The following is a 201,836-nucleotide window of genomic DNA, read 5'->3' on the forward strand; positions in this document are numbered from 1 at the left end:
CAACGGACACGACGGGACCGTGCGGTTGCCGCGTGTGTCGATCCTTCCCGGCAACGAAACGAGACAAGGGCGGCTTTGCCGCCGATCCTCCCTTCGACGAAAAATCGAGCCTGAAGGAAGCGATCCGCGATGGTGCCACCGTCTCGATCCCGTCGTGTCCGTTGTGACCGCGTTGTGCTCGTTGTGATGAACCCTTGTCGCTGGAGGCCCATGCGTCAACTGGAGCGCCGATTGCTCTAGTCCCGGGGCCCTGTTCTGGCCACACCCTCACGGCGGTCGTCGGCGCCGCCGTCCCAGGCCCAGCCGTCCGGGCCCTGACGCCAGAGTCCGCCGTGCAGGCCCGAGGTTTCGCTGTCATTGGGCCTCAGGGTCACGCCGCGCGCCGCCAGGCCCGCCCGCAGGGCTTCGGAGAATCGCTCCGTATCCGCGCCAAAACCGTCACCCCGCGCCACCAGATTGGGCAGGTTGAACGCTGTCTGGACCGGCAGGCCCCAGTCCAGCACGGCGATCAGGGCCCGGGCGTTATAGGCCAGGATAGACGGCCCGCCCGGCGAACCCAGGGCACCGACCAGCCGCCCTTCACGATCGAAAATCAGAACGGGCGACATGGAGGATCGCGGCCGCTTGCCCGCCGCCACGGCATTGGCCGCCGGCGCGCCGTCGGCCCGCAGCGGGGCAAGTGAGAAGTCCGTCAGCTCATTGTTGAGAAAGAAGCCCGCCGCCATCCGGCCCGAGCCGAACACGCTCTCGATCGTCGTGGTCATGCTGACCGCATTGCCCGCTGCGTCGACGATGACAAAATGCGAGGTGCCCGCCGGCTCCCGGGTGGCATCCGGCCCGACAAACGCCCCCCCGGGCGGTGTCCCGGCGGTGGCCGCGCCCGTAAGGCCCGGTGCCAGGGCCGCGCGGGCCGCCGTATAGTCCGGGTCCAGCAGCCCCTGCACCGGTACGCCCACAAAGGCCGGATCGGCGACATGGCGGTCACGGTCGGCGTACATCAGGCGTTGCAGCTGGGCGAAGGCGGTCCAGGCCTCGGCGCTGTCCGGACCCAGGGCGATGTCCGGCGTCCGCTCGGCCATGGCCAGCAGCTGCAGCACCGCCACCCCGCTGGAGGGCGGCGGCGGGACGCAGATCACATAGATCCGGTAGGGCCGGCACAGGGCCCCCCGCTCGATCGGCTCATAGGCGGCAATGTCCTCGACCGTCAGGGTGCCGGGGCGCGGCTCCTCCGCCACCGTGGCGGCGATCTCGCGCGCGATCCGGCCATTATAGAAGACCTCGGCCCCGCCCGCCGCCAGCTCGGCCACGGTCCGGGCATAGGCCGGATTTCTCAGAACATCGCCCGCGACATAGCGCTCGCCGTCGGCGCGGGTGAAATAGGCATTGGCCCATCGCGTCCGCGCCTGCCCCCGCGTCGCGGCGATGAAACCGGCCAGCCGCGGACTGACCACAAAGCCGTCACGCGCCAGCCGCTCCGCATCGCCGAACAGGGCGCTCCAGGGCAGGCGGCCATGCGCCGCCTGGGCCTTGGCCAGCATGGCCACGGCCCCGGGCGCGCCGGTCGACCGACCGCTCAGGATCGCGTCGCCGATCCCCAGCGGCCGGCCGTTCTCGAAGAACAGTTCGGGTGTCGCGGTCGAGGGCGCGGTTTCACGGCCGTCATAGCTTGTGACCTCGCCGGTACCGGCGTCGAAAACCATCATGAAGGCCCCGCCGCCGAGGCCGGATGACTGCGGCTCGACCAGACCCAGCACTGCCTGCACCGCCACCGCCGCATCGACCGCCGAGCCGCCCTCGCGCAAGACCTTCAATCCGGCCTCGACCGCGAGCGGATTGGCCGCCGACACAAACGGCCCACGCGCCATCGGGGGCTGGACCGCGCCGGGCGAGGGGGTCACCGCGCGCCCGGCGGACGCCCAGGGGGTCGTCAGGCCGCCCGCACATCCGGCCAGACCCAGCGCCAGGGCGACAACAGCGACCGTGACGGCGCGCAGCGGCCGGTGCGGGAAAAGGATCATGGCGGACTCATCCGGAGAAGGCAGAAGCGGGAAGTCACCGCACCTTGGCCCGCCACCCGCGAGAACGAAACCCCTGCCGTTTCGCAGCGCCCGGGCCTTGCCGGACGGCAGGACCGAAAACCCGCCCGACAGCCCTTGCCCCCTGCCCCCGCCTCCGCTAGATACCCGCCCTCGCCGTTCGCGGCCAAGCGCGCCCGTAGCTCAGCTGGATAGAGCATCAGACTACGAATCTGAGGGTCGGACGTTCGAATCGTTCCGGGCGCGCCATTTTCTCCCCTGAAACCGTCCAGCCGACGCGCACCCTGCGGGTGCCGAACCGGCTCAGAAGGTAAGGCGGGCTTCTGCGGCCAGGTGGTACTCGCCGTAACCGGTCAGGTCCGCGCCGCCGCGCAGGCGGGCAGACCAGGTCTGGCCGTCCTCGAGCGTATAGCTGGCTTCGATGAGGACGGGCCGGCCCGTAACCTCGGCCAGCGAGGACCGGCGGGAGACGATTTCGGTTTCGAGGCCGTCTGCGGTCGGCGCCCTGTAGTTCAGGTCCAGGTGCCCTGAAACGGCCTGGGGCGCGGCGCGCAGCGCCATGGCGAGACTTTCCCGCAGCGCGGCCTTGCCCGGGCCGGTCCGGGAGATGCGGGCACCGATCTCGCCCGAAACAAGGACGCTGTCGGAGAAACCGATCGGCCCGCGCGACTCCGGCGCACCGATCGCGGTGGTCTCGGCAGCGCCATAGACCTCCCAGGCACCAAAGGTGCGACTGGCGGCCAGGCCGACACTGTTGAGCACGAACGGCGCATCGAAGCTCGAGAGATCGGATGCAAGATCATAGTAGCCATGGCGCTGGACCATGCTTGTCAGGCTGAGGCCGACAATCGTGCGGCTGTCGGGTCGGGCCCAGTAGCCCAGGCCGACCGTGGAATGCCGCATGGGGGAACGGTCCATCTCCATGCGTTGCTCGAAGTCCGTCGCGCCCGGCCGGACGACCAGTCGATGGCCGTCGTCCTCGCTGATTCCGGGGCTCGCGCCGAGCGACGTCGCGCCGAACACCACCAGCCGGCCGCCACTGTTCATCGGCAGGCTCACACCGGTCAGCGCCGACCGGCCGAGCAGATCCGAGGAGGCAAAGAAGCTCAGGGGCCTCAGCCCCGGGTCCGAGGCGAAGTCCGAGCGGGTCTCGGTGGCGCCGGTGAGACGCAGGGCCACGACCGCGCCGCCCATGGGCGCGTCCATGCCTGCGCGGAGGGTCCTGTCCATCGCAAACCGCCCGGATCCGGCCGCGGCACGAGGCCCGAAGCCGACGTAGGCGACCGGAGCCGACGGCCCCGCGAAGAAGTTCGGTGCCCAGCCGTCCTGCCCGCCCATGTCGATCGCCGAAGCGCTGACCGTTCCCGGATCCCGCGCGGCCGCCCTGACCGAGAAATTGCTGACCTCGTTGAGGGCGTAGTCACGACCGTAGGCGTCAAACGCCGTCACATCGGACAGCGAACCGGCGGCTTTTCCCATGACCGGGGCGACGGTCAGCGACGCTCCCGAAACAACCACTGCCTGGCCGTTCGGCGCGATGATGGCCGTGGTTCCCGCGTTCTGGAACGCCCTTTCGACGTTCAGCAGCCCCCGGCCGTAGACGGGGTCGACACCCCTTGCCCCGATGTCCGTGGCGGAGTTCAACAGAATGTCGGCAACCGTGGCGGGTCTGGCCTTCAAGGCCGGCCACCGGCCTTCCAGCAGCGCCGCCGCCCCCGCCACGATCGGGGTCGCCATGCTGGTTCCGGACATAAAGCCGTAGCTGTTGCCGGGCAGGTTTGCGTAGATCATCTCGCCGGGTGCAACGAGGAAACGGTATTTCCATTTCATGTTCTCGGCACAGGCGGTGGCGCCGCCGGCCAACAGGCAGCCCTCGCCGGGACGATTGGAAAAGGTCGAGATTGTTCCCGCCAGATTCACGCTGCCGACCAGAAGCAAACGGGACAGCGCGGTCCTCGCGTCTGCGGCGGCCACGGGGATCATCTCATTGCCGAAGGTGGCACCGTCGTTGCCCGCGGCCTTGACGAAGAGCATGCCCGAGAGCGGGGTGCTGGCCATCGTCCGGATTTCCGAGGCGCTCAGGCACAGGGCCATGCGGGCGCAGCCGAAGCTCATGCTGGCGATACTGGCCTTGCGGTTGGCCGCGTCGATCCAGGCGCTGGTCAGGCCGCTCCCGCCGGCGATATAGCCCCGGTTGTCAAACACCGCATAGTTCAGGATTGAAGAGCCGGTGGCCGTGCCAAATCGGGCACCGGCGATCGTTCCGGACGTGTGCGTTCCATGGTCGCTGTAGGACGAATAGATGCCGTTGCTGAAGAGCAGGTTGCTGCAGCGACCGGCAAGGTCTGCAAACCGGCAATCGGCCCGCCCGTCGTAGACACCGACAATGACACCGGCTCCGCCCTTGGCGCTGTTCACGAGGGCGGGCGTCAACCGGATCAGCGCCCATTCCGCCGCATTGGGATTGGTCGACGGGAACACCGTCTGACCCAAGGCTGACGCCGGAGCGGCGAGAGCGACCGAAAACAACGCCGCTACAACAGCTTTTTTCATCACCCGGGCCCCTCGCCTGCTTGAACAGACGGGAGATTTACAAGATCATGATTTTCGAGCCGTTGCTGAATACAGTTAAATCGACAATCTCTTAATCTGTTTCATATCGATACAAGTTAACCTTTATGTTTTTAGGTATAGATAGAAACCAGAAAACCGGGAACGCATCGCTCCGGCCGATTTCAACATGAACCCAGCCATACGTTATTCGGCGGCCGGTTGCGGCTGATCCCGGAACGCGGGGATCTCCGCGCCCCGAACTTACCCACGACCGGCGGGAACAGCAGGCTGTGTCACGCCCAGAACCAGACTGCAGCCGCGGTGTAGAGGGCGATTCCGACGGTGAGGTTGAACGGGAAGGTGATCGCCAGGGACGCCGTCACAAACACGCCGGTGTCCGCCTCGGGTGCCGCCAGCCGCATGGCAGCGGGCACCGCGATATAGGAGGCCGAACCCGCGAGTATGGTCAGAAGCGCGGCATTGCCGACGTCCAGTCCGGCGAGCCGGGCAAGCCCCAGCGCCACGGCGGCCGAGAGCATCGGAAACCCCAGGGCGAAAGCGATGACGCCGGGCGACAGTTTGCGGCCGCCCTCCATAAGCCGGCGCGCGGCGATCAGGCCGATGTCGAGCAGGAAGAAGCACAGCGCCCCTTGGAACAACGGCCCCACAAAAAGCTCCAGCTTGGCCATACCGGCGTTGCCGGAAACCAGGCCGACCAGGAAGCTGCCCAGCAACATGACCATGGCAGCACCGACGAAGACCTCCTTCAGAATGGTACGCCGGCGTCCGGGCTCGCCCCGACCGGCGCCATTGAGCAGGAGCAGGGCCGTCAGGATGGCAGGGGTCTCCATCAGGGCAAGCACAGCCGCCATATAGCCGCCGGCCGGCAGGCCCACGGCCTCGAGATGCTGCTGGCCGGCGGCAAAGGTCACCACGGAAACAGATCCGTAGGTGGCCGCCAGGGCGCAGAGGGTCGAACGATCCAGTCGGGATGTGCGCTTCAGGATGATGAAGGCGACCAGCGGCATCAGGGCGCTGAGCGCGATACCGATGACACCCGCTGCGATGAAATCCCCGTTCAGTCCGGCGGCACGGGCCTCCACCCCGCCTTTGAAGCCGATGCAGAACATCAGATAGAGCGACAAGGCCTTGGCGACCGGCTCGGGAATGGTGAGGTCCGAGCGCGCGAACGCCGCCGCTGCCCCGATGAAGAAGAACAGAATGGCCGGCGACGTCAGAAGCGCCAGGGCGGAGGAAAAGTCGGGCATGGGTCAACCGGTCAGATGAGGGTCGGTCCGAATGACCTCGACCGGCGTCGGCATCCAGTTTATTGGTGTGATGCTGGCTATAACGGATGTTAATGCAATGGCCGATCGGCTGGTCAACCTGGACATCGATCTGCTGCGGGCTTTCGTAACGGTCGTCGAAACAGGCAGCTTTACCCGCACCGCGGCCTTGCTCGGCCGGAGCCAGCCCGCCGTCAGCCTGCAGATCCGCCGGCTGGAGGATCAACTGCGATCCCCCTTGCTGGATCGCGGTGGCAAGGGGGTCGGCCTCACCACAGAGGGCGCCGCGCTGTTACCTCAAGCCCGCCGGTTGATGCGGCTGAATGATGAGATCATCTCGACGCTCGGGGACGGAGACCTGGAGGGGGAGGTCCGTTTCGGGGCGCCGGAGGACATCGCAACCATGCATCTGCCCCGGATCCTCGGGGCGTTTGCGCGCCGGCATCCGCGCATCAAACTGTCGGTGACCTGCGACTATACCGCCAACCTGCTCGACCAGATGTCGCGGGGCATGCTGGATCTGGCACTGATCAAGCGAGAGCCCGTCGGGCCCGAACTGGGCGTCCGGGTCTGGAGCGAACGGCTGGTCTGGGTGGCGCTCGACGCCTCGATCATTGAGGCATCGCCGCTGCCGCTGATCATTGCGCCGGCCCCGGACATCTATCGCAAGCGGGCCCTCGGCGCGCTCACGGAGGCCGGCATAGGGTTCCGCGCGTCCTTCACCTCGCCGAGCCTCGCCGGCCAGATGGCAGCCCTGCGCGCCGGCCTCGGAGTCGGCGTGCTTCCCGCCGCCATGGCTCCCCGCGACCTTGCGGTGCTGGCGAGAGGGCTGCCGATGCTGGCCGACAGCGAGATCGCCCTGATGTCCGCCCGGGGCGCGGGAGGGCCGGCCGCGCTTCTGGCGCAGGAGGTGCTGCGGGCACTGGAAAGAGGACCGATCCCTGCCTGATCGGAGCCTGCGGCCGTTGTCGCCAGTCCTGATGGGCGGCGTTGACCCTGCTGAACGACCCCGGCTTACGTCCCGGGTCAGGCAGCCCGGACTTCGGATTCCGGTGCGCTCGAGGCCAGGACCTGTGTGATCCCGTCGAACAAGGTCGCCATGGTGACCGGCTTGGCGAGGTGACCGTCGGACCCCGCCTTGCGGCCCGCCTCGATATGTTCGGGCATGGCGTTGGCGGTCAGCATCAGCAGCGGCGTGCGGCCCCAGCCAAGCTCCCTCTCGAGGGCCCGTATCTCGGCCGTGGCGGTCAGTCCGTCCATCACCGGCATCTGCATGTCCATGAGGACCAGGTCGAAACCTCCACCCCGGAAGGCCTCGAGCGCCTCGCTCCCATCCGCGACGCCGACAAGTTCGGCGCTGGTCCCCGCCAGCAGAATCTCGACGACCTTGCGGTTGGCGGGATGATCGTCCGCCAACAGAATCCGGAGCGGTACAGTGGACTCCTCGTATTGCGGGACCGGCACCTCGCCGGACTGGCCGGCGTCGACCTGCGGCAAGGGTATCTCGAACCAGAACCGGGAGCCGACACCCGGCTGACTCACACAGTCCAGACTGCCCCCCATCAGGTCGGCCAGATCGCGTGAGATCGTCAGGCCAAGGCCGGTGCCGCCAAAGCGGCGCGTGATGGAGCCGTCTGCCTGATGGAAGCGACCGAAAATCCGGTCCCTCTGATCCGGCTCGAAGCCCACGCCCGTATCTGTGACGGTGAACCGAACGTGGTCGTCAGCACCATCCTCGATGTTCAGCCTGACCTCACCCGCTGCCGTGAATTTCAGCGCATTGCTGACCAGATTGGTCAGGATCTGGCGGACACGCACCACGTCGCCATGGACCAGCCGCTCTGCTTCCGGGCGAATGCCGATCGTCAGTGCGACGCCCTTCTCCTCGGCCATCGGTCGCCACAGGGCGGCGGTCTCGCGCACGACATCCGCCAGATGGAACGGTGCCGGCTCAATCGTGATCTGGCCGGACTCGATCTTGGCGGTGTCGAGGATGTCCGACAGCAGGCGTTCGAGCGTATCACTGGAGGCGCGGACGATATCGACCATCTCGCGTTCGCGCGGACCCAGCTCACTTCGGGCCAGGGCGTCGGCCATGGCAACCACCCCGTTCAGGGGGGTGCGGATTTCGTGGCTCATATTGGCGAGGAAGTCGCTCTTGGACCGGCTGGCTTCCTCGGCGGCCTGACGGGCCAGGCGCAGGTGCACGGCCGAGCGCCACTGCCAGACGAGCAGGCCTGCGGCAGTCAGGAAGAAGACCCCGGCGATGCCGACCATCCATCGCTGGGAATTGATGATGTCCTTCTGCAGCCGCGTATTGGTCCGTGCCGTATCGAGCTGACGTCGACGTTCCGCCAGTTGCTCCTGCATATCGCCCGTCACCTGACCGATACCGGCGCTGAACCGGCGGGCGATCTGCACCTCCTGTGCCTTGTGATAGGCCTCCAGACGCTGGAAGGCATCGCGGGTCCGGCCCTCGGCGAACAGCAGGGCGGCCTCCACCCTCGGAACCTCCGAAAAGCCATTCTCGCGGAAAAGGCCGGCAGCCTCACGACGCCGGATCTCTGCGAGATCTCGTCGGGCGAGGCCGAGCTGGCCGGTCCGGGCGTAGGCGAGCGCCCGGGATGGCAACATCTGGGGCGCAAGGAATTCGGCTTCGCCGAGGTCGGCCCCGTAAGGCGACAGACAGTCCAGGACACCCTGCGAGTCACCGCCACCGTCGGCCACCATGGCGCACAGGTTGGCGTCATAGACCATCAGGCTTCCCAATCCCGCCCGCCGCGACAGCCGGTGATGAGCGGCGTAAAGCCGGGTCGCGAGTTCCTGATCACCGACCTGAACGGACAGACGCGTCAGGTTGTAGAGGGCGTCGAAATCGGGGCGTGGATAGGCGGGGTTGGAGAGGTCGATCTCGAAGCGGCGGAAGGCTGCGGTCGCCCCCTCGATGTCATTCAGGTCCATCAGGGCCAGGCCGGTGACTTCCCAGAGCCCGGCGCGGGCCGTGTCAGCATAGGGGGCCTTGTCGGGAATCAGGGCGTCCGCCGCGCTCAGCAGGCGCAGCGCCTCGCCGATACGGTCGCGGTCCATCAGCGCAAGCGCACTGAGGCGCTTGGCATGTGCCTTGACGAACCAGTCCGTCGAGGTGCGGGCGATCTGGTCGATCTCGACCGCGGCAGCCGTATCGCCGCTGTCGTAACGGATGGACAGGGCGTTCAGCCGGGCGATTGCCTGGTACCGCTGGTCCCGACGCTCCAGGGCTTCGGCAGCCAGGCGGTTGTTCCAGACCTCGGCCCGTTCGAAATCGCCCTGGTTCAGGCTGATCCACATCACATGGTAGAGCCGGTTCAGCCCTTCGCGACCCGGCACGGACATGGCGGCCTCGCCGAAGGCCTCAAGGGCGGGGAAGCTTGTCGCGGCGGCGCGTTCCTCCACGCGCCGGGCCAGCTCGATGCGGCTCTCGCGGGATTGGGTCGCGGCCTCGGCTCCGGTCGGGATACCGAGACCGAAGAGCAAGACGACAACGAGCGCAAATCTTATGACGGGCATGCCGGTTCCGTGCTGACCGGAAACCCTCGCACGCCGACCCTTTCATAAGCTTTAGCGGCACCGGATTTTTCCTGGATGGGGCCGTCTGTGGACTTCCGCCCGCGCTCGCGTCAGCGTCGCGATATGGTCGAATCGTCCGTCAGGAAGTCCGCGCCGGGGCGCTTTTACGAGTTCTTTGCCGGTGGCGGCATGGTGCGCGCCGGCCTGGGAGAGGGCTGGCAATGCCTGTTGGCCAATGATCTGGATCCGGCCAAGGCGGCGACCTATCGCGCCAACTGGGGAGACGCCGGACTGCGGGTGGGGGACATTGCCGCCCTGACCGCCGCAGACCTTCCCGGCGTGGCGGACCTGATGTGGGGGTCATTTCCCTGTCAGGATCTGTCCTTGGCCGGCGTCGGCGCGGGCCTCGGGGGCCGGCGGTCCGGCACGTTTCACGACTTCTGGGCTCTGGCGCGCGACCTGGCCGCCGGGAACCGGGCACCGCGGGTTGTGGCCGTAGAGAATGTCTGCGGAGCCCTGACCTCTCATGGTGGACGGGATTTCGAGGTCATCTGCCAGACCTATGCCGACGCCGGCTACCGGTCCGGGGCGCTGGTCATCAATGCCGACCGCTTCCTGCCGCAGTCCCGGCCACGCCTGTTCGTGATCGGTGTGCGTGAGGATATGGCCATCGACCCGGCTGTAATGAGGCCGGCGGCTGACGGCCTGTTCCATACACCGTCCCTGCGCCGGGCCGTGGACCGGCTGCCGGACGCGTTGCAGCATCGGATGGTCTGGTGGCGGTTGCCGGAGCCCGGGATTTCAAACGTCGGGCTGGAGTCCGTCATCGAAGCCGGGCCAACCGACGTCCGCTGGCATTCGAAGGCTGAGACCGGCCGGTTACTGACGCTGATGTCGCCGAAAAATCTGGCCAAGGTCGAGGCGGCGCAGCGGTCCGGCGAGCGGCGCGTCGGAGCGTTGTACAGGAGAACCCGCCGTGATGCCGCCGGTTTGCCGGTCCAGCGGGCCGAGGTGCGGTTCGACCTCGCCGGCTGCCTGAGGACGCCGGGGGGCGGATCGAGCCGTCAGACCCTGCTGGTGGTCGAAGACGGGCAGGTCCGGTCCCGTCTGATGTCGGCGCGGGAAACGGCCCGGCTGATGGGCCTCCCCGACAGTTATCAGCTCCCCGGGTCATACAGCGCCGCCTGTCATCTTACGGGCGACGGTGTGGCCGTGCCGGTGGTGCGGTATCTGGCGCAATGGCTGATTGAGCCGCTCCTGGCCGCGCCGGCGGGACTGCGTAAAGCCGCCTAACCTCGCTCTTGCCAAAGCCGTCCAGCCGCGCATCATGTCATCGGGGATCAAGGGAGGTCATCGTGAAATATCTACTGGGCGGTCTGGCTTTGCTGGGCCTTTGCGCAACACAGGCGGCGGCCGAGACCTGGCATCCGTACTCACGCAGCACCGGCAGCGTCTTCATGGCGGACGTCGACAGCATTGTGGTCGAGGGCGAGATCACGCGCGTGCTGGTCGCAACCGTGGCGCGGACCGGCGATGCCGGCGACTACAGCCATACGATTGAGACTTTCGAGTTCCGGTGTGGATCGAACAGCCAGTGGCGCACGGCGGGTATGGTCGAATACGGCCCCGACGGCGCGGAGATGGGCCGCTACCCTGAGGAGGGCGCGGAATGGGTGCCGGTCCGCGCCAACACCTCGCCGGACTACCTGGAACAGGTCGTCTGTGACGGGTCGCGGGCCCAGCCGCCGATCTGGCCGACCATCAAGGACTTCGTCGACGCCGGCCGGAACTGAGCCTCAGGCGTCGACCGCAGCGTCGAGGGCGTTGGCCTGGATGAACTCGCGGCGCGGCTCGACCACGTCACCCATCAGTTTGGCGAACAGGTCAGACGCGTCTTCCTGATGCTCGACCTGCACCTTCAGCAAGGTGCGGGCGTTGACGTCGAGCGTGGTCTCCCACAGCTGCTCCGGGTTCATCTCGCCCAGGCCCTTGTAGCGCTGGATGGCGATGCCCTTCTTGCCGGCGTCGAGAACCGCCTCGAGCAGGTCGAGCGGACCACGGACGGTGACCGACTTGTCCTTGCGGCGAAAGACGGCAGGCTTGTCGAACAGGCCCTCGAAGGCGGCCGCGCGTTCGGCCAGACGTCGGGCGTCGAGCGAGCGGATCAGGGCCTCTTCCAGCACGATCCGCTCATTGACGGCGCGGCGGACGCGTTCGAAGACCACGGCCCCCTGGGCTCCCGGGGAACCGTTCCAGTCGCCATCCCCTTCCTCGGCATAGAGGTTGAGGCGGGCCGCGGCTTTCGCCGGATCGGCGGCGGCCTCGTCGAACAGGCCGGCCAGGGCCGACTGTTCGATGGCAAAGGCCGGGGCGCGCTGGCTCAGGCGATCGACGCCGGCCTTGAAGGCCTTGGCCTCACGGACGAGGGACTGCAGGTCCAGGCCGGTGCGGCGCTCGCCGGTCGGCAGGTCCAGCTCGGCCTCGGATGAGCCCTCCTCGATGAGATAGGAGTCCATCTCGGCCTGGTCCTTGAGGTAGCGCGACTGCTTGCCCTTGGAGACCTTGTAGAGCGGCGGCTGGGCGATGAAGACGTGGCCGCGCTCGATCAGCTCGGGCATCTGGCGATAGAAGAAGGTCAGCAGCAGGGTCCGGATGTGGGCACCGTCGACGTCGGCGTCGGCCATCAGGATGATCTTGTGATAGCGCAGCTTGTCGGCGTTGAAATCGTCGCGGCCGATGCCGGTGCCGAGCGCCAGGATCAGGGTCCCGATCAGTTCGGATGACAGCATCCGGTCGAAGCGGGCGCGCTCGACGTTCAGGATCTTGCCGCGCAGGGGCAGGACGGCCTGGTTCTCGCGGTTACGGGCCTGTTTGGCCGAGCCGCCGGCGGAATCGCCCTCGACGATGAACAGTTCGGACTTGGCCGGATCGCGTTCCTGGCAGTCGGCCAGTTTCCCGGGCAGGGAAGCCATGTCCATGGAGGTCTTGCGGCGGGTCAGGTCGCGGGCCTTGCGGGCGGCCTCGCGGGCGGCGGCGGCCTCGATGATCTTGGCGACGACGGCCTTGGCCTCGACCGGATGTTCCTCGAACCAGGTCGAAAGGCCTTCGGAGCACAGGCCCTCGACGGCGGGACGGACCTCGGACGAGACCAGCTTGTCCTTGGTCTGGGAGCTGAATTTGGGGTCCGGCACCTTGACCGAAAGGACGCAGGTCAGGCCCTCGCGGGCGTCCTCGCCCGAGACCGAAACCTTCTCCTTTTTCGCTGCGCCGGCCGCGTCGATATAGCTGCCCATGATCCGGGTCAGGCTGGCGCGGAAGGCCGAGAGGTGGGTGCCTCCATCCCGCTGGGGGATGTTGTTGGTGAAGCACAGCATGGTCTCGTGGTAGCTGTCGTTCCACCACAGGGCGAGATCGATCTCGATCCCTTCCTTCTTGCCGCGAATGACGATGACGTCCTTGAGGATGGGCGTCTTGGACTTGTCGAGGTGACGCACGAAGGCCTCGACCCCGCCTTCATAGTGCAGGATTTCCTCGAACTTCTCGGCCCCGCGATGGTCCTGAAGCTTGATGACCACGCCCGAGTTGAGGAAGGCCAGCTCGCGCAGCCGGTGTTCCAGCGTCTTCAGGTCGAAATCGATGTGGGCGAAGGTGGTGACCGAGGGGAAGAAGGTGACCTCGGTGCCCGACAGGACCTTGCCGTTGTCGCGCATCGGCGCATCGCCGGTGACCTTCAGGCTTTCGACCGTGTCGCCACGGGCGAACTTCATCTCATGGCGTTTGCCGTTGCGGTAGATGACCAGCTTGAGCCAGTCCGAGAGGGCGTTGACGACCGAGACGCCGACGCCGTGCAGGCCGCCCGAGACCTTGTAGGAATTCTGGTCGAATTTACCGCCGGCGTGCAGCTGGGTCATGATGACCTCGGCCGCCGAAACGCCCTCGCCCTCATGGATGTCGGTGGGGATGCCGCGGCCGTTGTCGGTGACGGTGACCGAGCCGTCGGCATTCAGGATGACCTGGACCAGGTCGGCGTGGCCGGCGAGGGCCTCGTCGATGGCGTTGTCGACCACCTCATAGACCATGTGGTGCAGGCCCGAGCCGTCGTCGGTGTCACCGATATACATGCCGGGGCGTTTGCGCACCGCATCCAGCCCCTTCAGGACCTTGATGGAATCGGCGCCGTAGGCGGCCTCTTCGGCGGTGTCTTCGTTACGCGCGGTCGGTGTCTGGTCGGTCATGAATTCGGTCGGTGAAACGCCCTCCGGGAGGGCCTGTGAAGGCGGCAGTCGGGCCGCCTTGAACGGACGGTTTCGGGGACGCGAATCCGGGTCGCGCCGAGGCCTGCAACATACAGGGAATCGGTCCGGAATTGCGAGGAAAAGCGGGGCTTGGGGGCGTTGTGAGTCGAGGGTCCCGGATGCCGGCGCGACGGTCAGGTTCGAAGGTTCATCACAACGGACACAAAGGACCACAAAGGACACGACGGGGCCGGTGCCAAGGGCATGAATCGGGAATGTCTCCCTCGATGTCTTTCGATCGCTTCGCGATCAATTCTGTCTGCGTGACCCCGGAACGCCGACGGTGACGCCCCCCGGTCCCGTCGTGTCCTTTGTGGTTCTCCGTTGTGTTCGTTGTGATGAACCTTCGCTGAAGGGGTTCGAACACCGGCGGTCGTTCACCGGGCTCCGGATGCGACGTCAGGCGAAGCCGCCGCCCTCCACCCGCACGAACTGGGCCCGGCCGCGGAGGGGCGCGAACAGCTCCGCCTCGGTGCCGGTCATGAAGGCCTGCAGGCCCAGGGCCTCGATCTCGTCGAACAGGGCGGCGCGGCGGGCCGTGTCGAGGTGGGCGGGGGCTTCGTCGAGCAGCAGGACCGGCGGCGCACTCTGGTCGGCCAATCGGGTGATCTGGGCGAGGATCAGATTGAGCACCAGCGCCTTCTGCTCGCCCGAGGACCCCTCGGCGGCGGGACGGTTCTTCTCGCGGTGCAGGGCGGTCAGGTCGGAACGATGCGGGCCGAACAGGGAGCGGCCGGCGGCGGCGTCGCGGGCGCGGCTGCGGGCCAGACCCTCACGGATGGCGGCGGCGATGGCCTCGGGGCCGGCGCCCGCGGTTGCCATGGCTTCCGCCTCGCCGGTCAGGCCGAGGTCGGCCTGGGGGAAGGGACGGTCGTTGCGGGCGTCGATGGCGGCCTGGAGGGTCTCAAGGGCGGCGGCGCGGGCGATGGCGGCCTCGGCCCCGGCCTCGCCGAGGCGCAGCTCCAGGGCGTCCAGCCAGAGCGGGTCGGCGGCGCGGCCTTCCACCCCTTCGGTCAGCAGGCGCAGCCGCTCGCGCAGGGCCTTTTCATAGGCCAAGACGGACGCCGCGTGGGCCGGGTCGGCGGCAAAGACCAGCCGGTCGAGGAATTTCAGCCGCGCAGCGCGGGCGTCGGAGAACAGCCGGTCCTGTTCGGGCGTGGCCCAGACGGGGCGCAGATGGTCGAGCAGCCGGCCGGGCTGGGCCGTCTCACCGTCGATGCGGACGATGCGGCGGGCGGCCCCGGGCGACTGGACGCCGGTGCCGAGTTTCGTTTCCTCATCCCCGTCAGTGAGGACGGCGGCGACGGCCCAGGCCCGGCCGGTCGCCTCGCCCGACTCGCGGCGGCCCATCTCGGGAGCGGTGGCCCCGCGCAGCCCCTTGCCGGGGGTGAACAGGCTGAGGGCTTCCAGCAGATTGGTCTTGCCCGCGCCGTTGGGCCCATGAAGCACGACCGCCCCCGCCGCGATCGGCAGGGTGGCCGCTGCATAGGAGCGGAAGTCGGTGAGGGTCAGGGACGTGATCAAGGCATCGGTCCTAGCGCGCGCCGGGCCTTACCGCCACTGATTGGCCCGCTCGCCCCGCGCGGCCCTGTCGGCGGTCTCCATGATCCGCTTCGCCCGCGTCTCCAGCCGTTTGGCGTTACCGATCCATTCGAGGATTCCGCGCCGGGTCGAGGGCGGGAAACCTTCGAACGCCGCCGCCGCGCCGGGCCGGTTGTCGAACGCGGCCTCAAGATCGGCGGGAACCTCCAGCCGGTCGACCGCGTCGAGCGCGGCCCAGGAGCCGTCGGCTTTCGCCTGTTCGATCTTCGCGAGGCCAGCGGGATGCATCAGACCGGCGGCGGTCATCTTTTCAATCCGGGCCTTGTTGACGCCGGACCAGTTCGAGCCGGGCTTGCGCGGCGACATCAACAGCATGGTGCGCTCGTCGTCGAGCTTGCGCGGCAGGCTGTCGATCCAGCCGAATGCCAGCGCCTCTTCAACAAGGTCGTCCCAGGGTACGCGGGGTTGGGAGGTGTTGGCCTTGTACGTGACCAGCCAGATTGATTCGGTCCGGGTGTGGTGGGCGGCCAGCCAGTCGCGCCATTGGCTGCGAGTGGTCACCTCGACCTGTTCGAAAGGCTGTTTCATGGGGTGGTCAGGCCAATGGTATGCGGAATATTCGTCTTGCCCGCGCCGTGGGGACCATGGAGCACCGCCGCCCCCGCCGCGAGGGCCAAGGAGGCGTCCCCTGGAGGCGGAAGTCGGTGAGGGCGAGGGCGGTGATCAAGGGTGCCCGACTATTGGTCCGGCGCGTAACGCTGCAGCCACTCATTCAAAACTTTGACAATCCAAGCCGGTTTTTCTTCCGGAAAGACGGCGATCGTCCCATCAAAACCCGGCACCATGAACTTCGTCACGCTGCGGTCACGAGAGCCCGATTTCGCGCTCGGCTTGAGCACAAATCCGGCCATGGTCGCGCCGCCGGGCATTTCGACCAATCCGAAGGCTTGAACATCTCGCCAAGGGATCAGTACCGATTTCCGCAGGCCACGGACGCTGAACCCCTCCGGTGTCAGGACAAGTTCAGAGGGGAACAGGAGTTTAAGGAACGACAGGATTCCACTTAAACCGAACGCCGCGATGCAAACGATCGAGACGATTTCGATCACCTCCCGCGAGAACCGCCGGGACTCATAGCCGCTGTTGAAGAGCAGGATGGCGACCACGACGAAAGCGAGGGATCCGAGCGTTCGCAATCCCGACTTCCACGCCGCACCTCGAAAAACCAGACGGGATTCAGGGTCCGTCAACTCACACCCGCAGCGGCATCAGCACATACTGCACGCCCGGATCGCCCGGATCGAGGACGAGGGTCGGGCTGGCCGGGTCGGCGAATTTGAAGTGGGCGGTTTCGCCGGTGATCTGGCCGGCGACGTCGAGCAGGTAACGGGCGTTGAAGCCGATCTCGAAGGGCTCTTCGGAATAGCCGATCTCGACCTCCTCGACCCCCTGCCCGGCCTCCATATTGCGCACCGTCAGGGTGACGCGATCGAGGTCGAAGGCCAGTTTCACCGAACGGCTCTTCTCGGCCGAGATGGTAGCGACGCGGTCGACCGCCTGGGCGAACAGGGTGTTGTCGATGTCGGCCTGTTTGTCGTTCCCCTTGGGGATGACGCGCATATAGTCGGGGAAGGCGCCGTCGATGACCTTGGAGGTCAGGCTGGCATTGCCGAATTCGAAGCGGATCTTCTGCGGGCTGACCATGACCTCGACCGGGCCGGAGCCGTCGTCGAGCAGGCGGCGGACCTGGTCGATGGTCTTGCGCGGGACGATGACGCCGGGACCGCCGGCGGCCCCTTCGGGGGCGGGCGTCTCGGCGAGGGCCAGGCGGTGCCCGTCGGTGGCCACGGCGCGCAGCAGGGGAATGCCGGCCTCGGCCACGGTGTGGAGATACAGGCCGTTCAGATAGTAGCGCGTCTCTTCGGTCGAGACGGCGAACCGGGTCTTGTCGATCAGCCGGGCCAGGTCTTCCTTGGGCAGGGCGAACCGCGTGCCCGAGGTGTCGGTCGACATCACCGGGAAGTCGCCCGCCGGCAGGACCGGCAGGTTGAATTTGGAACGGCCCGCCTGGACCACCAGACGGGGGTCGTCGCCGTTATAGCTGAGCGAGACCTCGGCGCCGTCGGGCAGTTTCCGCACGATCTCATACAGGGTGTGGGCCGGGGCGGTGATCTGGCCCTCGACATTCACCTGGGCCTCGGCCTCGTCGACCATCTCCATGTCGAGATCGGTGGCGGCGAACGACAGCTTGTCGTGCCCGGCGCTGAGCAGGACGTTGGACAGGATCGGGATGGTGTTGCGGCGCTCGACGACACTCTGCACATGGCCCAGGGCCTTCAGGAGCGCGGATCGTTCGATGGTCAGTTGCATGTGGTCTCGGCCCGGATACAGCGACTCACCGGCGGCGTCGCGAATAGAGGGCCTTTGACACTAGCGGATTGGTGGCGGGGAGCAAGGAAGGGGCGAGGGATTAGAGATTGGGGATTGGGGATTGGGGACCCCGACCCATCGATGTGTGGACAAGCCCCGCCGGCCGCGGCCCGGCCTAACACCTAATCCCTAATCCCTGGCTTCAGCCCCGCAGCTTGCGCGTCAACGCCTCGACATCCCGCGCGATCTGGTCGTCCTGGGCCATCAGCTCCTCGATCTTGCGCACCCCGTGCAGGACGGTGGTGTGATCGCGGCCTCCGAAGCGGCGGCCGATATCGGGATAGGAGCGGGTCGTGTGCTGTTTGCACAGCCACATGGCGATCTGGCGCGGGCGGGCCACGGCGCGGGTGCGCCGCTCGGAGAGCAGGTCGGCCTGTTTGAGGCTGAAATGGTCGGCGACGGTCTTCTGGATCTCGTCGACGGTGATGCGGCGCTCGGGGCCGCCGCGCAGGGCCGAGCCCAGCAGGGCCTGGACCTCGTCGACGCTGAGCGAGGACAGCCGGGCACCGGCCACGGCGGCCAGGGTGTTCACGGCGCCTTCCAGCTCGCGCATCGAGCCGGGCGTGCGATCGACCAGATGTTCGAGCACCTCGGCCCGGGCCTCACCCGAGACGACGCCGAGCCGGGCCAGGGCCTCGATCCGGTTGCGGGCCACGGCCAGTTTCAGGGCGCGGTCCGCCTGCTCGACCGGGCAGGTCAGACCCGAGGCGAGATGGCTGCGCAGGCGCGGCTCGACCTCGGTCAGGGCCATGGGCGGACGGTCGGCCGAGAGGACGATGCGTTTGCCGTCCTCGATCAGGGCGGTGAGGGTCGAGAGCAGTTCTTCCTGGGTGCCGGCCTTGCCGCCGACGAACTGGACATCGTCGATCAGCAGCATGTCGGCGTTGCGCAGACTGTCCTTGAAGGCCGCCATGGTGCGGTCCTGGGTGGCGCGCACAAAGGTCGACAGGAAGCGTTCGGCGGTCAGATAGACGACCCGGGCGTCCGGGCGCAGGCGCTGTGCCTCCCAGGCGATGGCATTGAGCAGGTGGGTCTTGCCGTAGCCATAGGGGCCGCAGAAGAAGATCGGGTTGAAATGGCCGTCGGCCCAGGCCGCGGCCTGGCGGGCGATGGCCAGGGCGAAGGCATTGCCCTGCCCTTCCACAAAACTGTCGAAGGTCAGCCGCTCCTGCAGGCCGGCCGCGCGCACGGCGCGGGCCCCGTCGGCGACCGGCGGCACGGTGGCCATGGGCATGGCCAGGGGCTGGAACGGAATGACGGCGGCCCCCTCGGCACGACCGGCGGCAACCTGGGAGGCCGACGGGGTCGAGCCCATTTCGGCGCGGCAGCGGACCTCGAGGCGGCGCGACAGGCCGTCGAGGCCGAGCCACAGCTCGTTCATGCGGCGCAGGGCGTTCTTGCGCACCCAGTCACGGGCATAGGCGGTCGGGGTGACGAGGATCAGCTGTCCGGCGCCGTCGGCGCGCACAGCCGAGGGGGCGATGTAGGAGCTGAAAGGTCCCTCGCCGATCTCGTTGCGCAGGCGGCCGGCCGCCTCGGTCCAGATACGATCCGGATCCGTCATCCCCGCCATGTGCGCGCTCCCCGTATTCAGCATAGCCACCCTTCCAAGCCCTGTTGCGGACGCGCTTCGGGAGAGGCCTGGACCGGGACGACTTCTCCTGTCCCGCGAGGCTGGTGCCGCGCAGGTGGGGTCGTACTCTGGAACAGGCGTCTCACGCCGACACGAAAACAGGTTCCGCGCCGCATTCATTCCGTATGGGAATGGAAGTGCGTCAGCGGCTCGAACTTACCCTCGGCGAGGGGTGCGTCAACGCTGATTCGCGAATCGAATTGCAGTTAAAATTGTTGACTCCGCTAAAGCCGGATTTCGTAAACGAAAATCCTGATTTCGCCCGGCAAGCGAACGCCTTTTCGCCGGATCGGGGTTACCGGCGCACGTGCAAACGGCGAGGGAGCCTTCGCGCCCTCGCCGTTGAAATCACTGTATTTTGCCGTGACAGCCGGATGAAAGGCCGTCCGCGGTCCGAAAAATCAGGCGGCGGCCATCTTCTTCAGCTGGGCGGCCAGACGGCCGACCTTGCGCGAGCCCGTGTTCTTGTGAACCACGCCCTTGGAGACGGCGCGCATCAACTCGGACTGGGCCTCGATGAAGGCGGTCTTCGCGGCGGCCGCGTCGCCGCCCGTGACGGCTTCCTGGAACTTGCGCAGGAAGGTGCGGACGCGCGTGCGGCGCGCCTTGTTCACTTCGGTGCGGGCCGCGATCTTGCGGATCGCTTTCTTGGCGCCGGGGTTGTTGGCCATCAGTCAAACCTTACGAACGGAAACGCCGCGGAGCACGGTCCACGGCGGGGAAATCTCGAAGAGCGCGCGGCTATAGCGGAAAGGGGTGGGGGGGTCAACGAAGAGTCTGGGAGCCAGGGTTTAGAGATTGGGGGCTCGGGTTTGGAGCGGCTCTCTGAACCTCAACGTCCTCATCCCTAATCCCTAATCCCTCGAGCCTCCGCCCCTATTTCCCCGTGAACACCGGCTTCCGCTTCTCCACAAACGCCGCCATGCCTTCCTTCTGGTCGTCGAAGGCGAACAGGCTGTGGAACAGGCGGCGTTCGAACTGGACGCCCTGGGTCAGGGTGGTCTCCAGCGCGGCGTTGACCATTTCCTTGTTGGCCATGACGGCGAGCGGGCTTTGCGAGGCGATCTTCGCGGCGATCTTGCGGACCTCGTCCAGCAGGGTGTCGTGCGGGACGACGCGGCTGGCGAGGCCGGCGCGTTCGGCCTCGGCGGCGTCCATCATCCGGGCGGTCAGGACCATGTCCATGGCCTTGGACTTGCCGACCAGCCGGGTCAGGCGCTGGGAGCCGCCGATGCCGGGGGCGACGCCGAGGTTGATCTCGGGCTGGCCGAATTTGGCCTTGTCGCTGGCGACGATGAAGTCGCACAGCATGGCCAGTTCGCAGCCGCCGCCGAGGGCAAAGCCGTTGACCGCGGCAATGATCGGCTTCCTGAAGCGGGTGATGCGGTCGTGGCCGAGGGCGAAGAAATTGCCCGTATACATCTGGGCATAGGTCTGGTCCGACATCTCCTTGATGTCAGCGCCGGCGGCGAAGGCCTTGTCGCCCGAGCCGGTCAGAATGAGGCAGCGAACGCTGTCATCGTGCTCGACCGCATCGAGGAAGTCCGACAGGTCCCTGAACAGGGCCGAGTTGAGGGCATTCAGCGCCTCGGGCCGGTTCAGGGTCACCACCGCATAGCCGTCGGGGTGGCGTTCAATCAGGAGGGTGGAATAGGTGTCGGCCATGGGGGCGGCTCCCGGGGGGTGGCTGGTGGCGAGTGGCTAGTGGCTAGTGGTGGGTGATTAGTGGGTTCGGGCGCTTCGGGACAAGGCCTGAGGTTGCGGGGGAAGGCCCCCCTAGCCACTAGCCACTAGCCACCAGCCACTCACCGCTTCTGACAGACCGGGCACCAGAAGGTCGACCGGCCGGCCTGGACGGTGCGCCGGATCACGCCGGTGCAGCCGTCCGCCAGACAGGGCCGGCCCTCGCGGCCATAGACGTCGAACCGGTGCTGGAAATAGCCCTGGCCGCCGTCGGCATTGGCGAAATCCTTGAGCGTCGAGCCGCCGGCGAGGATGGCCTCGCCCAGCACATCGCGGACGACGGCGGCGAGGGTTTCGAGGCGGGGCTTCGAGACCTTGCCCGCCGCGACCAGGGGCGAGATGCGGGCGCGGTAAAGGGCCTCGCAGACATAGATATTGCCGAGGCCGGCGACGTGGCGCTGGTCCAGCAGGCTGACCTTGATGGTCGGCTTCCGGCCCGCGAAGGCCTCGGCGAGGTGGGCGCCGGAGAAGCCGTTGCCGAGCGGTTCGGGGCCGAGGCCGGCGAACCAGGGATGGGCCTCGACCGCCCCGGTGGGGATCAGGCCCATGAAGCCGAAGCGGCGGGCGTCGGCGAACCCGACCCGGGTCGTGACGGCGTCGCGCACGGCGCAGAGGCTCATATGTTCGTGCTTGCCCGCGATGGGCGCGGCCGCCTCGAACTCGCCCAGCTGTTCGCCTTCGAGGGTGAAGCGGCCGGTCATGCCGAGATGGCTGACCCAGGTCTCGCCGGTCGACAGGGGGAACAGCAGATATTTGGCGCGGCGGTCGAGGCGTTCGACGGTCGCGCCTTCGAGTCGCTCGACGAACCGCTCGGGAAAGGGAAACCGCAGGTCGGGGCGGTTCTGGCGCACGCGCGTCAGGCGCGCACCGGTGAGCACCGGCTCAAGGCCACGGCGGACGGTTTCGACCTCGGGGAGTTCGGGCATGACGGAGGGCTTAGTTGGTAGGGCTTAGGAATTAGGGGGACCGCGATCAATCTAGCAGCCCAATCCCGACTTCCTAAGCCCTAAGCCCCAAGCCCCAAGCCCTGATCCCTCAGCCCGCCTTGTACCCGTCGTGACACGACTGGCAGCTGGCGCGGACGACGGCCAGCTGTGCGGTGAAGGCGGCGGCGTCATCGCCGGCGGCCAGTTCGGCGAGGCGGTCGGCGGCGGCAGCATAGTCGGCGGCCCTGGCCTCGAAGCCGGCGCGGTCGCTCCAGACCTCGGGTCTGGCGGTGGTCCGGACGCCGGCCTCGGCACCGCTGCCGGCGGGGAAGGCCCCGGGGACGGCGTGGGCCCAGCGGGCCAGGGCGCGGGTGGCGAAGCGCTGGCTGGCGATCGGCTGGCCCGCGTCGATGGCCGCCTTGATCGAGCCCATGGCGACGCCCGACAGCATCATGGCCGCCTGCCGCGCCTCGACAATATCGGCCGAGGGCGTGCGGGCATCCTGGGCACCGGCCGTGCCGCCGAGGCACATCAGGCCGACCGCCGCCAAGGTGATCATCCGTTTCATCGTGTCTCTCCCCGTTTGAGGCGAGGCTCGGCCGGGGAAGGGCGGGTGTCAATGGAGGGATGGGGCATGGCGGGTGGTTGGTGGTTCGTGGCTGGCCAGCCCCGTGTCCTGGCTGAGCCCGCGCCGCCCTTCCGCCGGCAGGGACGCTGTCGCCACTAACCACTAGCCACTCACCGCTTTCTCGGCTTACCTCCTCAGCAACGAGGGAGAGGAACCCCATGACCGATACACCCGCGAGCGCGCCCGTCAGCGGCGTCAAACGGATCGAACTGACGCTGCGGGCCCTGGTGCTGGGCTGTCTGCTGGCCGTCGTTTTCACCGCTGCCAACACCTATCTGGGACTGAAGGTCGGGCTGACCTTCGCCTCGGCCATCCCGGCGGCGGTCATCTCCATGGCCATCCTGCGGATGTTCAAGGACTCGACCATCTGGGAGAACATGACGGTCCAGACCGTCGCCTCGGTCGGCGGGGCCATGAGCTCGATCATCTTCGTCCTGCCCGGACTGGTGATGGTCGGCTGGTGGCTGGAGTTCCCGTTCTGGGAGTCCGTGCTGATCTGCGTGTTCGGCGGCATTCTGGGCGTGACCTTCTCCATCCCCCTGCGCCGTGCCCTGGTGGTCAACGGCGGCCTGCCCTATCCGGAGGGCGTCGCCGCCGCCGAGGTCCTGACCGTCGGCTCGCGCGGGGCTGAACAGACCGAGAGCGCGGTGCGCGAGAACGCCTCCGGCCTGTGGGTCGTGATCACCGGGGCCGTCGTCTCGGCCGGCTATGCCCTGCTGGTCGCGGGCCGGGTGTTCGCGGCCGAGGCGACCAAATTCATCAAACTGCCCGCATCGCTGGGCGGTGGCGCGACCGGGATCGGCTTCAGCATGCAGTTCGCCCTGCTGGGTGCCGGCCATCTGATCGGACTCAGTGTCGGCCTGGCCCAGCTGTTCGGCCTGATCCTGGCCTGGGCGATCGCCGTGCCGATCCTGACCAGCCCCGAGACCATCGCCTGGCTGACCGCCCACGGCATTCCCTCCATCGCCACCACCCTGGATCCCGGGGCCGCGGCCGAGGAACTGGCCAGCACGGTCTGGCGCCGGGAAGTCCGCCTGATGGGGGCCGGCGTCATCGGCGTCGCCGCCATCTGGACCCTGATCAAACTGGCGGGCCCCCTGATCGGCGGCCTGTCCTCGGCGCTGGCCGCAAACCGTCGCCGTCAGGACGGCGGCGTGCTGGATCGCACCGAGCAGGATATCCCGATCAATATCGTGGCCGGCCTGTCGGTCGCCTGCCTGATCGGCATCGGCTTCATCCTCGCCTGGTTCGCCCAGGGCAATCCGACCCTGGCCAATTCAACGGCCCTGCTGGTCGGCGGCGGCCTGGTCTATGTGGTCCTGATCGGTTTCGCCGTGGCCGCCATCTGCGGCTATATGGCCGGGCTGATCGGTTCCTCAAACAGCCCGGTATCGGGGGTCGGGATCCTGGCCATCGTCATCGCCTCCCTGCTGATGCTGGGTGTGCTGCAGCTGGCCGGCCTGCCCGCCGACCCGTCGGTGATCGCCTTTGCCCTGATCGTGACGGCGATCGTCTTCGCCGTGGCCGTCATCGCCAACGACAACCTTCAGGACCTGAAGACCGGCCAGCTGGTCCAGGCCACGCCCTGGCGGCAGCAGACGGCCCTGATCGTCGGCGTCATTGCCGGTGCCCTGGTCATTCCGCTGATCCTCAACCTGTTGAACCAGGCCTTCGGCTTCGAGGGCGGCCCTGTCGGGATCACCGACGAGCCCCTGGCGGCCCCCCAGGCCACCCTGATCTCGGCCCTGGCCCGCGGCGTCATCGGCGGAGACCTGCGCTGGGATCTGATCGGCGTCGGGGCCGCCATCGGCGCGGTGATCATCGTGCTGGACGCCGGCCTGGGCGCCGTCACCAAGGGGCGGATGAAACTGCCGCCCCTGGCGGTCGGTATCGGCTTCTACCTGCCGGCCGCCGTAACCACCCTGCTGGTCGTCGGTGCCGTGTGTGGCTGGATCTATGACAAGGCGATCAAGACCACCCGGTTCGCCGACGTCGGCCGCCGGATGGGCGTGCTGCTGGCCTCGGGCCTGATCGTCGGCGAGAGCCTGTTCCTGGTCATGACGGCCGGGGTGATTGTCTCCACCAACAATGAGGCCCCCTTCGCCATGCTGCCCGAGGGCTCAACCTGGCCGGCCATGCTGTCGGGGATCGCCGTCTTCGCGGTGCTGACCCTGGCGCTCTACGGCTGGGTGCGGAACCGGTCTGCGAAGGTCTAGAGCCATCGTCCGCTGAGCCGATCCTGCCGCTGCACCTCCGGGCGAGGTGCGGCGGCAGGACAGGATTTTACCGGGGCAGGCGGGGAGCGGTCCGGGCCGAAACCCAGGACATGCCCTTCCAGGCCCTGACCCGGGCCCGGGTCGCCACGCCGGGGGCGCTGACCATCACGCGGTACAGGACGGTAAAGACCAGTCCACTGATCGCCCAGGACAGCACGATGTCAGAAAGAAAATGGCCGCCGAACGCGAGGCGGTTCAACGAAATCAGCAGGGCATAGAGGACGACCGGCGGGACCAGAACCGGGCGCAGGCGCGCCGGGATCAGGACCGTGGCGGCTACCAGCCAGGCGGCGGACGAGGCCTCGCCGCTGACGAAGGAACAGTTTGACTGGCACCAGTCACTGATGCGCCAGACGGTCTGATAGGGTGCCTCGCCGCCGAAGACGTCCACCGCCACGGGCCGCGGCCGGCCCCACCAGCTCTTGAACAGGCCGTTGACGACCAGGCCGGGGCCGATGACCAGGGCCGCGATCAGAAAGACGGAGCGACGGGCAGAAACCAGGGCGCCGGGCCCCCGGCGCGCGATTCCCCAGACCAGGCCCGCAATCAGACCGGTGACGAGCAGGACCAGAGCCAGGTCGGCACTTTTCCGGAACGCCTTCAGCAGGGGCTCCTGGCTCAGGGGGAAGCCGGCCCCGGCCCGGAAGAAGACCTCGCTGGCCGCCATATCGATCGCCGGAAACGACCGGAACAGCGCGCTGGATGCGAGCACCGCCAGCAGGCAAAGCATGATGGGGTCATTGGGACGGGGCAGGCTCGATAACAGCAGCTCCAGGCGGGAGACGCCGCGAATGATCCAGCTGCGCCGCCCGTTCGGTGGCCGCGTCAGAGCCCGCCATCCTCCCAGTCCGATCTCGGTCATGACGCCCCCCATCGCATGGCCCGTGACGGGTCTGGCCGGGCCATGCGCCAATCCCCGGCCGCTTCTATTCAATTCGTGTGTCGGTTTGCCGTCAGAGTCACGACCACTCTCCGGGATCGGGGCCATACGGGGCCGGAACCGGGTAAACTCACCGGCGCGTCCTTCCAATGCCTGTTTTTCAGGGCGACAGAACCACCGACCCGCCGTTGCGCGTTCCCGCACTGGCGTTTCCGCCTGCGCCCCTGTATGAGGCGCGCGCTCCCCGCACCGTCGCCTGAACCCAGCCGCCGACCCAAACTCTCGCCCGGGCCGGCCGCCTTGCACGTCTGATAGTCAAATGAATCTGCGCAACGTCGCCATCATCGCCCACGTCGACCACGGCAAGACCACGCTGGTCGACCAGCTTCTGGCCCAGTCGGGCGTGTTCCGAGCCAATGAGGCGACGACCGAGCGCGCCATGGACTCCAACGACCAGGAGCGCGAGCGCGGCATCACCATCCTGGCCAAATGCACGAGCGTGCTCTGGAACGGCAAGGCCGGCGAGACCCGGATCAACATCATTGACACCCCCGGCCACGCCGACTTCGGCGGTGAGGTCGAGCGCATCCTGGGCATGGTGGACGGCTGCGTCCTGCTGGTCGACGCCGAAGAGGGCGTCATGCCCCAGACCAAATTCGTGCTGACCAAGGCCCTGAAGATGGGCCTGCGTCCGATCCTGTGCATCAACAAGGTCGACCGCGCCCACGCGGATCCGGATCGCGTCCATAACGCGGCCTTCGACCTGTTCGCGGCCATCGGCGCGACCGACGAGCAGCTGGACTTCCCGCACATCTACGCCTCGGGCCGCGCCGGCTGGGCCACGCTCGACCTGAACCAGCCCAGCGACAACCTCGGCCCCCTGTTCGACCTGATCGTCGACCATGTGCCGCCGCCGAAGCAGGTCGAGGCGGCCGACAAGCCGTTCCAGATCCTGAATGTCCTGATCGAGAGCGATCCCTTCCTCGGCCGCCTGCTGACCGGCCGGATCGAGAGCGGCAAGGCCGTTCCGGGCATGGCCCTCAAGGCCCTGTCGCGCGACGGCAAGACCATCGAACAGGGCCGGATCACCAAGGTGCTGGCCTTCCGCGGCCTGAAGCGCCAGCCGGTGGACAGCGCCGAGGCCGGCGACATCGTCGCCATCGCCGGCATGTCCAAGGCCACGGTGGCAGACACCCTGTGCGCCCTGGAGGTCACCGAGGCCCTGCCCGCCCAGCCGATCGATCCGCCCACCATCTCCATGACCGTCTCGGTCAATGACAGCCCGCTGGCCGGCCGCGAGGGCGACAAGGTCCAGTCGCGCGTCATCCGCGACCGACTGCTCAAGGAGGCCGAGGCCAATGTCGCCATCCGCGTCACCGAGACGGGCGGCAAGGACGCCTTCGAGGTCGCCGGTCGCGGCGAACTGCAGCTGGGCGTGCTGATCGAGAACATGCGCCGCGAGGGTTTCGAGCTGTCGATCTCGCGTCCGCGCGTGGTCTATCAGACCGGCGAGAACGGCGAGAAGCTGGAGCCGATCGAGGACGTCGTCATCGATGTCGACGACGAATACACCGGCGTGGTCATCGAAAAGCTTTCGGCCCGCAAGGCGGAGCTCAAGGACATGGGCCCGTCGGGTGCCGGCAAGACGCGTCTGACGCTGAAATCGCCGTCGCGCTCGCTGATCGGCTACCAGGGCGAGTTCCTGACCGACACGCGCGGTTCGGGCGTGCTGAACCGGGTGTTCAGCCACTATGAGCCGCACAAGGGGGCCATCGAGGGCCGTCTGAAGGGCGTGCTGATCTCCAACTCCGACGGCGAGACCGCCGCCTTTGCCCTGTGGAACCTCGAGGACCGCGGCGTGATGTTCGTCGGCGGCGGCGAGAAGACCTACCAGGGGATGATCATCGGCGAGAACGCCCGCTGGGACGACCTCGACGTCAATCCGATGAAGGCCAAGCAGCTGAACAACATCCGCGCCGCCGGCAAGGACGAGGCTGTCCGCCTGACGCCGCCGCGCCGTCCGTCGCTGGAACAGGCCATCGCCTATATCGAGGAAGACGAACTGGTCGAGGTCACGCCCAAATCGATCCGCCTGCGCAAGGCCGTGCTGAACCCCTCGTTCCGCAAGAAACGCGTCCGCGAGGAATAGGGACCCGCGCCCTGAAAGGACAAGGGGGCGGCTCCGCAGGGAGCCGCCCCCTTTTTTTCTGGCCGTCCCGGGTCGGCTCAGGCGCGACGCCTGACCAGGCCCAGCAGGAACAACAACAGGCAGGCTCCGAGGAAGGCGACCAGCAGGGTCACGAGGTTGAAGCCGCCGACCGGCTCGCCCAGCAGGTTCCCGGCGATCCAGCCGCCCAGCAGGGCACCGACGACACCCACGATCAGATTCGTGACGAGGCCGTGGCTGCGGCCCATCACCTTTTCAGCCAGCCAGCCGGCGGCAATGCCGATGACGATCCAGCCGATGATTCCCAAACCCATGGTGTTTCTCCTGACATTCGGAGCGCGATCGCTCTGAGGCGGTAATGCGCCGGTGCGGCAACGGTTGCGCTTCCGGTCCCAAATCAGCGCTCCCTGACAATCCCCCGTCACGGGAGCGCGGCATGGTGCTTGCCACCCGGAGGGCGAGCCGTCCCGCTTCGGGACAGCCCGCCAACAAGGGGAAATGGGGCCATGGCCACCGATATCGACCTTCACCTGGGCCGTCGCCTGCGCCGTCGTCGGCGTCTTCTCGGCCTGACCCAGCAGCAACTGGCCACCCAGGTCGGGATCCGCTTCCAGCAGATCCAGAAATATGAGTGCGGGGCCAATCGCATCTCGGCCGCCCGGCTGTGGCAACTGGCCGAGGCGCTGGAGTCGCCGGTCAGCTATTTCTACGACGGTCTGGAAGAGGCCATCGAGCGCAAGGAGGCGGCCAGCCAGGGCGGCGAGATGTTTTCCCGCAAGGAAACGCTCGACCTGATCCAGGCCTACTACCAACTGGGCGAGCGCCCGCGCCGGCGCCTGCTGGATCTGGCCAAGTCACTGCACGCCGAGGGCGATGCCGCCTGAGGGCATAGGGATTAGGGCTTAGGGGTTAGGGATTTCGGGTGCGGACGGCCGGATCGGCTTGACTAAGCCCCAAGCCCTAAGCCCTAACCCCTCCCTATGACCGAATACGAACTGTTCGCCGTCGAGCTGGCCCGCGAGGCTGCGCGCGTCTCCCTGCCGTATTTCCGCGGTGCGTTTGAGGAGGCCGACAAGGGCGGCCCCGGTGCCTTCGATCCGGTCACCCAGGCCGACCGTGAGGCGGAGGCGGCGCTCCGCGCCCTGATCGCAGCCCGATATCCCGATCACGGGGTCATCGGCGAGGAATATGGCGAGGACCGGCCGGAGGCCGACCACGTCTGGATCCTGGACCCCATCGACGGGACGCGCGCCTTCATCGCCGGCCTGCCGCTCTGGACCAATCTGATCGCCCTGCGCGCCGAAGGCCGGCCTGGCATCGGAGTGATCGGTCAGCCCTGTCTGGATGAGATCTTCCTCGGCGGCCCGTCCGGTGCCTGCCTGCTCAAGGGCGGGACGGAGACGCCGCTGGCTGTTCGGGCCTGCCCGCGCCTGACGGACGCCGTGATCGCCACCACCGACCCCGACCTGTTCACCGGTGCCGAACTGGGGGCCTGGCGCCAGGTGCGGGCCGCTGCCCGACTGGCCCGGCTGGGCTGCGACGCCTATGCCTATGCCATGCTGGCTGCAGGCCGGATCGATCTCGTGGCCGAGAGCGGACTCAAGGTCTGGGACTGGTCAGCCCTGGTCCCCGTGATCGAGGCGGCCGGCGGCGCGGTCACCAACTGGCGCGGCGACACACCGGACGGCAGCGGTCAGATCCTGGCTGTGGGCGACGTCGGGATCCGGGATCAGGCGCTGGTTACGCTGAGACGGGCCAGCCTCTGATCAGGCCGCTTCAGTCGGCCGGGAGCCGCTGACCGGATCGGGCGTGGCGGGTGCCAACACAGGGGACAGGTCCTCCACCGGCGACACATAGGCCCCCATGGCGTCGAACTCCTCAAGGAAGACCCGGCGCATGTCGTCGGCTTCCATGATGACCTCGTGTTTGGCCCCGGCGACCTCGACGTAGCGGCCCCGCCCGAGCCGTTTGGCGGCCCATTTGTTGGTCTGCTTCCAGACCCGGTCATCCTCGGCCGCCTGAACCACAGCAACCGGAATGCGGACGGCCTTCAAGGCCTTGGGCTTGAGCGAACGTTCGCCGGCGTCGAGGGCAAAGGCCAGCCAGCCCCAGGTGGGCCCGCCGACGGCCAGATGCGGACAGGCGTAAAGCTGTTGCCGCCACTGTTCGTAGCGGCTCTCGTCCGAGGTCAGGGCGTCCTTCTCGAAGGTGTGGTCGAACGGATCGTCGATGTTATCGAGCACATAGTCCCCGGCCTTGCCGTGGCGCAGGTTCCAGCGGACGGCCAGTTTGACCGACCACATCGACCGCCTGCCGGTGCGGATGCGCAGCATGGGGCTCGACAGGATGGCACCGGCGAACCGGCTCTCGCCGCCCTGCAGCGTCATCAGGTTCAGCGTGCCGCCCATGGAATGGCCGACCATGATCCAGGGCTTGGGTGCGCGCGTCTCCCAGGTGTCGAGCAGGCGGGCGTAGTCGTCCAGAAACTCCTCGACCGCCCGGGCATGGCCTTTCAGACGATCGGGAAGCAGCCGGGCCGACAGCCCCTGGCCGCGCCAGTCATGGGCGAGAACGCACCAGCCGCGGGCGAGGAAATTGCCGATGACTTCGAAGTATTTCTCGATCGGCTCGGTACGACCGGGGCTGACGATCACAGTGCCGCGCGGCTTGCCGGCCACCAGGGCGGAGGGGGTCCAGAAGGCGGCGCGCAGTCGCAGGCCGCCGGCGCCACGGAACCATTCGCCGACGCCGCCCGGAGGCGCGGACGCTCCGGGGACCCCCATCAGGGGCGCGTTGGCGGCATAGGCGGCGGCTCGGTTCACTCTGGCTTCCTGAATCTCAAGGTCATGCGGTCACTCTCACCGATCGCGATGTATTTCGAACGGTCGAAGGTCGGATTCGGCGGCGAACCGCGCGGTGCCGTCAATCCCATGGGAGGCAGGGTTTCGACGCCGAAAGGATGATCCTTGGTATCCCTTTCATTCGCGTTGATTTCCGAGGCGGTAACAAAGGCGAAGCCGGCTTCGGCCGCCAGCTGTTTCACGAACGCCTCCTGGACATAGCCGTTCGCGGCGGCCGGGTCCTGATCCTCTTCCGGGCCGAGCCGGTGCTGTTCGATCCCCAGAACGCCGCCCGGACGCAGGGCGGCATAGGCGTCGGCAAAGGCTTTCTCGGCGATGCCTGCCGCCATCCAGGCGTGAATGTTGCGCATGAACAGGACCAGGTCGGCCGTGCCCGCCAGGGTCACCGGCCCCGAGGTCGGTCCGAACGCCGAAAGCTCGATCTCGCCATAAAGGCGGCGGTCGTTGGTGAACCGCTGCTCGAAGGCCGCCATCAGCGCCACCTGGGACGGATCTGCGCCGGGGCCGGTCTGGAATCCGGCGGCAACGTATTTGCCCGCGCCCTCAGCGAGGTAGGGAGCGAGGATTTCCGTCCACCAGCCGCTGCCGGGCCAGAACTCAACCACGGTCATTCGGGGTTGGAGGCCGAAGAAGCGCAGGGTCTCCATCGGATGACGGGCGGCGTCGCGGATCTTGTCCTGGGCCCGCCAGGGACCCGCGACGGCCCATTCCAGCGATCCCTGGGGCGGGCCGTCGGGCGTGGGTGGCGGTTCGGCGGTTTTTTCCCGACGACCGCAGGCCGCGAGACCGGTCAGCGTCAAGGCCGTTGCGCCGGAGAGTAATCCCCGGCGCGACAGCGACAGCCGCCAATCCTGTCTCGAATTGCTCATCCAGTTCCCCTGGAGGCCGATACTGCACATTTCAGACCAGCCGACCGAGGGCTGGGCTTAACCGTGTTCCCGGGCCCGGTCAAAACGGTTCACAACCGGGTCAGACATCAGCCGGGTTTGCGGAATCGCAGGGTCATCCGGTCGCTCTCGCCAATGGCGTCATACTCGGCGCGTTCCGCAGCGGTCAGGGGCGTGGGCCGGTCGGTGGCATTGTTGGCGCGCGGGGCGCTGGTGCGAACCGGCGGCAGGGTCCAGACGCCGAAGGGATGGTCATGATCATCCTTGGGATTGGCGTTCAATTCACTGCGGGCCTCGAGCACGAAACCGGCCGCCTGGGCGGCGCGAATGATGTAGCTCTCCGGCATATAGCCGGTCGGGGCGGTGACATCGGGGTTGAGTCCGTCTTCGCTGCGATGCTGTTCGATGGCCAGCACGCCGCCGGGCTTCAGCGCCTTGAAGAAGGACGCCAGAAAGGCATCGGTGCGGCCCGCACGGTGCCAGTTGTGGAAGGCCCGCGCGACCAGGACCATGTCGGCCGTGCCGTCGGCGATACCCATGCCGTCCTGCGGGCGATTGACGGCCACATAGGTTCCGCCCGTGGCTTCGGCATAGGGCTGCAGGATGGCGCTCCACCAGCCGCCCGCACCCGGCTGGATTTCGACGATGGTCGAACCCGGGGTCAGGCCCCAGAAGGTCAGGGTCTCGAACGGGTGGCGATAGACGTCCCGGGCGACGTCGGCGGCCGGACGCGCGGCCGAGCCGATGGCAGCCTGCAGGGCCGCATCTTCCTGCAGCACGGGCGGCGTCATGGCCGCGCGCCGGACAGTGCGCTCGGCCGGGGTCTCATCCAGCGTCGGCATGGTCGGCAGGGTCTGGGCAGCGGCCAGGGCCGGCAGGGCCAGCGCGGTCGTCACGGCAAGGGCGAGCAGTCGCATGGGGGGTCTCCTGAGCGAATAGCCGCGAACCCTAAGGCCTTCGGGGCCGGGGGCAAGCCATGACCGGCCGACGGCGACAGATTGGCGCGGAGGCACCACCCCCTTGACGGTTTCGCGCGGCTTCCCACATCGGATCCGAGGCCGCCGATTTCGGGGCTTCCAGACCGGACGGGGCCGATCAACGGGCCGACCGGACTGAACTCCCACCGCCGGTCCGGGCATCAAACCGCGGGACCGGTTCAACCTTGCTGATCCCCAGGAGGATGACCCATGCGTACCTATGATTTCACCCCGCTGTACCGTTCCGCCGTCGGCTTCGACCGTCTGGCCGGACTGCTGGAAACCGCGGCCGCAACCCGCCAGGAAAACGGCTGGCCGCCCTACAATATCGAGACCACAGGCGAGAACGCCTATCGGATCGAGATCGCCGTCGCCGGCTTCAGGCCCGATGAACTGACCCTCGAGGTCAAGGAAAACCTGCTCACCGTCACCGGCCGCAAGACGGCCAATGACGATGCCGGTGCCCAGCGGACCTATCTGCATCGGGGTCTGGCCGAGCGCGATTTCGAGCGCCGCTTCCAGCTGGCCGACTATGTGATGGTGACGCGTGCCGACCTGGCCGATGGCCTGCTGTCGATCGAGCTGGCCCGCGAGCTGCCCGAGGCGCTGAAGCCGCGCCGGATCGAGATCGGCGTTCCCGCTCCGGCGAAGCCGCTGATCGAGACCCGGAAGCCCAAGGCGGCGTGACCCGGATCGGTCCGGCCTGAAGCGAGGAAACTCAGCCAGGCCGGTGCAGCGGTCGATTGAGGAGGGGGCAGCGTTCGCGTCGCCCCCTTTTTCATGGCCGGTTCAGGCGGCCATGTCGTCCAATATCCGGATCACCTGTCGCTGCTCTGCGGTCAACGATTCAAGGTCAATCCGGGCGCCCGAGACGTCTGCGCCGTCGAGCCGGGCTGCGTCCAGAATGGCACCTTCCAGCCGGGTGCAGCGCAGAATGGCCTCTACGAGCATGGCCGGCATCAAACGGTCCTTGCTGATCGCAAGAGCCCCAAGATTGGCACCGCGCAGATCCGCCCTGTTGAGCAGGGCCCCGTTCAGACGGACCCCCCGAAGGTCGGCGCCACGCAGATCACAGCCACGCAGGTCTGCCCCCTCGAGACCGGCCCCCTGGAGGCTCGCACCCTTGAGGTCCATGCCGGCGAAACAGGCGTGTCTGGCGCTCAGGCCCGGCAGCTTCAGGTCCTTCAACCGGTCGCCGAGAGGACGCAAATCCTCGCCGTCAAACACCGCAGGTTCACCGAACACGCCACCGCTTTCCGCCCAGGCGTTTGCGTCAAGCGCTTTTTCCGCAAGAATCGCGGCGCGGGCCAGCGCCTCTTCACCCGGACTGCGCAGGACACCGGTCAGGTCCGCCCCCTTGGTATCGGCAAGCTCCAGGGTGACCCCGGTCAGGATCGCCCCTGTCATGCGAGCCCCCTCGAGATTGCAGCGGTCTACCGAGGCGTTTTCCATCATGGCGCCGGTCAGGATGGCGTCCTTGAGATTCGCCCGGCTCAGATTGGCTCCGCCCAGGGAACAGTCGGTGAAGTCCGCCTTCTTCGCGTTGATTCCGTCCAGCTGGCCGCCGTCAAGGGTTGCGCCCGTAAAGGTCGCGCCATCAGCGGTGCCCTGTCGCTTCTCATGCCTCACCGCCGTCAGGCCCCGGGTGGCGTGCGGTATGGCGATCACGCCCTCGCGGAAATCGGCACGGGTAAGGTCGGCATTCGTCAGATTGGCACCGCGCAGGCATGCCCCGCGCAGGTCAGCCCTCACCAGCTCGGCACCGGTGAAGTCGGCCCCTCTCAGATCGGCGCAGAACAGCACGGCGCCGTTCATACAGGTCCCCGCCAGCCTGGCGTTCTCCAGCGAACAGCCGCTGAAATCAGCCTCAGCCAGGTTGCGGTCCGACAGGTCCAGCCCGTTGAGATCGAAGAATTTCAGCATGAGGCGGCGACCGCCGGGACGACCATTGGCCAGGCGCTCATGCGCCGCGACGAACACATCCAGCTCGCTCTGTGACAGGCGCTGTCGAACCGGGTTCATGCGACAGGGTCCGTGATCTCGAGGCCGCTCGGCCCCATCGGGATTGCATCGGCCGCATCGGTCCGCCCCGGAAGGTCGGGCCTGCCGCCGGTGGCGTCCCGTTCACTCCGTTTGATGCGCCTTCCGGCGGCGGGAACATCAGACCTCGACATCGTCCCGATATGGCACGCCGGCACTTAAGGAAGCGTGTGTGAGGCAGGACGGACGAGGGACGGGGGTTGATGACGGGCCGGCGGGATCAGGCTGTCAGCAGCCCCTGGGCCCCGAGTGCGTCCGCCAGTTCCCCGGGGCTGACCCAGACGCGGGTGTAGCCTGCCTCGCCCAGGCGTTTCAGCTCGGTGGTAAGGTCGGCCTTGGCCGAGGCGGCGAACCGGGCATCAAAGCCCACGCCGTCGGCGCTGACCCGGACCATCGGGCGGCCGGTCTCGACCCGGTGCAGATAGCCCTCGTAGAGGACCGCCGCCTCCTCTGCGAGCAGGCCCGTCTCGACCTGCAGTCCGGCCTTCCTGAGGCGTTCCACGCCACGCCCGGCGGCAAACGGCGAAGGATCGACGGCGGCCACGACCACGCGACTGACCCCTGCATCCATCAGGAAATGGGAACAGGAGGTGCGGCCCGAGGAGCGCGCACCGCAGGGCTCCATGGTCACATAGGCGGTCGCGCCGCGCGCCCGGTCGCCGGCGGCGGGCGCAGCCTGTTCCTCGGCATGCGGACGGCCGCCGGGGGCCGTAGCGGCCTCGGAGACGACCTCGCCATCCTTGACGATGACACAGCCGACCGCCGGATTGGGCCAGGTCTGGCCCATCTGGTCCCGGGCCAGGGCGATCGCCCGGCCCATGAAGCGGATGTCGTCGGAGGCCTGCTGCGGCGTCATCATGCCCGGGCTCCGATCGACGGGAGCTCGGTTGCTCGCGCCGCGTCCAGATAGCGGGCTGCGACAGGCCGGAGCGCAGCGTCAAGATCGATCTCCAGCGGGTTTCCGGTGGGAATTTCGACCGCGACGATCCGGTCGTCCGGAACGGCGAACAGATGTTTGACGATAGCGCGCAGGGAGTTGCCGTGTGCGGCGATCAGCACATCCTCGCCGGCCTTGAGCCGCGGGACGATCGCCTCGTCCCAGTAGGGCAGGACGCGGTCGAGCGTGGTCTTGAGGCTTTCGGTGTCCGGTATGGCCTGCCCGGCATAGCGCGGGTCGCCGGCGAAATCCCACTCGCCGCCCGGTGCCAGCGGCGGGGGCGGAATATCGTAGCTGCGGCGCCAGATCAGGACCTGGGCCTCGCCATGCGTCGCCGTCGTCTCGGCCTTGTTCAGGCCCGTCAGACCGCCGTAGTGGCGCTCGTTCAGGCGCCAGTCGTGGATGACCGGAACATCCTTGAGACCGGCCGAGTCGAGGGCCAGGGCCCCCGTGCGCGTCGCCCGCTTCAGCACCGAGGTGAACATGACCGAAGGCCGGAAGCCTGCCGCGGCGATCTGTTCGCCGGCGCGCCGGGCCTGGGCCTCGCCCTCAGCGGTGAGGTCGACGTCAACCCAGCCGGTAAAGCGGTTGTCGAGATTCCATTGGCTCTGGCCGTGGCGCAGCAGGATCAGGCGGGGCATTGAAATCTCCGGACGGACTGTCCGGGGGGTAGGACCGGCGGCGCCGTGGGTCAAGACAGGGGTCTGGCGGTCCGGCCTCGCAGCCTTGCCGGACACAGCGCGTTGTTGTCCGTGTGACCCCCTGTGCCCTATAGCCAAGCTGAAACCCGGCCCCTCCCCCAAGGTTCCCAATGCAAAAGCCCCGCTCTGACCTGCGTCCCAACACGGTCGCGTATGAGACGACACCGCTGGTCAAGGCCACGGGGTTCCGGGAGTATGACGCGCGCTGGATCCTGGAAAAGGAGATCAACCTGCTGGGCATCCAGGCCCTCGGTCTGGGGCTGGCGACCTATGTGCATGAGATCGGCCAGCGGCCCCGGATCGTGGTCGGCCATGACTTCCGCGCCTATTCGCTGAGCGTGAAACAGGCGCTGACCCTCGGTCTGCTGGAAGGCGGGATGGAGGTGCTGGACATCGGCCTGGCCCTCTCGCCGACGGCCTATTTCGCCCAGTTCGCCCTCGACGCACCCTGCGTGGCCATGGTCACCGCCAGCCACAATGAGAACGGCTGGACCGGGGTGAAGATGGGGGCCCATCCGCCCCTGACCTTCGGCCCCGACGAGATCGGGCGGCTGAAGGACATCGTCCTGAACGGCGAGGGCGTGGCCCGGCCGGGCGGTGCCCTGACCCGGGTCGAGGACTTCCGTGAACGCTACCTCGAGGAGATCACCGCCGGGGTGAAGCTGAGCCGGCCGATCAAGGTGGTGGCCGCCTGCGGCAACGGCACGGCCGGGGCCTTTGCTCCGGAGGCCCTGCGCCGGATGGGGGCCGAGGTTATCGAGATGGACACAGACCTCGACTGGACCTTCCCCAAATACAATCCGAACCCGGAAGATCACGCAATGTTGATGCAGATGGCGGCCCGGGTGCGCGAGACCGGGGCCGAGCTGGCGCTGGGCTTTGACGGCGACGGCGACCGCTGTGGCGTGGTGGATGACACGGGCGAGGAGATCTATGCCGACAAGATCGGCCTGATGCTGGGTCGGGACCTGTCGGCCCTGCACGCCAACGCCACCTTCGTCGTCGATGTGAAGTCGACCGGCCTGTACAAGACCGACGCGGTGCTGAAATCGAACGGGGCCGAGGTCGTCTACTGGAAGACCGGCCACAGCTATATCAAGCGAAAGACCGCTGAACTGGGGGCGCTCGCCGGGTTCGAGAAGTCGGGGCATTTCTTCTTCAATGCGCCGCTGGGCCGGGGCTATGACGACGGCATCGTCGCCGCCGGGGCCATATTGGCCATGCTGGACCGCAATCCCGGGAAAAAGCTGTCGCAGCTGAAGGCGGCCCTGCCGGACGCCTGGACCTCCATGACCATGTCGCCGCATTGCGACGACGAACTGAAGTACGGGGTTCTGGAGCGGATCGTGGCAGAGTATCAGGCCCTGGCCGACGCCGGCGGCTCGATCCTGGGCCGCAAGATCGTCGAGACCATCACCGTCAACGGCGTCCGGGTGCATCTGGAGGACGGATCCTGGGTGCTGGTCCGGGCCTCCTCCAACAAGCCTGAGCTGGTGGTGGTGGTCGAGAGCATGCGTTCGGAGGCGGACATGCGCGCACTGTTCCGTGATGAGGTGAAGCCGAGGCTGGCGAAATACACCGAGATCGGGGCCTATAATCAGGAACTCTGAGCCTGACCGGAGACGGAGTGTGTCCAACGACGGCAAGCGAGTGGCGATCGTGGGCGGCGGGTTTTCCGGTGCCATGCTGGCCGCAAGGCTGGCGGAACGGGGTGTCGCCTCCAGCCTGATCGAGCGGACCGGGACCTTCGGGCCGGGATTGGCCTATGCCACGCCATTCGACGGTAATCTGCTCAACGTCCGTTCGGGCCGCATGGGCGCGGTGCATGGACGCGCGGACGATTTCGTGCGCTGGCTCGAAGCCCACCATCCAAGCCACGCCGACCCCGAGGGCTTTGCGCCCCGCCGGCTGTATGGCCTCTATGTGCAGGACCGGCTGGCGGCGGCCGAGGCCGCGCACCCCGGTCGGATCGCGCGCGTGACCGGCGAGGCCGCCGGGATCGACGGCACGCGGGTTCGCCTGGCGGACAGCCGGACGGTCGAGACCGGGGCGGTGGTTCTGGCTACGGGCAACCCGGTCCCGCGCGCCGCCGGTTCCGGCGCGCGCATCATCAGCAACCCCTGGGCAGCGGGGGCACTGGAGCCCATCGGGGTGCAGGATGACGTCGTCCTGATCGGTGCGGGCCTGACCATGGTCGACATGGTCCTGTGGCTGGCGGCGAAGGGCTGGACCGGACGGGCGACGGCCCTGTCACGACACGGGCTCAAGCCCCGGGCGCATGGGGTGACGGCGGATGCGCCCCTGCCCCCGACCGGTGCCCTGACCGCGGGTGCCGCGTCGCAGCGGCTGGCCGAGGCCCGGCGACTGGCGCGGGACGGTGACTGGCGCGGGGTGATGGAGGGGCTTCGGCCGATCACCCATGACCTCTGGGCCGGGGCCGATACGGCAACGCGCGCGCGCTGGCTGCGCCATCTGCGACCCTGGTGGGATGTGCACCGTCACCGGATCGCCGCTCCGGTTGCGGCGGCCCTGGCCGCACTGGAGGCTGACGGCCGGTTGCGGATCGTCGCCGGCCGGGTCCGCCGGATCGAGGCAACGGCCAAGGGCGTAGCAATGGACTGGACTCCCCGGCAGGGCGGGGAACAGCCACCCTTGTGCGGAGGCTGGCTGATCGACTGTTCGGGCCCGGCCCACGACACGGCGGCCGACCCCCTGTTCGGACCCCTGATCGCCGCCGGTCGGGCGCGGCTGGATCCGCTGCGGCTGGGTCTGGACCTCGATCAGGACGGGCGGGTGCGGGGCGCCGACGGCCAGTCCGACCCGCGCCTGTTCGTGTTGGGCCCCCCGGCACGGGCGGCCTTCTGGGAAACCATCGCCGTGCCGGATATACGGCAACGGATCGAGGGGCTGGCCGACCGCCTGTCGGATCTTCAGGCCAGCGACAGCAGATAGATCAGGCCGAGCGCCAGACCCAGCAGCGCCAGCAGGGACAGGATCACCACCGAGGCGATGCGGACGCCGGACCGGGCCACAGCCCGTGCATCGGTGCTGAGCCCGAGGGCGGCCATCGACAGGATGGTCAGAACCTTGGCCGAGTCGGCCAGGGCGGGCAGAAGTTCGGGGGGTATCAGGTTCATCGACCGGGCGGCCATCAACAGCAGGAAGCCGATGATGAACCATGGGACCAGCTGCCGGATGGCCAGGCCACGCACCGGCGACGTCCGTTCCAGGCGGCTGTCGCGGCCACGGCGGCGAAGGCCGGTGACGATCGCCAGACACAGGCAGACCGGCCCCAGCATCAGCACCCTTACCAGCTTGATCAGGGTGCCGGCCTGGTTGGCCACAGCGCCCACGGGCAGGGTGGCGGCCACCACCTGGGGCACCGCATAGACGGTCAGGCCGGCGAGCACGCCGTAGCGGACGTCGGTCATCTGCAGCGCCTGGCCGAGCAGCGGCAAAAGAAGCACCACCGCAATCCCGAGGACCGCCGTAAAGGCAATGGCCGCCGAGACGTCTTCGGCGTCCGCATCGATCACCGGGGCGACGGCGGCGATGGCGGAGTTGCCGCAGATGGCGTTTCCGCAGGCGATCAGGACCGCCATCCGGTGCGGCAGCCGAAGCAGACGGCCGATGCCGTAGCTGACGGCCAGGGCGAGGACGACGACCACCGCCGTGCCCGCCAGCAGGCCGGGGCCGATGGCGATCACGGTCGCGGCGCTGACCGAGGCACCGAGCAGCACCACAGCCATCTCCAGCAGGCTGCGGGCGCTGAACTCGATACCGGGAAGGATCGCGGCCGGGGGCGTCCAGACACTGCGGATCGCGGCGCCGATCAGGATGGACAATACGATGGCGTCGATCCACCCCCGCCCGAACAGCCGGACCTCCAGCGCCTGGACAGCCACCGCCACCAGGGCGACCGCGACACAGGCGATCAGGCCGGGAATCAGGGCGGGGATCAGGGCGAGAATGCCGGGACGGCGGGCGGGAATCATTACGGCAGACTGCGCTGGTCCGGCGGCGGGTTCCATCGCTGAGTTCACTCGACTGGAATGGGAATCACGCCGGGGCTAGTCTGACGTTTGGCGTAGGGAGGTGATGATGGCCAATCCGATCGTGCGAGGATTCCGGAACATTGCCCGGTTCTCGGGCCGCGATAGCCGCGGGGAGTTCTGGCCCTATGCGGGTGTGGTCTTCGCGCTGGTGTTCATCAGCTTCGGCATCCTCATGTCAGTGGTGATGAACGAGATGTTCGCCGGGATGCAGACGTTCGCGGCGGCGCATCCGGAGGCGGCGACAGTCCATTCATCGCCGGGCAGCTATTCCATCTCGATTGACGCCAGTCATCCCGATGCGCCCGAACTGAATTTGGGGCCCTTCTTCGCGACCCTCGCATCGATGGTTCTGGCGTGCGTGGGCCTGCTTGCCGCCGCCGTGTCGCGTCGCCTCCATGACAGTGGTCGTCGGGCCTACTGGGGTCTGATGCCCTTGCCGTTCCTGCTCTTCGGCCTGACGGCCTTTCCTGCCATGATGACGCAGATGACGGCTTCGGGAGAGCCGGACCTGAGCCTGTTCTTCCTGCTCTTCTTCAACAACCTGCTCTACATGGTCGCGCTGGTGAGCCTGATCGTCTTTCTGGCTCTCCGGGGAACGACGGGGCCAAACCGCTTCGGTCCGGAGCCAGCAAGGTAGGCGGGCGTCCCTACCCCGCCGCCTTCACCGCCGCAGCCACATCCGCGACCACCGACTTCACCAGCTTCGCATCGTCGCCCTCGGCCATGACGCGGATCAGCTTTTCCGTGCCCGACGGGCGCACCAGCAGCCGGCCGACGCCCGCGAGCCGGGCCTCGGCGTCGGCGATGGCGGCCTTGACCCCGGCGGTCTCCAGCGGCTTGCCGGAGGTGTAGCGGACATTTTCCAGCTTCTGCGGCACGGTTTCGAACTGGCGGGCCAGTTCGCTCATCGGCTTGCCGCTCTCGACGAGCACGGCCAGCACCTGCAGGGCCGACATCAGACCGTCGCCGGTGGTGGCGTGGTCATGCAGGATGATGTGGCCGGACTGTTCGCCGCCGAGGTTGAAGCCGCCTTCGCGCATCCGTTCCATGACGTAGCGGTCGCCGACCTTGGTCCGCTCCAGCGACAGGTCATGGCTGTTCAACAGCCGCTCGAGCCCGAGGTTGGACATGACGGTGGCGACGACGCCGCCGCCCTTCAGCATGCCACGTTTGGCCCAGTCCAGGGCGACCAGGGCCATGATCTGATCGCCGTCGACGACCTGGCCCCTCTCGTCACAGATGATGACCCGGTCGGCGTCGCCATCGAGGGCGATACCGATGTCGGCGCGGTAGCGTTTGACCGCCTCGGCCAGGGTCTCGGGATGGGTCGAGCCGCAGTCGGCGTTGATATTCAGGCCGTTGGGCTCGACGCCCACGGCGCAGACCTCGGCCCCCAGCTCATAGAGGGTGGTCGGGGCGACCCGGTATCCCGCGCCGTTGGCGCAGTCGATTGCCACGCGCAGCCCCTGGAGGCTGAGCCCCTTGGGGAAGCTGGCCTTGGCGATCTCGACATAGCGGGCCTGGGAATCGTCGATGCGCTTGACCCGGCCCAGCGCGTCGGGCGGCGCCAGATCGGCATCAAGCGCCTGATCCATCATCGATTCGATCTTCAACTCGACGGCGTCCGAAAGCTTGTAACCGTCGGGGCCAAACAGTTTGATGCCGTTGTCGAGGAAGGAGTTGTGCGAGGCCGAGATCATCACCCCGATGTCGGCGCGCATCGACCGGGTCATCATGGCCACGCCCGGGGTCGGCAGGGGACCGAAGGTGCGCACGTCCATACCCGCCGAGGTAAAGCCCGCAACCAGCGCCGGCTCGATCATATAGCCGGACAGGCGGGTGTCCTTGCCGATCACCGCAAGATGGCGGCGGTTGTCGGCGGACATGAACAGGCGGCCGGCCGCAAGACCGACCCGCAGGGCCACTTCCGGCGTCATCGGATGGGTATTGGCCCGGCCACGAATGCCGTCGGTACCGAAATAGCGTCTCTCGCCCAAGCGTCGTCTTCCTTGCGTGGCGCGGCGCAGAAATCTTGCGAAACCGCTTTTTAGGTGCAATCCCGGCCGCCCGTCGCCTAAACCGGCGCCTGACATCCAGGGTCCGCTTAGACCGTTACCCGCCCGCGCGCAAAGCGCGGGAATCCAGATTTTTTGAAGGTCCAATCCATGTGCGGCATCATCGGCGTGACCGGGACAGGCCCGGCGGTTCCCCGCCTGATCGACAGCCTGAAGCGGCTGGAATACCGGGGCTATGATTCCGCCGGTGTCGCCGCCCTGGTCGACGGGCGCATCGAACGTCGCCGGGCCAAGGGCAAGATCCGTGAACTGGAAGCCGTACTGCTGGCCGAGCCCCTGTCATCGACCATCGGCATCGGTCACACGCGCTGGGCCACCCACGGGGCTCCGACCACCGCCAATGCCCATCCGCACAAGGCGGGCCGGGTCGTGCTGGTCCATAACGGCATCATCGAGAATTTCGCCGAGCTGAAGGCCGAGCTGACGGCCGAGGGTCACATATTCGAAAGCCAGACCGACACCGAGGTCGTGGCCCATGCGCTGGATCGGGCCCTGGAAACGGCCAATGACCCCATGGTCGCCTTCAAGAACGTGCTGGACCGGCTGACCGGGGCCTATGCCCTGGCGGTGCTGATCGAGGGCGAGGACGGCCTGATCCTGGGGGCCCGCCGCGGCAGCCCGCTGGTGGTCGGTTGGGGAGAGGGCGAGATGTATCTCGGCTCGGACGCCCTGGCCGTCGGCCCCTTCACCCAGAAGATCTCCTATCTGGAAGAGGGCGACTATGTCGGGATCGACCGCAACGGCGCGCGGATGTTCGATGTCGATGGCCACGCCGTCGAACGTCCGGTCGTCCAGGTCTCGGCCTCGTCCGCCCTGGTCGAGAAGGGCGAGTACCGCCACTTCATGGAGAAGGAGATCCATGAACAGCCGGACAGCGTCCAGCACACATTGTCCCATTACCTCGACTTCGTGAACGGCAAGGCCAAGACGGATTCCGCCGATTTCGCCGCCATAGACCGGCTGCAGATCATCGCCTGCGGGACGGCCTTCTATGCCGGACAGATCGGGCGCTATGCCTTCGAGAAGCTGGCCAACCTGCCCTGCGACGTCGAGATCGCGTCCGAGTTCCGCTATCGCCAGCCCGCCCTGACGCCGGGCACCCTGGCCGTCGCGGTCAGCCAGTCGGGCGAGACCGCCGACACCCTGGCCAGCCTGTCGTGGTGCAAGACGAAAGGGCTGCGCACCGCCGCCCTGGTCAATGTCCATTCCTCGTCCATGGCGCGCGAGGCCGAGACCCTGTGGCCGACCCATGCCGGGCCGGAAATCGGGGTCGCCTCGACCAAGGCCTTTACGGCCCAGGTCGCCGCCCTGCTGGCCCTGGCCGTGGCTGCCGGCGTGCAGCGCGGGGTGATCGACGCCGCGCGGGAAGCCGAACTGGTCAAGGCCCTGTTCGAGGCCCCGCGCCTGATCGCCGAGGCCATGCGGATGGAGGACGACCTCAAGGCCGTCGCCCAGGACATCGCCAAGGCGACCGACGTCCTGTTCCTCGGTCGGGGGGCGATGTTCCCCCTGGCCATGGAGGGGGCGCTGAAGCTCAAGGAGATCAGCTATATCCACGCCGAGGGCTATGCCGCCGGCGAGCTGAAGCACGGGCCGATCGCCCTGGTCGATGAATTCACCCCGATCGTCGCCCTGGCCCCGCTGGACGAGGTGTTTGAAAAGACCGCCTCCAACCTGCAGGAAGTGGCCGCGCGCGGGGGACCGGTGATCATGATCGCACCGAAGTCCGCCCCCGATCCGCACGGCGCCGGCATCCGCCGGGTGGACGCGCCCGAGTGCCACTCGCTGATCGCACCGCTGATCTACGCCATACCGGTACAGCTGCTCGCCTATTTCACGGCGGTGCAGAAGGGCACGGACGTCGACCAGCCGCGCAATCTGGCCAAGTCGGTGACGGTGGAGTGATCGCATCCGTGCCCGGATGCGTTACGCTGCCTCCCCTCGCTGTTCAGGATATCGAATGACCGCTTCCACCCGCCGCCTCCGCAAGGCCGTCCTGCCCGTGGCCGGTCTGGGCACACGCGTCCTGCCCGGCACCAAGACCACGCCCAAGGAGCTGCTGAACGTCGTCGACCGGCCGATCCTCAGCTATATCGTCGAGGAAGCCCGCGAGGCCGGGATCGAGCATATCGTCTTCGTCACCGGCCGCTCCAAGGGGGCCATCGAGGACTATTTCGATCACCAGATCGAGCTGGAAGCCCAGCTGCTGGCCAAGGGCAAGACCGATATCCTCGAGATGATGAACGCCGAACTGGCCAGCGCCGGCGAGATGAGCTTCACCCGGCAGATGCAGCCCCTCGGCCTCGGCCACGCCGTCTGGTGCGCCCGTGACATTATCGGCGACGAGCCGTTCGCCGTCCTGCTGCCCGATGTGATCGTGGATTCCCAGCCGGGTGCCCTGAAACAGCTGGCCGATGTCTATGCCCGGGTGGGCGGCAATGTGATCGGCGTCGAGGCCGTGCCGGAAAGCGAGACCCACAAATACGGCATCGTCGATCCGGTGAACCGGGAAGGCCGCCATATCCGCATGCGGGGGATGGTCGAAAAGCCGCCGCAGGGCGAGGCACCGTCGAACCTTTCGATCTCGGGCCGCTATATCCTGCAGCCGGAAATCTTCGGCATCCTGGAGAACCAGCCGCGCGGCGCGGGCGGTGAAATCCAGCTGACCGACGGCATGGCGCGGCTGATGCAGGACCAGACCTTCACGGCGGTGGAATACGAGGGCGTGACCCACGACTGCGGCGACAAGATCGGTCTGCTGCGGGCCAATGTGGCCCTGGCCCTGAAGCGGCCGGACCTGGGTGATGCGGCGCGCGCGGCCATAGCCGCGCTGCTGTAGGTCAGCCGCCGCTGGTCAGGCGCGAGGCACCGCCGGTGATACGACAGACATTGTCGGTCTGGGGCCGGCCGCTCTGCTGGCCATTGGGGACCAGGATGCCGCCGCGGGCTTCGCAGCTGTCGGACAGCTCGCGCAGCTCATCGACATAGGTCCCCGATCCCGCGGTCGAGGCGCAGGCTGAGAGAACGAGCAGAAGGATGGCGGGTACGGCGAGGTTCAGAGGACGCATGGCAGGGTCTCCTTGCGATGGGTTCCCTATCTAAACCCCTGAAGCCGCATTCGATCAACCGCCCGGATCAGAAGCGCGAGATCATCGGGAGTCGACAGGCGGTGGTCGCCGCCCTCGATCAGGTCCAGCCGGACGTCTCCACCCGTCAGCCGTTCGACAAGGGCCGTGGCATGACTCCAGGGCACCACATCATCGGCCCTGCCCTGAAGAATATGGACCGGCGCTGCGATGGGCAGGGGGGCATCCAGCAGAAGCCAGTCACGGCCGTCCTCGAACAGGCCACGGGTCAGGACATACTCGCCGTGACCCGCCTCGACGATCCGGACCTCACCGTCGCGCAGGATGGCGTGACGCTCATGGTCGGCCAGACCGGGCCACATCAGTCGCTCGGTAAAGTCCTGGGCCGGGTTGACCAGCACCAGTCCGGCCATCCGCCCCGGCCGCGCCAGCGCCGCCAGCAGGGCGACCCAGCCGCCCATGGAAGAGCCGACCAGAACCACCGGCCCCTTGAGGCTGTCGATCATCTGGATCGCATCCTCTCGCCAGCGTCCGATCGTGGCCTTGCGCCAGTCGCCCGACGACCGGCCGTGCGCGAAATGGTCATAACGGACATAGTCCCAGCCGCGTTCACGCGCTGCAGCATCCAGGGCCAGGGCCTTGGTTCCCTCCATGTCCGAGCGGAAGCCGCCGATCCAGACCACGGTCGGACCGTCGCCCTCGACCCGGCGATACGCCAGGGTTTCACCACCCCGGCAGATCAGATGCTGGATGTCATCCAATCGCGGCTCCTCTCGCGAAAGTCGTCGCGGACTGATAGCGAACCCGGGAAAGCGAAGCGAAGGCCAAAACCGCGTGACCGATACCAAGACCGCCAGGAACGTCCTGTTCGTCACCTCTAACCGCATCGGCGACTGCGTCATATCCTCCGGCGTGATCCGCGAAATCGCGCGGCAGGTGCCGGGTGCCCGGATCACGGTGGCCTGCGGTCGGCCGCCGGCCCCCTTCTTCCGGTCCGCGCCACAGGTCGAGCGGGTCATCATCCTCGACAAGAAAAAGCTGGCCGGACACTGGTTCGATCTGTGGCGTCAGGTGGTCGGCACGCGCTGGGACCTGGTCATTGACATCCGTGGCTCGGCCCTGAGCTGGCTGATCCCGGCAAGGCGGCGCGTGGTCTACAATCGCGGCTGGGAAACCGGCCTGCGCAAGGTCGAGATGGTTTCGAGGATGATGGGCGCGCCGGCCCCGCTGGATCCTGAAATCTTCCTCGACGCCCGGGCCGTCGCTGACCGGCAGGCGGTGCTCGATCCGCAACTGGCCGGCGGGAGCGGCCCTGGCCCGATCATCGCCCTGGCCCCGATCGCCCACCAGCCCGGCAAGAGCTGGCCGGCCGAGCGCTGGGGCGAACTGGTCGAGAGGCTGAAGGCGGAACCCCGGTTCGACGGCTGGCGCTTCATGGCCGTCGGTGGCCCCGGCGACCGGCCGCCCGCGACCCCGGCACTGGAGGCCGCCGGGCCGCGCGGAATCGACTTCGTCGGCAAGGGCGACATCCTGGCCTCGGCCGCAGCGATCGACGCCGCAGACCTGTTCGTCGGCAATGATTCCGGCCTGATGCATGTCGCCGCCGCCCTGGGCCGGCCGACGCTGGGCCTGTTCGGTCCGACACAGTGGTGGCTGTACGGGCCCTGGGGTCCGCGGACCCTCATCGCCGCCTCCAATGAGACCCGCGGCGAGTTCGCGCCCATCGAGGCGCTGACGGTCGACCGTGTCTTTGAGGCCGTCCTTGACCTGCACGACACCTGGATCAGCGACCGTGCGCCGCTCAAACCTTGAAGACGGGGGCTTTCGCGGTCATATAGGCCCTGTTGGGGACAGGCCGCGATCCGTCGCGCGCTCATCCTCGTCAGAACTCCGCCGCCTCATCCACACAAGGAACCGACGCTCATTCGCCGTCCGATGAACCAGCCGCCCGTCAAGGACGGGCCGCCCATGAACCACGATATCCGCGCACCGCGCGTTCTGCTCATCGATCAGAACGGCGAGAAACAGGGCGTCATGCCGACGTCAGCCGCGCTGGAAGCCGCCGAAGAGGCCGGCATGGATCTGGTTCAGATCGTCTCCACGTCCGAGCCGCCGGTCTGCAAAATTCTCGACTACGGCAAATTCCGCTTCCAGGAGCAGAAGAAGAAGGCCGAGGCGCGCAAGCGTCAGAAGGTCGTCGAGCTGAAAGAGATCAAGCTCCGCCCCAATATCGACACCCACGACTATGAGGTGAAGGCCAAGGCCATGCACCGCTTCTTCGACGAGGGTGACAAGGTCAAGGTGACCCTGCGCTTCCGCGGCCGCGAGATGGCGCACCCGGAACTGGGCATGAAACTGCTCAACAAGGTCCAGGCCGATTTCGAGGATATCGCCAAGGTCGAATACGCCCCGCGTATGGAAGGCCGCCAGATGATCATGATCCTGGCCCCGAAATAGCCGCCGCGCCTTGCAGACCATGGGACGCCCCGACCGGAAACGGCCGGGGCGTTTTCGTTTTCCAGCTTCGCCTTGCGCGCCTGCGCGATCTGGATGACAGAGGGGTCGCCTCCCGCCCGAGTACCGCCCTGTGACGTCAGCCGCCCTGCCCCCGCCCCCTTCGCGATCAGCGCTGTTCGTCCTGTTCGGGGTGGTGTTCATCAATCTGGTCGGCTTCGGCATCGTCATCCCGCTGCTGCCCTTCTATGGCAAGACCCTGGATGCCCCTCCTTGGCAGGTGGCGATCATGTTCTCGGCCTATTCGCTGGGCCAGTTCGTCGCCGAGCCCTTCTGGGGCCGGCTGTCGGACCGGATCGGGCGCAAGCCGGTGCTGCTGATCACCATCCTGGCCAATGCCGCCGGCTATCTGGCGCTCGCCTTCGTGCCCAATATCTGGCTGGCGATCGCGGTGCGGCTGTTCACCGGCTTTGGCGCGGGCAATGTCTCGACGGCCCAGGGCTATGTCGCGGACGTCACCCCGCCCGAGCTGCGCGCCGGCCGGATGGGACTGATCGGCGCCGCCTTCGGCCTCGGCTTCATCTTCGGCCCGGCCATCGGCGGCCTGCTGACCCATCCGGAGCTCGGAAAGCTGGGCTATCAGCTGCCGATCTTCACCGCCTCCGGCCTGTGCCTGCTGGCCGCCATCGGGGTCGCCGTCCTGCTGAAGGAAAGCCGCGTCAGGGCGGACCCCGCTGCGCCACGCCCGGCCTTCCTCGGCGGGGTGCGGGACGCGGTGGCCAATCCGGTGGTGTCGCGGGTCCTGCTGGTCACCTTGATCTATATGGCCGGGTTTTCCGGCTGGGAATCGACCTTCGGCTTCTGGACCGAGGCCCGCTACGGCTGGACGGCGCGCGAGGTCGGCCTGTGTTTCATGGTCGTCGGGATCGTCTCGGTGGCCTGTCAGGGCTTTCTGGCCGGCCGGCTGGCGCGCCGGTTCGGTGAGTCCCGCGTGCTGGCGTTCGGCTGCCTGACCTTCGGCACCAGCCTGATGGCCCAGGTCTTCGCAAGCCGTCTGTGGCCCGATGCGGACTGGATGGTGCCCGCCATCATGGCGGTGGGCGCCTCGGGCATGGCGATGACCATGCCCAATCTCTCGGCCCTGATCTCACGGTCGGTCGATCCGGATCGCCAGGGTGCCATGCTGGGGCTGAACATGGCCTCCAGCTCAATCGCACGGATCTTTGGTCCGATCATCGCCGGGGCCATCTTCTCGCAGATCGGCCACGACTGGCCCCTGATCATCGGCGCCGCCCTGACCATTCCGGCCGCGGTGATGGCCATCAATGCCGGACGGGCGTTCCGGAAGCGGCTGGCGGCTGCCGTCCCGGCCGTCGCGCCATAGACCGAGCCTTGCTTTCCCGCGCCGGCTGGCCTAGAAGCCGCGCCTTCGCGTACCGAACCGCCGGGCTAACAGGCATGCCTGGGCGGTTCTCATCAGGGTTTCCAATCCGACGGCTCCAAGGGCCGAAAGAACCGGTAACCCACTCAAAAAGAGAGTGAAAATGCCCAAACTGAAGACAAAGTCGGGCGCCAAGAAGCGCTTCAAATTCACGGCGACTGGCAAGGTCAAGGCCGGGGTGGCAGGCAAGCGGCACCGCTTGATCAGCCACAACAGCAAATACATCCGCCAGAACCGCGGCACCTCGGTCATGGCCGACGCCGACGCCAAGAAGATCAAATCCTACATGCCGTACGCCTGATCGGCGCGCGCAGTAACGATCTGATTTTCCCTTAGAATTTGAAAGGATAGCGACATGGCTCGCGTCAAACGCGGCGTAGTTTCCCACGCCAGACACAAGAAGGTTCTCAAGCAGGCCAAGGGTTTCTACGGCCGCCGCAAGAACACCATCCGTACCGCCAAGGCCGCCGTCGATCGTGCCGGCCAGTACGCCTACCGCGACCGCCGCAACAAGAAGCGCTCGTTCCGCGCCCTGTGGATCCAGCGCATCAACGCCGCCGCGCGTCTGGAAGGCTTCACCTATTCGCAGTTCATTCACGGCCTCGGCGAGGCCGGCATCGAGCTGGACCGCAAGGTCCTGGCCGCGATGGCCGCTGACGAAGTCGCCTTCAAGGCCGTGGCCGACAAGGTCCGCGAGGCGCTGAAGGCCTGATTTTCCGGCAACGGAAGACGCAAAAGCCCTCCGGCCCACGCCGGGGGGCTTTTTGCTTTGCGCCCCAACCGCTAGACGACTGCACAATGACCGATCTCGCCCAACTCGAACTCGACCTGATCAACGCCATCGGCGACGCCCGGACTGCGGCGGCGGTCGAGGAACTGCGTGTCGCGGCCCTCGGCAAGTCCGGCTCCATCTCCGGCCTGCTCAAGGGAATGGGGGCGCTGAGCCCGGATGAGCGGCGCGAACAGGGACCGGTGATCAACGGCCTGCGCGACCGGGTTTCGGCAGCCCTGGCCGCCCGCAAGGCCGAGCTGGAAGGCGCCGAACTGGACGCCCGGCTGAAGGCCGAGCACATCGACCTGACCCTGCCCTCACGGCCGCGCCGCGCCGGTTCGGTCCATCCGACGATGCAGGTGATGGACGAGATGATTGCCGTCTTCGCCGACATGGGCTTCGCCGTCGCCGAAGGCCCGGACATCGAGGACGATTTCCACAATTTCACGGCGCTGAATTTCCCGCCCAAACACCCGGCGCGGGAGATGCACGACACCTTCTTCCTGCGCCCCGACCCGGAGACGGGCGAGCGCAAGGTGCTGCGCACCCACACCAGCCCGGTGCAGGTGCGGACCATGATGACCCAGACGCCGCCGATCCGGATCATCGCGCCGGGCCGGACCTTCCGGAAGGACTCGGACGCCACCCACACGCCGATGTTCCATCAGGTCGAGGGGCTGGTCATCGACCGCGACATCCACATGGGACACCTGAAGTGGACGCTGGAGACCTTCGTCGCCCGCTTCTTCGAGGTCGACGGCGTCGACGCCCGTTTCCGGCCGCACCATTTCCCCTTCACCGAGCCCTCGGCCGAGATGGACATCCGCTGCGACCGGTCGGGCGGCACGCTGAAGCTGAACCAGGGCGACAGCTGGATGGAAATCCTCGGCTGCGGCATGGTGCATCCGAACGTGCTGCGGAACTGCGGCATCGACCCCGACGAATTCCAGGGCTTTGCCTTCGGCATGGGCGTGGATCGCCTGGCCATGCTGAAATACGGCATTCCCGACCTGCGCCCCATGTTCGACGCCGACACCCGGTGGCTGGCCCACTATGGCTTCTCCGCCTTCGCCGCCCCCAATTCCGCCTCTGGCCTGAGCTGATCCGATGACCGACGAAACCGCGAAAATGTCCCCCGCCGAGGCCGCCGGCCGCGCCATGGTCGCGCGCACCCGCTTCGAGAAGGAGGCCGTCTGGCTTCCTGTGCTGGCGGTGAACCACTGGAACGCCGGCGAGATGGTGATCGCCGGCAAGACCTTCACCGACTGCGTCATCGAGGGCCCTGCGGTGATGGCTGTGATGAACGGCACGACCTTCGACGGCTGCAACATGGGCGCGGCCGCCAATCCGCGGAACCTGCTGCTCAAGCCGCTCGGCGACAGGATCGTCGGCGCGATCGGCATGGCGGACTGCCGCTTCGTGCGCTGCCGGTTCGCCCAGGTGGCCTTCACCGGCGACGACGTCCTGCTGGCCGAGCTGGAAAAGGGAATCGTCGCCGGCAATGCCGCCATGGAAGTGGCCGGGGGCGACGCGGCGTGAAATTCACCCTCTCCTGGCTGAAGGAGCATCTCGACACGGACGCCGACGTCGCGGCCGTGGCCGACGCCATGACCATGGCCGGCCTGGAGGTCGAGGAGGTCCATGATCCGATCGCCGCCCTGGCACCCTTCACCGTGGCGCGGATCGTCTCGGCCGAGCCGCATCCCAATGCCGACCGTCTGCGTGTCTGCCAGGTGGATACGGTGGACGGGCCCAAGGAGATTGTCTGCGGCGCGCCCAATGCACGCGCAGGCCTGACCACCATCTATGCGCCGATCGGTGCCTTCGTTCCCGGACTGGGCGTGACCCTGGTCGAGAAGCCGGTGCGGGGCGTCGTCTCGAACGGCATGCTGTGCTCCGCCTCTGAGCTGGAGCTGGCGGGCGAGAGCGACGGAATCCTCGAACTGGCAGACGACCTGGCCGTGGGAACCCCGGCCGCCGGCGTCTTCGGTGCCGAACCCGTCATCGATTTCGAAGTCACCCCGAACCGGCCCGACTGGCTGGGCGTGGCGGGCATTGCGCGCGATCTGGCGGCGGCCAGTCTGGGCCAGTTGAAGACCCCTTCAATCCAGCCGGTTCCCGGAACCTTCCCTTCGCCGATCACCGTGCGGATCGATGCGCCGGAGATGTGTCCGGTCTTCGCCGGACGGCTGATCCGGGGCGTGAAGAACGGCCCCTCGCCCGAGTGGCTTCAGAGTCGTCTGACGGCCATCGGCCTGCGCTCGATCAACCGGCTGGTCGATGTGACCAACCTGGTCGCCTATGACCGCTGCCGGCCCCTGCATGTCTATGATGCGGCCAGACTGGTCGGCAGCGAGATTGTCGTGCGCGCCGGCCAGGTCGCACCGGCGGCGGGCGAACCGGAACAGCTGATCGCGCTCGACGGCAAGACCTACAGTGTCGACCCGGCCATGTGCCTGATCGCCGACGAGGGTGGCGAGCGGGCGATCGGCCTCGGCGGCGTCATGGGCGGCGTATCGACCGGTTGTTCGGATGAGACCACGGATGTCTTCATCGAATGCGCCTGGTTCGACCCGATCCTGACGGCCCAGACCGGCCGGACGCTGTCGCTGCACTCCGATGCCCAGTACCGGTTCGCCCGCGGCGTCGACCCTGCCTCCGTCGCGCCCGGCCTGGAGCTGGCGACCCGGCTGATCCTCGACCTGTGCGGCGGCGAGCCGTCGGATCTGGTGGTGGCAGGCCAGGCCCCGGCCGATCCTGCGGCCTTCGCCTTCGACCCGGCCCGGGTGGCATCGCTGACCGGGCTGGCACTGGACGACGACCGGATCGCCGAAATCCTGACCCGGCTCGGGTTCGAAATCGTGCGCGGAACATCGTGGACCGTGACGCCGCCGTCCTGGCGCCGCGACGTCGAGGGGCCCGCTGATCTGGTCGAGGAAGTCGCCCGCATCGAGGGCTACGGTGCCCTGCCGTCCACCCCCCTGCCCGATCTGGGCGCGCCGTCGAAGGGCGTGCTGAGCCCGCGTCAGGCGCGGGTCAGGCTGGCCCGGCGCGCGCTGGCGGCCATGGGCTATGCCGAGGCGGTGACCTGGTCCTTCACCAAACAATCGACCGCGGCCCTGTTCGGCGGCGGCGACGACAGCCTTCGGGTCGAAAACCCCATCGCCGCCGATCTGGATTGCATGCGGCCGTCGGCCCTGCCCAATCTGATCCAGGCGGCGGCGCGCAACGCTGCGCGCGGCCATGCCGACGCCGCCCTGTTCGAGATCGGCCCCATCTATCTGAACGACCGGCCGGACGGTCAGCGCACGGTCATCGCCGGTCTGATCGCCCCGCGCGCCGCGCGACACTGGGGCACCGCGCCGGAGGACGCCCTGTTCGGCCTCAAGGGCGACCTGATGGCCTTGCTGGAGGCGCTGGGTGCGCCTGTGGCCTCGTTGCAGCTGGTCCAGGGGCAGAACCGCGACTGGTGGCATCCGGGCCGTTCGGCGCGCCTGCAGCTGGGCCCGAAGACCATTATGGTCGAGTTCGGGGCCCTGCATCCCCGGGTGCTGAAGGCGCTGGACGCCGATGCGCCCATGCTGGCCTTCGAGATCGTGCTGGACGCCGTGCCCGAGCCGCGTGGCGCGAAGTCCAAGGCACGGGGACCGGCAAACCTGGCCAATCTTATGCCCCTGACCCGCGACTTCGCCTTCCTCGTCGAGGACGACAGGGCCGCAGGCGATCTGGTCCGTGCCGTCGCCGGTGCCGACAAGGCACTGATCGCGGGGGTGTCGGTGTTCGACGTCTATCGCGGTGCGGGCGTGCCCGAGGGCATGAAGTCGGTGGCGCTGGAGGTTGCGATCCAGCCGGTCGAGGCGACCCTGACCGAGACAGAGATCGAGTCGCTCTCGGCCCGTATCGTTGGTGCCGCCGGCAAGCTGGGCGCGACCTTGAGGAGTTGATCGTGGGACTCAAGTCGAAGATCGAAACCCGTTTCGAGCGAGGCCTGTTCGCCTCCCGCTGGCTGATGGCCCCGATGTACCTGGGGCTGATCGTGTCCCTGGCCATGCTGGTCACGGTCTTCTTGCGCGAGCTGATCCATTACGCGCCCCAGGCCTTCACCATGACGAGCGAACAGGTGATCCTGGTCGTACTGACCCTGATCGACCTGTCCCTCGCCGGAAACCTGCTGCTGATCGTCCTGTTTTCGGGCTACGAGAATTTCGTCTCCAAACTGGATATCGACGATGCCGTCGACCGGCCGCCATGGATGGGGACCGTGGATTTCTCGGGCCTCAAGATGAAGCTGATCGCCTCGATCGTGGCGATCTCCGGCATTCATCTGCTGAAACGGTTCATGGAGATCGGCGAGACCAAGGCGCCCCTCGATGAACCGCAGTTGATGTGGCTGGTGATCATCCACCTGACCTTCGTCGGCTCCGGCGTGCTTCTGGCCCTGATGGACTGGCTGACGGCGCAGACGAGCAAGCATTGAGCGGGATCCGCTGCGGGATGGCAACGTCCCGTTAACCTTGCCGCCGCAAGGCTGACTCAAAGAACAGTGACGGTATGGACCAGCGCCCGTGTGTCCCGGGCGAGCCGTCGCCGCATTCGGAGCCAGAACCATGCACCGCCGCCAACTGATCCTGTCGGGCCTCGCCGCCACCGCCGGCGCCTCCGGCCTGTCCGCCTGCGCGACCGCGGGCGGGTCGTCCAATCCCGGCTATCCGATCGCCTCGGACGGCCAGGCCCCGGTCTATACGGCCGAGGAACTGGTCGCTGCGGGCTCGCGCGAACTGGGCATCGCCGCCGAGGCCATCGGTGCCGCCATCGAGCGCATCTTTGCCGAACAGGGCGACCGGCCGACGGCCTATATCGCCGGCGAGGAGGCTTCCGGTGCCGCGGGCTTCGGAGCCCGCTACGGTCGCGGTGCCTTGCACATGAAGGACCTGTCGGCATCGCAGGAGGTCTTCTGGCAGGGAATCTCAATCGGCTGGGACGTCGGCGGAAATGCCTCGCGGGTCTTCACCCTGGTCTACGGCCTTTACCATCCCGACATGCTCTATCGCCGCTATCCCGGCGTGGAAGGCACGGCCTATCTGGTCGGTGGTCTGGGCGTGAACTACCAGCGTGCCGACGGCATCATCCTGGCCCCGATCCGCACCGGCGTCGGCCTGCGGCTGGGTGCCAATGTCGGGACCATGGCCTACAGCCGGCAGCGGAACATCCTGCCCTTTTAGCAGGGCGCCAACGCTCGCGACGCGGTCGCTCGCTGCATGAGCACGGGCCGCGTTGTCGCGGATGTCGTGCCTTTCGAGGATGTCGTCGTCGGAATGTCGACGATATCACTGCCGAATTGTCTTGGGTCGATGTCGACTATGTCGCGTCATGGGCGATGAGAGATTCCAGCCCCTCACGCCACGTCGGATACTTCGGCCGCCAGCCCAGTTCCGCCTTGGCCTTCGCGTTCGAGAGGCGTTTGGAGTCGCGGTAGAAGCGCCGCATGGCGTCGGACACCGACGGATCGTCGAGGTCGACCTCCGGCGGCAGGGGCAGGCCGAGACGCCGGGCAGCCCCTTCCATGACGACATCCGCCGGTGCCGGCTCATCATCACACAGGATGTAGGCTGCGCCGCCCCTGGGCCGTGCCATGGAGGCAAACAGGCCCGAGACAACGTCATCGACATGGACCCGGTTGAACAGCTGACCGGGCTTGCGCACGATCCGCGCCGTACCGTCGCGCAACCGGTCCAGCGGCGAACGACCGGGACCATAGAGGCCCGGCAGACGGAACAGCTGGACGGTCAGCCCCATGCCCTGACCGGCGGCAAGCCAGTCGCGCTCGGCACGGACCCGGCGGGCCCCCTCGAGGGAGGCGGCGTTCAGTTCGCTGTCCTCCAGCGCCCAGCCGCCCGCGCGGTCGCCATAGACCGCCGTCGAGGAGACATAGCCGATCCAGTCGGGCCGCGCGTCCGCGGCCGCGAGGGCCGGTGCCATGGCCTTGAGCCCGGGACAGCCCTCCGCCACTGGCGGGGCGCAGATCAGGATGGCGGAGGCCCCGGCCACGGCATCGGCGAGGGCCGGGGCGTCATCGGGGTCAATCACGCCCAGGCCTTCAGCGGACAGGGCTGCCCTTCGGTCCGCATCGCGACTGGTCAGGACGGCGCGGCCGCCGCGGCCCAAGGCCTCGAGTCCTGCCGCCCGACCCAGCCAGCCGCCGCCGAAGACCAACAGGGCGGAATTGGCGGCGGGTTCAGGCATGGATCAGGCCGAACGCGCCTGTACCGGCTTGGTGGGCGGCGCGGCGACGGTGGCCGGAGCCTTGATCGCCTCGGCCCGCTTGCCGTTCCAGGTCGACACACAGGGCACTTTCGACAGGTCGGCGCGATCCGCATAGCGGCGGGCGATCCCGGTCACATCCTGCATCAGCCCCTCGGCCAGGGTAATCGGCTTCAGACCCAGTTCGCGGAACTGGTCATTGGCGACCACCAGCTCGTTCTCGTCGGCCTCCTGGCGCGGGTTGGGCACATTGTGCACCTCGGCCCCGGTCATGTCGGCGATCATGGCGGCCAGATCACGCACGCGGCGGCTCTCGGTCATCTGGTTGAGGATCTTGACCCGGTCGCCGACCTTGGGCGGATTGTTCAGCGCCAGCTCGACGCAGCGAACCGTGTCCTGGATGTGGATGAAGGCCCGGGTCTGGCCGCCGGTGCCGTGCACGGTCAGCGGATAGCCGACCGCCGCCTGCATCAGGAAGCGGTTCAGCACGGTGCCGTAGTCGCCGTCATAGTCGAACCGGTTGATCAACCGCTCGTCGCGGCGGGTCTCCTCGGTCTGGGCCCCCCAGACGATACCCTGGTGAAGGTCGGTGATCCGGACCCCGTCGTTCTTGGCGTAGAACTGGAACAGCAGGGCGTCCTGGGTCTTGGTCATGTGATAGATCGAGCCCGGGTTCGGCGGGAACAGGATCTCCTGCTCGGCGGGGCCGAAGTCGGTGTCGACGGTGACCTTCAGATAACCTTCGGGGATGCGCAGGCCGGCGGTCGTATAGCCATAGACGCCCATGGTACCGAGGTGGGCCAGGTGGATGTCCCGGCCGCTCTCCACGATCGCCGCCAGCAGGTGGTTGGTGGCGTTGAGATTGTTATCGACCGTATAGAGCTTGTGCCGCGCCGACTTCATCGAATAGGGCGCGGCCCTTTGTTCGGCGAAATGGACGACGCTGTCGGGCTTCCAGTCGTTGATCAGGGCGACCAGCCGGTCGAACTCCTTGCCGACGGTCATGTTGACGAATTCGATGGTCCGGCCGCTGACCTCCTGCCAGGCGTTGATCCGCTCGCCCATGGTCCGGATCGGCGTCAGGGACTGGACCTCGAGCTCGTTGTCGATGTTGCGGCGGCTGAGGTTGTCGACGATGCAGACGTCCCACCCCCGTGCCGACAGATGCAGCGCCGTCGGCCAGCCGCAGAACCCGTCGCCGCCCAGAACCAGAACCCGCATCGCCTATCCTCGTCGTTTCCTGGCTCCTGACTAGCGGAACGCGTCGGTCGGTCAAAGCGTCAGTGTGTCCTCAGCGCGTCATCGCTTCAGCGCGACCGGGCCCGCCAGTCCTCCCGGCTCTGGCCCCAGCTGTCGACGGGCAGTTCACTGAAGGGGGGAGGCAGGCGGGTGGGGCCGAGATTGCGCGAGCCGATTCGCCCGGCCAGTCGCTGCGACGGGGTATTGTCCGGAGCGATGGTATGGATGACCTCGGTCCAGCCCAGAACATCGAAGGCATAGTCGATGGTCGCGGTCGCCGCCTCCACGCCATAGCCCTTGCCCTGGGCGTCCGGATGCAGGGCCCAGCCGACCTCGGTGCCAGGCCATCCGGGCGGGCTCCAGGGCCCGGCCCGACCCAGCCACAGGCCGGTCTCGCGTCCGATGATCGAGAACATTGACACGCCGGTCAGGCTCCAGGCCCCGGCCATGGTCATGAACCCCCGCCAGGCCACGGCCGCCGGCTGAACCCCACCGAGGAATCTCGCGGCTTCGGCGTCACCCATCATCTCTGCCCAGCGCGGGAAGTCCTCCATGGCAATGGGGCGCAGGATCAGGCGTTCGGTTTCAAGCACGGGTCCGGTCACAGGACGTACTCCCTCTCGAGGTCATAACGGCTGCCGCTCCGGCCCAGGACGCTGGAATACAGGCTGAACCGGTCCACCCGGATCGGCGGGGACTGCAGCAGATTGTGGTCGGCGATCCAGGCCCCGACCCGGGCAGGGTCCGCCGCGGCGTTGAGATAGGCCAGGGTCAGATGGGGGCGATAGTCCCGGCGCTCGATCGTGATGGCAGCCCGTTCGGCGGCGCTGCGGCATCGGCCGGCGAGAACCGACAGCCGGTCGTTGGCCTCGACCCCGGCCCAGATGGCGTGGGTCCGATGGCCGTCACCGAAGGCGCCGACGCCGGACAGGCGGATCTCGAACGGGCCGCCCGTCGCCGCCCGCTCCAGCTCGATCGACAGGTCGTCGGCGCGACGCTCGTCGATCTCGCCATAGAAGGCGAGGGTGATGTGGAGCTGGTCGGCGGTCCGCCAGCCGGCTCCGGGCAGGCCGGTCTGGCGGCATGCGAGCGCCTCGGCGACGTCATCAGGGACAGACAGGGCGGTGAAGAGCCGGATCATGCGACCGTTGGTAGCGGCTCGGAACACGGTTCCCAAGTCCGGTTTTCCTTGCGGAAGGATCGAACGCGCCCGATAATTGACCAAAGGCCGGGGTTCGCCCGGCCCAATGGAGGACCGATCTCGCCATGAGCGATTTCAGAAACGGCTATTCGATCCCCGCCTCGGCCGACATGTCGGTGGACGCGGGCCTGCGCAGCTTCATGCTGGGCGTTTACAACAAGCTGGCCCTCGGCCTGGTAGTCGCCGGAGCCCTGGCCTACGTCACGGGCAATGTCCCGGCCGTCCAGCAACTGCTGTTCGCCGCCGGCCCCGACGGTCGTGTCGGCCTGACCATGCTGGGGATGGTGGTGCAGTTCTCGCCGCTGGTCCTGCTGTTTGGCTCGATGTTCTTCATGAAGAACCCGACGGCGGGCGGCGTAAACCTGCTCTACTGGGCCGTCGTCGCCACCATCGGCGCCGGGATGGGCATCCTGTTCCTGCGCTACACGAACGAATCCATCGCCTCGACCTTCTTCGTGACCGCCGCCGCCTTCGGTGGACTGAGCCTGTTCGGCTATACGACCAAGAAGGACCTCAGCGGTCTTGGCAGCTTCCTGATCATGGGCGTGATCGGCCTGGTCATCGCCATGCTGGTCAACATGTTCCTGCAGTCCAGCATGATGGCCCTGATCATCAGCGCCATCGGCGTGCTGATCTTCTCGGGCCTGATCGCCTTCGATACCCAGCGACTGAAGATGACCTACTATTCCCTTGGCGGCGACCAGGCCGCCATGGGCGTGGCCACAGGGTTTGGAGCCTTGAGCCTGTTCATCAACTTCGTGAACCTGTTCCAGTTCCTGCTGATGTTCCTGGGCGGCAACCGCGAATAGGGGTTGCAGCATCAGAACGCAGAAAGGCTCCGGCAGAAATGCCGGGGCCTTTTCTATTCCACGATCCTGAATCTGCGGCTGTCGAAGACGCGCAGCACCTGGGCCAGCTCCCGGCCCCGGCGAAGCACGACACCGCCCTCTCCGATGACCGCCCACTGGCCCTGTTTGAGCCGCAGGGCGGGGCGTTTTTCAATGCGGTAAAGAGGGGCGTCCCACGAGCGGCGGAAGACGGCGAACTCGGCGAACTCCCGGTGGCCGACCATGGCGTAGTCGCGCCACTCGGCCGCCGCCACCATCCGGCCATAGACCCTCAGGATCAGGTCGAGTTCGCGCCGGTCGAAGAAGACCGGACCGGGAACGGACGGCAAGTCAGCGGCGTCGCTCATCCCGGCAAGGTTAAGCCACCGCCCGGAAAACGCCAGTCGCCTTGCCCGGGGTCAAGACCACCGGGTCGTCGAACGCTGTGTCCGGAACGCCGCGAACCGAACAATTCGTCACGAACAAGAAATCGCCTCGCTTCCGCCAATCGCCCGCCCCCTTGGGGAGGGACAAGGGACCCATCGGCTCGTTGGAGTTCGGAGCGTTTCCGGATCCTGAACAGCCCCCCCAGCCCCTCCTGGATCACTCCACCAAGGGCTCTGACGGGCCGATGCTTTTTCGAAGCAGAGACGCCCGCTCAGCCACCCTCCCCCTCCCGGCAGAGCGGGCGTTTTGCTGTCCAGGCCTTGGGGAGAGCGGTTAGGCCGCGGACTCAGGGCAGGACGATCTCGACCGGCTCGCCGCCCCGCGTGATGGACATGACCCGGCGTCCCTCCGCGCCCAGCACAGAGGCCAGGTCGTCGAGCCTCGCGATCGGTGCGCCGTCAATCAGCAGGATCAGGTCACCCGCCAGAAGCCCCTCGGCCGCCGCCGCCGAACCACCCTCGACGGCAAAGACCTGGAACCCTTCCGATACAAGACGCACGGACGCACCCCGGGCCATGATCACACCCATACCAATGATGGTCCCAGGCTCCGAAGGGGGCTCCACCGCCAGCGTGGTGCGACCCTCGCGCCCTTCGCGCAGATAGACCACCTCGAGACGTGTCCCGCGCTCGGCGATGCCGATTGTGGCGGCGACGGTGCCGGCATTGGAGACGGGGCGACCCTGGATCCGGGTCACGATGTCACCGCGCTGCAGGCCGGCAGCCTCGGCCGAGGAGCCGGGTGCGACGTCCTCGATCACCGCGCCGCGCACGATGCCGAGACCCAGATCACGCGAGCGCTCTGCATTGAGGGAGCCGAAAATGGCCCCGGTCGTCCCGCGCCTGACCTCGCCGTTCTCGCGCAATTGGGCGACCACATACATCAGGATGCGGCTGGGCACGGCGAAGGCGATGCCGTCATTGCCGCCGCCGCCACCCGACAGGATGGAGGTATTGATCCCGATCAGCCGCCCGCGGCTGTCGAGCAGCGGACCACCGGAATTGCCGGAATTCACCGCCGCATCGGTCTGGATATAGTCCTCGATCCGGTCTCCCATGCCGGAGCGACCGAGACCGGAGATCACACCCATGGTCAGGGTCTGGTCGAGACCGAGCGGATAGCCGACGGCAAAGGCCAGATCACCCGTGCGCAGGGAATCGGAATTGACCACATCGATCTGCGACAGGCCGGTCGCCTCGATCTTCAGCACGGCCAGATCGGTCGCCTTGTCGGTGCCGATCAGGACGGCGTCGAAGATGCGGCCGTCGGTCATGTCCACGGTGAATTTCCGTCCGCCCTCAACCACGTGGTTGTTGGTGACGACGATGCCCTCGCGGGCGTCGATGATGGCACCCGAGCCGCTGGAGATCGGGCGCGGCTCGTTCTCACCCGAACTGGGCCCCTCGGACTGGCCCAGGGTGGTGACCTGAACCACCGCAGGCAGGGCTCGTTCAAGGCCGGTGGCGAAGGTGAAGACACCGCGCTGGGCGTCGAACGGCACCGGTGACTGCTGCGCGGCAGCGGGCGTTGCGGCGATCAACGGGACCGCGACGACCAGAGCCAGCACCGACAAACCGCCGGTCCGAATGATGGAACGCATCGCCAATCCCCTGTTGCTACCCCGACCCTAGACCATTTTTGGTTCGGATCGATTGGTTCCGGTTCCAAAAAGTGGCGCAGACCCGTGCCGGACCCAAATCCAGGCCCCGGTCGACGTTGTCCATCAGGGCACAGATTTCCGTCTAGCGCGAGAAATGCGCCATGACGACAGCCCCCGGGCCGGTTCGTCTTCCTGGCGCAGGGCGCGGCGACCGAAGATTTTCTGATGGGGTGGGCATCCGGAACGGCTGCGGCCGGGTATGTTCACGGCAAGGAGCACCCATGATCGCAAAATCCGTTCGGCCCATCTGCATCCTGGCCGTTTGCGGCCTTGCTGCCTGTCAGACCGCCCCTGACGCGAACAGCGGCTTCCTCTCCGGCTACGACCGCCTTCAGACTCTCGAGGACACCGTGCGCGCTTCGGTCCGGCAATACCGCGGCGAGGCGGCAGCCGCTGCGATCGAGCAGGTCTGGCTCGAGCCGACCGTCCTGGTCGGACAGGCGGGCGAGGCGCTGACGGCCGAGGAACGCGCCCTGGTGCTGCGCGAGGTCGATCGGCAGGTCTGTTACGAGATCAGCGAGCGGTTCACCCTCGCCGCAGCGCCCGATGGGACGGCCCGCGTCCGGGCGGCTGTCGTTCGGATCGACGCCACCGCGCCCGCAGGATCGGCCGTCGCGGCCGTGGCCAATGCCTTCATCCCCGGGCCCGGCACGGTCCGGGTGCCCGGCACCACGGGCGGGCTGGCAGCGGAGGCGGAGTTGCTGGACGCGCGCGGAGGCCAGGCCGCCGCCATTGCCTGGGCGCGCAACGCCAATGTGCTTGGCACCGATTCGCCGTCCCTCTCGCGCGTGGGCGACGCGCTGCAGCTGGCCGAGCCCTTCGCCGACGCCGTCGGCGACGCCTTCGCCCCCGCGGATCGCCCGGTGCGCGCGATCGCCGACCCGGACCCCTGTGGCCGCTATGGTCCCCGCAGCCAGCCGGGAGGCTTCCTGACCCGGCTGGTGACCGGCCTCTATGTGCCCGAGGTCAATACGGGGACGCGCGAGGCGGCGCCGGCCGAAAGTCCTCGTCCCTAGAAGGCGCTCTCGCCGGTGATGGCCCGGCCCAGGATCAGGGCGTGGACGTCGTGGGCACCTTCGTAGGTGTTGACGGTCTCGAGGTTCATGACGTGACGCATGACGTGCATCTCGCCGGTGATGCCGGCACCGCCGTGCATGTCGCGAGCGACGCGGGCGATATCCAGGGCCTTGCCGCAGTTGTTGCGCTTCATCATCGAAATGGCCTCGGGGACCCAGGCCCCCTGGTCAAGCAGCCGGCCCAGCGCCAGCGCGCCCTCGAAGCCGAGGAAGATCTCGGTCTGCATGTCGGCCAGCTTCTTCTGCACCAGTTGGCGCGACGAAAGCGGGCGGCCGAACAGCATCCGCTCGCCGACATAGTCGCGGGTCAGGTGGAAACAGGCCTCGGCCGCGCCCATGGCCCCCCAGGCGATGCCGAAGCGGGCCTTGTTCAGGCAGGAGAAGGGCCCGCGCAGACCCTTGACGCCCGGCAGCAGGTTTTCTTCCGGCACGAAGACGTCGTTCAGGCCGATGTCGCCGGTGATGGAGGCGCGGAGTGACAGCTTGTCGCCGATCTTGTTGGTGGTGAAGCCGTCCATGCCCCGCTCGACGATGAAGCCCCGGATGACGTCATCCAGCTTGGCCCAGACCACAGCGAGGTCGCTGATCGGGCTGTTGGTGATCCAGTATTTGGCACCGTTGAGGCGGTAGCCGCCGTCAACGGCCACAGCCCTGGTCTTCATCGAGGCCGGATCGGAACCGCCGTCGGCCTCGGTCAAGCCGAAACAGCCGACCAGCTCGCCCGCCGCCATGCGCGGCAGGAAGCGCATCTTCTGCTCTTCCGACCCGAAGGCGTAGATCGGGTACATGGCGAGCGAGGACTGGACGCTCATGGCCGAGCGATAGCCGCTGTCGATCGCCTCGATCTCGCGGGCGATCAGGCCATAGGCGACGTGGCTGACCGAGGAGCCGCCGTACTGTTCCGGCAGCATGGCCCCGAGGAAGCCCATCTCGCCCAGTTCGGTCATGATGGCGCGATCGAAGGTCTCGTCGCGGAAGGCCTCGACCACCCGGGGCAGCAGCTTCTCGCGGGCGTAGGACCGCGCCGCGTCCTGGATCATCCGCTCGTCGTCGGTCAGCCGGCCCGACAGGTCCAGCGGGTCGTCCCAGCGAAAGGTCTTGTGCGAAGCAGAGGCACCGTCAGCCATGGGTCGTCTTTCGTGAGCGTGGCGAAGGCGCGCGGTTTAGGCCAAAATGCACCGGTCGGGTAGAGGGGCGGGCCGACGCAGGCTAGACTGCCGCCATGAGCCGCACCTTTCACCGCCTGTTCGTCGAACACCCGCGCGAGGTCGACGAAAGCTATTTCCACCATATGGCCGCCTCGGCGCGGTTCGGATTCCGCCTGCTGAAACTGGCCGGCTGCGCCTTCGCCCACGCCCTGATCCCCGGCGTGCACAAGGCGACGGTGTCAAAGGCCGTCTGCGTAATGGCCGAAGAGATGGACGGCCGGGCGCGGGAGGCACGGGAGTGCCGGATGCGGGACGCGGGCGTGTGGGATCCGGGGCTGTGAGCGGGTCGAGGGTCGAGGGTCGAGGGGCGAGGGGTGAAGCCAGGCTGACCGCGACGCGGACCACCCGCACATGAATTCGACCGTAGATCGAGCCTCCCTCGACCCTCGCCCCTCGCCCCTCGCGCCCAATGGCCCCCTCTCCGGCGTTCGTGTCCTCGACCTGTCGCGCGTGCTGGCCGGGCCGTGGGCGACGCAGATGCTGGCCGATCTCGGGGCCGAGGTGATCAAGATCGAGCGGCCCGGCGTCGGCGACGACACCCGCGCCTGGGGCCCGCCGTTCACGACGAAAACCGACGGCTCAAAGGGCGACGCCGCCTATTTCCTGTGTGCCAACCGGGGCAAGAAGTCGGTCGAACTGGACCTCGCCTCGCCTGAAGGTGCGGAGATCGTCCGTGAGCTGAGCAAGACCTGCGATGTGGTGGTGGAAAACTTCAAGACGGGTGGGCTGAAGAAATACGGCCTCGACCACGCCGCCCTGTCGGCGATCAATCCGAAGCTGGTCTATTGCTCGATCACCGGCTTCGGTCAGGACGGACCGGACGCCCACCGCGCCGGCTATGACTATATGATCCAGGCCATGGGCGGGCTGATGTCGATCACCGGCCAGCCCGACGGCGCGGCCGGGGCCGAGCCGATGAAGGTCGGGGTCGCCGTCGTCGACCTGTTCACGGGCCTGTATGCCTCCAACGCCATCATGGCCGCCCTGCTGCATGCCCGGGCGACGGGACAAGGCCAGCATATCGACATCGCCCTGTTCGACGTCCAGGCCGCCATGCTGGCCAATCAGGCGACCAATTGGTTCGTCTCGGGCAAGGCGCCGACGCGGATGGGCAATGCGCATCCGAACCTCGCGCCCTATCAGCCTTTTCCGTGCACGGACGGTATGGTGGTCATCGCGGTTGGTAACGACAGCCAGTTTCGGGCGCTGTGCGGCGCCCTGGGCGCGGGCGGCATGGGCGCGGACCCGCGCTTCCTGACCAACGCCCTGCGGATCGAGCATCGCGCCGTGATGACCGCCGAGCTGTCGGCCCTGACGGCGGGACTGACCATGCACGGCCTGATGTCGGCGCTGGAGGCGGCGGGCGTGCCCTGCGGCCCCGTCAATACGATCGATCAGGTGTTCGACGAGCCGCAGGCCAGGTATCGCGGACTGGAGGTGACGCAGGACCGCGCCGACCTGTCCGGGCCGGTGCGGACCGTGGCCTCGCCGATCCGGATGTCGCTGACGCCCGTCGCCTACGACCGGGCACCGCCGGCGCTGGGGGCGGATACGGATGAGGTGCTGGGTCGGCTTGGCAGGGGCCGCCCGCGGTCCCCGGCAAACTGAACCACGCCCCTTGCGGAACCTTCAGTCCGTAGCCTCCACGCGCGACCTGATCGCCTCCATCGACAGGGGATCGGAACCCACCGACCAGTCGATGATCGGCAGCCCTTCAACCTGGCTGAAATGCCTCACGTTCCGGGTAACGACCGTCCAGCCCCGCGCCAGCGCCTGACCCGCGATCAGGATGTCCATGGCTCCAATGGGCCGACCGTCGACCTGCAATCGGGCGCGCAGACGACCCGCCTCGACCGCATCCCGATCATCGAAATCCATGACCTGACAGCCGAGCAGGACGCCGTTCAATCGGGTTCTTTGGACCTCCGGGCGCGCACTCAGAACCACGCCGACTTCCAGTTCGTGAAGCACGATAGTGGGAACGACCATCGGTACGCCACTCCCGCAGGCCCTGGCCCAGGCCGCGCGAACCGGCTCAGACCGTCCACGGACGATGTCGATGACCGTGTTTGTATCGAGACACAGGGTCACCAGGGCTCGACCGGCTCTGAAATGACCCGTGGGGGAAGCTCCGGAAAGGGCTCATCGCACAGGGCGTCCATCTTCGCCCAGAAGGCCGCCCATTCCTCCGGCGTCCGTGGGCGAGGTTCCTTCGGATCCACGGGTTCAAGGACGACCGCGTCACCATCCCGACGGATGCGAACCTCCTTGCCCTCGAAACGGAATGCCTTGGGCAGACGAACGGCCTGGCTACCGCCGTGGGTGAAGATTTTGGCGGTCTCGGCGACGCCACCCTTGGGATCGGCCATCTCGATTTCCGTATCTACAAGATGTAGATACTAACACGGGGGCAGCCACCCTGCAATCACGGGTCAGCCGCCCAGGGCCGTAACGATGCAGCCTGCAACAGGGAAGACGACGAAGGCCAGGACGACCACGACCGCGCCGGTCTTCTTCGCCCGGCCCATGACGCCGCTGATTTCGTGATCGTGGAGGTCGCCGACCATGCCCGGCGTATGATCGATCAACCAGTCGCCGGTCTCGTCAGACCCATCGACGAATTCTCCGGCGCGCATGCGGGCAATGATTGCGCGCGCCTCGACGATCTGGGCGGTTGTCGTGGCGACCCGCACGCCGCCGAGAGCGATCAGAAGGTCGGGGTTCATGGTCGCCATGTCGCGGTCGGGCAGCCAGGCGCGAACGCCCTGCTGCTGCAGGAAGGAGGCCGCGAGTTCCGCTTCGGGTATCGTCGAGAACCGCGCGACTTCCAGAACGTCGGCGGCCTCCGTCACGGTCAGAGGTCCAGCAGCGCCCGCGCCGGGTCTTCCAGCAGTTCCTTGACGCGGACGAGGAAGGTCACCGCCTCCTTGCCGTCGACGATGCGGTGATCGTAGCTGAGGGCCAGATACATCATCGGCCGGATCACCACCTGACCGTCCACCGCCATCGGGCGCTGGACGATGTTGTGCATGCCCAGAATGCCCGACTGCGGAGCATTCAGGATCGGTGTCGACATCAGCGAGCCATAGGTGCCGCCGTTGGTGATGGTGAAGGTGCCGCCCTGGAGCTGATCGAGGGTCAGGGCGCCGTCACGGGCGGCCCTGCCGAGGGCGGCAATGCCCTTTTCGATCCCGGCCAGCGACAGATGGTCGGCGTCCCGCAGGACCGGCACGACCAGGCCCTTTTCAGTGCCGACGGCGACGCCGATGTCATAGTGGTTCTTGTAGATGATGTCCGTGCCGTCGATCTCGGCATTGACCGCCGGGATCTCCTTCAGGGCCGCGACCACGGCCTTGGTGAAGAAGGACATGAAGCCCAGCTTCACACCGTGGCGCTTCTCGAACACCTCCTTGTACTGGTTCCGCAGGGCCATGACATTGGTCATGTCCACCTCGTTGAAGGTGGTCAGCTGGGCGGCGGTGTTCTGCGATTCCTTCAGGCGGCGCGCGATGGTCTGGCGCAGGCGGGTCATCTTGACCCGCTCCTCACGCGGCTGGTCGGCGCGCGGGGCGGCCGGTGCCGCGGTGGGGGCCGGAGCGGCGGCGGGAGCAGCGGGGGCGGCGGAGATGGCGTTCACGGCGTCGGCCTTGGTGATGTTGCCCTTGGGGCCGGTGGCGGCGATGGTCTTGGGGTCGAGGTTGTTCTCGGTCACCACGCGCTGGACGGCGGGCGACAGGTGCGGGGCGTCGGAGGCCGGAGCAGCGGCGGGCGCGGCGGCGGCCTGAGCCGGAGCCGGAGCCGGGCTGGTGCCCTCACCCGAAGCGGCGATAGAGCCGATCTGCTGGCCCGGGGTGACGCTGGACCCAGCTTCGGCGGCTATGGTCAGGACGCCGGCGACGGGGGCCGACACCTCGACCGCGACCTTGTCGGTCTCGATCTCGACCAGCATTTCATCCTTGGCGACGGTGTCGCCGGACTTCTTCAGCCAGGTCCCCATCGTGCCCTCGGCGACGCTCTCGCCCATGGTGGGGGTCATGATCGGAACATCACCGCCCGGGGTAGCGACCGGAGCGGCCGGTGCGGCCGGTGCGGCGGGAGGCACTTCGGCGGCCGGCGCGGCCTTCGGCGCTTCAGCCTTGGGAGCGTCGTCGGCGGAAGCGGCGGACGCTCCCTCGCTGATCACGCCCAGAACGGCACCCGGGGTCACGGTCGCGCCGTCGGCGGCGCGGATCTCGGTCAGGACGCCGTCCGACGGCGCGACCACTTCCAGCGAGACCTTGTCGGTTTCCAGCTCGACCAGGACCTCGTCCTTCTTCACGGCGTCGCCGGCCTTCTTCGTCCACTTGCCGATCGTGGCTTCGGAGACGGATTCGCCGAGGGCGGGGGTCAGGATATCGGCCATGGGACGGGCTCTCTCAGGTTCGTTCTTTGGTCATCCCGGAAACGGCACAGCCGCGGTCCGGGGCGGAATCAGGCGAAGGCTTCAGTCAGGAAGGCGTCGAGTTCTTTCAGGTGCCGGCTCATCAGGCCGGCGGCGGTCGAGGCGGAGGCCGGGCGACCGACATAGCGGGCGCGCTTCGATTTCACCGACAGCTTCTCGAGCGTCAGCTCCAGCCAGGGATCGACGAAGGTCCAGCCGCCCATGTTCTTGGGCTCTTCCTGGCACCAGACCAGTTCGGCGTTGGGGAAGCGTCCCAGTTCGGTCAGCAGCGACTTCATCGGCCAGGGATAGAACTGCTCCAGACGCATCAGATAGATGTCGTCGATCCCTTCGCGCTCGCGCCGCTCCAGCAGGTCATAATAGACCTTGCCCGAGCAGAGGATGACGCGGCGGATGTCGGCGTCCGGCTTGATCGTGATCCTGGCAACGTCGGGACGACGCTCGGCATCGTCGTGCAGCACGCGGTGGAAGGAGCTGCCCTCGGCCAGTTCGGCGAGGCTCGAGACCGCCTTCTTGTGCCGCAGCAGGCTCTTGGGCGTCATGATGATCAGCGGCTTGCGGAACGGCCGGTGCATCTGGCGACGCAGGATGTGGAAATAGTTGGCCGGGGTCGAACAGTTGGCGACCTGCATATTGTCCTCGGCGCAGGCCTGCAGGAAGCGCTCGAGACGGGCCGAGGAGTGTTCCGGTCCCTGCCCTTCGTAGCCATGCGGCAGCAGCATGGTCAGGCCGCACATTCGCAGCCATTTGCGCTCACCCGAACTGATGAACTGGTCGATCACCACCTGGGCCCCGTTCACGAAATCGCCGAACTGGGCCTCCCACATCACCAGGGTATTGGGGTCGGTCAGGGCGTAGCCGTATTCGAAGCCGAGGACGGCCTCTTCCGACAGGGCGGAGTCGATGACCTCGAACTCGGCCTGGCCGTCGCGGATGTTGTTCAGCGGGACGTAGCGGGCCTCGGTGGTCTGGTCGATAATGCCCGAGTGGCGCTGGGAGAAGGTGCCGCGAACCGAATCCTGGCCCGACAGACGGACCGGGAAACCCTCGTCCAGCAGCGAGCCGAAGGCCAGGCTCTCGGCCGTGGCCCAGTCGATGTTCTCACCGGTCGTGATCATCTCGCGACGGCCGTCGATGACGCGTTTCAGCGTCTTGTGCATGTCGACCGAGTTGGGAATCGTCGTCAGCCTGTGGCCGAGGTCGGCCAGCTTCGCCGCCGGGACCGAGGTTTCGCCGCGGCGCTCCTCGCCGTCCGGTTGGCCGATGCCCTGCCACTGGCCGTCCATCCAGTCGGCCTTCTGCGCCACGAAGGTCTTGCCGGCCTCGAACTCGGCGTCGAGGAAGGCCTCGAACCGGGCCACTTCGGCGTCGACGGCGGCCTGGTCGATCACGCCTTCAGTGATCAGCCGCTCGGAATAGATCTCGCGCGTCGACTTCAGGGCGCGGATCTTCGAATACATCAGCGGCTGGGTGAAGGTCGGGTCGTCACCCTCGTTGTGGCCGAAGCGGCGGTAGCAGAACATGTCCACCACCACATCCTTGTGGAATTTCTGCCGGAACTCCGTCGCCACCTTGGCGGCGAAGACCACCGCTTCCGGATCGTCGCCGTTGACGTGGAAGATCGGGGCCTGGACCATCAGGGCCACGTCCGACGGATAGGGCGAGGAGCGGCTGTTCCGCGGGCTGGTCGTGAAGCCGATCTGGTTGTTGACGACGAAATGCATCGTCCCGCCGGTGCGGTAACCCTTCAGCCCCATCAGGGCGAAGCATTCGGCCACCACGCCCTGACCCGCGAAGGCGGCATCGCCGTGGATCAGCAGGGGCATGACCTTGGAGCGGTCGAGGGCCCAGGTCTCCTCGGGCCGGCCGGCATTGGCGGCGCGAATATCAAAGGCCTGTTTCGCCCGCGCCTTGCCCAGCACCACCGGATTGACGATCTCGAGGTGTGACGGGTTGGCGGTCAGGGACAGGTGGACGTTGTTGCCGTCGAACGACCGGTCCGACGAGGCCCCCATGTGGTATTTGACGTCGCCCGAGCCCTCAATGTCCGAGGGGACGGTCGAGCCGCCCTGGAATTCGTGGAAGATGGCGCGATAGGGCTTGCCCATCACCGCCGCCAGGGTGTTCAGCCGCCCGCGGTGGGCCATGCCCAGCACGATCTCGTCGACGCTCAGGGCACCGCCGCGCTTGATGATCTGCTCCAGCGCCGGGACCATGGCCTCGCCGCCGTCCAGGCCGAACCGCTTGGTGCCGGGGAAGCGTTTGTGCAGGAAGCGTTCGAAACCCTCGGCCTCGATCAGCTTGTAGAGGATGGCCAGCTTGCCCTCACGGGTGAAGCCGTTCTGGGCGAAGGTGTCCGCACCCTCGAAACGCGCCTGCAGCCAGGTCTTCTCTTCCGGCTCGGCGATATGCATGAACTGGATGCCGAGCGTGCCGCAGTAGGTGCGCTTCAGCAGCGCGAGGACCTCGCGGATGGTGCCGGTCTGGAAGCCCAGAACGCCGTCGAGGAAGATCGGCCGGTCGAGGTCGGCCTCGCTGAAGCCGTAGAATTCGGGGGTCAGTTCCGGATTGCTGGGCGGTTGCTCAATGCCCAGCGGGTCGAGACTGGCCTGCAGGTGACCGCGAACGCGATAGCTGCGGATCAGCATCAGCGCCCGGATCGAATCATGAGCGGCGGTGCGGACGGCCTCTGCCAGGACGGCGGCGTCCGGAGCGGCGGCCGGCGCAGGGGCGGCGGCGGCGGCACCCGGCTTTTTCGGATCGGCCTTCGGAGCGGGCCAACGGCCGTCGAACACGCCTGTCGCCTCGGTCGGCTCGGTCGTAACCGGGCGACCCCAGGCACCGGCGGCGCCCGAGGCCTTCACACTCTCGGCATTGTCCCGGAGCTGGTCGAAGAAGGCGCGCCATTCGCCCGAGACAGACGCCGGATCGGCGGCCCATTTCTCGTGCAAATCCTCGATGAACGAGGCGTTGGAGCCATACAGGAAGCTGGTCTCGGCAAAGACCTGGTTCAGCCGACCGGCATCGTCCGCCATTGTTCTCGTCACGTCCCTGAGGCGGCGCGCGCACGCCTGCGCGCAACCGGCACCGCTGATATAGGCGGTGTTTCCTTATGGGTCATGACCGAATGGGGGCGAAAAGGGCAAAATTCGCCTGAATCGGGTGAAATTCGTACGCCCGGTGTCCCGCTGCCGGGACAAAATCAGGTGTGTTCCGGACCGCCATACCCGGGCCTGACCCCGGTCTGACGGGGCCGGACGGGCAGACGCGGTCTAGCCCTTGAGTACTTCCACCAGCGTCTTGCCCAGACGCGCGGGCGACGGCGAGACGCGGATGCCCGCGGTCTGCATGGCAGCGATCTTGGACTCCGCATCGCCCTTGCCGCCCGAGACGACAGCGCCCGCGTGGCCCATGGTCCGGCCCTTGGGCGCGGTGACACCGGCGATGAAGCCGACCATGGGCTTGGAGCGGCCCTTCTTCGCCTCGTCGATCAGGAACTGGGCGGCGTCTTCCTCGGCCCCGCCGCCGATCTCGCCGATCATGACGATCGACTGGGTAGCGGGGTCGGCGAGGAACAGCTCCAGCACATCGATGAATTCCGTGCCCTTGACCGGGTCGCCGCCGATGCCGACGGCCGTGGTCTGGCCGAGACCCTCGTTCGAGGTCTGGAACACCGCCTCATAGGTCAGGGTGCCGGAACGCGAGACGATGCCGACATTGCCCTTCTTGAAGATCGAGCCCGGCATGATGCCGATCTTGCACTCTTCCGGGGTCAGGATGCCGGGGCAGTTGGGGCCCAGCAGGCGGGAGTTCGACCGGTCCAGCCGCGCCTTGACCCGCACCATGTCCAGCACCGGAATGCCCTCGGTGATGCAGGTGATGAAGGGCACTTCGGCCTCGATGGCCTCGATGATGGCGTCCGCAGCACCCGCCGGCGGGACATAGATGACCGAGGCGGTCGCGCCGGTGGCCTCTTTCGCTTCGCCGACCGAGGCGTAGATCGGCAGGGTCTCGCCATGCGAGCCGGTCCAGGTCTGGCCACCCTTGGCCGGATGGACGCCGCCGACCATCTGGGTGCCGAAATAGGCGAGCGCCTGTTCGGTGTGGAAGCCGCCGGTCTTGCCGGTCAGGCCCTGGACGATGACCTTGGTGTTCTTGTCGACGAGGATGGACATGATCAGCTTTCAGTGCGTCGGGAGTGTCGTGGCCTCTGGAGCCACGCTGGAAAGGAAAAGGAATGGTCCGGCTCGGGCAGTACGAACCTGGATGGCGTGGATTGTGCCGCGTGATCTCGCCGCAGCCTGAAGCTTGGCATCGTCGGCGTCCACGAGATCAAGCTGGGGCGTCACTTGATCGGGGCCGCCGGAGTATATCCACGAGGTCCCGCCTTGGGCCGAGCGCGCGGGCGCGAAACCGGCCCAGCCAGTCACCTGCTCTTCGAGTTCGGCCTCGACGGCTGGCCCCATGACCGAGCAGACCGGCATCGACAGACCGGTCGGGGAAGCAATGATGCCCACCATCACCATTTCCGAAGGTGGCGTGCCGGTCGCGGGATCGCTCATCACGGTGACGGACGAATCAGCCGGCAGGTTTCCCGCACGCGGGTCTGTTTCCCATCCGGCCTGATTAAGCGCGCTGACCGCGCTTTCCGGCACGCCTCCCGTTTCAAGACAAAATCTCTTGAAGGTATCGAATGGTTGGGCCGCTGACGGTGTGGCCGCCGCCACGCCAACCATCGCCAGCGATAGGCACAGACCTCTCAGCATTACCCCACCGCCGCGACGATCTTCTGGGCGGCGTCGTCGAGGTCATCGGCGGCGGTGATGGCGAGGCCCGATTCGTTGAGGATGCGCTTGCCCTCGGTGACATTGGTGCCTTCGAGGCGGACGACCAGCGGCACCTTCAGGCCCACTTCCTTCACGGCCGCGACCACACCCTCGGCGATGACGTCGCACTTCATGATGCCGCCGAAGATGTTGACCAGAATGCCCTGGACGGCCGGGTCGGCGGTGATGATCTTGAACGCCGCCGCGACCTTTTCTTTCGAGGCACCGCCGCCGACGTCGCAGAAATTGGCGGGCTCCTTGCCGTACAGCTTGATGATGTCCATCGTCGCCATGGCCAGGCCGGCACCGTTGACCATACAGCCGATATTGCCGTCCAGCGCGACATAGGCGAGGTCCCATTCCGAGGCCTCGATCTCCTTGGCGTCTTCCTCGGTCTCGTCGCGCAGCGCCTTCATGTCCTCGTGGCGGAACAGGGCATTGCCGTCGAAGCTGACCTTGGCGTCCAGCACCCGCAGATGACCGTCCTTCATGACGATCAGCGGATTGACCTCCAGCATCGCCATGTCCTTCTCGACGAAGGCCTTGTAGAGAATCGGGAACAGGCTCTCGCCGTCCTTCGCCGCATCGCCGGTCAGGCCGTAGGCGGTGTTGATCTCGGCAACATTGGCGGCGGTGACGCCGGCTTCCGGATGGATGTCGATTGTCAGGATCTTCTCGGGCGTGTCGTGGGCGACCGCCTCGATGTCCATGCCGCCCTCGGTCGAGACCACGAAGGACACCCGGCCCGTCGCGCGATCAACCAGCAGCGAGCAATAGAGTTCTCGCTCAATGTCGGCACCGTCCTCGATATAGAGGCGGTTGACCTGTTTGCCGGCAGGGCCGGTCTGGGCGGTGACCAGGGTGTTGCCCAGCATTTCGCGGGCGTTCCTGACCACATCCTCGATCGAGAAGGCCAGGCGGACACCGCCCTTGGCATCAGCGGGCAGTTCCTTGAACTTGCCCTTGCCGCGGCCACCGGCGTGGATCTGCGACTTCACCACATACAGCGGGCCGGGCAGTTGCCGGGCCGCCGCCTCGGCCTGGTCGGCCGAGGTGATGGCGACGCCTTCGGCGACCGGTGCGCCAAAGCCCTTCAGGACCTGTTTGGCCTGGTATTCGTGGATGTTCATGGGGAGGCGCCGCCGGACTGCTGGGAGGAGTTGCGGCGCTTATAGGGGCTGCGCCTTCGCAGGCGCAACCGTCACCCTGCGATCAATCCACCCAGTCCTTCTTCAGGCTCCGCGCCGAGATGATCAGAAGGATGGCGGCCAGGGCATAGAACCACTGTCCGACATAGAGCGAATAGCGCAGCGCCTCCTCGGCGAAGATCGGCGTCAGGGCCTTGGACACGGCTCCCAGCAGATAGATGCCGAGACCGATGCCGACGAGATTGTTGATCAGCAGGAAGCTGGCCGAGGCGGTCGAACGCATATGCGACGGCACCAGATGCTGCACGGCCGTGATCACGGGCCCCAGCCACGCCAGGCTGAGCGCCTGAGGAATCAGGAACAGCACAAAGGCCAGCCATTTGTCGTGGACGTTCATGGCCAGGAAGAACAGCGGCACGGCGATGAGGAAGCCGATCGCCGGGACCAGCGGATACCAGGCCCTGTTCACGCCCTTGCCGAGCTTGTCGGCGAGCCAGCCGCCGAACCAGATGCCGACGGTGCCGCCGATGAAGGCGATGCCCGCGATATAGACGGCGCGTTCGACCCCGGCCATGCCCAGCGAGCGCTCGAAGAAGCTGGGCAACCAGAAGGCCGAGCCGTAGCCGTAAACCGAGGAACAGGCCGCCCCGAAGGCCAGGAACCAGAAGCTGGGCTTCTTCAGCAGGACACCCCAGACCTCGCCGAAGCCGGCGGCCTTGGTCGGGACGTGGGCCACTTCGGCCTCGCCGGCGACCGGTTCAGCGCGGTCAAAGCCACCCCGGACCGGATCCTTGACCGTGAATTTCAGGAGGGGCGCGAGCAGCACCCCGGTAAGGCCGACGACGATAAAGGCCATGCGCCAGTCGATCAGGGCCGCCAGGATCCCGCCGAACAGGTATCCCAACGCCGTGCCGATCGGGACGCCGAAGGAATAGACCGCCAGGGCGCGGGCCCGCTGCGCCTTGGGGAAATAGTCCGCCACCAGGGAATAGGACGGCGCGACCCCGCCCGCCTCGCCGACGCCGACACCCATGCGGGCCCCGAACAGCGGCCAGAAACTGGTGGCCAGACCACACAGGGCCGTGAACCCGCTCCACACCGCCAGCGAGACCCCGATGATCGATACGCGGCTCATCCGGTCGGCCAGCCAGGCGATGGGCAGGGCCAGGGTGGAATAGACGACGGCGAAGGCCGGGCCGCCCAGCAGCCCCATCATCTCGTCATCAAAGCCCATCTCGGCCTGGATGTAGGGGGCCAGGATGGCGAGGATCTGCCGGTCAATGAAGTTGAAGGTGTAGACCACCATCAGCAGCGCCAGCACATAGGCGCGATAGGCCGGATTGGCGGCGGGCCCGATGCCCTGCTCCGTCATGCTCATGGCGTTTCCCTCGACTGGTCTTCTTGTTGGACGGAACGGTAGCCTTGCTTTCCGGCAGCGCCAAAGAAAAAGGGCGGCGGCTCCGATGAACCGCCGCCCTGGATCAGATGCGATCAGGCTTCAGACGATCAGTAGCGGGCTGTCAGCTTGACCATGATGGTTTGAGGCGCACCGAAATAGGCGGTGCGGATCTGGCCGACCGACGAAAATTCCTGCGCATCGGTTTTGTAGACCTCATTGAGCAGGTTCTGGCCGTAGACGCCCAGGCTGTAGCGACCCGAGGCGTCGTTCATGACAACCCGGGCATCGAACAACCAGTATTCGTCCTGGAACATGCCGGGCAGCTGGGCCTGGCTGTTGGTCGCGGTGTTGTCGACGGCAAGCGCCATACGGCTGCGGAATTTGGCAACGCCGCCGAAGGTGACGTCCCCGCCGCCGGGCATCTCGGCCACATAGGTCAGGCCGTAACGCGCCGTAAGCCTCGGCGCGAAGGCCGGGGTCTGGAAGGCACGGCTGCCGCCCGTCGCGGTAAAGCGGGCGTCGGCGAACACGTCATATTCGGCATCCAGCAGTCCGATCTGCGTATCGAACGTAAAGGCGTCGGTGACTTGCCAGGCCGCGTCGACCTCGAGGCCGGAAATGGCCATCGCACCGGCGTTGATGACGCTGAGCTTCGCGGCCGGCAGGTTGGTGATCGGGTCGATATCCAGACCGGAAACGCGCGCCTGGAAATTCTTGTAGTCGGTGGTGAAGGCCGCCACATTCAGGCGTACGCGGCTGTCGTACAGGGTGGATTTGAAGCCGACTTCATAGCTGTCAGCCGTCTCCGGATCATACTGCGTGGCTTCGGCGGTCGAGTTCGCCCGGCCGTTGTAGCCGCCCGATTTGAAGCCCTGCGAGAAGCGGGCGTAGAGCATGACGTTTTCGGTGGCCTGGTAGTCCGCCGACGCCATGTAGGAGGTGTCGGTAAAGTTGGCGACCGGCGGGAGGAACGGGAAGGTCGCGTTGAACGCCGGCAGGGCGCCGAAGAAGGTCGAGGTGGTGCGGTCGTAGTCCTTGTCTTCCTCGGTGTAACGAACGCCGCCCGAAACGCGGAAGCGGTCTGACAGAGCCCAGGTCAGGTTGCCGTAGGCGGCCTTGGACGTGGTCTCGAGCGTGTCATCGACCGTCCGGGTAAAGGTCGAGTTGAGGAAGGCCGGGCCGAGAAGGTCATCGGCATAGGCTTCCTGATGCGAGTCGATGTTTTCCTGCAGGTAGTAGAGGCCGCCGACGGCGGTGATCGGGCCGGACTCGAACGTCGCCTGCAGTTCCTGACTGAACTGGTCCTGATCCACAGCGACGAGAGCGCTCGACACTTCGCGCGGCGTGCCGTCGAAGTCGATATAGTCGTCCGTATTGAGCCTGCGATAGCCGGTGATGGACCGGATCGTCAGGGCGTCGCTGAGGTCAAAGGCGGCGTTCAGCGACACGCCGCGCGATTCCAGCCGGGTCTCGTTCGGCAGGGTCGGATCAACCACCGCCTGGAAATTCCAGGGCGGCGGCGGCGATGTCACCGCCACGATGGTCTGACCACTGGAGCCGATCAGGCTGTTCTGCGACTGGCCGACCGTCAGGCCGGCGTCGTCATTCGAATAGTCGGCGATCAGATCGACGCGGAGATTATCCGAAGGGTCCCAGGCCAGGGCGGCGCGGAAGGCGTTGGTGTTCTTGTCGTTGTACTCGGCACCCGTGACCGGATTGGAGACATAGCCGTCGCGCGAGGAGTGCAGGGCCGAGAAGCCCAGGGCGAGGGAGTCGCTGATCGGACCCGAGACCGACCCCTGGACGTCCATCATGTTGTAGCTGCCATAGGCGACCGAGCCGCGGGCGCGGAATTCCTGGCCCGGCCGGCGCGAGACCAGCTTCAGCGCACCGCCGATGGTGTTCTTGCCGTAAAGGGTGCCCTGGGGTCCGCGCAGGACCTCGACGCGCTCCAGATCAAGCAGGTCGAACTGGGTGCCGCGGATGCGGCTGTAATAGACGTCATCGATATAGACGCCGACGGCAGGATCGAAGGTCTGCAGGGCGTCGGGCTGGCCCACGCCGCGGATGTAGATGTTGGTCGAGTTGGACGAGGCGCGGCCCTGGACGATGTTCAGGTTCGGCACCAGACCTTGCAGATCGGTGGTCTGGGTCGCGCCGGCCTGGTTGAGGGATTCGCCCGAGAAGGCGCTCAGCGACAGCGGCGTGCGCTGTGCGGACTCTTCGGTCCGGCGAGCGGTTACGATGACGTCATCGAGAGCGGCTGACTGTGCCGCAGGCGCATCCTGGGCCACGGCGAAGGTGGAGAGCGCGCTCCAGGCGGCTCCGGCGAGCAAGGCGGTCTTTACATAGCGGTTCATGGTAGCCCCAGTCCTGTGATTTCCGACCCGATGACGCTTTTATTCAGCGTTCAATGATTTTAAGGAACCTAATCGTTTTCAGTCGCCTGTCAAACGACGCCTCGTCGCATCCATCACCGGCGGTCCGACCTGTGGCGCCGTTGCACAGCGAGGGCGATGCGGCCTAGCTTCGCCACCATGACCAAGCTCGAAGTGCCGACCGCAAAACGGGGCCGCCCGCCCAAGGCCCGGGCCGGTGGTGGCGCCGACACGCGGGACCTGATCCTCGACGCCGCCGAGGACCTGTTCTCCAAACACGGCTTCTATGGCGTCACGATTCGCGAGGTGGCGCGGGAAGCGGGCGTGGATACGGCCCTGGTCCACTACTATTTCGGGGCCAAGCGAGAGCTGTTCGACGCGGTCTTCCTGCGGCGGGCCGAGGTCTGGAACAATGAGCGGGTCGACGGGATCAACCGCTATGCCAACGAAATGGGCGATGCGATGACGCTGGAAGGCCTGTTCGAGGCGTTTCTCCGGCCGCCGTTCCAGTGGTCGATGAAGGGTGGGCCGGGCTGGAAACACTATTCGGCCCTGGTCGCCCAGACGAACGCCAATCCGACCTTCGGCGGCGAGACCATGGCCCGCTACTATGATCCGGCGATCCGGCGGCTGATCGAGCTGATCAAGCGGGTCCTGCCGGATGCCCGCGAGGTCGATCTTTACTGGGCCTATCACAACCTGTCGGGCGCGCTGACGCTGACGCTGGGTGAGACGGGGCGGCTGGACCGGCTGTCCGGTGGCCTGTGCCGGTCCGGCGATCTGGAGACGGCCGGCGACTATATGGTGCGGTTCGCGGCGGCAGGGTTCCGGGCGGTCTGCGGTCCGCGCCCGGTCTAGCCGAAGAACACGGCCCACATCAGACGGCCCGGGAGGAAGGTGAAGGCCCCGGCGACGATCAGGCCGCCGATGAAGGTCCAGGTCATGCCGCGGGCATGACTGGCGATCCGGCCCCGGCGGACGGCGAACAGCGCCATGGGCAGGGCGATCAGGGTCCAGCCGCTCAGCAGGTGGATCAGGGAGAAGGAACCCGGGTTGATCTGGCGGATGAACAGGGAGCTGACCGCGACGGTGAACATGGCCACAACCCAGCTCCAGCCGATCAGCCGGTGGACGCCCGTGCCCTTGATCCCCACCAGCTGGACCGTCCCGAGCAACAGGGCGGCCAGGGCGGCGGAGATGTGGAGCCGGATCACCCACGGCTGGCGGGCGAGCAGGGCCCAGTCTGGGGCATGGGCGGCGGTCGATGCGACCGCCAGCGCCAGACCGGTGCCGCCCGCGACGGCGGCGAGCAGCCACAGGCGGCGCGCGGGAAAGGTGGCGAAGGCGGCGGGTCTCTGGCGGGTCACGCGGGGCTCCATTGGGTGTGTCCTGGTCGAAGGGTCGGTCGTTTGTCCGTGACAGATCCGCGCTTCAATCCCGACCCGTTTCGTGGTCTCAAGGCAGTCTGACAGACCACGCGGACAGGGGGCCGTCCAGCATGAGCGCGAGCGAGCCGGCACAGGATGTCGTGCGCATCTCCATCGATCGCGGGCTTCTGCGCGGCCTCGTTGTGGCGCTGGCCGCCGGCCTGCTGCTGGCCCTGACCGAGGCGTTCGGCATGAGCGGGACGTCCCTGCTGTTCCGGCTGGGCTACTGGCTGCCGCTCATGCTGCTTGGCTCGCTCTGGGGGCATCTGTGCTCCCTGCTGGTCGAGCGGTATGTCGACATGGATCGGCGGCCGCTGACGGCGGTCGTGGCCCTGACCCTGGTGATGTCCGGACCACTGGTGTTCCTGGTCTGGGCCTTTACCGGCTGGTTCTTCGATCAGGACCGGTCGGTCGATCTGGCGAGACTGCCGAACTTCATCGGGCCGGTGCTCGTGGTAACGGGGACGATCAGCGCCCTTAACGTCTTCCTCGCGCGGACACCGGTCCAGACGCATGCGGCCTTGCCCGGGGCGAAGCCGGCGCGGTTTATCGACCGGCTGCCGTTCAAGCTCAAGGGTGCGGCCATTCGGGCGGTCCAGTCCGAGGACCACTATCTGCGCATCCATACCGACCGCGGATCGGACCTGATCCTGATGCGGCTGTCCGACGCCCTGACCGAGCTGGAGGGACTGGAGGGGGCCCAGACGCACCGCAGTTGGTGGGTCGCCCGGGACGCCGTGCGGGACGTCAGTCGCGGCGACGGCCGGGCGACCCTGACCCTGCAGGGCGGGATCGAGGCCCCGGTCAGCCGGCGCTATGCCAAGGCCTTGCGCGAAGCCGGCTGGTATTGAGGTCCGCACCCTAGCCTGCCCAGACACCGTGGAAACCGGCCGGAAGGGCGACGTCGGCGCGCCAGCTGGCGACCGGGCCGTCGGCGACGCGGGCGGCTTCGAAGGCGTGCAGTTCGGTCACGCCCTCCGCCAGATTGATCGAGGGGGCGACCAGCCAGGCGTCGGCCTCGGCGGTCGCGCCCGGCTTGGGCACGAACACGGCCTCCTCCACGATCTGGCTGTCGCCGAACAGGAAGCGGTCGGACCGGCCGGTGTCCCAGTCCCAGGTGGCGAGGCCATTGGGCAGGGGCCGGTCGGGGCGTTCTCCGGCGACATGGGCGGTGAGGCGGCGCGGCAGGCCGGCGCGGCGCGGATCGCTCTTCGGGAATTCGGCGGTGATGCCCGAGGCGACCATTTCCGCGCGACCGTCCGTATGCAGGGTGATGAGGTTGAGCACCGCATGCTCGCCCGGCACCACACCGCGCTGTTCGACCAGGATGCGGGCCCCGTCGATGGCGAAGTCCACATCCCTGGCGGCGGCGACGTCGAAGCGGATCGTGCCCGAGCCATCCTCCCAGGCGTCGCCGAGGTGGAAATAGCTGAAGGCCGGCAGCTCGAAGATCCGGCGGCGCGACAGGTCGGCCTTGTCGATGACCAGCACCCGGGTGCCCAGCTCCGGCCTCCAGGCGAACTGGCTGGCGTAGGGCATGCCGCGGTGGTCGAAGACCCAGGGCTGCAGTACGAGGATCAGGTGCCGGGCCGTGGCGGTGAAGTCGTGCATATAGCTGGCGCGCGGCAGGTCGATGACCGCGGCCGTGCGCAGGCTGCGGTCGGCGTTCAGGTGCCAGACGACGGCCTTGTCGCCGTTCAGGCCGATGTTCCAGACCGTGCCGTCGGGGTCGTAGCGGGGGTGGGCCTGGAAGGGCATACCCTTGAGGTCATCGCGCAGGGTCACGAACCGCCTGGTCGACAGGTCGGAGGCGGACATGGCCATGGGCGAACCGGCCTCCCACAGGGCCCAGACCTCGTCGCCGGCGACCATGACCGCGGTATTGGCGGCATTGGCGTCATCGTTGGAGCCGATGCGGGCGCGGGCGTCGCCGGCGGTGCCGAAACCGGGGGTGACGACGGCGTCGATCTCGGTCTCCCAGCGGCGTTTGGGGGTGTCGGCGAACCGGGCCTCGAAGGTGACCTGACCCTCATGGACGCGGAAGGCCCGCATCAGGCCGTCGCCGTCGAACCAGTGGGTGGCCGAGCCGCCCGGGCGCCGGAATTTGCCGGGGCCGTTGCGGAACAGGGTGCCGGTCAGGCCGGCCGGCGCGCGGCCGTGGACCAGCCGCATGGCCCGGGGCGCGACATCCGCCTCGAGGTCGGCGGTGGCCAGGGCCCAGTCGGCGGCGGCCTGCATGGCGGCCATGGCGCGGACGGTCTCGGGGGTGACCACGGCGGCTGACAGGGCGGCCGCACCCATCAGGAAGTTTCGGCGGGAAGCGTGCATCTTAAAGTCTCCTGATGAGTTACGGCGCGGCCTCAAGCAGCGAGCCGCCGCGCGGCGAGCGTTAGGCCGCCGGCTACCTGATGCTGATGGTCTGGGCGGTCTCGCCGGAGACGGCGAAATGGGCGCGGTCCCAGCGGGCAGGGCCCATATTGCCGACGGCGTTGTTGGAGAAGGCATAGGGCTCGGTCGGTATGCCGAAGGGGTTGGTGTTCATCTGGCCGTCGCCGTTGACGTCATGGAACGCCTTCACCGCATAGTCGCCGGCGGGCAGGTTCCCGAAGGTGGCGACGACGGGGCCGGAGGCCGGGATGGCGGTGGCGGCGACGGGGCTGGATGAGCCGCCGTCGAAGGCGGCGGCGGAGTCATACAGGGCCACCATGACCTGGCCGGTGCGCGCGCCGGTCTCGAAGGTCAGGACGACCTTGCTGTCGGCGGTCTGGGCGAGGGCCGGGGCGGCGGTGAGCAGCAGGGCGGCGGCGGTTGCGGTGGCGGCGAGGCGGATCATGGCGGCGGTCCTTCGTATGAGCAGCCCGAAGACCGGGCCGTTTCGATGGACGGACCGTGATGCGCCGCCGGGCGCGCCGCCATGTCGTTTGCAGGTTCGGGCGGCTGCCGTTCGCGAATGACGGCCGGTGTTCATTCGCGAAACGCGAGTGAACAGGTCGGCGGCTTGCGGCTTTGCGGAAGCGAGGGTCGGGAAGGCGCCTTCCCTCCGGAAAATGCGAAAAGCTGTCTTCTCGCCCCTCGGGCCTTGCGGGTTATGCACCGGACCTGGGGCGGCCGGGCGGAGATGGATCGGATTGTCAAAGACCGGACAGGCGTCGGCACGGGCACGCGGGGTGCCGACGATCAGAGTCTAGCCGGATGCCGGTGGGGGGATGGCAAATAAATTCTGCGGCCGCGTTTGAGGGGGCGGGAAGGCACGGTCGGGGGTTCGAAAGGGCGGGATGATCGGGGGCGGAAAGGTCGCCTGCCCGAACCCGGCTACATCCTGTGTCGGCGACCGATCAGGGCGCGGAGGCCGAGGGCGACCAGGGCACCGAACAGGCCGACCGACAGGGCCAGCAGGGTCTCGGCGTAGGACGGCGCGACAACCTCGAACGAGACGGGGCCGACGTGGCGGATGGCCGTCTGGATGTTCATCCAGCCGTACAGGGCGGCGAGCAGGCCGAGGGTCGCGGAGAGGGTTGCCGCGAGCTTGAGCAGCAGGCCCATGGCACCGGCGGTGCGGCGCGCGAGAAGACCGATCACCCCGAACACCAGCGCGCCGAACAGGAGCTGCAGGATGAACATCATGACCAGTTTGGCGACCGGGTCCGCGCTCATGAACATCTGCGCGGCAGAGAAGCCCGGCATGTAGCGGCTCATGAGCCAGGCGCAGGTTCCGGCGGAAGCCGCGAAGGCGACGGCGGCGACGATGAGAAGAGCGGGCGCGCGTTTCATTGGGCGGAGGGTGTGGGGCGGAGGGTCGCGACGTCAAGCGGGGGCGGGTCGGGATCAGTAGTGCGCGGGCGGCGGCGTGGGCGGTGCCAGCCAGGGCATGGCGAACAGGCCGAACAGGAAGCCGCCGACGTGCCCTTCCCACGCTACGGAGGGGCCGCCGCCCTCCGCCTGGTTGATGGCGTAGACGAGTCCCACCGTCGCCAGATTGAGCCAGACGACCAGCAGCACCTCGTCGCGAATCCGCCGCGACCGCAGCGGGATCATGCCCCCGTCAGGACCGATCCGGGCGACCGCGCCCCACAGGCCGAAGATCGCCCCCGAGGCGCCGACCATCGGGAGCCCCTCCGGGTTGAGGGCGAGGTACAGCGCCGCGCCGGCGAGGGCCGAGCCCACAAAGAGCACCGCGAACCGCCTCCAGCCGGCAGGCCCGACCCCCAGCCGCACCATCGCCAGCGGCGTCAGCGGCAGCAGGACGCTGGCGTTCAACAGCAGATGGGTCAGCCCGCCATGCGAGACCATGTGCGTGGCCAGGGTGTACCAACGCCCCTCGGCGAGGGCCGGACCCGAGACGCCCCACGGCGCCGGACCCCCATCGGCCATCTGGGCGACGAACACGGCACCGCAAAGCGCGAGCAGGACAAAGGCGGGCAGGCCGGCGGCGGAAAACAGCAGCTTCCAGGTGCGGATGTCCCAGATCGGCGGACCGGACCGCAACCGCCCCCGGCGGTCGCGCCGGCGGGCGAACAGCGGCGGACGGTCAGCGGCAGGCTGGTTCATGGCGGTCACTGTGGCTCAGGCGGGCGGGATTGGACAGGGGCAGGCCGTGGAGAGGGCCTTGAGGCATCAGTCCGGCTCCTCGGGCGGGGTCCAGTTCGGGTCGTTGGTGGGGAACCAGTCGGCGGCGAGGTCGCGCCAGTCGGGGTTTGCTTCCTCGATCAGCCTGAGCTTCCAGTCGCGCTTCCATTCCTTGATCTGCTTCTCCCGCCGGATGGCCTCCGTCACCCAGTCAAAGCGCTGGAACCAGACAAGCCCGGTGCAACCGTACCGTTTGGTGAACCCGTCCAGAATACCGGTTCGGTGCTTCCAGACCCGCGCCGTGAGGTTGGCGGTCATGCCGGTGTAGATCGCGCCGTTGGGGCGATTGGCCATCATATAGGTCGCGATGAAGGTGCGATGCGTTCCCATGAAAGCAACCTATACGTTTGTTTTCCTTTCGTCATCCGGGCCTTCGCCGGGATGACGAAAGGGGGGCGGAGAGGTAGTCGTCAGAGCTGGCGGGACCTTCGACGGCTGAGCAGGCCGAGACAGAGGAGCGCGCCGGTCAGGCCGACGAGTAGGACGATAAGGGCCTCGGCGTAGAACTGCGAGTAAATGGCGAAGGGGATCGGCGGGTTCATATTGATCAGCCCGCTCTGTGCGCCCGCCGCGCCGTAAAGGCCGCCCAGAGCGCCCCAGCCGAAGGCGCCGCCGACGCCGATCCACAGGCGGGGCCGCGCGTCGGCGCGCAGGCTGAGGATCCCGATCGCGGCCGAGACGACTGACAGCACCGTGCACGCCATCATCACCAGGTTCAGATGGATCAGTAGGAGCAGCGCGTGGTAGGGCCGCAACTGCGCCAGGGTCATCATCCAGACGAGGCCAGCGAGGGCAACAACCCAGGCGATGGCCAGGGCGACAATCAGGATGCGGGTCGTCATGGCCGTGATCCCCTCTGTGGTGATGCAGTACGGTGCGTCCCGTGCATGAACCTATCCGTCTCGTCCCCTTTCGTCATCCCGGGAGCGAGCGCAGCGAGACCCCGGGACCCAGCGGCGCCGAAGGCGACTTGTCCACGCACGGTGTTTCAGCAGCGGCGCTCCCGACAGGGTCGCGCTCGCGCGCGCCGCTGGGTCCCGGGGTCTGCGCGGCTTCGCCGCTTGCCCCGGGATGACGAAAGGGGGGGTTAGTGGACGCGGGCTTTGCCGATCTCCAGCCCACCCTCCCCCGCTGACACCGCAATCACGCTCCCGTCCTCGATCTCACCCGCCAGCAGCTTCTTCGCGATCGGGTCGACCAGGTCCTTCTGGATCACGCGCTTGAGCGGGCGCGCGCCATAGACCGGGTCGTAGCCCTTGTCGGCGAGCCAGGCGTAGGCGCTGTCGTCGAGGGACAGGGTCAGGCGTCGGTCGGCGAGGAGTTTTTCGAACCGGGCCATCTGTATGCGGACGATGCCGGCCATCTGGTCGCGGCCGAGGCGGCGGAAGAGGATGATCTCGTCGATGCGGTTCAGGAACTCGGGGCGGAAATGGCCGCGGACCTGGTCCATGACATAGGGGCGCACCGCTTCGACGTCGTCGCCTTCGCCCTGGTTGGCCAGCGCCTCTGACCCCAGGTTGGAGGTCATGATGATCAGGGTATTCTTGAAGTCGATGACGCGGCCCTGGCCGTCGGTCAGGCGGCCGTCGTCGAGCACCTGGAGCAGGACGTTGAAGACGTCGGGGTGGGCCTTTTCGACCTCGTCGAACAGGACGACCTGATAGGGGCGTCTACGGACAGCTTCTGTCAGGGCACCACCCTCGTCATAGCCGACATATCCGGGCGGAGCGCCGATCAGGCGGGAGACGCTGTGCTTCTCCATATATTCGGACATGTCCATCCGGGTGATGGCGGCCTCGTCGTCGAACAGGAAGGCGGCCAGCGCCTTGGTCAGCTCGGTCTTGCCGACGCCGGTGGGGCCGAGGAAGAGGAAGCTGCCCAGCGGGCGGTTGGGGTCGTTGAGGCCGGCGCGGGCGCGGCGAACGGCGTCGGCGACGGCGGTCAGGGCCTCGTCCTGACCGACGACGCGGCGGCGCAGGGCGTCCTCCATGGCCAGCAGCTTCTCGCGCTCGCCCTCCAGCATCTTGTCGACGGGGACCCCGGTCCAGCGGGAGACGACCTGGGCGATCTGTTCGGCGTCGACGACCTCGGGCGTCAGGGGGCCGGGCCCTTTTCCATTTTTTTGGTCGGCCTCGGCGGCCTCGGCGTCGGCGAGCTGTTTCTCGATCTGGGGGATCTGGCCGTAGGCGATCTCGGAGGCGCGGCCGAGGTCGCCGGCGCGCTGGACGGCGATCAGTTCGGCGCGCAGCCGGTCGAGGGTTTCGCGCAGCTGGGCGCCGGCGCCGACCTTTTCCTTCTCGGACTTCCAGCGGTTGGTCAGGTCGTCGGACTGGCCCTCGAGGTCGGCGATCTCGTCCTCCAGCTTTTCGAGCCGGGCACCGGACGCGGCATCGGTCTCCTTCTTCAGGGCCTCGCGCTCGATCTTGAGCTGGACCAGACGGCGGTCGATCTCGTCCAGCGCCTCGGGCTTGGAATCGACGGCCATACGGACGCGGCTGCCGGCCTCGTCGATCAGATCGATCGCCTTGTCGGGCAGGAAGCGGTCGGTGATGTAGCGGTGCGAGAGGGTCGCGGCGGCGACGATGGCGCTGTCGGAGATGCGCACCCCGTGGTGGACCTCGTACTTCTCCTTGATGCCGCGCAGGATGGAGACGGTGTCCTCGACGCTGGGCTCCTCGATGAAGACGGGCTGGAAGCGGCGGGCCAGGGCCGCGTCCTTCTCGACGTGTTTGCGGTACTCATCGAGGGTGGTGGCGCCGACGCAGTGCAGCTCGCCGCGCGCGAGGGCGGGCTTGAGCAGGTTGGAGGCATCCATGGCCCCGTCGCCCTTTCCGGCGCCGACCAGGGTGTGCATCTCGTCGATGAACAGGATGATGCCGCCCTCGGCGGCGGTGACCTCGGCCAGCACGGCCTTGAGCCGCTCCTCGAACTCGCCGCGGTATTTGGCGCCGGCGATCAGGGAGCCCATGTCGAGGGCCATGACGGTCTTGTCGCGCAGGCTCTCCGGCACGTCGCCGTTGACGATGCGGAGCGCCAGGCCTTCGACGATGGCGGTCTTGCCGACGCCGGGCTCGCCGATCAGGACGGGGTTGTTCTTGGTGCGGCGGGCGAGGACCTGGATGGTGCGGCGGATCTCCTCGTCGCGGCCGATAACGGGGTCGATCTTGCCGTCGCGGGCGGCCAGGGTCAGGTCGCGGGCATAGCGTTTCAGGGCGTCATAGGCGTCCTCCGCCCCGGCGCTGTCGGCAGTCTTGCCCTTGCGGACCTCGGCGATGGCGGCATCAAGGGCGGCGGGGGTGGCACCGACGGATTTCAGGACTTCGGCGGCGACCCCGCCCTCCCGCGCGATGGCGCTGAGCAGGCGTTCGGTGGTGACGAAGGCGTCGCCGGCCTTTTTCGAGGCTTCCTCGGCAGAGGCGAAGACGCGGGCGGTGTCGCCGTCGAGATAGATCTGGCCGTTGCCGCCGGTGACCTGGGCGCGCTTCTTCAGGGCGGTTTCGGTCGCGGTCTCGGCCTTGGCAGGGTCGCCGCCGGCGGCGGTGATCAGATTGCGGGCGAGGCCGTCGCGCTCCTCCAGCAGCACCTTGAGCAGGTGTTCAGGCGCGAACTGCTGATGCCGCCGGGCGAGGGCCAGCGACTGGGCGGACTGGACGGCCTGTTTGGCGCGGTCGGAATAGAGGTCGAGATTCACTTGGCTATCCCCTGATGGCGGACTCCGCCGTCGCGCCCTCTGATGCAAGCAACGCGCCGTGCGGCTGCGACTCAGGTGGGTGTGACCGAAACATCACGCAAGGGGGTGGGCGGCCGGCCGAAGCCGGCGGGATCACCCGCCGGTGGTCGGGGCCGAGAAGTCGAACTGTTCCGGACGCCGCTGGCCGCCACCGAAATTCCACGTCAGGCCGATGAAGGCCGCGCGACCGCCGAACACCTGGTCGGCCTGGTCGGTGAAGGTCGGGGTGGTCAGGGTGGTGGTGGAGCCGAAATCGTCGAACACATCCCGGACCGTCACATTGAGGGACCAGGCGTCGCTCAGTTTGCGACGATAGCCGAGATTGACGAGGGTGGACTGTTCCCGGCTGCCCTGGGCCAGCAACTGCTCGCCGCCCCAGATGCCGGACACCTGCAGGAAGTCTTCCGGCGTCGGGGTCCAGTTCAGGGTCAGGCGGCCGGCGACGCTTTCGCCCTCGCTGTCGACCGTGCCGACCAGGCCGGCGGCGTCGATCTGCTGGCGGAAGAGGTTGAGACTGGCGTTGTAGCGCAGGGTCGGGTGCAGGGCACCGCTGGCCACCAGTTCAAGGCCGGTCGAGGTGCTGGCCCCGAGGTTCTCGGGCCGGGTCAGGAAGACGCCGCCGCCGAGATCGGTCGTGACCGGGGTGAAGGCGTCGCGGGTGTCCCGGTAGTAGACGGTGGCCTGGTAGAAGGTCTGCTGCTGGCGATAGCCCCAGATCAGCTCCAGCGCGTCCGTCTCCTGCGGCAGGAGGTTCGGATTGCCGGAGCGGCGGTTCAGATCGTCCTGATAGGTCAGGAAGGGGTTGAGGTCGCCCGGGCCCGGACGCTGGATCCGGCGGCCATAGCTGGCCCGCAGGGTCTGGGTGTCGTCCAGCTGCCAGGAGACGTTCAGGGTCGGATAGGCGCGGAAATAGTCCTGCGACGACCGCAGGCCGGTGGTGATCTGGTCCAGCTCCAGGTCGGCCTGTTCGAGGCGCAGGCCGAACTGGGCGGTCAGCTTCTCGCCGAACGGCCGCTCCAGGGTCGCATAGACGGCGTGCACCGTCTGATCGAGGTGGAACTCATTGGACACGACGGGGTCGGGGACCAGGTTCGCCGGGGTCGGCCCGCGGGCGAAGAGGTTGTCCTGTTCGAGGGTCAGGGCCTGACGCTCATAGCCCAGCCGCAGGCGGCCGCCGTCGGCCATGGGCCGGACATAGGCGCTGGTGAAGCCGATCTGGTCCTGGCGGTTCTGGTTGCTCAGAAACTCGCTGAAGGGAGACGCCACCGGGATCAGCCGGTCGGCCCGGGTGGCGAGGTCGACACCGAAGCGGTTGCGGTCGTAGCGCAGCTCATTGGACCATTCATGGCCCGCCGCGTCGAACCGGCGCAGGACGCGCGCGCTCGCGCCGGAGAACTGGCCCTGGAAACCGCCGCCGGAGAGGCGGCGATAGGCCGAGGCGATGCCGCCGCCGGCGGCATCCGCCTCATACAGGTCGAGACTGTCGGCGAAGCTGTCGACGTCCGTATGGCGCACGTCGCCGGTCAGCTGGGTCTTGGCGTCCAGATTGTGCTCGGCCGCCAGACGGATGAAGACGCTGTCGGAATCGCCCTCGACAGTCTGGCTCTGCCGGGCCTCGAGAAACCGGCCGGACCCGGCGTCGAACCGCGTCCGCAGCCGCTCGAGCTCCTGCAGATAGGCGTCGTGGCGCACGCCGAAATCGGCGGACAGGGTCGTCGGGCCGTTCACATGCGACAGGCTGCCGCCGACATTGTAGCGGCCGGTGTCGCCGATATTGGCGCGCAGCGAGCCGGTCGTGGTCTGGCCGGGGCGGACCGTGGTCGGCTTGGAGATCAGATTGATCACCCCGCCCGAGCCCTCGGGGCTGTAGGCGGCGGACGGATTGGTCAGGATTTCGATCCGGGCATACTGGGCGGCCGGAATCTGCTGCAGCAGCTGGCCCCGGCTGGGTCCGTTGAACTGGCTGGCCGGCCGGCCGTCGACCAGGATGGTGACATTGGCATCGCCGCGCAGGCTGACATTGCCGTCGGGATCGACCTCGACCGAGGGAATGTTGCGCAGGGCCTCGGCCAGGGTGCCGGTCTGGGCCTGGAGATCGTTGGCGAGGCTGTAGCTGGTGCCCTCGCTGGAGGTGCGGATGTCATTGGGGCGGGCGGTGACGACCACCTCATCAAGCGACGCAGCCTCGGCGGGCTTTTCGGACTCCGCGGCCGGGGCCTGCGCCTGCGCCTGCGGGGCCTGAGCCGGAGCCGGAGCCGGGGTTTGGGCCGGAGCGGGTGCCGGAGTCGGGGCCGGATTCTGGGCGGGCGTCGGGGCCGGCGTCTGGGCCGGCATCTGGGCGAAGGCAGCACCGGACGTGGTGGCCAGGGCCGTGCCGACCAGCAGCAGGAAGCGGATGGAAGTCATATCGGGCACCCCGGACGTGGAGCAGGCCGACAGGGCCCGATCCTTTTCAGGCGCGGTACCAGCCTTGCCGGGGGTCAGGACAGTTACTTCCCGGTAATCCCGGGCTCGGCGACGGATTGTCGCGCGCAAAGGCAGAAGCCCGACCCGTTGTGCGCAACGGTCAAACCCGCGAAACTGTTCCTTGAGGACGAGGGGAGGAGACGACGGCTTGGCCAAACGACCACGCGCAACGGCAAGGGCTTCGGCCCCCACCACACCCGATCCGGTCGAGATCGCCATGGAGATCGCCGCCACGGGCAAGACCCCGGCGGAGGCGGCCATGGCGGTGCTTCACGCCAATGCCGCGCTCCTGACGCATCAGGGCGTGCTGGCGCGCAACGAGATCTTCCGCAACCGCATCCGCTCCATCCGCGACATCGCCATCGCCGCCATGGTCGTCGCCCTCGTGGTGGCGGTCGGGGCCGTGGTGTGGAGCGCCAGCCGGACGACCGGTCTGGTGATCCAGCCCTTTTCGGTGCCGCCGGAGCTGGTCGAGGACGGTCTGGACGGCCGCGCCGTCGCCGCCCTGTTCCAGGACGAACTGGTCCGGCTGGACGCGGTCAGCCAATCAGCCCGCCCGCCGGCGAGTTTCCGCAACGACTGGTCCGAGGGCATTACTGTCGAGGTCGAGGCGGGGGGTCTGTCCCTGACCGACACCTACCGCGCTCTGGTCCGCTTGCTGGGCAAGGAATCCTATGTCGACGGAGGTCTCAGCCGAACCACCCGCGGACTTGAACTGGTGATCCGCACCAGCGACGGCACAGCGGTCACGGTGCAGGGGCCAGCCGATCGTCCGGCCGATCTGATGCGGCAGGCGGCCGAGCGTTTCTATGAGGAGACCCAGCCCTATCGCTATGCGATCTACCTCCAGAACAGCGCGATATCCCTCGCCGCCGGTCCGGAGCAACAGGCACTGCTGGACCGCAGGCGGGCCATCCTGAAGACGCTTTCGTCCAGTCCAACAGAGATCGAACGGCTCTGGGGCAACAATGGTCTGGCAGTGTCTACGAGTGTATTGCCGCAGGATTCGATCTCGTTTCTGCAAGTCGGCCTGAAGATCGACGCGGAACACCCCCTGTTGCTGTTCAACCTCGCGAGTTTCCGGCTCCTACTCGGCCACGACGAGGCGGTTCTGTTCGAAGCCCAGCGTGCCGCAGAATCTCTTTCCAAGCCGCGCAACCGCGCCAAACTAAGCGCAGGGCGGCAGGTATCCATTCCGCTTCGAGCGCAGGCCAGGCTTGCGGAACTGCGGGGGGACTGGTCAGAGGCGCTCAGGGTCAGAACGAAGGGTGGGTCAGAGATCACAGATCAATTTTGGGAGGACAACGTTCGGGATCTGGTCAGCACTCTGATCGCCCTGCACCAACCCTCTGAGGCCTCAGCCCTTAGCCACAGCCTGAATCTCTACCCTGGAACAAACATCTATTGGATGAACCTCACGCCACCGTTCGCGCCCCTGGCCGAGGCGGCGGCGAGCCTGGACCAGTGGCCACAGGCCCTGGCGGCGCTGGAGGCCTTCGAGTCGGAGGTGGCCCCGACCCTGCCCCTGCGCGCCAGCGCGGCCCGCGCGACCTTCATCTGGCCCCGCCTCGCCTATGCCCGGGCACGGACCGGCGATCTGGCCGGGGCCCAGGCGCTGATCGCGGCCACGCCGCTGGACTGCTACCTGTGTGTGCGCGAGCGGGCGCGGATCGCGGAGCTGGCGGGGGATCGGGCGGCGGCGGACCGCTGGTCGGCCGAGGCGCGGCGGCAGGGACCGTCCCTGCCCTTCGCCTTCGCCGAGCGGGGCCAGATGCTGATGGCGCGCGGCGACACCGCCGGGGCCATCGACTTCTACGAACAGGCCATCGAGCGCGGCCCCCGCTGGGCCGATCCGCAGAAATACTGGGGCGACGCCCTGATGGCGCAGGGCGACGAGGCCGGTGCGATCCGCAAATACCGCGCCGCCGCCGACCGCGCCCCCCGCTGGGGCGCCCTGCACCTGGCCTGGGGCCGGGCGCTGGAGGCACAAGGCCGCCGCGATCAGGCCCGTGAGAAGTATGAGCAGGCCTTCCGCATGGACCTGTCCGCCACCGACCGGGCCGAGGTGGTGCGCAGGTTGGGGGCGAGGACATAGCCATGACCGACACAAACAAGCCGACCGGCCAGTCCCGGCGTCCGCGACCGGCCGCCCCCACCACGCCTGATCCGGTGGAGATCGCCATGGAGATCGCCGCCAGCGGCCAGACGCCCGGCGATGCTGCGTTGGAGGTTCTGCGCATCAATGCCGCCCTGATGCGCGAGCAGATCGATGTCGCCCGTGAAGAGGCCAACCTGTCCCGCGAACAGATCGGTCTGGCCCGCAACGAGCGGTTCCGGAACCGGATCAAGGCGGTGCGGGACATCGCCATTGCCGTCGTCGTTCTTCTGCTCGCAGCGGGCGTGATCGGTTTCGTCTGGAATGCCCGACAGGCCAGTGGGCTGGTCATCCAGCCGCTGTCGACGCCGCCGGATCTGGCCCAGCGCGGGCTGGATAGCCGGGCCGTTTCCTCGCAACTGCTGGACCGGCTCAACCGGCTTCAGGCGGAGACGGATTCGATCCGCGCGGCCAACACCTATGCCAACAACTGGCAGGGGGACGTCAGCGTGGAAATCCCCTCCACGGGCGTTTCCATCGGCGAGCTGGATCACTGGCTGCGAGGGACACTGGGTCGCGAGACGGTCATCTCCGGCGAGGTGACGCGGGCGGGTGAAAGCCTGTCGATGAAGGTGCGAACCCCGGCAGGGGGCGGTCGCACCATCGTCAGCCCGACCGGTGATCTGGACGCCCTGGTTCAGGGCGCCGCCGAGGCCATCTATGAGATGACCCAGCCCTATCGCTATGCGATCTACCTTCGGGGCGCGGGACGGCGAGACGAGGGGCTGGCCGTCTTGAGGAAGCTCGCCGCTTCAGGGGCGCCGCTGGATCGCGCCTATGCCAATTTGGGCCTCGGGGTGGACCTGGACAGACAGGGTTATTTCGATCAGGGCATGGTTCGTTACAGGCGCGCGCTCGAAATCGATCCCGATTTCGCGCCGGCGGAGAACAATCTGGCGGCCATATACGATATGGTCGGCGATACAGAACGCGCGCTGGCCAGTTCGAACCGGCTCGTTCGCATCCTGAATGGGCCCGGCCGCCGAGTCCTTCAGCCGGGCCCGGCCGAGGTTACGGAGATCGTCAACCGGGCCTTTATCGCCGACTATCAGGGAGATGCGGCGGCCGCCGCTGACCTGGTTGGAACGCTGGCCGGCAAACAGGAATACGCGGGAATTGTTCAGGCCGCCCCCTTGCATCAGGCCAGCCTTCTGGTTGCCGCACATGACCTCGGCCGGGCCAGAAGGGTCCTGGTGGACGTCGGGGTCGCGTCGGCGGTCCAGAGTTACCGCATCACCGGGGTGTACTACGATCTGTCGATCCCAACGGCCGACCTTCTGATAGCGCGCGAACTGTGGCCTCAGGCCCTGGCGGAGCTGCAGGCCTGGGAGGGCCTGGTGAGCCGCCCCGACCATGTCGCGCAGATACCGATAGTGATCTGGCCCCGGATGGCTGAGGTCATGGCGCGGATGGGGCGGCTGGACGAAGCCGTTGCCCTGGTCGGGCGGACGCCGACCGACTGCTATCCCTGCCTCACGGCACGGGCGCGGATCGCGGAACTGGCCGGAGACAGACCCGCCGCCGACCGTTGGTCGGCCGAGGCGCGGCGGCAGGGGCCGTCGCTGCCGTTCGCCTTCGCCGAGCGCGGCCAGATGCTGATGGCGCGCGGCGATGTGGCCGGGGCCATCGATTTCTACGAACTGGCCATCGAACGCGGCCCTCGCTGGGCGGACCCTCAAAAGTACTGGGGCGACGCCCTGATGGCCCGGGGTGACGCGGCCGGGGCGATCCGCAAATACCGCGCCGCCGCCGACCGGGCTCCGCAGTGGGGCGCGTTGCATTTGGCCTGGGGCCGGGCGCTGGAGGCGCAAGGAAGGCGCGATCAGGCCCGTGAGAAATATGAGGAGGCCGCCCGCCTGGACCTGTCCGCCACTGATCGGGCCGAGGTGGTGCGGCGGTTGGGGGTCCGGCCGGGATGATCCCCCACACAGCCTGGCCCGTCGATCCTGCCGTCATCCTGCCCTTCCTGCTGGCGGTGGCCCTGATCGAGCTGACGCCGGGGCCGAACATGGGTTGGCTGGCGCTGGTGTCTCTGGGGCGCGGGCGGTGGGCGGGGTTTGCGGCGGTCGCCGGGGTGACGGTCGGGCTGGCGGTGTGGATGCTGGCCGCGGCCTTCGGCCTGACACAGGTCCTGCTGATCTGGCCGCCGCTGTTCCAGATCATCCGCTGGGCCGGGGTGGTGTTCCTGCTGTGGCTGGCCTGGGAGGCCTGGCGCGGCGACAGCGATCCCGCGGCCCCGGACGGTCCCGACCACCGGACGATGCGCGGCCTGTTCCTGCGCGGGATGACCGGCAATCTGCTCAATCCCAAGGCGGCGGTCTTCTATGTCGCCCTGCTGCCGACCTTCATGCGGCCCGATCATGGGTCGCCGCTGGTGCAGGCGCTGAGTCTCGGCGGCCTGCATCTGGCCGTGGCGGTCGTGGTGCATGCCCTGATCGTGCTGGGCGCGGCCGGGGCGAGTGGCGCGGTCCTGACGCGGGTACAGGGGCCGGTGCTGCGCGCCGTCATGGCCGGCGGCATCGCCCTGGTGGCACTGTGGATGGCGTGGGAGACGCGGGGCTAGGGCGGGCGCCGAGGCGGACAGGGCTGGTTCGTCACAACGGACACAACGCAGGGCACAACGGACACAGCGGGTGCTGCGCGGATGCCCGGACCCACCGGGGCTGGGCTGGAACAATGCGGCGTCCGCCGCGATTTCAAGTCCGCCGGAGATGACACCGAACTTAACGGAGCTCCGGTCCCGTTGTGTGCGTTGTGCCCTGCGTTGTGTCCGTTGTGATGAACCTGACCACCACCGCACTCCACCAAAGACGCGACGGCCGGTTCAACTCCGCGGTTGATTGCTCTAGCGTCCGCACCTAACCTGTCCGGAGTGCCCCTTATGACGATCCGCCTCACCCGCCGCGCGGCTCTGGTTTCCTCCGTGGCCGGGGCGGCCGCCCTGCCCTCGACCGGCTGGGCCCAGGCTGCCGCGAACGACAGCGCCTCGCTGGCGGATCAGGTCGACGCCTATGTGCAACGGGTTATGGCCGGCTTTCCGGACCAGCCGGCGGTGTCTGTGGCGCTGGTCAAGGACGGGCAGGCGGTGCTGACGCGCGGCTATGGCGTGCGGGCCATCGGCGGGGCGGCGGTGGATGAGCACACATTGTTCGCCATCGCCTCCAACACCAAGGCGGTGACCTGCGCCGCCCTGGCCATCCTGATCGATGAGGGCAAGGTGAAGTGGGACGAGCCGGTGCGCACGTATCTGCCCGGCTTCAGCCTGTCGAAACCCGAGCTGAACGACATGGTGACGGTGCGCGATCTGGTCAGCCACCGGATCGGCTTCGGCCTCGGGGCCGGGGACCTGCTGTTCTGGCCCAACAGCGACCGGACCCGGGCCGAGATCATGGCCGCCGTGCCCCATGTGCCGATCGAGGACAGTTTCCGGACCACCTACCACTACTGCAATCTGATGTTCGTGGTGGCCGGCGAGGTGATCGCCGCGGTCTCGGGCATGGCGTGGGAGGATTTCGTCCAGACCCGGATTCTGGACCGGCTGGGCATGACCGAGACCCTGCCGGTGATGGTCGGGGCCGATCCGGCCAAATCAGCCCTGCCGCACGGTCGGGTCGGGCCGCCGCTGCGCTACCAGGGCGAGATGCGGACCATCGGCCAGTCGATCCAGGAGGTCTGGAACTGGTCGGCTGCGGGGGCGGCGGGCGGCTTCGTCACGACCCCGGTCGACTGGGCCAGATGGATCGCGGTGCAGCTGGCGCGCGGCGAACTGCCGGACGGGACCCGGCTGTATTCCGAAGCCCGGGCCAATGAGATGTGGCGGCCCAATATCATCATCTCCAACTCGGCGGGACCGACCGAGACCCTGCCCGGGCGGGCCATCGCCTCGACCTATGCGACCGGCTGGCAGGTGCAGGACTATCGCGGCGAACGGATGATCACCCACGGCGGCGGAGCCCCGGGCTATGTCTCGGGCACGGTGCTGATCCCGGGGCGAAATGCGGGCTTCTCCTATTTCACCAATGCCGAGGAGAGCTTCCTGACCCGTGCCCTGCGCAGCGGCATCACCGACATCGTCATGGGCAAGACCGGCTTCGACTGGGTCGCGGACGGGGTACGTCTGAAGGCCGAGGGGGATGCGAAATCGATCGAGGCGGCGGCGGAGATCGATGCGAAACAGGCCGCGGGCGCGCCGCCGTCCCTGCCGCTGGCGGCCTATGCCGGAACCTGGCGCGACCCCTGGTACGGCGACATCACGATCCAGGCACGGGACCTTCAGCTGTGGCTGAGCTTCAGCCGGACGCCGTCGCTGCAGGGCCCGGTCGAGCCCTATGACGGCGACACCCTGCGGACCCGGTTCACCGACCGGCGCGAGGAGGATGTCTTCATCACCTTCAGGCTGGAGAACGGCCGGCCCGTATCCGCGACGATGAAGGCGGTCAGTCCGGATGCGGACTTCAGCTATGACTACCATGACCTGCGGCTGACGAAGGTTTGAGCCCCTACTCCGTCTGGCGGCGCGAGACCCGGCCCGCTTCGAGCACCGGCATGCCGGCCTCGGTCGGGATGTAGATGGTTTCGCGGCCGGACTTGCCGGCGGTTTCCTTGAGCATGTCGATATAGGCCCAGCGCAGGTAGTTCTCGGGGCCGCCGAGGCTTTCGGCCATGATGCGGTTGGCCTCATTGGTGCCGCGGGCGCGGGCGACCTCGGCCTGGGCGGTCAGCTGGGCCGAGTCGAGGGCGGCCTGGGCCTCAAGCACGCGGATGCGGCGGTCCTGGACGGCCTGCTCATAGGCGGCCTTGCCCTGCATCTGTTTGGAATAGACGTTGTAGGACGGCAGGCCGATCATGACGACGGCCAGGACGATGACGACTGCGATGACCGAGCCGATGGTGATGCTGACGCCGCGCATGGGAACCTCCTGACAGGGCGGGACCATCCCGCCGTGGGAGATTCGCGGTCCGGGCGAGCGGGGTCAAGGGCGGTGTGACGGGCGGGGGTCCAGCAGCAGGCCCGAGACGGTGGCCGCCAGCAGGCGCGGCGACAGCGGCAGCCGCGACACCTTGCCGAGGATGTGGTCGCGGACCCAGGGCAGAACCCGACCATCGGCCTGGTAGAAAGGGGTGAAGCCGAGGCTGAGCGCCTGATAGAGCCGCACATGCCAGCGGCGCGCGGCGGCATAGGCCGACAGGGCGTCCGGCAGGTCGGTATGCGACGCCAGCGCTTCGCTCAGGCTCCAGGCATCGAGCAGGCCCATATTGACCCCCTGCCCCAGCTGCGGACTGGTCGAATGGGCCGCGTCACCGATGATCGCCAGCCGGTCGGCGACGGGCCGGGCCAGGGTGTGATGACCGTAGCGGGCGAGGGTCAGCTGGTCCGGGTCGGTCAGGGTCTCCAGCAGGCCCGCGGTCTCGGGCCAGAGGGTCCGGACCTCGGCCTTCCAGGCGTCCAGGCCGGCCTCGTGCCAGGCGGCATGGTCTTCGGTCCGCAGGCTCCAGAAGAAGGTGGCGAGGCGGTCGGGGCTGCCGGGTCGGGCCCCGACCGGCAGGACGCCGACCATCTTCGAGGCGCCGCGATAGACCTGTTGCAGGGCGCGGGGATCGAACGGCTCTCCCGGCCAGGGCACGGTGCCCCACAGGGCTCCCCAGGCCAGCGGGCGCGGCGCGGCGCCGAGGCCGGCGGCGATCCGGGAGCGCGCGCCCGAGGCGTCGACGATCAGGTCGAAGGCCGGGGTGGAGTGACCGCACGCGTCCGTCAGCCGCCCGCCATCGGCGGCGACCATCTCCCGGCCGGTCTCGAACCTGACACCGGCCTCGAGACAGGCGCGGTGCAGGACGTCGAACAGGGCCGCCCGGTGGACGCCGAGCGCCAGCCTCGGACGGTGCAGGTCGTCGTAGCGGACATCCAGCACGATGCGGCCGCGCCGGGCCTCGCGTCCGAAGATGTGGTCGATCGGCTGGGCCATGGCCTCGACCGCCGGGGTCAGACCGAGCGCATCGAGCACGGCCAGTCCGGTCGGCTGGAGCATGAAGCCGGCCCCGACCGGCCCGGCCTGTTCGAACCGTTCGAAGACGATGACGTCCCGCCCCTGCCGCGCCAGCATGAGGGCTGCCGCCAGGCCGGAGGGGCCCGCCCCGACGATGGCCGTTTTGTCGGGCCGCGGTCGTCGGCCCTTCGGGACCTCCCGATCCGACGCGGCCATGCTCAGGCCGGCACCAGCTCGATCAGGTCGAGGTTGGACTCGGCCTGGGGCCAGGGGATGACCAGCCGCCAGCGGCGCTCACCGATCCGCTCCAGAACGGCGATCAGGTCGCGGTCGGGCCGCTGGCCGTAGGAGTTGGCGGGCGGCTCCTCGGCCAGGGCGAGGGAGCCGAGCATGACCATCTGGCGGTCGTTCTCGGGGAACAGCAGGCCGGCGGGGCGCTGACTGCCGGTCTGTTTGGAGAATTTCAGACCCCGCTGTGTGGCTTCAATGCGGCAGGCGAACCAGCCGTAGACCACATAGCCGAGGCCGTCCTCGCCCCCCTGGGAGCCCAGTTTGACGGTGCGGCAGCGATAGTCGCCGGGCGGCGGCGCGACCGATGACCGGGCGGCGCGGGGGTCGATCAGGTCACCGAGACCGCTCAGGTCGCCCGAGCCGGGCTGACGGCGGGCCTGTTGCAGGGCCAGAGACCAGGCCGCATCCCGGCGGCTGTAGCGGTCGCGGTCGGATGCCGTGACGATGCCGCGCCAGTCGCGCAGCGCCACCGATCCGGCGGCCTCTCCGGACGCGGCGGGTGGCGGCGGGGGTGGTGGCGGGGGTGGCGCGGAGGCGCAGGCAGCGAGCGCGAGGCTCGCGAAAAGGCTCAGGGCCGAAGACCGCGACAGGCCGGACATGGGCGCTCCGGGAGAGATCGAGGCCCCCTTGGGCCAGCGAAGCGAGGCGGCGTCAAGCGACCTCGCACGGCGGGCAGGGTGCCGGTCAGTCCTCGGCGGCCGTGGCCTCGACCTTGCGGCGGGGCGCGCGACGTTTGGGCGCGGCGGCCTCTTCGGCGGCTTCAACGGGTTCCGGTGCCGATGCGGTCGAACGGGTCAGGAAGCCCGGCAGGGCCGAGGGACCGTCGTCGGTGGCCACGCCGGCATCACGGCGGGGCTTGCGCTCGGGACGTTCTGCGCGGGCCGGGCGTTCGGCCCGTTCCGGCCGGTCGGAACGGACGTCCGGGGCGGCCTCGGTCGTCTCGGCGGGCGGAGCGTCGCTCTCGGTGCGGGCCTCACCGCCTTCGCGTTCGAAGCGGGCGTTGCGCTCCAGCTGGCGGCGCTCCCAGCGTTCGCGGCGGGTCTCGCGGCGGCTGCCGTCGGCATTGAAGCCGCCGTCACTCTCGGACCGGGGCTCGCGCGGTTCGCGGTCCTGACGCGGCTGGTCGTCGCGGTCACGCCATTCCCGGCGGGGCTGTTCGCCCCCCTGACGATCACCTTGGCGGTCATTGGGGCGGTCGTTCTGGCGGTCGTTCTGGCGTTCCTCGGCCTCGCGCTGGCGGGCCTCGATCTGGGCGAGACGGTCGGCCTCGACCTTTTCGGCAGCCATGATGGCGGCGGCCTGGGCGCCGGTCTCGTCCTCGAAATCGATATCGAAACCCTGGCCGGCCAGTTCGCGCTGGGCGATCTCGGACACGGGACGCGAGGGCTGGAGCGCGCGCAGGACGCGGAAATAGTGTTCGGCGTGCTGGGTGTAGTTCTCGGCCAGGACGCGGTCGCCGGCGGCGGAGGCGTCACGCGCCAGCTGCATGTAGCGCTCATAGACGGTCTGGGCGTTGCCGCGGACCTTGATGTTCTCGGGGCCCTGGGAGTCCCACGAACGGTTCGGATTGGTGGCGTTGGCATTGTTGTTGCCGCTGCCGCCGCCGGGCTTTCTGTTGCGTCCGCGCTGACGCTTCATGCCCTTGAAATCTCTCATCCGACGCTACCGTGCTTTGTATGAGGGACGGTCCGGGGCGATGGCCGCCGGTGCTGTCCGTTGGGTCGTTCCGCTTCGTTCCGGGGCCAATCCCCGCTGACGATGTGATCGGAAATACATATCTCCCCGTGGTCCGCCCGGCCGATCTGGCCAGACCTTCACATGCCCTGAGCGCGCGTGGATGGGCCTGAAGCGGTCCAAGGCGTGCGTTTTGGGTGGGAGACAGAAGAAGACTTAGCGCGGCAAGGGGCCGTTTCCAAGAGGTTTGTTTGAGACCCCTGCACCACCCTTCGGGCGGTCCCCCTCCCCCGATGGGGGAGGAACGCTACATCTTCGGAATGGGGTTTGTCCTCGGGTCCGGGCCGTTGGTGACGACGCGGTCGCGGTCGGACAGGTCCTTGACGATGATGACGTGGTCGAAGCCCGCCGCCTCGAACAGGGCCTTGACCTGCGGGCCCTGGTCCCAGCCGATCTCGACGGCGAAGATGCCACCGGGACGCAGGATGCGGCGGATCTCCGGGGCCAGTTCGCGATAGGCGACGAGGCCGTCGGGGCCGCCGTCGAGGGCCAGATGCGGGTCATGCTCGCGGACCTCGGGGTCGAGGCCGGGGATGTCGCCGGACGGGATGTAGGGCGGGTTGGAGACCACCAGATCGAAGCTGGCGTCGCCGAAACCGGCGGCCCATTCGGTGCGCAGGAAGGTGGCGCGGTTGTCGAGTTCGAGGTTGGTGGCGTTCTCCTTCGCGACGGCCAGGGCCTCGAAGGAGATGTCGGTGCCGACGCCGCGCGCCCCGGCCCGCTCGGCCAGGGTGGCCAGCAGGATGGCGCCGGAGCCGGTGCCGAGATCGATCATCTCGAAGGCCTGATGCGGCGGATAGGCCAGCATGACGACGTCGAGAATGGCCTCGGTGTCGGGCCGGGGGCTGAGCACATCGGGGGTGACGTTCAGCATGATCTTCCAGAAGCCCTTCCGGCCGAGGATGCGCGAGACCGGCTCGCGGCGCAGGCGGCGTTCGACGAAGCCGTCCAGGGCGGCCTGCTGGTCCGGGGTCACGACGCGGTAGGGGTCGGTCAGGATGTCGGTGCGGCTCGCGCCGGTGGCGACCTCCAGCAGCAGGCGGGCGTCGATGGACGGGCTGTCGATGCGGCCGGCCTTGAGCGTGGCGGTCGCAGCCTTCCAGGCGGTCACGAGGGTCGGGGTCATGGGGTCTCCGGGCATTCGGCGGTCTGGAGCATTGTTGGGCAAGTTCCGGGACCGGACTCGCTGTTTCAGTCAGGTCCGGTCAGGCCTTAGCCGAATTCCGCCTCGAGATCGGCGAGGCGGGCCGCCTGATCCTCCGCGATCAGGGCGTTGAGCAGGGGGTCGATGTCGCCCTCGAGAATCTGCGGCAGGCTGTGCAGGGTCAGACCGATACGGTGGTCGGTCACCCGGCCCTGCGGGAAATTATAGGTGCGGATACGCTCCGACCGGTCGCCGGAGCCGACCTGTGATTTGCGCGAGTCGGAGCGGGCGTCGTCCTTCATCTGGCGCTGCATGTCGTAGAGCCGGACGCGCAGGTTTTTCATCGCCTTGTCGCGGTTGACGTGCTGGGACTTCTCCGAGGAGGTCACCACGATCCCCGAGGGGAAATGGGTGATGCGCACGGCGGAATCGGTCTTGTTGACGTGCTGGCCGCCCGAGCCGGAGGCGCGGAAGGTGTCGATGCGGATGTCCTTGTCGTGGATCTCGATCTCGACATCCTCGACCTCGGGCAGGACGGCGACCGTGGCGGCCGAGGTGTGGATTCGGCCGCCGGCCTCGGTCGTCGGGACCCGCTGGACGCGGTGGACGCCGCTCTCGAACTTCAGCCGGCCGAAGACGCCGTCGCCCGTGACCGTCGCGATGATCTCCTTGTAGCCGCCCGCGTCGCCCTCGGTGGCGGAGTCCAGTTCGACCTTCCAGCCCCGGGTCGAGGCATAGCGGGAGTACATGCGGAACAGGTCGCCCGCGAACAGGGCGGCCTCATCGCCGCCGGTGCCGGCGCGGACTTCCAGCACGGCGGAGGCGTTTTCGTCGGCATCGCGCGGGGCCAGCAGCAGGGCCACGTCGCGCTCCATGTCGGGCAGCCGGTCCCTGAGCGCCTGCAGTTCGTCGGCGGCCATTTCGGCCATCTCGGGGTCGGTGGCCATGGCTTCGAGATCGGCCATCTCGGCCCGGGTCCTCGCCAGCGCCATGACGGCGTCGGCGACGGGCTTCATCTCCGCATGTTCCTTGGACAGGCGGACGATCTCCTGGCCGTCGCTGGCCGCACCCATCCGCGCCTCCACCTGGTGGAAACGGTCGAGCACCTGATCGAGCCGGGCCTGGGGCAGTCGCAAGGGGGAAGCGCCTCTTCAAAACGGGAGGCGGTGTTTACTCCGACGGACACCGCCCTGTCGATGCGGGCCTGTCGATGCAGGGGCACGAGGCGTGATCTGATCCCGGGTGCGGCCGGGACGGCTCAGCCCGGTCGTGTGTCCGCAAAACTCGGCCGGGCCTCCAGCGCCGCCTGCAGGGCCATCAGCCCGGGACGACCCGCCGCGAGGTCGAAATCGGGATGGCGGAAGCCGATCCAGGTCACGGCGACGCCGGCGGTGATGAGGCCGATGTCCAGCCGGGTCGGGTCGGGGCGTGCGGCCTCAAGCGCATCAAGCGCCCGGCCCATGTTTTCGGTCCAGCGACCGATCCACGACGGGGACTGCTCGCCTTCGGGGCGGCGCTTTTCCAGCACCAGCTTGACCCCCATCTCCAGCGCCTGATTGCCCAGGGTCTCCAGCCGCCGCACGCGCAGACGCTCCGCGCCCTCGGCGGGCAGGAGGCGCGGGCCGGAGCCGAGAGAGTCCAGGTAGTCGCAGATCACCGGACTGTCGCTGATCGGCAGGCCGTCTTCGGCGATCAGGGTCGGGACCTGGACCACCGGATTGGAGGCCAGCAGTTCCGGCGCATTGGCGTAGGGGTCGACCACGATCTCCTCGATCCGGTCGATCAGCCCCTTCTCACGGGCCACGATCCGGCATTTGCGGGCGAAGGGCGACGGGACGGTGATGTAGAGTTTCATGCTGCTCTTCCCAGATTCAAGAGACCGGTCACGGGTATTGTCGGCGGGTGTGCAGCACGTTCACGATCCGCACCAGTTTCTCTTCCACGTGATAGACCAGAATGTAGTTGGGATGGACGACCATCTCCCGCGTGCCGGCTCGGCGCCCGGGTCGCCCTGCCATCGGAAACCGGGCAAGCCGGTCGGCAGCGGCCTCGAAGAGGTTGTTCATAGCCTCGGAAGCATCGGGATTTCGCTCGGCGATGAAGGCAAGAATCGCGCGCAGGTCGGACCGCGCATCTTCGGCCCAGGCGACCCGGGCCACGACTATTTGCGGTAGCTCTCGATCAAGGCCTTCATTTCCGCCATGACCTGTTCATGCGGAATCGGAGGCCGGGTATCCGCCAGAGACCGCTCCACCTTCGCCCGGAACCAGGCGTCATAGGCTTCGGCCTCTTCGATCGAGGCGAATTCGGACTCTGTGGGATCGAGCGCGGGCATGGGCGGAATATGCGCCCCGTCCGGAGTCGCCGCAACCGATTGCTACCGCAGGGCGATCCTCGGCGCGGCTTCTACCGCGCGCGCCGCGTCCAGTTCGGCGGCTTTCGCCTCGACCAGTTCCACGATGTGATCGACCATACCGTCGTTGTGCTGTTTGTGGGCCATCCTGCCGTTGACATAGACCATGCCCGAGCCGGCCCCGCCGCCGGTGAAGCCGATGTCCGTGTACAAGGCCTCGCCCGGGCCGTTGACGACGCAGCCGATGATCGACAGCGACATCGGCGTGGTCACATGGGCCAGACGCTCCTCGAGGATGCCGACGGTCTCGATGACGTTGAAGCCCTGACGGGCGCAGGAGGGGCAGGCAATGATGTTCACCCCGCGGTGGCGCAGGCCCAGCGACTTGAGGATGTCGAAACCGACCTTGACCTCCTCCACCGGGTCGGCGGCGAGCGAGACACGGATGGTGTCACCGATCCCGGCCCAGAGCATGGAGCCGAGGCCGATGGCGGACTTGATCGTGCCCGACCGCAGGGGACCGGCCTCGGTCACGCCCAGGTGCAGGGGGCAGTCGATGGCCTCGGCCAGCTGCTGGTAGGCCGCCACGGTCAGGAAGGGGTCGGAGGCCTTCACGGAGATCTTGAACGCGTGGAAATCGTGGTCCTGGAGGATGCGGGCGTGGTTGAGAGCGCTCTCGACCATGGCCTCGGGGCAGGGCTCGCCGTATTTTTCCAGCAGCTCCTTCTCCAGTGAGCCGGCGTTGACGCCGATGCGCATGGAGCAGCCGTGGTCGCGGGCCGCCTGGATGACCTCCCGGACCCGGTCCGCCGAGCCGATATTGCCCGGATTGATACGCAGGCAGGCGGCGCCGGCCTCGGCCGCTTCAATGCCGCGTTTGTAGTGAAAATGGATATCTGCGACCAAGGGGACGCGGGACTCGCGGGCGATGACCCGGAAGGCTGCCGTCGAGGCTTCGTCGGGGCAGGAGACCCGGACGATGTCGGCACCGGCCTCCTCCAGCTGGCGTATCTGCTCCAGCGTCGCCGCCGCGTCGGACGTCGGCGTATTGGTCATGGACTGGACGGAGATCGGCGCATCGCCGCCCACAGGCACCGATCCGACCATGATCTGGCGGCTCTTGCGGCGCTCGATGTGTCGCCAGGGACGGATATGGGAAAGGTCAGTACTCATGGGGCCGCAACATAGGGCCTTGATTGCGGCATGGCCACGACACCCGATGCCGCGATCAGCCCCCTGTCGTGGGAACCTGGGCCGTCTCGACCGCGACAGCCTCCGCCTGGGCCTGGGCCTCCGCCTGGGCGGCCTGGGTGCGGGCCACGACCTCGGCGGCCGCCTGACGGGCGAGGGTCTGGGCACGGGCGTTGAGCTGGCTGAGCGGGGTCTGCTCAGCGGTGAGCGTGCCGCCGTGTTCGCCGTTCAGATAGACGTCAAAATCGGCGAAATGACTGGAGACGTCCACCACAGCCGCCACGCCGGCAGGCGCACGCCAGGCATCTCCGGCCGCCAGCTGTCGCGCGAAAAGGACCCGGCCGTCCGCCATCCGGACCACCAGACTCGCCGCCTTGCGCGCCTGGATGACCACCTGTGAGGCACCGGCCGAAGCGCCATAGATGGCGCCGCGGGGGTTGAAGGCCCGCTGCACCGGCGGCGCGCCGAAGGCCGCCGCGGCAAGGGCTTCGGGCGAGGCCGGGTCGACGCCGGTCAGCTCGGCCTCGAGACCCGGCGTGATGTAGAGGGCCGGTATGGTCTGGTCCGGCGGGGCCGGGCGCGGCGCGGAGAGGCGCAGGGCCTCAGGCTGGCCGGGGACGGCCCCAAGGGTCCAGCTTTCCGGAATGGCGGTCAGGTCGGAAGGCTGGGGGGCCCGCATCAGGCTGACACGCTGGAACACGTTCCAGCCGACCACGGCGATGATGAGGGCCAGGCCGGCGGCAATCAGACGCGGCGAATAGCGACGGACCTCCTCGAAGGCCACGCCGACCGGGGCCTGAAGGGGCACGGAGGGATCGGGGCTCTCGCGCTTGAACCGCTCCACCGCCAGCTGTTCGTCAAGGCCCAGCGCGCCGGCATAGGCGCGCACATAGCCGATCGAGAAGACCCGGTTGGGCAGGGTCGAGAAATCATTCTGTTCCAGCGCCGTCAGATAGCGCGGCGGAACGCGGGTGAGGCTGGACAGTTCGGCCAGGGAGCGGCCGGAGTATTCACGGGCGATGCGCAGGCCGTCGCCCAGAGTCGCCGCATCCGTGACGGAAGGAACGACATCCTTCCAGTCTGGATGAGCCCTGAGCTCTTCGGAGGTTCCCCCCGCATCCAGCGCCATTACGCCTGACCCCACACTCGGCGGGCGCGAGGGATCCCCCCGCGTCGCCATACTCGAACTGACGGCCCGTACCATATCGGGACGGCGGTTCCGGCCTGCCCCCGCAGACCACCACGACCCAGCTTGTGGATAACTCATTAGAGCCGCCCGATCAACGATTTGTTAGCCATCCCGACGTGTCGGACCGGGACGGTTCAGATCGTGACGTTCAACTTCCGCGCCAGGGATTCGAGCTCACCCCGGATTGAGCCGGCAGAGGAGCCCAGCAGGCTGGCCATGCTGCGCCGGGCGGCGGTCAGGTCGGCCGACAGGATCATCCGCTTCACCGATCCGACGCCGCCCGCCGGAGCCGAAAGGCGGGTGAACCCCAGGGTCAGGAGGGCGAAGGCTTCCAGCGGCCGGCCGGCCAGTTCTCCGCAAACCGACACAGGCGTGCCGGTCTCGGCGCATTTTTTCTGGATCTCGGCCAGGGCGCGCAGGGCCGGAGGCGACAGGGGGTCGTAGCGATCGGAAACCAGCGGGTTCGTCCGGTCGGCGGCGAACATGTACTGGAACAGGTCATTGGTCCCGACCGACACGAAATCGGTCAGGGGCAGAAGCGCGTCGAGGTGCCAGAGCAAAGACGGGCATTCGATCATGGCCCCCACCCGCAGCAGGGCCGGCAGTTCCCGGCCCCGGCGTTTGGCCCAGGCGCATTCGACATCGACCATCTCGCGCGCTGCACGGAACTCGTCGACTGTGGCGATCATCGGGAACATCACCCGCAGCTCGCGGCCGGCGGCGGCGGTCAGAAGGGCCCGCAGCTGCAGCCGCAGCAGGCCGGGCCGGTCAAGACCGAGGCGGATGGCACGGCGGCCCAGGGCGGGATTCTCCTCCCGTTCGGTCTCCAGATAGGGCAGCACCTTGTCGCCACCGATATCGAGGGTGCGGAAGGTGACGGGCCGGTCTCCGGCCGTGTCCAGAACCAGCTTGTACAGGGCGGTCTGGCTGGTCAGGCGGGGCAGTTCCTCCGAGACCATGAACTGGAATTCGGTGCGAAACAGGCCGATGCCCTCGGCACCGGTGGCGTCCAGGTTCTCCAGATCGACAGCCAGGCCCGCGTTGGTGAGGACGGTGATCCGGGTCCCGTCGAGGGTGACGGCCGGAACGTCGCGGAGCTTGGTGAATTCGGCCTGGCGCGCACTGCGGACCAGCATGCGTGACTGGACGGCGGCCAGCATGTCGGGGCGAGGACGCAGATAGGTCTCACCGGTCTCGCCGTCGACGATGACGAGGTCGCCTTCCGACAACCGGTCGCGCAGCCCCATGATGCGCCCGACACAGGGGATCTGCAGGGCGCGGGCGACGATGGCGGCGTGGCTGGCGGCCGAGCCCTCCTCGAGCAGGAGGCCCCGCAGCTTGTGGCGGGGATATTCCAGCAGATCGGCCGGACCGAGGTTACGGGCGACAAGGATCGCATCGTCGGGCAGGTCGCGCTCGCCCGGCCTGTCGCCGGCCAGCACCCGCAACAGCCGGTTCGCCAGATCCTCGAAGTCGTGCAGCCGCTCCTTGATGTAGGGGTCGCGGGCCTGGGCGAACCGGGCGCGGTGCTCGTTCCGGACGCGGTCAACGGCGGCCTCGGCGGTCAGGCCGGTTCGGACAGCCTCTTCAAGCGAACGGTTCCAGCCCCGGTCGTCGGCGAACATCCGGTAGGTTTCCAGCACCTCGAACGGCAGGCCCGCGAGCTTGCCCTGACCGCCGTCAAGGATGGAATCGATATGGGCCTTGAGGCTGATCAAGGCCTCGCGCAGCCGGATCTCCTCGACCTGCTGGTTCTCGGCCAGAAGGTTCTCGGGCGCGACCGGAGCCTCGTGCAGGATGACGTGACCGTAGGCCAGACCCTCGGCGAAGCGCTGGCCCTTGAGGCGTTCGGGCCGGTGCGGCGCGACCTCGATGTCGCGCAACTCGTCCTGTGCCAGCAATTCACCGGAGGCCACGGTCTCGGCAAGGACCATGGCGATGGTCTGGATGTCCTCGACTTCCTCGTCATCATAGCGCCGCTCGGAGCGGTTCTGGACGACGAGCACACCGATCGCGCGGCCGCCGCGCAGCAGGGGGGCACCGAGAAAGGCGTGATAGGGGTCCTCGCCCGTCTCCGGCCGGTAGGCGAAGCTGGGATGGGACGGTGCGTCCGACAGGCTGATGGGGGCTGCGGTGCGCGCCACCTCACCGACCAGGCCCTCGCCGGGACGCAGCCGGGTCGTGTGGACGGCCTCGGGCTTCAGGCCCTGGGTGGCGAAGAGTTCAAGCTCGCCGGAGGCGCGGCGCAGATAGATCGAACAGACCTCGGCCACCATCGACTGGGCGATGATGCGCACCACCGTATCGAGCCGGTCCTGGGCCGGAGTCGCGCCGGCCATGGCTTCGCGAATCTGGCGAAGGAGGTTCCGTGGCCCCGTCGTCAATCCGCCAACCGGCATGGCCCCTCCTGATGAACGACGCCGCAGATGGGCGCCGTCCGGCTCAATTCCTAGACTTGCTCAAGTCCATAAGCGGCATGAAGTGCACGAACTGCCAATTCCGCATAGGCAGCGTCGATCAATACGCTGATCTTGATCTCGGATGTCGAGATGGCCTGAAACTTCACGCCCTTGTCGGCGAGGGCCCGGAACATGGTCTGGGCCACCCCCGCATGGCTGCGCATGCCGACGCCGACGACCGAGACCTTGGCGACATCCTCATCGACACGCAGTTCCTCGAAACCGAGTTCGGTCCGGGCGGCGCGCATGAGCTCGGCGGCGCGGGCGGCGTCGCGGCGGCCGGTGGTAAAGGTCAGGTTGACCGCGCCCTCGCTGCGCGCCTGGCTCTGCACGATCATGTCGACATTGACGTTGGCCCCGGCCAGCCGGGCGAAGACGTCAGCCGGCGCCTCGACCCGGTCAGAAAGGCCCAGCAGGGTGATACGGGCCTCGTCGCGGCTCATGGTCACGCCCGATACGATGCGTTTTTCCACGATTTCCTCCTCGTCGCAGATCAGTGTGCCGGACTTGGCGGGCAGGATGCCGTTTTCGTCGGGTTCGATAAAGCTGGACAGCACCCGGAGCGGCACCCGTTTGGCCATGGCCAGTTCGACCGAGCGGGTCTGCAACACCCTTGCCCCCAGCGAGGCCATTTCCAGCATCTCCTCATAGGAGATCTTCTCGAGACGCCGCGCGCGCGATTCGATGCGGGGGTCGGTCGTATAGACGCCGTCCACGTCCGTGTAGATGTCGCAAGGGCAGCTGAGGGCGGCGGCGACCGCCACCGCCGAGGTGTCCGAGCCGCCGCGGCCGAGGGTGGTGATCCGCCCCGAGCGGCTGACGCCCTGGAAGCCGGGCACCACGGCGATCTCGCCTGCGTCCATGGCGGCACCCAGGACCTCGCCGGGCACCTCCTCGATCCGGGCGCGACCGTGGGCCTCATCGGTGAGGATGGGAATCTGCCAGCCCATCCAGCTGCGGGCATTCAGGCCCATGTTGCGCAAGGTCAGGGCCAGCAGGCCGGCGGTGACCTGTTCGCCCGAGGCGACGACGATGTCGTATTCATCATCCGAGAGCTCGACCCCCTGGCCCGGCCGCCCCGCGCCGTCGGTCCAGGCGACCAGTTCATTGGTCTTGCCCGCCATGGCGGAGACGACCACGGCGACCTGTTTGCCCGCAGCGGCCTCGGCCGCGACGATGCGGGCGGCGCGGCGGATGCGTTCGAGGTCGCCCATGGAGGTGCCGCCGAACTTCATCACCAGTCGCGTCTTGGCTGACCGCGTTTCGTCTGGCCGCGTCATCGTGGCGGATCGCCCCATCTTGCATGGAAGGCCGCGCGGGTTCATCCCTCGGCCCATGGCCGCTTCTAACGACAGGGTATCGGCGCGCAAACCCCAAAGCGGCGCGGAATTCGAAGGCGGGGCTGCCGGCCCCTCGATAGATCCCGCCGATGTGGCGCGATTTTCGGCCCAGGCGGCGGAATGGTGGGACGCCCACGGACCTTTCGCACCGCTGCACAAATTCAATCCGGCCCGGCTGGCCTTCGTCCGCGACCGGGCGGCGGAGCGGTTCGGGCGCGATGTCAGGGCACGGGCCGCCTTTGCCGGCCTGACCCTGCTGGACGTCGGCTGCGGCGGCGGGCTGATCGCCGAACCGATGCGGCGGCTGGGCTTCCAGGTCACCGCCGTCGACGCCTCGGCAGAAAACATCGGAACGGCGCGGGCCCATGCGGAACAGCAGGGCCTCGACATCGCCTATCGCGCCGCCACCGTCGAACAGCTGGAGGCCGAGGGGGCCGGGCCTTTCGACGTCGTGCTGACGCTTGAGGTGATTGAACATGTGGCCGATCCGGAGGCCTTCATCCGCGCCTGTTCGCGGCTGGTGAAGCCCGGCGGGATGATGATCGTCGCCACGCTGAACCGGACGCTGAAGGCGCTGGCGCTCGGCAAGGTCGCTGCGGAATACGTCCTGCGCTGGGTGCCCGCCGGGACCCATGACTGGAGCCAGTTCCTCAAGCCGGAGGAGATCCGGCGGATGCTGTCGGAGGAGCCGGTGGCGGTCAGTGGACCGTTCGGGCTGGCCTATGATCCGTTTGCGGATCGTTGGAGCGAAAGCGACGATACCGCTATAAACTATCTGATGATCGCAACGCGGGACTGAAGCCCGCGGCAAGGAGTTCCGCATGATCGCCATCCTGTCCGCCGCCCTGCTGGCCACAGCCACCACCCAGGCTCCGCCCCTCACCGCGACCCAGGAGGCGGCGACCGACAGTCGCGGCGTGGCGGGCCTCTGCATCCGCTGGGGGCGAGGGCGGCCTTCGCGGGTCGCCCAGGCGGTCATTGTGCGCTCAACCGGCAACCGGGCGCTGGACCGCCGCATCTCGGACGCGATCCCCATGATGGACTGGCCGACCGGCGTGGACAATTATCGCGGCCAGTGGATGGGTATCTGGATGGCGGTTGGGGGTGCCGAAAGCCCCCCGGCGACCGAACCCCTGCCGGACTGTTCCGGGCAGCGGGATCGCAGTTGGGCACCGCCGCCCGTGCCGGCCACCCCGGCGACCTGACTGTCGGGCGGACCCGACCCGGTTCATCGGGGGTTCATCGACCTGACCTCGTTGTAACGGGACAGGAAGGCCGGTCGGTGGGATGAGGGGTCTCCTCTCCACCTCCAGAAACAGGAGCCCCACGTGAAACGCCTGCTCATCCTCTCCGTCCTGTCCGCCGCCCTGTTGACCTCGGCCTGTGTCACCGTGATCGATGCCTCGGACAGCGACGACCTGGCCTGGCATGGCGAGAACGCCCAGCCGTTCGACGCCGCCCGCGCAGAATGCCGCGCCTCGACCGGCGAGGGCATTCGCAGCGACGCCTTTCGCGGTTGCATGGCCGGCAAGGGCTGGACGCGCGGCTAGGGCCTGACCCGCGCGTAAGGACCCGCGGCGCCCTCCTGCCGGTGCCGTGACCCGGGCTGCGGCGGGATTTCGCCCTGGCCGGTCAGGTGGCGGATCATATAGCAGGCGTCCGCGCCATAGGACGCCAGCTTGTCCGCCATGCCGGGCGGGTCGATGACCACGAAGCCGTGCCGTTCCCAGAACGGTGCGGCGTCATTGACCGCCACCAGGGTCAGGGCCGGCCAGCCGGCGGCGCGGGCCTCCTGCGCCAGACGCTCGACAACGGGACGGGACCAGCCGGCCCCGCGCACCGGCGGGGCAAGGGCGAGGTCGTGCAGATACATCACGGCGGCATCGTCCGGTATGGCGCTGATCAGGGTGTCCAGCGCCGGCGCGGCGTGCGCCGTCCACGGATAGGCCACCAGATAGCCGACCGGCGCGGTGCCCTCCCCCGCCAGCACAAAACAGCCGGACGGGTTCAGGCTGAGCCGGTTCTCGAAACAGGCGCGGCCTTCGAAATGGTCCGGGAAACCGACGGCGGCGATCGTCGTGACGGCGTCCAGATCGGCAACCGTCATCGTCCGCCAGTCCAGGCCGGACAAGGGCTGTCGGGCGGGGCCGCCTTGAAACGCCATTACGGACTCCGCCTTCGGGTTACGCTCAGTGCGCCTTGGCCGGATCGGGCGGGAGCGGCGGCAGGGCGGCGCAGGGGATGCCGTCGTCCTTCAGCTTCTTCACCTCGGCGGGCGTGGCCTCACCATAGATTTCGCGCTTCTCGGACCGACCTTCATGGATGTCCCGGGCCTCGCGGGCGAAGGCGTCGCCGACATAGTCGAAATTCTGCTCGACGTGGGACCGCACCTCGCGGGCCATCCGGGTCATCATGGTCTGCATCGTCGCAAGATCGGGTCCCGACGCCGTCTTGCGGGTCCCGGCGACAGCCGGGGCCATGATCTGTTTGGACACCCCGCGCGAGCCGCAGAGCGGGCATTCGACCAGTCCGCGTGCGGCCTGGTCGTCATAGGCGGCCGAGTCGCCGAACCAGGCCTCGAAGCCGTGTCCGTGATCGCACTGAAGGGCGTAGCGGATCATTGTGGTCCGGCGAACCTGCGGTCGTGGGTCAGTTGCGGCACGGCGTTACGGGCGCGTGTGACGGCGTCGAAATCCAGGGCCGCATGGAGGATACCCGGCTCGTCGTGATCAAGCCTGGCCACGACCTCGCCCCAGGGGCCGACGACGGTCGACCGGCCCCAGGTGCGGCGGCCGTCCTCATGCAGACCGGCCTGGGCCGGAGCGAGGATCCAGCAGCCCGTCTCGATGGCCCTGGCCCGCAACAGGGTTTCCCAATGGGCCTCGCCGGTCGGGACGGTGAAGGCGGCGGGCACGGAGATCATGCCGGCGCCGGCCCCGGCCAGGGCGCGATACAGCTGCGGGAAGCGGATATCGTAGCAGATGGTCAGGCCGAGCCGGGCCCAGGGCGTGTCGGCCACCACAGCGGCATCGCCGGGACGGATGGCGGCGCTTTCGCGCCAGCGCTCGCCGGTCGGCAGGTCGACATCATAGACGTGCAGCTTGTCATAGGTCGCCACCACAGCGCCCGCATCGTCGATCAGCAGGGAGCGGTTGGCGGCGCGGTCGTCGCCCGGATGGCCCGACCGGACAATGGCCGAGCCGATCAGAAGCCAGACGCCGAGTTCCTGCGCCAGGGCGCGCAGGCCGGTGACCACCACATCGAGATCCGGGTCCGTGAGGACGGCGGCACGGGCCGCCGGGTCCCGGATCAGGAAATTGGTCGCTTCCGGCGTCAGGATCAGTTTCGCCCCGCCTGCCGCCGCCTCCCGGATCAGGGGTTCAACATGGGCCAGGGCCGCCGCCGGACTGGCCGGAGTGCGGGTCTGGATCAGGGCGATCGGAAGTGTTGCCATCAGGGCCGGAGCAATGCGTCGAGCTCGCCCTTGCGGTCAAGCGCGTGCAGGTCGTCAGAACCGCCGATGTGTTTTCCGCCGATGAAGATCTGCGGGAAGGTCATGCGACCGCCGGAGCGCTGGATCATTTCCTGCTTCTTCGCAGGGTCATGGGAGGCGACGATGTCCTCATAGGGCGCGCCCTTGCGATCGAGCAGGTCCCGGGCGGCGTGGCAGTAGCCACAGCCGGGCTTGGTATAGAGAACGATGTCAGCCAAGGCGGAACTCCGGTCAGAAAGCAACGCCCGCCGCCGGGGCGGCCGGGCCTGCCCCTATGTAGGCAATTCCCGTGCCGTTCGCACCCGGGCCACGACCGCGAGATCCACAGCGCGGGCACCGGCCTCGATCAGGGCCCGGGCGCAGGCCTCGGCGGTGGCCCCCGTGGTCAGCACATCGTCGACCAGAAGGATGCGGCGGCCCCTGATCCGTCGCCGGCCCGCCTCGCTGACGGCGAAGGCCTTTCTGACATTCAGACGACGGCCGCGCGCGGACTTGCCGCCCTGGGTGGTCGTGTGGGTCGTCCGGATCAGGGCGTCCGGCAGGTAGTCGAGCCCCGCGTCACGCGCCAGCGGCCGGGCGATCTCGGCGGCCTGGTTGAAACGCCGCGACAGCAGGCGAAAGCGGTGCAGGGGCACCGGAACGAGGGCGTCCGCTTCGTCCAGCAATGGCGAGGACGAACGGGCGATCCAGCGGGCGAACAGGGGCGCATAGGGCTGGTGGTCGCCATGTTTGAACTTCAGGATCAGGCCGCGCGAGGCCTCGTCATAAACGCAGGCCGCCCGGGCGCGGGCGAAGGCATAGGGCTGGGCCAGACAGGCGGCGCACCGGGGCGCGGCAAAAGGCCCGCCGTCCATCTCGAACCCCGCGCCGCAGCCGTCACAGACCGGGTCCTCGAGGAAGGTCACCCGGCTCCAGGCCCCGGCGGTCAGGCCGGGGGAACCGGCGGCCTCCGGGCTGTCGTGGGCCAGGGACGGCAGCAGCAGGTCGGTCACGCCGCGGGCAACGACACGGGCACCGAACCCGATCCGCGGCAAGGCCGCTTTCAATCGGTCGCGCCAGACCCCATCCTGAAGTCCCATGAGCCCTTCCTCCGGTCCTCCGCATATCTTCGACGTTCAGCGCCGCACGGCAAGGCTCGAACGCAGCGAACGATCGCTTTCCCGCGCCGACTTCCTGCATGCGCGGGCGGCGGAGAACGCCGTGGGCAGTCTGGAGGCCCTGGTCCGCGACTGGCCCGGGGCGGCTGATCTGTCTGCGCACCCGGGAGCCTTCGCCGCCGCCCTGGCCGAAAGCGGGGCGGCGGACCGGGTCGGCCCGGTGAAGACGGTCGGCGACCGGGCGGCGCGCGCCGGGCCGGGTGCGGCCCCGCTCGATCTGGTGGACGGGTCGCAGGACCTGATCGTCTCCCTGATGAGCCTGCACTGGGCCAATGACCTGCCGGGCGCCCTGAGCCAGATCCGGCGGGCGCTGAAACCCGACGGCCTGTTTCTGGGCACCCTGCTGGGAGCCGGGACGCTGAAGGAGCTGCGTGCGGTCCTGACCGAGGCCGAACTGGAGGCGCGCGGCGGGGCCCAGGCCCGGGTCTCGCCCTTTGCCGACGGTTTCGACGGCGCGGCCCTGCTGCAGAGGGCCGGGTTCGCCCTGCCGGTGGCCGATGTCGACCGGGTGACGGTGCGCTATCCCGACCTGCCGGCCCTGATCCGGGATTTGCGCGCCATGGGCGAGACCAATGGTCTGGCGGGGCCGGTGCGGCCGCTGACGCGGGGCATCGTCGGCCGGGCGGCGCAGCTGTATGCGGAACGCCATGCCGACAACGACGGCCGCATTCCGGCGACCTTCGAGATCGTACATCTGGCCGGCTGGGCCCCGCACGAGAGCCAGCAGAAACCCCTGCCGCGAGGGTCAGCGAAGATGCGGCTGGCGGATGCGCTGGGGGTCAGGGAGCAGACGGGAGAGGACTGAGCCTCAGCCGCCCATGGCGCCGCGGACCCTGTCCATGGCACCGTTTATGATACCGCTGCCCGTTGCGCCGAAGGCCTGCAAGGCGCCGAGGATGACGAGGAACATCAGCGCCAGGATCATGCCGTATTCGATGGCGGTCGCGCCGCTTTCGTCGCGCAGGAGGCGGGAGAGGAAGCGTTTCATCATCGGCCCCCTCCTTCCGGTGGCTAGAGCAGGTCGCGCAACCAGGCGACCAGCGGTTCGTCGGCCGGTGGCATGGGATAGTCCGAAAGCTGGTTCGGCCTGACCCACTTCAGCGCCGCGTGCTCGCGGTTCTGCACCACCCCCGACCAACGTCGGCAGAGATACAATGGCATCAAGAGGTGAAACGAATCGTAAGCGTGGCTCGCAAAAACGAACGGGGCCAGGCAGGCCTCGCTGACATCTATTCCGAGTTCTTCCTGCAATTCGCGGATCAGGGCCTGTTCGGGCCGCTCGCCCGGCTCGACCTTGCCGCCGGGAAACTCCCACAGCCCGGCCAATTTCTTGCCCTCGGGCCGCTGGGCGATCAGGACGCGGCCGTCGGCATCGATCAGGGCCACGGCGACGACGAGGACGGTGGGCAATGCGCCGTTCACGAACGATAGTCGCCGTTGATCTCGACGTACCGCTTGGTCAGGTCGCAGGTCCAGACCGTCGCCGAGGCGCGGCCCCAGCCGACGTCGACGGTGATGTCGATCTCGGCGTTCTTCATATAGGCGCTCATCTTCGCCTCGTCGTAGTTGGGCGCGGGGGCACCGTCGATGGCGGCGACATGGGGGCCGAAACGGATGGCGAGGCTGTCGCGGTCGACCGGCTCCTCGGTCTTGCCGACGGCCATGACGACCCGGCCCCAGTTGGCGTCCTCACCGGCCAGGGCGGTCTTGACCAGGGGGCTGTCGGCGATCGACTTGGCCAGTTTGCGGGCCGAGGCGGGGCTGGCGGCGCCGTCGACCGTGACCTTGACGAATTTGGTCGCCCCTTCGCCGTCGCGGACCAGCTGGTGGGCGAGGTCGAGCATGACCTTTTCCAGGGCCGCCGAGAAATCCTTCAGCCGGCGGTCGCCGACCCGGCCGATACGCGGGGCACCGCTCGCGCCCGTGGCGAACAGCAGGCAGGTGTCATTGGTCGAGGTATCGCCGTCGACGGTGACACTGTTGAAGGTGGTGCGGACATGCAGGCCCAGCAGGGCGCGGAGCACCGGCGGGGCGATGGTTGCGTCGGTGACGATGAAGCCCAGCATGGTGGCCATGTCGGGGGCGATCATGCCCGACCCCTTGGCGATGCCGGCGATGCGGACCTTGCGGCCCTCGATCTCGCACTCGGCATAGGACCCCTTGGGGAAGGTGTCGGTGGTCATGATGGCCCGGCCGGCGAGGGCCCAGTTTTCGGCGTCCAGCCCCGCCTCGATGTCCGGCATGCGGGCGACGATCTTGCGGTCGTCCAGCACAACGCCGATCACTCCGGTCGAGGCCAGCATGACGTCGCGCTGGCGGCAGCCGAAGCGTTTGGCGACCTCCGAGGCCGTGCGACGGGCCGCATCGGCCCCGGCCTTGCCGGTAAAGGCATTGGCGCAGCCGGCATTGACCACCAGGGCCCGCACATCCTGCCCGCCCTCGGCCGCGTCCAGCTGCCGCTTGCACCAGTCGACCGGTGCAGAGCCGACCTTGTGACGGGTGAAGACGCCGGCGCAGGTGGTGCCCCGCACGAAGCTGAACACCACCAGATCGTCGCGCTCGTGTTTGTAAAAGCCGGCCCGTGCGGTAGCGATCTCGACCCCGCCGATGGGCGGAATGGTCGGGAAGGGCACGGCGAGGGGCGAAATCTCGAGCCCCGGCTTGCCCGGTACGGCCCCCGCCAGTGACCTTGCCGGTGCCGGAGTCGTGGCGCGTTTCAGGGCCGTCGCCAGGGGGTCGAAGGCCTTTTCGATGGCCTGTTCGATCTTCTGGCCGGTGGAGGCGCGGCCGGCCCTGGGCGGGCGGCTCATGACGCCTTCCCGGGCGCGGGGGCCGCGGCGGCGGCCGGCCGGGCCGGTGCAGCGGGGGTTCCGACGGACGATGCGGACGGGCGCGGTGCCGAGGCCGGCTCCTGCGAACGGGGCGTATCATCGGGCAGAAGCACCTCGACCTCGGCCTTGCCGCGCAGTTCCTCCAGCAACTGGCGCACGCCCTCATAGGTCAGGTAGCGGACGATCTGGGGCCGGGCCTGCTCCAGCGTCGGCGGCGTTTCGCGACGGCGGTCCTCGACCCGCAGCACGGCCCAGCCGCCCTCGGTCTGGAACGGACCGACGGTCGAGCCGGCGGGGCGGTCGCGCAGGGCGTTCTTGTAGGCCTCGGGCATGACGTCGATGGTCCGGTAGCCGAGGTCGCCGCCGGAATAGCGGGTGGCGTCGTCGATCGAGCTTTCGGCGGCCACGGCCTCGAAGGCGGCGCCCTGGGCCAGAATGCCGATCACGGCGTCGGCCTCGGGCCTGGTCCGCGACAGGATCAGGCGGACGCGGATTTCCTCGGACGTCTCCGCGAGGCGCACCTGTTCCTGATAGATGGTCTCCACCGCGCGGTCCGAGATGGAGCCGTTGACCACGGTCTCGACCAGCATGTCGCCGAGGATACGCTCCCGCGTCGCCTCCAGCCGGCGCTGGGCGAGGGCGGAGTTGTCGAGGCCACGCCGCTCGGCCTCGCGGGCCAGCAGCTTCTGGTCGATGACCTCGTCCAGCACCCGACGGAACAGATCGGAGGTCACGTCCAGCGGCTCGCCCTCACCGACCAGACCCTGGGCCACCGCCTCGCGCTTGACGTCGGACGCCCAGATGGTCTGGCCCTGGACCTCGGCCACGGACCGGTCACCCGGCTCGGGCGCGCGGTCGGAGCCGCCGTCGCGACCACACGCCGAAAGGGCCAGAAACGCCGCAAGAAGGACGGGAACGAAGGGGCTTGAAAGCCGCATTTGGGCGCGCTCCGTCACAGGGCGGCAAAGCCCCTCGCGTTGACAGGGATAAGGTCGGTGCTTAAGTCCCGCCTGCGCCCAAGTCGAGGGGTTTTCGAACGACCGCGCGGCCCTCGCGCGCGCCTGAGTCAGGCGCATCGGGTCGTCGTCGCCGGTGCCCCTCCCCGCCGCGCAGTCGTCGCCGTTCCTTCGGGACCTTTCAGTACCAGAGCCCCTGTGGCTCGCCCGCCTTCGGATCATCCATGCTCGGCATAGCCAAGAAGATTTTCGGCTCCTCCAACGACCGCAAGGTCAAGGATTTCATGGGCCGGGTTCAGAAGATCAACGCGCTGGAGGACAAGTTCGCCGCCCTGTCGGACGACGAGCTGCGCATGATGACCGATGCTTTCCGTGACCGGATCGCAGGCGGCGAAACCCTCGACAAGTTGCTGAACGAGGCCTTTGCGGTGGCGCGCGAGGCGTCCAGGCGGGTGCTGGGCCAGCGCCAGTATGACGTTCAGCTCGCGGGCGGCATGATCCTGCACGCCGGCGGTATCGCCGAGATGCGCACCGGTGAGGGCAAGACACTGGTCGCCGTGGCACCGGTGTATCTCAACGCCCTGCTCGGCAAGGGCGTGCACGTCATCACCGTCAATGACTATCTGGCGCGGCGCGACGCCGAATGGATGGGCCGGGTCTACCGCTTCCTCGGCATGGAGGTCGGCGTCATCGTCAACGGCCTGTCCTCTGGACAGCGCCAGGCGGCCTATGCGGCCGACATCACCTACGGCACCAACAACGAGTTCGGCTTCGACTATCTGCGCGACAACCTCGTCTATGACCGCAAGGAGATGGTGCAGCGTCCGCACCATTTCGCCATCGTCGACGAGGTCGACTCCATCCTGGTCGACGAGGCCCGGACGCCGCTGATCATTTCGGGTCCGACGGAAGACCGGTCGGACCTGTATCTGATCGTCGACGGCATCATCAAGGAACTGATCCAGGACCCGACCACCTTCGATCTGGACGAGAAGCAGCGTCAGGCGCTGCTGACCGAGGAGGGATCAGAAAAGATCGAACAGATCATGGAGGAGCGCGCGCTGTTCGCGCCCGACACCACCGGTCTGTATGACGCCGCCAACATCACCCTGGTGCACCATATCAACCAGGCCCTGCGCGCCAACACCCTTTATCAGAAGGACAAGGACTACATCATCAAGGCCGGCGAGGTCATGCTGATCGATGAGTTCACCGGCCGGATGATGCAGGGTCGCCGCCTGTCCGAGGGCCTGCACCAGGCCATCGAGGCCAAGGAGGGCGTGAAGATCATGCCCGAGAACCAGACCCTGGCCTCGGTCACGATCCAGAACTATTTCCGCCTGTATGAAAAGCTGTCCGGCATGACCGGCACGGCGGCGACCGAGGCCCAGGAATTCCTCGACATCTACAAGATGGATGTCCTCGAGGTGCCGACCAACCGTCCGGTCAAGCGCATCGACCACGACGACGAGATCTTCCGCACCACGGCGGAGAAGAACCAGGCCATCGCGGCCCTGATCGCCGAATGCCACGTCAAGGGTCAGCCGATCCTCGTCGGCACCGTGTCGATCGAAAAATCGGAAACCCTGTCCGAACTGCTGAAGACCTACCAGTATGAGGTCACCCTCAAGACGCTGAAGCCCCAGCATGCCCATCTGCTGGAAGCGGTCACCAGCGAGGACGAGAAGGTCCGCAAGGAGGCGAAGAAGGCCTATCAGGCCCTGAAGGACGAGGATTTCGACATCGAAATCAAGTCGGGCAAGGGCATTCCGCACAGTGTGCTGAACGCCCGCCAGCATGAGCAGGAAGCCTATATCGTCGCCGACGCAGGCCTGCCGGGCGTGGTGACCATCGCCACCAACATGGCCGGCCGCGGCACCGACATCCAGCTGGGCGGCAACCTGGAAATGCGCCTGCAGAAATGGCGTCAGGACCTGCGCAACCTGGCGCAGGAAGTCACGCCGGAGATGGAGGCCGCGGAAGAGGCCCGTCTGAAGGCCGACATCGCCGTTCAGAAGCAGAAGTCGCTGGCCGCCGGCGGCCTGTTCGTCCTCGGCACCGAGCGCCACGAGAGCCGCCGTATCGACAACCAGCTGCGCGGCCGGACCGGCCGTCAGGGCGACCCCGGCACCTCGAAATTCTTCCTCTCCTGCGAGGACGACCTGCTGCGCATCTTCGCCGGCGACCGTCTGGACTCCATCATGCGCAGCTTCGGCGTGGCCGAGGGCGAGGCGATCAGCCACCCCTGGCTGAACCGCGCCGTCGAGACCGCCCAGAAGCGGGTCGAGACCCGCAACTACGACATCCGCAAGAACCTGCTGAAATACGACGACGTCGTGAACGACCAGCGCAAGGCCGTGTTCGAGCAACGCCAGGAGTTCATGGACTCGACCGACCTGTCCGAACTGGTCGGCGAATTCCGCAACGACGTGATCTCCGACCTGATCGAGAAGCATATGCCGCCCAAGGCCTATGCCGAGCAGTGGGACATCGACGGCCTGAACGAGAAGGTGAAGTCGACCCTCGGCCTCGAGCTGCCCCTGCACGACTGGGCCGCCGAGGAAGGCGTCTCCAACGAGGAGATCGAGGAACGGGTCATCGCCGCCGCCGACACCCGCGCGAGCGAGCGCCTGGAGCAGATCGGCGCGGAACAGACCCGCGGCCTCGAGAAACAGTTCCTGCTGCAGATGATCGACATGCAGTGGCGCGAACATCTGGTCCATCTGGACCACCTGCGCGGTGTCATCGGCCTGCGTGGCTATGGCCAGCGCGATCCGCTGAACGAGTACAAGACCGAGGCCTTCAACCTGTTCGAAACGCTGCTCTATGAGCTGCGCCACAATGTCACCCGCTGGCTGATGACGGTCGAGTTCCGCTTCGAGGCGCCGCCGGCGATGGACATGCCCGAGTTCAAGGAAATCCACCTGAACCCCGGCACCGGCGAGAACGAGATGGCCAATCCGTTCGCGCAGAATCCGGAAGGCCAGCTGCAGGGCGATGATCGCGCCCGCCTGCCGGTCGACGTCCTGCCGGTCGGCTGGGAGCGCACGCCGCGCAACTCAGCCTGCCCCTGCGGCTCGGGCCGCAAGTTCAAACACTGTCACGGTAGTTTGATCTAGGTCGGCGGATGGCCGGTTCGCACAAGGACCTCTTCTCCCGCGCCCTGTCGCTGGACCCGGAGCGACTGCATTTCGCGGCCCACAGCCATCATCTGTGGCCGGACGCCAGCTTCGACGGCCAGATGCGGGCCTGGGTCGAGGCCAACCGGTTCGCCGACCGGAAATGGGACCTGATCTTCGGTGAGGTGATCCCCGAGGCACAGGCCCATGTGGCCAGGGAGTTGAACCTGCCCTCGCCCGACACGGTAGTGTTCGCGCCCAATACCCATGACCTTCTGCTGCGGATCGTGTCAGGCGTGGAGCGCAAGCCGGTCCGCATCCTGTCAACCGACGGGGAGTTCCATTCGTTCCGGCGTCAGGGCGAGCGTTGGGAAGAGGCCGGCGAGGCGGTCATCACCCGTGTGCCCCTGCATCCTTTCGGGACCTTTGACGACCGGTTCATCGAAGCCGCGAGCGGGGGCGGCTTCGATCTGATTCTCGTCAGCCAGGTCTTCTTCCGCACCGGCCAGACCTTCGGACGGATCGCCGATCTGGCGGCCCTGGCCGACCCGGCGGGGCCGTGGGTGGTGATCGACGGCTATCACGGCTTCATGGCCACGCCGACGGATCTCTCGGCCGTTGCGGACCGGATCTTCTATGTCTCGGGCGGCTACAAATACGCCATGTCGGGAGAGGGTGTCTGTTTCCTGCATGCGCCGGACGGCTATTGCCCGCGGCCGGTGGTGACCGGCTGGTTCGCCGAGTTCGGGGATCTGTCAGGGCCGCCGGGCGGGGTGCAATACCGCAGCGACGGCGGCCGCTTCTGGGGCGCGACCTTCGACGTCTCGCCCCTGTACCGGTTCAACGCCGTGCGGCGGAGGCTGGACGAGGCCGGCCTGGGCACCGCCGACGTCAGTACCCATGCCCACGCCCTGATGGCCCGGTTCCAGTCTGCGGTCGGGAACGGGGAGGTCGGGCGGCTGGCGGCGGCCGAGCTGATCAACCCGTTGACGGGCGAGGCCCGACGCGCGCGCTTCCTGGCCTTTCGGCATGAGGATGCATCGGCCTGGCAGTCGGCGCTGCTGGACGCAGGCGTGGTCACCGATGTGCGGGACGACGTGATCCGCTTCGGCTTCGGCCTGTATCAGGACGCGGACGATGTCGAACGGCTGATCGCCGCCTGCCAACGCGTGCTCTGATCCCCCCGTCCGGCTAGAAGAAGGTCGTGTCTTCCGCCTGTTTCGCCTCGGGTGCCTTGCGCGGGGCGGGGCTTGAAGCGGGGGCCGGCGCGGATGGGGCACCCGGCGCGGTGCCGTCCGCCGGGGGGAAGGGGGCCAGGTCCGGATAGGGCAGGCTTTCGGAAACCCCGTCGCCCGGGACGGCCTGGGCTCCCGAAGGGTCGACCGGTCCCACATCCGACGGATCGATCCGGTCAGGCGCGTCCAGATCGTCGCGGATGAAGACCCAGGAGCGGCGGTCGGAACAGGCGCAGGCCTTCATGAAGCCCTCCCGGTCGCGCCAGATGATCAGCGGATAGCGCGTCGACAGGCCCGCTTCCTGCAGGTCGGCAGACAGACGGGCGACAAAATCCCGCCCGGCCTCGACCACGGCCCCGCGTGCCAGATTGCCGTCAGCGGCGGGAATGCCCGCGGCCGTCCAGTTGCGCACCGGGGTCGCGGTCCAGCGCTGGTACAGGGTCCAGTCGCGGGTCAGCCAGAGCTCGGCGATGGTGGCGCGCTCGGCGGCGGTCGACTGGGCCAGGCCCTCGCGGTCGGGGCGGGCGAACAGGATGGTGCGGGCCTCGACGCCCGCGGCGCGCAGCTTGGGAATCTCCTCGCGCTCGTAGCGGGCCATGGCCACCGAGTCGCGATAGCCGATGATGTAGAGCGGCTCGCCGCCGCCGCCCGCCGAGACCCAGGACGCCTCATCCAGCAGGCGCTGGATTTCGGCCTGGTTACGGGTCACCGTGACGGGCTGGAACCGGGCGTAGTAGTTCCAGTAGGCCCAGTAGGCACCGCCCGCGAGCGCGAGGCCGATGACGACGGCCAGGGCCGACCAGATGAAAAAGCGACGCATGGGGGGAGGCGCTCCAGCTTCACGGTTCGCAGAGGTTAACGCCTAGCATCGAATCGGGTTGTCGCGCACGCCTGTGAGGCGAGCCGTCACCCCATCGTCGGGATGACGAAGCTCGAATCCGCATGTTCCAGCGCGCTGTCGGGCCACCGCGCCGTGACCGTCTTGACCTTGGTCCAGAATTTCACGCCCTCCATGCCGTGCTGGTTGGTGTCGCCGAAGGCCGAGCGCTTCCAGCCGCCGAAGGTGTGATAGGCGACCGGCACCGGGATCGGGACATTGATCCCGACCATGCCGACATTGACGCGGGCAGCGAAGTCGCGGGCCGCGCGGCCGTTCTGGGTGAAGATGGCGACGCCGTTGCCGTACTGGTGCTTCGACGGCAGGGACAGGGCCTCCTCGAAGCTGGCGGCGCGGACGATCTGCAGCACCGGGCCGAAGATCTCTTCCTTGTAGGATTCCATCTCCGGGGTGACGTGGTCGAACAGCGACGGGCCGATGAAATAGCCCTTCTCGTGGCCCTGCAGCGAGAAGCCACGGCCGTCGACCACCAGTTCGGCGCCCTCGCGCACCCCGGTCTCGATCCAGCCCTCGACGCGGGCCTTGTGCTGGGCGGTGACGACGGGGCCGTAGTGGGCACCGGCGTCGGTCGAGGTGCCGACCCGCATCGTCGGGATTTCGGCGACCATCCGTTCACGGAGTTCATCCGCGGTCTTCTTGCCGACCGGAACCACGACCGGCAGGGCCATGCAGCGCTCGCCGGCCGAGCCATAGGCCGCGCCGGACAGGTCCTTGATGACCTGGTCCATGTCGGCGTCGGGCAGGACGATGCCGTGGTTCTTGGCCCCACCCATGGCCTGGACGCGTTTCCCGTGGGTCGCGCCGGTCTGGTAGACATAGTTGGCGATGTCGGACGAGCCGACGAAGCTGACGGCGTGGATCTGCGGATGGGTCAGGATGGCGTCGACCGCCGCCTTGTCGCCATGGACGACGTTGAGGACGCCGGCGGGCGCTCCGGCTTCCATCATCAGCTCGGCCAGACGGACCGGCACCGACGGGTCACGCTCGGAGGGCTTGAGGATGAAGGTATTGCCGACGGCGATGGCGACGCCGAACATCCACATCGGGATCATGGCCGGGAAGTTGAACGGGGTGATGCCCGAAACCACGCCCAGCGGCTGGCGCATCGAATAGACGTCGATGCCGGGACCGGCACCCCAGGTGTATTCGCCCTTCAGGGCATGGGGGATGCCGCAGGCGAATTCGATGACTTCCAGACCGCGCTGGATGTCACCTTTTGAGTCGGCGATGACCTTGCCGTGCTCGGCCGACAGCAGTTCGGCCAGCTGATCCATATTGGCCTCGACGAGGCGTTTGAACTCGAACATCACCCGCGCGCGGCGCTGGGGATTGGTCGAGGACCAGCCTTCGAAGGCGGCCTGGGCGGCCTGGACGGCGCGATCCATCTCGGCGACCGAAGCCAGCTGGACGCGGGCCTGGACCTCGCCCGTGTTGGGGTTGAACACGTCCGAGAAGCGGCCCGAGGCACCGGTGAAGGACGCGCCGTCGATGAAATGGTGGATGTCGCGCATGATCGGAAAGGGTCCTGGAGAACGAAACAGTCGGGTCGGATGGGCAGCGGTTTAGCCCCTGGCCCGCCCCTGCGCCAGCGTCTCTAGACCGCCGCCTCGAACAGGGCGTCGCGGGCGATGTCGGCCTGGAGCATGGGGAAGAAATGGGTGCCGCCGGGCACCGTCCCGACGGTGAGATGCGGCAGTCGACGCCGGTCTTCGGACATTCGGCAGGGCGAGCCGGTTTCGGCCTTCAACACGCTGACCGGACAGTCGAGGCGTTTCAGGGCCTGCCAGGGATCGTGGCTCTGGGCGGCGAAATTGGAGGCCTCCCATTCGGGATCGCAGGCCAGGGTGAATCCCTCGGGCGTCTCGACCAGGCCATCGGCGATATAGTCGGCCAGCATCATCTCGGGCCAGCCACGGAAGGCCCCGCGGCCCAGCCAGGCGGCCATGGCCTGCTGCCGACTGTCGAAGACCTTGCGGCGGCGCAGGGCGTTCCGGGCCAGCGGAATGCGCGAGCCGAGCCGGTCCAGCAGTGGCAGTTGGAAGGCAGCGACGACCCAGCGACGCCAGACCACCGGGTCAAACAGGACGAGACTGCCGACCCGGTCCGGGCGTTCGGCCGCGGCCAGCAGGGCCGCCGTGCCGCCCATGGAATGGCCTGCGAGCACCACGGGCGGCCCTTCGATCGTATCCAGAAGGGCGACGAGATCGTCGCGGTGATCGTGCCAGTTGCGCCGGCCACGCGGTTCGGCCGGAAGCGAGGCCCCGCCGTGGCCTCGCAAGTCCGGGGCCCAGATCCTCAGGGACCCGGACAGGGGGGCCAGCAGGGTGCGGTAGGTCAGGGCGTTAAAGCCGTTGGCATGGACGAAGACCAGATCGACCGGCCGCTTCGGATCGCCGAAGTCGAGCAGGCTCATCCTGCCCTCGCCCCAACGGTTCGACACCGGCAGGCTCAGACGGCGGGGCGGGGAGAGCCGGATCGCATCCATGGGGCCGAGATAGTCTTCGCGTCCGGGGATTGCCAGAGGGCCGGGGCCGGGGTTCAGACTACCGGCAGGCCGGGCAGCGACCGTGGGCTTCGATGGTGGTGCGGGCGATGGCATAGCCGGCGACCTCAGCGGCCCGGGCCAGATCACCGGCCACCGGCGCCGACACCTCTGCGGTCGCGCCACAGCAGTCGCAGATCAGGAAGGCGGCGGCGTGGTCGATCGCACCCGAGGTGCAGGCGACATAGGCACTGATCGAGGCGATGCGGTGGGCGAGGCCCTTGCGTTCGAGGAACTCCAGCGCGCGATAGACCGTGGGCGGCTTGGCCGGCTGACCGTCCTCGCCGAAGCGGGCGATCAGGTCATAGGCCTTCACCGGTTCACCGGCGGCCAGCAGAAGCTCCAGCACCCGCAGGCGCGACGGCGTCATCCGCTCGCCCTCGGCCGTCAGACGCCGGTCGGCGTCCTGCATGGCGCGGGCGACATCAGCGGCCCCCGGGGGGGCGTCGGCATGGTGGTGACCGCAGGCTTCGCTCATGCCCCTGAGCTAGGCCTTCAGAGGCGGTCTCGCAACAGCCGCCGCTTGACGAGTCGTGATGTTATCTCATAACACCACATCTTCGTGTTCGTCCGGATGGTCCCCATGAGTCTCGCTGTCGTGTCCCGCACCGCCCTTCTGACCGCTGTGGGCTGGGCCGCGCTCGCCGGCGCAGCCGCCGCCCAGAGCGCGCCGCGCGCGGCCGAGCTCGACGAGGTCATCGTCACCGGCATGCCGTTCGGCGTGACCGACCGGGCCAGCCTGCTGGCCGTCGAGGTGCTGGACGAAGAGGACCTGGCCGTCGCGCCGGCCTCGACCCTGGGCGATCTCGTCAACGGCCTGCCCGGCGTCCGCAGCACCAGTTTCGCGCCGGGGGCCAGCCGTCCGGTCATCCGCGGCCTGTCCGGGCCGCGGGTGCAGGTTCTGACCAACGGCCTTGGAATGATCGACGCCAGTTCGGTCTCGCCCGACCACCAGGTCGCGGTGGACCCGGCCGAGGCGCGCCGGATCGAGATCGTGCGTGGCCCCTCGACCCTGACCTTCGGCGGCTCGGCCATCGGCGGGGTGGTCAACATCATCGACGACCGCATCCCGACCGAACCGGCAGAGGACGGGCTGGACGGCCACCTCAGCGCCCAGGCCGCGACCGTGGACAACGGGAGCAGTTTCGGGGGACGGATAAAGGCCAATGCCGGCCCGCTGGTCTTCACCGCGGACGCCTTCACCCGTTCCGCCTCCGACTTTGACGTCCCCGTCTATCCGGAATCGCGGCGTCTGCTGGATGAAGAGGGCGAGACCGCGGGCGACGAACGCACGGTCGAGAACACCTTTGTCGAGCTGGACCAGTACGGCGCGGGCGTCAGCTGGATCGGATCGCGCGGCTACATCGGTGCCTCCGTCAAACACGTCGAGACCACCTACGGGGTGCCGGGACATGCGCATGAGCCCGATCCGCTGGATCCGGACGCCGAAGAGGAAAGCGTGTCCATCGGTCTGGAACAGACCCGCTACGACCTGCGTGGCGAGTTGGCCTTCGACTCAGGCCCCTTCAGCAAGGCCCGTGTTTCGGCCGGCTGGGCGGACTATTCGCACACCGAATTCGAGGGCGATGCGACCGGCACCCAATTCTTCTCGGACGGTCATGAAGGCCGGTTCGAGCTGATCCAGCGCGAGCGGAACGGCTGGCAGGGCGCGATCGGTCTGCAGCTGCTGGAGCGGACCTTCGATGCGGTCGGCGACGAAGCCTATGTGCCGCTGACCGACATCACGGAACAGGGCCTGTATACGGTGCAGCGGTACGACCGCGGCAGCCTCGGCTTCGAGGGCGGTCTGCGACTGGACAACCGGTCGCTGGACAGTGTGGCGGGTGAGCGCGACTTCTCCAATGTCTCGGCCTCGGCGGGCGTGTTCCTGCGGCCGTCGGCAGCGCTGTTCCTGGGTCTGAGCCTGGCGCGCAACGAGCGGGCACCCAGCGAGGTCGAACTGTTCGCCGAGGGTGCGCACGTCGCCACCGGGGCCTTCGAGGTCGGCGATATCGATCTGGACAGCGAGGTCGCCACCTCGATCGAGGCAACCGTGCATTTCGCCTCCGGTCCGTTCGAGTTCGATCTGCACGCCTATCACGCCGACTATGACGGCTTCATCGATCTGAGGCCCACAGGGCTGGATGATGTCGATTCCGACCTGCCCATCTTCGCCTATGTCCAGACCGGGGCGACGTTCCGCGGCTTCGAAGCCGAGGCCAGCTATGCCCTGTGGGAAGCCGGCGACCGGAGCCTGAGCCTTTCGGGGGCGGCTGACTGGGTGCGCGCATCGACCGATCTCGGGCCGGCCGCACGCATTCCGCCGTGGTCCGTCACGGCAGGCCTGGACTGGACCTCGGACCTGTTCGACGCCGGACTTGAGGTCCGCCATGTCTCCGAACAGGATCGTACGGCCGCCTTCGAACGCCCCACGGACAGCTACACCCTCGTCAATCTGAAGGGCTCGGTGCGGCCGTTCGCGGACAGCAACATCATCCTCTTCGCCGAGGCAGCCAACCTGACGGACGCGGAGGCGCGCGAACATGCCAGCTTCCAGAAGGACATCGCGCCGCAGCCGGGCCGCAGTCTGAGGGTCGGGGCGACCTACCGGTTCTGATCCCTCCAAGGCGAGCCGGTTTGCCGCCCTGACCGGTCTGCGCTAGACACGCGCCTCCTTTCACTCACCAGAGCCGTTTCGAGTCCATGACCGACACCACCTCCACCGCCGGTCTGTCCGGCAATGTCCTGTTCTACGGCAAGCCCGAGCCCCTGTCGGTTGAGGCCCACGGCACCCTGGGCGTCGATCCCGTCGACAAGCCTTACGGCTTCGTGGCCAAGACCAATCTGGTCCCGCTGACCGTGACCGAGTTCGCCCCGGCCGCCTTGTCCTATCCGGTGATCTTCGTCGGCGACGCCCGCATGCCGGTGGCCGTCATGGCCCTGCGCGGCGGCGAGAACCTGTTCGTCAGCGACGCCGGCGAGTTCCGCGCCGAGGCCTACATCCCCGCCTATGTCCGCCGCTATCCGTTCGTCTTCGCCAATGACGAGGTCGAGAAGCGGCTGATCCTGTGCGTCGATCGCGACGCACCGTTCATCCGGGACGGCGGCACGACCCCGCTGTTCGTCGACGGCAAGCCGTCCACCTACGTCGAACAGGCGATGGAGTTCTGCAACAATTTCGAACTCGAGCGCCAGCGCACCGACGCCTTCGTCAAACTGTTGAACGAGCTGGACCTGCTGGACACCCGCGAGGCCATCTTCACCCCGCGCAATCCCGACGGCACCTCGGCTGCGCCGCAGAAGATCGCCGAGTATTACGCTGTCTCGGAAGACAAGCTGAAGGCCCTGCCGGCCGAGAAGCTGGCCGAACTGCGCGACAACGGCGCCCTGGGGCAGATCTACGCCCATCTGGTGTCGCTGCTGGGCTGGGACCGGCTGATCGCCATGGCCTTCCAGAGGGCCGCTGCCGCCCAACCGGCGGCGGGCAACGCCTGAAGCGAGTGGCTGGTGGCTGGTGGCTAGTGGCTAGTGGCTAGTGGCTAGTGGCTAGTGGCTAGTGGCTAGACAGCGGTCACAGATAGCGTCTCGAAAAGCAGAAAACCCCGTCCGGTTCGTCCGGGCGGGGTTTTTCTTGATGGTCCAGGTATTCGGCTCACACTGGCCACTGGCCACTGGCCACTAGCCACCAGCCACCAGCCACCAACCACCCCCGCCGCGTCAGCGGCGGGTCAGCAGCGCCCGCGTCAGGCAGGAAAAGACCAGCCGGCCGGATTCGTCGAGCAGGTCGTGCTGGGCGATGACGATACCCTTTTCGTCGCCGACCGGGTCCTTGCCCATGACCGTCATCCGGCCGCGCATCAGCTCGCCGGCGGGCGGATTGCGCAGATAGCGCAGGCCGTCCACCGCCAGCACCTTGGACTGGGCCCAGCCCGCGGCCTTGTCAGCGAAAAGCCGGCTCCACAGGGCATAGACCATGGCATCCGGCGCCCCATAGGACGCATCCCAGCCGGGCAGGAAGCGCTCGACGAAGAGGTCCAGCGACGCCGGGTCGACCATACAGGCCCCGAGCGGCACGACTTCGCCCACGCCCATATCCTCGAAATGGACGAGCAGCGGTTCGGTCATCCGTTCGGTCCCATCAGCCGGCGGCCTCCTCCGAGACCCGGACCAGCAGCTTGCCGTCATGGTTGCCGGTGAACAAGCGGTTCAGCGAATCCAGCGCCCCTTCCAGGCCATCGTCGACATGGACCTTCCACTTGACCTGGCCGCCCTGGAGCCAGGGCCCCATTTCCGCAACCATTTCGCGGGCCCGGTGGGCATAGTCGAGCACCAGGAAACCCTGGATGTCGAGCCGGTGGGTGATGATGCGGGCGAAATTGGGCGACGGCGGCATCTTCGTCGCATTGTAGGCGGAGATCAGGCCGCAGACGGCCATCCGGCCATGGGTCTTCAGGCGGTTGTAGACGGCGATCATGATGTCACCGCCGACGTTTTCGAAATTGAGGTCGATCCCGTCGGGTGCCAGCCGGTCCAGCGCGGCGCCGACATCTTCGTTCTTGTAGTCAACGGCCGCATCGAAGCCCAGTTCATCGGTCAGCCAGCGGCATTTATCGGCTCCACCGGCAATGCCGATGACGCGACAGCCGCGTGCCTTGGCCACCTGACCGGCGATCGAACCCACCGCCCCGGCGGCTGCGGAGATCACAAGCGTCTCGCCGGCCGCGGCCTTGAGCACATCTGTCACGCCGAAATAGGCCGTCATTCCGGTCATGCCGAGCACGCTGAGATTCGCGGTCAGCGGCATGCCGGGCGCGCGGTGCACCTGCCGGAGCTCCATCTCATTGACCACGGCATAGTCCGCCCAGCCGCCGGCCATCGGGGACACCACATCGCCGGCCCGGAAGCGGCTGGAACGGCTTTCCTCGACCACACCCAGGGTCAGGCCGCGCATGACCCCGCCGATGGGTACCGGCGGCAGATAACCCTCCGCATCGTTCATCCAGGTGCGGTTGGTCGGGTCCAACGACAGATAGACCGTGCGGACCAGGACCTGGGACTCTTTCAGGGCCGGAACCGGTGCCTCGACCAATTCGAGGTCTCCGGGCCGGATCAAGCCCTTGGGCCGCTGGCGCAGCACCCACTGACGATTCACGCGAGCCATGGCCATCTCCGGATCTTCCTCGGGTTTTCTTTGTGAACCCGCATAGTCTGCAAGGCCCGGCCTGCTGTCCAGCCGATGCAAGGAAAAAGGCGAACCGCGAGAGTCCGCCCTGGAGTAGACACCGGACCGCACCCTGGCCCGACAGGTGGTTTTACGCCGCCGCCTTCTGGCGGGCCGGGTGGAAGAACAGGGCCTGGCTGATCGCCGCCTTCACGGTTTCCGGCTGGAACGGTTTGGTGATCAGGAAGGTCGGCTCGGGCCGTTCTCCGGTCAGCAGCCGCTCCGGGAAGGCGGTGATGAAGATGACCGGCACGTCGATCTGTTTCAAAATCTCCTTCACCGCTTCGATCCCCGACGACCCGTCCGCCAGCTGGATGTCAGCCAGCACCAGACCCGGGCGATGACGGGCAACGGCATCGACGGCCTCGGCGTGAGTGGTGGCGGTGCCGGTCACCCGATGGCCCAGTTCCTTTACCAGGCTTTCGATATCGGCCGAGATGATGGCCTCGTCTTCAATGATCAGGACGTCGGTCGCCAGTTCGGTGTCGATATCCGCCTGGGCATCCGCAATCAGCCGGTCGACGTCCCGGGGTTCGGCGTCAAGGATCTGGGCGGCCTCGGACGGGGTAAAGCCCTCCAGTGCGGTCAGCAGGAAGGCCTGGCGCGAACGCGGCGCGATCCGCATCAGGCGGCGCGTTGTGTCGTCCTCGCGGCCCCTGATGCCGCTCATGTCTTCCAGCCGGGCACCGGTCGTGGCCCAGATGGCGTGAAAGACATGGTAGAGAGCCACCCGCGGCGTCATTTCGGGCGAAAGCTGGAGCTCACCGGCCGCGAGGGCTTCGAGAGCGACACGGACATAGTTGTCACCGGTGGCCTGGTCGCCGGTCAGGGCGCGGGCATAGCGACGGACGTACGGAAGATGCGGCGCAAGGCGAGCCAGCAGACTCATGTGTCAAGATCCCCGACAGAAGCGACTCCACGCGGGAAGCGCAGGCTCCCTCAACGTATCGGATCGGCCACGGTTCCGCTTCGGCACGCAGGTTTTGACATTTTTCGACACGTCCACCGGAACCCGGCCGACAGACGGGCGTTCCCGCACTCACAACAACCATCGCCAGGGTGACGACCGTTTCTTCGATGAAAGACAATCCCGTCCGTCCCGGCACGCCGCCCAGGAGCCGTGCAAGTCTTGAGGAGGCCCGCCTTCGCCAGCAGGCGATCGGGGTCAAGCTCCGGCATATGTTCGATGAGGTCGTGAACGAGCCGGTTCCGGACGTCTTTCTCGAAATCCTGCGCCGGGCCGATGAGCGGTCATCAGGGGGGAGCGGCGAATGAGCGGCGCCGCCAGCCCGCCGCCCAAGCCACCCTCGGCCGACGACGCGGCCTTCAAGCGGGAACTGGTTGTGCTGATCCCGCACCTGCGGGCCTTCGCCCGCACCCTGACCGGCGACCCGACCGCAGCCGACGATCTGGCCCAGGACGCCATGATGAAGGCTTGGGACGCCCGCGCCAGCTATCAGATGGGCACAAATATGAAGGCCTGGACCTTCATGATCCTGCGCAACCAGTTCTATTCCGAGAAGCGTCGCTCATGGCGCCAATCGCAGCTGGACCAGGAGGCGGCAGAACGCACCCTGGTGGCGGTGGACGATCCGGGGTCCCCGATTGCGTTGGACGAACTGCGTCTGGCCCTCGCGACCCTGCCGGAAGAGCAGCGCGAGGCCCTGATCCTGGTCGGGGCCGGCGGCTTCGCCTACGAGGAAGCGGCTGATATCTGCCAGTGCGCCGTGGGCACGGTGAAGAGCCGGGTTTCGCGGGCCCGCAAGGCCCTGCAGGCAACCCTGGACCGGGGCGGCTATGCCCGTGACGGCCATGCCGCCGGCGACGCCATGCGCTCCATTCTGGCGGCCGCGGACCGTCTGAGCGGCTTCAGGCAGGGCTGACGCCTTGGTGCGGCTCGGCCGGGCGATCTCCAGAGGGGCGGGACGTGGAACGGGTGCCACGCGATTCCGGGGTATCCGCTTCAGGCTGGGTTTCTGGCTGGCGATCGCGCTCCTGCCCCTGCTGATCCTCGGAGGCCTTCAGGCTGAGGCGGCGTTCCGGAGCCAGGACGCCGACCGCCGCGCGGACCTGCAGCGGGCCGCCGAGCGGAGCGCCACCGCCGCCCGGGCGCGACTGGACACGACCGGCATAGTGCTTCTGGCCCTGATGCCTGAAGCCCTCGAGATATCCTGCAGTCCGCGGCTCAACGCCCTGGTTTCCCGTCTTGAGGACCTGGACGGCCTTGGACGATTGACCGCAACCGGCGCGCTGACCTGTGCCTCGGAAAGGCTCGCCGCTGCGCCCCCGGCGTGGCTGAAACAGGCCGGAGCCAGCGCCTGGTTCGGGCGGCTCCAGGCCGGGGAGGACACAGTCCTGGCACGCGCCCCGGCCGTCGCCGGCCAGCTGCCGCAGGTAATCGTCGCCGTGCGGGTGGAACGGCCGCTGGGCCGGTTCGACGGGGCCATGGTCGCCCTTATTCCCTTGACCAGTCTGCAACCGGACCTGAGCGATCCTTCGCTGCCCGCGGGATCCCAGGCGGCACTCACAGACACAGACGGACGGTTGCTGGCCGCCACCGACGTCAACGCCTTCAAACTGGCGGGCGGCGCGCCCCTGGCCGGATGGGTGCCGCGCGCGCGCACCAATGCCTCCACCACCTTCGAGGCCACCGACGCCGACGGCCGACATCGGGTCTATACGGGCGCGGCCCTGGCCGGGCACGACGTCTATGCCCTGCTCTCGGCACCGGCGCCCGGGCTACTGTCCTGGGCGCGGCTGAACCCGATAAGCGCCTTGTTCATGCCTCTGCTGACCTGGCTTTTCGCCTTCACGGCGGTGATGTGGGTCAGCGAACGGGTCGTGATCCGTTGGCTGAACTACCTCGAGCGGGTGGCCTTCATCTATTCAAGAGGCCGGTTCTCGGTGCATCCGGTTCAGGCCATGAAGGCCCCGACCGAGATTCGCAGCCTGGCCCGGACCCTGGACGAACTGGCCGGCTCCATCGTCATCCGGGACGCCGCCCTGAAGGCCTCGCTGGCGGAAAAAGACGCGCTGATGCGCGAAATCCACCACCGGGTGAAAAACAATCTGCAGATCATTTCCTCACTCCTGTCGATGCAGCAGCGGACCCTGGCCGATCCGGCCTCCAGGGCGGCGCTCGGCGATACGCGCCAGCGCATCTCGGCGCTCGCCCTCATCTACCGCACCCTCTACCAGAGCCATGACCTGCGGCACGCCGACGCCCGCATCTTTCTGACCGAACTGGTCGCGCAGCTGGTCGCGAGCGAAACCGGCCGCGAACATGTGGTCACGTCCTCGGTCGAGGCCGACTCCCTGGTCGTCGATCCGGACAAGCTTGCGCCCCTGGCGCTCTGGCTGGTCGAGGCCGTGACCAACGCCCAGAAACACGCCTTCGTCGGACGCGGGGGCGACCTCAAGGTCCGGTTCTCGGTGCAAGGGGAAACCAGCGTGCTTGAAATCCAGGATGACGGGCCGGGCGTCAGCGGGACCTTCCGCCCGGGCGTGGGGCGCACCCTGATGGGGGCTTTCGCCAGACAGCTTCGGGGCTCGGTCGAATTTGTCCCTGCCGAAGGCGGCGGCATGATTGCCCGCATGACCTTCGCCACGCCGGAAGCCATCGTTCCAACCGATCCGTCCGACCTTGGAACCGTCGTTGTGCCGGGGCGTTGATATGCCGGACGCCGCCTTCCCGGCCTCAAGGAGTATGTCGATGCGCAAGATTTTCATTCTGTTTGCCGCCGCCGCCGCCCTGACCACAGCCGCCTGCAACACCGTCTCCGGTGTCGGGCGTGACGCCTCGGCCGCCGGCCAGGCCGTGACCGGCGCGGCCGAAGACGCCAAACACTAGACGCCCCCTTCCCGACCGCGATTCCCCCGATCCGTGGTTCGGTTGAAGAAGGCCCGCCGGCATCCCCCCCGCCGGCGGGCCTTCGCTATTTGCGCAGCCTGCAACGCCGTCTAGCATCGCGGAGCAGGCGTCCGCAGAGGTGCCATGACGACGGGGAGGCGATCGATGACGGATGCGACAGAAACACGGGCGGAGCCGGGCCTGAGAACCGTAGTGGCGGCATCGGCCACCGGCACAGCCTTCGAATGGTACGATTTCTTCGTCTTCGGAGCCCTGGCGACCGTGATCGCGCGACATTTCTTCGCCGACGCGGGCGAGACTGTCGCCTACATCCTCGCCCTGCTGACCTTCGGGCTCGGCTTTGTGGTCAGACCCCTGGGCGCCCTGGTGTTCGGCTGGTTCGGTGACCGGACCGGGCGCAAGGCTACCTTCCTGGTCACCATCACCCTGATGGGAGTCGCCACCGTCGCGATCGGCCTGCTGCCGGACTATGACCAGATCGGTATCGCCGCACCCATCCTGCTGCTGGTCATGCGGATGCTGCAGGGCTTTGCCCTCGGTGGCGAGTACGGCGGGGCGGTCGTCTATGTCGCCGAACATGCACCGGCGAAAAAGCGCGGCCTGATGACCGGCTGGATCCAGACCACCGCCGCCCTCGGCCTGATCGGAGCCCTGTCGGTGATCCTGATCACTCGCGCCGTGGTCGGGGCCGAAGCCTTCGACGAATGGGGCTGGCGCATTCCCTTCCTGCTTTCCGCCCTTCTGCTGGGTGTGTCGCTGTGGATCCGGCTCAAGCTGAACGAAAGCCCGGCCTATCGCCGGATGGAGGCCGAGGGCGGTGAACGCCGCGCCCCGTTCAAGGAGGCCTTCGGCACCTGGCGTAACGGCCGGTTCGTCCTGATCGCCCTGTTCGGCATCATGATCGCCCAGGGGGCCGTCTGGTACTGCGGCTATTTCTACGCCCGCTTCTTCATGGAGCGGGTGCTGCGGGTCGATACCAACACCATCGACCTGGTGATGCTGGCGGTGACCGCCGTCTCGGCCTTCCTCTATGTCTTCTTCGGCTGGATTTCGGACCGGATCGGACGCAAGCCGGTGATGCTGTTCGGCATGATCCTGGCCCTGATCGCCATCTTCCCCGGCTTCCAGGCCCTGACCCGGGCGGCCAATCCCGCCCTTGCCGAAGCCCAGGCCTCATCGCCGATCGTCGTCATGGCCGACCCGGCCACCTGCGCCCTGCAGTTCGACCCGATCGGCAAGACGGCCTTCGCCAGCTCCTGCGATATCGCCAAGAGCGTGCTGTCCAATGCGGGCATTTCCTACAGCAATGTCGAGGCCGCGCCGGGCGCGGTCGCCGTGGTCCGGATCGGCAGTGTCGAGATCGCCTCGGTCGAGGGCGAGGGCCTGGACCCGGCGGCGCTGAAGGTCGCGCGGGCGGGGGTCGAGACCCGGCTCAAGGCCGCCCTTCTGGAGGCGGGTTATCCGGCCAAGGCCGACCCCGATCGGATCAACCTTCCGATGGTGTTCGGCATCTTGATGATCTTCATGGTCGCGGCCACGGCCCTGTACGGACCCCAGGCGGCCGCCCTGGTCGAGCTGTTCCCGACGCGGGTGCGCTATACGGCCATGAGCCTGCCCTATCATGTCGGCACGGGCTGGGTCGGCGGCATGCTTCCCGCCGCCAGCTTCGCCCTCGTCGCCTGGTCGGGGAACATCTATTTCGGCCTCTGGTACACCCTGGCCTTCACCGCCGTGGCCGTCGTCGTCGCCCTGATCTGGCTGCCGGAGACCAAGGGGCGCGACCTGGACGCGATCGGGACCTGATCCGGCGATGAGACCGCGCCTCCGGCCGCTGGTCTGGCCTGTCGCCCTGCTGGGGGCCGGCCTTTCGACCGGCGGGCTGGCGGACTTCGCCGTCGGGCGCTGGCAGGCCTATGGGCTTTACGGCCTGGCCCGGCCGGTTGCGGACCTGCTGCTGCTCATCGGCGCATTATGGCTGGTGGTGGCGGTGATCGGTGTGGTGCGCGGCAGGCGGGTGTAGTCAGACCTTCTTCAGGCCCGCGATGAAGGTCTGGACCTCGAGGGACGGCCAGTCTGCGCCATCCCACCAGAAGGCTGCGAGCGCCTCATGATTCAGGGCCACCCATGCCATGACTTCGGGGGCCATACGGTTCAGGTCCCGCTCATCGAGACTGTTTGCGACCACCCGGGGGGTCGAGGCGACGGCCACCGAAAAACTGGGCTGGTGGCGGCCTCGCTTCAGAAAATACTTCACCCGGGGTCCGTGCTGTCCCATCACCGTCGTGATTGTGATCGTTCCGGGGACGCCTGTCTGGGACTCGACCAGATTGGCCATGTCGAAGATGTCCTCATCGTCGAGCGCACCGATTTCCTCGTCGAGCGTGGGCTCGCGATCGGTCCAGACGGCGGGTTTTTCAGAGAAGCCCATCAGATCAGTATCCACGCAACGAATGGTTGTGTCAAACGGGCAGGGCGCCGCGCTTGACGACGGTGCGCATGGCCACGCTGGAGGAGACCCGGGTCACGCCGGGGATGCGGGTCAGCTCGCGCGAATGGACCCGTTCCAGATCGTCGACGTCGCGCACGACCAGCCGCAGCAGATAGTCCGAGCCACCGGTCATCAGATAGCATTCCACGACCTCGGGCACGGTCGAGATGGCGGTCTCGAAGGCGGTCAGGGAGGCCTCGGCCTGGGATGACAGGGTCACGGTCACGAAGACGCTGATCGGCAGGCCGACGGCGCGTTCGTTGATGATGGCGGCATAGCGGCTGATGACCTCGGCGGCTTCCAGCGCGCGCAGGCGGCGCAGGCAGGCGCTCTCGGACAGGTTCACCGTCCGGGCCAGGTCCGCATTGGTCATGCGGCCGTCGCCCTGGAGGGCGCGGATCATCTTGCGGTCGGTGTCATCGAGGGTGACAGCAGAAACGGTCTTCAAGCACGCACTCCTTCGCAGCTCCTGCGACTTTACAGCGTTCATACGACGAAAAGAACAGGAACCTGCGGTCAAACCGCCGCTAGAGTGCCCTCCTAAACGGAGCCGCCGCAGATCGGCCCGTCCCGGTCAGAAGGAAACCCCCATGCGCGTCGGCGTCCCCAAGGAAATCAAGAAGAACGAACACCGGATCGGCCTGACGCCGACCGCGGTGCGCGAATACGTCGCCCACGGCCACACGGTCTCGATCGAGACCGGCGCCGGCCTCGGCGCGGGCTTCACCGACGCCGACTACAAGAAGGCCGGGGCGAAGATCGTCGCCGATGCGCAGACCATCTTCGCCGGGAACGACATGATCGTGAAGGTGAAGGAGCCGCAGAAGGTCGAGTGGGAAATGCTCCGCGAGGACCAGATCCTGTTCACCTATCTGCACCTCGCGCCCGACCCCGAACAGACGAAGGGCCTGCTGGCCTCGAAATGCGCCGCCGTGGCCTATGAGACCGTGACCGACGACCGCAAGGGCCTGCCCCTGCTGGCCCCGATGTCGGAAGTCGCCGGCCGGATCGCCGTCTTCTCGGCCGCCGAAACCCTGCTCAAGCACAACGGCGGCATGGGTCTGCTGTTCTGCGGCGTCCCGGGCGTGGCCCCGGCGCGGGTGCTGGTGCTGGGCGGCGGCGTCGTCGGCCTCAATGCGGCCCGCATGGCCATGGGCCTCGGGGCCGAGGTCGTGGTGCTGGAACGCTCGATCCCGCGCATGGCCTATATCGACGAAGTGACCCAGGGCCGGGTCATCACCCGCTATTCCTCGATCGGTGCGATCGAGGAGGAACTGGTCAAGGCCGACGTCATCATCGGCGCCGTTCTGGTGCCCGGCGCGGAAGCGCCGAAGCTGATCAAGCGCGAGCACCTCAAGCAGATGAAGCCCGGCTCGGTGCTGGTCGATGTCGCCATCGACCAGGGCGGCTGTTTCGAAACCAGCCATGCCACCACCCACCAGGACCCGACCTATGTCATCGACGACGTCGTCCACTATTGCGTCGCCAACATGCCCGGCGCCGCGCCGCGCACCTCGTCGGAAGCCCTGAACAACGCCACCCTGCCGTTCGGCCTGGCCCTGGCCAATCACGGGCTGGAGGCGCTGAAGAAGAACCCGCACCTGGCCCGCGGCCTGAACGTGCTCAGGGGCGAGATCACCTATCCGGCCGTCGCCGAGGCGCTGGACATGCCGTGGAGCGATCCGTTCGGGGTGTGGGCGAAGGGCTGAGGCCAGCATCGAACATCTCCCTCCCCTTCATGGGAGGGAGAGCCTCGGTGCGACGCCCGCCTGTAAATCGCCGCTGTCTTGCGCCATAAGCGCGCTCAAGCAGCGAGCGACCGCGTCGCGAGCGTCAGCGCCCACTTAGAAATGCCGCGATGAAGTTTCTCGACCAGGCCAAGATCTACATCCGCTCCGGCAACGGCGGGGCGGGTGCCGTCTCGTTCCGGCGGGAGAAATTCATCCCGAATGGCGGCCCCGACGGCGGCGACGGCGGCAATGGCGGCAACGTCTGGATCACCGCCATGGACGGGCTGAACACCCTGATCGACTTCCGCTACCAGCAGCATTTCAAGGCCCAGACCGGCGTCCACGGCATGGGCCGGCAGATGCACGGGGCCAAGGGCGAGGACGTCATCCTCAAGGTCCCGGTCGGCACCCAGGTGCTGGACGACGACAAGGAGACCGTCCTGCTGGACATGGACTATGCCGGCAAGACCGAGATGTTGCTCAAGGGCGGCAACGGCGGCTGGGGCAATGTCCATTTCAAGGGCCCGTCCAACCAGGCCCCCGCCTATGCCAACCCCGGGCAGGAGGGCCAGGAGCGCTGGATCTGGCTGCGACTGAAACTGATCGCCGATGTCGGTCTGGCCGGCCTGCCCAATGCGGGCAAGTCGACCTTCCTCGCGGCGGCCTCGGCCGCCCGACCCAAGATCGCCGACTATCCGTTCACGACCCTGGTGCCCAACCTCGGCGTGGTCGACCTGTCGCCGACCGAGCGGTTCGTCATCGCCGACATTCCCGGCCTGATCGAGGGCGCCTCGGAAGGGGCCGGTCTGGGCACCCGTTTCCTCGGCCACGTCGAGCGGTCGGGCTGTCTGATCCATCTGATCGACGGGACGCAGGACGACGTCGCCGGGGCCTATCATACGATCCGCCGCGAGCTGGAGGCCTACGGCGCCGGTCTGGCCGAGAAGGCCGAGGTGCTGGCCCTGAACAAGATCGACGCCCTGACGCCCGAGGCACGCGAGGAAAAGGCCGCCGAGCTGGAGGCCGCCGCCGGCCGCCGTCCCATGCTGGTCTCCGGCGTCTCGGGCGAAGGCGTCACCGAACTGCTGCGCGCCGCCTGGACCGAGGTCCGCAAGGACCGCGGCGAGATCGCCCCGGCCGAGGAAGATGAGACCGTCATGGAGACGCCGGGCGGCTGGGAGCCCTGATCGCGATCAGGCGACCCGCGTCCATTCCATGATCCAGTTCCAGTCCCAGGTCGCTCCGGCATCGCGTGAGACCCCCTGTCGCCAGCGGCATGACGTTGCGGTGATCTGGTCCCAGCAACCGCGGTAGATCACCGGCTTTCCGTCCTCGATGTCCGGGGAATCGAAATTGCCAACGCCGTCGACAAACCGGCCAGGCGTCCCCGCAGAACCCGGGACGCCGACCTTGGCGTTCATCCAGTAGTCGAGCCAGACGCCGTTGGCGGCGTCCAGCGTCCTCAGGCCCATACCGCTGAAGTCGCGGGCAGGGATGCGCAGCTCCTCCACGCTGGCGACACCGCCGAGGATGCTCCAGCAGGTGGCCTGCCCCTCGAATACGTCCCAGTCACCGGGTGCCTTCAGGCGGCGCTGGGCGATCGTCCATTCGCCATTCAGGAAGTCGAACTCACCCGCGCGTGCAGGGACGGGCGACGCGCTGGCCGGGGCCGGCAGTGCGTTTGCCAGGGAGGCCCCTGCGGCGCTCATCAGGACCGTGCGCCGGCGGATTCGGGGTTTGGGCTCGCTCATCAGGCAGTCTCCATGATCAAGGAAACCGGCATAGGCGGTAATTCATGACACCGAACGTCAGGAATTTGTCCTAGGCTGGAAAAATGCGCGCCAGCCGAATTCTGTCGATCCTGATCCTGATGCAGATGCGGGGCCGCATCAGCGCGGATGCCCTGGCCCGCGAGTTCGAGGTTTCGGTCCGGACCATCTATCGAGACATGGACCATCTCAGCGCCGCCGGGGTCCCGGTCTATGCCGAGCGGGGACGGGCCGGGGGGTTTGCCTTGCTCGACGGCTACCGCACCCGGCTGACCGGCCTGACGGTGGCGGAGTCAGACGCGCTGGTCCTGGCCGGGGCCGGGACAGTCGCGGCCGACCTGGGTCTCGGTGACGCACTGGCGACGGCTCAGCTCAAACTGTTGGCCAGCCTGCCTCCGGACTCGGGGGCCAGCGCGGACCGGGTGGCGCGCCGCTTTCACCTGGACCCGATTGACTGGTACCGGCGGACCGAGGCCGCAGACGCCTTGCCGGGTCTTGCCGGTGCGGTCTGGGGCGACCGTCGGGTCCGGGTCCGTTATGAAAGCTGGACCGGTGAAGTTCATCGCGTCCTTGATCCTCTCGGCCTCGTCCTGAAGGGCGGGACCTGGTACCTGGTCGCGGCCGTCGAGGGACAGGCACGCACCTATCGCGTCTCGAACATCCATGAACTCGAAGTCCTGGACGCGGCTGCCGTTCGACCGCGCAATTTCGTTCTGGCGACCTACTGGGCCGGATGGAGCCGGGACTTTGAAGCACGGCTGCTGCGCGATCGCGCCCGTATCCGCCTGTCCCCGGAAGGCTTCAGGCAACTTCGGGCATTCAGCCCGGCCGCAGCCGAGGCGGCTGTGGACGTCGCCGGGGACGCCAACCCCGCAGGCTCAGGCTGGCGGACGGTCGATCTCCCGATCGAGAGCATCGACGCCGCCGCGGGCTGGCTGCTGCACCTGGGCCCGGAGGCCGAGGCGATGAGCCCACCGGCCCTCCGGGGCGCGGTCGCCAAGGCCGCCCGGGCCGTACTGGACCTATATGACCCGAGACAGGCCGCGGGGTGACGTGTTAGCTCCCTGGTGAGCAAAAGCCCCCGCGAGCCCTGCCGCCTTGTCTTTCTTCCACGCCGGTCCCGCACCGAAAGCCCAGGGGCCCCGTCCCGGCACCCTGCGTGACGGACTGGACCTGCAGCCCGGGATGGCGGTCGGCCTGTTCGGCGGCTCATTCAATCCGGCCCATGACGGTCACGCCCATGTGGCGGAGACGGCGATGCGACGGCTGGGGCTGGATCGGGTCATCTGGCTGGTGTCGCCGCAGAACCCCCTGAAAGACGCCCGCGACAGCGCGCCGCTGGCCGAGCGGATGGCCTCGGCCCAAGCGGCAGCGGCCATGGCGGCGGCGGGGCGATCCATGGTGGTCTCTGATTTCGAGACCCGTGCCGGCACCCAATGGACCGTGGACACCCTGCGCGCGCTGACCGCACGCCACCCCGGCGTGCGTTTCGTCTGGCTGATGGGATCGGACAATCTGGCCGGATTTCACAGATGGCGCGGCTGGACCGACATCATGCGAATCATGCCCATGGCGGTGATCGCCCGGCCGGGGTCCCTGCACCACAGCCGCACCGCGCCGGCCGCAGCGCGTTTCGCCTCTGCCCGGGTTCCGACGAGCCAGGCGCGGCGGCTGGCCGACCTTGAGGCTCCCGCCTGGACCTGGCTGACGGCGCCGCTCAACCCTCGCTCCTCGACCGCACTGCGGGCCGCGCGTGACGCCGCCGCGCCCCTGTGATAGGCTTCCGCTTTAGTAATCTCTCCGGAGCCCTCCGCTGACCCCCTCGCCCGCGCACGATGCGCAAGACGCCGCCGACTCCCCCACGGCGCATGAGATGGACGAATTCGACTCCATCCACTCCGAAGACGGGTCTCCGACTGACGGGCCGCAGGCACCTCTCCCCATCGGCTCCACCGATCTGGAAACGGCCATCCTGTCGCGACTCGACGACGACAAGGCCCAGGACATCGTTCTCATCGACCTGAAGGGCAAGAGCCCGATGGCCGACACCATGATCATCGCCTCCGGGCGGTCGCACCGTCACGTCGGCGCCCTGGCCGACCACCTGCAGCGGACGCTGAAGGAAAGCGGTCTCGGCAAGGTCAAGGTTTCGGGCCTGCCGCACTGCGACTGGGTGCTGCTGGATGCGGGAGACGTCATCGTCCACCTGTTCCGTCCGGAAGTGCGCGCCTTCTACAACATCGAGAAGATCTGGTCGGTCGAGAGCGGCCACCGCGTCGACGCCCGCGCCTGATCTCCTGACCCCCTGTTCGTGAACCCATGAAGCTGGCCGTCATCGCCATCGGCAAGCCGGGGCGGGGACCCGAGGCCGTGCTGGCGTCTGACTATGCCGAACGCGCCACCCTGGCCGGGCGGGCCCTCGGCCTGGGCCCGCTGGAACTGGTCGACCTGGAACCGCGCAAGGCCGGCAAGGCCCCCGAGGCCGAGCTGATCCTGAAGGCCGCCGAGGGCGCGCATCTGATCGCCTGCGACGAGCGCGGCCGGACCTTCTCCAGCCGCGCCTTCGCCGACCATATCGCCCTGCTGCGGGATCGCGGCGAACGTCGGCTGGTGTTCGCCATCGGCGGGGCGGACGGTCTGGACGAGAGCGTGCGTGCAGCCGCGGGCTCGACCCTCGCCTTCGGCCCCCAGACCTGGCCCCATGCCCTGGCGCGGGCCATGCTGGCGGAGCAGCTGTATCGCGCCGTGACCATCCTGGCGGGATCCCCCTATCATCGCGACTGAAGCAGACCGGCATGGATGCGCTCGCATCCGAAACCGGATATTCGCTCTCGCTCCATGCGCGCGCCCCTCCTGATTCTCTGTCTGGCCGTGATCGCCCTGCCCGTCGCAGCGATCGCGCGACAGACCCCGTCCGCCGGCGACGTCGGCCGGCTGCAGGCCGAGTTCCGTGACGAGCGGGCCCGCGCCCTTCGCCTGCGCGCAGAAGCCGCCGAGGCCGCCCGCGAGATTGCCGGACTGGAAAGCCAGCTGACCGCACTGCGCACCGCTGTCGGCCAGGACGATGCCGTGATCGCGGACCAGCGGGCGCGACTGCGCGAACTGGGGCGGCAGGAGGCGGAACTGGTGGCCCGGCTGTCTCGCGCACGGGGCCGCCAGGGCCGGCTTCTGTCCGCCCTGCAGATGATCAGCCGCCGTCCGCCGCCGCCGCTGCTGGTCCCGGCCGACCGGGCGGTCGACACGGTCCGGGCCGCCATTCTGATGCGGGCCATGGCTCCCGCGCTGCAGGCGCGCGCCCAGGGGCTGGCGGACCGTCAGGCCGAGGTCGTCCGGGTGCGACGGCTCAGCGCCCTGAACAGCGAGCAGCTGTTCACAATCGAAAGCGCCCGCGGCGACCGGCGCGCGGAGATCGAGGCCCTTACGAGCCGAAAGACGGCCCTGGAGGCCGTATTGCGGGCCGAGGCCGAGAGCGCAGAACAGGCCAGCCGCGTGCTGGAGACGCGTCTGCGCGCGCTCGGCGCGGCCGTACCGCCGCCCGGGATGGAAACCGAGCCCGCTTCGGCCCGACTGCCGGCCGGACGCAGCCGGCTGACCGCCCCTGTTGACGGGGCTCCGTCGCGGCGTTTCGGCGGGGGATCAAGCGGCTGGAGCTGGCGCACCAGCGGGTCGGAGGTCCGCGCGCCCGCCGCCGGACAGGTGGCCTTTGCCGGGCCGCTGAGTGGCTGGGGGCAGGTGGTCATCGTCGACCTCGGGCCGGGCTGGCGGGCGGTGATTTCCGGCCTCGACACCCTGTCGGTTGCGGCCGGGGACCGGGTCATGGACGGCCAGAGCCTTGGCCGGACCGGCACCGACGGCGAACCGACGTTCGAACTTCGCCGCGACGAGCGGCCGATTGATCCGGGACCGTGGTTGCAGTGAGTGGTTGGTGGCTGGTGGCTGGTGACGGGTGATTTTCGAGTTCGCGGGCCGGGTGCCTCTTCTGCAACCTGCCAGTCACCCGCCACCAACCACCCATCACCCCTTCAGCGAAACCGCTTCCCAACCGGCGATGACACTGATTTTATCCGCTAATCACCGATCGGCCACGATTTCGTCGCCGGTCGGTTCGTAACTGATCCATCCAAGAGCCGCCTTCCTGTTCGCTGAAAGAGACCCGATGCGTAAATTGTTGCTGGTTGGCGCTGCCGCCGTGACCCTCCTGGGGCTCGGCGCAGCGACCGCCACAGGCCAGACGCCGCGGAACGAGGCTTTCCGCATGCTGGCCCTGTTCGGGGACGTCCTGGGCATCGTCGAACAGGCCTATGTTGTCCCGGTCGATGACAAGAAACTGATCGAGGCCGCGCTGCAGGGCATGATGGGGGCGCTGGACCCCCATTCCAACTACCTGCCGCCCAGTGGCTATGACGAACTGCAGGAGCGGACGTCGGGGGCCTATTCGGGCGTGGGCCTGACCATCCAGGCCGAGGGCGGCCTGGTGAAGGTGATCTCGCCGATGGACGGCGGGCCGGCCGCCCGCGCCGGCGTCAACGCCGGAGATGTCATCTCCTCCATTGAAGGCCAGAGCGCCGCCGGCCTGACCGTCAGCCAGGTGTCTGAAAAACTGCGCGGGGCGGTCGGCACGACGGTCCGGGTCACCTTCCTGCGCGACGGCGAGGATCCGCGCGAGGTGACGCTGACGCGCGAAGTGATCCAGATCGATTCCGTCACCGGCCGGATCGAGGGCGACTTTGCCTATCTGCGCGTCTCGACCTTCAACGAGAATACCGGCCGCGAACTGGGCGAGACCATCGCCCGGCTGAAGGGCGAGAACCCCGCCATCAAGGGCTATGTGCTGGACCTGCGGAACAACGGCGGCGGCCTGCTGGATGCGGCCATCGCCGTCTCGGACGCCTTCCTCGAGCGCGGCGAGATCGTCAGCCAGCGCGGGCGCAAGGCCGATCAGATCCAGCGCTATGGCGCGCGACCGGGTGACCTGACCGGCGGACGGCCGCTGGTGGTACTGATCAACTACGGTTCCGCCTCGGCCTCCGAGATCGTGGCCGGCGCCCTGAAGGATCACCAGCGGGCGACGATCGTCGGCCTGACCAGCTTCGGCAAGGGCTCGGTGCAGACAGTCATCCCGTTGCGTGGCGGCCAGGACGGTGCCCTGTCGATCACCACGGCCCGCTATTTCACCCCCTCGGGTGCCTCGATCCAGAAGATCGGCATCGAGCCCGATCTGGAGGTGTCGCGCTCGCTGGCCGAGGCGCGGATCGTGTCGCGGTCGAATTTCATCTATTCGGAGGCGGCCTACTCTACAGCGCTGGACGCCTCGATCGGGGCCGAGCGCAAGGGCCCCCACACCCCGCTCGAGGCCCCGGGCGAAGACTGGCCCGAGGACAAGGACTACCAGCTGGAGCGGGCCTTGGACGTGCTGCGCGCCGGCGGAGACCTGACCCGGCTGGCCGCTGCGCCCGAGGGTATTGTCGTGACCGCCCCGGGCTCCGCCCTGGCCGCAGCCGAGCCGGAGCCCGCGCCGGAAAATTGACGCGACATGGCTAACGGCGCGTTAGGCTTTCTTAACCGACGCCCGCCAAGGTGATGATTGAAGGAGTCCGCTTCGCGGACCCCCGCATCCAGCGTCCAGTCCTGCCCATGTTCGCCAAGCGCCAGTCTGTTCTTGCCACCACCGCCGGAGCACCCCCGGTGCGCCGGTCGTTGCGCGACAATCTTGCACCCGTCGGCCGCTTCCTGACGAAGCCGCCCGTCGCTGTAACCGGCGCCGGCCTGCTTCTGATCGGTGCAGCAGCCCTGTTCATCACCGTACTGGGCGACCCCTGGGCCGGAGCACCCTCGGCGCGGGCCACGTTGAAGCGCGAGGCGCCGGTCGCCGCCCCCGCCCCGTCCGGGCTCGAGGCCTTCTCGGTCGGGGCCTATGGCTCGTGGCAGGACCTGGCGGGGGACGGCGGTGCCGTCGATCCCGCCCTGGACGGCGAGGCCGTGATCACCCTGCCCAACGGGGCAACAGTATCGGGCAATGGCGCGCCGGTGACCGCCCCGCGCATCGCCGCCAGCCCCCTGCCCGCCGCCCCGATCGCCGGGCTGAGCCAGCCGGGCCCGAACGGCCCCTTGCCGGCCATCGCCACCGACGGCCGCGTGCCTGCCCAGGCCTATGCCCGCCCGTTCCGCTCCAACGGCCGCCCGCGCGTGGCCATCATCGTCGGCGGCCTGGGCCTGAACGCCGTCACCACCCGCGCCGCCATTGAACGGCTGCCGCCGGAGGTCACCCTCAGCTTCGTCCCCTATGCCGAGGGTCTGCAGGGCTGGATCGACCTGGCCCGCGCCCAGGGCCACGAGGTGATGCTGGAAATGCCGATGGAGCCATCGGGCTATCCCGGCAATGACCCCGGCCCGCACACCCTGCTGGCCTCGGCGGAGCCGGCCGATATCCAGGCGCGGATGAACTGGCTGCTGGGACGGGCCACCGGCTATTTCGGCGTCACCAACTACATGGGCGACCGCTTTGCCAACTCGGACTCCGGCATGACCGCCTTCATGGCCATCCTGCGCCAGCGCGGGGTGGCCTTCCTCGACGACGGCTCGATGAGCCGCCGGCCCGGTGCCTGGGCCCGGGCCAGCGCCAACCGGATCATCGACGAGGAACAGAACCCGGCCGCCATCGTCGGCCAGTTGAACGCGCTCGAGGCCCTGGCCAAGGGCTCTGGCCAGGCGATGGGCACCGGCTTCAGCTATCCGGTCACGGTCGAGGCCGTGGCCCGCTGGACCGCCGGCATGGAGGCCCGCGGGCTGCAACTGGCTCCGGCGAGCGCGATGACGCAGCGGCCGGGACGGTAGGGATCAGGGATTAGGGATTAGGGCTTAGGGCTTAGGGCTTGGGGCTTGGGGCTTAGGGCTCAGAACAGTGTCGTTTCTCGGCTGCCGGCCGAAAGTCGTCTTGACTAGGCCCTAAGCCCTAAGCCCTAAGACCTCCATGCCAGACCTCTCCCGCTACCGCCCCAATGTCGGCGTCGTGCTGTTCCATCCGGACGGGCGCGTCTGGTACGGCCGTCGCGCCGGGACCGAGGGGCCGCACAATTGGCAGTTCCCCCAGGGCGGGGTCGATGAGGGCGAGGACCTGGAGGCCGCCGCCCGGCGTGAACTGGCCGAAGAGACCGGGGTCACCTCGGCCGAGCTGGTCGCCCGGACGGAAGAGTGGATCGCCTACGACTTCCCCGCCGACTACGGCGGCTCGAAACAGGCGCGCGGCTGGTCTGGCCAGAAGCAGCAGTGGTTCGCCTTCCGCTTTACCGGCGAGGAGTCCGAGATCGACCTCGAGGCCCACGGCGAGATCGAGTTCGACGCCTGGCGCTGGGGACCGCTGAGCGAAGCCCCTGACCGGATCGTGCCGTTCAAACGGGCCGTCTATGAACAGGTCGTGGCCGTGTTTGCGCCGCTGGTGGTATAGGCCGCCGCACAGCCTTCCGGCCTGAGCACCCGTTTCGTCGAGGCCGGATATCTGGCCAGCAGGTGCGCCGGGCGGACCGGACGGGCGCTGAACCCGCCCCCGCAGTTGGGGCAGACGCCCTTCAGCACGCCGTCCACGCAGTCGGCGCAGAAGGTGCATTCAAAGGTGCAGATCCGGGCCTCGGCGCTGTCGAACGGCAGGTCGCGGTCGCAGCACTCACAATTGGGTCGGAGCTCGAGCATGGCCCAAGCCTAGCGCCGCCATCAGGCGGGCACCAGACGCGTCGGAGCGACCCGGGATGACAAGGGTCTAGGCGGCCGCCGTCACTTCCGAGGCCTGTTCGGCCAGGATGGTCAGGCCGGCCGGGGTCACGTCGGCGAAGCCGCCGTGGACCTCGAACTGGCGGCGCGAGCCACCGTCGATGACCGTGACCACGCCTTCGCGCAGGGCGGTCATGAACGGCGCGTGGTCGGCGAGGACGCCGAAATCGCCTTCGGCGCCGGGCGCGTCGACCTGATCGACGAGGCCATTGAAGACCTCGCGTTCAGGTGAAACCAGCGAGAAGCTGAGCTTGCCGGCCATGGATCAGGCCGCCTCGGCGGCGAGCTTCTCGGCCTTGGCCACGGCTTCCTCGATGGCGCCGACCATGTAGAAGGCGGCTTCCGGAAGGTGGTCGTATTCGCCGGCGACGATGCCCTTGAACGAGCGGATGGTGTCTTCCAGCGAGACGAATTTGCCGTCCGCGCCGGTGAACTGCTCGGCCACGAAGAAGGGCTGCGACAGGAAGCGCTGGATCTTGCGGGCGCGCGAGACGATCAGCTTGTCCTCTTCCGACAGCTCATCCATGCCCAGGATGGCGATGATGTCCTTCAGCGCCTTGTACTGCTGCAGGACTTCCTGGACCGAGCGGGCGACGCGGTAGTGCTCCTCGCCGATGACCAGCGGGTCCATGATCCGCGAGGTCGAGTCGAGCGGGTCCACAGCCGGGAAGATGGCCTGGGCGGCGATGTCGCGGCTCAGCACGGTCGTCGCGTCCAGGTGGGCGAAGGAGGCGGCCGGGGCCGGGTCGGTCAGGTCGTCGGCGGGGACGTAGATGGCCTGGACCGAGGTGATCGAGCCCTTCTTGGTCGAGGTGATGCGCTCCTGCAGGTTGCCCATCTCCGTGGCCAGCGTCGGCTGATAGCCCACGGCGGACGGGATACGGCCCAGCAGGGCGGACACTTCCGAACCGGCCTGGGTGAAGCGGAAGATGTTGTCGACGAACAGCAGAACGTCCTTGCCTTCCTCGTCGCGGAAATACTCGGCCTGGGCCAGGCCGGTCAGGGCGACGCGGGCGCGGGCACCGGGAGGCTCGTTCATCTGGCCGTAGACGAGGGCGCATTTGGAGCCTTCGGTCGAGCCGCCGTTCTTGGTCGGGTCCACGTTCACATTGGACTCGATCATCTCGTGGTACAGGTCGTTGCCCTCGCGGGTGCGCTCACCCACGCCGGCCAGGACCGAATAACCGCCGTAGGCCTTGGCGATGTTGTTGATCAGTTCCTGCATGGTCACGGTCTTGCCCACGCCGGCGCCGCCGAACAGGCCGATCTTGCCGCCCTTGGTATAGGGGCACATCAGGTCGATGACCTTGATGCCGGTGACGAGGATTTCCGACGAGGTCGACTGTTCTTCGAACGACGGCGCCTCGCGGTGGATCGGGCGGTACATGGTGGTCTTGATCGGGCCCTGTTCGTCGATCGGCGCGCCGACGACGTTCATGATCCGGCCGAGCGTGCCCGGTCCGACCGGGGCCAGGATGGAGGTGCCGGTGTCGGTCACGGCCTGGCCGCGCGTCAGACCTTCCGAGGTGTCCATAGCGATGGTGCGGACCATGTTCTCGCCGAGGTGCTGGGCGACTTCCAGCACCAGGGTGAAGGGCTGACCGGTCTTCTGGTCGACGTTCTGCGTCTCCAGGGCGTTCAGGATCGCCGGCAGCTGGCCGGTGAACTCGACGTCGACGACGGCGCCGATGACCTGGGCGATCCGGCCCACGCCGGTGCCGGCCTTATAGGCGGCGTTACCGGTTGCGGCGGCGGCCTTCGGGGCCTTGGGAGCAGCCGGCTTCTTGGCGGCGGGTTTCTTGGCGGTGGTGTCGGTCATCGGTTCGTTCCGTTCGGAAGGTCGTGCTTGGCGTGTAGCTGGGCGTATCTGGGCGGGGTTCGGATCAGAGGGCTTCGGCGCCCGCGATGATCTCGATCAGTTCAGTAGTGATCTGGGCCTGGCGTTTGCGGTTGTACTGCAGGGTCAGGCTGTTGATCAGGTCGCCGGCGTTGCGGGTGGCGTTGTCCATGGCGCCCATCTGGGCCCCGAAGAAGCTGGCCTGGTTCTCGTACAGGGCGGCCAACACCTGGGTGGTGATGTTGCGCGGCAGCAGGGTCTCGAGGATTTCCTCTTCCGAGGGCTCGTACTCATAGGTCGCGCCGTTCAGGTCGATCGGCGGGGCATCACCGTCGACGACCGCCGGGATCAGCTGTTTCGGGGTCGGGATCTGGGAGATGACCGACTGGAAGCGGCTATAGAACAGGGTCACGACGTCGGCATGTCCGGCCTCGAACTGTTCGGCGATCAGGGCCGCGATCGGCTCCGCCGCCGGCAGGCCGATGACCTTGTGATCCGACATCTCGAAGGTCTTCACCAGCTTGTCGCCATAGAGGCGCGTCAGCCCGTCGCGGGACTTGCGGCCCACGGCGATGATGCGGACGTCCTTGCCGGCCGCAATCAACCCGTTGATTCGCTCGCGAGCGGCCCGGATGACATTGGTGTTGAAACCACCGGCCAGACCCTTGTCGCCCGTGGCGACGACGATCAGATGCTTCTGGTCAGAGCCGGTACCGGCCAGCAGTTTCGGTGCGCCGTCGCCCGACACGCCGGCCGCCAGATTGGCGATCACGGCGGCCATCTTGCGGGCATAGGGACGGGCGCTTTCGGCCTGGTCCTGGGCGCGCTTCAGCTTGGCCGCGGCGACCATGTTCAGGGCTTTCGTGATCTTCTGCGTGGACTTCACGCTTCCGATCCGATTGCGCATTTCCTTGAGGCTGGCCATCCGGTGCTACTCTCTCGCTATCCGGCCGGGGCTCAGGCGAAGGTCTTGACGAAGGCTTCCAGCACCGACTTCAGCTCGGCTTCGAGCTCGGCGGTCAGGTCCTTCTTGGCGCGGATGCCGTCCAGCAGGCCGGCGTTCGACGACTTGATGCGGGCCAGCAGCTCGCTCTCGAAACGGCCGATGTCGCCGACGGCGATACCGTCGAGATAGCCGCGCGTGCCGGCGTAGACCGAGACGACCTGCTCTTCCATGGTCAGCGGCGAGTACTGCGGCTGCTTCAGGAGTTCCGTCAGGCGCGCGCCGCGGGCCAGCAGCTTCTGGGTCGAGGCATCGAGGTCCGAACCGAATTTGGCGAAGGCGGCCATTTCCCGATACTGGGCCAGCTCGCCCTTGATCGAGCCGGCGACCTTCTTCATCGCCTTGGTCTGGGCCGAGGAGCCCACGCGCGACACCGAGATACCGACGTTCACGGCCGGGCGGATGCCCTGGTAGAACAGGTCGGACTCGAGGAAGATCTGGCCGTCGGTGATCGAGATCACATTGGTCGGGATGTAGGCCGAAACGTCATTGGCCTGGGTCTCGATGAGCGGCAGGGCGGTCATGGAGCCCGAGCCGTAGTCGGCGTTCAGCTTGGCCGAACGCTCCAGCAGGCGGCTGTGCAGATAGAAGACGTCGCCCGGATAGGCTTCGCGGCCCGGCGGGCGGCGCAGCAGCAGGGACATCTGGCGATAGGCCACGGCCTGTTTGGACAGGTCGTCATAGACGATCAGGGCGTGCATGCCGTTGTCGCGGAAGAACTCGCCCATGGCCGTGCCCGAGAACGGGGCCAGGAACTGCAGCGGGGCCGGCTCGGACGCCGTGGCGGCGACGACGATGGTGTAGTCCAGGGCGCCGCGCTCCTCGAGCGTCTTGACGATCTGGGCGACGGTCGAGCGCTTCTGACCGATAGCGACATAGATACAGTAGAGCTTGTCGCCTTCCGACGTCGCGGCGGCGTTGGTGCTCTTCTGGTTCAGGATGGTGTCGACGGCGACGGCGGTCTTGCCGACCTGACGGTCACCGATGATCAGCTCGCGCTGGCCACGGCCGATCGGGATCAGGGTGTCGATGGCCTTCAGGCCGGTCTGCATCGGCTCATGCACCGACTTCCGGGGGATGATGCCCGGGGCCTTCACATCGACGCGGCGGCGCTCGGTGAACTGGATCGGGCCCTTGCCGTCGATCGGCTCGCCCAGCGGGTTGACGACGCGGCCGAGCAGGCCCTTGCCGACCGGCACGTCCACGATCTCGCCCAGGCGGCGGACCTCGTCGCCCTCGGCGATCTGGTTGTCCTGGCCGAAGATCACGGCGCCGACGTTGTCGCGCTCGAGGTTCAGGGCCATGCCCTTCACGCCGGCCTTGGGGAATTCGATCATCTCGCCGGCCTGGACATTGTCCAGACCGTGGATGCGGGCGATGCCGTCGCCGACCGACAGCACCTGGCCGACGTCGGACACGTCCGCTTCGACGCCGAAGGAGGCGATCTGCGACTTGAGGATGGCCGAGATTTCGGCGGCGCGGATGTCCATGACAGGCTCTCTGTTATCGTCTTGTCAGCGCACCGGTCGGGCACGCTGGATTCGGGTGGGTCAGCGCGCTTACGCGCGCTTCAGGGCAAACTTCATCTGGTCGAGCTTGGTCTTCAGCGAGGCGTCGAAGAGCTTCGAGCCGACCTTGACCTTGAGGCCGCCCAGGATCGACGGATCGACGCGGGCGGTCATTTCGGGATCCTTGCCCAGCGAGGTGCGCAGGGCAGACTGGATCGACTTCATCTGGGCAGCGGTCAGGGCCTGGGCCGAGACGACCTCGGCGGCGACCACGCCGGTCTTCTTCGCATACAGCAGGTCGAAACCGGCGATCACGGCCGTCAGATCGCGCGAGCGGCCGTTCTGGGCCAGCAGGCCGAGGAAATTCCGGGTGACCCGGTTGAACTTCGCCTTGTCGGCAATGGCCGTCAGACCCTTCTGCTGGTCCTCGGCGGCGATGACCGGCGACTGCGCCAGACGGCGCAGGTCGGCGCTCTCGTTCCAGGCCGCGCGCAGCGAGGCCAGGTCGGCGCGAACCGCCTCCAGCGCGCCCGTTTCATCAGCAAGGTCGAACAGCGCCTGTGCGTAGCGCTCGCCGACTTCCGTCGTCCTGTAGTCGTCAGCCACTAGTCATGTCCGCGCGGTTAGCGTTCGGGTTGGCGACCGGCGGCGTATCCGCGCCAGTCAAAGGTCTGAAATGCTTTGAGAAAGCACTTGGGGGACGCGTCTCGCAACGCGCCCTCCGGCTCAGCCGGGCGCCTGATAGCATCGTAACCCCCCGACCGCAACCGAGACTGGCCGCCACAACCCGTCGCATTGCCGCACCGGCGACCGTCACTATAAAGGGGAGTTCCAGCTTCACGCTCTCAGGATCACGCCAACGATGTTCGACTCCATAATTCCGCTTCTTACCGACCCCGCCGCCTGGGCGGCCCTGACCGCGTTGATCGTGATGGAAGTGGTGTTGGGGATCGACAACCTGATCTTCATCTCGATTCTGTCGAACAAGCTGCCGCCTGAACACCGCCAGCGGGTCCGCCGCATCGGTATCTCGCTGGCCCTGATCATGCGACTGGTCCTGCTGTCGATGATCGCCTGGCTGGTGACCCTGGTCGAGCCGGTCTTCTCCGTGCTCGGCAACGCCTTCTCCTGGAAGGACATGATCCTGATCGCGGGCGGCCTGTTCCTGATCTGGAAGGCGACCAAGGAGATCCACCACACGGTCGACACCAAGCCGAGCGACGACATGCTGGACAAGGACAAGAAGGACATTGTCATCTCGAACGTCGGCTCGGCCATCGTTCAGATCATCCTTCTGGACCTGGTCTTCTCGATCGACTCCATCCTGACCGCTGTCGGCATGACCGAACACCTGCCGATCATGATCATCGCCGTCCTGGTGTCGATCACCGTCATGCTGCTGGCCGCCGACCCGCTGGCCAATTTCATCAATGAGAACCCGAGCGTGGTCATGCTGGCCCTCGGCTTCCTGCTGATGATCGGCACGGTCCTGATCGCCGAAGGCTTCGGGGCGCCGGTGCCCAAGGGCTATATCTATGTCGCCATGGCCTTCTCTGCCGCGGTCGAGGGGCTGAACATGATGTCCCGCAGGGCAGCGGCCAAGAAAGAGGCCGCCAAACAGGCGACCTGACGATGCGGCTTGCGGCACTCCTGCTGTTCTGGCTGCTGGCGCCGCTTGCGGCGTCAGCCCAGACGGCGGCGGTGCCCGCTCCGCAGACCCCGGTTCCGGTCTATGGATTCGAGGTCGTGCGGGTCTATCCGCACGACCCCAAGGCCTTTACCCAGGGCCTCATGTTCCGCGACGGTGAGCTGCTGGAAAGCACCGGCCGTTATCCGTCGACGGTCCGGCGGGTCCGGCTGGAGGACGGCGTCGTCCTGCAGCAGCGAGAGCTGGCCGAAGACTATTTCGGCGAGGGGCTGACCGCGGTCGGTGATCGCGTCCTGACCCTGACCTGGAGGGACGGCAAGGGCTTCATCTGGGACCCGGAGACGCTCGAGCCCAGGGGTGAGTTCGCCTATGCCGGCGAGGGCTGGGGCCTGACGCACGATGCCACCCGCCTGATCCTGTCGGACGGCACCGCCGCCCTGCGCTTCCTCGACCCCGCGACGCTGCAGGAAACCGGGCGCGTCCCCGTCACCCTGCAGGGCCGTCCGATCAGCCAGATCAATGAGCTGGAATGGATCGAGGGCGAGGTCTTCGCCAATGTTTGGCAGACGGACTACATCGTCCGCATCAACCCGGCCTCGGGGGAGATCACCGGCATCATCGACCTGACCGAACTGATGCCGGACCGCAGCGGCCTGGACCCGACCGATGCCGTGCTCAACGGCATCGCATGGGATCCGGAGGGCCGCCGGCTGTTCGTGACCGGCAAGAACTGGCCGAAACTGTTCGAGATCCGGCTGACGGGGCCGCGCTGACCTCGCTTCGCGACGCCAGCGCTGGTTCTTGTTGGGCCGCGGTCAAAAGGCTCCGCCTTTTCGACCCGACGCGGCCCGGCGCTTCGCGCTCAAGCAGCGAGCCGCCGCGCGGCGAGCGGTAGCGCCAGAAACCCGCGCTCAAGCAGCGAGCGACCGCGTCGCGAGCGTTAGCGCCCTAAAGAAAACTGTACGGATCCACGTCCACCGTCAGCCGCACCGACCCCGGCACCTTCACCCGCGCCAGCCAGGCCCGGAGGAAGCCCTGCAGGTCCACGTCGCGGTCGGCGCGGACCAGCAGCCGCTTGCGGCGCCGACCGCGCACCAGGGCCAGCGGTGCGTCTGCCGGACCATAGACCTCAAGACGCTCCGCATTGGGAATCGAACCGGCCAGTTCGCGCGCCAATTTCTCGACCGCCACCGCATTCTCGCTCGACAGGATGATCGCCGCCAGCCGGCCCCAGGGCGGCAGGAAGGCGGCCTCGCGCTCGGCCAGTTCGGCCGCGACGAAGGCGTCCCGGTCGCCGGCCGCCAGCGCCATCAGCACCGGATGTTCGGGGGTCCAGGTCTGCAGGACGGCGCGGCCCGGTCTGTCCGCCCGCCCCGCCCGGCCCGTCGCCTGGGTCAGCAGCTGGAAGGTCCGCTCGGCGGCCCGCAGGTCGCCCCCGCGCAGGCCGAGATCGGCATCGACCACCCCGACCAGGGTCAGAAGGGGGAAATTATGGCCCTTGGCGGCCGCCTGGGTGGCGACGAGGATGTCGATCTCGCCGTCGGTCATCCGCTGGATCAGGGCGCGGGCGGCCCTGGCGTCGGGGGTGGTGTCGGAGCTGAACACGGCCGTCCGCGCCTCGGGGAACAGCTGGCGGACCTCCTCCTCGACCCGTTCGACACCCGGGCCGACCGAGACCAGACTGTCGACCGCGCCGCACGACGGACAGTGTTTCGGCCGCGCCATGGTGAAGCCGGTCAGATGACAGATCAGCCGGCCGGTGTAGCGGTGCTCGACCAGCCAGCTGTCGGTGTCCGGGGCCGTCATCCGGTGCCCGCAGGCCCGGCACAGGACCACCGGCGCATAGCCGCGCCGGTTCAGGAACAGCAGGGTCTGTTCACCGCGCAGCAGCGTCTCGCCGATGGCCTCGCGCAAGGGCTGGGACAGCCAGGTCTGGGGATCGGGCGGGCAGGTCCTGAGGTCCAGCAGGGTCACGTCCGGCAGGACGGCCGTCCCGTGCCGCGCCGCCAGCTTGAGCCAGCGATAGCGGCCCTGCTGCGCGTTCCACAGGGTTTCCAGCGACGGTGTGGCCGAGGTCAGCACCACCGTGGCCCCCTCGATCCGGGCCCGCGACACCGCCAGGTCGCGGCCGTGATAGACCAGCCCCTCCCCCTGTTTGAACGAGCCGTCGTGCTCCTCGTCCACGACCAGTAGCCGCAGGTTGACGAAGGGCAGGAACAGGGCCGAGCGGGCCCCGACCACGATATTGCAGCGGCCGGCGCACACGGCCTCCCAGACCTGGCGACGGCGGGGCGGGGCGATGCCGGAATGCCATTCGGCCGGCGCGGTGCCGAACCGGGCCGTGATCCGGGCGATCAGGTCCTGGGTCAGGGCGATCTCGGGCAACAGGATCAGGATCTGGGCCGCCGGATCAGCCTTCAGCGTCCGCGCCGCCGCCTCCAGATAGGCCTCGGTCTTGCCCGAGCCGGTGACCCCGTCGAGCAGGAAGGGGGCAAAGCCGCCCCTGGCGGTCGCCGCGGCGATGGCGGTCGCCGCGGCCGCCTGATCGGGATTGAGCGCCGCCGGGGCGTGGTCCGGGTCAGGGGGGTCAAAGGCGGCGACCGCCTCGACCTCGATGACCTCCAGCACGCCTTCGTCCAGCAGGCCCTTGACCACGCCTGAGGACACCCCCGCCGCCCGCGCCAGATCGGCGCCCGGCATGGCGCCGTGACCCAGTGCCTCCAGGACCGCCACGCGCGGTGCCGTCAGCTTGGCGGGTGCCCGGTCTCCGACCCGGCGCACGCGCCGCTCGGGCCGGGGCCGGGGGGCACGCAGCCCCTTCAGCGCCGCCGCCGCCATCTCCCCCGGCGCACTCAGGGTCCAGCGGGCGGCCCATTCGACGAAATCCACAGTGCGTTCGGGCAGGCGCGGCTCGTCCAGAACATGGTCGATGGTCTTCAGCTGCCGGTTTGATCCCGTGGTCTCGCGCGATTCGGACACCACCCCCCGAATCAGCCGGGGCCCCAACGGCACGGCGACCTGATCCCCACGCACGACCTCGAGCCCTTCGGGGACCTCGTAGTCGAAGGCTTCCGGCACCGGCAGGGGGATGAGGACGCTGGCGACTTTCACCGCCCTTCGCGCTCCGCTAGAGAGACCGACATGAAACTCTTTCTCGACACAGCCGACGTCGCCGTCATCCGGGACATGGTCCCCACCGGCATGGTGGACGGCGTCACCACCAATCCCTCGCTGATCGCCAAATCCGGTCGCAACATCGCTGAGGTCATCGCTGAAATCTGCGCCCTGGTCGAGGGCCCGATCTCGGCCGAGGCCGTGGCGACCGATTTCGAGACCATGGTCAAGGAAGGCGACAAGCTCGCCGCCATTGCCCCGAACGTGGTCGTGAAACTGCCCCTGACATGGGACGGCCTGCGTGCGGCCCGCGCCTTTGCCGACAAGGGCATCAAAACCAATGTCACCCTGTGCTTCTCGGCCGCCCAGGCCATGCTGGCGGCCAAGGCGGGTGCCACCTTCATCTCGCCCTTCGTCGGCCGGCTGGAAGACCACGGTGCCGACGGGATCGGCCTGCTGGAGGAGATCCGGGTGCTGTATGATGTGCACGGCTTCGAGACGCAGATCCTGGCCGCCTCCCTGCGCAATCCGGGCCATGTCAGCGCCGCTGCCGTGGCCGGTGCCGACGCAGCGACACTTCCGGCTGACGTTTTCAGGGCCCTGGTCAAGCACCCGTTAACCGACAAGGGGCTTGATGCCTTCCTCGCGGACTGGGGCAAGACCGGCCAGTCGATCCTGTAAGGATCGACACAACCCGGGGACCGCGATCCTGTAGCGTCCCCTCGAGGAGAGGTTTTTGAGCGGCAAGCCTGATCCCTCCGCGAGCCAGCCGACGGCCGAGGCCCCCAGGGAGCCTCACTGGCCGGAAATCCGCGCCTGGCTGCAGGCCAATCCGCAGACCCTGCTGGACGACCGCTCCCTGCTGGAGGAGATCGGACTCAAGCCCCACGGCCGAAATGTCGTGGAGTTCGGCCGCGCCGCCCTGACGAAGCTGGAAGAGGCCGCCGAGCGCGAGGCCGACGCCCGCAAGCGGATCGAATCGATCGCCCGGGCCAATTTCGCCGCCCAGACCCAGACCCATGTCGCCGCCCTCGACCTGATGGAGGCGCGCAATCCGTCCGATCTCGCCCGGCGGCTCGATGCTGTGGCGCAGGGCCGGTTCGGCCTGGCCGGCGCCGCCATCGCCCTTGAGAAACCCGGCAGCGTGCCGTTCGGCTGGCGCGGCCTTGAGGCCGGCGGTGTCGACGGTCTTCTGGGCGAGCACGGCCTGACCTGGCTGGGCCCGAATTTCGACGGGCTGAACCTGTTCGGCGCGAACGAGGCCGAGGTGAAGTCCGTGGCCCTGATCCGGATGGCACCGCAGTTTCCGGGCGGAGAGACGGCCGCCCGCCCCGCCGTCTGCGCTTTCGGCTCACCCGAGGAAGACGGTTTCACCCCCACCATGGGCTGCGAACTGGTGGCCTTCATCGCCCGGGTGGTGGAACGGACGGCCGAGCGATGGCCGCTTCTCAGCTGACCGCGGATGAAGCCCTGGCGGCCTGGCTGGAGCACCTGGCCCACGAACGCCGCCTGGCGCCGAACACCCTGGAGGCCTATGGCCGCATCGGCCGGGGCTATCTCGCCTTTCTGCAGCGGCATCGCGGCGAGCCGCAGCGGCTGACCGACCTCGGCACGGTCACCGCAGCGGAGGTCCGCGCCCATCTGGCCGAGCGTCGCCAGGGCTCACAGGACCGGGGCGATCTGCCCCTGGCGGCCCGGTCGCTCAGCCAGACCCTGTCGGCGATTCGCGCCTTCCACGGCTTCCTCGACCGGCGCTGCGCCACGCCGGCGCCACAGCTCGCCCTGGTGCGTGGCCCCCGGATCAAGCCGTCCCTGCCCCGCCCCGTCAGCGAGGATCAGGCGCGCGGCCTGTTGAACGAAACCGGGGCCGACCCGGACACCGAGGTCTGGGAGGCCGCCCGCGACCGCGCGGTCCTGACCCTGCTCTACGGCTGCGGCCTGCGCATCTCCGAAGGCCTGTCCCTGCTGCGAGCAGACGCCCCCCTGCCCGACACCCTGCGTATCGCCGGCAAGGGCGGCAAGACGCGGCTGGCCCCGGTCCTGCCCGCCGTGCGCGAGGCGGTAGACGCCTATCTCGCAGCCCTGCCCTTTCCGCTCGGACCGGCCGACAGCCTGTTCCGCGCCCGGCGCGGCGGTCCGCTGACGGCTCGCCACGTCCAGGCCATGGTACAGCGGCTGCGGGGACGGCTGGGCCTGCCCGCCTCGACCACACCCCACGCGCTGCGTCACAGCTTTGCCACCCACCTGCTGGGGGCCGGGGCGGACCTGCGCGCGATTCAGGAACTGCTGGGCCACGCCAGCCTGTCGACGACCCAGAAATATACCGCCGTGGATGCCGCCCATCTGCTGGCGGCCTATTCCGCCGCCCATCCGCGCGGGTGAGTCCCGGTGACGGCTGCGGCCGGCTTCTAGGCCTGCATCGTCCAGCCCTCGACGCCCATGGCCGCCTGTTTGACGGCTTCCGAGCGGGTCGGATGCGGGTGGCAGACTCGCGCGATGTCTTCCGACGAACCGCCGAAGGCCATGGCCACACAGGCCTCGCCGATCATTTCACCGGCCTGGGGGCCCATGATGTGGACGCCGAGGATGCGGTCCGTGGCGGCATCGGCCAGCACCTTCGCAAAGCCGTCGGTCTCGTGGTTGATCTTGGCCCGGCTGTTGGCGGTGAAGGGGAATTTCCCGGCCTTGTAGGCCACGCCCGCGGCCTTGAGCTGGTCTTCGGTCTGGCCGACCCAGGCGACCTCGGGGGCGGTGTAGACCACGCTGGGCACCAGATTGTAGTCGACGTGGCCCGCCTTGCCCGCGATCAGTTCGATCACCGCGACCGAGTCCTCCTCGGCCTTGTGCGCCAGCATCGGGCCGTGGGTGACATCACCGATGACCCAGACGCCTTCCGCGACCTTGAAATGGTGGTTGTCGAGGAAGCCGCGCTTGTCGGGCGTGATACCCACCGTCTCGAGGCCGAGGCCCTCGGTGTAGGGGCGCCGGCCGATGGCCACCAGAACCACGTCGCCGGTCAGGGTTTCAGCCGTCCCGCCGGCCGCGGGCTCGACCGTCAGCTCGACCCCGTCCTTCGAGGATTTCGCGGCCGTGACCTTGGATCCCAGTTTGAAGGCCATGCCCTGTTTGGTGAGGGTGCGCTGGAAGGCCTTGGCCAGGTCGCTGTCCATGCCGGGGCTGATCCGGTCCAGATATTCGACCACCGTCACCTGCGCGCCCAGCCGGCGCCAGACCGAGCCCAGCTCCAGGCCGATGATGCCCGCGCCGACGACGATCAGATGTTTCGGCACGGCCGGCAGGGACAGGGCGCCGGTCGAATCCACCACCTTGCCGGCCTCGAAGGCCACGCCCGGCAGGGGGGTGGGCTCGGAGCCGGTGGCGATCACGATGTTCTTCGCCGCCAGGGTGCTGACCGATCCGTCGGCGGCGGTGACCTCCACCATGCCGGCCCCGGCAATACGGCCACGGCCGCGGACCCAGTCCACCTTGTTCTTCTTGAACAGGAATTCGATGCCCTTGGTGAGGGCGGTCACGCTCTCGGCCTTCTGGGCCATCATCTGCGCCAGATTGAGCTTGGGCGTCACCTCGATGCCGAGGCCGGCGAATTCCTTGCCCGCCATCTCATAGAGTTCGGACGCGTGCAGCAGAGCCTTGGAGGGCATGCAGCCCACATTCAGACAGGTGCCGCCCAGGGTCTCGCGCATCTCGACACAGGCGGCGGTCAGGCCCAGCTGGCCCGCCCGAATGGCCGCGTTGTAACCGCCCGGACCGCCGCCGATGATGACGACGTCATAGGAGGCGCTGGGGGCGGCGGCGTCAGCCATGGAATCTCTCGATATCTGTCGTGGGCGCGGAAAGGCGCGCGGAACCTAACGGCCCACCCGCGAGGGTCAACCGTCCGACCCCATATAGGCGGGTTCGCGGCCGATCCGCAGCCATCGATCAGAAAATCCGCCGGTCCGTCCCGCGATCGGGTCGGCGTGGACGGCTCAGCCGCCCTGCGGAAGGGTGATCGAAACCTCCGCCCCGTCGCCGGGGACGCTGTCGATCGAGAGGACGCCGCCCGACTGGCGGGCGAAGGCATAGGCCTGGGACAGGCCGAGGCCCGCCGCGCCCTCGCGAGTGGTGAAGAAGGGCTCGACCGCGCGGGCGGCCAGCTCCCGATCCATGCCCGGACCGCTGTCCCGCACGCTCAGACGCACCCCGCCTTCCAGCAGGGTTTCCAGCCGCACCGCGACCGAGCCCCGGCCGGCCACGGCATCGATGGCGTTCTGGGTCAGGCCGCGGACCGCGCCTTCGAAGGCGACGGGGTCCAGCCGGACCGGCGCCGCCCCGGACGGACCCTCGATCATCAGGTCAACGCCCGGTCCCCCGAGGGCCCGCAGCCGGGTCTCCATGCCCCGCAACAGGACGCCGGCGTCGAGGGCACGCAGCACCGGTTCGTCGTCACCCTGGGAAAAGGCGGTCAGGCGACGGGTCAGCAGTTCACCCTTCTGGCCCGCGGCCAGGGCAGCCTGACCGATACGGCGCACCCGGGCCGGGTCGTCCGCCTGACGCAGCATCATGTCGAGGGCGCCGGTCATCACACCCAGCAGGGCGTTGAAATCGTGCGCCAGCCCGCCGGTCAGACGGCCGACACTCTCCATCCGGCGCCCCCCGGCCAGCTCGGCCTGGGCGTCCTCGGCGGCCTTGCGCGCAGCGGCATGGGCTGTCTGCGCCTCCTCGCGGGCGGCAGCGGCGGCGGCGAGCGCTTCGGCGGCCTGGCGTCGCGCTTCCTCGGCCGCCTCGCGCAGGGCCAGGGTTTCGTCAGAAACGGCCGTCGGTTCGGCCGCGACCTCAAGGACCACCGGGGCGGGGATCGCGGTCGGCTCGGCCCGTTCACCGGCCAGCAGCAGGGCATCGACCCGCCCCTCGGCATCGGCCAGCGGAAGCATGGACCAGCGGATGCCGCCCTCTTCACCACGACGCGAGATGAAGGGCTCGGCCTCCCCGGCCGGCGCGGCCAGGGCGGCACGCAGGGCCTGACGGCCCTCCGCGCGCTCATCCTCTTCCAGGAACAGGTCGGAGAAATCGCCGTCCGCCTCGGGGCGACCCAGCACCAGAAGGGCGGTTCGGTTGGCCTCGCGGATCCGGCCGTTGGCACCCACGACGACGAGGGCGCTCGAGGCGGCGTCGAAGACCCGCCGGGTGAGATCGTCGGTCCCGGCCGCGGCCGGCTCGGGAGTCGGGAATTCGGGTGCGGCATGTTCAGGAATCTGCAGCCCCTCGGTCTCGACGATGGCGGCCGTCGAGCCGGTGATCTGGCCCAGTTCATTCTCGATCGGCATGGCCGTGACCGAGACCAGCATCTTGCGGCGCGAGGCGGGATTGGCCAGCAGGTGGTGGAAGCCGCGCACGGTCTGGCCGCGCAGGGCGCGGGCGCTGGGCAGCAGGTCCGGCGGCACCGGGCGACCATCCGGGAAGGTGATGCCCCAGGTGGCGGAATGGAAACGCAGCCCGATCAGCTCGGCGTCCTTGCGACCCAGCAGCTGGTGGGCGGCCCGGTTGGCGAAGACGAATTTGCCCTGCCGGTCGGTCTCGACCAGGGCGACCGGAATGGCGTTCAGGGTCTCGAACAGGCGTTTCTGAGAGTCCTCAGCCACACGCTGGACCAGATCAAGCTGATCCGAGGTGTCGACGTGACGGGAGCTGTTGCGGACGGCGAACCAAAGGGCAACGAGGCCCACGATCCAGCCCACGGCGGCGACCGCCCCCAGAACCCACATCCAGTTGACCTGGCCTTCGAGAAACATGTGACCTGACTGTCCCGTTCTGGCGCCACGCGCGCCCATTCGGGAGATACGTTGCAAACGGCGAACCGACGCAGTCCGCTTTCGCCCCGAAGGCGACCTAGCCGGGCTGGGCCGCGCCGTCCAGCGTCACCATATCAGACCAGTGCGGCGCAATTGAAAGGGGCCGGACATCGCTGCCCGGCCCCTGGTCTTCTGTCTACAAGCCTGGCTTAGAAAACGAAGCGGACACCGCCGGTGTAGCGGCTGCCGAACTGTTCCCACTCGATCGTATAGGCCGACTCCCGCGAATAGCGGCGGCCCGGGTTGTCCAGCAGGTTGGACGCATCGAAATAGACTTCGATGCTGTCGCTGACGGCGTAACGGGCCGAGAAGTCCAGCTCGTCATCCGCAGCCCAGAAGGTGTTGCCGCCGTCGGCCAGGGCACCGAAGCTGTCCAGCCACTCACTGCGGCGCTGATAGTTCAGGCGCGCCGACAGGCCGTACTGCTCATAGTAGGCACCGACGTTATAGACCAGGTCCGAGGTGTTCGGCAGGACGACCTTGCTGCCGTCCGGGGCCTCGGCCTCGCTGTCGTTCAGGGTGACGTTGGCGGTGAGGCCGAAACCACCCATCCACTCGGGCAGGCCCATCTGATCGGTGAAGATCGAGAGCTGCTGCTGAACCGCGAACTCCAGGCCGCGGATATAGCCCTCGCCACCGTTGACCTCGGTGCTCAGCAGATAGCCGGAGCGATCCACGCCGGGGGTGTTCAGAACATTGGACCCGAAGGTCCGCGTGTCGCTGAACAGGACGTCCTCGACCTTCTTGTAGAAGGCACCGAACATCACATAGCCCTGGGGCTGGACGTACCATTCGAAATAGGCGTCCACGCCGTAGGCGCGCTCGGGCTGGGCCTCGGGATTGCCGCCCGACACGGTCTGGTTGGAGTCGTTGAAGGTGAAGTTCGGACGCAGCTGGTCATAGTCAGGACGGGCCGCGCCGCTGTTGAACGACAGGCGCAGCTTCTTGTCGTCGGCGATGTCATAGTTGATGTGCAGGCTCGGGTAGACCAGCGTCATGTCATTCTCGACCTCGATCCCGGTCGGGACGCCGGCGAGGGTCACAATGGCCTGGCCGGTGTTGACGATGTTCTCGACCCGAACGCCGCCGAGGATCGAGCCCCAGTCATAGGCGATGCGCGCCATGGCATAGGCCGCAGCGACCTCTTCCGTGACGTTGTAGTTGTTGGCGGGCTGGGAGACATAGGGGTTCAGGGCGGCGGCGCGGGCGACCTGGTCGCGCATGGCCTGCTGGTCAAAATAGCGGAAATCATAGCCCAGCGGGATTTCACCGTTGAAGGCGGCACCCAGCGAAACCGGGACGAAGGTCGTCGAGATTCCGGCGGCGGTGAACTGTGCCGCCGAGTTCAGGGTCATGACCCGGTTGTCCGAGTCCTTGGTCCGCTCGTCGTACTGGCCGCCGAAGGTGAAGGTGGCGTCGTTGCCCATCCAGTCAAAGTTCCGGCGCAGGTCGAACTTGGCGGTATAGGCCTCGGTCTCGTCGATCAGCTTGGACGACGTCAGCGAGGACAGGGGGCGGGCAAAGGCATCGATGTCGCGGACCAGACCGCCGGCCGTAAAGGTCGTCGGACCGGACGTCGAGATCGTGTTGAACAGCCGGATCCGGGCGAGGTCCGGATCGGTGAAGTTATAGGAGATGGTCGGGCGCAGGTTGCGGGTCGACGGGCTGTCGTAGCGGGCCTCGCCCACCACCGAGCGGTCGTCGATCGCCTTTGTGTAGTTCAGCCGCCAGTCGAACGACCAGCCGTCGTTGAACTCATGATCGCCGCCGAGAGTGTTGGTGAAGACCGACTGTTCGAAGGCGCGCAGGGTGGCGCGCTGGTTGATGTCGATGCCGTAGACCGTGCCGACCAGCGAGGTGTTGCCGATGCAGGTGTCGGCATAGCCGGTGTTGGTCACGGTTGTGACCGGCGTCACGGTGCAGGGCGTCAGGGCCGAGCGCGGCGGCGTCGACGGATCGGACTGACGGTCGTCCATGTCGAAGATGTAGTTGTCGCGGGCCTCATCGTCCGTGAAGGTCGTGAAGATCGACTCGACGAACAGGCGATGGTTGTCGGACGGGCGCCAGTCGAGGCGACCCGACTGGGAGTAGTTCCTGCGGGTCAGGCGGTACAGCTTGTTCTCGGTCTCGCGCGCCCACAGGCGGGTGGCACCACCGGGCTGGACGTCCTGGGAGACGGTCTCCCAGTCGGTCTCATAGTTGTCCGTGATCATGTTGCGCTGGTAGTAGCTGCCCGACACCAGCACGCCGAACTCGCCCATGTCCGTATCAAAGCGGTTCGACAGGACCAGCTGGCCTTCGTATTCCTGACGCTCGCCCAGTTCGACATAGCCGCCGCCGGCCTTGCCGGAGATGCGCAGGCCCGGATAGTCGAAGGCCGAACGGGTGATGATGTTGACGTTGCCGGCGATGGTCTCGCCGGTCATGTCGGGCGTCACGGCCTTGCTGACCACGATCTGCGAGGCGATGGCCGAGGGCAGGCTGTCATAACGGGTGTCGCGGCCCTCGGGGCTGACGATCGAGATGCCGTCGATGGACAGGGTCGTCCAGTTCACCGGCGCGCCGCGCAGGCTGATGTAGCGGGCCTGGCCCTGGTCGCGGGCAACGGCGGCACCCGGCAGGCGTCCGACGGCCTGGGCGACGTTCTGGTCGGGCAGGCGGCCCACCGAGTCGGAAGCGACGACGGTCACGAGCGAGTCGGCGTTGCGCTGCACCCGCAGGGCGGCGGCCTCGGACTCCGCGATCGGGCGGCTGCCCGTCACAACGACATCGTCGAGCTGGGCCGACGGATCGGGAGCGGTCTGGGCGAAGGCGGTACCGGCGAAGGCAAGCGGCGCAAGCGAGGCGCCGAGCAGAAGTCCAAATTTCATAACGAGCATCCCGATGGCCCGGTCGCCCCCACGGTCGCCGGTTCTTCCGCACCAGCTAGGGGGAAGGGGCGACGAGGGCGCGACGATTTGGCGAAGCCCGTTTGGCGTTTTTTGTGCGCGAAGATGACGATTGTTCCGATAACTGAGGGAGTTTCACCGCACTGACGCGACCGCGTCATCGACGCTTGCTTTGACGGAGAAGAGCCCCCGTGTTCTGGCGCGACTTGCACAATGGATCACAGGCGCACCCCATGTTCGTCCGCACCCTGACCACGCTTGTGGCGTCTGCCGCTCTCCTGACCGCCTGTGCCACCCGGGAGGTCGACTACCAGGGCGAGGGCGAAGGATTCATCGGCGCAGGCTCCGGCGTCACGGCCCGGCTCGAGACACCGTCGGTCGGGACCGCCGGCCAGGACGCCGCCGATGATCCGGCCATCTGGACCAGCCCCGCCCCGGTCACGATCGGTGGTGTCGCCACGCGCGGCTTCGTCGCGGGCACTGACAAGAAGGCCGGCCTGTACATCTACGGCCTCGATGGCGCGATCCTCCAGTTCCTGCCGGAGGGCCTGCTGAACAATGTCGATCTGACCGAAGGCCTGACGGTAAGCGGCCGGCCCCAGCTGGTGCTGGGTGCCAGTGATCGCACCCCCGGCAAGACGGGCGTGGCCCTTTATCTGTTCGACCCCGCCGGGAACGGCGGCGTGCGTCCCTGGGGTGCCATCACCACGGATGTGGTCGAACCCTATGGCTTCTGCTTCGCCCGGCGCGGGGCCGAAATCCACGCTGTGCTGGTCGGCCATGAGGGCGAGGTGCGACAGTTCGTCCTGACGGCCGACGCTGCGGGCCAGCCGTCTGCCCGCGAGGTACGCCGTTTCGACGTCGGGACGATTTCGGAAGGTTGCGCCGCCGACGAGGCGACCAATGCCCTCTACATCGCCGAGGAGAACGTCGGCCTGTGGCGCTACGGCCTGGACCCGGCGACCGGCGCGGCGCGCACCCTGGTCCAGCCGATCGCGCCGGGCGTGCTGGTCGCGGACGCCGAGGGCCTGACCGTCATCGAGGACGGCGCGGCCCGTTATCTGATCGGTTCCAGCCAGGGCGACTCGACCTTCCCGGTCTGGCGTATCGACGGCGCCGCGCCCGTCTATGCGGGGCGTTTCGTGGTCCGGGACGGCGCGGTCGACCGCGTCACCGGCACCGACGGTCTGGCCGCCCTGGGCGGCCCGGTCGGCGACGCCTTCCCGGAAGGACTGGTCGTGGTCCAGGACGACATCAACGACGTCGGCACCCAGAATTTCAAATACATCGACTGGCGCGACATCCGCACCGCCCTGGGGCTCTAGGCTGGCGGCACCCGGCACCGGGGCGCGGAAAGCAAGAAAGCCCGGTCGCACGGACCGGGCTTCCTGGTTCGACTGGAGCGGGCGAAGAGATTCGAACTCTCGACCCCAACCTTGGCAAGGTTGTGCTCTACCACTGAGCTACGCCCGCACTTCAGTCGGAGGCGGGCGTATAGCGGGAAGGCCCGACCTCTCGCAAGTCCCCCGTCGCACAATTCGGCGCTCAAGGAGCGAGCAACCGCGTTGCGAGCGTTAGCGCCTGCGCGAAGCGCATCCGCGCCTCAGCGCGGCGCCATACGGATCGCGCCGTCCAGCCGGATGCATTCGCCGTTGATGTAGACGTTGCGGGCCAGTTCCAGCACCAGCGAGGCATAGTCCGACGGCTTGCCGAGGCGGCTGGGGAAGGGGATCTGTGCGGCCAGGGCGTCCTGGATCTTCTGATCCATGCCGGCCATCATCGGCGTCCACATGATGCCGGGCAGGATGGTGTTGCAGCGGATGCCTTCCTGGGCGAGGTCGCGGGCCACCGGCAGGGTCATGGCATAGACGCCACCCTTGGAGGCCGAATAGGCCGCCTGGCCGATCTGGCCGTCCTGGGCCGCCACCGAGGCGGTGTTGACGATCAGACCCCGCTCGCCGTCGGCCATCGGCTCCAGCGTCACCATGCCGGCCGCCGACTGGCTCAGAACGCGGAAGGTACCGAACAAATTGACCCGAACGGTGCGCTCAAAGCCGGCCATGTCATGGGCCCGGATCTCGCCCGTGTCCTTCTTGCGCGACACCGTCTTCTGGCCCGTGGCGATGCCGGCGCAGTTGACCGTCAGACGCTCCTGGCCGTGGGCGGCGCGGGCCTTTTCAAAGCCGGCTGCGACGCTGGCATCGTCGGTGACGTCGACGTGGCAGAAGACGCCGCCGATCTCGGCCGCAATCGCCTCGCCGCGTTCGGCGTTCATGTCGAACAGGGCGACCTTCGCCCCCGTGGCCGCGATGGCCCGCGCCGTCCCCTCGCCGAGGCCGGAGGCTCCACCTGTCACCACTGCCGCAATCGACCCGTCGAGTTTCATGGCCGGAGCCCCTATATGGATGTTGAACCAGAGATCAGTTGCGGGGCTTTAGCCGCCATGACCACGAATTCCAAACCGATCACGCCCGACGAGGCCCTCGACCCGTCCCGCGCCCTCGTGCCGTCCATCCAGCAGGTCAATGAGGTCCGGGTCCAGAGGGGTTTCTGGCCCAAGATCCGGCGCACCGCGGCCCGCATCCCCTTCGCCCGGCAACTGGTCAGCGTCTGGTATGCCGCCCGCGACCCGGAGACTCCGGCGGCGGCCAAGGGGGTCATGCTCGGGGCGCTGGCCTATTTCGTCCTGCCCGTCGACGCCATTCCGGACATTTTCGCCGGCATCGGCTTCACCGACGATGCGGCAGTGATCACGGCCCTGATCGCCACCCTGGGGGCCCATATCAAGCGCCGGCACAAGGACCAGGCCGAAGCCGCCCTGGAGCGGCTGCGCGACGTCTAGAGCAATCGGCGCTCCAGTTGACGCATTGGCCTCCAGCGACAAGGGTTCATCACAACGGGCACAACGCGGTCACAACGGACACGACGAGATCGAGACGGTGGCACTATCGCGGATCGCTTCCTTCAGGCTCGGTTTTTCGTCGAAGGGAGGATCGGCGGCAAAGCCGCCCTTGTCTCTTTTCGATGCCAGGAAGGATCGACAAACGCGGCAACCGCACGGTCCCGTCGTGTCCGTTGTGACCGCGTTGTGCTCGTTGTGATGAACCTTTCGGCCCGCGCCAACCGAGCCGACGAACGGTCTAGACCGCCTGATGCGAGCGCAGCCAGCCGGTGATCGACAACCGGTCCCGGGGCGCAAAACTGGCGACCTGGGTCACGGCATGGCGCATGGGCACAGCGAACAGATTGAGCGCGTTGAAGGCCGGAACGAACCCCGCCTCGATATGGCCGTCCGCCCCCTCGAAGGCCAGCACCCCGCCCCAGTCGGCGCGCCAGTCGCGGGTCAGGTTCAGCACATAGGCATAGAGCCGGTTTTTGCCCTCGGCGGCATCGTCATGGCCGGTCAGGACCTGACCCGGTCGGTAGCGGGTGGCCTGGGCGTCGACGAAATCGATCCGGTCGTCACCGGTTACACCCCGCACGAAGGCGAGGAATTCCGGCCCGTTGAGAAAATCCGGCACGGCGCTGACCGCATCCGGCTGCGCGTCCTCCGGCTCCAGATCCAGCCGGCGGGTGTCGAAGATATACTGCATGCGCGGCTCGGCCCCGTCGACGCGGGCCGCGTCGATCCAGCCCTGTTTGCCGGGCTCGGCGGCGACCCGCCCCTTCAGCGGCAGTTCGAAGAACTCGCCCCCGGCCGAGACACTGACCTTCCAGCCGTCGAAGGCCTCGAGGGCGGCGGCGATGCTTTCGGCGCTGTCGGGCGCAAGGACGCCGGGAACATGCAGCCGCCGCCGGGTTGCGAACGCCTGGCGCAGCGCAGCGACGTCCAGCGCGGGCGAGAGTTGTGGGGTCATGACTCGACCGTGACCACGACCTTGCCCATCACCGACCGGTCGCCCAGGGCCTTGATGGCCTCATGGGCGCGTTCCAGCGGGAAGGTGCGGCTGACACGAGGGCGGATCTTGCCTTCCTCCCAGAAGCGCAGAAGGTCCGCCATATTGGCGGCGTGGGCGGCCGGGTCGCGCATGACGGCGGCGCCCCAGAAAACCCCGATCACCGACACCGACTTCAGCAGGGTCAGGTTCAGCGGCAGGGACGGAATACCCGCCGGGAAGCCGACCACCAGATAGCGGCCGTTCCAGTCCATCGCACGCAGGGCCGGCTCGCAATAGTCGCCGCCGACCGCATCATAGACCACATCCGGCCCGTCGCGGCCCGAGGCCAGTTTCAACTCGCCCGACAGTTCCTTCTGCGCGGCCTTGTCCATCTTGCCCGAGGGATAGATCAGGCCGTTGTCGGCCCCCGCCTCCAGGGCGAACTGGACCTTTTCATGGGTCGAGGCGGCGGCGATCACATGGGCCCCCATCGCCTTGCCGAGCTCGACCGCGGCAATGCCGACGCCGCCCGCAGCACCCAGCACCAGCAGGCTCTCACCCGGCTTCAGCTGCGCCCGGTCCTTCAGGGCGTACCAGGAGGTGCCGTAGGTCATCACCAGCGCGGCGGCCGTGTTGAAATCCATCGCATCGGGGATTTTCATCACCGAGGCGGCGGGCACGGCCAGGCGCTCGACCATGCCGCCCCAGCCGGGCACGGCGATGACCCGATCACCCTTGCGAACATGGGTCACACCCTCGCCGATTGCCTCGATCACACCGGCGACCTCGCCACCGGGCGAGAAGGGCCGGGTCGGCTTGAACTGGTATTTGTCCTCGATGATCAGGGTGTCGGGGAAATTGACCCCGATGGCCCGGACCTCGATCACCACCTCGCCCTTCATCGGCCGGGGGTCCAGAACCTCCTCGACGACGAGGGTTTCGGGGCCGCCGGGGGCCTTGGACAGGACTGCGCGCATCAGGACGTCTTTCGTGAGGGGAGAAGGCCGGGCTCTATCTGGCGCACCCAGCCGGTGATGGACAGGCGCGGCGCGCCGGCGAAGGGAGCCACGCAGGACACGGCGTGGGGCTGGGGCACGCGGAACAGGTTCAGGGCGTTCCAGGCCGGGCTGTAGGCCTCGGCCACATGGCCGTCGGCGTCGATGAAATTGAGCAGGCCGCCCCAGTCCGTCCGCCAATGGGGCGTCAGATTCAGCACATAGGCATACAGCCGGCCGGACGACGGCTTCTTGTCATCATGCTGGGTGAGATAGTGGCCGCGCTCATATCGGGTGGCCTGGGCGTCGACGTGGTTGGGCCGGCTATCGCCCGTCAAGGCCCGCACAAAATCAAGAAATGCCGCACTGTTGAGAAAGGCATAGGCGGCGGCATAGGCAGGATCCAGCGGCTCCCCCTTCTCGACCAGATCACTGATCCGCAGGCTGTCGAACATGTAGTGGAAACCGTCCCGCGCCTCGGCATGGGCGAGGGTCAGGAACCGGGCCGCCTGATCCGGCGCAAAGGCCTCCAGCTGTTCCACCGGGATGTCGATCGTCTGGCCCCCGCCCAGGGTCGAGCACATCCAGAGCCGTTCCGCCGCGAGGCTCCGGTGCAGCCGTTCGGCCGAAGCCGGCTGGAGGAAGCCCGGGATGTGGATGCGACCGAACCGTTTGAACGACGCGGCCATCGATGACGGGTTCAGCGTCGGATCGATTCCGATCCCGGCGGAATTTGCAGCCACAAAAGGCCCTGAAGCTTGCACGGATCGTCCCTTGGCGCGCATGACGGGCGAAAGCGCTGCCGTCGTCCCGCGACGCTAGCGACCCTCGACCCGAGTTGAAAGAGGCCCTGATGACCGGCAGACCCGCCCTCATCCTCCACGGCGGCGCCGGCGCCCGGCGCGAACGCGACTACACCCGCGAGATAGCCCATATGGGCGAGGTGGTGGCGGCCATGAAGGCGCGGCTGGACGCCGGCGCCCCGGCGCTGGATGTCGCGGTCGAGGCGACGGTCCTGCTGGAGGACTCCGGCCTCTATGTCGCCGGGCGCGGGGCCTCGCCCAATCTGGCCGGGGCGTATGAGCTCGACGCCAGCCTGATGGACGGGTCGACGCGCAAGGCCGGGGCCGTGGCGGCCCTGCAGGGGTTCCGCAATCCGGTCGTGGCCGCCCGCGCCGTGATGGATCGAACCCCCCACGTCATGCTGACGGGAGAGGGCGCATCCCTGTTCGCTTTCGATCAGGGGCTCGAACCCATTGCCGACGAAGCGGCCTGGTTCACCCGGGCCGGTCAGGGCGAGGACAATCACCCACCGGGCACCCTCGCCCACGGCACGGTCGGCTGTTGCGTTCTGGATCGCGACGGCCGGCTGGCGGCGGCGACCTCGACCGCGGGCGTGTTCGGCAAGATGCCGGGCCGCGTCGGCGACACCCCCATTCCCGGGGCCGGCAGCTGGGCCGACGGCCGTGTCGCGGTCTCGGGCACCGGACAGGGCGAGTATTTCATCCGCGTCGCCGCCTGTGCCCAGGTCAGCTGGCGTGTCGGGGCGGGCCAGACCCTCGCCGAGGCGGGGCGGGCCGTGATCGAAGAGATCGGCGACATGGGCGGCGACGGCGGCCTGATCGCACTCGACCGCGACGGCAACATCACCGCCCCCTTCAACAGCCAGGGCATGAAACGGGCCTGGCTGACCCCCGACGGCGAGATCGGGGTCGAGGTGTTCGGTTCCTGACACAGGTCCCGGCGATTTCGTCGCCGGGCGAAGGCGGTTCATCCGGCGTTCACCGCCCACCCCGCTAAAGCTTGCCGCGAAAACCCGGGGAGCCCGAAATGAAGTCCGCCGTTACCGCCGTCGTCGCCGCAGCCCTGTTGTCCGTCGCGGCCTGCGCGCCTGTGATCGAGGGCGGCCCGCCCATGGCCCTGCCGATCGGCCTGCAGGAAACCGCCCAGGCCGGCTCGGTCACCCTGTCGACCGGCTGGCTGGATGCGGAGGATGACTTCGCCCTGACCTTTTCGGCCGAGGTCCATGAGGAGCTACGCCGGTGCATGTGGGGCACGGTGCCGATCAACATCCGCGTCCATATCGACGAAATGGAGCGCGCGGGGCGGCTGGAGACCCTGCTGACCGGCGAGGGCAGCCATACGCTGTCGGGGACTGTGGAGTTCGTCGACCCCGCCGACGACGACAGGGTCGTGGGCCGCTTCCCCGTCTCGGTCGCGACCAGCGCCCAGGGCCGGCTCGGCGCCCTGCTGGGCGACCGCCAGATGATGGTCTCCGAAGAGTTCGGCCGCGCCGTGTGCGAGCAGGCCTTCGGCCGCAACCCGCGCGACCGCGGGCTGCACAATGCGACGGGGGGCTGATTCCCGGCACCGTCGCGAAAGGTGAGCTTGTCATCCCCGACGAAGCGAAGCGGAGATCGGGGACGCTGAAGCGCGCAACGATCCTTGCGGACGCCCCGCCGTCTCCACACAACAAAAAGGGCCGGCGGATCGCTCCGCCGGCCCTCTTCGTTTCGTTCGGACGGCTGCCTATTCGGCGTCGCCGCGCGCCAGGTTGCGCAGGACATAGGGCATGACCCCGCCGGCCTTGAAATAGTCCAGCTCGGTCTGGTTATCGATGCGGCAGCGGACCGGGAACCGGGCCATCTTGCCGTCCGACGGGCGGAACAGTTCGACCCACAGGTCCTGACGCGGCTTCAGCTTGCCGATGTTGACGTCCGACAGGCCGCGGATGGTGACGATCTCCTCGCCGGTCAGGCCCAGACGGGCCCAGCCCTCGCTCTTGAACTGCAGCGGCACCACGCCCATTCCGACCAGGTTGGAGCGGTGGATACGCTCATAGCTCTCGGCCAGAACGGCGCGGACGCCCAGCAGGCGGGTGCCCTTGGCGGCCCAGTCACGCGACGAGCCGGTGCCGTATTCCTTGCCCGCGATCACGACCAGCGGCCGGCCCTCGGACTGGTAGCGCATGGCCGCGTCATAGATGGACATGGTGTCCTGCGACGGGAAATGCCTGGTCACCCCGCCCTCGATCTCCGGCGTGATCCGGTTGCGGATGCGGATGTTGGCGAAGGTGCCGCGCATCATGACTTCGTGGTGGCCGCGGCGGGCGCCGTAGCTGTTGAAGTCAAGCGCATCGACGCCGCGGTTGGTCAGCCAGGCCCCGGCGGGCGAGGTCTTCTTGATCGAACCGGCCGGGCTGATGTGGTCGGTCGTGATGCTGTCACCGAAGATGGCCAGCACGCGGGCCTCGACGATGTCTGTGACCGGGGTCGGCTCCATCGACAGGCCCTCGAAATACGGAGGGTTGGCGACATAGGTCGAGCTGTCGTCCCAGGCATAGGTCTGGCCGCCCTCGACCTTGATGCCCTGCCAGTGTTTGTCGCCCTTGAAGACGTCGGCATAGCGTTTGGCGAACATCGCCGGGGTGACGCATTTCTTCTGGATGTCGGCGATCTCTTTCGAGGTCGGCCAGACGTCCTTCAGGAACACGTCCTTGCCCTTCTTGTCCTGGCCGATCGGATCCTTGGAGATGTCGATCCGCATCGAGCCGGCGAGGGCATAGGCCACGACCAGCGGCGGCGAGGCCAGATAGTTGGCCTGGACGTCGGGGTTCACCCGGCCCTCGAAATTCCGGTTGCCGGAGAGCACCGAGGTGGCGACCAGACCGTTGTCGTTGATGGCCTTGGAGATGCTGTCCGCCAGCGGGCCCGAGTTGCCGATACAGGTGGTGCAGCCGTAGCCGACCAGGTTGAAACCCATGGCGTCGAGGTCGGCCTGCAGGCCGGCGGCGGTCAGATAGTCGGTGACCACCTGCGAGCCGGGCGCCAGGGAGGTCTTGACCCAGGGCTTGACCGAAAGGCCCAGCTTCTTGGCCTTGCGCGCCACCAGACCGGCGGCGATCAGGACCGACGGGTTGGAGGTGTTGGTGCAGGAGGTGATGGCGGCGATGACGACATCGCCGTCGCCGAGGTCGAACGTCTCACCCTCGACCTTGACGCGCGGGGCGTCGCCGGCGCGGCCGAAGACCTCGCCCAGGGCGGTTTCGAACGACGGGGCGGCGACGGTCAGTTCGACCTTGTCCTGCGGACGCTTTGGACCGGCGATCGAGGGCACGACCGAGGCCATGTCCAGTTCCAGCACGTCCGAGAACACCGGGTCTTCCGAGGTCTCGTCGATCCACAGCCCTTGAGCCTTGGCATAGGCCTCCACGAGGGCGACGCGCGCCTTGTCGCGACCGGTGGCGGTCAGATAGCCGATGGTCGCCGCCGAGACGGGGAAGAAGCCGCAGGTGGCGCCGTATTCCGGGGCCATGTTGGCGATGGTGGCCTGGTCTTCGATGGTCAGGCTGATGACGCCCGGGCCGAAGAACTCCACGAATTTCCCGACCACGCCCTTCTTGCGCAGCATCTGGGTGACGGTCAGGACGAGGTCGGTGGCCGTCGCGCCTTCCGGCAGGGCGCCGGTCAGGCGGAAGCCGACGACTTCCGGGATCAGCATGGGGATGGGCTGGCCCAGCATGGCGGCCTCGGCCTCGATGCCGCCGACGCCCCAGCCGAGAACGGCCAGGCCGTTGATCATGGTGGTGTGGCTGTCGGTGCCGACCACGGTGTCGGGATAGGCGACGGTCGCCTTGCCCTCGGCCACGGTCCAGACGGTCTGGGCCAGGTTCTCGAGGTTCACCTGATGGCAGATGCCCGTGCCGGGGGGCACGACGCGGAAATTGTTGAAGGCCGACGAACCCCAGCGCAGGAATTTGTAGCGCTCGATGTTGCGCTCATATTCACGCTCGACGTTCTGGTTGAAGGCGCCCGGCGTGCCGAAATGGTCGACCATGACCGAGTGGTCGATGACCAGATCGACCGGATTCAACGGGTTGATTTTCGTCGCATCGGCACCGAGGGCCGACATGGCGTCGCGCATGGCGGCCAGGTCGACGACGGCGGGCACGCCGGTGAAGTCCTGCATCAGAACCCGGGCCGGGCGGAAGGCGATCTCGTGCTCGACCGCGCCCTTGTTCTCGATCCAGGCGGCGACCGCCTTGAGGTCGGCTTCGCTGACGGAAACCCCGTCCTCGTTGCGCAGCAGGTTCTCCAGCAGCACCTTCATCGAGCGCGGCAGGCGGGAAATCCCGGCCAGACCGGCTTCCTCAGCGGCCGGAAGGCTGTAATAGGCGTATTTCTTGCGCCCGACGGTGATGTCCCGGCGGGTCTTGAGGCTGTCGACTGACGGCATGGAGAGGCTTCCTCTGGTTCACGCCGCCCGACAATCCGGTTGCACGTACGCGCGGTCGACGGCGGGGCACACAGGTCCCCGACGCGCGCGGCGAACGCCTGCTGCGGCGAGGCCGGATATAACGAGGGTTGCGGGTCGCGTCCATGTTCTCCCTCCCCCTTGTGGGGAGGGTGGTCGCGAAGCGACCGGGTGGGGCGCGTCGGGCGACCCACGGAACACTGCTTTCTGCACCCGAACACCCCCACCCGGCTTCGCCCTTGGCTCAGCCACCCTCTCCATGAAGGGGAGGGAGACGCCGTGATCACAGCCGACTCCCTCACCGTCTCCCGCGGCGAACGCGTGCTGTTCCGGGACCTGTCCTTCCACATCGCCCCCGGCGAGGCCGTGGCCCTGACCGGAGCCAATGGCGCGGGCAAGACCACCCTGCTGCGCACCCTGGCCGGCTTCATCCGCCCGGACGCGGGGACGGTCACCTTCGCCGACATCGACCCGGCCGAGGCCCGGGCGCACCGGATTCACTGGCTGGGTCATCTGGACGGCCTGAAGACCGGCCGACGGGCCCGCGAGGAGCTGGATTTCCAGGCCCGCTGGACCGGGGCGAATGACGAAGGGATCGCCGCCGCAATCGCCGGGCTGGCGCTGGAACCCCTGCTCGACCTCGAGGTGCGCAAATTGTCGGCCGGACAGCGCCGCCGCCTCGCCTTCGCCCGGCTGATCGCCGCGCCACGCTCCCTTTGGCTGCTGGACGAACCCTTCGCCCCCCTGGATGCCCGCTGGCGCGCCGCCCTCGGCCTGATGATGCAGGCCCATATGGACCGGGGCGGAGCCATCCTGGCCGCCGTGCATGATCCCCTGCCGGTTCCGGCGCGGGCCCTCGACATCGGGGCCGGGCGATGAAGACGCTGATGGTTCTGTTCCGGCGCGAGCTGGCGCTGGCCTGGTCCGGCGGCGGCGGGCCCCTGCTGGCCTGCGGCTTCTTCCTCTGTCTGACGGCCCTCATTCCTCTGGCGGCCGGGGGCGATCCGGCGGGGCTGAGGCCGATCGCCGGCGGCATCGCCTGGCTGGCGTTGGCCCTGTCATCGATCCTGTCGCTGGAGCGGCTGTTCGAGCGCGACCTCGAGGACGGGGCGCTGGACCTGATCGCCCTCGGCCCCGTTCCGCTGGAGCTGGTCGTCCTGACCAAGGCCAAGGCCCAGTGGCTGGCGGTCGGCGTGCCGCTGGCCCTGACCGCGCCGGTCGCAGCGATCACCCTCGGCCTGCCGCCGTCGCTGGCCCCGCTGGTCCTGCTCTCGGCCCTGATCGGCTCACTCGGCTTCGCCCTGACCGGGGCGCTGGGCGCCGCCCTGGCCCTGGGATCGAAGCGCGGCGGCCTGTTGATCGCCGTGGTCGTCCTGCCGCTGTTCATCCCGCCGGTGGTGTTCGGCGCGGGGTCGCTGGAGCGGGCCGTCAACGGCCTCGACCCCCTGCCGGCCCTCGCATTTCTGGGAGCCTATGTTTTGTTCGCTGCCGTGATCACCCCCTTTGCGGGAGCGGCGGCGGTCAGGAATGCGCAGGGCTAGTCGCGGCTGCGCGAAGCGCGATCCAACGCCCGTTGGCGACCCGTTTTCATCACAGCGAACACAACGCCCTCACAGCGGGCACGACGGGGCCGGAGCCTGACGCGATCCCGTTGTGTTCGTTGTGACCTCGTTGTGTTCGTTGTGATGAACCTGGGCGGTCAAAGCCTGTGGCGCTTCGCGCGATCGAACCCGCCGGTCAGGCCTTCTTCACGAACTCCACGCGCAGCACGAGGCCGCGGACCTTGTCGACATTGGCCTCGATCTCGTCGGTGTCGCCGGTGAGGCGGATGTTCTTCACCAGGGTCCCGCGCTTCAGCGTCACCCCGCCCGAGCCCTTGACCTTGAGGTCCTTGATCAGGGTCACACTGTCGCCGTCGGCAAGGATGTTGCCGTTGGAATCCCTGGTCACATCATCGGTCATGGCGGGCGCTTTCGGGTCGGAGTGGGACCGTCCTAGCACAGCCCCTGCGTCGCGGCGCCACCCCGTGAAGTCCCCATATGGCGCGCGCCGTCCCGGCCCGCTAAGGAGACGCCGATGTTCGGCCTCGCCAATCCCGACCGCTTCCTGCGCTTCACCCGCCCGCTGACGCCGGTGCTGTGGGCGGCGGCCGCCGTGCTGCTGGTCGTCGGGACCTGGCTCAGCTTCACCGCGCCCGAGGACTATCAGCAGGGCGACACGGTGCGGATCATGTTCGTCCATGTGCCCGCAGCCTCGGTCGGGCTGATGATCTATGGCGCGCTCGGCGTGTCCAGCTTCTTCGCCCTGGTGTTCCGTCATCCCCTGGCCGACGCCACCGCCCGCGCCGCCGCCCTGCCGGGTGCCGCCTATACCGCCCTGGCTCTGGCCACCGGCAGCCTGTGGGGCAAGCCGATGTGGGGGGCCTGGTGGGCCTGGGGCGACGCCCGGCTGATGTCGGTGCTGATCCTGTTCCTGTTCTACATCGGCTATATGGCCCTGCGGGCCTCGATCGATGACGAGGCCAAGGCGACGCGCGCCGCCGCCGTGCTGGGGCTTGTCGGCCTGATCAATCTGCCGATCGTCAAATTCTCGGTCGACTGGTGGAACACCCTGCACCAGCCGGCCTCGCTGCTGCGCGCCGAAGGACCGGCGATGCCGGCCGTCTATCTGACGCCCCTGCTGATCATGATGGCGGCCTGGGGGGTCCTGTTCCTGGCCATCTGGCTGACCGCGATCCGCACCGAGATCGTACGCCGGCGGGTGGTGTCGATCCGCGCCCGCAAGGCGCTGGAGGCCTGATCATGCCTGACCTCGACATGGGCCGTTACGCCGCCTTCGTCTGGCCCGCCTGGGGCCTGAGCGCGATCGTCCTGGCCGCACTCGCCGCCCGCGCCGCCCTCGCGGCGCGCCGCTGGTCGGCAGAGCTGAAAAGGCTGCAGGACGAGCCCGGCACGACAGAGCCCCAACCATGAGCCGCTGGCTGTCCATCGTCCCGCTCATCGTCCTTGTGGCACTGGCCGCGCTCTTCATCGGCTGGTCGCTGAAACGCGATCCGTCGATCAAGCCCGACGCCCTCATCGGCCAGCCCATTCCCGAGACCGTCCTGCCGATGTTGACGGGTGACCAGCCCGGGCCGGGCCATCTCGATCTGAAGACCGCCGGTGTGGGCAAGCCGATGCTGGTCAATGTCTTCGCCAGCTGGTGCGCGCCGTGCCGGGCCGAGCATCCCAATCTGATGGCGCTGGAGGCGCGCGGCGTGGCTGTGGTCGGCGTGGCCTGGAAGGACGACCCGGTCGCCACCCGCGCCTTCCTCGACGAACTGGGCGACCCCTATGCCATGGTGCTGGTCGACCGGGACGGCCGGGCGGGTCTCGACCTCGGCATCACCGGTGCGCCGGAGACCTTCGCCGTCAATGCGATGGGCCAGGTCGTGGCCAAGTCGACCGGTCCCCTGCTCGACCCGGCCGAGATCGAGCGCCTGGTCGCGGCCATACAGGCTCCGGCCCGCCCCCTGCCGACGGCCACACCACGCGAGCCGGGGCGTTAACCTCTTTCCGACAGTTTTCGTTAACCCTGCGGGCATGAGCACGATTCGATCCGGCCTCCCGTCCGTCCAGTTCCCGCCCCAACCCGCGGCCCTGCCTCCGGTACGCGCGGCACGATCGGATTTCTTCCGGGCGGCCCTGGAGGCGGTGCAGGCCGGCGGGCCGGAACCGGTTGCGCGCGACACCGCCCCCTCGTCCGCGTCGGCCGTTCAGGAGGAGCGCTCCCCGCGCCCCGGTGCCCTGCTGGACATCCGGGTCTGACGGTCGCCGCTCCATTCGGCCTTCACGCGAAAATGAGCGGCGCGATTTCGCCGGGCGTGGTTAATCTCTGCGCCATGCGCACGAGGGGCTGGATCATCCCTGTGGCGGCCCTTGCGGCTGCCCTTGTCGCGGCAGGGTCCGTGGCCCAGCCGTCGTCGGCCCGCGCCGTCCGGACCGCGGCACCGCCTGAGCCCGTCGTCATTGAACTCTTCACCGCCCAGGGCTGCGCCGACTGTCCGGAGGCCAATGCCCGGCTTGAGTCCGTTGCGACCGAACCCGGCGTCATCGCCCTGACCTATGCCGTCGATTACTGGGACTACCTGGGCTGGGAGGACACCTTCGCCCGACCCGAGTTCGCCCAGCGCCAGCGCGCCTATCGCAAGCCCCTGAGATTGCGCGACGTCGCGACCCCGCAGATCGTCATCGACGGGCGCCGCCAGGTCGTGGGTGCCGGGATACCGGCCCTGCAGAGCGCCATCGACGAGGAAGCCGCCCGCCGCGTGTTTCCGCCCGAGATCGAGTTTCGCACAGGCGGCGACCGGGTCGGCGTCGGCTCCGGCCGCGCGCCCTCGGGTGGTGCCGAAGTTCTGGCGGTGACCTTCACCCCCGGCCCGCAGGAAGTCCTGATCGGCCGGGGGGATAACCGCGGCCGCACGGTGCGACACATGAATGTGGTGCGCTCGGTCCGGACCCTGGGCGAATGGACCGGCCGGCCGGCCCTCTATGCCCTTCCGGACGCCGCCGGATCAGGCCTGGCCGTAGCCATTCTGGTCCAGGCGAAGGACGACCGGCGCATCCTGAACGGGGCCGTTCTCCCGGCGCACTGACCCGCCGGCCTCACGACCCGGGACCGGGTGATCAGGCCCCCGCCTTCTGCGCGAAACTCATCGCGCCCGCGGCCAGCATGGGCACCTGGGCGGCCATGGCCCTGGCATGGGACGAGGCCGCCGTGCCGTCGCGCACCCGCCCGGCAATGCCCTGGCAGATGGCCGCCAGCCGGAACAGATTATAGGCCAGCAGCCAGTCCAGATTGGCCGGCGTCGTCCCGGTCAGCTTCGCATAACGCTCCACCATCTCCGCCACCGACGGGATCCCCAGGGCCTCGAGATCGGCACCGGCGAGCCCGTTGCGCGCTGTCGCCGGAATCACCCATGCGATCAGCAGATAGGAAAAGTCCGCCATCGGATCACCGAGGGTCGACAGCTCCCAGTCCAGCACGGCCCGGACCTGCGGCCCGTCGGGGGCCAGGATCATGTTGTCGAGCCGGAAGTCACCGTGGACGATCCGCGTCGGCCCGTCCGGCGGCAGGGTGGACGGCAGGAATTCGATCAGCCGGTCCATGGCCGGGATCGGATCGATCTCCGAGGCCCGATACTGTTTGGTCCAGCGCCCCACCTGGCGCTCGAAATAGTTTCCGGGCCGTCCGTAGTCGGACAATCCGATGGCGGCGGGGTCGAAGGCGTGCAGGGCCGCCAGGGTATCGACCTGGCTTTCATAGATGGCGCGGCGCCGGGCCGGCTCCATCCCCGGCAGTTTCAGGTCCCACAGCACCCGGCCTTCGACCTTGTCCATGACATAGAACATCGAGCCGATGACGCTGTCGTCCGTGCACAGGGCCCAGGGCCGGGCGACCGGATAGCCCTGTCTGTGCAGGGCCGAGATGACGGTGAACTCCCGATCGACGGCATGGGCGCTGGGCAGCAGGTTACCGGGCGGCTTGCGACGCAGCACATAGGCACCGGTCGGCGTCACCAGCTCATAGGTCGGGTTCGACTGACCGCCCTTGAACTGGCGCAGCGTCAGCGGACCGGCATAGCCCTCGACATGGGCCTTCAGCCATTGGTCCAGCGCCGCTTCATCGAGCGCATGGCGGGGATCGACCTCCCGGGTGCCGGAGAAGGTGGACTGGGCGTCTTCGAGGATGGGCTGGGTCATGCTTCTTCCGGGTGAGCGGCGATGATGGCTGCGCGGACCGCGCTGCGCCAGCCCTTCAGCAGCCGTTCGCGCACTTCCGGTGCCATATTCGGCGTCCAGCGCGCGGGGGCCTCGACCGGATGGTCCTCCAGATCGCCGATCAGACCGATTCCGAGCGCTGCCAGTTTGGCCGCGCCCAGGGCCGTCATCTCCTGAAACGCCGGCCGTTCGACCACCACGTCGCAGATGTCGGCGACGAACTGCATGGCGAAGGCATTGGCCGTGACGCCGCCGTCGACCTTGAGCACCTTCAACCGCGGGGCCCCGTCCTTTTCCAGCGCGTCGAGCAGGTCGCGGGTCTGGTAGGCCAGCGATTCCAGCGCCGCCCGGACGAAATGGGCCGGTCCGCTGTCGCGCGTCAGGCCGATGATGGTCCCGCGCGCCTCCGGCTCCCACCAGGGTGCTCCCAGACCGGTGAAGCCGGGCACCAGATAGACCCCGCCATTGTCCGTCAGCCCCCGGGCCATGCCCTCTGACTCGCCCGAGGCGGTGAGCACCTTCAGCCCGTCGCGCAGCCACTGGATCGCCGAACCGGCCGAGAAGATGGAGCCCTCGAGGGCGAATGCGACATCGTCTCCGACCGCATAGCCGAGGGTGCCGAGCAGCCGGCTGGTCGAGCCGACCGGCTCACCTCCCACATTGGCGACCAGAAAGGCCCCGGTGCCAAAGGTGATCTTGGCGTCCCCGGCCTTGAGCGCGCCATGGCCGACGAGTGCCGCCTGCTGATCCCCCGCCGCGCCGTGGATCGGCAGGGCCGCCCCGAACAGGGACGGGTCGCATTCGCCGAGACGGTCCGTGCAGCCGCGGATCTCCGGCAGGACCACCATCGGGACGTTGAAGAGGGCCGCAAGATCGGGTCGCCACGCCCGCGTCGCCAGGTCCATCAGCGCGGTGCGGCTGGCATTGGTGGCGTCGGTGACATGGCTGGCACCGCCGGTCAGCTTCCAGATCAGCCAGGTCTCGATGGTGCCGACCTTGACCTCACCCCGGGCCGCACGATCCCGGGCACCCGGCACGGCGTCCAGCAGCCAGGCGAATTTCGAGGCCGAGAAATAGGGATCGAGGATCAGGCCGGTCGCCGCCTGCACCATCGGCTCATGCCCGGCCGCGGCCAGGGCGCCCGTGACATCCGCCGTGCGCCGGTCCTGCCAGACGATGGCGCGGTGCAGGGGTTCGCCGGTCACCGTATCCCAGAGCACCGAGGTCTCGCGCTGGTTGGTGATGCCCACGGCGGCGAACCGTCCGACCCCGCCCGCCTGTTCGATCACCGCGCGACAGGTCTGCAGCGTCGCGGCCCAGATTTCGGCGGCGTCATGCTCGACCCAGCCGGGGTGCGGGAAATGCTGCTCCAGTTCGACCTGGCTGACCGCGACGGGCCGCAGGCCGCCCTCGGGCGCGGCCTCAAAGGCGATGGCCCGGGTCGAGGTTGTGCCCTGGTCGATGGCGAGGATGAGGCTCTTCATGCGGGCAGGTTAGAGCGCCCTTCCGGAGACTCAACCGGTCATCGCGGCGAAGCCGCAAGCCGAGCGATTGGGTTTGCCGCCAGGAGGTTCTTCACGAAGGACACCAAGGGGTCACGAAGGACACGAAGGCAGCAGTGACAGGCGCAGGTCCCTTTGTGCCCTTCGTGGCTTCTTCTTCGTGGTCTTTGTGATGAACCAGCCAGCGGTAAGGCCGGGACTGGAAGCCCGGCTTTCGCCGGGATGGCGAGCCCGCTATGGATTGACGATGCACACCGCCTCCTTTGCCGGCGTTCGCGACGCCGCCCGCCAGATCGCCGGACAGGCCGTCCGCACCCCCCTGATCGAAAGCCCGGCGCTGAATGCCCGGGCCGGGGGTCGCGTGCTGCTCAAGGCGGAAACCCTGCAGCGGGCCGGGGCCTTCAAATTCCGCGGGGCCTGGAACCGCATCAGCCGGCTGACGGAAGAGGAAAAGGCCCGGGGCGTCGTGGCCTATTCGTCCGGTAATCACGCCCAGGCCGTGGCCTGCGCGGCGCAGATCCTCGGCATCGAGGCCATCATCGTCATGCCCGCCGACAGTCCGAAGGTGAAGGTCGAGGGCGTGATCGGCTTCGGCGGCGAGGTGCGGATGTACGACCGCTACACCGAGAGCCGCGAGGCCATCGGCGAGGAGATCGCAGCCTCCAAGGGCTCCATCCTCGTCCGCCCGTTCGACGATCCCTTCGTCATCGAGGGCCAGGGCACGACCGGGCTGGAGATCCTCGAACAGGCCGATGCGCCGCTGGACCAGCTGCTGTGCGGGGCTTCGGGCGGCGGGCTGATCGCGGGTATCAACCTGTCCATGGAAGCCCTGTCGCACGAGACCCGGGTCATCGGCGTCGAGCCCGAGGCCTATAATGACACCCTGCTGTCACTGACGGCGGGCGAGCGGTTGACCCACGCCCCGGTCGAACGGCCCTCGATCTGCGACGCCCTGATGACCGACCGGCCGGGCGAGCTGACCTTCCCGATCAATCAACGACTGACCGGGGTGGTGACCGTCTCGGACGCCGAGGTCGCCGAGGCTGTGCGCTATGCCTTCAAGGTGCTGAAACTGGTGGTCGAGCCGGGCGGGGCCGTGTCGCTGGCCGCTATCCTGGCCGGCAAGGTCGAGACCGCCGGCCTGACCACCGCCGCCGTCCTGTCGGGCGGCAATGTCGACCCGTCCATGTTTTCCGCCATTATCGAAGACCGTTTCACCCCCGGAGCCTGACACCATGACCGAACGCAAGGGCCTGCCCACCCCCGTCGCCGACCTCGCCGGCCTGATCGGCCAGGAAATCGGCGTCAGCCGCTGGATCACCGTCGACCAGGCCCGGATCGACGCCTTCGCCGAGATCACCGAGGACCGGCAGTTCATCCATATCGACCCGGTCGCAGCGGCCCACACCCCCTTCGGCGGCACCATCGCCCACGGCTTCCTGACCCTCTCCTTGCTCTCGGCCATGACCTATGACGCCGTCCCGCCGCTGGAAGGGGTAGTGATGGGGGTCAACTACGGCTTCGACAAACTCCGCTTCCTGGCCCCCGTGCCGGCCGGATCGAACGTGCGCGGCCGCTTCAAACTCCTGTCCGCCGAGGACAAGGGCGGCGGCCGCTGGCTGCTGAAACACGAGGTCACGGTCGAGATCGACGGCGCCGACAAGCCGGCCCTGATCGCGGAATGGCTGGGGATGCAGATGGTGGGCGGGTGAATCTTGATTTGGACCACTGATTGGTCCATATTTTACGGATGAGTGAGATCGCGATTTCCGAGGCCAAGGCGCGACTGACGGCGCTGGTTCGCCAAGCCGAAGCGGGTGAAGATGTGGTCCTCACCCGGAACGGCAAAGGCGTGGCCCGCATCACTTCGATGGTGCCTCGGCGTCTCACTGTTGAAGAACGGATGGCGGTGATCCGCAAAGCCCAAGCCTTGGTCGGGGATTTGCCTCCTGATTTTGACGCGGCCCGCAGCCAGGACTTCCTCTATGATGAAGACGGCTTACCGGCGTGATCGCTATCGACAGTTCGGCCGTCATCTGTGTCGCGGCTGGGCAGGCGAATGCAGAGGTTATCGCCCGGCGTCTTCTGAGCGGCGACCTCCTCATTTCGGCGGCGACCCTGACAGAGACGCGGATCGTGGCGATGCGGCTGAAATTGTCCGACGCGGTCCGGGTTATTCTGGACGAACTCGATCTCGAGGTCATTCCGGTCGATCAAGCCTTCGCCGAGCGCGCGGCTGACGCCTATCGTCGCTGGGGCAAGGGCTTCCACACCGCCTACCTGAACTACGGCGACAGCTTCAGCTATGCCCTCGCAGAGATGTACGGCTGTCCGCTGCTCTATGTCGGCAATGACTTCGCGCAGACGGACATCCGGAGCGCACTTGGCTGACCGATGAGGCGGCGGCCACAATTGACGGCGTAGACAGGCCGGCCTTGATCGCGGAATGGCTGGGGATGCAGGTGGTGGGCGGTTAGCCCTCCCCCAGACACCTAAGCGCCACTTCCAGGTTCCGCAGCCCGTCCTCGCCGCTCACAGCCGGCGGTTCGCCCGTGCGGATGGCATGGGCGAAGGCTTCCAGCTCCTTCTTCAGCGGTTCGGCGGGCCAGCTCATGACGCCACGTGTCGAATAGCTGCCGTCCGGCTGCTGGCCGAAATACTCCGTCACCTGACGGCTCATCAGATCGGCGACGACGAATTTGTTCTGGGTCGCGACCTGCAGGGTGCGGACCTTGTAAGGCGTGACCCAGTTCGTCGTGATGTGGGCGATGGTCCCGTTGGCCAGCCGGAACTGCAGCAGGGCCGTGTCCTCGCGGTCAGCCTTGGTCCGGGCCAACTGGGGCTGGACCTCGACAATCTCGGACTCCGTCAGATGCCGAATGATGTCGATGTCGTGCACCGCCAGATCTATGACCACCCCGACCTCGCCCATGCGCGGCGGGAAGGGGCCGACGCGGGTGATCTGGATCGAGATCACATCCTCGCCGTCGATGGCGCGCTTGACCGCCTCGACCGCGGGATTGAAGCGCTCGACCTGGCCGACCATCAGCACCCGGCTGTTGGCCCTGGCGGCGTCGATCATCCGCTGGGCGTCGACCACAGTGGCGGCGATCGGCTTTTCGACCAGCACATGGATCCCCGCCTCCAGCAGGGCGACACCGAGGTCGGCATGGTGGCGGTTGGGTGTGGCGACCACAGCGGCGTCCAGACCGGCAGCCACGAACTCGCCGGCCGTGGTGAAGGCCCTCGCGCCATAGAGGCCGGCAACCCCGTCAGCGGTCGCAGCATCCGGGTCGAACACCGCCGTCAAATCGAAATCGCGGATGTCCGACAGGACGCGCGCATGGTTGCGGCCCATGACGCCGACGCCGGCGACGCCGACCTTCAATGCGGGGAGAGGCTGGGTCATGCGACGATCCCTAGCGGAAGCCGGCGACGGCCGCGATGATTGTATCCTGCGTCGCCTCGTCCAGATCCGAATGCATCGGCAGGCTGAGGACCCGCTCCTTGAGCCGCTCCGTGACCGGCAGGCTGCCGGGCCCCTTGGAGAACCGGGCATAGGCGGGTTGCAGATGCATGGGCACCGGATAATAGACGGCCGTGGGAACGCCCTGGTCCTTCAGATGGGCCACGAGGCCGTCACGGTCCTCATGTTCGATGGTGTACTGGGCCCAGACCGAGACCCCCCCGTCGATCACGGTCGGAACCCTGGCGACATAAGGGGCCAGACCGGCGTTGTATCGATCCGCGATCGCGTTCCGCCAGCCGATCTCATCGGCAAAGACATTCAGCTTCTCGATCAGGACGGCGGCCTGGATGGTGTCGAGCCGGCTGTTCATGCCGATGCGCATGGCAAGGTATTTCGGGTCGTGGTCGAAGGTCTGGCCGTCCTTCAGGTCCTTGGCGACGACCTTGCCGTGGACCCGCAGGGAGTCCATTTCCTGGGCCAGATCATCATCGTCCGTCAGCACAGCCCCGCCGTCGCCATAACAGCCCAGCGGCTTGGCCGGGAAGAAGCTGGTGGTGGTGATGTCGGCCCATTTGATCGGATGGTGGCCGTTCAGGGTACAACCGAAACCCTGGGCCGAATCGGCGATCAGTTTCAGGCCGTAGCGGTCACAGATGGCCCGGATGGCCGGATAGTCGGCGGGCTGGCCGAACAGGTCGACGGCGATGACCACGCGGGGCTTGAGCCGGCCCTCCTTCAGCGTCGCCTCGATCGCCGCCTCCAGCTGGACCGGGTCCATGTTGAAGGTGTGGGCATCGACATCCACAAACACCGGCGTGGCCCCCAGCCAGGGCACGACCTCGCCCGTGGCGGTAAAGGTGAAACTGGGACAGAAGACCGCGTCGCCGGTGCGGATTCCCCAGGCGATCAGGGGCAGGATCAGGGCGTCGGTGCCGTTGGCGCAGCCCAGGGCGTGTTTCGCCTGGCCGAAGGCCGCCAGATCGGCCTCGAACTGCCGCACCTGCGGACCCATGACCCAGGCCCCGCCGACCACCGCCTCCTGCACGGCGGCCTCGATCCTGCCGTTGAGGCGAAGGCGCTGGGCCTGAAGGTCGATAAAGGCAATGCTCATGATCGGACGATCTCCGGGCGCGCGGATATGGCAGCGCGCGTTCAGCGCCGCCGGGGATGCGGCCTCCTACCAAATCGACTGCGGCAAAGCCAAATCCTGTTCCGTCACTTAGCGTGACGGGTTGCAACGACCGGGTGCTGAGGCGTATGCCCGGAAACCATGAGTTCCGGCATTCCTGCCGTCTTCCTCGATCGCGACGGTGTGCTGATCGAGGATACCGGCTACCCCCATCTGGAAGAGCATCTGCGCCTCATGCCCGGCGCAGCCGAGGCCGTGCGACAGCTCAACAAGCTCGGCTATCTGTGCGTCATCGTGACCAATCAGTCGGGCGTCGCGCGCGGCCTGTTCACCGAAGACCAGATGAAGGCCTTCAACACCCTGATCGTGCGCAAACTGGCCGCCAAGGGGGCAGTGATCGGGGCCGTCTATGCCTGCCCCTTCCACAGCGAGGGCCGGGTCGAGGCCTATCTGCATCCCGACCATCCGGACCGCAAACCCAATCCCGGCATGCTCCTGCGGGCCATGGCCGACCACACTATCGATCCGGCGAAGAGTTTCATGATCGGCGACCAGCCGTCGGACATGGAGGCCGCCCGGCGCGCCGGGGTGCCGGGTTTCCGCTTCGAGGGCGGCGATCTGTTCCAATTCGTCCGGGAACTGCTGGGCCACTGAAGCCCCGTCGTCCGTTCGCGCCGGGTGGGAATTCTCCCGCGGGTGAAATAGGCTGGGTCATCAGCCGCCGGAGCGATTCATGAGCCAGACCTTCGTCGAGCGTCGCTGGTCCAGTGCCGACGGCCTGAGCCTCTACGCCCGCGACCATGCCGCAGCGGCCGGCGCGGCGAAACTGCCGGTCATCGCCATCCATGGCCTCACCCGCAACTCGGCCGATTTCGATGCCATCGCCCCCCTGATTGCCCAGAGCGGCCGGCGGGTGCTGGCCGTGGACATCCGCGGTCGCGGCCAGTCGGACCGGGCGCCGGACCCGATGACCTACCAGCCCCTGACCTATGCCCAGGACGTGCTGGCCCTGATGCGTGACCTCGGCATCGAGCGCGCGGTCTTTCTCGGCACCTCAATGGGCGGGCTGATCACCATGACGCTCGCCGCCCTCCGGTCGAAGGTCATCGCCGCCGCCATCCTCAACGATATCGGGCCGGAGGTGTCGCCCGTCGGTCTGGCGCGGATCGCCGCCTATGCGGGCCAGCCGGTCGAGATCAACAACTGGGCCGATGCCGCCGCCTATGCGCGCAAGCTCAATGAGGTCGCCCTGCCCCATTATTCGGACGCCGACTGGGACGCCTTCGCCCGTCGCACCTTCCGCCTGGGTACCGAGGGCACGCCGATCCCGGACTATGACCCCGACATCATGGTCCCGATCCGGGTGGCGGGAGCCAAGGCCCTGGTCCCCAACCTCTGGCCCTTGTTCAACCGGCTGGCCAAGGGCCGTCCGACCCTGCTGGTGCGCGGCGAGACCTCCGACCTGCTCAGCCCGGAGATCGCGGCGAAGATGCGCAAACGCGCCCCGAAAATGGACGTCGTCGAGGTCCCCGGCGTCGGCCACGCGCCCATGCTGGACGAGCCCGAGGCCAAGGCGGCGATCTTTCCGTTCCTGAGCGAGCTGCCCTGAAGGAAGAGTGGCGAGTGGCCAGTGGCTAGTGGCTAGTGATTGCCGCTTCGCTGCCGGCGGAAGGGCGACGCCGGCAGTCCGGCTCTGCAGGCGGCGGCCAGCCACTAGCCACTAGCCACTGGCCACTTTTTCACTCCGGCACGTTCGCTTCCAGCTCATCCAGCCAAACCCGCGCCGTTGCGTCCGACGGCGCGCGCCAGTCGCCGCGGGGCGAAAGCGACCCACCGGTGACCACCTTCGGCCCATTGGGCAGGGCCGAGCGTTTGAACTGCGAGGTCTGGAAGAAGCGGAACAGGAATTTCCGCAGCCAGTGTTTGATCGTAGCGAGGTCATAGGCGACCCGCTCAGCCTCGGGCGTGTTCACCGGCCAATGGCCCGCCGCAGCATCCTTCCACGCCTGATGCGCCAGATAGGCCACCTTGGACGGCTTCAGGCCGAAGCGGGTGATGTAGAACAGGAAGAAGTCGTTCAGCGCATAGGGGCCGACGGTCGCCTCGGTCGACTGGATCTTCCCGTCCGCGCCCGCGGGCACCAGTTCCGGCGAAATCTCCGTATCCAGAATGGCGTGCAGCACATCGGCCGCCCCGCCCGTGTGCTCCTTCATCGCCACCCAGCGGATCAGGTGCCGGATCAGGGTCTTCGCCACCCCGCCGTTGACGTTGTAGTGGCTCATATGGTCGCCGACGCCATAGGTGCACCAGCCCAGGGCCAGTTCCGACAGGTCGCCGGTGCCCAGCACGAAGGCGCCGTTCTGGTTGGCCAGCCGGAACAGATAGTCCGTCCTCAGACCGGCCTGCACATTCTCGAAGGTGATGTCATGGACCGGCTCGCCCTTGGCGAACGGATGGCCGATGGCCTCCAGCATGGTCTGCGCCGTCGGCCGGATGTCGATCTCCGCCCCCGTGACGCCCAGCGCCTTCATCAGGGCCCAGGCATTGGCCTTGGTCCCCTCCGAGGTGGCGAAACCGGGCAGGGTGTAAGCGAGGATGCCGGTCCTCGGCAGACCCAGCCGGTCAAAGGCGCGGCAGGCGACCAGCAGGGCCTGGGTCGAATCCAGCCCGCCCGAGACGCCGATGACCAGCCGCTCGGCGCTGGTCGCCTTCATCCGGCGCATCAGCCCCTGCACCTGGATGTTGAAGGCCTCGTAGCAGTCCTGATCCAGCCGGGCGGGGTCGTCGGGCACGAAGGGGAAGCGGTCGAGGGGGCGGAGGAGGTCGGCAGTCGCGTCCTCACGCGCATTGAAGAGGGCGTGGGCGAACCCCTCCCGGGCCAACTCACGCCGTGCCGTATCGGCGAAAGTGCCGGTGCGCAGACGCTCCAGCCCGATCCGCTCTACGTCGATATCAGCGATGGTCAGGTGGCTTTCGACGGAGAACCTCTCTCCTTCCGCCAGCCTTGCGCCCAGTTCATGGATCGTCGCCTGTCCGTCCCAGGCCAGGTCCGCCGTGCTCTCGCCCCAGCCAGACGCCGTAAAGACATAGGCCGCCATCGCCCGCGCGGATTGACTGGTGCAAAGCAAGGCGCGCTCGTCGGCCTTGCCGATGACGATATTGGAAGCCGAGAGGTTCAGCAGGATGCGGGCACCCGCCAGCGCCTGTCGGGTCGAAGGGGGCAAAGGAGACCAGAAATCCTCGCAGACCTCGACCCCGAACACGAAACCGGGCCGGTTCTCGGCCTCGAACAGCAGCGCCGTTCCGAACGATCCCCAGCGGCCACCGAGAACCGGAAGTTCATCGTCGGCCGGCGCGAACCAGCGCTTCTCATAGTATTCGCGATAGTTCGGCAGGTAGGTTTTCGGGACGGCCCCCACCGGCTGCCCATTCGCCAGCACCACGGCGCAGTTGTACAGGCGGTCACCCCGGCGGATCGGCGCACCGACAACCACCGCCACGTCCAGTTCCGCGGTCACGTCCGCGATCCGATCGATCTGCCGCTCCACCTCGGCCAGCAGGGCGTCCTGCATCAGCAGGTCGTCGATGGCGTAGCCGCTCAGCGACAGCTCCGGGAAGACGATCAGATCGACGCCCTGCGCGCCGGCCTGCCGGATCAGGGCGATATGCTCTTCCGCATTGGCGACGGGGTCGGCGGTGTGGACCACCGGCGTCGCGGCGGCCACGCGGACGAAGCCGTGGGTGCGGGGCGAATGGAACGGGTGGGGCTTGGGCAAGGCTGTGATCCTTATTGGGATCGTTCTAGCGCGTCAAAACCCTCCGGTCACTTGCGCCACTCCTCTCACCGTCATCCTCGGGCTTGACCCGAGGATCAGACCATCCGGTGCGCCGTCGACGCCTGCATAGGAATAGTCACGGGGCCGTCCCGACCGCACCGCCAACCGCCGCCCCTGATCCTCGGGTCAAGCCCGAGGATGACGGAATGGGAGAAGGGCCGCGAGATCGCGTGACGCGCCCGCTTCGCCCCGCTAAAGCCAACCCATGACCGACGCGCCGAAAAAGGGCTGGCTCTCGCGCCTGACCGAGGGCCTCTCCCGCTCCTCGAAGCAGATGACCGAACAGGTCGTGGCCACCTTCATCAAGGAGCCGCTGTCCGAGGCCGCGCTCGAGGGGCTGGAAGAGCATCTTCTGGAGAGCGATCTGGGGCCTGCGGCCACCGACCGGATCGTTGCCCGCTTCCGCGATCTGCGCTTCGGCGCCGGGGCCAATGAGCGCGAGGTCAAGGAAGCCCTGGCCGAGGCGGTGACCGCCGAACTGATCCACCACGAGGCCCGCTACGAGCCCCTGTCCGGCGCCCGGCCGTTTGTGACCCTGTTCGTCGGGGTCAATGGCTCGGGCAAGACCACGACCCTGGGCAAGATCGCGGCCGACCTGACCGGTCAGGGGGCGAAGGTGATGATCGTCGCCTGCGACACCTTCCGCGCCGCGGCCCGCGAACAGCTCAAGGTCTGGGCCGAACGCGCCGGAGCGACCTTCGAGAGCCGCCGCGACGGCGCCGACCCCGCCGGCCTGGCCTTTGACGCCTATACGAAGGCGAAGGCGGAAGGATACGACGTCGTCCTGATCGACACCGCCGGCCGGCTGCAGAACAAGTCCGCCCTGATGGACGAACTGCTCAAGATCGTGCGCGTGCTGAAGAAGATCGATCCGGAGGCCCCGCATGAGACCCTGCTGGTGCTGGACGCCACGGTCGGCCGCAACGCCCTGGCCCAGGAACAGATCTTCGGCCGCACCGCCTATGTCTCCGGACTGGTCATGACCAAGCTGGACGGAACGGCGCGCGGCGGGGTCCTGGTGCCCGTGGCCCAGGCCTCGGACGCCCCGATCAAGCTGATCGGCGTCGGCGAGGGCATCGACGACCTGCAACCGTTTGACGCGCGAGCCTTTTCACGATCGCTGGTGGGGCTTGAGGATTGACGCATGACTGACGCCGCCACCCCCGAATCGACCCCCAGGACCGACTCCCGCCTGCGTCAGCTGGTGGATTTCGGCGGCCTGCTGGCCTTTGGCGCAGCCTTTCTGGTCATGCGCCTGCGCGGCCTGAGCGGCGATGAAGCCCTGGTCCATGCGACCTGGTTCCTCGTCGCAGGCTCGGCCGTGGGCGTGGCGGTCGGCCTGATCGTCGAGAAACGGCTGGCCCTGATGCCCCTGCTGGTCGGCGGCTTTGCCCTGGTGTTCGGCCTGCTGACCGTGCTGACCGGCGACGGCCTGTGGGTAAAGGTCAAGGTCACGGCCCTGAACCTGTCGCTGGCCGTGGCCCTGATCGGCGGCATCTTCCTCGGCAAACAGCCGCTGAAGGCCCTTCTGGGCACGGTCATTCCGATCAACGACCGGGCCTGGCGGACACTGACGCTCCGCTATGGCGTCTATTTTCTCGCCGTCGCCCTCGTCAATGAACTGGTCCGCAGCGAGGCCCTTGTGGGCTGGGCGGCGGCGCAGGTCGGGCGCACGGATATTGATCCGGCCGATGTCTGGGTCAGCTTCCGGGGCGTGCTGTGGATCGCTTCCTCAGCCTTCGGCCTGTCGCAGATTCCGCTGATCATGCGCAACCTGACCTCGCCCGATGCGCCGGTCGATCCGATGGCGCCGGCGGAACCGGACACCGCGCCCTGAGATATCCGGATTGATGACGGATCGTCCGTCGTCAAACCGTAAAGCACCACTGCTACGCATGGTCCATCGAGGCCGAAGGGATACGTTTCATGGTCAAGTCCGGAAACAGGTCGAAGCGCAGCGGGGCCTTGGGGGGCTCCCCCAGCCACCTGATGCACCGTGTGCTGCAGCTCGCGCTTGACATCTATTCCGAGGAAACCGGCCCCGACGGCCTGACCCAGCGTCAGTTCGCCGTCCTTGAGGCGGTGTCGCAGAAATCCGGCCTGACCCAGACCGATCTGGTCCGGGCCACCGGGATCGACCGTTCGACCCTGGCGGACCTGGTCTCGCGCATGACGACCAAAGGGCTTCTGGCCCGCGAACAGTCTTCGATCGACGCCCGCGCCAAGACGGTCAGCCTGTCCGGCCCCGGTCAGGCGGCTCTGGATGCCGCCCGGCCGAAGGTCGAGGCCGCCGACAAGCGGATCATGGCCCTGCTGCCCAAGGCCAAGCGGGACGGCTTCCTCAGCCTGCTGGCCGAACTGGCGGGCGAGGCCGATGCGGCCCCGGCCAAGGCCAAGGCCGAGGCCCGCGCCGCCAAGAAGGCCGCGCGCGAGGCGAAGAAGCTGGCCAAAAAGGCAACCAAACCGGCCAAGGTGAAGGCTGAAAAGCCGGCCAAGCCGCCCAAGCCGCCCAAGGCCGAAAAGCCCGCCAAGCCCAAGAAGGCGAAGGTCGTCGAGCCGGCTTAACCCGCACTTTCGTCATCCCGGCGAAGGCCGGGACCCAGCGGCGCCGCGACGGCGGCGAAACACCGGCGGCGGTGGCGATGCCTCGCTGCTTGCTGACTTCACTCCCGACAGGGTCGCGCTCGCGCGCGCCGCTGGATCCCGGGGTTCGCTTCGCCCCCCCGGGATGACGATAGCGGTGGGCCGGGCTTGCCTCCGCCCCTAGTCCATCAGCTGCTGCGCCAGATACACATAATGCCGCGCCCAACGGCGGGCGTTGGCGATCGGGTCGGCGTCATTGGAGTGACCGCCTGAGGTCTCTTCGTAATAGAGGTGGTCATAGCCCATCTCGCCCAGCCGCGCGGCGAATTTGCGCGAATGGCCGGGGTGGACACGGTCGTCGCGCGTATTGGTCGTGATATAGACCCGCGGATAGTCCGTGTTCGGACGAAGGTTCTGATAGGCCGAATAGCGGGCGATCCAGGCGGCCTCTTCCGGAATGCGCGGGTCGCCGTATTCGCCGATCCAGGAGGCCCCGGCCGGCATCTCGTGATAGCGCAGCATGTCGATCAGCGGGCTCTCGATCACCGCCGCGTTGAACAGTTCCGGGTGCTGGGTGATGGACACCGAGGTCAGGACCCCGCCGTTGGAACGGCCATAGATGCCGGTGCGGCGCGGCGAGCTGATACCCCGCCGGTGCAGGTCGGCCGCCACCGCCGCGAAATCATCAAAGGCCAGCTGACGGTTCTCGTTCAGCACCGACTGGTGCCACTCCGGCCCGAACTCACCGCCGCCGCGGATGTTGGCCTGAACGAAAACGCCGCCGTTCTCGAGCCAGAGCTTGCCCATCTCCGGCTTGTAGGCCGGCGGGAACGAAATCTGGAAACCGCCATAGCCGAACAGGATGGTCGGCGCCGACCCGTCCATCGCCATGTCGCGCGGGCGGGTGACGAAATAGGGGATCATGGTCCCGTCTGACGACCGGGCCTCGAACTGTTCGGTGACATGGGTAGAGGCGTCGAAACGGGCCGGGGCCTGCCGGATGACGTCTGCGTCTCCGGTCACATTAGCCAGGCTCAGGGTCTGGGGTGTCAGGAAGCCCTGGGTCGCGACGAAGAAGGTGCCGCGCGATTTCGAGGCGTCGCCCAGCGACACATCAACATTATCCGGCGTGGCAATGTCCGTGCGGGGCCAGCCGAATTCGCCGCGGTTCTGGAACACGGCCAGTCGGCCGACGACATTGTCCGAGATGGCCACCACGACCCGGTCTTGCATGACCCGGACGCTGCCGATCGACTGGCGGTCGGTCGGCTCGAAAATGGTCTCGACCTGGTTGCTGACCACCACCGGACCGTCCGTGGGACGGACACAGGGAATGCAGATCGCCAGCAGGGAGCCGGCCTTGTGCGACCGTCCGGGCCGCGCCCAGTCCTCATCCGGCGACAGGATGAAGGACCCGCCCTGCACCCCATAGACGCTGACCCGCTCCGGCAGGCTCAGCTTCACCGGACGGCCATCGACCAGTTCCCAGGTCTCCGAGCGGAAGGTGTCCAGCGGGCGGTTGAAAAGGACGGCCAGCACCGCACCGGCCCGGTCACGATAGACGCTCGGACTGACCCCATACCCCCCGTCGCCGATGTCGCCGCGATAGACCTCGGTCGCCTGCGCCAGCGTCTGACCACGGCGCAGCGACTTGACGATGAAGGGATAGCCGCTCTCCGTCAGCGTGCCCGGCCCGAAATCCGTCGCCACCAGCAGCGTATCCCGGTCCAGCCATTCCAGCCGGTGCTTGCCCTCCGGCAGGCTGAAGCCGCCGTCGACGAAGCGTTTGGTGCTCGTATCGAACTCGCGCACCACCACCGCATCCTTGCCGCCGTCGGACAGGCTGATCAGGCAGCGGATTTCGTCCGGGGCCAGACAGTCGGCGCCCTTGAACACCCAGTCCCGGCCCTCGGCGCGGGCCAGGGCGTCGATGTCGAGGATGGTCTCCCAGCGGGTATCGGCCGAGCGGTAGCTGTCCAGCGTCGTCCGCCGCCAGATGCCTTTCGGATTGGCCGCGTCCTGCCAGAAGTTTCCAATGCCGTCGCCGAGGAAGCTGGGGCCCGGGATGCGGTCGGTAGCGGTCAGGATCGCCTCGGCCTGCTGCCGGAAGGTCTCATAGCGACGGTCGCCGGTCAGGGCGGCCAGGGCGCGCTGGTTGGACTGCGCCACAAAGGCCATGGCCTCGGTCCCGTTGACCTCTTCCAGCGCCAGATGATCGTCAGCGGCGCGGACACCGGCGGGGCTCAGGTCGGCCGGCATGTGCGGCGGCTGGACCAGCAGCGGCCGCGGTATGGTCGCCAGGTCGAGGATCGGGAGCGGGAGCGGCGCAGGTCCGCTGGCGCAGGCCGCGAGCATCAGCGCCGGGATCGCGGCAGACAGGATCAGTCGGTTCATCACTCTCTTCTTTCCGCTCATCCCCGCGAACGCGGGGACCCAGTTCTTTGGGCGATCGGTGCCGCCGGTGTCGCAACCCGCTGATCCCAGCCGCCGATGCCTCAACGAAAGCACTGGGTCCCCGCGTTCGCGGGGATGAGCGGATTTTACTGACCCGGGGCGTCCATCAGCCGCCGCGTCAGATAGGTGTATTCCAGCGCCAGCCGCCGGGCCGTCTCGCGCAGGTTGGCCCCCGCCGCGTGGCCGCCGTCGGTGTTCTCATAGAACAGCACCGGATAGCCCAGTTCCTCCAGCCGCGCCGCCGCCTTGCGGGCGTGGCCGGGATGGACGCGGTCGTCCTTGGTCGAGGTGTGGATGAAGACCTCGGGATAGGGCTGGTCGGCGCGCAGGTTCTGATAGGGCGAATACTGCTGGATCCAGGCCCGCTCTTCCGGGATGTCCGGATTGCCGTATTCCGCGATCCAGCTGGCCCCGGCCAGCAGGCGATGGAAGCGCAGCATGTCGAACAGGGGCACCTGGATGACCGCCGCATTGATCAGGTCCGGGCGCTGGGTCAGCATCGCCCCCATGAACAGCCCGCCCTGGGACCCGCCCATGATGCCGAGCCTCGGCTGGCTGGTGACGCCGCGCGCGATCAGGTCCATGGCCACGGCCTGATAGTCCTCATGCGCCCGCTGGCGGTTTTCCTGCAGGGCCGCCTGGTGCCAGTTGGGTCCGAACTCGCCGCCGCCGCGGGTGTTGGCGATGACATAGACCCCGCCCCGCTCGAGCCACAGCTTGCCGACCGTGGCCGAATAGCCGGGCAGCAGCGACGACTGGAAGCCGCCGTAGCCGTACAGCAGGGTCGGGTTCGAGCCGTCCATCGGCATGGCGTCACGATGGACGACGAAATAGGGGATCATGGTGCCGTCGGCCGAGCGGGCCTCGAACTGGTCGACCCTCATTCCCTCGGCATTGAATTTGGCCGGCAGGGATTTGGTCAGGTCCGCCTCGCCCGTCGCCGCATCGGCCAGGAACAGGCTGGACGGGTTCAGATAGCCGGTGACGCTGACGAAGACCTGGTCATCCCGCTCGCTGGCCGAACCGACGCCGACCGAGACGTTCTGCGGCAGGTCCATGCGGCTGCGCGCCCATTCGCCCGACGGATTGGGCTCATAGACATAGACCGAGCCGCGCACGTTCTCGTACAGGGCCACGACCAGTTTGTTGCGGGTGCTGGTGATGCCTTCGATGGCCTCGCGCGGCCCGGGGCGGATGACCAGCTGGGCCCGGACGGTCGGATCGGCCAGCCAGGCCGCGAGGTCATAGGCGATGACGTCGCCGGTCCGGAATTCCTGCCCTGAAGGCGCGGTCCAGTCCTGGTCCGTAGTGAAGACCATCTGTCCACGGACGAGGGCATTGATGTTCGACTTGGCCGGCAACTCCAGGCGACGCGTGGATATCACCGGGCCGCCGACGGCGTCCTCGACGCTCAACAGATGGGTCTCGCCCTCATAGAAGCTGATGCCGCGGTTGATCAGGGTCGCCTGGACCACGCCGTCTGCGTCGCGCAGGGTGTAGCCCGAAACCGAGACGTCGGTCGGCTGACCCGTGAACACCGTCTGCGCCTGGTCGATGGTCTGGCCGCGGGTCAGGATCTTGACGATCATCGGATAGCCCGAGCTGGTCAGGGTGCCGGGGCCGAAGTCGCGCGAGACCAGCAGGGTGTTCTCATCCACCCAGGTCGCCCCGCCCTTGGATTCCTCGAGCACGAAGCCGCCGTCGACGAAGGTGCGGGTTGCGCGGTCGAACTCGCGGATGGTCACCGCATCCTTGCCGCCGTCCGACAGGGAGACGAGGCAGCGGGTCTCCTCCGGCGGCAGGCAGGTCGCGCCCTTGTAGACCCAGTTCTTGCCCTCGGCCGCGGCCAGGGCGTCGAAGTCCAGAATGGTCTCCCACTGCGGCGCCTCGGTGCGGTAGCTGTCCAGGGTCGTGGTGCGCCAGATGCCGCGCACATGGTTCGCGTCCTGCCAGAAATTGTCGATCGTGCCGTCGTGGTTGAAGCCCGGCGCGGGGATGCGGTCGCGCGACTGGACGAGCTCCAGCGCCTGCTGGTGCAGCCCCTCATACCGCGGGTCACCGCGCAGCACGCCCAGCGAATGCTCATTGTGGGCATTGACCCAGGCCATGGCGCGCTCGCCCTCGACCTCTTCCAGCCAGATGTAGGGGTCGGTGGCGTCCGAGGTGGCGAAAGCCCCCTCCGCCAGCGGCGGATTGGGCGGGGTCGGGGTCTGGGCCATGGCGCTCGTGCAAAGGGCAGTGGAAACGAGAAGCGCGGCGAGCGCGGCGGTGCGGATCATCTGGTCTGGTCTCCGACGGAAGTCGGGCTTCACCTTAGCGGCGGGTGGGGTCGCGGCAAGGCGGGCGTGGGCGAGGTTACGGCTTTGTCATCTTGGGCGGGGCGTGGGGCTTGGGGTGTGGGGTGTGGGGTGTGGGGTATGGGGTGTAGGGTATGGAGAAGCATTCATGGCCGCTCGACGCCTCCACCCCCAACCCTATACCCCACACCCCACCCCCTACACCCCACCCCCTCCCCCACCCCTCCCTCGCCTAAGCCCCGGTCCGCGCCTATATGGCCCCTCCATGACCCGCCCCTTCGTCAAGATGAACGGCGCCGGCAACGACTTCGTCGTCGTCAATGCGCTGGAGATGCCGTTCGCACCGACGGCCGACCAGGCGCGGGCGATCGCGGACCGGACGACCGGCGAAGGCTGTGACCAGCTGATCGCCCTGGAGCCTTCGCGGACCGCCGATGCCTTCATGCGCGTCTGGAACGCCGACGGCAGCGTGGTCGAGACCTGCGGCAACGCCCTGCGCTGCGTCGGCTGGATGCTGCTGCAGTCGACCGGCAAGGCTGAGGTGTCGATCGACACCCTCGGCGGTCCGACGAAAGCCTGGCGCGTCCCGGGCCGCGTCGGGTCGGGAGATCCCGAAGGGTCGACGACCGCGGCCCGGATCACCGTCGACATGGGGGGCCCGCGTCTGGACTGGGAACAGATCCCGCTCGACGAGGCCATGGACACGCGGGGCATCGAGCTGCAGGTCGGCCCCATCGACGATCCGGTCCTGCATACGCCCGGCGCGGTCTCCATGGGCAATCCCCACGTCGTCTTCTTCATGGACCACACGCCCGACGACGCCTTTGTCCGCGGCACAGGCTCGCTGATCGAACACCACCCGCGCTTCCCCGAGGGCGTCAATGTCGGCTTCGCCCATGTCATCGCGCCCGACCGGATCCGCCTGCGGGTCTGGGAGCGCGGGGCCGGCCTGACGCGCGCCTGCGGCACCGGCGCCTGCGCCGCCCTGGTCGCGGCCGCCCGTCGCGGCCTGACCGGACGCGCCGCCACGATCGAGGTCGACGGGGGTGAACTGTGGATCGAATGGGACGAGGCCACCGGCCACGTCTTCATGACCGGCCCGGTCGAGGTCGAACGGACGGGGACGTTGGCGGTCTGACACTGCCCCTGCGGCCATGGTCATTCCGGACGGCGCGAGGCGCCGGCACCCCACCGTCTCCTCCCCGCTTCGCGGGGAGGGGGACCGTCCGGAGCCTCGCAGAGGCGAAGGAGGGTGGAGGGGCGCACCCCCCAGTCTCCTCCCCGCTTCGCGGGGAGGGGGACCGTCCGGAGCCTCGCAGAGGCGAAGGAG

The 201,836-nt window shown here is 67.9% G+C and carries 190 protein-coding genes and 2 tRNA genes; 84 read left to right on the forward strand and 108 right to left on the reverse strand.

The window, feature by feature from the left end:
- Nucleotides 1-236: 236 nt before the first annotated feature.
- Nucleotides 237-2,018, reverse strand: a complete 1,782-nt coding sequence (locus tag Q0053_RS07365; RefSeq protein WP_298098103.1) for a gamma-glutamyltransferase family protein — start codon at nt 2,016-2,018, stop codon at nt 237-239.
- Nucleotides 2,019-2,208: 190 nt separating this feature from the next.
- On the opposite strand from Q0053_RS07365, the gene Q0053_RS07370 reads away from it, so the two are divergent.
- Nucleotides 2,209-2,285: transfer RNA gene (locus Q0053_RS07370), tRNA-Arg, on the forward strand.
- A 54-nt stretch (nt 2,286-2,339) separates the two neighbouring features.
- Here Q0053_RS07370 and Q0053_RS07375 read toward each other — a convergent pair.
- Entirely contained in the window at nt 2,340-4,589 is a 2,250-nt protein-coding gene (locus tag Q0053_RS07375; protein WP_298098106.1) for a S8 family serine peptidase, read from the reverse strand.
- 293 nt (nt 4,590-4,882) lie between these two features.
- Nucleotides 4,883-5,857 (reverse strand): sodium-dependent bicarbonate transport family permease, encoded by a 975-nt coding sequence (locus tag Q0053_RS07380; protein WP_298098108.1) that lies wholly within the window; start codon nt 5,855-5,857, stop codon nt 4,883-4,885.
- Between the two features lie 31 nt (nt 5,858-5,888).
- On the opposite strand from Q0053_RS07380, the gene Q0053_RS07385 reads away from it, so the two are divergent.
- Nucleotides 5,889-6,824, forward strand: coding sequence for a LysR substrate-binding domain-containing protein (locus Q0053_RS07385; RefSeq protein WP_298098110.1), 936 nt, complete (start codon nt 5,889-5,891; stop codon nt 6,822-6,824).
- A gap of 77 nt (nt 6,825-6,901) precedes the next feature.
- Here the strand turns inward: Q0053_RS07385 and Q0053_RS07390 are convergent, their stop codons facing one another.
- Nucleotides 6,902-9,421, reverse strand: a complete 2,520-nt coding sequence (locus Q0053_RS07390; protein ID WP_298098113.1) for an ATP-binding protein — start codon at nt 9,419-9,421, stop codon at nt 6,902-6,904.
- Nucleotides 9,422-9,544: 123 nt separating this feature from the next.
- Between Q0053_RS07390 and Q0053_RS07395 the strand changes: the two genes are divergently transcribed.
- Both Q0053_RS07395 and Q0053_RS07400 read left to right on the forward strand, forming a co-directional pair.
- Nucleotides 9,545-10,714, forward strand: coding sequence for a DNA cytosine methyltransferase (locus Q0053_RS07395; RefSeq protein WP_298098116.1), 1,170 nt, complete (start codon nt 9,545-9,547; stop codon nt 10,712-10,714).
- 62 nt (nt 10,715-10,776) lie between these two features.
- Complete coding sequence (locus Q0053_RS07400) at nt 10,777-11,214, forward strand: surface-adhesin E family protein (protein WP_298098119.1); 438 nt, start codon at nt 10,777-10,779, stop codon at nt 11,212-11,214.
- Between the two features lie 3 nt (nt 11,215-11,217).
- Here Q0053_RS07400 and gyrB read toward each other — a convergent pair whose 3' ends face one another.
- The 10 genes from gyrB to Q0053_RS07450 form a co-directional block, all read right to left on the reverse strand.
- On the reverse strand, nt 11,218-13,656 hold the full coding sequence (gene gyrB / locus Q0053_RS07405) for a DNA topoisomerase (ATP-hydrolyzing) subunit B (protein ID WP_298098122.1): 2,439 nt from the start codon (nt 13,654-13,656) through the stop codon (nt 11,218-11,220).
- 459 nt (nt 13,657-14,115) lie between these two features.
- A complete protein-coding gene (recF, locus tag Q0053_RS07410) occupies nt 14,116-15,240 on the reverse strand; it encodes a DNA replication/repair protein RecF (RefSeq protein WP_298098124.1) in 1,125 nt (374 codons plus the stop codon).
- 27 nt (nt 15,241-15,267) lie between these two features.
- Nucleotides 15,268-15,846: a YdeI family protein gene (locus Q0053_RS07415; RefSeq protein ID WP_298098127.1), complete on the reverse strand. Its 579-nt coding sequence runs from the start codon at nt 15,844-15,846 to the stop codon at nt 15,268-15,270.
- Nucleotides 15,847-15,995: 149 nt separating this feature from the next.
- Nucleotides 15,996-16,424, reverse strand: a complete 429-nt coding sequence (locus Q0053_RS07420) for a hypothetical protein (protein ID WP_298098130.1) — start codon at nt 16,422-16,424, stop codon at nt 15,996-15,998.
- 85 nt (nt 16,425-16,509) lie between these two features.
- The gene (gene dnaN, locus Q0053_RS07425; protein WP_298098133.1) at nt 16,510-17,628 is read right to left on the reverse strand and encodes a DNA polymerase III subunit beta; all 1,119 of its coding nucleotides are present in this window, start codon (nt 17,626-17,628) and stop codon (nt 16,510-16,512) included.
- A gap of 202 nt (nt 17,629-17,830) precedes the next feature.
- Nucleotides 17,831-19,261 carry a chromosomal replication initiator protein DnaA gene (gene dnaA, locus Q0053_RS07430; protein ID WP_298098136.1) on the reverse strand — a complete coding sequence of 477 codons (1,431 nt, stop codon included), beginning with the start codon at nt 19,259-19,261 and terminating at the stop codon, nt 17,831-17,833.
- 461 nt (nt 19,262-19,722) lie between these two features.
- The gene (rpsT, locus tag Q0053_RS07435; protein ID WP_298098138.1) at nt 19,723-19,992 is read right to left on the reverse strand and encodes a 30S ribosomal protein S20; all 270 of its coding nucleotides are present in this window, start codon (nt 19,990-19,992) and stop codon (nt 19,723-19,725) included.
- 205 nt (nt 19,993-20,197) lie between these two features.
- Complete coding sequence (locus tag Q0053_RS07440; protein WP_298098140.1) at nt 20,198-20,986, reverse strand: enoyl-CoA hydratase-related protein; 789 nt, start codon at nt 20,984-20,986, stop codon at nt 20,198-20,200.
- Nucleotides 20,987-21,126: 140 nt separating this feature from the next.
- Complete coding sequence (gene mutM, locus Q0053_RS07445; protein ID WP_298098142.1) at nt 21,127-21,990, reverse strand: bifunctional DNA-formamidopyrimidine glycosylase/DNA-(apurinic or apyrimidinic site) lyase; 864 nt, start codon at nt 21,988-21,990, stop codon at nt 21,127-21,129.
- A 109-nt stretch (nt 21,991-22,099) separates the two neighbouring features.
- Nucleotides 22,100-22,558 (reverse strand): cytochrome c, encoded by a 459-nt coding sequence (locus Q0053_RS07450; RefSeq protein WP_298098145.1) that lies wholly within the window; start codon nt 22,556-22,558, stop codon nt 22,100-22,102.
- Between the two features lie 218 nt (nt 22,559-22,776).
- Between Q0053_RS07450 and Q0053_RS07455 the strand changes: the two genes are divergently transcribed.
- Nucleotides 22,777-24,834 carry an OPT family oligopeptide transporter gene (locus tag Q0053_RS07455; protein WP_298098148.1) on the forward strand — a complete coding sequence of 686 codons (2,058 nt, stop codon included), beginning with the start codon at nt 22,777-22,779 and terminating at the stop codon, nt 24,832-24,834.
- 67 nt (nt 24,835-24,901) lie between these two features.
- On the opposite strand, the gene Q0053_RS07460 is transcribed toward Q0053_RS07455, so the two are convergent.
- Nucleotides 24,902-25,756, reverse strand: coding sequence for a phosphatase PAP2 family protein (locus Q0053_RS07460; RefSeq protein WP_298098151.1), 855 nt, complete (start codon nt 25,754-25,756; stop codon nt 24,902-24,904).
- A gap of 337 nt (nt 25,757-26,093) precedes the next feature.
- On the opposite strand from Q0053_RS07460, the gene typA reads away from it, so the two are divergent.
- Nucleotides 26,094-27,923 (forward strand): translational GTPase TypA, encoded by a 1,830-nt coding sequence (gene typA / locus Q0053_RS07465; protein WP_298098154.1) that lies wholly within the window; start codon nt 26,094-26,096, stop codon nt 27,921-27,923.
- Nucleotides 27,924-28,000: 77 nt separating this feature from the next.
- Here typA and Q0053_RS07470 read toward each other — a convergent pair whose 3' ends face one another.
- Nucleotides 28,001-28,255, reverse strand: coding sequence for a GlsB/YeaQ/YmgE family stress response membrane protein (locus Q0053_RS07470; RefSeq protein WP_298098156.1), 255 nt, complete (start codon nt 28,253-28,255; stop codon nt 28,001-28,003).
- Nucleotides 28,256-28,447: 192 nt separating this feature from the next.
- On the opposite strand from Q0053_RS07470, the gene Q0053_RS07475 reads away from it, so the two are divergent.
- Nucleotides 28,448-28,825 carry a helix-turn-helix transcriptional regulator gene (locus Q0053_RS07475; protein WP_298098159.1) on the forward strand — a complete coding sequence of 126 codons (378 nt, stop codon included), beginning with the start codon at nt 28,448-28,450 and terminating at the stop codon, nt 28,823-28,825.
- Between the two features lie 96 nt (nt 28,826-28,921).
- Nucleotides 28,922-29,707: a histidinol-phosphatase gene (gene hisN / locus Q0053_RS07480; RefSeq protein ID WP_298098162.1), complete on the forward strand. Its 786-nt coding sequence runs from the start codon at nt 28,922-28,924 to the stop codon at nt 29,705-29,707.
- On the opposite strand, the gene Q0053_RS07485 is transcribed toward hisN, so the two are convergent.
- The 3 genes from Q0053_RS07485 to Q0053_RS07495 all read right to left on the reverse strand — a co-directional run bounded on the left by Q0053_RS07485 (nt 29,708) and on the right by Q0053_RS07495 (nt 32,606).
- Entirely contained in the window at nt 29,708-30,763 is a 1,056-nt protein-coding gene (locus Q0053_RS07485; RefSeq protein WP_298098165.1) for an alpha/beta fold hydrolase, read from the reverse strand.
- A complete protein-coding gene (locus Q0053_RS07490) occupies nt 30,760-31,671 on the reverse strand; it encodes a methyltransferase (RefSeq protein WP_298098168.1) in 912 nt (303 codons plus the stop codon). The genes Q0053_RS07485 and Q0053_RS07490 overlap by 4 nt, the downstream gene beginning before the upstream one ends.
- Nucleotides 31,672-31,778: 107 nt before the next feature.
- Nucleotides 31,779-32,606, reverse strand: coding sequence for a methyltransferase (locus Q0053_RS07495; protein ID WP_298098171.1), 828 nt, complete (start codon nt 32,604-32,606; stop codon nt 31,779-31,781).
- Nucleotides 32,607-32,876: 270 nt separating this feature from the next.
- Between Q0053_RS07495 and Q0053_RS07500 the strand changes: the two genes are divergently transcribed.
- Nucleotides 32,877-33,353: an Hsp20 family protein gene (locus Q0053_RS07500; protein ID WP_298098174.1), complete on the forward strand. Its 477-nt coding sequence runs from the start codon at nt 32,877-32,879 to the stop codon at nt 33,351-33,353.
- Nucleotides 33,354-33,455: 102 nt separating this feature from the next.
- On the opposite strand, the gene Q0053_RS07505 is transcribed toward Q0053_RS07500, so the two are convergent.
- From Q0053_RS07505 to Q0053_RS07515, 3 genes are all read right to left on the reverse strand, one after another.
- Complete coding sequence (locus Q0053_RS07505) at nt 33,456-34,688, reverse strand: pentapeptide repeat-containing protein (RefSeq protein WP_298098176.1); 1,233 nt, start codon at nt 34,686-34,688, stop codon at nt 33,456-33,458.
- A 238-nt stretch (nt 34,689-34,926) separates the two neighbouring features.
- Nucleotides 34,927-35,565 (reverse strand): bifunctional diaminohydroxyphosphoribosylaminopyrimidine deaminase/5-amino-6-(5-phosphoribosylamino)uracil reductase RibD, encoded by a 639-nt coding sequence (gene ribD, locus Q0053_RS07510; RefSeq protein ID WP_298098178.1) that lies wholly within the window; start codon nt 35,563-35,565, stop codon nt 34,927-34,929.
- Entirely contained in the window at nt 35,562-36,284 is a 723-nt protein-coding gene (locus Q0053_RS07515; protein ID WP_298098181.1) for a 2,3-bisphosphoglycerate-dependent phosphoglycerate mutase, read from the reverse strand. The genes ribD and Q0053_RS07515 overlap by 4 nt, the downstream gene beginning before the upstream one ends.
- Before the next feature lie 170 nt (nt 36,285-36,454).
- Here Q0053_RS07515 and Q0053_RS07520 point away from each other — a divergent pair, with 170 nt between their 5' ends.
- Nucleotides 36,455-37,954 carry a phosphomannomutase/phosphoglucomutase gene (locus Q0053_RS07520; protein WP_298098184.1) on the forward strand — a complete coding sequence of 500 codons (1,500 nt, stop codon included), beginning with the start codon at nt 36,455-36,457 and terminating at the stop codon, nt 37,952-37,954.
- Nucleotides 37,955-37,973: 19 nt separating this feature from the next.
- Nucleotides 37,974-39,296, forward strand: coding sequence for an FAD/NAD(P)-binding protein (locus Q0053_RS07525; protein WP_298098187.1), 1,323 nt, complete (start codon nt 37,974-37,976; stop codon nt 39,294-39,296).
- On the opposite strand, the gene Q0053_RS07530 is transcribed toward Q0053_RS07525, so the two are convergent.
- Nucleotides 39,275-40,339 carry a putative sulfate exporter family transporter gene (locus Q0053_RS07530; protein WP_298098190.1) on the reverse strand — a complete coding sequence of 355 codons (1,065 nt, stop codon included), beginning with the start codon at nt 40,337-40,339 and terminating at the stop codon, nt 39,275-39,277. The genes Q0053_RS07525 and Q0053_RS07530 overlap by 22 nt on opposite strands.
- A gap of 106 nt (nt 40,340-40,445) precedes the next feature.
- On the opposite strand from Q0053_RS07530, the gene Q0053_RS07535 reads away from it, so the two are divergent.
- Complete coding sequence (locus Q0053_RS07535; protein ID WP_298098193.1) at nt 40,446-41,036, forward strand: DUF805 domain-containing protein; 591 nt, start codon at nt 40,446-40,448, stop codon at nt 41,034-41,036.
- A gap of 10 nt (nt 41,037-41,046) precedes the next feature.
- Here the strand turns inward: Q0053_RS07535 and glmM are convergent, their stop codons facing one another.
- On the reverse strand, nt 41,047-42,396 hold the full coding sequence (gene glmM, locus Q0053_RS07540) for a phosphoglucosamine mutase (RefSeq protein ID WP_298098196.1): 1,350 nt from the start codon (nt 42,394-42,396) through the stop codon (nt 41,047-41,049).
- A 168-nt stretch (nt 42,397-42,564) separates the two neighbouring features.
- Between glmM and glmS the strand changes: the two genes are divergently transcribed.
- Together glmS and galU are read left to right on the forward strand one after the other, a co-directional pair.
- Nucleotides 42,565-44,379, forward strand: a complete 1,815-nt coding sequence (gene glmS / locus Q0053_RS07545) for a glutamine--fructose-6-phosphate transaminase (isomerizing) (protein WP_298098199.1) — start codon at nt 42,565-42,567, stop codon at nt 44,377-44,379.
- A 55-nt stretch (nt 44,380-44,434) separates the two neighbouring features.
- Nucleotides 44,435-45,313, forward strand: coding sequence for a UTP--glucose-1-phosphate uridylyltransferase GalU (gene galU, locus Q0053_RS07550; protein ID WP_298098203.1), 879 nt, complete (start codon nt 44,435-44,437; stop codon nt 45,311-45,313).
- Nucleotide 45,314: 1 nt separating this feature from the next.
- Here the strand turns inward: galU and Q0053_RS07555 are convergent, their stop codons facing one another.
- Nucleotides 45,315-45,542 carry a hypothetical protein gene (locus tag Q0053_RS07555; protein WP_298098206.1) on the reverse strand — a complete coding sequence of 76 codons (228 nt, stop codon included), beginning with the start codon at nt 45,540-45,542 and terminating at the stop codon, nt 45,315-45,317.
- 26 nt (nt 45,543-45,568) lie between these two features.
- Nucleotides 45,569-46,321: an alpha/beta hydrolase gene (locus Q0053_RS07560; RefSeq protein ID WP_298098209.1), complete on the reverse strand. Its 753-nt coding sequence runs from the start codon at nt 46,319-46,321 to the stop codon at nt 45,569-45,571.
- A gap of 73 nt (nt 46,322-46,394) precedes the next feature.
- On the opposite strand from Q0053_RS07560, the gene Q0053_RS07565 reads away from it, so the two are divergent.
- The 10 genes from Q0053_RS07565 to Q0053_RS07610 all read left to right on the forward strand — a co-directional run bounded on the left by Q0053_RS07565 (nt 46,395) and on the right by Q0053_RS07610 (nt 55,449).
- Entirely contained in the window at nt 46,395-47,372 is a 978-nt protein-coding gene (locus Q0053_RS07565; protein WP_298098212.1) for a glycosyltransferase family 9 protein, read from the forward strand.
- A 123-nt stretch (nt 47,373-47,495) separates the two neighbouring features.
- On the forward strand, nt 47,496-48,017 hold the full coding sequence (infC, locus tag Q0053_RS07570) for a translation initiation factor IF-3 (RefSeq protein WP_298098214.1): 522 nt from the start codon (nt 47,496-47,498) through the stop codon (nt 48,015-48,017).
- Between the two features lie 130 nt (nt 48,018-48,147).
- On the forward strand, nt 48,148-49,398 hold the full coding sequence (locus Q0053_RS07575) for an MFS transporter (RefSeq protein WP_298098217.1): 1,251 nt from the start codon (nt 48,148-48,150) through the stop codon (nt 49,396-49,398).
- A gap of 160 nt (nt 49,399-49,558) precedes the next feature.
- Nucleotides 49,559-49,756 (forward strand): 50S ribosomal protein L35, encoded by a 198-nt coding sequence (gene rpmI, locus Q0053_RS07580; RefSeq protein ID WP_003166435.1) that lies wholly within the window; start codon nt 49,559-49,561, stop codon nt 49,754-49,756.
- Nucleotides 49,757-49,810: 54 nt separating this feature from the next.
- Nucleotides 49,811-50,167 (forward strand): 50S ribosomal protein L20, encoded by a 357-nt coding sequence (gene rplT, locus Q0053_RS07585; protein ID WP_298098222.1) that lies wholly within the window; start codon nt 49,811-49,813, stop codon nt 50,165-50,167.
- Between the two features lie 86 nt (nt 50,168-50,253).
- On the forward strand, nt 50,254-51,330 hold the full coding sequence (gene pheS, locus Q0053_RS07590) for a phenylalanine--tRNA ligase subunit alpha (protein WP_298098224.1): 1,077 nt from the start codon (nt 50,254-50,256) through the stop codon (nt 51,328-51,330).
- A gap of 4 nt (nt 51,331-51,334) precedes the next feature.
- Nucleotides 51,335-51,766: a hypothetical protein gene (locus tag Q0053_RS07595; RefSeq protein ID WP_298098227.1), complete on the forward strand. Its 432-nt coding sequence runs from the start codon at nt 51,335-51,337 to the stop codon at nt 51,764-51,766.
- Complete coding sequence (gene pheT, locus Q0053_RS07600; RefSeq protein WP_298098230.1) at nt 51,763-54,171, forward strand: phenylalanine--tRNA ligase subunit beta; 2,409 nt, start codon at nt 51,763-51,765, stop codon at nt 54,169-54,171. The genes Q0053_RS07595 and pheT overlap by 4 nt, the downstream gene beginning before the upstream one ends.
- Before the next feature lie 2 nt (nt 54,172-54,173).
- On the forward strand, nt 54,174-54,704 hold the full coding sequence (locus tag Q0053_RS07605; RefSeq protein WP_298098234.1) for a TIGR00645 family protein: 531 nt from the start codon (nt 54,174-54,176) through the stop codon (nt 54,702-54,704).
- A 130-nt stretch (nt 54,705-54,834) separates the two neighbouring features.
- Nucleotides 54,835-55,449: an EipA family protein gene (locus Q0053_RS07610; protein ID WP_298098237.1), complete on the forward strand. Its 615-nt coding sequence runs from the start codon at nt 54,835-54,837 to the stop codon at nt 55,447-55,449.
- A gap of 136 nt (nt 55,450-55,585) precedes the next feature.
- On the opposite strand, the gene Q0053_RS07615 is transcribed toward Q0053_RS07610, so the two are convergent.
- From Q0053_RS07615 to thpR, 4 genes are all read right to left on the reverse strand, one after another.
- On the reverse strand, nt 55,586-56,470 hold the full coding sequence (locus Q0053_RS07615; protein WP_298098240.1) for an SDR family NAD(P)-dependent oxidoreductase: 885 nt from the start codon (nt 56,468-56,470) through the stop codon (nt 55,586-55,588).
- A gap of 3 nt (nt 56,471-56,473) precedes the next feature.
- Nucleotides 56,474-57,709: an NAD-dependent epimerase/dehydratase family protein gene (locus Q0053_RS07620; protein ID WP_298098243.1), complete on the reverse strand. Its 1,236-nt coding sequence runs from the start codon at nt 57,707-57,709 to the stop codon at nt 56,474-56,476.
- An 86-nt stretch (nt 57,710-57,795) separates the two neighbouring features.
- Nucleotides 57,796-58,320 (reverse strand): GNAT family N-acetyltransferase, encoded by a 525-nt coding sequence (locus tag Q0053_RS07625; protein ID WP_298098246.1) that lies wholly within the window; start codon nt 58,318-58,320, stop codon nt 57,796-57,798.
- A gap of 8 nt (nt 58,321-58,328) precedes the next feature.
- Nucleotides 58,329-58,868, reverse strand: a complete 540-nt coding sequence (thpR, locus tag Q0053_RS07630) for an RNA 2',3'-cyclic phosphodiesterase (RefSeq protein ID WP_298098652.1) — start codon at nt 58,866-58,868, stop codon at nt 58,329-58,331.
- Between the two features lie 125 nt (nt 58,869-58,993).
- Between thpR and Q0053_RS07635 the strand changes: the two genes are divergently transcribed.
- Entirely contained in the window at nt 58,994-59,737 is a 744-nt protein-coding gene (locus Q0053_RS07635) for a Bax inhibitor-1/YccA family protein (RefSeq protein WP_298098248.1), read from the forward strand.
- Between the two features lie 53 nt (nt 59,738-59,790).
- Here Q0053_RS07635 and Q0053_RS07640 read toward each other — a convergent pair whose 3' ends face one another.
- Nucleotides 59,791-60,123: a DUF2794 domain-containing protein gene (locus Q0053_RS07640; RefSeq protein WP_298098251.1), complete on the reverse strand. Its 333-nt coding sequence runs from the start codon at nt 60,121-60,123 to the stop codon at nt 59,791-59,793.
- Nucleotides 60,124-60,488: 365 nt separating this feature from the next.
- Complete coding sequence (locus Q0053_RS07645) at nt 60,489-61,802, reverse strand: trypsin-like peptidase domain-containing protein (RefSeq protein WP_298098254.1); 1,314 nt, start codon at nt 61,800-61,802, stop codon at nt 60,489-60,491.
- 281 nt (nt 61,803-62,083) lie between these two features.
- Between Q0053_RS07645 and Q0053_RS07650 the strand changes: the two genes are divergently transcribed.
- The gene (locus Q0053_RS07650) at nt 62,084-62,878 is read left to right on the forward strand and encodes a DUF3313 family protein (protein ID WP_298098256.1); all 795 of its coding nucleotides are present in this window, start codon (nt 62,084-62,086) and stop codon (nt 62,876-62,878) included.
- On the opposite strand, the gene Q0053_RS07655 is transcribed toward Q0053_RS07650, so the two are convergent.
- Nucleotides 62,875-64,065: an acyl-CoA dehydrogenase gene (locus Q0053_RS07655; protein WP_298098259.1), complete on the reverse strand. Its 1,191-nt coding sequence runs from the start codon at nt 64,063-64,065 to the stop codon at nt 62,875-62,877. The genes Q0053_RS07650 and Q0053_RS07655 overlap by 4 nt on opposite strands.
- A gap of 95 nt (nt 64,066-64,160) precedes the next feature.
- Between Q0053_RS07655 and Q0053_RS07660 the strand changes: the two genes are divergently transcribed.
- Both Q0053_RS07660 and Q0053_RS07665 read left to right on the forward strand, forming a co-directional pair.
- A complete protein-coding gene (locus Q0053_RS07660; protein WP_298098261.1) occupies nt 64,161-64,427 on the forward strand; it encodes a DUF6356 family protein in 267 nt (88 codons plus the stop codon).
- 70 nt (nt 64,428-64,497) lie between these two features.
- Entirely contained in the window at nt 64,498-65,754 is a 1,257-nt protein-coding gene (locus Q0053_RS07665; protein WP_298098264.1) for a CaiB/BaiF CoA-transferase family protein, read from the forward strand.
- 21 nt (nt 65,755-65,775) lie between these two features.
- Here the strand turns inward: Q0053_RS07665 and Q0053_RS07670 are convergent, their stop codons facing one another.
- From Q0053_RS07670 to Q0053_RS07715, 10 genes are all read right to left on the reverse strand, one after another.
- Nucleotides 65,776-66,237 carry a type II toxin-antitoxin system VapC family toxin gene (locus Q0053_RS07670; protein ID WP_298098267.1) on the reverse strand — a complete coding sequence of 154 codons (462 nt, stop codon included), beginning with the start codon at nt 66,235-66,237 and terminating at the stop codon, nt 65,776-65,778.
- Nucleotides 66,234-66,515 carry an AbrB/MazE/SpoVT family DNA-binding domain-containing protein gene (locus Q0053_RS07675; RefSeq protein WP_298098270.1) on the reverse strand — a complete coding sequence of 94 codons (282 nt, stop codon included), beginning with the start codon at nt 66,513-66,515 and terminating at the stop codon, nt 66,234-66,236. The genes Q0053_RS07670 and Q0053_RS07675 overlap by 4 nt, the downstream gene beginning before the upstream one ends.
- A gap of 63 nt (nt 66,516-66,578) precedes the next feature.
- Nucleotides 66,579-66,998, reverse strand: a complete 420-nt coding sequence (locus Q0053_RS07680) for a hypothetical protein (RefSeq protein WP_298098272.1) — start codon at nt 66,996-66,998, stop codon at nt 66,579-66,581.
- 2 nt (nt 66,999-67,000) lie between these two features.
- Nucleotides 67,001-68,548: a 2-oxoglutarate dehydrogenase complex dihydrolipoyllysine-residue succinyltransferase gene (gene odhB / locus Q0053_RS07685; protein WP_298098275.1), complete on the reverse strand. Its 1,548-nt coding sequence runs from the start codon at nt 68,546-68,548 to the stop codon at nt 67,001-67,003.
- A 68-nt stretch (nt 68,549-68,616) separates the two neighbouring features.
- Nucleotides 68,617-71,622, reverse strand: coding sequence for a 2-oxoglutarate dehydrogenase E1 component (locus tag Q0053_RS07690; protein WP_298098278.1), 3,006 nt, complete (start codon nt 71,620-71,622; stop codon nt 68,617-68,619).
- A gap of 237 nt (nt 71,623-71,859) precedes the next feature.
- Nucleotides 71,860-72,762, reverse strand: a complete 903-nt coding sequence (gene sucD / locus Q0053_RS07695) for a succinate--CoA ligase subunit alpha (RefSeq protein WP_298098281.1) — start codon at nt 72,760-72,762, stop codon at nt 71,860-71,862.
- A gap of 9 nt (nt 72,763-72,771) precedes the next feature.
- The gene (locus tag Q0053_RS07700) at nt 72,772-73,353 is read right to left on the reverse strand and encodes a hypothetical protein (RefSeq protein WP_298098283.1); all 582 of its coding nucleotides are present in this window, start codon (nt 73,351-73,353) and stop codon (nt 72,772-72,774) included.
- Nucleotides 73,353-74,543 (reverse strand): ADP-forming succinate--CoA ligase subunit beta, encoded by a 1,191-nt coding sequence (sucC, locus tag Q0053_RS07705; RefSeq protein WP_298098286.1) that lies wholly within the window; start codon nt 74,541-74,543, stop codon nt 73,353-73,355. The genes Q0053_RS07700 and sucC overlap by 1 nt, the downstream gene beginning before the upstream one ends.
- Nucleotides 74,544-74,625: 82 nt before the next feature.
- Complete coding sequence (locus Q0053_RS07710) at nt 74,626-75,939, reverse strand: MFS transporter (RefSeq protein ID WP_298098289.1); 1,314 nt, start codon at nt 75,937-75,939, stop codon at nt 74,626-74,628.
- A 128-nt stretch (nt 75,940-76,067) separates the two neighbouring features.
- Nucleotides 76,068-78,320, reverse strand: coding sequence for a TonB-dependent receptor (locus Q0053_RS07715; RefSeq protein ID WP_298098292.1), 2,253 nt, complete (start codon nt 78,318-78,320; stop codon nt 76,068-76,070).
- 177 nt (nt 78,321-78,497) lie between these two features.
- On the opposite strand from Q0053_RS07715, the gene Q0053_RS07720 reads away from it, so the two are divergent.
- A complete protein-coding gene (locus Q0053_RS07720; RefSeq protein WP_298098295.1) occupies nt 78,498-79,196 on the forward strand; it encodes a TetR/AcrR family transcriptional regulator in 699 nt (232 codons plus the stop codon).
- Here the strand turns inward: Q0053_RS07720 and Q0053_RS07725 are convergent.
- Nucleotides 79,193-79,705, reverse strand: coding sequence for a DUF2306 domain-containing protein (locus Q0053_RS07725; RefSeq protein ID WP_298098329.1), 513 nt, complete (start codon nt 79,703-79,705; stop codon nt 79,193-79,195). The two genes, Q0053_RS07720 and Q0053_RS07725, sit on opposite strands and share 4 nt — an antisense overlap.
- 131 nt (nt 79,706-79,836) lie before the next feature.
- Here Q0053_RS07725 and Q0053_RS07730 point away from each other — a divergent pair, with 131 nt between their 5' ends.
- Entirely contained in the window at nt 79,837-80,616 is a 780-nt protein-coding gene (locus Q0053_RS07730; protein WP_298098332.1) for a LytTR family DNA-binding domain-containing protein, read from the forward strand.
- Nucleotides 80,617-80,626: 10 nt separating this feature from the next.
- On the opposite strand, the gene Q0053_RS07735 is transcribed toward Q0053_RS07730, so the two are convergent.
- The 8 genes from Q0053_RS07735 to Q0053_RS07770 all read right to left on the reverse strand — a co-directional run bounded on the left by Q0053_RS07735 (nt 80,627) and on the right by Q0053_RS07770 (nt 90,527).
- Nucleotides 80,627-82,093, reverse strand: coding sequence for a carotenoid oxygenase family protein (locus Q0053_RS07735; protein ID WP_298098335.1), 1,467 nt, complete (start codon nt 82,091-82,093; stop codon nt 80,627-80,629).
- Nucleotides 82,094-82,166: 73 nt separating this feature from the next.
- Nucleotides 82,167-82,598 carry a DUF2141 domain-containing protein gene (locus Q0053_RS07740; protein ID WP_298098338.1) on the reverse strand — a complete coding sequence of 144 codons (432 nt, stop codon included), beginning with the start codon at nt 82,596-82,598 and terminating at the stop codon, nt 82,167-82,169.
- A gap of 479 nt (nt 82,599-83,077) precedes the next feature.
- The gene (locus Q0053_RS07745; RefSeq protein ID WP_298098341.1) at nt 83,078-83,536 is read right to left on the reverse strand and encodes a hypothetical protein; all 459 of its coding nucleotides are present in this window, start codon (nt 83,534-83,536) and stop codon (nt 83,078-83,080) included.
- Between the two features lie 54 nt (nt 83,537-83,590).
- Nucleotides 83,591-84,313: a rhomboid family intramembrane serine protease gene (locus tag Q0053_RS07750; RefSeq protein WP_298098344.1), complete on the reverse strand. Its 723-nt coding sequence runs from the start codon at nt 84,311-84,313 to the stop codon at nt 83,591-83,593.
- A 66-nt stretch (nt 84,314-84,379) separates the two neighbouring features.
- Nucleotides 84,380-84,721 (reverse strand): GIY-YIG nuclease family protein, encoded by a 342-nt coding sequence (locus tag Q0053_RS07755; protein WP_298098347.1) that lies wholly within the window; start codon nt 84,719-84,721, stop codon nt 84,380-84,382.
- Nucleotides 84,722-84,801: 80 nt separating this feature from the next.
- Nucleotides 84,802-85,233, reverse strand: a complete 432-nt coding sequence (locus tag Q0053_RS07760) for a hypothetical protein (protein ID WP_298098350.1) — start codon at nt 85,231-85,233, stop codon at nt 84,802-84,804.
- Between the two features lie 245 nt (nt 85,234-85,478).
- Complete coding sequence (gene clpB, locus Q0053_RS07765) at nt 85,479-88,082, reverse strand: ATP-dependent chaperone ClpB (protein WP_298098353.1); 2,604 nt, start codon at nt 88,080-88,082, stop codon at nt 85,479-85,481.
- A gap of 132 nt (nt 88,083-88,214) precedes the next feature.
- Nucleotides 88,215-90,527 (reverse strand): TonB-dependent receptor, encoded by a 2,313-nt coding sequence (locus tag Q0053_RS07770; RefSeq protein WP_298098356.1) that lies wholly within the window; start codon nt 90,525-90,527, stop codon nt 88,215-88,217.
- Nucleotides 90,528-90,735: 208 nt separating this feature from the next.
- Between Q0053_RS07770 and Q0053_RS07775 the strand changes: the two genes are divergently transcribed.
- The 4 genes from Q0053_RS07775 (at nt 90,736) to Q0053_RS07790 (ending at nt 97,237) form a co-directional block, all read left to right on the forward strand.
- Nucleotides 90,736-92,682 carry a hypothetical protein gene (locus tag Q0053_RS07775; protein WP_298098360.1) on the forward strand — a complete coding sequence of 649 codons (1,947 nt, stop codon included), beginning with the start codon at nt 90,736-90,738 and terminating at the stop codon, nt 92,680-92,682.
- A 2-nt stretch (nt 92,683-92,684) separates the two neighbouring features.
- Nucleotides 92,685-94,661, forward strand: coding sequence for a tetratricopeptide repeat protein (locus Q0053_RS07780; protein WP_298098363.1), 1,977 nt, complete (start codon nt 92,685-92,687; stop codon nt 94,659-94,661).
- Nucleotides 94,658-95,305, forward strand: coding sequence for a LysE family translocator (locus Q0053_RS07785; protein ID WP_298098366.1), 648 nt, complete (start codon nt 94,658-94,660; stop codon nt 95,303-95,305). Before Q0053_RS07780 ends, Q0053_RS07785 begins: the two co-directional genes overlap by 4 nt.
- Nucleotides 95,306-95,623: 318 nt before the next feature.
- Nucleotides 95,624-97,237: a serine hydrolase gene (locus tag Q0053_RS07790; protein WP_298098369.1), complete on the forward strand. Its 1,614-nt coding sequence runs from the start codon at nt 95,624-95,626 to the stop codon at nt 97,235-97,237.
- A gap of 4 nt (nt 97,238-97,241) precedes the next feature.
- On the opposite strand, the gene Q0053_RS07795 is transcribed toward Q0053_RS07790, so the two are convergent.
- From Q0053_RS07795 to Q0053_RS07855, 13 genes are all read right to left on the reverse strand, one after another.
- Nucleotides 97,242-97,652 (reverse strand): hypothetical protein, encoded by a 411-nt coding sequence (locus tag Q0053_RS07795; RefSeq protein WP_298098372.1) that lies wholly within the window; start codon nt 97,650-97,652, stop codon nt 97,242-97,244.
- Nucleotides 97,653-97,715: 63 nt separating this feature from the next.
- A complete protein-coding gene (locus tag Q0053_RS07800; RefSeq protein ID WP_298098374.1) occupies nt 97,716-98,942 on the reverse strand; it encodes an NAD(P)/FAD-dependent oxidoreductase in 1,227 nt (408 codons plus the stop codon).
- Nucleotides 98,943-98,944: 2 nt separating this feature from the next.
- Nucleotides 98,945-99,616, reverse strand: a complete 672-nt coding sequence (locus Q0053_RS07805) for a DUF4893 domain-containing protein (RefSeq protein ID WP_298098377.1) — start codon at nt 99,614-99,616, stop codon at nt 98,945-98,947.
- Between the two features lie 85 nt (nt 99,617-99,701).
- Nucleotides 99,702-100,673 carry a DUF4167 domain-containing protein gene (locus Q0053_RS07810; protein ID WP_298098380.1) on the reverse strand — a complete coding sequence of 324 codons (972 nt, stop codon included), beginning with the start codon at nt 100,671-100,673 and terminating at the stop codon, nt 99,702-99,704.
- Nucleotides 100,674-100,998: 325 nt separating this feature from the next.
- Nucleotides 100,999-101,877 carry a peptide chain release factor N(5)-glutamine methyltransferase gene (gene prmC / locus Q0053_RS07815; protein ID WP_298098383.1) on the reverse strand — a complete coding sequence of 293 codons (879 nt, stop codon included), beginning with the start codon at nt 101,875-101,877 and terminating at the stop codon, nt 100,999-101,001.
- Nucleotides 101,878-101,963: 86 nt separating this feature from the next.
- Nucleotides 101,964-103,031 carry a peptide chain release factor 1 gene (gene prfA / locus Q0053_RS07820; RefSeq protein WP_298098385.1) on the reverse strand — a complete coding sequence of 356 codons (1,068 nt, stop codon included), beginning with the start codon at nt 103,029-103,031 and terminating at the stop codon, nt 101,964-101,966.
- A gap of 122 nt (nt 103,032-103,153) precedes the next feature.
- A complete protein-coding gene (locus Q0053_RS07825) occupies nt 103,154-103,750 on the reverse strand; it encodes a glutathione S-transferase N-terminal domain-containing protein (protein ID WP_298098389.1) in 597 nt (198 codons plus the stop codon).
- A gap of 28 nt (nt 103,751-103,778) precedes the next feature.
- Nucleotides 103,779-104,054: a type II toxin-antitoxin system RelE/ParE family toxin gene (locus Q0053_RS07830; protein ID WP_298098392.1), complete on the reverse strand. Its 276-nt coding sequence runs from the start codon at nt 104,052-104,054 to the stop codon at nt 103,779-103,781.
- Between the two features lie 2 nt (nt 104,055-104,056).
- Nucleotides 104,057-104,230, reverse strand: coding sequence for a hypothetical protein (locus Q0053_RS07835; RefSeq protein WP_298098395.1), 174 nt, complete (start codon nt 104,228-104,230; stop codon nt 104,057-104,059).
- A 42-nt stretch (nt 104,231-104,272) separates the two neighbouring features.
- The gene (ispG, locus tag Q0053_RS07840) at nt 104,273-105,421 is read right to left on the reverse strand and encodes a flavodoxin-dependent (E)-4-hydroxy-3-methylbut-2-enyl-diphosphate synthase (RefSeq protein ID WP_298098397.1); all 1,149 of its coding nucleotides are present in this window, start codon (nt 105,419-105,421) and stop codon (nt 104,273-104,275) included.
- A gap of 55 nt (nt 105,422-105,476) precedes the next feature.
- A complete protein-coding gene (locus Q0053_RS07845; RefSeq protein WP_298098400.1) occupies nt 105,477-106,568 on the reverse strand; it encodes a helix-turn-helix domain-containing protein in 1,092 nt (363 codons plus the stop codon).
- Nucleotides 106,569-106,762: 194 nt separating this feature from the next.
- Nucleotides 106,763-108,967 (reverse strand): phosphoenolpyruvate--protein phosphotransferase, encoded by a 2,205-nt coding sequence (gene ptsP / locus Q0053_RS07850; RefSeq protein ID WP_298098403.1) that lies wholly within the window; start codon nt 108,965-108,967, stop codon nt 106,763-106,765.
- Nucleotides 108,968-109,077: 110 nt separating this feature from the next.
- Entirely contained in the window at nt 109,078-110,367 is a 1,290-nt protein-coding gene (locus Q0053_RS07855) for an aspartate kinase (protein ID WP_298098406.1), read from the reverse strand.
- Nucleotides 110,368-110,422: 55 nt separating this feature from the next.
- On the opposite strand from Q0053_RS07855, the gene ubiG reads away from it, so the two are divergent.
- The 3 genes from ubiG to Q0053_RS07870 all read left to right on the forward strand — a co-directional run bounded on the left by ubiG (nt 110,423) and on the right by Q0053_RS07870 (nt 111,977).
- Complete coding sequence (gene ubiG, locus Q0053_RS07860) at nt 110,423-111,226, forward strand: bifunctional 2-polyprenyl-6-hydroxyphenol methylase/3-demethylubiquinol 3-O-methyltransferase UbiG (protein ID WP_298098409.1); 804 nt, start codon at nt 110,423-110,425, stop codon at nt 111,224-111,226.
- A 22-nt stretch (nt 111,227-111,248) separates the two neighbouring features.
- Nucleotides 111,249-111,632: a hypothetical protein gene (locus Q0053_RS07865; protein WP_298098412.1), complete on the forward strand. Its 384-nt coding sequence runs from the start codon at nt 111,249-111,251 to the stop codon at nt 111,630-111,632.
- A gap of 123 nt (nt 111,633-111,755) precedes the next feature.
- The gene (locus Q0053_RS07870) at nt 111,756-111,977 is read left to right on the forward strand and encodes a hypothetical protein (protein ID WP_298098415.1); all 222 of its coding nucleotides are present in this window, start codon (nt 111,756-111,758) and stop codon (nt 111,975-111,977) included.
- On the opposite strand, the gene Q0053_RS07875 is transcribed toward Q0053_RS07870, so the two are convergent.
- The 5 genes from Q0053_RS07875 to Q0053_RS07895 are packed head-to-tail and all read right to left on the reverse strand — an operon-like array spanning nt 111,974 to nt 114,999.
- Nucleotides 111,974-112,591 (reverse strand): GNAT family N-acetyltransferase, encoded by a 618-nt coding sequence (locus Q0053_RS07875; RefSeq protein WP_298098417.1) that lies wholly within the window; start codon nt 112,589-112,591, stop codon nt 111,974-111,976. The two genes, Q0053_RS07870 and Q0053_RS07875, sit on opposite strands and share 4 nt — an antisense overlap.
- A 25-nt stretch (nt 112,592-112,616) precedes the next feature.
- Complete coding sequence (locus Q0053_RS07880; protein ID WP_298098420.1) at nt 112,617-113,048, reverse strand: DUF1178 family protein; 432 nt, start codon at nt 113,046-113,048, stop codon at nt 112,617-112,619.
- Nucleotides 113,045-113,884 carry a carbon-nitrogen hydrolase family protein gene (locus Q0053_RS07885; RefSeq protein ID WP_298098654.1) on the reverse strand — a complete coding sequence of 280 codons (840 nt, stop codon included), beginning with the start codon at nt 113,882-113,884 and terminating at the stop codon, nt 113,045-113,047. The genes Q0053_RS07880 and Q0053_RS07885 overlap by 4 nt, the downstream gene beginning before the upstream one ends.
- Nucleotides 113,881-114,138 (reverse strand): glutaredoxin 3, encoded by a 258-nt coding sequence (gene grxC, locus Q0053_RS07890; RefSeq protein WP_298098423.1) that lies wholly within the window; start codon nt 114,136-114,138, stop codon nt 113,881-113,883. The genes Q0053_RS07885 and grxC overlap by 4 nt, the downstream gene beginning before the upstream one ends.
- 54 nt (nt 114,139-114,192) lie before the next feature.
- Nucleotides 114,193-114,999: a ComF family protein gene (locus tag Q0053_RS07895; protein ID WP_298098426.1), complete on the reverse strand. Its 807-nt coding sequence runs from the start codon at nt 114,997-114,999 to the stop codon at nt 114,193-114,195.
- Between Q0053_RS07895 and Q0053_RS07900 the strand changes: the two genes are divergently transcribed.
- Nucleotides 114,998-115,882 (forward strand): methyltransferase domain-containing protein, encoded by an 885-nt coding sequence (locus tag Q0053_RS07900; protein WP_298098428.1) that lies wholly within the window; start codon nt 114,998-115,000, stop codon nt 115,880-115,882. The genes Q0053_RS07895 and Q0053_RS07900 overlap by 2 nt on opposite strands.
- A 3-nt stretch (nt 115,883-115,885) precedes the next feature.
- On the opposite strand, the gene Q0053_RS07905 is transcribed toward Q0053_RS07900, so the two are convergent.
- From Q0053_RS07905 to Q0053_RS07920, 4 genes are read right to left on the reverse strand one after another with little or no spacing between them, the layout of a single operon-like run.
- Entirely contained in the window at nt 115,886-116,068 is a 183-nt protein-coding gene (locus Q0053_RS07905; protein ID WP_367276679.1) for a Flp family type IVb pilin, read from the reverse strand.
- A gap of 20 nt (nt 116,069-116,088) precedes the next feature.
- Nucleotides 116,089-116,487: an 8-oxo-dGTP diphosphatase MutT gene (gene mutT, locus Q0053_RS07910; protein WP_298098431.1), complete on the reverse strand. Its 399-nt coding sequence runs from the start codon at nt 116,485-116,487 to the stop codon at nt 116,089-116,091.
- Nucleotides 116,488-116,495: 8 nt separating this feature from the next.
- Complete coding sequence (argJ, locus tag Q0053_RS07915; RefSeq protein ID WP_298098434.1) at nt 116,496-117,887, reverse strand: bifunctional glutamate N-acetyltransferase/amino-acid acetyltransferase ArgJ; 1,392 nt, start codon at nt 117,885-117,887, stop codon at nt 116,496-116,498.
- On the reverse strand, nt 117,884-118,846 hold the full coding sequence (locus Q0053_RS07920) for a peptidylprolyl isomerase (RefSeq protein WP_298098437.1): 963 nt from the start codon (nt 118,844-118,846) through the stop codon (nt 117,884-117,886). Before Q0053_RS07920 ends, argJ begins: the two co-directional genes overlap by 4 nt.
- A gap of 242 nt (nt 118,847-119,088) precedes the next feature.
- Here Q0053_RS07920 and secA point away from each other — a divergent pair, with 242 nt between their 5' ends.
- A complete protein-coding gene (secA, locus tag Q0053_RS07925; protein WP_298098439.1) occupies nt 119,089-121,983 on the forward strand; it encodes a preprotein translocase subunit SecA in 2,895 nt (964 codons plus the stop codon).
- Between the two features lie 8 nt (nt 121,984-121,991).
- Nucleotides 121,992-123,161, forward strand: coding sequence for an aminotransferase class V-fold PLP-dependent enzyme (locus tag Q0053_RS07930; RefSeq protein ID WP_298098441.1), 1,170 nt, complete (start codon nt 121,992-121,994; stop codon nt 123,159-123,161).
- A gap of 13 nt (nt 123,162-123,174) precedes the next feature.
- On the opposite strand, the gene Q0053_RS07935 is transcribed toward Q0053_RS07930, so the two are convergent.
- From Q0053_RS07935 to Q0053_RS07950, 4 genes are all read right to left on the reverse strand, one after another.
- Nucleotides 123,175-124,038, reverse strand: coding sequence for a hypothetical protein (locus tag Q0053_RS07935; protein WP_298098443.1), 864 nt, complete (start codon nt 124,036-124,038; stop codon nt 123,175-123,177).
- An 86-nt stretch (nt 124,039-124,124) separates the two neighbouring features.
- A complete protein-coding gene (locus Q0053_RS07940) occupies nt 124,125-125,627 on the reverse strand; it encodes a CoA-acylating methylmalonate-semialdehyde dehydrogenase (protein WP_298098446.1) in 1,503 nt (500 codons plus the stop codon).
- 83 nt (nt 125,628-125,710) lie between these two features.
- Entirely contained in the window at nt 125,711-126,529 is an 819-nt protein-coding gene (locus tag Q0053_RS07945; protein WP_298098449.1) for an alpha/beta hydrolase, read from the reverse strand.
- A 130-nt stretch (nt 126,530-126,659) separates the two neighbouring features.
- On the reverse strand, nt 126,660-127,136 hold the full coding sequence (locus Q0053_RS07950) for a Fur family transcriptional regulator (RefSeq protein ID WP_298098452.1): 477 nt from the start codon (nt 127,134-127,136) through the stop codon (nt 126,660-126,662).
- Between the two features lie 105 nt (nt 127,137-127,241).
- On the opposite strand from Q0053_RS07950, the gene Q0053_RS07955 reads away from it, so the two are divergent.
- Nucleotides 127,242-129,275 (forward strand): TonB-dependent receptor, encoded by a 2,034-nt coding sequence (locus tag Q0053_RS07955; protein WP_298098455.1) that lies wholly within the window; start codon nt 127,242-127,244, stop codon nt 129,273-129,275.
- Between the two features lie 86 nt (nt 129,276-129,361).
- The gene (locus tag Q0053_RS07960; protein ID WP_298098458.1) at nt 129,362-130,153 is read left to right on the forward strand and encodes a SapC family protein; all 792 of its coding nucleotides are present in this window, start codon (nt 129,362-129,364) and stop codon (nt 130,151-130,153) included.
- A gap of 222 nt (nt 130,154-130,375) precedes the next feature.
- Here the strand turns inward: Q0053_RS07960 and Q0053_RS07965 are convergent, their stop codons facing one another.
- From Q0053_RS07965 to Q0053_RS07975, 3 genes are all read right to left on the reverse strand, one after another.
- Complete coding sequence (locus Q0053_RS07965) at nt 130,376-130,783, reverse strand: acyl dehydratase (protein ID WP_298098461.1); 408 nt, start codon at nt 130,781-130,783, stop codon at nt 130,376-130,378.
- A gap of 13 nt (nt 130,784-130,796) precedes the next feature.
- Complete coding sequence (locus Q0053_RS07970; protein WP_298098464.1) at nt 130,797-131,819, reverse strand: NADP-dependent oxidoreductase; 1,023 nt, start codon at nt 131,817-131,819, stop codon at nt 130,797-130,799.
- 151 nt (nt 131,820-131,970) lie between these two features.
- Nucleotides 131,971-132,768 (reverse strand): response regulator, encoded by a 798-nt coding sequence (locus tag Q0053_RS07975; protein ID WP_298098467.1) that lies wholly within the window; start codon nt 132,766-132,768, stop codon nt 131,971-131,973.
- A 188-nt stretch (nt 132,769-132,956) separates the two neighbouring features.
- Between Q0053_RS07975 and Q0053_RS07980 the strand changes: the two genes are divergently transcribed.
- From Q0053_RS07980 to Q0053_RS08005, 6 genes are all read left to right on the forward strand, one after another.
- Nucleotides 132,957-133,154, forward strand: a complete 198-nt coding sequence (locus Q0053_RS07980) for a NepR family anti-sigma factor (protein WP_298098470.1) — start codon at nt 132,957-132,959, stop codon at nt 133,152-133,154.
- Nucleotides 133,151-133,762: a sigma-70 family RNA polymerase sigma factor gene (locus tag Q0053_RS07985; RefSeq protein ID WP_298098473.1), complete on the forward strand. Its 612-nt coding sequence runs from the start codon at nt 133,151-133,153 to the stop codon at nt 133,760-133,762. The genes Q0053_RS07980 and Q0053_RS07985 overlap by 4 nt, the downstream gene beginning before the upstream one ends.
- A 7-nt stretch (nt 133,763-133,769) precedes the next feature.
- Complete coding sequence (locus tag Q0053_RS07990) at nt 133,770-135,551, forward strand: sensor histidine kinase (RefSeq protein ID WP_298098659.1); 1,782 nt, start codon at nt 133,770-133,772, stop codon at nt 135,549-135,551.
- Nucleotides 135,552-135,591: 40 nt separating this feature from the next.
- Nucleotides 135,592-135,729 (forward strand): entericidin EcnA/B family protein, encoded by a 138-nt coding sequence (locus Q0053_RS07995; protein WP_298098476.1) that lies wholly within the window; start codon nt 135,592-135,594, stop codon nt 135,727-135,729.
- Between the two features lie 165 nt (nt 135,730-135,894).
- Complete coding sequence (locus Q0053_RS08000; RefSeq protein ID WP_298098478.1) at nt 135,895-137,553, forward strand: MFS transporter; 1,659 nt, start codon at nt 135,895-135,897, stop codon at nt 137,551-137,553.
- A gap of 7 nt (nt 137,554-137,560) precedes the next feature.
- Entirely contained in the window at nt 137,561-137,770 is a 210-nt protein-coding gene (locus Q0053_RS08005; protein ID WP_298098481.1) for a hypothetical protein, read from the forward strand.
- Here Q0053_RS08005 and Q0053_RS08010 read toward each other — a convergent pair whose 3' ends face one another.
- Together Q0053_RS08010 and Q0053_RS08015 are read right to left on the reverse strand one after the other, a co-directional pair.
- Nucleotides 137,771-138,178 (reverse strand): hypothetical protein, encoded by a 408-nt coding sequence (locus Q0053_RS08010; RefSeq protein WP_298098484.1) that lies wholly within the window; start codon nt 138,176-138,178, stop codon nt 137,771-137,773.
- Between the two features lie 31 nt (nt 138,179-138,209).
- Nucleotides 138,210-138,686, reverse strand: coding sequence for an Lrp/AsnC family transcriptional regulator (locus Q0053_RS08015; protein WP_292061772.1), 477 nt, complete (start codon nt 138,684-138,686; stop codon nt 138,210-138,212).
- 142 nt (nt 138,687-138,828) lie between these two features.
- Here Q0053_RS08015 and ald point away from each other — a divergent pair, with 142 nt between their 5' ends.
- Nucleotides 138,829-139,947 (forward strand): alanine dehydrogenase, encoded by a 1,119-nt coding sequence (gene ald, locus Q0053_RS08020; RefSeq protein ID WP_298098489.1) that lies wholly within the window; start codon nt 138,829-138,831, stop codon nt 139,945-139,947.
- Nucleotides 139,948-140,096: 149 nt separating this feature from the next.
- Entirely contained in the window at nt 140,097-141,155 is a 1,059-nt protein-coding gene (obgE, locus tag Q0053_RS08025; protein ID WP_298098492.1) for a GTPase ObgE, read from the forward strand.
- A gap of 6 nt (nt 141,156-141,161) precedes the next feature.
- On the opposite strand, the gene Q0053_RS08030 is transcribed toward obgE, so the two are convergent.
- A complete protein-coding gene (locus Q0053_RS08030) occupies nt 141,162-141,719 on the reverse strand; it encodes a hypothetical protein (RefSeq protein WP_298098494.1) in 558 nt (185 codons plus the stop codon).
- Nucleotides 141,720-141,802: 83 nt separating this feature from the next.
- Here Q0053_RS08030 and Q0053_RS08035 point away from each other — a divergent pair, with 83 nt between their 5' ends.
- The 8 genes from Q0053_RS08035 (at nt 141,803) to Q0053_RS08070 (ending at nt 149,181) form a co-directional block, all read left to right on the forward strand.
- The gene (locus Q0053_RS08035; RefSeq protein ID WP_298098496.1) at nt 141,803-142,789 is read left to right on the forward strand and encodes a YafY family protein; all 987 of its coding nucleotides are present in this window, start codon (nt 141,803-141,805) and stop codon (nt 142,787-142,789) included.
- Between the two features lie 46 nt (nt 142,790-142,835).
- A complete protein-coding gene (locus Q0053_RS08040; RefSeq protein WP_298098498.1) occupies nt 142,836-143,513 on the forward strand; it encodes a nicotinate-nucleotide adenylyltransferase in 678 nt (225 codons plus the stop codon).
- 97 nt (nt 143,514-143,610) lie between these two features.
- The gene (rsfS, locus tag Q0053_RS08045) at nt 143,611-144,030 is read left to right on the forward strand and encodes a ribosome silencing factor (RefSeq protein WP_298098499.1); all 420 of its coding nucleotides are present in this window, start codon (nt 143,611-143,613) and stop codon (nt 144,028-144,030) included.
- Nucleotides 144,031-144,056: 26 nt separating this feature from the next.
- Complete coding sequence (rlmH, locus tag Q0053_RS08050; protein WP_298098501.1) at nt 144,057-144,521, forward strand: 23S rRNA (pseudouridine(1915)-N(3))-methyltransferase RlmH; 465 nt, start codon at nt 144,057-144,059, stop codon at nt 144,519-144,521.
- A gap of 54 nt (nt 144,522-144,575) precedes the next feature.
- Complete coding sequence (locus Q0053_RS08055; RefSeq protein WP_298098503.1) at nt 144,576-145,655, forward strand: peptidoglycan DD-metalloendopeptidase family protein; 1,080 nt, start codon at nt 144,576-144,578, stop codon at nt 145,653-145,655.
- 238 nt (nt 145,656-145,893) lie between these two features.
- Complete coding sequence (locus Q0053_RS08060) at nt 145,894-147,264, forward strand: S41 family peptidase (RefSeq protein ID WP_298098506.1); 1,371 nt, start codon at nt 145,894-145,896, stop codon at nt 147,262-147,264.
- A gap of 107 nt (nt 147,265-147,371) precedes the next feature.
- Nucleotides 147,372-148,571, forward strand: a complete 1,200-nt coding sequence (locus Q0053_RS08065; protein ID WP_298098509.1) for a divergent polysaccharide deacetylase family protein — start codon at nt 147,372-147,374, stop codon at nt 148,569-148,571.
- Nucleotides 148,572-148,707: 136 nt separating this feature from the next.
- Nucleotides 148,708-149,181: an RNA pyrophosphohydrolase gene (locus tag Q0053_RS08070; RefSeq protein ID WP_298098512.1), complete on the forward strand. Its 474-nt coding sequence runs from the start codon at nt 148,708-148,710 to the stop codon at nt 149,179-149,181.
- Here Q0053_RS08070 and Q0053_RS08075 read toward each other — a convergent pair.
- The 6 genes from Q0053_RS08075 to Q0053_RS08100 all read right to left on the reverse strand — a co-directional run bounded on the left by Q0053_RS08075 (nt 149,139) and on the right by Q0053_RS08100 (nt 154,455).
- Nucleotides 149,139-149,423: a DUF1272 domain-containing protein gene (locus tag Q0053_RS08075; protein ID WP_298098515.1), complete on the reverse strand. Its 285-nt coding sequence runs from the start codon at nt 149,421-149,423 to the stop codon at nt 149,139-149,141. The two genes, Q0053_RS08070 and Q0053_RS08075, sit on opposite strands and share 43 nt — an antisense overlap.
- A 67-nt stretch (nt 149,424-149,490) precedes the next feature.
- Nucleotides 149,491-149,763 (reverse strand): ATP synthase F1 subunit epsilon, encoded by a 273-nt coding sequence (locus tag Q0053_RS08080; RefSeq protein ID WP_298098518.1) that lies wholly within the window; start codon nt 149,761-149,763, stop codon nt 149,491-149,493.
- A 3-nt stretch (nt 149,764-149,766) separates the two neighbouring features.
- Nucleotides 149,767-151,320 carry a F0F1 ATP synthase subunit beta gene (atpD, locus tag Q0053_RS08085; RefSeq protein ID WP_298098521.1) on the reverse strand — a complete coding sequence of 518 codons (1,554 nt, stop codon included), beginning with the start codon at nt 151,318-151,320 and terminating at the stop codon, nt 149,767-149,769.
- 64 nt (nt 151,321-151,384) lie between these two features.
- Nucleotides 151,385-152,263 carry a F0F1 ATP synthase subunit gamma gene (locus Q0053_RS08090; RefSeq protein WP_298098524.1) on the reverse strand — a complete coding sequence of 293 codons (879 nt, stop codon included), beginning with the start codon at nt 152,261-152,263 and terminating at the stop codon, nt 151,385-151,387.
- Nucleotides 152,264-152,295: 32 nt separating this feature from the next.
- Complete coding sequence (atpA, locus tag Q0053_RS08095; protein WP_298098527.1) at nt 152,296-153,831, reverse strand: F0F1 ATP synthase subunit alpha; 1,536 nt, start codon at nt 153,829-153,831, stop codon at nt 152,296-152,298.
- 69 nt (nt 153,832-153,900) lie between these two features.
- Nucleotides 153,901-154,455 (reverse strand): F0F1 ATP synthase subunit delta, encoded by a 555-nt coding sequence (locus Q0053_RS08100; protein ID WP_298098530.1) that lies wholly within the window; start codon nt 154,453-154,455, stop codon nt 153,901-153,903.
- Nucleotides 154,456-154,711: 256 nt separating this feature from the next.
- Here Q0053_RS08100 and Q0053_RS08105 point away from each other — a divergent pair, with 256 nt between their 5' ends.
- Nucleotides 154,712-155,479 (forward strand): TerC family protein, encoded by a 768-nt coding sequence (locus tag Q0053_RS08105; RefSeq protein WP_298098533.1) that lies wholly within the window; start codon nt 154,712-154,714, stop codon nt 155,477-155,479.
- A gap of 2 nt (nt 155,480-155,481) precedes the next feature.
- Nucleotides 155,482-156,270 (forward strand): glutaminyl-peptide cyclotransferase, encoded by a 789-nt coding sequence (locus Q0053_RS08110; protein WP_298098535.1) that lies wholly within the window; start codon nt 155,482-155,484, stop codon nt 156,268-156,270.
- A gap of 175 nt (nt 156,271-156,445) precedes the next feature.
- On the opposite strand, the gene Q0053_RS08115 is transcribed toward Q0053_RS08110, so the two are convergent.
- Entirely contained in the window at nt 156,446-158,608 is a 2,163-nt protein-coding gene (locus tag Q0053_RS08115) for a primosomal protein N' (RefSeq protein WP_298098538.1), read from the reverse strand.
- A gap of 30 nt (nt 158,609-158,638) precedes the next feature.
- Here Q0053_RS08115 and fsa point away from each other — a divergent pair, with 30 nt between their 5' ends.
- From fsa to Q0053_RS08130, 3 genes are read left to right on the forward strand one after another with little or no spacing between them, the layout of a single operon-like run.
- Complete coding sequence (gene fsa, locus Q0053_RS08120) at nt 158,639-159,292, forward strand: fructose-6-phosphate aldolase (protein ID WP_298098540.1); 654 nt, start codon at nt 158,639-158,641, stop codon at nt 159,290-159,292.
- A gap of 55 nt (nt 159,293-159,347) precedes the next feature.
- Nucleotides 159,348-160,067, forward strand: coding sequence for a DUF484 family protein (locus tag Q0053_RS08125; protein WP_298098543.1), 720 nt, complete (start codon nt 159,348-159,350; stop codon nt 160,065-160,067).
- Nucleotides 160,049-160,993: a tyrosine recombinase XerC gene (locus Q0053_RS08130; RefSeq protein WP_298098544.1), complete on the forward strand. Its 945-nt coding sequence runs from the start codon at nt 160,049-160,051 to the stop codon at nt 160,991-160,993. The genes Q0053_RS08125 and Q0053_RS08130 overlap by 19 nt, the downstream gene beginning before the upstream one ends.
- 26 nt (nt 160,994-161,019) lie before the next feature.
- On the opposite strand, the gene lpdA is transcribed toward Q0053_RS08130, so the two are convergent.
- From lpdA to Q0053_RS08145, 3 genes are all read right to left on the reverse strand, one after another.
- Nucleotides 161,020-162,435: a dihydrolipoyl dehydrogenase gene (gene lpdA / locus Q0053_RS08135; protein ID WP_298098547.1), complete on the reverse strand. Its 1,416-nt coding sequence runs from the start codon at nt 162,433-162,435 to the stop codon at nt 161,020-161,022.
- A 165-nt stretch (nt 162,436-162,600) separates the two neighbouring features.
- Nucleotides 162,601-164,403 carry a PAS domain-containing protein gene (locus tag Q0053_RS08140; RefSeq protein WP_298098550.1) on the reverse strand — a complete coding sequence of 601 codons (1,803 nt, stop codon included), beginning with the start codon at nt 164,401-164,403 and terminating at the stop codon, nt 162,601-162,603.
- Nucleotides 164,404-164,612: 209 nt separating this feature from the next.
- On the reverse strand, nt 164,613-167,333 hold the full coding sequence (locus Q0053_RS08145) for a TonB-dependent receptor (protein ID WP_298098553.1): 2,721 nt from the start codon (nt 167,331-167,333) through the stop codon (nt 164,613-164,615).
- A gap of 251 nt (nt 167,334-167,584) precedes the next feature.
- On the opposite strand from Q0053_RS08145, the gene Q0053_RS08150 reads away from it, so the two are divergent.
- Complete coding sequence (locus tag Q0053_RS08150) at nt 167,585-168,676, forward strand: phytase (RefSeq protein WP_298098556.1); 1,092 nt, start codon at nt 167,585-167,587, stop codon at nt 168,674-168,676.
- Between the two features lie 73 nt (nt 168,677-168,749).
- On the opposite strand, the gene Q0053_RS08155 is transcribed toward Q0053_RS08150, so the two are convergent.
- Together Q0053_RS08155 and Q0053_RS08160 are read right to left on the reverse strand one after the other, a co-directional pair.
- A tRNA-Gly gene (locus tag Q0053_RS08155) sits at nt 168,750-168,824 on the reverse strand.
- 130 nt (nt 168,825-168,954) lie between these two features.
- On the reverse strand, nt 168,955-169,737 hold the full coding sequence (locus tag Q0053_RS08160; protein ID WP_298098560.1) for an SDR family oxidoreductase: 783 nt from the start codon (nt 169,735-169,737) through the stop codon (nt 168,955-168,957).
- Nucleotides 169,738-169,794: 57 nt separating this feature from the next.
- Here Q0053_RS08160 and Q0053_RS08165 point away from each other — a divergent pair, with 57 nt between their 5' ends.
- Complete coding sequence (locus Q0053_RS08165; RefSeq protein WP_298098563.1) at nt 169,795-170,193, forward strand: YkvA family protein; 399 nt, start codon at nt 169,795-169,797, stop codon at nt 170,191-170,193.
- 298 nt (nt 170,194-170,491) lie between these two features.
- Here Q0053_RS08165 and Q0053_RS08170 read toward each other — a convergent pair whose 3' ends face one another.
- The 3 genes from Q0053_RS08170 to Q0053_RS08180 are packed head-to-tail and all read right to left on the reverse strand — an operon-like array spanning nt 170,492 to nt 172,913.
- The gene (locus tag Q0053_RS08170) at nt 170,492-171,208 is read right to left on the reverse strand and encodes a 2OG-Fe(II) oxygenase family protein (protein ID WP_298098566.1); all 717 of its coding nucleotides are present in this window, start codon (nt 171,206-171,208) and stop codon (nt 170,492-170,494) included.
- The gene (locus tag Q0053_RS08175; protein ID WP_298098569.1) at nt 171,205-172,206 is read right to left on the reverse strand and encodes an NADPH:quinone oxidoreductase family protein; all 1,002 of its coding nucleotides are present in this window, start codon (nt 172,204-172,206) and stop codon (nt 171,205-171,207) included. Before Q0053_RS08175 ends, Q0053_RS08170 begins: the two co-directional genes overlap by 4 nt.
- Nucleotides 172,206-172,913 carry a 2OG-Fe(II) oxygenase family protein gene (locus Q0053_RS08180; RefSeq protein ID WP_298098573.1) on the reverse strand — a complete coding sequence of 236 codons (708 nt, stop codon included), beginning with the start codon at nt 172,911-172,913 and terminating at the stop codon, nt 172,206-172,208. The genes Q0053_RS08175 and Q0053_RS08180 overlap by 1 nt, the downstream gene beginning before the upstream one ends.
- A gap of 164 nt (nt 172,914-173,077) precedes the next feature.
- Between Q0053_RS08180 and Q0053_RS08185 the strand changes: the two genes are divergently transcribed.
- Nucleotides 173,078-173,956: an isoaspartyl peptidase/L-asparaginase family protein gene (locus Q0053_RS08185; protein ID WP_298098576.1), complete on the forward strand. Its 879-nt coding sequence runs from the start codon at nt 173,078-173,080 to the stop codon at nt 173,954-173,956.
- A 98-nt stretch (nt 173,957-174,054) separates the two neighbouring features.
- The gene (locus Q0053_RS08190) at nt 174,055-174,585 is read left to right on the forward strand and encodes a hypothetical protein (protein WP_298098578.1); all 531 of its coding nucleotides are present in this window, start codon (nt 174,055-174,057) and stop codon (nt 174,583-174,585) included.
- A gap of 168 nt (nt 174,586-174,753) precedes the next feature.
- Here the strand turns inward: Q0053_RS08190 and acnA are convergent, their stop codons facing one another.
- The gene (acnA, locus tag Q0053_RS08195; protein WP_298098582.1) at nt 174,754-177,459 is read right to left on the reverse strand and encodes an aconitate hydratase AcnA; all 2,706 of its coding nucleotides are present in this window, start codon (nt 177,457-177,459) and stop codon (nt 174,754-174,756) included.
- A gap of 297 nt (nt 177,460-177,756) precedes the next feature.
- On the opposite strand from acnA, the gene ccmA reads away from it, so the two are divergent.
- Nucleotides 177,757-178,356, forward strand: a complete 600-nt coding sequence (gene ccmA / locus Q0053_RS08200) for a heme ABC exporter ATP-binding protein CcmA (protein WP_298098585.1) — start codon at nt 177,757-177,759, stop codon at nt 178,354-178,356.
- Nucleotides 178,353-179,018 carry a heme exporter protein CcmB gene (ccmB, locus tag Q0053_RS08205; protein WP_298098589.1) on the forward strand — a complete coding sequence of 222 codons (666 nt, stop codon included), beginning with the start codon at nt 178,353-178,355 and terminating at the stop codon, nt 179,016-179,018. Before ccmA ends, ccmB begins: the two co-directional genes overlap by 4 nt.
- Before the next feature lie 196 nt (nt 179,019-179,214).
- Here ccmB and Q0053_RS08210 read toward each other — a convergent pair whose 3' ends face one another.
- Nucleotides 179,215-179,439, reverse strand: coding sequence for an alkylphosphonate utilization protein (locus Q0053_RS08210; protein ID WP_298098592.1), 225 nt, complete (start codon nt 179,437-179,439; stop codon nt 179,215-179,217).
- Nucleotides 179,440-179,553: 114 nt separating this feature from the next.
- Between Q0053_RS08210 and ccmC the strand changes: the two genes are divergently transcribed.
- The 5 genes from ccmC to Q0053_RS08235 are packed head-to-tail and all read left to right on the forward strand — an operon-like array spanning nt 179,554 to nt 182,110.
- A complete protein-coding gene (gene ccmC / locus Q0053_RS08215; RefSeq protein ID WP_298098594.1) occupies nt 179,554-180,276 on the forward strand; it encodes a heme ABC transporter permease CcmC in 723 nt (240 codons plus the stop codon).
- Nucleotides 180,277-180,278: 2 nt separating this feature from the next.
- Nucleotides 180,279-180,449, forward strand: coding sequence for a heme exporter protein CcmD (gene ccmD / locus Q0053_RS08220; RefSeq protein WP_298098597.1), 171 nt, complete (start codon nt 180,279-180,281; stop codon nt 180,447-180,449).
- The gene (locus tag Q0053_RS08225) at nt 180,446-181,024 is read left to right on the forward strand and encodes a DsbE family thiol:disulfide interchange protein (RefSeq protein WP_298098600.1); all 579 of its coding nucleotides are present in this window, start codon (nt 180,446-180,448) and stop codon (nt 181,022-181,024) included. Before ccmD ends, Q0053_RS08225 begins: the two co-directional genes overlap by 4 nt.
- Before the next feature lie 34 nt (nt 181,025-181,058).
- A complete protein-coding gene (locus Q0053_RS08230) occupies nt 181,059-181,283 on the forward strand; it encodes a hypothetical protein (RefSeq protein WP_298098602.1) in 225 nt (74 codons plus the stop codon).
- 32 nt (nt 181,284-181,315) lie between these two features.
- Nucleotides 181,316-182,110: a thioredoxin family protein gene (locus Q0053_RS08235; protein WP_298098605.1), complete on the forward strand. Its 795-nt coding sequence runs from the start codon at nt 181,316-181,318 to the stop codon at nt 182,108-182,110.
- 31 nt (nt 182,111-182,141) lie between these two features.
- Here the strand turns inward: Q0053_RS08235 and Q0053_RS08240 are convergent, their stop codons facing one another.
- Together Q0053_RS08240 and glpK are read right to left on the reverse strand one after the other, a co-directional pair.
- A complete protein-coding gene (locus tag Q0053_RS08240) occupies nt 182,142-183,218 on the reverse strand; it encodes a phosphotransferase family protein (RefSeq protein ID WP_298098608.1) in 1,077 nt (358 codons plus the stop codon).
- Complete coding sequence (glpK, locus tag Q0053_RS08245; protein WP_298098611.1) at nt 183,215-184,720, reverse strand: glycerol kinase GlpK; 1,506 nt, start codon at nt 184,718-184,720, stop codon at nt 183,215-183,217. The genes Q0053_RS08240 and glpK overlap by 4 nt, the downstream gene beginning before the upstream one ends.
- A 265-nt stretch (nt 184,721-184,985) precedes the next feature.
- Between glpK and Q0053_RS08250 the strand changes: the two genes are divergently transcribed.
- From Q0053_RS08250 to Q0053_RS08265, 4 genes are read left to right on the forward strand one after another with little or no spacing between them, the layout of a single operon-like run.
- Entirely contained in the window at nt 184,986-185,969 is a 984-nt protein-coding gene (locus tag Q0053_RS08250; RefSeq protein WP_298098614.1) for a threonine/serine dehydratase, read from the forward strand.
- Nucleotides 185,970-185,991: 22 nt separating this feature from the next.
- Nucleotides 185,992-186,450 (forward strand): MaoC family dehydratase, encoded by a 459-nt coding sequence (locus Q0053_RS08255; RefSeq protein WP_367276680.1) that lies wholly within the window; start codon nt 185,992-185,994, stop codon nt 186,448-186,450.
- A gap of 38 nt (nt 186,451-186,488) precedes the next feature.
- Nucleotides 186,489-186,749 (forward strand): type II toxin-antitoxin system Phd/YefM family antitoxin, encoded by a 261-nt coding sequence (locus tag Q0053_RS08260; RefSeq protein ID WP_298098619.1) that lies wholly within the window; start codon nt 186,489-186,491, stop codon nt 186,747-186,749.
- Nucleotides 186,746-187,129 (forward strand): type II toxin-antitoxin system VapC family toxin, encoded by a 384-nt coding sequence (locus tag Q0053_RS08265; RefSeq protein WP_298098622.1) that lies wholly within the window; start codon nt 186,746-186,748, stop codon nt 187,127-187,129. Before Q0053_RS08260 ends, Q0053_RS08265 begins: the two co-directional genes overlap by 4 nt.
- 82 nt (nt 187,130-187,211) lie before the next feature.
- On the opposite strand, the gene Q0053_RS08270 is transcribed toward Q0053_RS08265, so the two are convergent.
- Both Q0053_RS08270 and Q0053_RS08275 read right to left on the reverse strand, forming a co-directional pair.
- Nucleotides 187,212-188,147 carry a Gfo/Idh/MocA family oxidoreductase gene (locus tag Q0053_RS08270; RefSeq protein ID WP_298098625.1) on the reverse strand — a complete coding sequence of 312 codons (936 nt, stop codon included), beginning with the start codon at nt 188,145-188,147 and terminating at the stop codon, nt 187,212-187,214.
- A 10-nt stretch (nt 188,148-188,157) separates the two neighbouring features.
- Complete coding sequence (locus Q0053_RS08275) at nt 188,158-189,318, reverse strand: DegT/DnrJ/EryC1/StrS aminotransferase family protein (RefSeq protein ID WP_298098628.1); 1,161 nt, start codon at nt 189,316-189,318, stop codon at nt 188,158-188,160.
- Between the two features lie 159 nt (nt 189,319-189,477).
- Here Q0053_RS08275 and Q0053_RS08280 point away from each other — a divergent pair, with 159 nt between their 5' ends.
- Both Q0053_RS08280 and Q0053_RS08285 read left to right on the forward strand, forming a co-directional pair.
- Complete coding sequence (locus tag Q0053_RS08280) at nt 189,478-189,990, forward strand: HAD family hydrolase (protein ID WP_298098630.1); 513 nt, start codon at nt 189,478-189,480, stop codon at nt 189,988-189,990.
- A gap of 79 nt (nt 189,991-190,069) precedes the next feature.
- On the forward strand, nt 190,070-190,945 hold the full coding sequence (locus Q0053_RS08285; RefSeq protein ID WP_298098633.1) for an alpha/beta fold hydrolase: 876 nt from the start codon (nt 190,070-190,072) through the stop codon (nt 190,943-190,945).
- 130 nt (nt 190,946-191,075) lie between these two features.
- Here Q0053_RS08285 and Q0053_RS08290 read toward each other — a convergent pair whose 3' ends face one another.
- Nucleotides 191,076-193,112, reverse strand: coding sequence for an NAD(+) synthase (locus Q0053_RS08290; protein WP_298098635.1), 2,037 nt, complete (start codon nt 193,110-193,112; stop codon nt 191,076-191,078).
- Nucleotides 193,113-193,377: 265 nt separating this feature from the next.
- Here Q0053_RS08290 and ftsY point away from each other — a divergent pair, with 265 nt between their 5' ends.
- The 3 genes from ftsY to Q0053_RS08305 all read left to right on the forward strand — a co-directional run bounded on the left by ftsY (nt 193,378) and on the right by Q0053_RS08305 (nt 195,737).
- Entirely contained in the window at nt 193,378-194,313 is a 936-nt protein-coding gene (gene ftsY / locus Q0053_RS08295; protein ID WP_298098637.1) for a signal recognition particle-docking protein FtsY, read from the forward strand.
- A gap of 3 nt (nt 194,314-194,316) precedes the next feature.
- Nucleotides 194,317-195,009: a septation protein IspZ gene (locus tag Q0053_RS08300; protein WP_298098639.1), complete on the forward strand. Its 693-nt coding sequence runs from the start codon at nt 194,317-194,319 to the stop codon at nt 195,007-195,009.
- Nucleotides 195,010-195,098: 89 nt separating this feature from the next.
- Nucleotides 195,099-195,737, forward strand: coding sequence for a MarR family transcriptional regulator (locus Q0053_RS08305; RefSeq protein WP_298098642.1), 639 nt, complete (start codon nt 195,099-195,101; stop codon nt 195,735-195,737).
- A 198-nt stretch (nt 195,738-195,935) separates the two neighbouring features.
- On the opposite strand, the gene Q0053_RS08310 is transcribed toward Q0053_RS08305, so the two are convergent.
- Together Q0053_RS08310 and Q0053_RS08315 are read right to left on the reverse strand one after the other, a co-directional pair.
- Complete coding sequence (locus Q0053_RS08310) at nt 195,936-198,149, reverse strand: prolyl oligopeptidase family serine peptidase (protein ID WP_298098644.1); 2,214 nt, start codon at nt 198,147-198,149, stop codon at nt 195,936-195,938.
- A 146-nt stretch (nt 198,150-198,295) separates the two neighbouring features.
- Entirely contained in the window at nt 198,296-200,488 is a 2,193-nt protein-coding gene (locus Q0053_RS08315) for a prolyl oligopeptidase family serine peptidase (protein WP_298098646.1), read from the reverse strand.
- A gap of 283 nt (nt 200,489-200,771) precedes the next feature.
- Here Q0053_RS08315 and dapF point away from each other — a divergent pair, with 283 nt between their 5' ends.
- Nucleotides 200,772-201,644 (forward strand): diaminopimelate epimerase, encoded by an 873-nt coding sequence (dapF, locus tag Q0053_RS08320; protein ID WP_298098649.1) that lies wholly within the window; start codon nt 200,772-200,774, stop codon nt 201,642-201,644.
- Nucleotides 201,645-201,836 lie beyond the last annotated feature (192 nt).

Source organism: Brevundimonas sp. (assembly GCF_027487935.1).
In the GTDB taxonomy this organism is placed as follows: Bacteria; Pseudomonadota; Alphaproteobacteria; order Caulobacterales; family Caulobacteraceae; genus Brevundimonas.

Bases quoted from the DNA above. Each gene is read 5' to 3' on its own strand.
- Q0053_RS07675 (WP_298098270.1), bottom strand. From the start codon at position 66,515: ATGGCCGATCCCAAGGGTGGCGTCGCCGAGACCGCCAAAATCTTCACC.
- ccmD (WP_298098597.1), top strand. From the start codon at position 180,279: ATGCCTGACCTCGACATGGGCCGTTACGCCGCCTTCGTCTGGCCCGCC.
- typA (WP_298098154.1), top strand. From the start codon at position 26,094: ATGAATCTGCGCAACGTCGCCATCATCGCCCACGTCGACCACGGCAAG.
- rsfS (WP_298098499.1), top strand. From the start codon at position 143,611: ATGGACGAATTCGACTCCATCCACTCCGAAGACGGGTCTCCGACTGAC.
- Q0053_RS07655 (WP_298098259.1), bottom strand. From the start codon at position 64,065: ATGGCTGACGGTGCCTCTGCTTCGCACAAGACCTTTCGCTGGGACGAC.
- ribD (WP_298098178.1), bottom strand. From the start codon at position 35,565: ATGATGACGCCGCAGCAGGCCTCCGACGACATCCGCTTCATGGGCCGG.
- galU (WP_298098203.1), top strand. From the start codon at position 44,435: ATGACCGCTTCCACCCGCCGCCTCCGCAAGGCCGTCCTGCCCGTGGCC.
- hisN (WP_298098162.1), top strand. From the start codon at position 28,922: ATGACCGAATACGAACTGTTCGCCGTCGAGCTGGCCCGCGAGGCTGCG.
- Q0053_RS07700 (WP_298098283.1), bottom strand. From the start codon at position 73,353: ATGCTGAGAGGTCTGTGCCTATCGCTGGCGATGGTTGGCGTGGCGGCG.
- Q0053_RS08210 (WP_298098592.1), bottom strand. From the start codon at position 179,439: ATGACCGATGATGTGACCAGGGATTCCAACGGCAACATCCTTGCCGAC.
- Q0053_RS07880 (WP_298098420.1), bottom strand. From the start codon at position 113,048: ATGATCCGCTACGCCCTTCAGTGCGATCACGGACACGGCTTCGAGGCC.
- ald (WP_298098489.1), top strand. From the start codon at position 138,829: ATGCGCGTCGGCGTCCCCAAGGAAATCAAGAAGAACGAACACCGGATC.
- Q0053_RS08150 (WP_298098556.1), top strand. From the start codon at position 167,585: ATGTTCGTCCGCACCCTGACCACGCTTGTGGCGTCTGCCGCTCTCCTG.
- Q0053_RS07905 (WP_367276679.1), bottom strand. From the start codon at position 116,068: ATGATGAAACGCTTCCTCTCCCGCCTCCTGCGCGACGAAAGCGGCGCG.
- Q0053_RS07375 (WP_298098106.1), bottom strand. From the start codon at position 4,589: ATGAAAAAAGCTGTTGTAGCGGCGTTGTTTTCGGTCGCTCTCGCCGCT.
- Q0053_RS07470 (WP_298098156.1), bottom strand. From the start codon at position 28,255: ATGGGTTTGGGAATCATCGGCTGGATCGTCATCGGCATTGCCGCCGGC.
- sucD (WP_298098281.1), bottom strand. From the start codon at position 72,762: ATGTCCATCCTCGTCGACAAGAACACCAAGGTCATCGTCCAGGGCCTG.
- Q0053_RS08145 (WP_298098553.1), bottom strand. From the start codon at position 167,333: ATGAAATTTGGACTTCTGCTCGGCGCCTCGCTTGCGCCGCTTGCCTTC.
- Q0053_RS07650 (WP_298098256.1), top strand. From the start codon at position 62,084: ATGATCGCAAAATCCGTTCGGCCCATCTGCATCCTGGCCGTTTGCGGC.
- Q0053_RS07740 (WP_298098338.1), bottom strand. From the start codon at position 82,598: ATGATCCGCCTCGCCGCCACCGCAACCGCCGCCGCCCTGCTGCTCACC.
- Q0053_RS07620 (WP_298098243.1), bottom strand. From the start codon at position 57,709: ATGCGGGTTCTGGTTCTGGGCGGCGACGGGTTCTGCGGCTGGCCGACG.
- odhB (WP_298098275.1), bottom strand. From the start codon at position 68,548: ATGGCCGATATCCTGACCCCCGCCCTCGGCGAATCCGTCTCCGAAGCC.
- Q0053_RS07730 (WP_298098332.1), top strand. From the start codon at position 79,837: ATGAGCGCGAGCGAGCCGGCACAGGATGTCGTGCGCATCTCCATCGAT.
- Q0053_RS07710 (WP_298098289.1), bottom strand. From the start codon at position 75,939: ATGAGCATGACGGAGCAGGGCATCGGGCCCGCCGCCAATCCGGCCTAT.
- Q0053_RS08030 (WP_298098494.1), bottom strand. From the start codon at position 141,719: ATGAGCGAGCCCAAACCCCGAATCCGCCGGCGCACGGTCCTGATGAGC.
- Q0053_RS08070 (WP_298098512.1), top strand. From the start codon at position 148,708: ATGCCAGACCTCTCCCGCTACCGCCCCAATGTCGGCGTCGTGCTGTTC.
- Q0053_RS08225 (WP_298098600.1), top strand. From the start codon at position 180,446: ATGAGCCGCTGGCTGTCCATCGTCCCGCTCATCGTCCTTGTGGCACTG.
- rlmH (WP_298098501.1), top strand. From the start codon at position 144,057: ATGAAGCTGGCCGTCATCGCCATCGGCAAGCCGGGGCGGGGACCCGAG.
- Q0053_RS08110 (WP_298098535.1), top strand. From the start codon at position 155,482: ATGCGGCTTGCGGCACTCCTGCTGTTCTGGCTGCTGGCGCCGCTTGCG.
- Q0053_RS07780 (WP_298098363.1), top strand. From the start codon at position 92,685: ATGACCGACACAAACAAGCCGACCGGCCAGTCCCGGCGTCCGCGACCG.
- Q0053_RS08165 (WP_298098563.1), top strand. From the start codon at position 169,795: ATGACCACGAATTCCAAACCGATCACGCCCGACGAGGCCCTCGACCCG.
- Q0053_RS07555 (WP_298098206.1), bottom strand. From the start codon at position 45,542: ATGCGTCCTCTGAACCTCGCCGTACCCGCCATCCTTCTGCTCGTTCTC.
- Q0053_RS08305 (WP_298098642.1), top strand. From the start codon at position 195,099: ATGGTCAAGTCCGGAAACAGGTCGAAGCGCAGCGGGGCCTTGGGGGGC.
- Q0053_RS07770 (WP_298098356.1), bottom strand. From the start codon at position 90,527: ATGACTTCCATCCGCTTCCTGCTGCTGGTCGGCACGGCCCTGGCCACC.
- Q0053_RS07935 (WP_298098443.1), bottom strand. From the start codon at position 124,038: ATGCGTCGCTTTTTCATCTGGTCGGCCCTGGCCGTCGTCATCGGCCTC.
- Q0053_RS08090 (WP_298098524.1), bottom strand. From the start codon at position 152,263: ATGGCCAGCCTCAAGGAAATGCGCAATCGGATCGGAAGCGTGAAGTCC.
- Q0053_RS07385 (WP_298098110.1), top strand. From the start codon at position 5,889: ATGACCTCGACCGGCGTCGGCATCCAGTTTATTGGTGTGATGCTGGCT.
- Q0053_RS07715 (WP_298098292.1), bottom strand. From the start codon at position 78,320: ATGAACCGCTATGTAAAGACCGCCTTGCTCGCCGGAGCCGCCTGGAGC.
- pheS (WP_298098224.1), top strand. From the start codon at position 50,254: ATGACCGATCTCGCCCAACTCGAACTCGACCTGATCAACGCCATCGGC.
- Q0053_RS07790 (WP_298098369.1), top strand. From the start codon at position 95,624: ATGACGATCCGCCTCACCCGCCGCGCGGCTCTGGTTTCCTCCGTGGCC.
- Q0053_RS07490 (WP_298098168.1), bottom strand. From the start codon at position 31,671: ATGAGCAATTCGAGACAGGATTGGCGGCTGTCGCTGTCGCGCCGGGGA.
- rpmI (WP_003166435.1), top strand. From the start codon at position 49,559: ATGCCCAAACTGAAGACAAAGTCGGGCGCCAAGAAGCGCTTCAAATTC.
- Q0053_RS08130 (WP_298098544.1), top strand. From the start codon at position 160,049: ATGGCCGCTTCTCAGCTGACCGCGGATGAAGCCCTGGCGGCCTGGCTG.
- Q0053_RS07980 (WP_298098470.1), top strand. From the start codon at position 132,957: ATGAAAGACAATCCCGTCCGTCCCGGCACGCCGCCCAGGAGCCGTGCA.
- Q0053_RS07640 (WP_298098251.1), bottom strand. From the start codon at position 60,123: ATGAGCGACGCCGCTGACTTGCCGTCCGTTCCCGGTCCGGTCTTCTTC.
- Q0053_RS07665 (WP_298098264.1), top strand. From the start codon at position 64,498: ATGAATTCGACCGTAGATCGAGCCTCCCTCGACCCTCGCCCCTCGCCC.
- Q0053_RS07455 (WP_298098148.1), top strand. From the start codon at position 22,777: ATGACCGATACACCCGCGAGCGCGCCCGTCAGCGGCGTCAAACGGATC.
- Q0053_RS07755 (WP_298098347.1), bottom strand. From the start codon at position 84,721: ATGGGAACGCATCGCACCTTCATCGCGACCTATATGATGGCCAATCGC.
- Q0053_RS08060 (WP_298098506.1), top strand. From the start codon at position 145,894: ATGCGTAAATTGTTGCTGGTTGGCGCTGCCGCCGTGACCCTCCTGGGG.
- Q0053_RS08000 (WP_298098478.1), top strand. From the start codon at position 135,895: ATGACGGATGCGACAGAAACACGGGCGGAGCCGGGCCTGAGAACCGTA.
- Q0053_RS07900 (WP_298098428.1), top strand. From the start codon at position 114,998: ATGAGCCCTTCCTCCGGTCCTCCGCATATCTTCGACGTTCAGCGCCGC.
- Q0053_RS07505 (WP_298098176.1), bottom strand. From the start codon at position 34,688: ATGAACCCGGTTCGACAGCGCCTGTCACAGAGCGAGCTGGATGTGTTC.
- Q0053_RS08140 (WP_298098550.1), bottom strand. From the start codon at position 164,403: ATGTTTCTCGAAGGCCAGGTCAACTGGATGTGGGTTCTGGGGGCGGTC.
- Q0053_RS07690 (WP_298098278.1), bottom strand. From the start codon at position 71,622: ATGGCGGACGATGCCGGTCGGCTGAACCAGGTCTTTGCCGAGACCAGC.
- Q0053_RS07515 (WP_298098181.1), bottom strand. From the start codon at position 36,284: ATGCCCCGCCTGATCCTGCTGCGCCACGGCCAGAGCCAATGGAATCTC.
- Q0053_RS07945 (WP_298098449.1), bottom strand. From the start codon at position 126,529: ATGAGCCTGCTCGACTTCGGCGATCCGAAGCGGCCGGTCGATCTGGTC.
- Q0053_RS08230 (WP_298098602.1), top strand. From the start codon at position 181,059: ATGAGCACGATTCGATCCGGCCTCCCGTCCGTCCAGTTCCCGCCCCAA.
- Q0053_RS07855 (WP_298098406.1), bottom strand. From the start codon at position 110,367: ATGACGCGGCCAGACGAAACGCGGTCAGCCAAGACGCGACTGGTGATG.
- Q0053_RS07845 (WP_298098400.1), bottom strand. From the start codon at position 106,568: ATGGCGCTGGATGCGGGGGGAACCTCCGAAGAGCTCAGGGCTCATCCA.
- Q0053_RS07440 (WP_298098140.1), bottom strand. From the start codon at position 20,986: ATGGCCGACACCTATTCCACCCTCCTGATTGAACGCCACCCCGACGGC.
- thpR (WP_298098652.1), bottom strand. From the start codon at position 58,868: ATGATCCGGCTCTTCACCGCCCTGTCTGTCCCTGATGACGTCGCCGAG.
- Q0053_RS07380 (WP_298098108.1), bottom strand. From the start codon at position 5,857: ATGCCCGACTTTTCCTCCGCCCTGGCGCTTCTGACGTCGCCGGCCATT.
- atpA (WP_298098527.1), bottom strand. From the start codon at position 153,831: ATGGACATCCGCGCCGCCGAAATCTCGGCCATCCTCAAGTCGCAGATC.
- Q0053_RS07475 (WP_298098159.1), top strand. From the start codon at position 28,448: ATGGCCACCGATATCGACCTTCACCTGGGCCGTCGCCTGCGCCGTCGT.
- Q0053_RS08175 (WP_298098569.1), bottom strand. From the start codon at position 172,206: ATGCGCGCAGTCCTGTCCAAGGCCCCCGGCGGCCCCGAAACCCTCGTC.
- Q0053_RS07495 (WP_298098171.1), bottom strand. From the start codon at position 32,606: ATGCGACTGCTCGCCCTTGCCGTGACGACCGCGCTGGCCCTGCCGGCC.
- Q0053_RS08190 (WP_298098578.1), top strand. From the start codon at position 174,055: ATGAAGTCCGCCGTTACCGCCGTCGTCGCCGCAGCCCTGTTGTCCGTC.
- Q0053_RS08080 (WP_298098518.1), bottom strand. From the start codon at position 149,763: ATGGCCGGCAAGCTCAGCTTCTCGCTGGTTTCACCTGAACGCGAGGTC.
- Q0053_RS08310 (WP_298098644.1), bottom strand. From the start codon at position 198,149: ATGAACCGACTGATCCTGTCTGCCGCGATCCCGGCGCTGATGCTCGCG.
- Q0053_RS08240 (WP_298098608.1), bottom strand. From the start codon at position 183,218: ATGACCCAGCCCATCCTCGAAGACGCCCAGTCCACCTTCTCCGGCACC.
- Q0053_RS07745 (WP_298098341.1), bottom strand. From the start codon at position 83,536: ATGAAACGCGCGCCCGCTCTTCTCATCGTCGCCGCCGTCGCCTTCGCG.
- Q0053_RS08105 (WP_298098533.1), top strand. From the start codon at position 154,712: ATGTTCGACTCCATAATTCCGCTTCTTACCGACCCCGCCGCCTGGGCG.
- Q0053_RS07970 (WP_298098464.1), bottom strand. From the start codon at position 131,819: ATGGCTCGCGTGAATCGTCAGTGGGTGCTGCGCCAGCGGCCCAAGGGC.
- ispG (WP_298098397.1), bottom strand. From the start codon at position 105,421: ATGAGTACTGACCTTTCCCATATCCGTCCCTGGCGACACATCGAGCGC.
- argJ (WP_298098434.1), bottom strand. From the start codon at position 117,887: ATGAGCCGCCCGCCCAGGGCCGGCCGCGCCTCCACCGGCCAGAAGATC.
- Q0053_RS07865 (WP_298098412.1), top strand. From the start codon at position 111,249: ATGATCGCCATCCTGTCCGCCGCCCTGCTGGCCACAGCCACCACCCAG.
- Q0053_RS07635 (WP_298098248.1), top strand. From the start codon at position 58,994: ATGAGCGATTTCAGAAACGGCTATTCGATCCCCGCCTCGGCCGACATG.
- Q0053_RS07785 (WP_298098366.1), top strand. From the start codon at position 94,658: ATGATCCCCCACACAGCCTGGCCCGTCGATCCTGCCGTCATCCTGCCC.
- Q0053_RS08005 (WP_298098481.1), top strand. From the start codon at position 137,561: ATGAGACCGCGCCTCCGGCCGCTGGTCTGGCCTGTCGCCCTGCTGGGG.
- Q0053_RS08185 (WP_298098576.1), top strand. From the start codon at position 173,078: ATGACCGGCAGACCCGCCCTCATCCTCCACGGCGGCGCCGGCGCCCGG.
- rplT (WP_298098222.1), top strand. From the start codon at position 49,811: ATGGCTCGCGTCAAACGCGGCGTAGTTTCCCACGCCAGACACAAGAAG.
- Q0053_RS08055 (WP_298098503.1), top strand. From the start codon at position 144,576: ATGCGCGCGCCCCTCCTGATTCTCTGTCTGGCCGTGATCGCCCTGCCC.
- Q0053_RS07950 (WP_298098452.1), bottom strand. From the start codon at position 127,136: ATGAGCGAAGCCTGCGGTCACCACCATGCCGACGCCCCCCCGGGGGCC.
- Q0053_RS08285 (WP_298098633.1), top strand. From the start codon at position 190,070: ATGAGCCAGACCTTCGTCGAGCGTCGCTGGTCCAGTGCCGACGGCCTG.
- atpD (WP_298098521.1), bottom strand. From the start codon at position 151,320: ATGACCGACACCACCGCCAAGAAACCCGCCGCCAAGAAGCCGGCTGCT.
- acnA (WP_298098582.1), bottom strand. From the start codon at position 177,459: ATGCCGTCAGTCGACAGCCTCAAGACCCGCCGGGACATCACCGTCGGG.
- glmS (WP_298098199.1), top strand. From the start codon at position 42,565: ATGTGCGGCATCATCGGCGTGACCGGGACAGGCCCGGCGGTTCCCCGC.
- dapF (WP_298098649.1), top strand. From the start codon at position 200,772: ATGACCCGCCCCTTCGTCAAGATGAACGGCGCCGGCAACGACTTCGTC.
- Q0053_RS07920 (WP_298098437.1), bottom strand. From the start codon at position 118,846: ATGCGGCTTTCAAGCCCCTTCGTTCCCGTCCTTCTTGCGGCGTTTCTG.
- Q0053_RS08260 (WP_298098619.1), top strand. From the start codon at position 186,489: ATGAGTGAGATCGCGATTTCCGAGGCCAAGGCGCGACTGACGGCGCTG.
- lpdA (WP_298098547.1), bottom strand. From the start codon at position 162,435: ATGGCTGACGCCGCCGCCCCCAGCGCCTCCTATGACGTCGTCATCATC.
- sucC (WP_298098286.1), bottom strand. From the start codon at position 74,543: ATGAACATCCACGAATACCAGGCCAAACAGGTCCTGAAGGGCTTTGGC.
- Q0053_RS07940 (WP_298098446.1), bottom strand. From the start codon at position 125,627: ATGCGCGACATCCACCATTTCATCGACGGCGCGTCCTTCACCGGTGCC.
- Q0053_RS07960 (WP_298098458.1), top strand. From the start codon at position 129,362: ATGACCGACACCACCTCCACCGCCGGTCTGTCCGGCAATGTCCTGTTC.
- Q0053_RS07645 (WP_298098254.1), bottom strand. From the start codon at position 61,802: ATGCGTTCCATCATTCGGACCGGCGGTTTGTCGGTGCTGGCTCTGGTC.
- Q0053_RS07415 (WP_298098127.1), bottom strand. From the start codon at position 15,846: ATGAAACAGCCTTTCGAACAGGTCGAGGTGACCACTCGCAGCCAATGG.
- Q0053_RS08180 (WP_298098573.1), bottom strand. From the start codon at position 172,913: ATGGCCGCGTCGTTCAAACGGTTCGGTCGCATCCACATCCCGGGCTTC.
- Q0053_RS08275 (WP_298098628.1), bottom strand. From the start codon at position 189,318: ATGAGCATTGCCTTTATCGACCTTCAGGCCCAGCGCCTTCGCCTCAAC.
- dnaN (WP_298098133.1), bottom strand. From the start codon at position 17,628: ATGCAACTGACCATCGAACGATCCGCGCTCCTGAAGGCCCTGGGCCAT.
- Q0053_RS08065 (WP_298098509.1), top strand. From the start codon at position 147,372: ATGTTCGCCAAGCGCCAGTCTGTTCTTGCCACCACCGCCGGAGCACCC.
- ccmC (WP_298098594.1), top strand. From the start codon at position 179,554: ATGTTCGGCCTCGCCAATCCCGACCGCTTCCTGCGCTTCACCCGCCCG.
- Q0053_RS07965 (WP_298098461.1), bottom strand. From the start codon at position 130,783: ATGACCGAACCGCTGCTCGTCCATTTCGAGGATATGGGCGTGGGCGAA.
- Q0053_RS07805 (WP_298098377.1), bottom strand. From the start codon at position 99,616: ATGTCCGGCCTGTCGCGGTCTTCGGCCCTGAGCCTTTTCGCGAGCCTC.
- Q0053_RS07530 (WP_298098190.1), bottom strand. From the start codon at position 40,339: ATGATTCCCGCCCGCCGTCCCGGCATTCTCGCCCTGATCCCCGCCCTG.
- ccmB (WP_298098589.1), top strand. From the start codon at position 178,353: ATGAAGACGCTGATGGTTCTGTTCCGGCGCGAGCTGGCGCTGGCCTGG.
- Q0053_RS07500 (WP_298098174.1), top strand. From the start codon at position 32,877: ATGCGTACCTATGATTTCACCCCGCTGTACCGTTCCGCCGTCGGCTTC.
- rpsT (WP_298098138.1), bottom strand. From the start codon at position 19,992: ATGGCCAACAACCCCGGCGCCAAGAAAGCGATCCGCAAGATCGCGGCC.
- Q0053_RS07615 (WP_298098240.1), bottom strand. From the start codon at position 56,470: ATGCCTGAACCCGCCGCCAATTCCGCCCTGTTGGTCTTCGGCGGCGGC.
- Q0053_RS07825 (WP_298098389.1), bottom strand. From the start codon at position 103,750: ATGAAACTCTACATCACCGTCCCGTCGCCCTTCGCCCGCAAATGCCGG.
- glpK (WP_298098611.1), bottom strand. From the start codon at position 184,720: ATGAAGAGCCTCATCCTCGCCATCGACCAGGGCACAACCTCGACCCGG.
- Q0053_RS07395 (WP_298098116.1), top strand. From the start codon at position 9,545: ATGGTCGAATCGTCCGTCAGGAAGTCCGCGCCGGGGCGCTTTTACGAG.
- Q0053_RS07975 (WP_298098467.1), bottom strand. From the start codon at position 132,768: ATGAGTCTGCTGGCTCGCCTTGCGCCGCATCTTCCGTACGTCCGTCGC.
- Q0053_RS07955 (WP_298098455.1), top strand. From the start codon at position 127,242: ATGAGTCTCGCTGTCGTGTCCCGCACCGCCCTTCTGACCGCTGTGGGC.
- Q0053_RS07875 (WP_298098417.1), bottom strand. From the start codon at position 112,591: ATGGCGTTTCAAGGCGGCCCCGCCCGACAGCCCTTGTCCGGCCTGGAC.
- Q0053_RS08315 (WP_298098646.1), bottom strand. From the start codon at position 200,488: ATGATCCGCACCGCCGCGCTCGCCGCGCTTCTCGTTTCCACTGCCCTT.
- Q0053_RS07535 (WP_298098193.1), top strand. From the start codon at position 40,446: ATGGCCAATCCGATCGTGCGAGGATTCCGGAACATTGCCCGGTTCTCG.
- Q0053_RS08170 (WP_298098566.1), bottom strand. From the start codon at position 171,208: ATGACCCCACAACTCTCGCCCGCGCTGGACGTCGCTGCGCTGCGCCAG.
- Q0053_RS07450 (WP_298098145.1), bottom strand. From the start codon at position 22,558: ATGAAACGGATGATCACCTTGGCGGCGGTCGGCCTGATGTGCCTCGGC.
- Q0053_RS08250 (WP_298098614.1), top strand. From the start codon at position 184,986: ATGCACACCGCCTCCTTTGCCGGCGTTCGCGACGCCGCCCGCCAGATC.
- infC (WP_298098214.1), top strand. From the start codon at position 47,496: ATGAACCAGCCGCCCGTCAAGGACGGGCCGCCCATGAACCACGATATC.
- Q0053_RS07595 (WP_298098227.1), top strand. From the start codon at position 51,335: ATGACCGACGAAACCGCGAAAATGTCCCCCGCCGAGGCCGCCGGCCGC.
- prmC (WP_298098383.1), bottom strand. From the start codon at position 101,877: ATGACCCCGACCCTCGTGACCGCCTGGAAGGCTGCGACCGCCACGCTC.
- Q0053_RS08010 (WP_298098484.1), bottom strand. From the start codon at position 138,178: ATGGGCTTCTCTGAAAAACCCGCCGTCTGGACCGATCGCGAGCCCACG.
- Q0053_RS07520 (WP_298098184.1), top strand. From the start codon at position 36,455: ATGCAAAAGCCCCGCTCTGACCTGCGTCCCAACACGGTCGCGTATGAG.
- Q0053_RS07750 (WP_298098344.1), bottom strand. From the start codon at position 84,313: ATGAACCAGCCTGCCGCTGACCGTCCGCCGCTGTTCGCCCGCCGGCGC.
- ubiG (WP_298098409.1), top strand. From the start codon at position 110,423: ATGGCCGCTTCTAACGACAGGGTATCGGCGCGCAAACCCCAAAGCGGC.
- Q0053_RS08300 (WP_298098639.1), top strand. From the start codon at position 194,317: ATGACTGACGCCGCCACCCCCGAATCGACCCCCAGGACCGACTCCCGC.
- Q0053_RS07760 (WP_298098350.1), bottom strand. From the start codon at position 85,233: ATGACGACCCGCATCCTGATTGTCGCCCTGGCCATCGCCTGGGTTGTT.
- Q0053_RS08160 (WP_298098560.1), bottom strand. From the start codon at position 169,737: ATGAAACTCGACGGGTCGATTGCGGCAGTGGTGACAGGTGGAGCCTCC.
- Q0053_RS07810 (WP_298098380.1), bottom strand. From the start codon at position 100,673: ATGAGAGATTTCAAGGGCATGAAGCGTCAGCGCGGACGCAACAGAAAG.
- Q0053_RS07930 (WP_298098441.1), top strand. From the start codon at position 121,992: ATGGCCGGTTCGCACAAGGACCTCTTCTCCCGCGCCCTGTCGCTGGAC.
- Q0053_RS08035 (WP_298098496.1), top strand. From the start codon at position 141,803: ATGCGCGCCAGCCGAATTCTGTCGATCCTGATCCTGATGCAGATGCGG.
- Q0053_RS07610 (WP_298098237.1), top strand. From the start codon at position 54,835: ATGCACCGCCGCCAACTGATCCTGTCGGGCCTCGCCGCCACCGCCGGC.
- Q0053_RS07735 (WP_298098335.1), bottom strand. From the start codon at position 82,093: ATGCACGCTTCCCGCCGAAACTTCCTGATGGGTGCGGCCGCCCTGTCA.
- Q0053_RS07460 (WP_298098151.1), bottom strand. From the start codon at position 25,756: ATGACCGAGATCGGACTGGGAGGATGGCGGGCTCTGACGCGGCCACCG.
- ptsP (WP_298098403.1), bottom strand. From the start codon at position 108,967: ATGGCCGGCGCGACTCCGGCCCAGGACCGGCTCGATACGGTGGTGCGC.
- secA (WP_298098439.1), top strand. From the start codon at position 119,089: ATGCTCGGCATAGCCAAGAAGATTTTCGGCTCCTCCAACGACCGCAAG.
- Q0053_RS07985 (WP_298098473.1), top strand. From the start codon at position 133,151: ATGAGCGGCGCCGCCAGCCCGCCGCCCAAGCCACCCTCGGCCGACGAC.
- Q0053_RS07800 (WP_298098374.1), bottom strand. From the start codon at position 98,942: ATGGCCGCGTCGGATCGGGAGGTCCCGAAGGGCCGACGACCGCGGCCC.
- Q0053_RS08235 (WP_298098605.1), top strand. From the start codon at position 181,316: ATGAGCGGCGCGATTTCGCCGGGCGTGGTTAATCTCTGCGCCATGCGC.
- Q0053_RS07390 (WP_298098113.1), bottom strand. From the start codon at position 9,421: ATGCCCGTCATAAGATTTGCGCTCGTTGTCGTCTTGCTCTTCGGTCTC.
- fsa (WP_298098540.1), top strand. From the start codon at position 158,639: ATGAAACTCTTTCTCGACACAGCCGACGTCGCCGTCATCCGGGACATG.
- Q0053_RS08075 (WP_298098515.1), bottom strand. From the start codon at position 149,423: ATGCTCGAGCTCCGACCCAATTGTGAGTGCTGCGACCGCGACCTGCCG.
- Q0053_RS07835 (WP_298098395.1), bottom strand. From the start codon at position 104,230: ATGCCCGCGCTCGATCCCACAGAGTCCGAATTCGCCTCGATCGAAGAG.
- Q0053_RS07895 (WP_298098426.1), bottom strand. From the start codon at position 114,999: ATGGGACTTCAGGATGGGGTCTGGCGCGACCGATTGAAAGCGGCCTTG.
- dnaA (WP_298098136.1), bottom strand. From the start codon at position 19,261: ATGGCGGGGATGACGGATCCGGATCGTATCTGGACCGAGGCGGCCGGC.
- Q0053_RS07720 (WP_298098295.1), top strand. From the start codon at position 78,498: ATGACCAAGCTCGAAGTGCCGACCGCAAAACGGGGCCGCCCGCCCAAG.
- Q0053_RS07365 (WP_298098103.1), bottom strand. From the start codon at position 2,018: ATGATCCTTTTCCCGCACCGGCCGCTGCGCGCCGTCACGGTCGCTGTT.
- ftsY (WP_298098637.1), top strand. From the start codon at position 193,378: ATGACCGACGCGCCGAAAAAGGGCTGGCTCTCGCGCCTGACCGAGGGC.
- gyrB (WP_298098122.1), bottom strand. From the start codon at position 13,656: ATGACCGACCAGACACCGACCGCGCGTAACGAAGACACCGCCGAAGAG.
- Q0053_RS08270 (WP_298098625.1), bottom strand. From the start codon at position 188,147: ATGACCCAGCCTCTCCCCGCATTGAAGGTCGGCGTCGCCGGCGTCGGC.
- Q0053_RS08280 (WP_298098630.1), top strand. From the start codon at position 189,478: ATGAGTTCCGGCATTCCTGCCGTCTTCCTCGATCGCGACGGTGTGCTG.
- Q0053_RS07995 (WP_298098476.1), top strand. From the start codon at position 135,592: ATGCGCAAGATTTTCATTCTGTTTGCCGCCGCCGCCGCCCTGACCACA.
- Q0053_RS07660 (WP_298098261.1), top strand. From the start codon at position 64,161: ATGAGCCGCACCTTTCACCGCCTGTTCGTCGAACACCCGCGCGAGGTC.
- obgE (WP_298098492.1), top strand. From the start codon at position 140,097: ATGAAGTTTCTCGACCAGGCCAAGATCTACATCCGCTCCGGCAACGGC.
- Q0053_RS07795 (WP_298098372.1), bottom strand. From the start codon at position 97,652: ATGCGCGGCGTCAGCATCACCATCGGCTCGGTCATCGCAGTCGTCATC.
- mutM (WP_298098142.1), bottom strand. From the start codon at position 21,990: ATGCCCGAACTCCCCGAGGTCGAAACCGTCCGCCGTGGCCTTGAGCCG.